The organism is Enterobacter sp. B79-1 (genome assembly GCF_057444735.1).
In genome coordinates, this window is sequence record NZ_JBYAZJ010000007.1 from 1 (window position 1) to 230,686 (window position 230,686).

At 54.8% G+C, this 230,686-nt stretch carries 193 protein-coding genes, 1 tRNA gene, 1 other RNA gene and 2 pseudogenes (1 of these 197 cut by a window edge); 125 read left to right on the plus strand and 72 right to left on the minus strand.

What is annotated here, in order from left to right; translation table 11 throughout:
* Together AC2T6E_RS17770 and AC2T6E_RS17775 are read left to right on the plus strand one after the other, a co-directional pair.
* Positions 1-7,453, plus strand: a 7,453-nt coding sequence (locus tag AC2T6E_RS17770) for an Ig-like domain-containing protein (RefSeq protein WP_486692693.1), incomplete at its 5' end; no start/stop codon positions are given.
* 162 nt (positions 7,454-7,615) lie between these two features.
* Entirely contained in the window at positions 7,616-8,485 is an 870-nt protein-coding gene (locus tag AC2T6E_RS17775; protein ID WP_284734040.1) for an OmpA family protein, read from the plus strand.
* Positions 8,486-8,577: 92 nt separating this feature from the next.
* On the opposite strand, the gene AC2T6E_RS17780 is transcribed toward AC2T6E_RS17775, so the two are convergent.
* The gene (locus AC2T6E_RS17780) at positions 8,578-9,273 is read right to left on the minus strand and encodes a LuxR C-terminal-related transcriptional regulator (protein ID WP_199906577.1); all 696 of its coding nucleotides are present in this window, start codon (positions 9,271-9,273) and stop codon (positions 8,578-8,580) included.
* Positions 9,274-9,762: 489 nt separating this feature from the next.
* Here AC2T6E_RS17780 and AC2T6E_RS17785 point away from each other — a divergent pair, with 489 nt between their 5' ends.
* The 20 genes from AC2T6E_RS17785 (at position 9,763) to AC2T6E_RS17880 (ending at position 34,238) form a co-directional block, all read left to right on the plus strand.
* Complete coding sequence (locus tag AC2T6E_RS17785; protein ID WP_100167202.1) at positions 9,763-10,902, plus strand: polysaccharide export protein; 1,140 nt, start codon at positions 9,763-9,765, stop codon at positions 10,900-10,902.
* A 2-nt stretch (positions 10,903-10,904) separates the two neighbouring features.
* Positions 10,905-11,354, plus strand: coding sequence for an arsenate reductase/protein-tyrosine-phosphatase family protein (locus AC2T6E_RS17790; protein ID WP_089598152.1), 450 nt, complete (start codon positions 10,905-10,907; stop codon positions 11,352-11,354).
* 17 nt (positions 11,355-11,371) lie between these two features.
* Positions 11,372-13,519 carry a polysaccharide biosynthesis tyrosine autokinase gene (locus AC2T6E_RS17795; protein ID WP_486692697.1) on the plus strand — a complete coding sequence of 716 codons (2,148 nt, stop codon included), beginning with the start codon at positions 11,372-11,374 and terminating at the stop codon, positions 13,517-13,519.
* 283 nt (positions 13,520-13,802) lie between these two features.
* Positions 13,803-17,675, plus strand: a complete 3,873-nt coding sequence (locus AC2T6E_RS17800; RefSeq protein WP_486692699.1) for a two-partner secretion domain-containing protein — start codon at positions 13,803-13,805, stop codon at positions 17,673-17,675.
* 88 nt (positions 17,676-17,763) lie between these two features.
* Positions 17,764-19,383: a ShlB/FhaC/HecB family hemolysin secretion/activation protein gene (locus AC2T6E_RS17805; protein ID WP_486692701.1), complete on the plus strand. Its 1,620-nt coding sequence runs from the start codon at positions 17,764-17,766 to the stop codon at positions 19,381-19,383.
* 17 nt (positions 19,384-19,400) lie between these two features.
* The gene (acpS, locus tag AC2T6E_RS17810) at positions 19,401-19,769 is read left to right on the plus strand and encodes a holo-ACP synthase (RefSeq protein ID WP_010427837.1); all 369 of its coding nucleotides are present in this window, start codon (positions 19,401-19,403) and stop codon (positions 19,767-19,769) included.
* 20 nt (positions 19,770-19,789) lie between these two features.
* Positions 19,790-20,545: an SDR family oxidoreductase gene (locus AC2T6E_RS17815; protein WP_407065720.1), complete on the plus strand. Its 756-nt coding sequence runs from the start codon at positions 19,790-19,792 to the stop codon at positions 20,543-20,545.
* Positions 20,546-20,548: 3 nt separating this feature from the next.
* On the plus strand, positions 20,549-21,097 hold the full coding sequence (locus AC2T6E_RS17820) for a 3-hydroxyacyl-ACP dehydratase FabZ family protein (protein ID WP_010427841.1): 549 nt from the start codon (positions 20,549-20,551) through the stop codon (positions 21,095-21,097).
* 21 nt (positions 21,098-21,118) lie between these two features.
* The gene (locus AC2T6E_RS17825; protein ID WP_029484982.1) at positions 21,119-21,400 is read left to right on the plus strand and encodes an acyl carrier protein; all 282 of its coding nucleotides are present in this window, start codon (positions 21,119-21,121) and stop codon (positions 21,398-21,400) included.
* A gap of 29 nt (positions 21,401-21,429) precedes the next feature.
* Positions 21,430-22,590, plus strand: a complete 1,161-nt coding sequence (locus AC2T6E_RS17830; RefSeq protein ID WP_108415637.1) for an aminomethyl transferase family protein — start codon at positions 21,430-21,432, stop codon at positions 22,588-22,590.
* A gap of 100 nt (positions 22,591-22,690) precedes the next feature.
* Positions 22,691-25,249 carry a beta-ketoacyl-[acyl-carrier-protein] synthase family protein gene (locus AC2T6E_RS17835; protein WP_089598148.1) on the plus strand — a complete coding sequence of 853 codons (2,559 nt, stop codon included), beginning with the start codon at positions 22,691-22,693 and terminating at the stop codon, positions 25,247-25,249.
* A gap of 4 nt (positions 25,250-25,253) precedes the next feature.
* On the plus strand, positions 25,254-26,471 hold the full coding sequence (locus tag AC2T6E_RS17840; RefSeq protein ID WP_108415639.1) for a beta-ketoacyl synthase: 1,218 nt from the start codon (positions 25,254-25,256) through the stop codon (positions 26,469-26,471).
* Positions 26,472-26,489: 18 nt separating this feature from the next.
* On the plus strand, positions 26,490-27,440 hold the full coding sequence (locus AC2T6E_RS17845) for an ATP-binding protein (protein WP_108415640.1): 951 nt from the start codon (positions 26,490-26,492) through the stop codon (positions 27,438-27,440).
* Positions 27,441-27,450: 10 nt separating this feature from the next.
* On the plus strand, positions 27,451-28,158 hold the full coding sequence (locus tag AC2T6E_RS17850; RefSeq protein ID WP_089598145.1) for an ABC transporter ATP-binding protein: 708 nt from the start codon (positions 27,451-27,453) through the stop codon (positions 28,156-28,158).
* Complete coding sequence (locus AC2T6E_RS17855; RefSeq protein WP_108415641.1) at positions 28,142-28,789, plus strand: hypothetical protein; 648 nt, start codon at positions 28,142-28,144, stop codon at positions 28,787-28,789. The genes AC2T6E_RS17850 and AC2T6E_RS17855 overlap by 17 nt, the downstream gene beginning before the upstream one ends.
* Positions 28,790-30,100 (plus strand): ABC transporter permease, encoded by a 1,311-nt coding sequence (locus AC2T6E_RS17860; protein WP_312960836.1) that lies wholly within the window; start codon positions 28,790-28,792, stop codon positions 30,098-30,100.
* A 24-nt stretch (positions 30,101-30,124) separates the two neighbouring features.
* A complete protein-coding gene (locus AC2T6E_RS17865; protein WP_312960871.1) occupies positions 30,125-30,898 on the plus strand; it encodes an outer membrane lipoprotein-sorting protein in 774 nt (257 codons plus the stop codon).
* A complete protein-coding gene (locus AC2T6E_RS17870) occupies positions 30,895-32,283 on the plus strand; it encodes a hypothetical protein (protein ID WP_460212525.1) in 1,389 nt (462 codons plus the stop codon). Before AC2T6E_RS17865 ends, AC2T6E_RS17870 begins: the two co-directional genes overlap by 4 nt.
* 10 nt (positions 32,284-32,293) lie before the next feature.
* Positions 32,294-33,226 carry an ACP S-malonyltransferase gene (locus AC2T6E_RS17875; RefSeq protein WP_486692708.1) on the plus strand — a complete coding sequence of 311 codons (933 nt, stop codon included), beginning with the start codon at positions 32,294-32,296 and terminating at the stop codon, positions 33,224-33,226.
* A 10-nt stretch (positions 33,227-33,236) separates the two neighbouring features.
* Entirely contained in the window at positions 33,237-34,238 is a 1,002-nt protein-coding gene (locus tag AC2T6E_RS17880; protein WP_486692710.1) for a hypothetical protein, read from the plus strand.
* A 72-nt stretch (positions 34,239-34,310) separates the two neighbouring features.
* On the opposite strand, the gene AC2T6E_RS17885 is transcribed toward AC2T6E_RS17880, so the two are convergent.
* The 5 genes from AC2T6E_RS17885 to AC2T6E_RS17905 all read right to left on the minus strand — a co-directional run bounded on the left by AC2T6E_RS17885 (position 34,311) and on the right by AC2T6E_RS17905 (position 41,393).
* The gene (locus AC2T6E_RS17885; RefSeq protein ID WP_214594509.1) at positions 34,311-36,059 is read right to left on the minus strand and encodes a TolC family protein; all 1,749 of its coding nucleotides are present in this window, start codon (positions 36,057-36,059) and stop codon (positions 34,311-34,313) included.
* Positions 36,060-36,063: 4 nt separating this feature from the next.
* Positions 36,064-37,413 carry an HlyD family type I secretion periplasmic adaptor subunit gene (locus AC2T6E_RS17890; RefSeq protein ID WP_120159496.1) on the minus strand — a complete coding sequence of 450 codons (1,350 nt, stop codon included), beginning with the start codon at positions 37,411-37,413 and terminating at the stop codon, positions 36,064-36,066.
* Positions 37,410-39,659 (minus strand): type I secretion system permease/ATPase, encoded by a 2,250-nt coding sequence (locus AC2T6E_RS17895; protein WP_108415647.1) that lies wholly within the window; start codon positions 39,657-39,659, stop codon positions 37,410-37,412. The genes AC2T6E_RS17890 and AC2T6E_RS17895 overlap by 4 nt, the downstream gene beginning before the upstream one ends.
* Positions 39,660-39,910: 251 nt before the next feature.
* Positions 39,911-40,537 (minus strand): hypothetical protein, encoded by a 627-nt coding sequence (locus AC2T6E_RS17900; RefSeq protein ID WP_486692713.1) that lies wholly within the window; start codon positions 40,535-40,537, stop codon positions 39,911-39,913.
* Between the two features lie 193 nt (positions 40,538-40,730).
* A complete protein-coding gene (locus AC2T6E_RS17905; RefSeq protein WP_249420879.1) occupies positions 40,731-41,393 on the minus strand; it encodes a helix-turn-helix transcriptional regulator in 663 nt (220 codons plus the stop codon).
* 811 nt (positions 41,394-42,204) lie between these two features.
* Here AC2T6E_RS17905 and AC2T6E_RS17910 point away from each other — a divergent pair.
* From AC2T6E_RS17910 to AC2T6E_RS17940, 7 genes are read left to right on the plus strand one after another with little or no spacing between them, the layout of a single operon-like run.
* Positions 42,205-42,924, plus strand: coding sequence for a FadR/GntR family transcriptional regulator (locus AC2T6E_RS17910; protein ID WP_486692715.1), 720 nt, complete (start codon positions 42,205-42,207; stop codon positions 42,922-42,924).
* Positions 42,921-43,934 carry an ABC transporter ATP-binding protein gene (locus AC2T6E_RS17915; RefSeq protein ID WP_265186308.1) on the plus strand — a complete coding sequence of 338 codons (1,014 nt, stop codon included), beginning with the start codon at positions 42,921-42,923 and terminating at the stop codon, positions 43,932-43,934. Before AC2T6E_RS17910 ends, AC2T6E_RS17915 begins: the two co-directional genes overlap by 4 nt.
* Entirely contained in the window at positions 43,931-45,013 is a 1,083-nt protein-coding gene (locus tag AC2T6E_RS17920; RefSeq protein WP_108415649.1) for an ABC transporter ATP-binding protein, read from the plus strand. The genes AC2T6E_RS17915 and AC2T6E_RS17920 overlap by 4 nt, the downstream gene beginning before the upstream one ends.
* 2 nt (positions 45,014-45,015) lie before the next feature.
* Positions 45,016-46,530, plus strand: a complete 1,515-nt coding sequence (locus AC2T6E_RS17925; protein WP_486692718.1) for an ABC transporter substrate-binding protein — start codon at positions 45,016-45,018, stop codon at positions 46,528-46,530.
* A gap of 18 nt (positions 46,531-46,548) precedes the next feature.
* Entirely contained in the window at positions 46,549-47,490 is a 942-nt protein-coding gene (locus tag AC2T6E_RS17930) for an ABC transporter permease (protein ID WP_008500268.1), read from the plus strand.
* A 2-nt stretch (positions 47,491-47,492) separates the two neighbouring features.
* Positions 47,493-48,368 carry an ABC transporter permease gene (locus tag AC2T6E_RS17935; protein ID WP_253179420.1) on the plus strand — a complete coding sequence of 292 codons (876 nt, stop codon included), beginning with the start codon at positions 47,493-47,495 and terminating at the stop codon, positions 48,366-48,368.
* Positions 48,369-48,377: 9 nt separating this feature from the next.
* Positions 48,378-49,979, plus strand: coding sequence for a gamma-glutamyltransferase family protein (locus AC2T6E_RS17940; protein WP_312960869.1), 1,602 nt, complete (start codon positions 48,378-48,380; stop codon positions 49,977-49,979).
* 85 nt (positions 49,980-50,064) lie between these two features.
* Here the strand turns inward: AC2T6E_RS17940 and AC2T6E_RS17945 are convergent, their stop codons facing one another.
* On the minus strand, positions 50,065-50,835 hold the full coding sequence (locus tag AC2T6E_RS17945) for an amidohydrolase (RefSeq protein WP_010427882.1): 771 nt from the start codon (positions 50,833-50,835) through the stop codon (positions 50,065-50,067).
* A 108-nt stretch (positions 50,836-50,943) separates the two neighbouring features.
* Positions 50,944-53,388 (minus strand): acyl-CoA dehydrogenase FadE, encoded by a 2,445-nt coding sequence (gene fadE, locus AC2T6E_RS17950; protein ID WP_460212530.1) that lies wholly within the window; start codon positions 53,386-53,388, stop codon positions 50,944-50,946.
* 239 nt (positions 53,389-53,627) lie between these two features.
* Between fadE and lpcA the strand changes: the two genes are divergently transcribed.
* On the plus strand, positions 53,628-54,206 hold the full coding sequence (lpcA, locus tag AC2T6E_RS17955) for a D-sedoheptulose 7-phosphate isomerase (RefSeq protein WP_010427884.1): 579 nt from the start codon (positions 53,628-53,630) through the stop codon (positions 54,204-54,206).
* A 150-nt stretch (positions 54,207-54,356) separates the two neighbouring features.
* Complete coding sequence (locus tag AC2T6E_RS17960) at positions 54,357-55,124, plus strand: class II glutamine amidotransferase (RefSeq protein ID WP_010427885.1); 768 nt, start codon at positions 54,357-54,359, stop codon at positions 55,122-55,124.
* Here AC2T6E_RS17960 and dpaA read toward each other — a convergent pair.
* Positions 55,095-55,835: a peptidoglycan meso-diaminopimelic acid protein amidase gene (gene dpaA, locus AC2T6E_RS17965; RefSeq protein WP_174340776.1), complete on the minus strand. Its 741-nt coding sequence runs from the start codon at positions 55,833-55,835 to the stop codon at positions 55,095-55,097. The two genes, AC2T6E_RS17960 and dpaA, sit on opposite strands and share 30 nt — an antisense overlap.
* Positions 55,836-56,134: 299 nt before the next feature.
* On the opposite strand from dpaA, the gene AC2T6E_RS17970 reads away from it, so the two are divergent.
* The 8 genes from AC2T6E_RS17970 (at position 56,135) to dinB (ending at position 63,341) form a co-directional block, all read left to right on the plus strand.
* A complete protein-coding gene (locus AC2T6E_RS17970) occupies positions 56,135-57,478 on the plus strand; it encodes a Na(+)-translocating NADH-quinone reductase subunit A (protein ID WP_486692723.1) in 1,344 nt (447 codons plus the stop codon).
* Positions 57,479-57,480: 2 nt separating this feature from the next.
* Complete coding sequence (locus AC2T6E_RS17975; protein ID WP_460212532.1) at positions 57,481-58,716, plus strand: NADH:ubiquinone reductase (Na(+)-transporting) subunit B; 1,236 nt, start codon at positions 57,481-57,483, stop codon at positions 58,714-58,716.
* On the plus strand, positions 58,709-59,503 hold the full coding sequence (locus AC2T6E_RS17980; protein ID WP_148400256.1) for a Na(+)-translocating NADH-quinone reductase subunit C: 795 nt from the start codon (positions 58,709-58,711) through the stop codon (positions 59,501-59,503). Before AC2T6E_RS17975 ends, AC2T6E_RS17980 begins: the two co-directional genes overlap by 8 nt.
* Complete coding sequence (locus AC2T6E_RS17985) at positions 59,496-60,134, plus strand: NADH:ubiquinone reductase (Na(+)-transporting) subunit D (protein WP_014882676.1); 639 nt, start codon at positions 59,496-59,498, stop codon at positions 60,132-60,134. The genes AC2T6E_RS17980 and AC2T6E_RS17985 overlap by 8 nt, the downstream gene beginning before the upstream one ends.
* Before the next feature lie 6 nt (positions 60,135-60,140).
* Positions 60,141-60,737 carry an NADH:ubiquinone reductase (Na(+)-transporting) subunit E gene (nqrE, locus tag AC2T6E_RS17990; protein ID WP_003863217.1) on the plus strand — a complete coding sequence of 199 codons (597 nt, stop codon included), beginning with the start codon at positions 60,141-60,143 and terminating at the stop codon, positions 60,735-60,737.
* A 10-nt stretch (positions 60,738-60,747) separates the two neighbouring features.
* Positions 60,748-61,971: an NADH:ubiquinone reductase (Na(+)-transporting) subunit F gene (gene nqrF, locus AC2T6E_RS17995; protein ID WP_089598130.1), complete on the plus strand. Its 1,224-nt coding sequence runs from the start codon at positions 60,748-60,750 to the stop codon at positions 61,969-61,971.
* A gap of 2 nt (positions 61,972-61,973) precedes the next feature.
* Positions 61,974-62,174, plus strand: a complete 201-nt coding sequence (gene nqrM, locus AC2T6E_RS18000) for a (Na+)-NQR maturation NqrM (protein ID WP_029484987.1) — start codon at positions 61,974-61,976, stop codon at positions 62,172-62,174.
* Positions 62,175-62,282: 108 nt separating this feature from the next.
* Positions 62,283-63,341, plus strand: coding sequence for a DNA polymerase IV (gene dinB / locus AC2T6E_RS18005; protein ID WP_486692726.1), 1,059 nt, complete (start codon positions 62,283-62,285; stop codon positions 63,339-63,341).
* A 76-nt stretch (positions 63,342-63,417) separates the two neighbouring features.
* On the opposite strand, the gene pepD is transcribed toward dinB, so the two are convergent.
* Entirely contained in the window at positions 63,418-64,875 is a 1,458-nt protein-coding gene (pepD, locus tag AC2T6E_RS18010) for a cytosol nonspecific dipeptidase (RefSeq protein ID WP_010427902.1), read from the minus strand.
* Between the two features lie 260 nt (positions 64,876-65,135).
* Between pepD and gpt the strand changes: the two genes are divergently transcribed.
* The 3 genes from gpt (at position 65,136) to crl (ending at position 67,402) form a co-directional block, all read left to right on the plus strand.
* Entirely contained in the window at positions 65,136-65,594 is a 459-nt protein-coding gene (gene gpt / locus AC2T6E_RS18015; RefSeq protein ID WP_010427903.1) for a xanthine phosphoribosyltransferase, read from the plus strand.
* Positions 65,595-65,698: 104 nt separating this feature from the next.
* Positions 65,699-66,943, plus strand: coding sequence for an esterase FrsA (gene frsA / locus AC2T6E_RS18020; protein WP_325839861.1), 1,245 nt, complete (start codon positions 65,699-65,701; stop codon positions 66,941-66,943).
* A gap of 57 nt (positions 66,944-67,000) precedes the next feature.
* Positions 67,001-67,402: a sigma factor-binding protein Crl gene (crl, locus tag AC2T6E_RS18025; protein ID WP_010427905.1), complete on the plus strand. Its 402-nt coding sequence runs from the start codon at positions 67,001-67,003 to the stop codon at positions 67,400-67,402.
* A gap of 110 nt (positions 67,403-67,512) precedes the next feature.
* Here the strand turns inward: crl and phoE are convergent, their stop codons facing one another.
* Positions 67,513-68,565, minus strand: coding sequence for a phosphoporin PhoE (gene phoE / locus AC2T6E_RS18030; protein WP_010427906.1), 1,053 nt, complete (start codon positions 68,563-68,565; stop codon positions 67,513-67,515).
* A gap of 304 nt (positions 68,566-68,869) precedes the next feature.
* On the opposite strand from phoE, the gene proB reads away from it, so the two are divergent.
* The 3 genes from proB (at position 68,870) to AC2T6E_RS18045 (ending at position 71,425) form a co-directional block, all read left to right on the plus strand.
* Positions 68,870-69,973: a glutamate 5-kinase gene (proB, locus tag AC2T6E_RS18035; protein ID WP_089598125.1), complete on the plus strand. Its 1,104-nt coding sequence runs from the start codon at positions 68,870-68,872 to the stop codon at positions 69,971-69,973.
* Positions 69,974-69,984: 11 nt separating this feature from the next.
* Complete coding sequence (gene proA / locus AC2T6E_RS18040; RefSeq protein ID WP_486692731.1) at positions 69,985-71,238, plus strand: glutamate-5-semialdehyde dehydrogenase; 1,254 nt, start codon at positions 69,985-69,987, stop codon at positions 71,236-71,238.
* A 111-nt stretch (positions 71,239-71,349) separates the two neighbouring features.
* Positions 71,350-71,425: transfer RNA gene (locus AC2T6E_RS18045), tRNA-Thr, on the plus strand.
* 385 nt (positions 71,426-71,810) lie between these two features.
* On the opposite strand, the gene zorD is transcribed toward AC2T6E_RS18045, so the two are convergent.
* The 4 genes from zorD to zorA1 are packed head-to-tail and all read right to left on the minus strand — an operon-like array spanning position 71,811 to position 79,676.
* On the minus strand, positions 71,811-75,053 hold the full coding sequence (zorD, locus tag AC2T6E_RS18050) for a type I Zorya anti-phage system protein ZorD (protein WP_486692733.1): 3,243 nt from the start codon (positions 75,051-75,053) through the stop codon (positions 71,811-71,813).
* Positions 75,053-76,735 carry a type I Zorya anti-phage system protein ZorC gene (gene zorC / locus AC2T6E_RS18055; protein WP_427353922.1) on the minus strand — a complete coding sequence of 561 codons (1,683 nt, stop codon included), beginning with the start codon at positions 76,733-76,735 and terminating at the stop codon, positions 75,053-75,055. The genes zorD and zorC overlap by 1 nt, the downstream gene beginning before the upstream one ends.
* The gene (zorB1, locus tag AC2T6E_RS18060) at positions 76,732-77,472 is read right to left on the minus strand and encodes a type I Zorya anti-phage system protein ZorB1 (protein WP_008501873.1); all 741 of its coding nucleotides are present in this window, start codon (positions 77,470-77,472) and stop codon (positions 76,732-76,734) included. The genes zorC and zorB1 overlap by 4 nt, the downstream gene beginning before the upstream one ends.
* A gap of 14 nt (positions 77,473-77,486) precedes the next feature.
* Entirely contained in the window at positions 77,487-79,676 is a 2,190-nt protein-coding gene (gene zorA1, locus AC2T6E_RS18065) for a type I Zorya anti-phage system protein ZorA1 (RefSeq protein WP_486692736.1), read from the minus strand.
* 332 nt (positions 79,677-80,008) lie between these two features.
* On the opposite strand from zorA1, the gene AC2T6E_RS18070 reads away from it, so the two are divergent.
* Genes AC2T6E_RS18070 through AC2T6E_RS18085 form a run of 4 tightly spaced genes read left to right on the plus strand, consistent with a single transcriptional unit; the run spans position 80,009 to position 87,398 of the window.
* Positions 80,009-81,718: a class I SAM-dependent DNA methyltransferase gene (locus AC2T6E_RS18070; RefSeq protein WP_427353920.1), complete on the plus strand. Its 1,710-nt coding sequence runs from the start codon at positions 80,009-80,011 to the stop codon at positions 81,716-81,718.
* The gene (locus tag AC2T6E_RS18075; protein ID WP_427353919.1) at positions 81,708-83,099 is read left to right on the plus strand and encodes a restriction endonuclease subunit S; all 1,392 of its coding nucleotides are present in this window, start codon (positions 81,708-81,710) and stop codon (positions 83,097-83,099) included. The genes AC2T6E_RS18070 and AC2T6E_RS18075 overlap by 11 nt, the downstream gene beginning before the upstream one ends.
* Entirely contained in the window at positions 83,092-84,267 is a 1,176-nt protein-coding gene (locus AC2T6E_RS18080) for a DUF4268 domain-containing protein (protein WP_427353918.1), read from the plus strand. The genes AC2T6E_RS18075 and AC2T6E_RS18080 overlap by 8 nt, the downstream gene beginning before the upstream one ends.
* Entirely contained in the window at positions 84,267-87,398 is a 3,132-nt protein-coding gene (locus AC2T6E_RS18085; protein ID WP_427353917.1) for a type I restriction endonuclease subunit R, read from the plus strand. Before AC2T6E_RS18080 ends, AC2T6E_RS18085 begins: the two co-directional genes overlap by 1 nt.
* Before the next feature lie 194 nt (positions 87,399-87,592).
* Here AC2T6E_RS18085 and catA read toward each other — a convergent pair whose 3' ends face one another.
* The 5 genes and pseudogenes from catA to AC2T6E_RS18110 all read right to left on the minus strand — a co-directional run.
* The gene (gene catA, locus AC2T6E_RS18090; RefSeq protein ID WP_427353916.1) at positions 87,593-88,270 is read right to left on the minus strand and encodes a type A chloramphenicol O-acetyltransferase; all 678 of its coding nucleotides are present in this window, start codon (positions 88,268-88,270) and stop codon (positions 87,593-87,595) included.
* A 56-nt stretch (positions 88,271-88,326) separates the two neighbouring features.
* Positions 88,327-90,258 (minus strand): putative bifunctional diguanylate cyclase/phosphodiesterase, encoded by a 1,932-nt coding sequence (locus AC2T6E_RS18095; protein WP_486692740.1) that lies wholly within the window; start codon positions 90,256-90,258, stop codon positions 88,327-88,329.
* Between the two features lie 17 nt (positions 90,259-90,275).
* Positions 90,276-90,770 carry a putative pterin-binding protein gene (locus tag AC2T6E_RS18100; RefSeq protein WP_486692742.1) on the minus strand — a complete coding sequence of 165 codons (495 nt, stop codon included), beginning with the start codon at positions 90,768-90,770 and terminating at the stop codon, positions 90,276-90,278.
* A 348-nt stretch (positions 90,771-91,118) separates the two neighbouring features.
* Positions 91,119-92,330 (minus strand): L-dopachrome tautomerase-related protein, encoded by a 1,212-nt coding sequence (locus AC2T6E_RS18105; RefSeq protein ID WP_486692744.1) that lies wholly within the window; start codon positions 92,328-92,330, stop codon positions 91,119-91,121.
* A gap of 45 nt (positions 92,331-92,375) precedes the next feature.
* Positions 92,376-92,510 (minus strand): annotated as a pseudogene (locus AC2T6E_RS18110) (short-chain dehydrogenase); the annotation flags it as partial.
* Between the two features lie 170 nt (positions 92,511-92,680).
* Here AC2T6E_RS18110 and AC2T6E_RS18115 point away from each other — a divergent pair.
* Positions 92,681-93,580 (plus strand): LysR family transcriptional regulator, encoded by a 900-nt coding sequence (locus AC2T6E_RS18115; protein ID WP_316467748.1) that lies wholly within the window; start codon positions 92,681-92,683, stop codon positions 93,578-93,580.
* A 16-nt stretch (positions 93,581-93,596) separates the two neighbouring features.
* Positions 93,597-94,106: a hypothetical protein gene (locus tag AC2T6E_RS18120; RefSeq protein ID WP_316467747.1), complete on the plus strand. Its 510-nt coding sequence runs from the start codon at positions 93,597-93,599 to the stop codon at positions 94,104-94,106.
* Positions 94,107-94,128: 22 nt separating this feature from the next.
* Here AC2T6E_RS18120 and AC2T6E_RS18125 read toward each other — a convergent pair whose 3' ends face one another.
* Both AC2T6E_RS18125 and AC2T6E_RS18130 read right to left on the minus strand, forming a co-directional pair.
* A complete protein-coding gene (locus tag AC2T6E_RS18125; RefSeq protein ID WP_486692746.1) occupies positions 94,129-95,913 on the minus strand; it encodes a diguanylate cyclase in 1,785 nt (594 codons plus the stop codon).
* 112 nt (positions 95,914-96,025) lie between these two features.
* Positions 96,026-97,135: an AI-2E family transporter gene (locus tag AC2T6E_RS18130; protein WP_126817353.1), complete on the minus strand. Its 1,110-nt coding sequence runs from the start codon at positions 97,133-97,135 to the stop codon at positions 96,026-96,028.
* A gap of 337 nt (positions 97,136-97,472) precedes the next feature.
* Here AC2T6E_RS18130 and mmuP point away from each other — a divergent pair, with 337 nt between their 5' ends.
* A complete protein-coding gene (mmuP, locus tag AC2T6E_RS18135) occupies positions 97,473-98,873 on the plus strand; it encodes an S-methylmethionine permease (protein WP_108415671.1) in 1,401 nt (466 codons plus the stop codon).
* Positions 98,860-99,792, plus strand: a complete 933-nt coding sequence (mmuM, locus tag AC2T6E_RS18140) for a homocysteine S-methyltransferase (RefSeq protein WP_174340695.1) — start codon at positions 98,860-98,862, stop codon at positions 99,790-99,792. The genes mmuP and mmuM overlap by 14 nt, the downstream gene beginning before the upstream one ends.
* 40 nt (positions 99,793-99,832) lie before the next feature.
* Here the strand turns inward: mmuM and fbpC are convergent, their stop codons facing one another.
* The 6 genes from fbpC to AC2T6E_RS18170 form a co-directional block, all read right to left on the minus strand.
* A complete protein-coding gene (gene fbpC / locus AC2T6E_RS18145) occupies positions 99,833-100,879 on the minus strand; it encodes a ferric ABC transporter ATP-binding protein (RefSeq protein WP_100167153.1) in 1,047 nt (348 codons plus the stop codon).
* Between the two features lie 4 nt (positions 100,880-100,883).
* The gene (locus tag AC2T6E_RS18150; RefSeq protein ID WP_486692750.1) at positions 100,884-102,962 is read right to left on the minus strand and encodes an ABC transporter permease; all 2,079 of its coding nucleotides are present in this window, start codon (positions 102,960-102,962) and stop codon (positions 100,884-100,886) included.
* Between the two features lie 74 nt (positions 102,963-103,036).
* The gene (locus AC2T6E_RS18155) at positions 103,037-104,068 is read right to left on the minus strand and encodes an ABC transporter substrate-binding protein (protein ID WP_077579991.1); all 1,032 of its coding nucleotides are present in this window, start codon (positions 104,066-104,068) and stop codon (positions 103,037-103,039) included.
* Positions 104,069-104,081: 13 nt separating this feature from the next.
* Complete coding sequence (gene uhpC, locus AC2T6E_RS18160; RefSeq protein WP_033487711.1) at positions 104,082-105,383, minus strand: MFS transporter family glucose-6-phosphate receptor UhpC; 1,302 nt, start codon at positions 105,381-105,383, stop codon at positions 104,082-104,084.
* An 85-nt stretch (positions 105,384-105,468) separates the two neighbouring features.
* Positions 105,469-107,010, minus strand: coding sequence for an MASE1 domain-containing sensor histidine kinase (locus tag AC2T6E_RS18165; RefSeq protein WP_148400276.1), 1,542 nt, complete (start codon positions 107,008-107,010; stop codon positions 105,469-105,471).
* The gene (locus tag AC2T6E_RS18170) at positions 107,010-107,639 is read right to left on the minus strand and encodes a response regulator transcription factor (protein WP_262184885.1); all 630 of its coding nucleotides are present in this window, start codon (positions 107,637-107,639) and stop codon (positions 107,010-107,012) included. The genes AC2T6E_RS18165 and AC2T6E_RS18170 overlap by 1 nt, the downstream gene beginning before the upstream one ends.
* Before the next feature lie 240 nt (positions 107,640-107,879).
* Here AC2T6E_RS18170 and tauA point away from each other — a divergent pair, with 240 nt between their 5' ends.
* From tauA to tauD, 4 genes are read left to right on the plus strand one after another with little or no spacing between them, the layout of a single operon-like run.
* Entirely contained in the window at positions 107,880-108,842 is a 963-nt protein-coding gene (gene tauA, locus AC2T6E_RS18175) for a taurine ABC transporter substrate-binding protein (RefSeq protein ID WP_042716721.1), read from the plus strand.
* Positions 108,843-108,852: 10 nt separating this feature from the next.
* Positions 108,853-109,620 carry a taurine ABC transporter ATP-binding subunit gene (gene tauB / locus AC2T6E_RS18180; protein ID WP_126817366.1) on the plus strand — a complete coding sequence of 256 codons (768 nt, stop codon included), beginning with the start codon at positions 108,853-108,855 and terminating at the stop codon, positions 109,618-109,620.
* Positions 109,617-110,444 (plus strand): taurine ABC transporter permease TauC, encoded by an 828-nt coding sequence (tauC, locus tag AC2T6E_RS18185; protein WP_120159526.1) that lies wholly within the window; start codon positions 109,617-109,619, stop codon positions 110,442-110,444. The genes tauB and tauC overlap by 4 nt, the downstream gene beginning before the upstream one ends.
* A complete protein-coding gene (gene tauD / locus AC2T6E_RS18190) occupies positions 110,441-111,289 on the plus strand; it encodes a taurine dioxygenase (protein ID WP_218308610.1) in 849 nt (282 codons plus the stop codon). The genes tauC and tauD overlap by 4 nt, the downstream gene beginning before the upstream one ends.
* Before the next feature lie 104 nt (positions 111,290-111,393).
* Here the strand turns inward: tauD and olsF are convergent, their stop codons facing one another.
* Together olsF and hemB are read right to left on the minus strand one after the other, a co-directional pair.
* Positions 111,394-113,094, minus strand: coding sequence for a bifunctional ornithine lipid synthase OlsF (gene olsF / locus AC2T6E_RS18195; RefSeq protein WP_486692755.1), 1,701 nt, complete (start codon positions 113,092-113,094; stop codon positions 111,394-111,396).
* A 72-nt stretch (positions 113,095-113,166) separates the two neighbouring features.
* A complete protein-coding gene (hemB, locus tag AC2T6E_RS18200; protein WP_126817372.1) occupies positions 113,167-114,141 on the minus strand; it encodes a porphobilinogen synthase in 975 nt (324 codons plus the stop codon).
* 452 nt (positions 114,142-114,593) lie between these two features.
* Between hemB and AC2T6E_RS18205 the strand changes: the two genes are divergently transcribed.
* Entirely contained in the window at positions 114,594-117,368 is a 2,775-nt protein-coding gene (locus AC2T6E_RS18205; RefSeq protein ID WP_486692757.1) for an autotransporter outer membrane beta-barrel domain-containing protein, read from the plus strand.
* Positions 117,369-117,460: 92 nt separating this feature from the next.
* On the plus strand, positions 117,461-118,093 hold the full coding sequence (locus tag AC2T6E_RS18210) for a helix-turn-helix domain-containing protein (protein WP_108415681.1): 633 nt from the start codon (positions 117,461-117,463) through the stop codon (positions 118,091-118,093).
* Position 118,094: 1 nt separating this feature from the next.
* Here the strand turns inward: AC2T6E_RS18210 and ampH are convergent, their stop codons facing one another.
* Positions 118,095-119,255 (minus strand): D-alanyl-D-alanine-carboxypeptidase/endopeptidase AmpH, encoded by a 1,161-nt coding sequence (gene ampH / locus AC2T6E_RS18215; RefSeq protein ID WP_108415682.1) that lies wholly within the window; start codon positions 119,253-119,255, stop codon positions 118,095-118,097.
* A gap of 204 nt (positions 119,256-119,459) precedes the next feature.
* Here ampH and AC2T6E_RS18220 point away from each other — a divergent pair, with 204 nt between their 5' ends.
* From AC2T6E_RS18220 to AC2T6E_RS18230, 3 genes are all read left to right on the plus strand, one after another.
* Positions 119,460-119,993 carry an isochorismatase family protein gene (locus tag AC2T6E_RS18220; protein WP_010427984.1) on the plus strand — a complete coding sequence of 178 codons (534 nt, stop codon included), beginning with the start codon at positions 119,460-119,462 and terminating at the stop codon, positions 119,991-119,993.
* A 114-nt stretch (positions 119,994-120,107) separates the two neighbouring features.
* A complete protein-coding gene (sbmA, locus tag AC2T6E_RS18225; protein WP_447854259.1) occupies positions 120,108-121,328 on the plus strand; it encodes a peptide antibiotic transporter SbmA in 1,221 nt (406 codons plus the stop codon).
* Positions 121,329-121,342: 14 nt separating this feature from the next.
* Positions 121,343-122,440, plus strand: a complete 1,098-nt coding sequence (locus AC2T6E_RS18230; RefSeq protein ID WP_486692761.1) for a DUF1615 domain-containing protein — start codon at positions 121,343-121,345, stop codon at positions 122,438-122,440.
* On the opposite strand, the gene AC2T6E_RS18235 is transcribed toward AC2T6E_RS18230, so the two are convergent.
* Positions 122,437-122,739 (minus strand): DUF2755 family protein, encoded by a 303-nt coding sequence (locus AC2T6E_RS18235; RefSeq protein WP_108415685.1) that lies wholly within the window; start codon positions 122,737-122,739, stop codon positions 122,437-122,439. The genes AC2T6E_RS18230 and AC2T6E_RS18235 overlap by 4 nt on opposite strands.
* A 248-nt stretch (positions 122,740-122,987) precedes the next feature.
* On the opposite strand from AC2T6E_RS18235, the gene AC2T6E_RS18240 reads away from it, so the two are divergent.
* A complete protein-coding gene (locus AC2T6E_RS18240; protein ID WP_486692763.1) occupies positions 122,988-123,224 on the plus strand; it encodes a DUF2754 family protein in 237 nt (78 codons plus the stop codon).
* Here AC2T6E_RS18240 and ddlA read toward each other — a convergent pair.
* Positions 123,221-124,321, minus strand: a complete 1,101-nt coding sequence (ddlA, locus tag AC2T6E_RS18245; protein ID WP_481978194.1) for a D-alanine--D-alanine ligase — start codon at positions 124,319-124,321, stop codon at positions 123,221-123,223. The genes AC2T6E_RS18240 and ddlA overlap by 4 nt on opposite strands.
* Positions 124,322-124,423: 102 nt before the next feature.
* On the opposite strand from ddlA, the gene AC2T6E_RS18250 reads away from it, so the two are divergent.
* The 6 genes from AC2T6E_RS18250 (at position 124,424) to adrA (ending at position 130,092) form a co-directional block, all read left to right on the plus strand.
* Positions 124,424-125,107, plus strand: coding sequence for an extensin-like domain-containing protein (locus tag AC2T6E_RS18250; protein ID WP_174340704.1), 684 nt, complete (start codon positions 124,424-124,426; stop codon positions 125,105-125,107).
* Positions 125,108-125,276: 169 nt separating this feature from the next.
* Complete coding sequence (locus tag AC2T6E_RS18255) at positions 125,277-126,491, plus strand: multidrug efflux MFS transporter (protein WP_174340705.1); 1,215 nt, start codon at positions 125,277-125,279, stop codon at positions 126,489-126,491.
* A 206-nt stretch (positions 126,492-126,697) separates the two neighbouring features.
* Positions 126,698-126,958 carry an anti-adapter protein IraP gene (iraP, locus tag AC2T6E_RS18260; protein WP_042716702.1) on the plus strand — a complete coding sequence of 87 codons (261 nt, stop codon included), beginning with the start codon at positions 126,698-126,700 and terminating at the stop codon, positions 126,956-126,958.
* Positions 126,959-127,057: 99 nt separating this feature from the next.
* Entirely contained in the window at positions 127,058-128,473 is a 1,416-nt protein-coding gene (phoA, locus tag AC2T6E_RS18265) for an alkaline phosphatase (protein WP_174340706.1), read from the plus strand.
* 92 nt (positions 128,474-128,565) lie between these two features.
* Positions 128,566-128,886 carry a phosphate starvation-inducible protein PsiF gene (gene psiF / locus AC2T6E_RS18270; protein ID WP_174340707.1) on the plus strand — a complete coding sequence of 107 codons (321 nt, stop codon included), beginning with the start codon at positions 128,566-128,568 and terminating at the stop codon, positions 128,884-128,886.
* 102 nt (positions 128,887-128,988) lie between these two features.
* A complete protein-coding gene (adrA, locus tag AC2T6E_RS18275) occupies positions 128,989-130,092 on the plus strand; it encodes a diguanylate cyclase AdrA (RefSeq protein ID WP_148400287.1) in 1,104 nt (367 codons plus the stop codon).
* A 16-nt stretch (positions 130,093-130,108) separates the two neighbouring features.
* On the opposite strand, the gene proC is transcribed toward adrA, so the two are convergent.
* Positions 130,109-130,918, minus strand: coding sequence for a pyrroline-5-carboxylate reductase (gene proC / locus AC2T6E_RS18280; protein ID WP_089599254.1), 810 nt, complete (start codon positions 130,916-130,918; stop codon positions 130,109-130,111).
* A gap of 105 nt (positions 130,919-131,023) precedes the next feature.
* On the opposite strand from proC, the gene AC2T6E_RS18285 reads away from it, so the two are divergent.
* From AC2T6E_RS18285 to ppnP, 5 genes are all read left to right on the plus strand, one after another.
* Entirely contained in the window at positions 131,024-131,482 is a 459-nt protein-coding gene (locus AC2T6E_RS18285) for a YaiI/YqxD family protein (protein WP_010428006.1), read from the plus strand.
* 145 nt (positions 131,483-131,627) lie between these two features.
* A complete protein-coding gene (aroL, locus tag AC2T6E_RS18290) occupies positions 131,628-132,152 on the plus strand; it encodes a shikimate kinase AroL (protein ID WP_486692769.1) in 525 nt (174 codons plus the stop codon).
* A gap of 44 nt (positions 132,153-132,196) precedes the next feature.
* Complete coding sequence (gene yaiA / locus AC2T6E_RS18295; RefSeq protein WP_010428011.1) at positions 132,197-132,388, plus strand: protein YaiA; 192 nt, start codon at positions 132,197-132,199, stop codon at positions 132,386-132,388.
* A gap of 237 nt (positions 132,389-132,625) precedes the next feature.
* Positions 132,626-133,303 carry an AroM family protein gene (locus AC2T6E_RS18300; protein WP_108415691.1) on the plus strand — a complete coding sequence of 226 codons (678 nt, stop codon included), beginning with the start codon at positions 132,626-132,628 and terminating at the stop codon, positions 133,301-133,303.
* A gap of 71 nt (positions 133,304-133,374) precedes the next feature.
* Positions 133,375-133,662 (plus strand): pyrimidine/purine nucleoside phosphorylase, encoded by a 288-nt coding sequence (gene ppnP, locus AC2T6E_RS18305; protein ID WP_042716688.1) that lies wholly within the window; start codon positions 133,375-133,377, stop codon positions 133,660-133,662.
* Positions 133,663-133,710: 48 nt separating this feature from the next.
* On the opposite strand, the gene rdgC is transcribed toward ppnP, so the two are convergent.
* Positions 133,711-134,625 carry a recombination-associated protein RdgC gene (gene rdgC, locus AC2T6E_RS18310; protein WP_010428018.1) on the minus strand — a complete coding sequence of 305 codons (915 nt, stop codon included), beginning with the start codon at positions 134,623-134,625 and terminating at the stop codon, positions 133,711-133,713.
* Positions 134,626-134,748: 123 nt separating this feature from the next.
* On the opposite strand from rdgC, the gene mak reads away from it, so the two are divergent.
* A complete protein-coding gene (mak, locus tag AC2T6E_RS18315) occupies positions 134,749-135,654 on the plus strand; it encodes a fructokinase (RefSeq protein ID WP_148400288.1) in 906 nt (301 codons plus the stop codon).
* A gap of 146 nt (positions 135,655-135,800) precedes the next feature.
* Here mak and sbcC read toward each other — a convergent pair whose 3' ends face one another.
* Both sbcC and sbcD read right to left on the minus strand, forming a co-directional pair.
* Complete coding sequence (gene sbcC, locus AC2T6E_RS18320) at positions 135,801-138,932, minus strand: exonuclease subunit SbcC (RefSeq protein WP_486692773.1); 3,132 nt, start codon at positions 138,930-138,932, stop codon at positions 135,801-135,803.
* A complete protein-coding gene (gene sbcD, locus AC2T6E_RS18325) occupies positions 138,929-140,134 on the minus strand; it encodes an exonuclease subunit SbcD (protein WP_431643405.1) in 1,206 nt (401 codons plus the stop codon). Before sbcD ends, sbcC begins: the two co-directional genes overlap by 4 nt.
* A 187-nt stretch (positions 140,135-140,321) precedes the next feature.
* Between sbcD and phoB the strand changes: the two genes are divergently transcribed.
* The 7 genes from phoB to AC2T6E_RS18360 all read left to right on the plus strand — a co-directional run bounded on the left by phoB (position 140,322) and on the right by AC2T6E_RS18360 (position 151,578).
* Positions 140,322-141,011: a phosphate response regulator transcription factor PhoB gene (gene phoB / locus AC2T6E_RS18330; RefSeq protein ID WP_010428026.1), complete on the plus strand. Its 690-nt coding sequence runs from the start codon at positions 140,322-140,324 to the stop codon at positions 141,009-141,011.
* A 21-nt stretch (positions 141,012-141,032) separates the two neighbouring features.
* On the plus strand, positions 141,033-142,328 hold the full coding sequence (gene phoR, locus AC2T6E_RS18335; protein WP_010428028.1) for a phosphate regulon sensor histidine kinase PhoR: 1,296 nt from the start codon (positions 141,033-141,035) through the stop codon (positions 142,326-142,328).
* 409 nt (positions 142,329-142,737) lie between these two features.
* On the plus strand, positions 142,738-144,057 hold the full coding sequence (gene brnQ, locus AC2T6E_RS18340) for a branched-chain amino acid transporter carrier protein BrnQ (protein ID WP_010428030.1): 1,320 nt from the start codon (positions 142,738-142,740) through the stop codon (positions 144,055-144,057).
* A gap of 81 nt (positions 144,058-144,138) precedes the next feature.
* Positions 144,139-145,512 (plus strand): proline-specific permease ProY, encoded by a 1,374-nt coding sequence (proY, locus tag AC2T6E_RS18345; RefSeq protein ID WP_089599260.1) that lies wholly within the window; start codon positions 144,139-144,141, stop codon positions 145,510-145,512.
* A gap of 162 nt (positions 145,513-145,674) precedes the next feature.
* On the plus strand, positions 145,675-147,492 hold the full coding sequence (gene malZ / locus AC2T6E_RS18350; protein ID WP_486692777.1) for a maltodextrin glucosidase: 1,818 nt from the start codon (positions 145,675-145,677) through the stop codon (positions 147,490-147,492).
* An 88-nt stretch (positions 147,493-147,580) separates the two neighbouring features.
* Positions 147,581-150,196: a DUF2339 domain-containing protein gene (locus AC2T6E_RS18355; protein ID WP_486692779.1), complete on the plus strand. Its 2,616-nt coding sequence runs from the start codon at positions 147,581-147,583 to the stop codon at positions 150,194-150,196.
* On the plus strand, positions 150,193-151,578 hold the full coding sequence (locus AC2T6E_RS18360; protein WP_486692781.1) for a DUF3999 family protein: 1,386 nt from the start codon (positions 150,193-150,195) through the stop codon (positions 151,576-151,578). Before AC2T6E_RS18355 ends, AC2T6E_RS18360 begins: the two co-directional genes overlap by 4 nt.
* A gap of 43 nt (positions 151,579-151,621) precedes the next feature.
* Here the strand turns inward: AC2T6E_RS18360 and AC2T6E_RS18365 are convergent, their stop codons facing one another.
* Both AC2T6E_RS18365 and acpH read right to left on the minus strand, forming a co-directional pair.
* Entirely contained in the window at positions 151,622-152,224 is a 603-nt protein-coding gene (locus AC2T6E_RS18365) for a peroxiredoxin C (protein ID WP_010428037.1), read from the minus strand.
* A gap of 127 nt (positions 152,225-152,351) precedes the next feature.
* Positions 152,352-152,933: an ACP phosphodiesterase gene (gene acpH, locus AC2T6E_RS18370; protein ID WP_253178894.1), complete on the minus strand. Its 582-nt coding sequence runs from the start codon at positions 152,931-152,933 to the stop codon at positions 152,352-152,354.
* Between the two features lie 92 nt (positions 152,934-153,025).
* On the opposite strand from acpH, the gene queA reads away from it, so the two are divergent.
* The 7 genes from queA to AC2T6E_RS18405 all read left to right on the plus strand — a co-directional run bounded on the left by queA (position 153,026) and on the right by AC2T6E_RS18405 (position 159,691).
* Positions 153,026-154,096 carry a tRNA preQ1(34) S-adenosylmethionine ribosyltransferase-isomerase QueA gene (gene queA, locus AC2T6E_RS18375; protein WP_120159544.1) on the plus strand — a complete coding sequence of 357 codons (1,071 nt, stop codon included), beginning with the start codon at positions 153,026-153,028 and terminating at the stop codon, positions 154,094-154,096.
* A gap of 53 nt (positions 154,097-154,149) precedes the next feature.
* The gene (tgt, locus tag AC2T6E_RS18380; protein WP_089599266.1) at positions 154,150-155,277 is read left to right on the plus strand and encodes a tRNA guanosine(34) transglycosylase Tgt; all 1,128 of its coding nucleotides are present in this window, start codon (positions 154,150-154,152) and stop codon (positions 155,275-155,277) included.
* A gap of 22 nt (positions 155,278-155,299) precedes the next feature.
* The gene (gene yajC, locus AC2T6E_RS18385; protein WP_003021544.1) at positions 155,300-155,632 is read left to right on the plus strand and encodes a preprotein translocase subunit YajC; all 333 of its coding nucleotides are present in this window, start codon (positions 155,300-155,302) and stop codon (positions 155,630-155,632) included.
* 27 nt (positions 155,633-155,659) lie between these two features.
* On the plus strand, positions 155,660-157,507 hold the full coding sequence (secD, locus tag AC2T6E_RS18390) for a protein translocase subunit SecD (protein WP_126816837.1): 1,848 nt from the start codon (positions 155,660-155,662) through the stop codon (positions 157,505-157,507).
* A gap of 10 nt (positions 157,508-157,517) precedes the next feature.
* Positions 157,518-158,489, plus strand: a complete 972-nt coding sequence (gene secF / locus AC2T6E_RS18395; RefSeq protein WP_089599268.1) for a protein translocase subunit SecF — start codon at positions 157,518-157,520, stop codon at positions 158,487-158,489.
* A 141-nt stretch (positions 158,490-158,630) separates the two neighbouring features.
* A complete protein-coding gene (locus tag AC2T6E_RS18400; protein WP_148400296.1) occupies positions 158,631-158,996 on the plus strand; it encodes a VOC family protein in 366 nt (121 codons plus the stop codon).
* A 14-nt stretch (positions 158,997-159,010) separates the two neighbouring features.
* On the plus strand, positions 159,011-159,691 hold the full coding sequence (locus tag AC2T6E_RS18405; RefSeq protein ID WP_348573303.1) for a helix-turn-helix transcriptional regulator: 681 nt from the start codon (positions 159,011-159,013) through the stop codon (positions 159,689-159,691).
* Positions 159,692-159,779: 88 nt separating this feature from the next.
* On the opposite strand, the gene AC2T6E_RS18410 is transcribed toward AC2T6E_RS18405, so the two are convergent.
* A complete protein-coding gene (locus tag AC2T6E_RS18410) occupies positions 159,780-160,664 on the minus strand; it encodes a nucleoside-specific channel-forming protein Tsx (protein WP_010428066.1) in 885 nt (294 codons plus the stop codon).
* Between the two features lie 268 nt (positions 160,665-160,932).
* Entirely contained in the window at positions 160,933-161,472 is a 540-nt protein-coding gene (locus AC2T6E_RS18415) for a SadB/YajI family lipoprotein (RefSeq protein ID WP_486692794.1), read from the minus strand.
* A 152-nt stretch (positions 161,473-161,624) separates the two neighbouring features.
* Here AC2T6E_RS18415 and nrdR point away from each other — a divergent pair, with 152 nt between their 5' ends.
* From nrdR to thiL, 5 genes are all read left to right on the plus strand, one after another.
* Entirely contained in the window at positions 161,625-162,074 is a 450-nt protein-coding gene (gene nrdR, locus AC2T6E_RS18420; protein WP_006176872.1) for a transcriptional regulator NrdR, read from the plus strand.
* A gap of 4 nt (positions 162,075-162,078) precedes the next feature.
* The gene (gene ribD, locus AC2T6E_RS18425; RefSeq protein ID WP_148400298.1) at positions 162,079-163,182 is read left to right on the plus strand and encodes a bifunctional diaminohydroxyphosphoribosylaminopyrimidine deaminase/5-amino-6-(5-phosphoribosylamino)uracil reductase RibD; all 1,104 of its coding nucleotides are present in this window, start codon (positions 162,079-162,081) and stop codon (positions 163,180-163,182) included.
* An 87-nt stretch (positions 163,183-163,269) separates the two neighbouring features.
* On the plus strand, positions 163,270-163,740 hold the full coding sequence (gene ribH, locus AC2T6E_RS18430; RefSeq protein ID WP_006176874.1) for a 6,7-dimethyl-8-ribityllumazine synthase: 471 nt from the start codon (positions 163,270-163,272) through the stop codon (positions 163,738-163,740).
* Between the two features lie 21 nt (positions 163,741-163,761).
* Positions 163,762-164,181 carry a transcription antitermination factor NusB gene (gene nusB / locus AC2T6E_RS18435; RefSeq protein WP_006809908.1) on the plus strand — a complete coding sequence of 140 codons (420 nt, stop codon included), beginning with the start codon at positions 163,762-163,764 and terminating at the stop codon, positions 164,179-164,181.
* 77 nt (positions 164,182-164,258) lie between these two features.
* Entirely contained in the window at positions 164,259-165,230 is a 972-nt protein-coding gene (thiL, locus tag AC2T6E_RS18440) for a thiamine-phosphate kinase (RefSeq protein ID WP_108415704.1), read from the plus strand.
* 101 nt (positions 165,231-165,331) lie between these two features.
* On the opposite strand, the gene AC2T6E_RS18445 is transcribed toward thiL, so the two are convergent.
* The 4 genes from AC2T6E_RS18445 to xseB all read right to left on the minus strand — a co-directional run bounded on the left by AC2T6E_RS18445 (position 165,332) and on the right by xseB (position 169,400).
* Positions 165,332-166,306, minus strand: a complete 975-nt coding sequence (locus AC2T6E_RS18445) for an aldo/keto reductase (protein ID WP_148400300.1) — start codon at positions 166,304-166,306, stop codon at positions 165,332-165,334.
* A 64-nt stretch (positions 166,307-166,370) separates the two neighbouring features.
* Positions 166,371-168,233, minus strand: coding sequence for a 1-deoxy-D-xylulose-5-phosphate synthase (gene dxs, locus AC2T6E_RS18450; RefSeq protein WP_010428079.1), 1,863 nt, complete (start codon positions 168,231-168,233; stop codon positions 166,371-166,373).
* 24 nt (positions 168,234-168,257) lie between these two features.
* Positions 168,258-169,157, minus strand: a complete 900-nt coding sequence (gene ispA, locus AC2T6E_RS18455) for a (2E,6E)-farnesyl diphosphate synthase (protein WP_108415707.1) — start codon at positions 169,155-169,157, stop codon at positions 168,258-168,260.
* Positions 169,158-169,400 carry an exodeoxyribonuclease VII small subunit gene (gene xseB / locus AC2T6E_RS18460; protein WP_003859094.1) on the minus strand — a complete coding sequence of 81 codons (243 nt, stop codon included), beginning with the start codon at positions 169,398-169,400 and terminating at the stop codon, positions 169,158-169,160.
* Between the two features lie 178 nt (positions 169,401-169,578).
* Between xseB and thiI the strand changes: the two genes are divergently transcribed.
* Positions 169,579-171,027 carry a tRNA uracil 4-sulfurtransferase ThiI gene (gene thiI, locus AC2T6E_RS18465; RefSeq protein ID WP_108415709.1) on the plus strand — a complete coding sequence of 483 codons (1,449 nt, stop codon included), beginning with the start codon at positions 169,579-169,581 and terminating at the stop codon, positions 171,025-171,027.
* A 120-nt stretch (positions 171,028-171,147) separates the two neighbouring features.
* Here thiI and yajL read toward each other — a convergent pair whose 3' ends face one another.
* Together yajL and panE are read right to left on the minus strand one after the other, a co-directional pair.
* On the minus strand, positions 171,148-171,741 hold the full coding sequence (gene yajL, locus AC2T6E_RS18470; RefSeq protein WP_341494368.1) for a protein deglycase YajL: 594 nt from the start codon (positions 171,739-171,741) through the stop codon (positions 171,148-171,150).
* Positions 171,704-172,615, minus strand: coding sequence for a 2-dehydropantoate 2-reductase (panE, locus tag AC2T6E_RS18475; RefSeq protein ID WP_486692802.1), 912 nt, complete (start codon positions 172,613-172,615; stop codon positions 171,704-171,706). The genes yajL and panE overlap by 38 nt, the downstream gene beginning before the upstream one ends.
* A 125-nt stretch (positions 172,616-172,740) precedes the next feature.
* Between panE and AC2T6E_RS18480 the strand changes: the two genes are divergently transcribed.
* Complete coding sequence (locus tag AC2T6E_RS18480; protein ID WP_108415712.1) at positions 172,741-173,232, plus strand: YajQ family cyclic di-GMP-binding protein; 492 nt, start codon at positions 172,741-172,743, stop codon at positions 173,230-173,232.
* Positions 173,233-173,264: 32 nt separating this feature from the next.
* Here the strand turns inward: AC2T6E_RS18480 and AC2T6E_RS18485 are convergent, their stop codons facing one another.
* The 8 genes from AC2T6E_RS18485 to AC2T6E_RS18520 all read right to left on the minus strand — a co-directional run bounded on the left by AC2T6E_RS18485 (position 173,265) and on the right by AC2T6E_RS18520 (position 182,206).
* Positions 173,265-174,626, minus strand: a complete 1,362-nt coding sequence (locus tag AC2T6E_RS18485) for an MFS transporter (RefSeq protein WP_126816829.1) — start codon at positions 174,624-174,626, stop codon at positions 173,265-173,267.
* A 213-nt stretch (positions 174,627-174,839) separates the two neighbouring features.
* Positions 174,840-175,727, minus strand: a complete 888-nt coding sequence (gene cyoE, locus AC2T6E_RS18490; RefSeq protein ID WP_013095848.1) for a heme o synthase — start codon at positions 175,725-175,727, stop codon at positions 174,840-174,842.
* Between the two features lie 11 nt (positions 175,728-175,738).
* A complete protein-coding gene (locus tag AC2T6E_RS18495) occupies positions 175,739-176,065 on the minus strand; it encodes a cytochrome o ubiquinol oxidase subunit IV (RefSeq protein ID WP_006809888.1) in 327 nt (108 codons plus the stop codon).
* Positions 176,065-176,682 (minus strand): cytochrome o ubiquinol oxidase subunit III, encoded by a 618-nt coding sequence (locus tag AC2T6E_RS18500; RefSeq protein WP_100167123.1) that lies wholly within the window; start codon positions 176,680-176,682, stop codon positions 176,065-176,067. Before AC2T6E_RS18500 ends, AC2T6E_RS18495 begins: the two co-directional genes overlap by 1 nt.
* A complete protein-coding gene (gene cyoB, locus AC2T6E_RS18505; protein WP_089600909.1) occupies positions 176,672-178,663 on the minus strand; it encodes a cytochrome o ubiquinol oxidase subunit I in 1,992 nt (663 codons plus the stop codon). The genes AC2T6E_RS18500 and cyoB overlap by 11 nt, the downstream gene beginning before the upstream one ends.
* A 16-nt stretch (positions 178,664-178,679) precedes the next feature.
* Complete coding sequence (gene cyoA, locus AC2T6E_RS18510) at positions 178,680-179,627, minus strand: cytochrome o ubiquinol oxidase subunit II (protein ID WP_089600911.1); 948 nt, start codon at positions 179,625-179,627, stop codon at positions 178,680-178,682.
* Between the two features lie 477 nt (positions 179,628-180,104).
* A complete protein-coding gene (gene ampG / locus AC2T6E_RS18515; RefSeq protein WP_182403114.1) occupies positions 180,105-181,580 on the minus strand; it encodes a muropeptide MFS transporter AmpG in 1,476 nt (491 codons plus the stop codon).
* Between the two features lie 47 nt (positions 181,581-181,627).
* Positions 181,628-182,206, minus strand: a complete 579-nt coding sequence (locus tag AC2T6E_RS18520; RefSeq protein ID WP_010428101.1) for a lipoprotein — start codon at positions 182,204-182,206, stop codon at positions 181,628-181,630.
* A 305-nt stretch (positions 182,207-182,511) separates the two neighbouring features.
* Between AC2T6E_RS18520 and bolA the strand changes: the two genes are divergently transcribed.
* From bolA to AC2T6E_RS18565, 9 genes are all read left to right on the plus strand, one after another.
* Positions 182,512-182,829, plus strand: coding sequence for a transcriptional regulator BolA (gene bolA, locus AC2T6E_RS18525; RefSeq protein WP_010428102.1), 318 nt, complete (start codon positions 182,512-182,514; stop codon positions 182,827-182,829).
* A gap of 330 nt (positions 182,830-183,159) precedes the next feature.
* A complete protein-coding gene (gene tig / locus AC2T6E_RS18530; protein WP_486692808.1) occupies positions 183,160-184,458 on the plus strand; it encodes a trigger factor in 1,299 nt (432 codons plus the stop codon).
* A 259-nt stretch (positions 184,459-184,717) separates the two neighbouring features.
* Positions 184,718-185,341 (plus strand): ATP-dependent Clp endopeptidase proteolytic subunit ClpP, encoded by a 624-nt coding sequence (gene clpP / locus AC2T6E_RS18535; RefSeq protein WP_010428105.1) that lies wholly within the window; start codon positions 184,718-184,720, stop codon positions 185,339-185,341.
* 126 nt (positions 185,342-185,467) lie between these two features.
* Positions 185,468-186,742 carry an ATP-dependent protease ATP-binding subunit ClpX gene (gene clpX, locus AC2T6E_RS18540; protein ID WP_010428107.1) on the plus strand — a complete coding sequence of 425 codons (1,275 nt, stop codon included), beginning with the start codon at positions 185,468-185,470 and terminating at the stop codon, positions 186,740-186,742.
* 183 nt (positions 186,743-186,925) lie between these two features.
* Positions 186,926-189,280 (plus strand): endopeptidase La, encoded by a 2,355-nt coding sequence (gene lon, locus AC2T6E_RS18545; RefSeq protein WP_148400305.1) that lies wholly within the window; start codon positions 186,926-186,928, stop codon positions 189,278-189,280.
* A gap of 211 nt (positions 189,281-189,491) precedes the next feature.
* Complete coding sequence (gene hupB, locus AC2T6E_RS18550) at positions 189,492-189,764, plus strand: nucleoid-associated protein HU-beta (RefSeq protein ID WP_010428111.1); 273 nt, start codon at positions 189,492-189,494, stop codon at positions 189,762-189,764.
* Between the two features lie 212 nt (positions 189,765-189,976).
* A complete protein-coding gene (gene ppiD, locus AC2T6E_RS18555; protein ID WP_126816828.1) occupies positions 189,977-191,848 on the plus strand; it encodes a peptidylprolyl isomerase in 1,872 nt (623 codons plus the stop codon).
* A gap of 148 nt (positions 191,849-191,996) precedes the next feature.
* Positions 191,997-192,377, plus strand: coding sequence for a helix-hairpin-helix domain-containing protein (locus AC2T6E_RS18560; RefSeq protein WP_278435634.1), 381 nt, complete (start codon positions 191,997-191,999; stop codon positions 192,375-192,377).
* A 99-nt stretch (positions 192,378-192,476) separates the two neighbouring features.
* Positions 192,477-192,875: a YbgC/FadM family acyl-CoA thioesterase gene (locus AC2T6E_RS18565; RefSeq protein WP_089599335.1), complete on the plus strand. Its 399-nt coding sequence runs from the start codon at positions 192,477-192,479 to the stop codon at positions 192,873-192,875.
* A 61-nt stretch (positions 192,876-192,936) separates the two neighbouring features.
* Here AC2T6E_RS18565 and queC read toward each other — a convergent pair whose 3' ends face one another.
* Positions 192,937-193,632 carry a 7-cyano-7-deazaguanine synthase QueC gene (queC, locus tag AC2T6E_RS18570; RefSeq protein ID WP_278435633.1) on the minus strand — a complete coding sequence of 232 codons (696 nt, stop codon included), beginning with the start codon at positions 193,630-193,632 and terminating at the stop codon, positions 192,937-192,939.
* Positions 193,633-193,698: 66 nt separating this feature from the next.
* A complete protein-coding gene (locus AC2T6E_RS18575; RefSeq protein WP_278435632.1) occupies positions 193,699-195,399 on the minus strand; it encodes an SgrR family transcriptional regulator in 1,701 nt (566 codons plus the stop codon).
* Positions 195,400-195,501: 102 nt separating this feature from the next.
* On the opposite strand from AC2T6E_RS18575, the gene cof reads away from it, so the two are divergent.
* On the plus strand, positions 195,502-196,320 hold the full coding sequence (gene cof, locus AC2T6E_RS18580) for an HMP-PP phosphatase (protein WP_010428126.1): 819 nt from the start codon (positions 195,502-195,504) through the stop codon (positions 196,318-196,320).
* A 40-nt stretch (positions 196,321-196,360) separates the two neighbouring features.
* On the opposite strand, the gene AC2T6E_RS18585 is transcribed toward cof, so the two are convergent.
* Complete coding sequence (locus tag AC2T6E_RS18585) at positions 196,361-197,407, minus strand: PLP-dependent cysteine synthase family protein (protein WP_278435631.1); 1,047 nt, start codon at positions 197,405-197,407, stop codon at positions 196,361-196,363.
* Positions 197,408-197,522: 115 nt separating this feature from the next.
* On the opposite strand from AC2T6E_RS18585, the gene AC2T6E_RS18590 reads away from it, so the two are divergent.
* The 5 genes from AC2T6E_RS18590 (at position 197,523) to amtB (ending at position 203,423) form a co-directional block, all read left to right on the plus strand.
* Positions 197,523-197,981 carry an Lrp/AsnC family transcriptional regulator gene (locus AC2T6E_RS18590; RefSeq protein WP_010428130.1) on the plus strand — a complete coding sequence of 153 codons (459 nt, stop codon included), beginning with the start codon at positions 197,523-197,525 and terminating at the stop codon, positions 197,979-197,981.
* Positions 197,982-198,011: 30 nt separating this feature from the next.
* On the plus strand, positions 198,012-199,766 hold the full coding sequence (locus AC2T6E_RS18595; protein ID WP_100167112.1) for a SmdA family multidrug ABC transporter permease/ATP-binding protein: 1,755 nt from the start codon (positions 198,012-198,014) through the stop codon (positions 199,764-199,766).
* Positions 199,759-201,540 carry a SmdB family multidrug efflux ABC transporter permease/ATP-binding protein gene (locus AC2T6E_RS18600; RefSeq protein ID WP_260662960.1) on the plus strand — a complete coding sequence of 594 codons (1,782 nt, stop codon included), beginning with the start codon at positions 199,759-199,761 and terminating at the stop codon, positions 201,538-201,540. The genes AC2T6E_RS18595 and AC2T6E_RS18600 overlap by 8 nt, the downstream gene beginning before the upstream one ends.
* Before the next feature lie 222 nt (positions 201,541-201,762).
* Complete coding sequence (gene glnK / locus AC2T6E_RS18605; protein ID WP_486692816.1) at positions 201,763-202,101, plus strand: P-II family nitrogen regulator; 339 nt, start codon at positions 201,763-201,765, stop codon at positions 202,099-202,101.
* 35 nt (positions 202,102-202,136) lie between these two features.
* Entirely contained in the window at positions 202,137-203,423 is a 1,287-nt protein-coding gene (gene amtB / locus AC2T6E_RS18610; RefSeq protein ID WP_042714776.1) for an ammonium transporter AmtB, read from the plus strand.
* A 94-nt stretch (positions 203,424-203,517) separates the two neighbouring features.
* Here amtB and tesB read toward each other — a convergent pair whose 3' ends face one another.
* Positions 203,518-204,378, minus strand: coding sequence for an acyl-CoA thioesterase II (gene tesB / locus AC2T6E_RS18615; RefSeq protein ID WP_108415724.1), 861 nt, complete (start codon positions 204,376-204,378; stop codon positions 203,518-203,520).
* A 203-nt stretch (positions 204,379-204,581) separates the two neighbouring features.
* On the opposite strand from tesB, the gene AC2T6E_RS18620 reads away from it, so the two are divergent.
* Positions 204,582-205,109 (plus strand): YbaY family lipoprotein, encoded by a 528-nt coding sequence (locus tag AC2T6E_RS18620; RefSeq protein ID WP_010428141.1) that lies wholly within the window; start codon positions 204,582-204,584, stop codon positions 205,107-205,109.
* A gap of 33 nt (positions 205,110-205,142) precedes the next feature.
* Here the strand turns inward: AC2T6E_RS18620 and AC2T6E_RS18625 are convergent, their stop codons facing one another.
* Entirely contained in the window at positions 205,143-205,454 is a 312-nt protein-coding gene (locus tag AC2T6E_RS18625; protein WP_010428142.1) for an MGMT family protein, read from the minus strand.
* A gap of 170 nt (positions 205,455-205,624) precedes the next feature.
* On the opposite strand from AC2T6E_RS18625, the gene ffs reads away from it, so the two are divergent.
* The 3 genes from ffs to AC2T6E_RS18640 all read left to right on the plus strand — a co-directional run bounded on the left by ffs (position 205,625) and on the right by AC2T6E_RS18640 (position 206,454).
* An RNA gene (ffs, locus tag AC2T6E_RS18630) (signal recognition particle sRNA small type) lies at positions 205,625-205,721 on the plus strand.
* A 269-nt stretch (positions 205,722-205,990) separates the two neighbouring features.
* A complete protein-coding gene (locus tag AC2T6E_RS18635) occupies positions 205,991-206,242 on the plus strand; it encodes a hypothetical protein (RefSeq protein ID WP_006176926.1) in 252 nt (83 codons plus the stop codon).
* A complete protein-coding gene (locus AC2T6E_RS18640; protein ID WP_010428144.1) occupies positions 206,239-206,454 on the plus strand; it encodes a hypothetical protein in 216 nt (71 codons plus the stop codon). The genes AC2T6E_RS18635 and AC2T6E_RS18640 overlap by 4 nt, the downstream gene beginning before the upstream one ends.
* Before the next feature lie 69 nt (positions 206,455-206,523).
* Here the strand turns inward: AC2T6E_RS18640 and yczR are convergent, their stop codons facing one another.
* The gene (gene yczR, locus AC2T6E_RS18645; RefSeq protein WP_486692820.1) at positions 206,524-207,945 is read right to left on the minus strand and encodes a MocR-like transcription factor YczR; all 1,422 of its coding nucleotides are present in this window, start codon (positions 207,943-207,945) and stop codon (positions 206,524-206,526) included.
* Positions 207,946-208,031: 86 nt separating this feature from the next.
* Here yczR and yczE point away from each other — a divergent pair, with 86 nt between their 5' ends.
* From yczE to AC2T6E_RS18660, 3 genes are all read left to right on the plus strand, one after another.
* Positions 208,032-208,643 (plus strand): membrane protein YczE, encoded by a 612-nt coding sequence (gene yczE / locus AC2T6E_RS18650; RefSeq protein ID WP_010428145.1) that lies wholly within the window; start codon positions 208,032-208,034, stop codon positions 208,641-208,643.
* Between the two features lie 77 nt (positions 208,644-208,720).
* A complete protein-coding gene (locus tag AC2T6E_RS18655) occupies positions 208,721-209,791 on the plus strand; it encodes a LacI family DNA-binding transcriptional regulator (protein WP_486692823.1) in 1,071 nt (356 codons plus the stop codon).
* Between the two features lie 103 nt (positions 209,792-209,894).
* Positions 209,895-212,987, plus strand: a complete 3,093-nt coding sequence (locus AC2T6E_RS18660; RefSeq protein ID WP_486692825.1) for a beta-galactosidase — start codon at positions 209,895-209,897, stop codon at positions 212,985-212,987.
* Positions 212,988-213,023: 36 nt separating this feature from the next.
* Here AC2T6E_RS18660 and AC2T6E_RS18665 read toward each other — a convergent pair whose 3' ends face one another.
* Positions 213,024-213,857 carry a nickel/cobalt efflux protein RcnA gene (locus AC2T6E_RS18665; RefSeq protein WP_486692827.1) on the minus strand — a complete coding sequence of 278 codons (834 nt, stop codon included), beginning with the start codon at positions 213,855-213,857 and terminating at the stop codon, positions 213,024-213,026.
* A 130-nt stretch (positions 213,858-213,987) separates the two neighbouring features.
* Between AC2T6E_RS18665 and AC2T6E_RS18670 the strand changes: the two genes are divergently transcribed.
* The gene (locus AC2T6E_RS18670) at positions 213,988-214,260 is read left to right on the plus strand and encodes a metal/formaldehyde-sensitive transcriptional repressor (RefSeq protein WP_010428149.1); all 273 of its coding nucleotides are present in this window, start codon (positions 213,988-213,990) and stop codon (positions 214,258-214,260) included.
* Here the strand turns inward: AC2T6E_RS18670 and AC2T6E_RS18675 are convergent.
* Positions 214,253-215,818, minus strand: a complete 1,566-nt coding sequence (locus tag AC2T6E_RS18675) for an EAL domain-containing protein (RefSeq protein WP_182403133.1) — start codon at positions 215,816-215,818, stop codon at positions 214,253-214,255. The two genes, AC2T6E_RS18670 and AC2T6E_RS18675, sit on opposite strands and share 8 nt — an antisense overlap.
* 231 nt (positions 215,819-216,049) lie before the next feature.
* Here AC2T6E_RS18675 and AC2T6E_RS18680 point away from each other — a divergent pair, with 231 nt between their 5' ends.
* The gene (locus tag AC2T6E_RS18680) at positions 216,050-216,310 is read left to right on the plus strand and encodes a type B 50S ribosomal protein L31 (RefSeq protein WP_010428154.1); all 261 of its coding nucleotides are present in this window, start codon (positions 216,050-216,052) and stop codon (positions 216,308-216,310) included.
* 2 nt (positions 216,311-216,312) lie between these two features.
* Positions 216,313-216,453, plus strand: a complete 141-nt coding sequence (gene ykgO / locus AC2T6E_RS18685) for a type B 50S ribosomal protein L36 (protein ID WP_003859006.1) — start codon at positions 216,313-216,315, stop codon at positions 216,451-216,453.
* On the opposite strand, the gene AC2T6E_RS18690 is transcribed toward ykgO, so the two are convergent.
* Complete coding sequence (locus AC2T6E_RS18690) at positions 216,450-217,160, minus strand: GNAT family N-acetyltransferase (protein ID WP_174340728.1); 711 nt, start codon at positions 217,158-217,160, stop codon at positions 216,450-216,452. The two genes, ykgO and AC2T6E_RS18690, sit on opposite strands and share 4 nt — an antisense overlap.
* Before the next feature lie 101 nt (positions 217,161-217,261).
* On the opposite strand from AC2T6E_RS18690, the gene pdxR reads away from it, so the two are divergent.
* Positions 217,262-218,722, plus strand: a complete 1,461-nt coding sequence (pdxR, locus tag AC2T6E_RS18695; RefSeq protein WP_486692831.1) for a MocR-like pyridoxine biosynthesis transcription factor PdxR — start codon at positions 217,262-217,264, stop codon at positions 218,720-218,722.
* Here the strand turns inward: pdxR and AC2T6E_RS18700 are convergent.
* The 6 genes from AC2T6E_RS18700 to acrA all read right to left on the minus strand — a co-directional run bounded on the left by AC2T6E_RS18700 (position 218,694) and on the right by acrA (position 225,532).
* A complete protein-coding gene (locus tag AC2T6E_RS18700) occupies positions 218,694-219,161 on the minus strand; it encodes a YlaC family protein (protein ID WP_089597999.1) in 468 nt (155 codons plus the stop codon). The genes pdxR and AC2T6E_RS18700 overlap by 29 nt on opposite strands.
* A 117-nt stretch (positions 219,162-219,278) precedes the next feature.
* Positions 219,279-219,830, minus strand: coding sequence for a maltose O-acetyltransferase (maa, locus tag AC2T6E_RS18705; RefSeq protein WP_148400317.1), 552 nt, complete (start codon positions 219,828-219,830; stop codon positions 219,279-219,281).
* Between the two features lie 209 nt (positions 219,831-220,039).
* Positions 220,040-220,258 carry an HHA domain-containing protein gene (locus AC2T6E_RS18710; RefSeq protein ID WP_010428174.1) on the minus strand — a complete coding sequence of 73 codons (219 nt, stop codon included), beginning with the start codon at positions 220,256-220,258 and terminating at the stop codon, positions 220,040-220,042.
* 27 nt (positions 220,259-220,285) lie between these two features.
* Positions 220,286-220,660 (minus strand): Hha toxicity modulator TomB, encoded by a 375-nt coding sequence (gene tomB / locus AC2T6E_RS18715; protein WP_008499288.1) that lies wholly within the window; start codon positions 220,658-220,660, stop codon positions 220,286-220,288.
* A gap of 509 nt (positions 220,661-221,169) precedes the next feature.
* On the minus strand, positions 221,170-224,316 hold the full coding sequence (acrB, locus tag AC2T6E_RS18720) for a multidrug efflux RND transporter permease subunit AcrB (protein ID WP_089598001.1): 3,147 nt from the start codon (positions 224,314-224,316) through the stop codon (positions 221,170-221,172).
* Positions 224,317-224,338: 22 nt separating this feature from the next.
* Positions 224,339-225,532 carry a multidrug efflux RND transporter periplasmic adaptor subunit AcrA gene (acrA, locus tag AC2T6E_RS18725; protein ID WP_120159040.1) on the minus strand — a complete coding sequence of 398 codons (1,194 nt, stop codon included), beginning with the start codon at positions 225,530-225,532 and terminating at the stop codon, positions 224,339-224,341.
* 141 nt (positions 225,533-225,673) lie between these two features.
* On the opposite strand from acrA, the gene acrR reads away from it, so the two are divergent.
* Positions 225,674-226,327, plus strand: coding sequence for a multidrug efflux transporter transcriptional repressor AcrR (gene acrR / locus AC2T6E_RS18730; protein WP_010428179.1), 654 nt, complete (start codon positions 225,674-225,676; stop codon positions 226,325-226,327).
* Positions 226,328-226,440: 113 nt separating this feature from the next.
* On the plus strand, positions 226,441-229,788 hold the full coding sequence (mscK, locus tag AC2T6E_RS18735) for a mechanosensitive channel MscK (protein WP_486692836.1): 3,348 nt from the start codon (positions 226,441-226,443) through the stop codon (positions 229,786-229,788).
* A 41-nt stretch (positions 229,789-229,829) separates the two neighbouring features.
* Here the strand turns inward: mscK and rsmS are convergent.
* Positions 229,830-229,998 (minus strand): annotated as a pseudogene (rsmS, locus tag AC2T6E_RS18740) (pleiotropic regulatory protein RsmS); the annotation flags it as partial.
* A gap of 14 nt (positions 229,999-230,012) precedes the next feature.
* Entirely contained in the window at positions 230,013-230,540 is a 528-nt protein-coding gene (gene priC / locus AC2T6E_RS18745) for a primosomal replication protein N'' (RefSeq protein WP_212474117.1), read from the minus strand.
* A gap of 50 nt (positions 230,541-230,590) precedes the next feature.
* Here priC and AC2T6E_RS18750 point away from each other — a divergent pair, with 50 nt between their 5' ends.
* Positions 230,591-230,686, plus strand: the 5' end (the start) of a protein-coding gene (locus AC2T6E_RS18750; RefSeq protein ID WP_010428184.1) for a DUF454 family protein. It continues 282 nt past the right edge of the window; the window shows 96 of its 378 coding nt (coding positions 1-96); its start codon is at positions 230,591-230,593; the stop codon falls past the right edge of the window.

Here is a 230,686-nt window from a genome sequence, read left to right on the forward strand (position 1 = left end):
CGTGAGCGGCGACACCACCGATGACAACACCCCGACCCTGAGCGGCAAGGCCGAGCCGGGCAGCACGGTGAACATCATCGACAACGGCCAGGTTATCGGCTCCACGAAGGTGAACCCGGACGGTAGCTGGAGCTTCACCCCGGATCAGGCGCTCTCCAACGGCGAGCATGACCTGACCACCACCGTGACCGATCCGTCAGGCAACACCGGACCGGAAGGGTCGCACGTGGTCATCACCGTTGACGTGGTCCCGGGCAAGGTGGAAATCACCGGCGTGACCGATGACGTCGGCAGCGTGACCGGCAGCCTGTCCCAGAACGCGGTTACCGACGATACCCGTCCGCAAATCAGCGGCACGGCGAAGGCGGGCAGCACCGTAACCATCATGGACGGCAGCAACGTGCTGGGCACCACCACCGCGGGCGCGGACGGCACCTGGAGCTTCACGCCGAGCGTGGATCTGGGTCGCGGCGAGCACAGCTTCACCGCCACGGCGAAGGATCCGATGGGCAACGAGTCAAGCAGCAGCAGCTGGACCGTGACCATCGATACCGATGCGCCGGTGAAACCGACCATCGACGCGGCGCTGGACGACGTGGGCACCGTACAGGGCACCCTGTCTGACGGCAGCAGCACCGACGACCCGACGCCAACCCTGAGCGGCAAGGCGGAAGCGGGCAGCACCGTGAAGATCTACGATCAGAACGGCCTGCTGGGCGAAGTGACGGCGAAGGCCGACGGCACCTGGAGCTTCTCACCGACGGCGAAACTGCCGGAAGGCGAGCACCGCTTCCACGTGACGGCGACGGACAAGGCGGGTAATACCAGCGCAGCGTCCGACGATTTCGTGCTGAACCTGGACTACACCGCACCAGATGCAAGCAAAGTGAGCATCACTGACGTGGTGGATGACTTTGGTTCTGTGACCGGCTCCGTGACGTCAGGCGGTAAGACTGACGATAACACGCCGCTGATCAAAGGCACCGGCGCGGAAGCGGGCAACACCATCACCGTGTACAACGGCGACAAGGTGATTGGCACCGCCAAAGTGCAGGCAGACGGCACCTGGGAACTGCAGGTCACCAAGGCGCTGCCTGACGGCACCTATAACCTGACGGTTAAAGAGACCGACAGCGTGGGTAACACCACGGCGGCTTCACCGGAATACATTATTCAGATCGATGCAGGCGGTCAGCCGCTGCCACCGACCCTGAGCAGTGTCGAAGATGACGTCGCGCCGCATACCGGTCCATTGCAGAAGGATGCGACAACCAACGACAACACCCTGCTTCTGACCGGTACTGCGGAAGCCAACGTGACGGTTCGCATTTACGGCGGCCCGAACGGCACCACCTTACTGGGTGAAACGCAGGCTGATGCCCAGGGCAAATGGAGCTTCAACACGCCGAAACTGGCGGACGGTGTTCATACGTTTGTGGCGGAAGCCATTAACGACATCGGACAGGTGAGCCCGCAAACCGGCGGATTCCCGGTCACGGTGGATACCAGCGCGCCGGGTGAAGTCACTGGCTTCATCGTTAGCGATAACGAAGGTCCGAAGACTGGCGTATTGTCGAATGGCGACACCACTGACGATGCGACGCCGACCATCAGCGGTAAAGCAGAGCCTGGCAGCGTTGTTCACGTCTACGTGAACGGTCAGGAAAACGGCACCGCGGTGGCAGACGCTAACGGTAACTGGACCTACACCACCGGTTCACTGGCGGATGGGGAATACACCTTCACCGCGCGCGCTGAAGATTCAGCGGGCAACCTGGGTGCAGAAAATGCTGGCGTCACCGTCACGCTTGATACCTCCAGCGTACCGGTCACTATCGTTCGTGTGATGGACGATAAAGGCACCGTAACTGGCGAACTGAAGGCCAATGACGTGACTGACGATGCCCGTCCGGACATTATCGGTAAGGCGAAAGCAGGCAGCATCGTGACCATCAAAGATGGCAGCGTGGTGCTGGGCACCGTGACGGCAGATGCCAGCGGTAACTGGACATTCACTCCAACCAGCGATCTGGGCGATGGCGTACATAACATTACGGCGACCGCTAAAGATCTGACCGGTAAAGAGGATACCTCCAGCACCTTCAGCTTCGAAATTGACAGTAAAGCACCGAATCGTCCGAGCATTGATTACGCGGAAGATCAGGTGGGTACCGTTAAGGACGACCTGAACAGCAACGACGTGACTGACGATCCACAGCCAATCCTGCACGGTACGGCCGAAGCGAACAGCACCGTCAACATCTACTCCGTTGATGGCACGCTGTTGGGTTCAGTCACCGCGAACAGCAGCGGCGCATGGAACTTCAAGCCGGGCAGTAAGTTGCCAGAAGGGAAAAACACCTTCTATGTGACGGCGACGGATAAAGCCGGAAACGTCAGCGACAAGTCTGCGGACTTCGTGCTGACCACCGACTACACCGCGCCGGATGCGAGCAAAGTGACCATTGATTCCGTCACGGATAACGTGGGGAACGTTCAGGGGATTGTTGCGGATGGCGGCGTTCTGGACGATTCACGTCCGGTGATCCGCGGCTCTGGTGCTGAAGTGGGCAACGTCATTACGGTCTACACCACCGATAAAGACGGCAACACGAAGGTACTGGGTACCACCACGGTTGATCAGAACGGCAAATGGGAACTGACGCCATCTGAGTCTCTGTACGGTGACTCCATCAACAAACTGACCGTGACGGAAACCGATCGGGTTGGCAACGTGGCGAAACCGGCTGACAGCTATGACGTCATTATGTCCGATACCCCGGATGCACCAGCGATCGTTAACGTTCTGGACGATACCGGCACAACCGTTATCAACCTGGCCAACAATGCGTTGACCAAAGACGATACGCCGACCCTGAACGGGACTGCGGACGGTGCTGCGGGCGATACGATCACCATCTACAACGGCAGTCAGGTTGTAGGTAAAACAACGCTGAACAGCGATGGCACCTGGAGCTTCACGCCATCTCCGGCACTGGCTGACGGTAGCTACACCTTTACGGTGACCAATACCAACAGCGCGGGTCAGGAGAGCGATCGCAGCGGTTCGTTCACGGTAACCATTGATTCAACAGCACCGAATCCGGTTTCCGGTCTGCAGGTGTCTGACGATCAGGGTGCCTGGAAAGGTCAGTTGACCGAGGGCATGACCACGGACGACAACAAACCGACCTTCACCGGTAAAGCGGAGCAGGGCAGCACGGTCACTATCTATGATAATGGCCAGGCGATCGGTTCAGTCACCGTCACCAACCCTGACGGTAGCTGGCAGTTCACCCCGTCCACGCCGCTGGTTGATGGCGAACACCAGTTCGCGACTCAGGTAACGGATCCGGCGGGTAACAGCAGTGCGATCGTTGACGATATCACCGTTAACGTCTCCACGGGCGCAAGCTATCTGCAGCTGCTGCAGGTGGTGGATGATGTCCAGGAAGCGGGTGGTTCTCGCGTGCTTCGCGATGGTGAAGTCACGAACGATAGCCAGGTACAGCTGGTCGGTAAGGCGACGGCAGGCAGCACCATTATCATCACCGATGTCGGTGGCGTTCAGCTGGGTACCGTGAAAGCGGATGCCAATGGTAACTGGGAATTCACGCCGATGAGTAGCCTGAGCGATGGCGCGCATACCCTGCGCATCACCGGGACCGATCCGTCGAATAACCCGCTCACGCCGATCGACTTCGATCTGGTTGTGGACACGGTTGCGCCTGTCGCACCGGTTATTACCAACGTGCTGGACGATGTGGATCCGGTTCAGGGTTCCGTTGCTCACGGCAAGCCGACCAACGACACCACGCCGGAAATTACCGGTACGGCAGAGAAGGGCAGCACGGTGAATGTGTACCATCAGGTGGATGCGACAACCCGCATTCTGCTGGGTACCGCCGTGGCCGATAGCACAACGGGTCAGTGGACGCTGCAAATCAGCGACGCGAACAAGCTGGCTGAAGGCACCTGGAATCTGGTTGCAACCTCCACGGATGCAGCAGGCAACGTCAGTACGCCAAGCAACACCTGGACGATTGTTGTCGATACCACCGTGTCTGACGCGGTTATCAACATCAGCTCGATCTCGGAAGACCGTGGTGCTTCAGACGCTGACTTCATCACCAGCGATAACACGCTGTTGATTAACGGTGAGCTGAACAAAGCCCTGCAGGCGGACGAGTGGGTTGAGATTAGCCTCGACAACGGTGTGACCTGGACGCGTGCTTCAACGGTAACCGGCACATCCTGGACTGTGGATATGCAGAGCACGCCGCTGAACGATGGCGCGTACACCATTCAGGCTCGCGTGGTGGATAACGCCGGTAACGTCGGCAGCACCGATTCTCAGGCGCTGCAGGTGGCATCGGGCGGCAGTGACATGAACGGTCTGTCAACGACAACCAAAGTGACTACCGATACCAGTCATGGTCTGACGACCGGGGATCACTTCAGCCATGCCGCAACGGCGACTAACGGCGACATGGTCACCCGTGACCGTACCGTCACCCTTAGCGGTAACCTGAGCGCGGCGCTGCAGGCTGGCGAACATCTGCAGATCTCTCTGGATAACGGAAAGACCTGGAAAACGCTGGCACTTAACGGCCAGAGCTGGAGCTATGAACTGCCGGAAGCGACGGCAAGCACCACCCACAGCTTCAAGCTGCAGGTGATTGACGTTGCGGGCAACCCGGGTACGAACACGAAGTTTGCGGATAGCTACAACGTGGTCATCGATCTGGATTCGCCTGATGCCATCACGATGGCGCCGGATGTGCCTCAGCACACCAGCACGGGAGATTCGTTCACCTTCTCCAGCGGTCAGTATGGTCGCGTTGAAGCGGGGGCAATTGTCTCTCTGGTGAGCGACGTCAACAGCAACGGCACCTATCAGGAAGGCCTGGATCAGATCATCGGCTTCGCGAAAGCGAACGCGGACGGCTCCTGGAGCCTGAACACGACCCTGCCTGCGGGCGCGCATAACCTGGCCTTTGTGGTCTGGGACGAGGCGGGCAACCGCTCAAGCATGAGCGCAAGCACCAGCACGGGCGTCACCGAAGGTGGTGGTAGTACGCTGATTGAACAGACCTGGGGTGGCACAACCGATGCGGACAGCCGTGGCCTGAACGCCGCTGCGGTCACCATCAGCCAGGACGGTTTGTGGTCGTTCTTCCAGAGTGCCCGCGGCACGTCAGGAAGCACAACGGCTAACGCCGGACGAGTGTACGACTCCGTCACGCGTGAAGACTACGATTCGACGTACCTTGCACAGCCGTCCACCGACAACGGTGCGGGTTACAACGTAGATAGCACGTCGTACAGCCGTTATGTGAACTCCGCAGCCTTTGCGGACATCAACCGCGATGGTTATGCCGACGTAATGTCTCAGATCAGTAGCTATAGTAACGCGGGTCGTACCGCCTACTGGCTGCAGAACGCCGATGGTAGTTACTCTGCGAAGGCACTGGATCAAGGCACTCTGAACCACCTCGGTGGCGTGATTTCCTATGACCGTGAAGGTGATGGTTATCTGGACTTTGTGCTGGGCGACTCGGAAGCGGACTCCATCTCGTTCATCAAGAATGAGCAGGGTACGCTGAGTTACGAGGACAACGCCGGCTTCTCTGACGGACACCCAGGCGGGGCATTGCCAACGGCGTTGAGCGTGCTGCACGAAGTGGGCGCTGTGGATATCGATAATAACGGTACCGTAGATATTACGGCACATATCGACTACAACGGCGCAGGCAGCTTCGTTGGTAACAACTCACGCGGTCTGGGGATCTTGTATAACCAGACTACCGGAACGTCGAAGACCAACTTCGGTGAAGTCGGCTACTACGCGAACGTGTTCCGTGACGATGGCCATGAAGACTACGGTAACTTGTCTATCTCCATGACCTATGCGGATTACAACAACGACGGTTGGTTGGATCTGTTCCTGAGCCGTGGTTCGAAGGGCAGTTCTAACAGCGACGAGAGCCGTATCTATCTCAACGATGGTACCGGCAAGCTCAATGCAACCGACGGTCAGGCGCAGTGGTTTGGCGATAACGTTGATGGCGGTACGTCGCTGGCAGTGGACTGGAACCACGACGGTAAGATGGACATCATCGAAGTGCCGCGCTCTGGCGTGACAGGCTCGCCGATGCTGTATACCAATACCGGCAGCAACAACTGGGGGACCAATAAGGTTAGCCTGACGGGTAGCACGACGTTCAACAACATGACCGGTGCCGTGGCGCTTGACTACGACTGGGACGGTTCGATGGACCTGGTGCTGTACCGTTCGGGTGCGGACGCTGATGTGGTGGCAAGAGACGATGCGGGACGCACGATGCTGGTGAAAAACACCAATATCGCGGCGGACGGCACCAGCCTGCAGATCCGTATTGTTGACGGTAACGGCATCAATACCTTCTACAGCAACACCGTGAAGCTCTATAACTCGGCGGGCGAGCTTGTCGCTACCCAGCTGATTAACCCGCAGTCCTCCGGCTCCAGCAACAGCATGGGTCTGGTGAGCTTCTTCGGACTGGATCCGAACGAAGTTTACTCCGTGCAGATGCTGCGTATTACCGACGGTAAAGCGGATCACGTTGGCGCAACGGGCAGCATTGGCGGTTACACCAACGGTACGGTGAATGAGAACTGGGGTGGCCTGACAACAGGTAAAGCCCACGACTCCTACGTGCTGACGGCGGAAAGCGGCAGCGCCGCGAACAACACCACTGGCAACAGCGGGATCGTGGGTACGGGCTATAACGACACCTTCTTCGGTTCGGCGGGTAACGACACCTACAACGGTGGCGGCGGCTGGAACCAGATTGTGAGCGGCAAGCCAGTCTGGAGTGAAACTGCGGGTATGGATGTGGTTGACTACAGCCGTTCTACCAGTGCGGTTAACGCCAACCTGTGGACAGGTACTGCAACCGGTAACGGCACCGATAAGCTCCTCAGCATTGAGGGACTGGTCGGGTCAAACCAGCAGGATACCTTCACGGATAACTCCGCGAACAACCTGTTCGAAGGTCGTGGTGGCAATGATGCCTTCTACCTGGTCAACGGCGGTAACGACACGCTGATGTACAAGGTGCTGGCAGGAATGACCAACGACGGTACCGGCGGCAACGGCCACGACACGATCCACGGCTTCAAGGTGGGTAATCTGGTGAAAGACAGTGATGCAGATCTGCTCGATATGAGCGAGCTGCTTGACTACAAGGGCTCTGTCTCCTTCTTCGAGGACGATGGAAAACTGGAGCTGGATTACTCCTCTCGCGGCGTGCTTGATTACGTCAAGGTGGAGGTTGTCGGAAGCGATACCGTGATCAGTATCGACCGTGACGGTCAGGGCGGACAACATGGCTTTACGCAGGTTGTCACACTGGCTGACGTTCAAACCGATCTGGTTACGCTGCTGCAGAATAACCAAATAATGATGTAACCCAGTAAAACCCGCCATCTTCGGATGGCGGGCTTTCTGCGCATATCTGAAGTAATACGATCAATCACTGGGTGAATCAGGAATTTGAAAATGAAAATAACCCCTCGGAATTTTAAAAAAATAAACCTGGCGTTCTGTGTCGCTGCTGCATTAAGTGCATTTATGGCCAACCCCGCTTATTCAGCTGAAAAAGTGGAAAAGGCCATTGATTTACCGGTAGTGATCAAACCGACGCCAAAAAATACGGCACCGCAACCTTATCGTCCGGTGGCGGGCGTGACGCCTGAGCTGGCACAGGTTGTCGTCTATTACCCACAGGGCACAGTTCCTGCAGCGGTCTATGTTGACCGCGAGCTGCAGTCCGTGTTGTTACCAGGACAGTTTACCGTCCTGTGTGCGGCACCGGGCGCGCACACGGTGGAGTCATTCTTTAACGATCACCCGACGTATCAGGGCAAGCAAAACCCTCAGCAGCAGTTGAGCACCGAAAGCGCACAGACCTATTTTATTCAGGTTAATCCGGGCACTGCGGGCAATACAGCGGCGCTGGAGGAACGTTCGCGTGCGGAAACGCTTCTGAAAAATATGCACAAGCAGACCAAAATTATTAACCGTGCATCTCAGGTCAAACCCTGTGATTACGTGAATAACACCGGCGTAGTGCTCATTCAGGAACAGGTGCTGTTCCGCTTTGCGGCGAGCAACTCAGCGGGAATTTTTGCCGAATCTCGTAAGAAGCTGGATGACGTGGTGAAGTTTATCCGTCAGGCGAATAACGTTCGTGAGATCCAGATCGTGGGCTATACCGATGCGATTGGTAGCCGTGAGGCCAACCAGCGTCTGTCTGAAGCACGTGCGAATACCGTTCGTTCGTTGCTGATCGAGAAAGGAATCAAGCCAGAGATGATCAACAACACCGTTGGTCAGGGCGTGGCGCAGAGCGCTGAAGGCTGCGGTACAAATGCCAGCCAGCAGGCGGCAGGCTGTAACGTTAACAGCCGTCGTGTGGAAATTTTAGTGAAAAGCCACTAAGCCGCGTGTATGACTAAAATACGGATCGCAGAGATGCTATCCGTATTTTTTTTAGTGGTATATCAAAGAGAAAGGTTCTGAAAAACGAGGTGTCATGCAAACTGTGGTTCGTGGGTGTTGATCTTCGCATTGGTGTACTGCTTTTTCTTTTCTCTGATTATCTCATGCTCAATTGACGCTTTAATGATCTCGCCGCAGGAATATATTTTCTTTAAAGAGTTAAAGCCCAGCTGTTTCATTATGTTGTTGGTGTACGTATAGGTGGTTTTGGGCTTAATGTTGTGCACGATACTGATATCATCAATGGAATAACCCGCAATCATCAGCTTTAACACAGAGAACTCCATATGCGTCAGTTCGATGTATTTCTTGATAATCTTGTTTTTGCTTGGGTGGCGCTGCGTATGCATTTTTTTTATGATCTCATCGTTCGTGAGATTGTTGATATTCACAAGGCGATGCTTGTAATGGGAGCAAATGCAGGAAAACAGCTCCGGAAAAATGTCCGAGTGATAAGCAATAATGATTTCTGAAATGGCTGCGTTATTTGTTTTTCTACGTAGGGAAATCAACCAGTGGAAATAAACAATATTGCTGTATATGGAATCAGGTAAAACCAGGTACAACGTATAAAAAGACCCTCTCCTGATCTCCTTCGCCCAGGCAAACAAGTTTCTTTGGTCATCAAACGAGATAATTTTCTCTTTACTGAATGTACCGGATAGCAAGTGACTCAGGCCGATGTTACTGAAGTTACATCGGGATAAAATAACTCTGGAGGTATCCATGGGTATTCCTTTAGTGAACTATACCCGTCATACTTCAAGTTGCCTGTGCGTTGGCTGTCCTCGCTCACCCCAGTCACGTACTTATGTACGCTCCTGGGGATTCGCTGCGTCGCCGCCTTCATGCAACTCGAATTATTTAGGCTATAAAATGGAAAAAAGTCCATCTTCGTAATCTTTGCATACCGACAGACAGGTATTACGGTATGAATATATTTATATTCTACACGATATAAATAAACGCTTGATTGAGAAGACTCCCTCACTAAATGGGAATTGTTTACCTGAGTCGCACGGTTTTGCTTTTAGACATTAATGTAAGAATGCGAGGTTTTCAACCAGGAATATTCCACGTATGCAGGACAGATAAAACGGGGAGCGTTATAATTTCAACAGTTACGATTCACGTGTATTACTCCTCGTTAGCGACGTTTTGTGTAATGGAAAATTAAAAAGGGAATGTCATTGTTCAGAGGTGACATTGAGAAAAGCATGAAGAAAATTTCAGTTCTGTTTATTTTAACCTCTATTATTTTGCTTGCAGGCTGCCAGATTGCACCGGGCAGCCATATTGATACGTCCGGGAAAAACATTGTTCAGGCACAGGATGATAAAACGCTCAACGACGTCGATATCAATGTGTATCCCGTTACGCCAGCCCTGATCGAGCGGTTACGGGAAAACGTGATGGTTGCGCAGGGTAATGCCGAGCTGAACAAGCGTCTGGACGCGTATGAGTACCGTATTGGCGTGGGCGATATCATTATGGTGACGGTGTGGGAACACCCGGAGCTCACCACGCCGTCAGGCCAGTATCGCAGCGCCAGCGACACCGGCAACTGGGTGCATTCAGACGGGACCATTTTTTATCCTTACATCGGCAAAATTGCCGTGAAGGACAAAACGGTCACCGAAGTGAGGGAGATGATCACCGAGCATCTGGCTAAATATATTGAATCCCCGCAGGTCGATGTGGGGATCGCCGCATTCCGCTCGCAAAAAGTGACGGTCTCCGGCGAGGTGAATCAATCCGGCCAACAGCCTATCACCAACGTGCCGCTGACCATTATTGATGCGGTAAACCAGGCGGGCGGGCTGACCGAGAATGCAGACTGGGGCAATGTGGTATTAACCCAGGGCGGTAAGAAGTCGAAGGTCTCCCTGCAGGCGCTCATGCAATACGGGGATTTGCAGCAAAATAAACTGCTCTACCCTGGCGATATTCTCTATATCCCGCGCAATGACGATTTAAAAGTCTTTGTGATGGGGGATGTCGTCAAGCAAACCACCATGAAAATGGATCGTTCCGGCATGACGCTGACAGAAGCGCTGGGGAATGCGGAAGGGATCAATCAAATGACAAGCGATGCCAGCGGCATATTTGTTATTCGCTCTGAGGCAAAACCTGATGCAGAAGCGGGGAAACAAGCGGCTATTTATCAGCTCGACGCGCGTGATGCCACTGCGCTGGTATTAGGCACGGAATTTAAGCTTAAGCCATACGATATTGTCTATGTCACGACGGCGCCGGTTGCACGCTGGAACAGGGTGATTAACCAGTTAATGCCAACCATTAATGGTATCTACAGCCTGACGGAAACCACGCGCTTTGTCAGAAACTGGGGTAACTGATCGTGTATGGGCGATATACCTCCATCCTGGTCGTCTGCACCGGCAATATCTGTCGTTCCCCGGCGGGGGAACGGATTTTGCGTTCGCGCTTACCCGGCATGAGGGTGGACTCTGCCGGTATTTCCGCGTTAACAGGGGAACCGGCGGATCCCGTCATGCGGCAGTCTGCCAGCAAACAGGGTTTTTCTTTAGAGGGCCATCTTGCCCGACAGCTTACGCCTGCTATGTGCCGCGAATACGATCTGATCCTGACCATGGATAAGCATCATATTGAAGCGGTTACACAACTGGCGATGGAAGCCCGGGGTAAGACCTTTTTATTCGGATATTGGCTCCAGCAACTGGAAATTTCAGATCCTTATCGCCGGGGAGCAGAAATATCCGACATCATTTTCAAACAACTTTTTTCCGCTGCCGAAGAATGGGTCAAGGTTTTCCAGCAGGTTAAATAATCAAGGCTGATTAGAGTATGTATAACAAACACGTTAGCAATCCCCCTCCCGATCCTGTTCAGCGGGAGGAGGACATTGATATTGTTCAAATCCTTAAAGTGCTGTTTTACAGCAAAGTCTGGATAGCGGCGACGACCATTCTGTTTATCATTATGGGGATTATTATTGCTAACATCTCGACGCCGATTTACAAGAGCGATGCGTTAATTCAGGTTGAGAAGAATTCCTCCTTAAGTATTTTAAACAAGCTGTCTACCATGCTCCCGGAAGGCTCCGGAGTCAGTTCTGAATCCGAGGTGTCGTTACTCAAATCACGTTTAGTGATGGGTAAAACGGTACGGGATTTGAAGCTGGATATTGTCGCAAGAGAAAAAACCTATCCTGTTGCGAATGCCACTCTGCAGCGTCTGTTGGGTCATGAACCGGCGACGCTCGATATTGCCTATTTGTCCGTACCGGATAAATGGATGAATACTCCGCTGAATCTGGACATCGCGGTTTCTGGAGACTTCGCCCTGCACGTGGGGGATGCCGTCGTGAAAGGTAAAGTGGGTGTACCTGTTCAGGCCAGCGGTATTGAGCTTCTGATCGAGAAAGCCAAACTCACAGAAAACACCGCCTTCATTGTGACGAAGCGCAATGAGCATTCGGTCATTGAAGAGCTCAAAGAGCGCGTCTCCATTGATACCAAGTCGGGGGGGAATGGCATGCTGCACCTGAGCATGATCGGCCCCGACCCGGTGACGATCAGCCAGATCCTGGACAGTATTGCTCAGAACTATTTGGCGCAGGACGTTGAGCGCAAATCGGCAGAGGCAAGCAAAAGCCTGGCGTTTTTAAATAAGCAGCTGTTGCAGATCAAAAGCAATCTGGTTAACGCCGAGAGTAAACTGAATGAATTCAGAAAGAATAATGAGTCCGTTGACCTGTCATTAGAAGCTAAATTCATTCTGGATAACGTCGTCTCTATTGATACGCAGCTTAATGAACTGACCTTTAAAGAGGCGGAAATTTCCAAGCTGTATAAGCGTACGCACCCGGCCTATAAAGCGTTGTCTGAGAAAAAAGCCATTCTGGTTGCGGAAAAAGAAAAGCTGAACCAGCGTATTAGCGCGATGCCCAGCACCCAGCAAGAAATTTTAAGCATGACCCGCGACGTCCAGATGGGTAACGATATTTATATGATTTTGCTGAATAAACAGCACGAGCTTAATATCAGTAAGGCCAGTACCCTGGGGAATGTGCGTATTATTGACCATGCGGTCACGCAGCAGAAACCGGTGAAACCGAAAAAAATATTGATTGTTCTCTTATCAGCCTTAATGGGGTTCCTCTTTTCCTCCGGGGTCATCCTCGTTCGCAACATGCTGATAAAAGGGATCCGGCAACCTGCTGAGCTGGAGAAACGTGGCATTCCTGTCCTCGCCGTTGTTCCCCTGGCGCCTGAGTTAACGAAGCGCAGGCGGTGCCGCGCCATTCCGACTTACCAGTCTGACGAGCTGCTGGCGAAATCGACGCCAACGTCGCTGGCGGTCGAAGCGTTAAGGGGGCTGCGTACCAGCCTCCATTTTGCGATGCTGAAATCGGACAACAAAATATTAATGATCTCCGGGACGTCGCCCGGGGTCGGTAAATCTTTCGTGAGTTCTAACCTCGCCGTACTGATGGCGCAGGCGGGTACGCGGGTCTTGTTGATCGACTGCGATTTACGACGAGGGTATTTGCACCGTGTTTTCTCTGCGGCAGAAAATGGGGCAGGGCTTGCGGATTATTTATCTCAGGACGTTAATATTTCGACTGTTATTCAGCACACGGAATACCCGGAAGTGGATTTTATTGGTCGCGGACGAATGACCAATAATCCTGCTGAGCTTTTTATGTCTGAGAAATTCAAGACGCTGCTCACGTCGTGCTCAACGCAATATGACGTGATTATCATTGATACCCCGCCGATCCTGAGCGTGACGGATGCGTCCATTGTTGGCCGATATGCATCAACATCCCTGATGGTGGTGCGCTTTGAGCAGAACTCCCTGAAAGAGGTGGAGGCAGGGCTGCGCCGCTTCGATCAAAATGGCATCGCCATCCAGGGCACCATATTTAACGGCGTAGAGAAGCGCGCCGCTGAACCTTACACCTACGGCGACTATTCCTATCAGGAATAAAATCTAGTAACGGAACAGGTCAACACTATCCGGGATGTATAAAATTCCGAATATTGGATGACTTGTTCCTAATCAAAAGTTCCATATATGTGGTGCAGTCTGAATGCCAATTCAGATCAAAAATGACAGAATTAGCCTCAATTCTATGCTCTTAAATTCTAATTAATGAAATGGAAGGAAACCACAGGAGGTCAATCATCATAGGATGTGAAGTAATTATTTAGAGTGGCGAAGTTATATTTCTAAAAGAATGTAATGATTCCGTAATAAAGAGTAGGTAATAATGAAAAGTAAAAAGAATAATGTCTTTCAATTAGAGCTTAAGTGGCACCCTGTTGCCGCTTCGGTTCTGCTCGCTCTGCCATTTGTTGCGCACACAGCAGAGATCAGCATGAAGAACGGTATCGTTGCTTCTGCTGGAAACGTGCCTGTCATTAACATTAACAAAGCCAACGATAAGGGGCTTTCGCATAATGTGTATGACAAGTTAAACGTGGACAAGAACGGTCTGATCTTCAATAACAGTGCTGCAGGATCGAATACCGTTCTGGCAGGCCAGATTCAGGGTAACAGCAACCTGACCTCCGGCTCAGCGAAAGTTATTCTGAACGAAGTGACCTCGAAAAATGCCTCTGCTATTAACGGCATGATGGAAGTCGCAGGTGATAAGGCAGATTTAATTATCGCCAACCCGAACGGTATTACCGTTAACGGTGGTGGTTCAATTAACACCAGTAAATTGACCCTGACGACCGGTACGCCGGATATTCAGAATGACCAGCTGGCGGGTTACTCCGTCAACGGTGGCACCATTACCCTGGGTAAACTGAATAACTCCAGCCCAACTGAAATTCTGTCTCGTAATGTCGTTGTGACGGATAAAGTCACCGCTAACGAGCTGAACGTTGTGGCGGGCAATAACTACGTTAACGCAGCAGGCCAGGTGACCGGGTCGGTAACCGCTGCCGGTACGCGTAATGCCAATAGCATTGACGTTGCTGCGCTGGGCGGTATGTACGCCAATAAGATTAACCTCGTCAGCACCGAAAGCGGTGTCGGCGTCCGTAACCAGGGCGTTATTGCGGGTGGTCTCAATGGGGTCAATATTGACGCCAACGGCCAGCTGCTGAACAACAATGCACGCATTGAGTCCTCTGGTCAGATCAATATCAAAACCAATGGCGCACTGAGCAACACCACCGGGGATATTACCTCCGTCGGCACCATCGCGCTGGACACCAACAAAAACAGTCTCAACAACAGCCGTTCGGGCAACATCTCGACGATGGCTGACCTCTATGTCAACAGCGGCGCTGTCGACAACACCAACGGCAAAATGGCGGCGGCGGGTATGCTGGCGGCCGACACCAACGGCAATACCTTAACCAACTACGGTAAAGGCAATGCGGTTGGGATTGAAGCCGGTATCGTGGCGTTAAAAACCGGTACGCTGAACAACAGCAACGGTCAGATTAAGGGCGGATACGTTGGCCTTGAGTCTGCCGCGGTGAACAACAACAGCGGTTTGGTTGACTCCCTGGGTGATGTGAACGTTGTCAGCGGCGGCAACGTCGACAACAACAGAGGTATGATCCGTTCCGCAGGCGGTTTCACGAAAATCGCAGCCAAAGGTGCGGTCAACAACGGCTCGACCAAAACGGCCGATACCGCCAGCGATGACTCTTTAGGCATTATCGCCGAGAAGGGCGTACAGATTGCGGCGAACAGCATCAATAACAACGGTGGGCAGATGGCGTCGAATGGCGATATCTCCCTGGAAAGCGCCGGCGCTATTGATAACTACTCCGGCAAGCTGAACTCCACCAGCAAAGTGATCGCCAAAGCGGCCTCTATGCGTAACGACAACGGCGGCGTGGCGGGTAAAACCGGCGTTAGCGTTGCGGTGGGTGGCAACATCACGAACTACATCGGCGTTTACAGCTCTGAAGAGGGCGATGTTGCTCTGGCATCCAATGCCCTGAACAACCGCGGCGGCTTCATTATGGGACAAAACGTCTCCATTAATGCCAACGCAGGCGTGAACAACAACACGGCGTTCATCGTTGCAAGCAAAGTATTAAGCGTCACTGCGGGCGATAACATCGAAAACCGCTACGGTACCGATTTCGGTTCAGCATTCGGCACCTACTTCGGTATGCCGCAGCAGAACGGCGGTATGGTCGGTAAAGAAGGCGTTTCGCTCTCCGGGAATTACATCTACAACAACCAGAGCCGTATTGTTGCTGAAGATGGCCCACTGACCCTGCTGGCAAAAGGCAACGTGGATAACTCCCGCGCACTGCTGGTGAGCGGAGGGGATGCAAACATCAAGGTTGGCGGTTCGCTGAACAATAACTACTCCACCCTCTACAGTGCGGGCAACATGGCTATTGATGCCAACAGCCTGAGCAACTACAGCGACGGCGCGCTCGAAGACAACAATGCAACGGGCGTGATTGCGGCGGATAAGAACCTGACCATGAATCTGAAGGGCAGCCTGACCAACTATGGTTGGATCAGCAGCCTGGGCGATGCCATCGTCAACATTCTGAACGGCTCTTTCACCAACCGTAATACCGTTTCTGCTGAGAAATCACTGACGGTATCCGCGCTGACCGGTATCGAAAACCTGAAAGATATCGCCGCTGGCGAGAATCTGGTGGTGAATTCCCAGCGTGGCGTGACCAACAGCTCCAACAGCAACATGGTTGGCGATAAGGTTACGATCACAGCGGGTTATGACATCAATAACCGCGGGAACATCGTTGCTGACAGCAGCCTGGCAATGAGCGCGAAAGGCAATATCTATAACGATCTGAATATGATCAGCTATGGTGACGCGACCTTAAGTGCCAATACCATTGATAACAACTCGCGCAAAATCAAAGCGGTCGGTGATTTAACGCTGACTGCCGCCGGGAACGTGAATAACAGCCGCGGTGAAATCAGCTCTGAGGCTGGCGACGTGACTATCACTGCAGGTGGAACGGTTGATAACTACTACGGTCAGATCCTGTCCGGTAGCGACATTGCCCTGAAAGCGAACCGACTGAATAACGATTACGGTCGGGTTGCAGCAAACGGCAATATCGATCTGGCGCTGACAGGTAATTTCGACAGCAACCGTGGTTCAGTTCTTTCGCAGGCGGGTAACATCAAGCTGGCGGCCAACACCGTTGATAACAACAATGGTCTGATCGCAGGTAAGAACGTTACCGTCGATGCAAAAGGCACTGTGTACAACAACACCGCAATGATCGTGGCGGACAATAAGCTCTCCGTTAACGCGGCAGGGAATATTGAAAACCGTGACGGTAACAACTTTGTTCGTAATCATGGCGAAACCTTCGGCGTGACGGGCGATGTTGGCGGCATGATTGGTCGTGAAGGCGTGTCGCTTTCCGGTCAGAACGTCTACAACAACAACAGCAGCATCATCGCGGATGAAGGTGCGCTGAGCGTGCTGTCCAAAGGGACGCTGGATAACACCCGTGCGATGCTGGTAAGCGGTGCAGATGCTGTTATCAAAGCAGCGGGTACGTTCTATAACAACTATGCTACCACCTACAGCGCGGGCAACCTGGACGTGACCGCAGGTTCGCTGAGCAACTACAGCGATGGCAGCATGGAGAACAACACGGCCACCGGCGTTATCGCATCAGACAAGAACGTTAATCTGACTGTTGATAACAGCGTGACCAACTACGGCTGGATCAGCGGTAAAGGCGATCTGAACTTCAATATCCTGAAAGGTGCACTGACTAACCGCAATGCCATCTCTTCAGGTAACGCACTGGCAATTAATGCCCTGAACGGTGTTGAGAACTTTAAAGACATCGTGGGTGTGACCAGCGCGAAAATTGATACTCAGCGTCATGTGACCAATAACGCCAACAGCAATATCCTTGCGCAGAATATCGCGATTAATGCCGGTACCGACATTAATAACCGCGGTAATATCGTGAGTGATTATACCCTGCTGGTGAAAACAGCGGGCAATATTTATAACTACCTGAATATGGTGAGTTATGGTGTTGCCGGTGTCACCGTCAACAACTTGACTAACAGCGGTAGCAACGCCGTATTTGGCGGCCTGTCTGGTATGGAACTTAATGCAAATAAAGTGACCAATACCGGCGACGTTGTAGGTATGTAATTTGTAAGGTGTAACACAAGGCAGCAGCTATCGCCTGATAGCGCAAAGTCAGAACGAGACCCTGCTGCCTTTTTTTCTGAGAAAGTTAATGAAATCGCGATTTAAATTTTTACCCTTATTGTTGCTGTTAAGTTTTCATGCCTTCGCGGAAGAGGGTATTAATAACCTGATTAAACAGCAGCAAAATGCCGATTTGAATACTTTCAAAGAACAAAAGGTATACCGGCAGGACGTTTATTCCAGTACCGAACGTAAAGTATTCAGGCTGAATGATTTACCGCAAGAAGAGAACTGCTTCACGATTAGGTCTCTGGTTCTTGAAAATGATTTTCTTCAGCGTAAGACCGACAGGGCAATCAAAAAAGAGATCCTCGGCCGCTGTGTAGGCAGTATTGGCGTGGTGAAAATTGCCGCGGCGCTGCAAGATTTTTATATCGATGCGGGTTACATCACCACCCGTATTACGATCCCAACGCAAAACATTGCGTCCGGCACGCTGAAGCTTGACGTGAGTGCAGGGAAAATTGAAAAGATTATTGTCGACAGTAACGACATTAATCCGCTGATGCTGCCTTTTGCGAAAGAAGACATCCTGAATATTCGCGATATTGAGCAGGGGCTGGAAAACCTCCAGCAGGAGCCGGGTGTTGACGTCAAAATCAACATCGAACCGTGCACAAAGCAGGGATATAGCACGATTCACATCAACACGAACCGTGAAAAAAACTGGAGCGTGCGGGCGAGCTATAACAACTGGGGTGTGAAAGAAACGGGGCAGTATCTGACCTCTGCAGTGGGTTACCTGTACAACACTGCCCGCTTCAGCGACCTGTTTTATCTCGCGGGAACAAAAAGCACCAATGGCCGCTATGAAAGTGTGAGTGGTTACTACGCGCTGCCGGTAGGCTACTGGAACTATTCTCTGTTCTACAGCACCAGCAAGTCGCGTCAGACCCTACCGCTTTTCTACACCACCGTGGACTATGCGGGGAAAAGTGATTACGCAAACCTCAAAGCATCACGCATGCTCTACCGGGACAAAACCCACAAGGTGAGCGGCAGCGCCGAGCTGATACGCCGGAAATCTGGCTATACGGTGGAGGGGGAAGAGCTGGTCTTGCAGAAGCGCGATATGGATAACGTCAAGGTTGGCGTTAACTATAAGCAGCAGTTAGTGAATGCTCACTGGGATTCGTCGCTCTCCTGGCAGCGATTCCTGAGCTGGTTCGGGGCGGAACATACGCCCGATATGATCTATGGCAACGTCAGCCCTGTTAGCCAGCTTATTAATGTTGAAAGCAACTATACCCGCCAGCTCGGCGGCAATGTGTATAACGCTTTTTTTTTGGCGCAATACGCGCCGCGCGAGCTGACGCTGCAGGACCAAATGACAATGGGCGACCGGTGGAGCGTGCGCGGGTTTGAAAACAGCGTGGGCCTCACCGGGAACAGCGGATACTACCTGCAAAATACCGTTTATCGTCCGGTGCGGGGCATAGACGCTAACTACTATTTGGGTGTCGACGCAGGCCATATAAGACGGGACAGCCTCTACGGCGAAGAGATTATCATCGGCAGCACAATAGGTATTCAAGGTAACGTCAAAAGCCTGGCGTACGATTCGTCAATCTCCATGCCGGTAAAATACCCGGGCAGCATGGACGTGAATAAATTTAATTTTAATCTGAATGTTTCTTATCAGCTCTGAACAGGGAAGTACGAAAAATGCGTATCGGCACGGACATCGTGGAAGTTTCGCGAATAGAGCGGGCGATAAAAAACTGGCAAACCGATTTTTTACATCGCGTCTTTACCCAACAGGAAAATATAAAAATTAACCGCGAAGACCCGAATTATGAACGAGCCTCGGGATTTTGGGCGGCAAAAGAGGCGGTCGTCAAAGCGCTCGGCTGTGGATATCGCGACGGGATCACCTTTAAGGATATCGAAATTGGCCATGACGAATTGGGGTGCCCCCATTTTATTTTTTCCGGGCGAGTAAAAGAGATGCTTGTCGAAAAGCAGCTCGAGAATGCCTCGCTCAGTATTTCGCATTGTCAGAATTATGCGACTGCCGTTGTCATACTTTATTAACCTAACTATTTGTGAATATTATGTATCAATATAACGATCTTAAGGAAAAGACGGTTCTGGTCACCGGAGCGAGCGGAGATATTGGTCTGGCGATCTGCGCGAAGTTTCTCGATCAGGGCTGCGATGTTTACGCGCTGTATAAATCAAATGCTACGCAGTTAACGGAGCTGAAAGAGACGCATCCGGCGGGCAGCAAGCTGTCTATTATTCAGTGCGATCTCGCCGATCCGCAGAGCGTTTCTGCACTCTGTTCTCACCTGACGGAAGCCGTCGGCAAGCTGGATGTGCTGGTGAACAATGCCGGTATTGTGAAAGACAGCCTCTTTGCCTCAATGAGCTTTGATGATTTCAGCCAGGTGGTGGACACCAACCTGTTCAGTATTTTCCGCCTGACCAAAGAGGCGTTAATGCTGCTGCGTTCTTCAGAAAACCCGGCCATCATCAACGTCGCGTCCATTGCGGCCATTATCCCAAGCGTGGGGCAGGCGAACTACAGCGCGTCTAAAGGGGCGATTCTGGGCTTCACCCGTACGCTGGCTGCCGAGCTGGCACCGTACGGCGTGCGCGTCAACGCCATCGCGCCGGGGATGATTGAATCCAAAATGGTGAAGAAAGTCTCCCGCACGGTGGTGCGCGGCGTGACCGCCTCTATTCCGCTGCGTCGTCTGGGCAAATGTGACGAGGTGGCCAATACCGTCGTCTATTTGGGCTCGACGGCATCCAGTTACATTGTGGGTCAAACCATCGTTATCGATGGCGGCCTGGTGATGCGGTGAGTTATGTCTAAATACGTTATCCCCTCGAAGATCTTTCTGGAAATGGGCGGCTGGCGTCAGCCGCTGCTGATGGTCGACAGAATTGATGACTTCAAATACGGCGAAAATGGCTTTGTGAAGGTGACGAAGCACATCACCTATAACGAGCCTTATCTGCTCGGGCACTTCCCGGACGATCCGATCATGCCCGGGGTGATTATTTCTGAAATCTTTGGTCAGGCCAGTGAGTACCTCTCGTTCCTCACCGATATCTGCGATATCTACAGCGAGACGTACGGCGGTGAACTCAAATCGTTACGCGATATCCATGCGCTCATCACGCGTGATGAGATGCGGGAGATCATCCGCACCCGCCGCGCGCAGGTGCGCGGGGTACTGGCTGCCCAGAATTTGAAATTTAAAGACATTGCCTACCCTGGCGACTCGATTGAAGTCACCAGCAAGCTGGCATTTTCTGATGCTCATGGCTTTAAGCACTATTCCGTGACGGCGAACGTCGGGAAGCGATTAATCAGCCACGGCACCATTATTAATTACCGCGAAAGTAAGTAAACCCCTGAGAGAGTTAATACCATGACAACAATGAAAAATGAAATTGACCAGCGCAAGGATGTGCTGATGACAATTAAAACCGAGATTATTCAGCGTTTAAATATTCAGCGCGATGAATCTCAAATTGATGATGATACAGCCCTGTTTGGCAATGGCTTAAAGCTGGATTCCGTCGATGCAACGGAAATCGTGGTCATGCTGGATAAAGTTTTCGATATTAAAGTTAACGAAAGCGACGATCCTTCTTATATGAGAAGTATCAATAATCTGGCGACGTTTATCATCCAGAAGAAAAAAGCTTAATTTATCTTTGCGAATAACAGGATCCCGTTATGAAGTCTCTTTATGATTTCCATTTGAAAAACAATGCGAAAATGGGCATTTACAACAATGCCAACGTTCCTTCTGCCTATCATGACCCGATGGTGGAATACAAAGCCGTACGTGAAAATGCCCTGCTGGTGGACTATTCACACATGTCCATCGTCAGCGTGATGGGTGATGACGCCTGGGCCCTGGTGAATAACCTGGTCTCTGCCGATGTCTCTATTATTCGTGACGAGCAGGGGATCTACTCTCTGGTGCTGAATGAAGACGGTACCGTCCGCGGCGACGTGTACGTGCTCTGCTCATCCGACGGCTATTACATCCTGTCTGAAAACATCCCGTCATCGGAGCTGATCGCGGGTCTGAATGCCCTTCTGGAAAAAGCCGACGAGCTGGATATTCAGGAAACCCCGGAAATTGCCGACATGCGCGAGCAGAGCTGGGGCGCAATCATGGTTGAAGGGCCTTACTCCTGGGAGCTGATGTCCGAAATCCACGGTTTCGACGTCATCGGCCTGCCTTACTACGAGTACATGAATACCGATAACGAACTGATGGTATTCCGCTGCGGCAAACACGGCGAGTTCGCCTACATGGTTGTGGGCCAGCAGGAACAGCTGCTGGATCAGTGGCAGCAGCTGCTGGAGCACGGTAGCAAATACCAGCTGCAGACCGGCGGGCTGGACTACCAGAAAATTGTGCGTATCGAAAACCCAGGCTGGGATGACGCGCTGTGGGCTGGCTACAACCTTAACCCGGTAGAGCTGCAGCTGCAGTGGGCCGTGCAGTACGACAAAGAAGGCTTTGTGGGTAAAGACGCCGTTGAAGAACTGTCTCACGGTGAAGGCGCGCGCAAGGTTATCGGCATGATCGTCGAAGGGGAATGCGCGGGCATTGCTTCAGGCGACAGCGTGCTGGTTGACGGTCAGGCTGTAGGTAACGTAGTGAAAGCGGTCTTCTCTCCGGCGCTGCAGTGCTTCATTGCGCTGGCACTGCTGGAAAATGAATACGCATGGTCTGATATCAGCGGTTTCGCTATTCAAACGAATACGCAAACCGTCGCGGCAAAAACCAAAGGTATGCCATTTATTTATAACCTGAGCATGCTGGTTAATCCGACTGAGCACAGCTTTATCGACGCGTCTAAAGCGAAAAGCGCGCTGTAATTCATTATTCATCTTTAACAGTGAGTGAGATATCCGTGGGCAATATAACGCCGCGGATCCTTTCTCACTGTTTAGTGTCTGTACACGGTGGTACATAGTTATGAAGACAAACCGGAAACGCGTTGTTATTACCGGGATTGGGATCCTTTCCTCACTGGCAGAAAACCTTCAGGATTTTAGAGACGCATTATTAAATAAAAAAAATGGCGTCACCGACAGCGTGCGTTTTTCAAAATGGTTTGAAAACGCCCGCGCGGCTGAAGTGTTACATGATATTGATTATTCAGAATTACCGGATGACGTTATTGCGTCACTGGATAATGCTGCACTCTGGGCCTATAAGGTCGGTAAAGACGCGCTGAATCAGGCGGGGCTGGCCGAGAACAAAACGCACCTGAAAGAGACGGGCCTGATTGTGGGCGTCTCCTCCGCGGGCACCGAGGCGTTCTTACCGCTGTTTGAACAACGCATGGAAGATTTCTCCCTGCGTAAAGCGCTGTTCTCCGGCGGTTTCTCTTCCTGCTGTTCCAGCGTCTCTACGCTGCTCGGACTGCAGGGCGGGGTTGAACTGGTTGCGACCGCCTGTACGGCCAGCCCTAACGCGGTCGGCATGGCGTTTGACTATATCCAGAACGGCAAAAGCAAAACGATGCTGGCCGTCGGGACAGAGCCGATCTACCTGCCAACCTTCGCCGGTTTTTATGCCCTGAACGTCATGCATCCGGAAGCCTGTACGCCGTTTTCCGGCAACTCCGGCATGTCGATTGGTGAAGGCGCGGGCGCCGTGGTGCTGGAAGAGTACGAGCACGCCGTCGCGCGCGGCGCCACCATTTACGGTGAAATCCTCTCCTACGCCACCTCCTGCGATGCGTTCCACGAAACCGGACCGGATCCGCGCGCCAGCGGTGCCGTACAGGTGATGCATAAGGCGATGGAAAACGCGGGCGTCACCCCGGAGCAGATTGAGTACGTCAACGCCCACGGTACCGGCACTGAAGCGAACGACCGCATCGAAACGCTGGCAATGAAAAAGGTGTTCGCCAACAACGAGAAGCTGTTGGTCAGCTCTACCAAGTCTTACTTTGGCCATAACATCGGTGCGGCGGGTATCGTCGAACTGATCGCGTGTCTGGTGACGCTGCCGGATAACCGCGTTCTGCCGACGCTGAACTTCAACAACGCGCGTCCAAACTGCGATCTGGACTACGTGCCAAACGACTTCCGCGACCAGAAAATCAACCTCTTCATGAAGAACAATTATGCCTTCGGCGGTAATAACTGCAGCATGATTATCAGCATGGAGCCGTGTTCTGTTCCGGTCAGCACCTACGATGAAAAACGCGTGGCAATCTCCGGTCTGGGGGCCGTCTCTGCGATTGGTCACACCGTTAACGAGATCCTCGATAACGTCTGGAAGCAGAACCATACCGTTGAACTGGGCGGCGTCACCTTCCCGGAAGACACGCTGGAAGAGGCGAAAGAGCTGCTGGATGTGCTTGAATCAACCCGTCAGTTTGAGACGCTGTTTGGTGAAGAGTTCAGCGTGCTGACGGCCACCCGTCCGGAAGCGAACGAGCACTTTAAAACCTTCCAGGTCACCGGCCTTGAGCCGCGTAAGCATCTGCGTCGCTTTGACCCGCGTAAAGCCACCCGTGGCGGCACCTTCGCGCTGATTGCGCTGTCCGAAGCGCTGGAACAGGCGAAGCGTAAAATTAAACGTGATGGCGATGCGCTAGGCATGGTGATGGGGATGTCCAGCGGCCCGCAGGAAACCACCTACAAATACCTGCAAAGCCTGAAGCCAGACCCGCGCAAGGTCAGAACCTCTGAGTTCCCGGGCTCGCTGATGAACTCAATCCCGACGTTCTGCGGTATTTCCGAAGGGATCAAGGGCTACACCACCACCCTGGCGACCGGGGAGAATGCGGCATTAGGCGCATTAACCTACGGCTACGAAATCGTGCGTCAGGATCTGCAGCCGCAGGTGCTGGTGGGCGGTGCGGACGAGTATTTCCCGTCGATGTCACTTTATATGGATGCCGTCACCCGCAAGCTCCATATGACCTCTGACGCTCGCGACTACCACATCTACGGTAACGATTCGAAGGGCTACATTCCCGGCGAAGGCGCCTGCATGCTGCTGCTGGAAGATCCGCAGCGCGCCGCAGAGCGTGGTGCTGAGGTGCTGGCAGAAGTGGTCGGTTACGGTAAAGCCTGTAGCAACAGCTACTTCGATGCCTCTCAGCAGGACGAGAAATCCGCCTCCATGGCGCTGGCGATTACCCGTGCGCTGAAGGATGCCGGCGTCACGGCGCAGGAGATCGATCTGGTCTGCGGCACCAGCAACGGCAGCGATGAAAGCTCACGCATTGAAATCGATGCCATCGTTGAAGCCTTCGCTCAGGCCAAACCGGACGTGCCGGTCGTGAACTATAACGCCTGCTTTGGCTTTGTCGCGTCTGCTGCCGGGCTGCTTAACCTGGCCGTCATCATTGACTGTATTAAGAAGCAGGCGGTTCCCGCCATTCCTCATACCGTTGAGTTCTTCGATAAGCGAATCAACTTCGTTCGTGAACCGTTGAAGCTCGCCCTGAAGCACGTGCTGCTGGTGGGCGCGACGGAAGGCGGCAACTACTACGCGTTTGTGATTAAAGGATAATATTGTGGATAATGCCGCTATCATTTCGGGGTTCAGTTCCTGTCTGCCGTTTGCCGAAGACAGTATTCAGCTTATTCAAAATCTGAAGCTGGGCAAACGTGTTGAAAGAAAGCCCTGGTTTAAATCCGACGACGAGGCAATTAAGTGTGGGTTCGATGGCAATAAGCATATTGCCACGCTGGATCATACGGATGATAGCGCATTAGATCTGCTTTATCGTCTGATCGACGATGCACTCGCCCAGGCCGGATTAGATGTTCAATGGCTGGCCGGGTGCAACGCCCGCGTTTATTTAACCGGCATCGGCCCTCGGGTCGATGGCATGGCCTTCAAGAGTTTCTATAACAAAAATGATATTGAAGATATTCATCTGACAAAATCATTAATGACCCTGCACGTCGATAATATGTCGCAGGATCGTATTGCCGGAAATCTTGCGCGTAAATATCACCTGCAGTATTTACCGCCCAATATGAACTGCACCAGTAATTCAGCGATGACGGCGGTGCATTTAGGTTGCCAGGCAATTGAGCATGGCGGCGTTGATATTGTGCTGGTGGTGAACTGCTCAAAAATTAAAACCCAGGATATCTGGTTCCTCGATACCCAGTCGATGCTGGATACGCACCTGGTCCAGCCGTTCGGTGAAAATAGTAAAGGCGTGCTTTTTGCTGAGGGATACAGCGCGATCCTGCTGGAAAATGCGCGCCACCGACGCGCCAGAAAAGCTGGGCATGGGATACGACTGCAAACCACCTACACGCAGATCAGTGCCGGAAGAAGCAATGACAGTTCCTGGCTCAGCACCAATGTATTAAAGGTGATGCAGGCCGCGATGAAAAAAGCGGACCTCAGCACGGAAGATCTGTGCGCGATTATGCCGCACGGCAACGGCTCATCCATCAGTGATAAAGCGGAAGCAAAGGCGATAGAGGTCTTTGCTGAGGGAAATACCCTTCCGGTTCTCGCCTATAAAGGCCAGATTGGCTATACCGCCACCGGCTCAGGCATCGTCGATTTAATTATTGGTCACCATACGTTATCGCAGAAAGAGCTGATTTCACCCGTGGGCAACGACGCCATTATTGATAGCGTTGCGCAGCATGTTGTTATTGACCGCGGCATCATTGGGCACCACAAAAACCATCTGCTTAAGGTAGGGGTTGGCGTGGATGGTTCAATTATCGGTGCCGTGATGTCTGATATTCATCGAGGCCTTTGAACGATTATGGAGAGCCCTATGTATTTATCCTCATTTTCGCTTATTGAGCCGGAAGATAAATTTTATTTCTATCAACCCAGCTGGTTAAACGCCTGGGAAGCACACTTATACAATAAGGCGATGAAATCCACCCATGCTCATGGCTGGGGATTAAAACGTTTTGGTACGCAGCCGGATCTCTATCCCGGTGAAATGATCCGTAACCCGCAATATCAAAAATACCTTGAGGCGATGGAGCAGGCGGCGGATGACGCGCTTATGGCGCTGCCCACAAAAGAGCGGATGCGGTTATTGAAGCAGCGCACGGCATTTATTTATGTCGACGCCTGGGGGGAATCCGGGCCGTTTGAGAATATTTCCAGCGCGCTGCATATCTCAACGATCGACACGCTGCCCAAAAATCTGGTCAAGAAATTCTCGGTTAACGCTCCCACCTGCAAGCTCCGCGGTGAGAAGCAATCCTTCGTGCAGGCCCTCAGCCTGGCCAACGACTACCTGAGCTGGGATGTCTTTGATTTTGTCGTGATCTGCACGGCGTACCGGGCGATCCCGATCCTGGTGTTTTCTGATGAAGACATTGCCCTCAAGTGGGGAGAGAAGCGTAAAGGCAAGGCCGAAGACGTCAATTTAACGGTTGAACGCGCCGGGTGTTTCATCTTCAGCCAGCAGGAAAGCGCTATCCGGGTGAAGGGTGGGCAGTACGTCATGGCCGATGCCATCGAGCACACCCAGGTTCCCGAACAGATTGCATTTTCGGGCCTGCGCAAAGACCTGCTGTCTCGCTCGACGTTGCCCGCGAAGAACACGCTGGATCTGGTTGATCTCTACGGTGCCAGCGGCTGCCTGACTCCAGCGTTAAGTTTTGCCTGGCTCAAACAACACGCTGATTTTTCGGGGCGATTAAGAACCATCGTTCCCGACAAGCAGTTTGGTTACAGCTATTTCGACATTGAATATTGCAAGGAATAACGACATCTCCATGAGCGGAATAATTAAAGAACTCCCAACGATATCGCTGAACAATATCTATAAGAGTTATGGCTCGGGCGAAGGCAAAGTCGATGCCCTGAAAAATATCAATCTGGAAATAGAAAAAGGCGAATTTCTGGCGCTCTGCGGGCCTTCCGGCAGCGGCAAAAGTACGTTGTTAAATATCCTGTCGGGAATTGATAAACCCACCGTCGGTTCGGTGATGTTTCTGAAAAAATTACTGAATCATCTGCCGGAAGACCAATTATCGGCGATCCGCGGCAAGCATTTGGGTTTTATTTTTCAGTTTTTCAATCTGATACCGGTACTGAGCGTTTTCGATAACGTGTTTTTCCCGCTGGTGTTAAACGGCCACGTCGGGAAAAAAGAGGCCAAAGAGCGGGCGCTGCACTTCATCGACAGCGTCGGGCTTGCGGGATTCACCGAGCGTAAACCGGGCCAGCTTTCGGGCGGCCAGCAGCAGCGCGTGGCCATCGCCCGGGCGCTGGCGCACGACCCGCAGGTGGTCATTGCCGATGAGCCAACCGGAAACCTCGATCTGGTCACCGGGGAGGCCATTCTGGATCTTCTGCTGAAAATTAACCAGGAGACGCGCACCACTTTTATTATTTCCACGCATTCAAGCCAGCTTAAAGAGCGTGCGCGGCGCGTGGTTGAAATTAAGGACGGAGTTTTAGTTCATGATTCACAATCGTAATTTTTTCCTTCTTTGCTGGTTTTTGCTGTGCCTGGCCTATGTCGGGAACATCAACGCCGCACCGGCGCCCGTCGCCGAGCATGTCATCAAGAGCGGTTTTCCGCAGGAAGCGGACATGCTTGCAGAGATGACGCAGTCGCTCTTTAAAGAATACAAAGCCAACGACAATCCTCTTTCGCTGGTTTTCTATGCCTACGGAACGTTGCGTCAGGCCGATCGCGCTCTCCAGACCAACGATTTTATTCGCGCATCTGAGTACGGGAAAACGGGCTTTTTCTATCTGGACGAGGCGGTTGATCTGTATGAAGACAACATGCTGGTGCGCTATATGCGTGCCCGGGTCGATGCCTGGCTGCCTGCGTCAATCGGGCGCTGCGTGGTGACGTTAAACGATACGGAAAAAATGCTGAATACGCCTGACGTATTCAATGCGGGTCTGGTGGAACACATCAACGAAATGCGTTATCGCGCGCTGTTGAGTTGCAAACGCAAGCGGCAGGCAGACGCGTTACTGGCAGAGATTGAACTGCGTAATGCGAATACGGCATCGTCTCTGGCATCGGGCAGTGCGCCAGAGTGGGATATCAACGAAGTGACAGAAGTATTGTTGCCGCTGGCGAAAGGGAAATAAATGTCCGGGGAAATGGTGTTAGCGAATAGCGTTGTGTTGTTGATCCTGCTTTTTGTCCTCTGGTGTGTCGTATTCCGATCGCGGGACGTGAAGTTTGCTTTTTTAAATCTGTTTCGCCACAAAAGGCGATCGTTTTCGACCATGGCGGCCATCATGCTGGGCGGCGTGTCGATTTTCCTGTACGGCGGGTTTATTGATTACTCTTTCTGGATTTTGAAAGAGCAAACGATTCGAACCAATATTGGTCATGTGCAAATTTATAACAAAAATTATTTTGAGACCTCCAATAAAAACAAAAGCCTGATCGACGATTATCCGGCATTAAAGAAAGCGATTCTTAACGATCCGGCTCTGGCTGAGGATATCTCGACGCTCTCTGGTCAGCTGGAGTTCACCGGCGTTATTTCACAGTATGAGAGTGAAACCTCCAGCTATTTTTCCGCGCTGGGCGTTGAACCGCTACCTGCACTGAAGCTGGGCTCGTTTGATAAATTAATCACCGGCAGCGATCTGTCCCGCATCCGCACGGACGAAATCACGCTGGGAAGCGGCCTGGCGAAAACGCTGAATGCGCATTACGACGACTGGCTGGACGTGCTGGTGGTCAATACGCAAGGCGGGCAGGGCGCGCTCTCCATGAAGCTACGCGGCATCTTTGAATCCGGGATCAAAGATTACGATGACGTGGCGATGAAAATTCCGCTGGGTACGGCTCAACGTATTATGGGCACCAACAGCGTGAGTAAAGTGCTGATCCTGCTGAACGAGGACGATACAGCCGCGTTCACGGCGAAACTGCGTGGCTTTATTGCCGAGCATAACTTACCGCTGATCGTAAAAGACTGGAAAGACGCCTCGATATTTTATCAGCAGGTGGAAGGGCTGTTATCCGGGATCTATTTCTTTATTAAGCTGATTGTCGGTCTGATTGTCATCTTCATGATCGGTAATTCGATGACGATGAATATTATCGAACGCACCCGTGAAATTACGACGCTCAGAGCCATCGGCCTCAAACCGCTGCATGTGACCCGCCTGTTTTTACTGGAAGGGATTTTCATCGGCATTATCGGCGCGATTGGCAGTCTGGCGATAGGTTACGCCATTGCCAGCGTCATTAATCTGTACGGTATCGCGATGCCACCGTCGCCGGGGCAATCGCAGGGCTATACCGCATTTATTAAAACCGACAGCGTCGCGCTTAACTGGATAACCTTGGTATTGCCGATCCTGACCGCCACGGGGGCCTCGGTATTACCCGCATTACGTGCTTCACGGCTCAATATTTCGGACGCATTTAAATTCTCGTAAGGAAGCGATATGAAACGCAGTGTTATGGCCTCACTCCTTTTGGGTGCCTGTCTGTTTTCGGCAGGGGCGTACTCCGCCTCTGCCGATGACAAGGCGGTGGATATTATTCGTCGTGCGGATGAAGTCCGTTCGCCAAATAAACCCTTTCGCTACACCCTCACCATCCATGAATTTAAAACGGGCGCCACGCAGCCCGACAATAAACAGGTGCTGGATATTTCCATGCGCTTTATGAAGCCAGAAGGTGAGATGAAAGCGGATGCCCGCTCCCTGGCGCGCTTTATTTATCCGCCGCGCGACAAGGGAAAGGTGCTGCTCTCTGACTGGTACGATTTATGGTTCTACACGCCAGAACTCCGCCGTCCTGTTCCCGTCTCTCGCCAGCAGCGACTGATTGGGCAAATTTCCAATGGCGACGTCATTGTCACCAACTTTGAATATGCCTACGACGCCACGCTGAAGGGTGAAGAGCCTTGCGGCGAAACGCAGTGCTATAAGCTGGAGCTGGTGCGTAAATCGGCTGAAGTGACCTGGCCGAAGGTGGACTATTACGTTGAAAAAGAGGGGGATAACCGTCCTTATAAAGCTGCCTATTTCTCTCTGGACAATAAGTTAATCAAAGAAGTGCTTTATCAGGATTTCCAGATGGTATTAGGCAAAATGCGCCCGATGAAAATCGTGGTGAAAGAGGCGCGCCACGGCAAGAGCTATTCCGTCATGACCTACAGCGATGTGCGTTATGAATCGTTACCTGAATCGGCGTTCACCCGCGAGTCTATTCAGCGAGGCGTGAAATGAAGCGCACGTTAACAGGCTTAACCCTAATGCTCGCCGCGCTGCCCGTCAGCGTATTTGCGGATTGTCTGTCCGGCAGTGACGTTGCAAAGAACACGTCTGTCACGCTGTATGAGCAGGTGTCTGTCGTTAAAAAACAGATTTCGGAGTGGCGAATCAATGGCCGAAACCCGTACACCCGACACAATATCTACAACGATGCCGGGGTGAATGTCGCAAGCCGCTGTTCGCTGGTTGAGGATACGCTGGACCTGGATTTATCCCTCTATGGGCTAACCTGGTATTCCCCGCGTAAGCTCGGTGCGTTTGAAGAAGATGACCGCCGTTCACGTCTGTTAATTGAGCGCCTTAAGCTGGTCTACACCCTGTCGGACAGCCTGCAGCTTGAGGTCGGGAAGCTTCCGTCCAGGCCGGGGCTCTTCTTCCTGCGCTCGCCTTCGGATCTCACGCCGCATTATTACGACGGTGCAAAACCGACGCGGCTTTACGATCCCCAGCTCCGCTCGGCTTATCAGTCTTCCTCCTGGGCTGCAACGCTGACGATGGATAACCGGGACGAGTCGCTTTCGCTGACGATGATCCCGAAGCTGGCGACGGTGGATGAATACTATCTGACCTCCGGGAACTGGTCTGCGAATCAGCGCGGCAACAGCAGTGAATCCTGGCTGCTGAGCTATTCCTCCCATGTCTTCCGTGACCATACGCCGGGGATGCGCGTCCTGATGGGCGACTCGCTGTCGCTCGCGCTTTCAGACAGTTACAACTATACCCCTCAGCTCACGCTCAATGCCGACGTGGCGTGGCATGCGGAGCAGCGCTGGCGTCATCTGTCTGAAGAGAAAAGCGCGGAGCTGGAGCGGTATCAGTTCCCCACCTCGCTGTATGAAACAAAAGAGAAACAGGGCGTTGAGCTGGCCGTGGGCGGGCAATATACCTCTGATACCTTCAACGTTTTCGGCCTGGAATACTACTACCAGAGCGAAGGCTATTCGCGATCAGAATGGCGCAAGCAGCGCGATCTGATGACCTTTTTGAACACCGGCACAGGCTATGCACCGCTCGACAGGGCATATGATTCCTATAAATACCTGATGGCCTCCGAGATAAGCAATACGGGGAACAAAGGCATGCTGCAGGGAAAACATTATCTCAACGCCTGGTCCAGCGTGCAGTTCACGCATCAGATTACCGCACAGCCCTATTTCATCCTTAACCTGATGGATAAAAGCACCATGGCAGGGCTACACCTCAGCGCACCGCTGACGTTTATTGATGACCAGCTGGAAGCGTATACCGGCGTCTATTCCGCACTGGGTAGCGCAAATTCTGAGTTTGCATTCTTCGGTGATGTCGCCGGTGGTTATGTTGGCTTTAAGTATTATTTATAAGGAAATGACTATGACGCTTGATAATGCATCGCAGCCTGTCGTGCTGCTGTTTTCCGGGCAAGGGAACCCGGTAATCGGGATGGGCAGCGATCTGTGGGATCTGAATTCGACGACGAAACAGATCTGGGATTGCGCCAGCGATATTTCTGGCCTCGATCTTCGCCGACTCTGCCTGAAGGGGCCGATGAACAGATTGATCCAGACCACGGTACAGCAGCTGGCCGTCACGGCGATCAACGTATCGCTCTATAGCCTTTGCCGTGAGCGTTTCCCCAACCTTCGGGTGACGGGCGCCTGTGGCCACAGCGTCGGGGAATACAGTGCGCTCTATGCGGCGGGGGCAGTCTCTCTGGAGACCTTATTCCGCACCCTGCATTTCCGCGCCAGCACCATGGATGCGGTGAGCAAAAAGCAGAAAGGGGCAATGATCGCGCTGAAAGGGGCGGATTTTGCCACCCTGAGCGACATCATCACCCGTTCCGGGATTGCGCTGGATATCAGCTGTGACAACACGCCGCGCCAGCAGGTTATCGGCGGGACACCGGCGGCACTGAGCGACTTCGCCCAGTTGCTGGCGGATGAGGGCTATGAGCCGATCAAACTCGGCGTCAGCGGTGCCTGGCACACGCGTTTAATGGAAGAGGGCGTCCAGCTGATGCGGGATTTCCTCGCCGGACAACCTTTCACCTCACCCGCGTATGATGTGCTGATGAACGTGACGGGCAGGATGGAAATCGTGCCGGAAAACATCAAAGAAAATCTGTCGTTGCACCTGACCCACACGGTGAAATGGAACGATTCTGTCGCCAGATTTATCAACCATTCAGAGCGTCCGCTGTTCCTGGAGATGAGTAACAAACCTTATCTCGGTCAAATGCTGAATGATTTTGCCGGTTTTAATGCCGAACGCGTCCTGCACTGCAGAAAAGCATTAGAGATGTAATGGTCGAGATATGATTCCAGATTATTTAACGTTCATTCGCTTTCAGGATAAAAGGAACCTTCTTTTTATCTCTATCGTGACCTTGATCCTGATGGGTTTTTACTGGAAAAACGCCGGGTTTTCCTTTACCCGGCAGGATGCCTGGCTGGCGAGCGGTATTTTTGCGCTGATCCTGTATAGCTTCATTGCCGATCTCAAGGCGTTCTGGGCCTATAAGTGCGTGGTCAAAAATGTCGATTTATCTGTGTTTCTGCAGAAAGAGAATAAGCCGGTGAATGCGATGATTGTCGAACCGGTGATGGTGCTCGCGATCGCCACGCTGGTTTTCGCAGGCATTATTGCGCTGATGCTCACCCTGGCTCAGCCTGGGATCGTGCTGCTGACGCTGACCATCGTCGCGCCGCTCATCGTCTGGGGAATGTTCGCAGCGATGCGTTCGATCTACATCCGACAGGTCATCGCCTCGGCGCGGGACAAAGGGAAATATAAACGTCTGTCCCATTATGTCGCCATTGCTGTCGTCATGTCCGTCGTCATGAACCTGCTGACGATTAGCCCCTTACGGAACAGTGAACAGTTCGATCGCTATGGCCGTTACTTCACCCTCGAGTCCATCATTACCATGCTGGTGCTCTGCGCGGTGGTGCTGGCCATTAATCTGCTGTTTTTACGGTTCACGAAGCGGTATATCTTCCTGGGGCATCTTTTCCTTAACGAGATCGACCTGTTTTTCTCCTCGACGATCCCCTGGCGCAGCCTGTCCGGGAAACCTTTGTGGCTGAGGCTGGTGATGCTGGTGGGTGTGGAGTTTGTCTGGACGGCCGTGGTGGGATTGCTACTCACGCTGCTGGGGTGGAAGGTGTGGTTTGAGGTGTACTTCCTGCTGAGCTACCTGCCTTGTCTGGCCTATTACACCCTCCACGCCTGGTGGAAATGGCATAACGATTTCATGATGTCGAGCGACATGTATTTGCGCTGGGCGGAGATCGATAAAGAAAACGCCCTCTGGTAAGACGCGAAGGGCAATAAAAAAGCCAGACCCTCAGCGATGAGGGGCTGGCTTTTTTTATCAGGTCGATACGGCTCAGGCTATCCGCATCCAGGTGAGCATCATCGCGGCGCTGGCAATGACGTTCACGTTGGAAATGTACCCGTCATAACGATTATTAATGGCGGAAAGCTGGTTGTTAAAGTGGTCGTTTTCAGCGGTCAGCACATCCAGCAACGTGCGTTTTCCGAGGTGATACCACTGCTGGTAGAACATCTGGCGCACGCGGTCAGTTTCGCCTGAGAGACGCTCGTAATCATCTGCACGCAGGAATGACGAGTCGCGTACCTGCACCTGATAGTTAATCTGATACTCCAGATCGCGGTAGCTCACTTCATATTGCTGCTGCGCCACGTTGGCTTTTGCGCGGGCCGTCATCTGAGCGGCGCGCTGAGAGCCGCCGCTAAACGCCTCCCACTCCACGTTCAGGCCGGTATACCAGCCCGCTTCATTACCGTTACCGTCCTTGGCGGTGCTCTTGGAGACCACCCAGTTTACCTGCGGCAGCGCAGCCGATTTAATGCTTTCTGCTTCCGATTCCGCCGCGCGAACTTTGGACTGCAGGTTAAGCATCATCGGGTTCTTGTCCAGCGAGCCGATGGCGACGGATGCCGGGATAATCGTATCCTGCCAGCTCAAATTCTCTGGCAGCACAGGCTCTGCGCCAAGCAGGCGCACAAGCTTGATTTTACTGGCGCTCAGCTGATGCTCGATGTTGTCGAGACTCGCCTGAGCGGACATCAGTTTCGCTTTCGCCTGCACCAGTTCGCTTTCTCTGCCGCGGTCCGCCTGGGTGATTTGCGACAGCATGTTGACCAGCTCTTTCATGCGGCCAACATAGTTCTTCGCCACCTGTTTACTTTGCTGGTACCGACTCATGTTCATTAGCTCGGACACGGTGTTATAGGCCAGCTGCTCGCGAGAATACTCTTTGGAATAGCGGGCCGCTTTTGCCGTTTCCAGCGAGTTATCGACCTGATGGCTGATTCGTCCCCAGTCGATCACGGGGGTGTTGACGGATACCGTCCCGCTGGAGTCGCTGATATGCGTATTGTTGGACGACTGGCGGTCTCCCCCCACGGTTGTCAGCGGCGACGTTACGCCCAGCCGCACCTGCGGCATACGCTGGCCTTTGACCTGATCCACCATGTAGTCCGAGGCCAGAACCTCAGAGGAGGCCGCACGCAGCTCAGGGCTGTACGCCAGCGCTCTTGCCACCATGCTGCGCAGGAATTCCCGCGAATCATTGGTGCTGGCACCGTTGAAATAGCCTTGCGACATGCCGCTGGTGGCGCGGGGGCTTGCCGATGCGCCCTGTTGGCGAACGTTCGCGTAGGCCGGTTCGGGCTTATAGTATTCTTTAACGGGCGGGAAGAAATCGTAATTCGTTTTCAGTGCCGCTTTGTTACTCGTACTGTTCTCGAGCTTCGGCTCAGGTGCCACTGTTTGCTGCGTCGCGGCGTAGCTTGCCGGTCGTGATGCGGGGTACGTTTGCGTAGGTACGGTTTTATGCGTACTGGCGTACTGCGACTGCGTGCGCATCGAGGGCAGCGAAGTCCGTTGAACCGTCCCCGGCGTGCTCGCGCGTACCGCAGGCTGCGCTGGCGTCTGCGCGGCGCGGGTTAACTGTGACTGTGTGCGCATCGGCGGCAGCGAGGACAGGTCTTTTTTAACCTGCGCCACGTCAGCCGCGTGGAGCGGAATGACAAAAGAAGAGCAGGGCAAACAGAGTGCAACCGCAGTGGCTACCCTGGCCCAACGACGCTCTTTACGTGCCTTAACCATAAAATTATCTCTCTCTGAATGCTTCGCGCGCTTTCAGTATCGGTTTGAGGATGTAAGACAAAATGGTCTTCTCCCCGGTTCTGATTTCAACGTTCGCCACCATGCCTGGTATGATTGGGAACTCCTTGTCTTTAACCTGCAGTGCCGCCCGATTGGTGCGGACGAAGACCCGGTAATAGGTCGAATCGCCACGTCCCTGACGCGCTTTTTCCTCATCAATCAGGGTGTCGGAACTCAGGTGCTCGACGACGCCGGTTAACCCGCCGTAAATGGCGTAGTCGTAGGCGGTAATTTTTACCGTGGCGGGCAGCCCCGGATGGATAAAGGCCACATCGGACGGTTTGATTTTGGCTTCGACCAGCAGGTTATCTTCGAGCGGGATGATGGTCATGATTTCCGCCCCTTGCTGAATAACGCCGCCGCGCGTGGTCACGCGAATGTTGTTGACGGTGCCGCGTACCGGCGCAACCACCGTGGTTCGGTTCATCACATCCTGACGCCCGCGCAGGATCTCTTCCGCCTGCGCCAGTTCAGATTCCAGCCGGTTAAGCTCGCTGTTGGCGTCGGAGCGGAAGCGGTTGGTCCGCTCTGCGATCTGCAGGCTGAACTCGTTGGCCTGACGCTTCAGGCGCAGGATCTCCACATCTGACATCAGCCCTTTACGGGCCAGCGGCTCTGACAGGCTGACCTCGTTTTGCGCCAGGGACAGGCTGCGCTGTAAGGCCTGAACGCTCTCGTTCAGGGTTTTGAGGCGCGCGTTATAGGCCTGGGTTTCATCACGCACGATGGACTCAATCCCGGCGATGTCGGGCGGGAACGACAACGGCGTGTCGTAAGCTTCCGCGCGAAGGCGGGCAATGCTGCCCTTAAGCCCCTGCACTTTAGAGAGGGATTCACCGTAGCTGGCCCCGGCGCGGGTCGGGTCAATTTTCAGCAGAATTTGCCCTTTCTCGACGATATCCCCCTCCTGAACGTTCAGCTCCTCAAGAATGCCCCCTTCCAGGCTCTGAATGAGCTGCTCGCGGCTGGCCGGGATCACTTTGCCATCGCCGCGGGTGATCTCCTCAACCCGGGCGAAATGCGCCCACACCAGCGACACCACCACCACCAGGGCGATGGTGTAGAGCATGATCATGCTGAACGGGGTTTTCTGTGCGATCAGCGCGCCCTGCAGGTCATGCATGAATTTCAAATCGTCTGCTTTGACCTTTCCTGTGGCCTGCGGTTTTTGCACTGCCAGCTGCGTTTTCCCGCCGTTGCCGTCTACCTTTCTCAACGCCGTGGAGGATGCATCCGTCCCGGAGTCGGCCTCTCCCTTTGAGGCGTTATGATTCACTTCGTCCTCGTTCATCATCCATTTACACCTTGTTTCTGTTGCTTCTCTTCAACCGAATGCATCGCTTGTTTTTTCTTCATCACATTCTCATTCAGGCTGGCCATCACCTGATCTTTTGGCCCGTCTTTCACGACATGCCCGTCTTCCAGCACAATCAGACGCTCAACCAGGCTAAGTACCGACATGCGATGGGTCACAATGATCAGCGTTTGCCCTTGTGTCGCCTCTTTGAGCCGACGCAGGAACAGCGTTTCGGTCATGGCATCCATTGAGCTGGTGGGTTCATCCATCAGCAGGACCTTTGGGCGCAGCAGCAGGCAGCGGGCCAGGGCAACAAGCTGTTTTTGTCCACCGGAAAGGCAGTTGCCCATTTCGCCAATTGGCATGTCAAAACCCAGCGGGTGTCTGGCGGCCACGTGATCCAGCCCGGTCAGACGCACGACGCGCAGGAACTCCTCCGTGCTTACGCCGGGGTTGCCAATGATGATGTTGTAGCGCAGCGTGCCGAAAAAGAGACGGCAATCCTGGCCGACATAGCCCACCGCGGCTCGCCAGTCCGCCGGGTCAATCTGGGTGGCATCTACGCCGTCAATGAACATCTGGCCGCTGCTTTGCTGATACAGGCGGGCCATCACGCGCAACAGCGTCGATTTCCCGCTGCCGATTTTGCCCAGCACGGCGATTTGCTCACCGGCTTCAACATTGATGTTGATGTTGTCGAGGATGCGCGGCGCAACCATCATGCCCGGCACCGGATAGGTAAAGCCCACCTTGTTGAGGCGCATGCTGCCGGTGAAATTCGGCGTCGGCAGATAATTGAGCAAGGCATCGCGGTCGGTCGGTGTTTCCATCAGCTGGTTCAGCGATTTCAGCGCGGTTTTGGCATGCTGATAGCGCAGCGCTAACCCGACAACCGACGCCAGCGGTGCAAGCGAGCGGCTGGAAAGGATCACCACCCCAATCATCGCCCCCATCGACAGCTCGCCAGCGTGAATGAGATACACGCCAAGAACGACGATGCAGACCGTCGTGATTTGCTGCACGAAAGAGACAAAGTTGGTAGTCAGCATCGAGAGATAACGCGTTTTCATCGACGACGCGGCTGCCAGAGCGCTGAAATCATCCCAGCGTTTTTGCATCACCCCTTCGCCCTGTGCCGCTTTCAGCGCTTCCAGCCCTTCAATGCTCTCAATCAGCAGACCCTGCTTCAGTGAGATTTCGCGGACGTTCTCTTCCATGTAGCGGCCCAGCGGCCACTGGATGATGATGCTGACAATCAAAATCAGCGGCATCGCGACTAACGGCACGATCGCCAGCGGGCCGCCAATCAGGTAGATGACGAACATGAAGAGGGCGCAAAACGGCAGGTCGGACAACGTTGCCAGCGTTGCTGAGGTAATAAAGTCGCGCACGGCCTCAAAATCACGCAGCTGGTTGGCAAAGGTGCCCGAGGACTGTGGCTTGTATTCCATTCGCATCGACATCACCTGACGGAACAGTTTTGCTCCGAGTATCAGGTCCGCTTTTTTCCCGGCGATGTCGATCAGGTAGGCACGAATTTGTCGGCTACAGAATTCAAATACAATGGCAATTACCACGCCAATCGCCAGCGACCACAGCGTTACGTAGGCCTGCGTGGGAATGACGCGGTCGTAGACGTTCATGGTAAAGAAGGTGCCTGCCAGCGTGAGAATGTTCGCCAGCAGAGCGGCCAGCGCCGCGCTGTAGAAGTAGTGGCGGTAGCGCCATAGCGTCGAATAGAGCCAATGCCCTTCCGCCTGAGCCTGCGGCAGCAGCTGGTCGTCTGCACGCTCGTCCAGCGTCGGCTTGCGCGTCGTGACGAGGGCATAACCGCCGTAGACGTCGTTTAACTCCGCCTCCGTCACGACAACGGTTCCTTCGTTTTCCGGTACTACAATCTTATAAGTATGTTCTCCGCGTTTTCCGTTACGCGCGGTAAGAATGCAATAGGTCCCGTCTTTACGTGCTATCAGTAAAGGAAATAGCCACGAGGAAAGGGTGCTCAGATCGCGCTTGACCCAACCGGCCGATATTCCCATCTGGTCAAGCATGCGCAATGCCATTTCTGGCTCAAGCTTGTCGCTTTTTGGCAGGCCAGCATAGAGGACTTCTTTGCTGGCAAACTTAGCATGATGTATACAAAGCCATTCAACACCCCACAGAAGGGAATCTTTTCGGGGATCTTCAATATTATTGAAGTCGTGCTCTGAATTAATTTCAACGGTGGAAAGATGCGTGCTCATTATCGAATCCAGACCTGTAGTGACGTTCCTCACTTAGAATTAAAAAAGTAAAGAATGTGCGATTTAAAAAACGACCAGAAACATCCATGAATACGATGAGTGGTAGCGGATTGTTTATGCTGAAAATACAAGCGCTGGCAATATCTTAGTGTATGAGTTAAGCATCAGGCACACAATAAGGATAAGTAACCACTCGCTTAGGAATAATTTACATCTCGGCAGGTAAATGTCTGTTTCCTGCGTATTACTATTCAACTGGCAAGTCTTGATATGGGAACGCCAAGTTTATTCTCTATACGTATTTTCATGGCGTAGATATTTTTTACGTTAGTCGCATTTTTCATGGCGATTTTTTTTGGCAGTTGTCCCTTATACAATTCAGCAAAAAGCGCGTATTCATTTGTACTTAACTTTGCCTTTTTCTCCGAGGGGCGTGTGATCTTGCCCATAAAGGATTGAGTAATCTTGGTTTTGATATCTTCTGTCACATCATCATGAAAAATGACCGCGCTGATGACCGTTTCGCTCGTGTCGTTGTAAAACCAGTAGTGCGCGATAGCGGCCATTTTTTTATCCGTGATTAAAATCAATCTGGAGTTTTTAAACTGACTTAACCAGTTGTTTGTTAAGAAGTAATTTATGTTTTTATAGTTAAAATCAATAACCACAATAGGCTGTGAAATCACTTTTGAATTAATATTGCTAAAATATTGCAGCAGTCCCTCAATCAGGAATGAGTTATTCTCTGGCCAAATGTAAAATTCTACTCCAGTACACTCTACATTCTTTTTTGTTTGTACAGATGTATAGACGCATTTATTCACGCATCCATAGCAGCGCATTGCGTTGTTGTGGTGTTCAATATTATTAATAATCACTCTATCCATTAAGTTAAACGCAGTGCGTCCATATTATAAATATTAAATTTGATATAATATATCAACATTCATCTTAAAATTGCATTACGGATGAAAACGGGTAGCAGTAAGATTACTCGCGGTCGTACCAGGAATTTTCGACAGCGAGTATTTTACTGCATGATGCCATGCCAGCCGTTTTTTTCAGTATACGTCAGCTTGCGAGTCGCGTAATTGACACACCCAGCTTGCGTTCGATTCTGTTTTTCATCGCATAGGTGTTCTTGACACTGGTTCCGTTTCGGTATGCGATTTTCTTGGGCGTCCATCCGTTGAAAAGAAACGCAAACAGGCTGTATTCATTCTGGCTCAGTTTTGGCCTGCTGCCTGCGGGCTTAATCGTTTTCGCGAGGAAGGTTTTCTGCAGTTTTGTTGCCACCTCCTCGGCCGTGTCGTCGTAAAAGATCACCGAACTTATCGTCGTGTCGGACGTGTCGTTGTAAAACCAGTAATGGGCAATGGCGGTCATCTTCTTATCGGTGACAAGAATCAGTCTCATGTTCTTGAACTGATCCAGCCAGTTGTCTGACAGGAAGTAATTGATGTTTTTATGGCTAAAATCAATAATCACCACAGGCTGAGTAATGTATTTATCATTTACGTCAGTGAAATAATGACGAATGCCTTCAACAAGAAAACTATTATTGTCAGGCCAGATGTAATACTCAAGACCCGAGCACTCTTTAATTTCATGCAGTGCGGAATTGTCAAAATGACATTTTTTATCACAACCATAGCAATGCATAGATGGCGTATGACAGACGGGCAGTCTATCAGTGGAAGATAAATAGATTGGGTTGTTAGTCGCACTGTACATATTTTACCTCACACGCACTGAATCGATACATTAATAATGAGAAGATGTTTAGCGAAATTGCTTTCGTTCTTTAGGAATAATCATACAGACCACCAGGTAAAATTCTTAATTAAATAATATGAATTGTCACTCTGGTACTCTTATTAAGATTTAAATTCATTAAAAACAGTTAGTTATGTGTTTTCTTAAATGGAAATGTGACATGTGAAATGTTTATTTAGCGTTGTGGTTGTTGTCGTTTTGTTGATTTTTTATGATGCGCTCTTTACGTCGTGGAATGTATGTTGAGATATCGGAAATATCGACCGTTACGTCCCTGGACTTTATTAACTAAAGTAATCAGAGTTGATATTTTAAATATCTGAAATGGTCTGTTGGCAAAAATAAAAAAATAGAATAATGACAAGCGTATTTTAATAACCGGGATCGGCGAAAGAAGAGGGTGAAGATATCAATAATGAGAACGCTCGCCCTTAGGGGGCAAAGTTGCGCATATGACATAACCGTTGGTTAACATAATAAAAACAATTTAGGTGCATAAAATTAACAATTGATCGTTTTTGGTGCATATGTTGCACTATTTTTGTGCATTCCCTGGCATGTATGCGTGTTGGCGTGTGTCTGTGCCCGACCGAATCGATTAAAATAATATATTAAAAATCATCACCTTAATTTTACCCCTGTCATTTGTATTTGAACCAATGGCGAATTGGTTCGTTTATTGCTTAATCATTAGCACGATAAGTAGCGCGTCATATCAATAACTTATCGTTAATAAAAATAAAGTCATGATGAAAGCGAGCGAACCAATATGGAAAAACCGTCACGGTTTCTGGCCAATTCCAGCACCGCGCTTGAGCAGCTGCGCGGGTTAATCAACCAGCATGAGTCAACACCAGGCATTCCGCTGCCCACGGAACGTGAGCTGTCGGATACTCTCGGCGTAGGGCGACGTGAAGTCCGTCGTGCGCTGGACGTGCTGGAAGAAGAGGGGCGTATCTGGCGAAAGCAGGGGAAAGGGACCTTTATTGGCCCGGCAGCTCCTGTTGAACCGCTGGCCCTTCAGGGATTGGTTCAGCAGACTAACCTGCTGGAAGTGATGGAAGCTCGTCTACAGCTTGAACCCGGCTTAGCCCGGCTTGCGGCACTGCGTGCCACCAGGGAAAACCTCGCGCTCATGCAGCGCATGCTGGAACACATTGATAAGGTCAGCCCGGATGACCGCGATCTCAACGAACTGTGGGATAGCGCCTTTCATCGCGCCATTGCCGAAGCCGCAGGCAACCGCCTGATGCTCGGGCTTTTTGATGCGATTGATGCCGTCCGCCGGGAACCCGGCTGGCAGCATCTGCGTGAACTTGCCCGCACGCCTGAACGTGTCGACAGCTACAACGACCACCATCACAAGATCATGTCCGCGATTATCCATCGTCAGCCTAATGAAGCCGCCGCCGCGATGCGCGAGCACCTGCTCAGCCTGCAGGCCGCGCTGATTCAGGCGATCCACCTTGAGGACGATTTCACGCTATGACGACCCTACCCTTTAAGGACGCCACGCCCGTATTGCGGCTGAATAATCTCAACGTCAGGTTTTCCGGCTCGCCGGTGAGCGTGCTTGACGGCATTTCCCTGACGGTCAAAGCGGGCGAAACGCTGGCGCTGGTGGGGGAGTCCGGCTGCGGAAAAAGTATCACCTCATTAGCGCTGATGGGGTTACTGCCCGCCAGCGCGCAGATTGTCAGCGGTGAGATGCAGTTTCGTCGTCATGACCTGCGCAAGCTCTCGCCGCGGGAATATGCCGATCTGCGCGGCAGCGAGCTGGCGATGATTTTCCAGGAGCCCATGACCTCGCTCAATCCGGCGTTTACGCTGGGCGATCAGCTCAGCGAAGCGGTCATACGCCACCAGAACGTTTCGCGCGCCGAGTCGATGAAGGTCGCGCTGCAGATCCTCGAGAAGGTGCAGATCCCGGCGGCAGAGATGCGCCTCAGAGCCTATCCGCATCAGCTCTCCGGCGGCATGCGCCAGCGGGTGATGATTGCGATGGCGCTGATTAACCACCCTAAACTGCTGATTGCTGATGAGCCCACCACCGCGCTCGACGTCACCATTCAGGCGCAAATCCTCGCCTTGCTCAACACCCTGAAAGCGGAAACCGGCACGGCGGTGCTGATGATCACCCACGATTTAGGCGTGGTGGCGGAAGTCGCCCAGCAGGTCGCGGTGATGTATGCCGGGCAGGTGGTGGAGCAGGGCAGCGTCGAGGCGATATTCGCCGACCCGCAGCACCCGTACACCATCGGCCTGATGGGCTCGATTCCTTCTCTCGGGGCGCGTAAAGGGCAACTCTCGACCATTCCCGGCGCGGTACCGCTGCCGGAATCCATGCCTGAAGGCTGCCGTTTCGCAACGCGCTGCCCGTTTGCTCAGACGCGCTGCCACGCTGAAAAACCGCAGCTTACTACGCTCGGCGCGGGCCATCAGGTTGCCTGCTTCCGCGTGCCGCTCGAACAGCACATTGCCCTGGGAGAAATCGCATGACCATCCCCATTCTTGAAGCCCGCGACCTGAGTAAACGCTTCCCCGGTCCGAAAAAGCTCTTTGCCCCGGCACGCTTTGTCACGGCGGTCGATCGCGTCTCACTTTCGGTGATGCCGGGCGAAACGCTGGCGATTGTCGGCGAGTCCGGCTCCGGGAAATCTACCCTCGGACGTCTGCTGCTGCGCCTGCTGGCCGCCAGCGAAGGGCGCGTGTTTTATCAGGGGGAGGAGATCACCGACGCCTCCGGTGCCCGTCTTAACCAGCTCCGGCGCGAGCTGCAGATTATCTTTCAGGATCCCTTCGCCTCGCTGAACCCGCGCATGACGGTGGAGCAGATTGTCGGTGAGCCGCTGTGGCTGCATCAGAACATGAAAAAAGCGGACCGCCAGTACCGCGTCGCCGAACTGCTTAAAACCGTTGGTCTGCCTGCCGCCTGGGCCGGGCGTTACCCGCACGAGTTTTCCGGCGGTCAGCGCCAGCGTATCGGCATCGCGCGCGCGCTGGCCTCGGGACCGAAGCTACTGCTGGGTGATGAGCCGGTATCCGCGCTGGACGTCTCCGTTCAGGCGCAGGTGGTCAACCTGCTGGAAAGCCTGAAGCACCAGCTGGGGCTGACGATGGTGATTGTCGCCCACGGTCTGGCGGTGATCCGCCATATGAGCGACCGCGTGGCGGTCATGTACCTTGGGCAAATCGTTGAGCTTGCCACCGTCGATGAGATTTTTGACGCACCGCTGCACCCCTATACCCAGGCGCTGATTGCCTCTGCACCGCAGATGCAGCCGGGCGTTGAGCGCGATGCGCCGCTGCTGCAGGGGGATCTGCCCAACCCGGCCAGTCCGCCGTCCGGCTGCCGTTTCCACACCCGCTGCCCGTACGTTACCGATGAATGTCGCCAGGTCGAGCCGATTAATCAGGTGCTCGACGGGGGGCGTCAGGTTGCCTGCCACCGCTGGCAGGAAATTAACCGCGATCGCAGCGTTATCCAGATTGCTCCGCCATCCGCCGCTTTTCTGCGCCGCCGCGCGCTGTTTGAACACGCGGCCACTCACTCGTCCCTTCCTTCAAGGAACTCATGATAATGACAATGCGTAATTCTCTTTTGACCGTACTGGGAAGTGTTATGTTGCTTGGCGCGGCGCTGCCCGCCCATTCTGAAAGCGTGCTGCGAATCGGTCTGGGCGCTGACCCGGACATGCTCGACCCGCATCTGGCGCGCACCTACTATGGCCGCTTCGTCTTTGCCTCTCTCTGCGACAGGCTGGTGGACGTGGATGAAAACCTGAAGGTTGTCCCCGGTCTGGCTAAAGACTGGGCGTGGAGCGAGGACGGTAAAACCCTGACGCTCAATCTGCGAGACGGGGTCACCTTCCACGACGGTGAGAAATTCGATGCCGCCGCCGCAAAATACAACCTCGACCGCGCCCTGACCCTGAAAGGCTCCCTGCGTAAAAGCGAGATCTCGTCGGTGGAGTCGGTAGAGGTCACCGGCCCGATGCAGATTGCGCTGCACCTGAAAACGCCGGATGCCGCGCTGCTGATGCAGCTCACCGACCGCGCGGGCGCGATGATGGCCCCCGAGGCGGCGAAAAAGCCTGGCTTTGCCGCCCATCCGGTTTGTTCCGGCCCGTACAAGTTCGACAGCCGCGTGTCCCAGGACCGCATCGTTCTGACCCGTTTCGACAACTACTGGAACAAAGGCGCCTACCACTTCGACAAAATTATCTATCTGCCGATCCCGGATGCCTCCGTGCGCCTCGCGAACCTCCGTGCGGGCGATCTTGATCTGACCGAAGGCATCGCCGCCAGCGACGTTAAAACCGTCGAAGCCGACAGCAAGCTGGCGCTGGCGAAGGTGACCGGTCTGGGCTATCAGGGCATCACCTTCAATATCAACAACGGCAAGGTACCGGCGAACGATCCGTTCAAGGACGCTCGCGTGCGCGAGGCGTTTTCTCAGGCCATCGACCGCGATGCGTTAAACCAGGTGGTCTTTGAGGGGCTCTACACCCCGGCCAACCAGGCGTTTTCACCGGTCAGCCCGTATCACGTTAACCTGCCGGTGCCGCCGCGTGACGTCGACAAAGCAAAAGCACTGCTGAAAGCCGCCGGTGTGACCGCGCCGCTGACCGTCAACCTGCTGGTGCCAAACAACCCAACCTCGCAGCAGGTGGGTCAGGTATTGCAGGCGATGGTCGCCGAGGCCGGTTTCACCCTGAACCTGCAAATGACCGAATTTGCCACGCTGCTCGATCGCCAGCAGAGCGGTGACTATCAGCTGAGCTTCTCCGGCTGGTCGGGACGCCCGGATCCGGACGGCAGCATCTACGGCTTTATCAACAGCAAAGGCACGCTTAACGACGGCCGCTACAGCAACGCGCAGGTCGATGAATGGCTGACCCAGGCGCGCCAGAGCACCGACCAGGCCGCACGCCAGCCGCTGTACGACAAGGTGGTGAAGCAGCTCCAGACCGATATGCCGATTGCCTACCTCTACTTTGAGCCGCGCATTTTTGGCCTGAACAAAAGCGTGCAGGGCTTTAAGCCGTACCCGGACGGCATCGTGCGTCTGGCCGGTTTGACGCTGGCGAAATAAACGTCCTGAGGAGAACCCATGCTGGAACTGATTTGCAAACGTCTGCTGCTGGCCGTCCCGACGCTATTGCTGGTGAGCATGATGGTGTTCGGGCTGCAAAAGCTGCTGCCCGGCGACCCGCTGATCGCCATGGCCGGGGAGGAGCGCGACCCGGCGGTGATCGCCCAGCTGCGCGCGGAGCTGAACCTCGATGCGCCGATCCCCGTGCAGTATTTTCACTGGCTGACGCGGGCGCTGCAGGGCGATCTGGGCGTCTCCTTACGCACGCACGAACCGGTGACGCAGCTTATCGCCAGCAAGCTGCCGGTCACGCTGGAGCTGTCGCTGCTGGCGATGATTATCGCGCTGGTGTTTGGCATCAGCATGGGGATCCTCGCGGCGGTGAACAAAAACAGCTGGGTCGATCACGGGGCGAACTTCGTGGCGATCTCGGGGATCTCGATCCCGCACTTCTGGCTGGGGATCCTGCTGATTCTGGTCTTTTCGGTAAACCTGCAGTGGCTACCCGCGTCCGGCTACGTGCCGTTCAGTGAAGATCCGCTCCAGAACCTGCGCACGCTGCTGCTGCCCGCGTCCGTGCTCGGAACGGGGCTCGCGGCAACGCTGATGCGCCACACCCGCGCCTCGATGATTGCGGTACTGAAGGCGGACTACATTCGCACCGCGCGGGCGAAAGGGCTGCTGCCGAAGGCGGTGATCCTGAAGCACGCGTTCCGCAACGCGCTGGTGCCGGTGATCACCCTCACCACGCTGCTGTTCGGCGAACTGTTGGGCGGCGCGGTGCTGACCGAGCAGGTCTTCACCATTCCGGGCTTCGGCAAGATGATCGTCGACTCGGTATTCAACCGTGACTACGCGGTGGTGCAGGGCGTGGTGCTGATCGTGGCGATTGGCTTCCTGATGCTCAACCTGCTGGCCGACGTGCTCTACGTCCTTATCAACCCGAAAATGCGAGGTTAACCATGGCGGAACTGACAACGCAAACCGTTACCCCCGCGCTGCCGCGCGCGCAGAACCGGGTGCTGAAGAAATTCCTCGGCAATAAAAGCGCGGTGATTGGCGCGGTGGTCGTGGGGTTCTTTGTGCTGGTGGCGCTGCTGGCACCGTGGATTGCCCCGTTCGACCCGGTTAAAGCCAACTTTCTGGCGGTGCGCAAAGCGCCGTCGGCGATGTACTGGTTCGGCACCGACGAGCTGGGGCGCGACATTTTATCCCGCATTATCTGGGGGGCGCGCACCTCGCTGATGGCGGGCTGTATGTCTGTGGTGATTGCGGTGGTTATCGGCGTGCCGCTGGGGCTGATGGCGGGCTACTTCCAGAAGATGTGGGACGGGGTGATCTCGCGCTTTATCGAGGCGCTGCTGGCCTGTCCGTTCCTGATCATGGCGATCGCGCTGGGGGCATTTTTGGGCCCGAGCCTGACCAACGCGATGATCGCCATCGGTCTTTCGGCGATGCCGATCTTCGCCCGCCTGACGCGCGGCCAGGTGATCGCCATTCGCAACGAAGAGTACATCGACGGCGCGCGGGCGATTGGCCTGCCGGATCGCTGGATCATCATTAAATACGTCCTGCCAAACGTGATGTCACCGATCCTGGTGCAGGCCACGCTGGCGATTGCCTCGGCGATTATCGCCGAAGCCAGCCTGTCGTTTTTAGGGCTGGGACAGCAGCCGCCCAATCCGTCCTGGGGGTCCATGCTCAATACCGCGAAAGGGTTTCTTGAGCAGGCGCCGTGGATGTCCGTGTTCCCCGGCGTGGCGATTTTCCTTGCCGTGCAGGGCTTTAATTTACTCGGCGACGGGCTGCGCGATGCGCTCGATCCGCGCCACGACTAAGGAGTCATGATGACCAAAGCGCTTGATTTTACGTCCGGTTACGCTTCACGACGCCCGCCGATGCTGGGCCATAACGCGGTTGCGACATCGCAGCCGCTGGCGGCACAGGCAGGCATGAAGATGCTGCAGCTGGGCGGGAATGCCGTGGATGCGGCCATTGCCACCGCGATGGCGCTGACGGTGGTTGAGCCGACCGGCAACGGGATCGGCAGCGACGCCTTTGCCATCGTCTGGGACGGTGAAAAGCTGCACGGCCTGAACGCGTCCGGTCGTTCGCCTGCGAGCTGGCATGCGGATCTGTTTGCCGGTAAAACCGCGGTGCCGGAAATAGGCTGGGACGCGGTGACCGTGCCGGGGGCGGTATCCGGCTGGGTCGCGCTGGCGGAACGCTTCGGCACGCTGCCGCTGACCACGCTGGCGCAGCCCGCCATTGACTATGCGCGCAACGGCTTCCCGGTCTCCCCGCTGATTGGCCATCTCTGGCAGCGCGGCTATAACAAGCTGAAGGATCAGCCGGGCTTCAGCGCCTGCTTCGCACCGGAAGGCCGCGCCCCGCGCGTGGGGGAAATCTTCCGTAACCCGGCGCAGGCGAACTCGCTGGAGCTGATTGCGAAAACCAACGGCGACGCGTTTTATCGCGGCGAGCTGGCGCAGAAAATCGCCGCTTTTGCCAAAGAGCACGGCGCGCACCTGACGGCTGAGGATCTGGCAAACCACCGCGTGGACTGGGTCCAGCTGCTGTCGCGCGACTTCGCGGGCGGTTCGGTGCAGGAGCTGCCGCCAAACGGCCAGGGGATCGCCACGCTGATTGCGCTGGGCATTCTTGAGCAGTGCGGCATTGAGAAGCATCATCCGGATTCCGTGCAGTCTCTTCATCTCTCCATCGAGGCGATGAAGCTGGCGCTGGCGGATCTCGACCGCTACGTGGCGGATGAAGAACACATGGCGTTCGCGGCGAAAGAGCTGCTGAGCGACCCTTATCTGAAGTCGCGCGCCGCGCTTATCGACCACGATAAAGCCTCTGATTTTGTCTACGGCTCCCCGACGCAGAGCGGCACGGTCTACATCAGCACCGCCGACGCCAGCGGGATGATGGTCTCGTTTATTCAGTCCAACTATATGGGCTTTGGATCAGGCATCGTGGTGCCGGACACCGGGATCAGCCTGCAAAACCGGGGCTGCGGGTTTGTGCTGGATCCACATCACCCGAACGCGCTGGCGGGCAGCAAGCGTCCGTTCCATACCATCATTCCGGGCTTTGCGATGGACGGCAACGGCCAGCCGCTGATGTCCTTTGGCGTGATGGGCGGCCCGATGCAGGCGCAGGGGCACATGCAGATGGCGCTGCGCATTATGCTGCACGGACAAAACCCGCAGGCGGCGATTGACGCCCCGCGCTGGCGCGTGGTGCAGGGCAGGGAGGTGATCGTTGAATCAACGTTCGATCGCAATACGATTGCCGCGCTGCGCGAACGGGGGCATCAGATCGTGGTGGAAGATCCGCTTCAGGATTACAACTTCGGCGGTGCGCAGGTGATTTACCGCCTGCCGGAAGGGCACTACGTGGCCGCGACGGAAAGCCGCAAAGACGGGCAGGCGTTGGTGAGTTAATTAACGCCCGGTGGCGCTGCGCTGACCGGGCCTACGCTGTGCTCTATGTAGGCCGGGTAAGGCGTAGCCGCCACCCGGCTTTTTTTCACCCAATACTGAACGGATCCGCATCCTGCCACGCCGGAAACTTCTCCCGATACTCCTTCAGCGCCGTCAACGACAGCTCGGCATCAATACGCGTCGCCTGATGCGGCTCGGCGGTGGCAATAATTTCTCCCTGCGGATTCACCACCCGGCTGTCGCCGCGGTAGTGATGCCCGTTGCCGTCGGTTCCCACGCGGTTACAGCCCACCACGTACGCCTGGTTCTCTATAGCGCGCGCCGCCAGCAGCGTCTGCCAGTGCAGCGAACGCGGCGCAGGCCAGTTGGCGACGTACAGCGCCAGGTCGTAATCGTTGCGGTTGCGCGACCACACCGGGAAGCGCAGGTCGTAGCAGACCAGCGGCAAAATACGCCAGCCGCGCCACTCGAACACCACGCGTTCGTTACCCGCTTCATAGTGATGGTGCTCATCCGCCATGCGGAACAGGTGGCGTTTATCGTAGAAGTGCACCTTTCCTTCCGGCTCCACCAGCAGGAAGCGGTTCACCGGTCCGCGTTCGGTTTGTAGCGCGGCGCTACCGGCAATGAGCGCGTTGGTCTCCTGCGCTTTGGTCTGCATCCAGGCGACCACCTCGTCCTGAGGCATCGACTGTTTCGCCGCTTCCATGGCGAAGCCGGTAGTGAACATCTCCGGCAGGACAATCACATCACGCCCGGTAATCTCTTCCAGTTGACGATCAAAGTGGCGCAGGTTGGCGGGGCCATCCATCCACACTAAAGGTTGCTGCAAAATCGAAATCTTCAAACCAGGCACGATACAGACTCCTCAAAAGACCGCTTTTTGACACTGTAGCACGTCATTACGAGAAAATGTGGCAATAAAAAACCCCGCGCGAGGCGGGGTTTGTACAAGCGAAACGCGTTACGCTGCTTCAGGTTTGCGGTGCTTCTCCGGGAGCTTTACCGGCTGCGTCGCCAGCTCGTCCGGTTCGAAATCATCCACGTTAATACTGCGCAGACGGCTCTCTTCGGCTTTCACCAGCAGAGCGGCTTCATCTTTATTGATAATGCCACCGGCCAGCGCCTGTTTTGCCAGTTCGTCCAGACGGGTAAACGGCAGGTTTTTGCCCAGCTGTTTACAGATCTTCTGGTGAATCGGATCGGCGGCCATCACGTCCAGCAGCGCCTCTTCCAGCAGTCCCACCGGGTTATGCGGCGTCGGCTCAAGATACTGACCACGACCGATACGGGAGCGGGTTGCGCTCGGTACCTGCAGGATCTTCGCTACCTTGTGGTCCAGCTTGTCGGACGGTGCCAGATGGTGACGTCCGGTTGGGAAGATCACCGCGCGCAGGGCACCCGCCACGAAGCGGCTCGGGAAGTTCGCCAGCAGGTCGTCAATCGCCTGTTCGGCCTGATACATCGCATCCTGCACGCCCCAGTGCACCAGCGGCAGATCCGCTTCCTGACGGCCTTCGTCGTCGTAGCGCTTCAGGACCGCCGAGGCCAGGAAGATCTGGCTCAGTACGTCGCCCAGACGGGCAGAGATACGTTCGCGACGCTTCAGGCTACCGCCCAGCACCGCCATGGAGACGTCAGACAGCAGAGCCAGGTTGGCGCTCAGTCGGTTCAGATGCTGGTAGTAACGTTTGGTCGCATCGCCGGTTGGCGTCGCGCTGGTGAGGCCGCGCGTCAGGCCCAGCCAGAAGCTGCGCACCTTGTTGCTGCCCACGTGACCGATATGTTTGAACAGCAGCTTATCGAAGGCATCCACGTCGTTGTTCTGCGCGGCGGCCATCTCTTCCAGCACGTACGGATGGCAGCGAATTGCGCCCTGACCGAAGATCATCATGCTGCGGGTCAGGATGTTTGCCCCTTCCACGGTGATGGCAATCGGTGCGCCCTGATAGCCGCGCGCCAGGAAGTTGCCTTCGCCGAGCATAATGCCTTTACCGCCTGCAATATCCATCGCGTCAATGATCGACTGCTGCGCGCGGTGGGTACAGTGGTACTTCACAATTGCGGACAGCACGGCCGGTTTTTCACCCAGCATAATGCCGTAGGTAATCAGAGAAGCAGCGGCATCCATCACGTAGGCATTGCCCGCGATACGCGCCAGCGGCTCTTCGATACCTTCCATCTTGCCGATGGAGATTTTGAACTGACGGCGGATGTGGGCGTACGCACCAATCCCCATCGCTACCGACTTCAGACCGCCGGTTGAGTTCGACGGCAGGGTAATGCCGCGACCCACAGACAGACATTCCACCAGCATACGCCAGCCCTGACCGGCCATTTTCGGACCGCCGATGATGTAGTCAATCGGCACGAAGATATCCTGGCCGCGGGTTGGACCGTTCTGGAACGGCACGTTCAGCGGGAAGTGACGACGACCAATTTCAACGCCTGGGGTAGAGGTTGGGATCAGCGCACAGGTAATGCCCAGATCTTCATCGCCGCCCAGCAGTTTTTCCGGGTCAGAGAGCTTAAAGGCCAGACCCAGTACGGTGGCGATAGGCGCCAGGGTGATATAACGCTTGTTCCAGGTCAGGCGCATGCCAAGCACCTGTTCACCCTGCCATTCGCCCATGCAGACCACGCCGGTATCCGGGATCGCGCCTGCATCGGAGCCCGCTTCCGGGCTGGTCAGCGCGAAGCAAGGGATTTCCTGACCGCGTGCCAGACGCGGCAGGTAGTGATCTTTTTGCTCTTCGGTACCGTAATGCTGCAGCAGTTCGCCCGGGCCTAAGGAGTTAGGCACGCCAACGGTAATCGCCAGGATCCCGGAAACGCCCGCCAGCTTTTGCAGGACGCGAGCCTGAGCGTAAGCGGAGAACTCCAGACCGCCGTACTCTTTCTTGATGATCATCGCGAAGAAGCGATGTTCTTTCAGATATGCCCACAGCTCTGGCGGCAGATCGGCCATTTCATGGGTGATGGCAAAGTCGTTTGCCATGCGGCACGCCTCTTCCACCGGGCCGTCAATAAAGGCCTGCTCTTCAGCGGTCAGACGCGGCTGCGGATAGTTGTGCAGCTTTTTCCAGTCAGGATTGCCCTGGAACAAATCGCCTTCCCACCAGGTGGTGCCCGCATCAATCGCTTCTTTCTCAGTGCGTGACATTGGCGGCATCACTTTGCGGAAGCCTTTAAACACCGGCGCGGAGATCATCGACTTACGCATCGGTGCCAGGTTAAACGGCAGAAGAATGATGGCAAGAGGGACTAAAAGCCAGATATTCCAGAGACCTGCGACGCCAAGCGCAGCCGTCCAGGCCAGAAGAATCAGGCTGCTCAGGAATAAACTTACGCGGTGATAGAACAGCACACCGAGCAGTACAACGGTTGCGAGAATGCTCAAAATCATCATAAAGAAAAGCTCCCTTGCTTGTAGGAGGTCTGACCACTTGTGATGATATGGTTGTAGTTGATGTAAATTCCTTTAGCAATGTGTTTACAAAATAATTACAACCTGGTTCACATTGTTCGCGTTTTCGTCGGCACGAAAAAACAAAACGCCGGACGATTCGCATGGCTTTAGCTTCTCGCTTTTGACGCTATCCGGTACACTCCACTGTGTTATTTCATCAATACTGAAGGATTATCCTCATGTACCAGGATCTTATTCGTAACGAACTGAACGAAGCGGCGGAAACGCTGGCGAACTTTCTGAAAGATGATGCCAATATTCACGCTATTCAGCGCGCAGCGGTCCTGCTGGCCGACAGCTTCAAAGCCGGTGGCAAAGTGCTCTCCTGCGGTAACGGTGGCTCCCACTGTGACGCCATGCACTTCGCCGAAGAGCTGACCGGACGCTATCGCGAAAACCGTCCGGGCTACCCGGCGATTGCGATTTCCGACGTGAGCCACATCTCCTGCGTAGGCAACGACTTCGGTTACGACCACATCTTCTCCCGCTACGTTGAAGCGGTAGGCCGTGAAGGCGACGTGCTGCTGGGGATCTCGACCTCTGGCAACTCCGGCAACGTGATCAAAGCGATCGCCGCCGCGCGTGAAAAAGGGATGAAAGTCATCACCCTGACAGGTAAAGATGGCGGTAAGATGGACGGTACAGCGGACGTTGAAATCCGCGTTCCGCACTTCGGTTATGCTGACCGTATTCAGGAAATTCACATCAAAGTGATCCATATCCTGATCCAACTGATCGAAAAAGAGATGGTTAAGTAAGAAGGCTATTTTATTTGCCATTTTGAATCCGGGCAGTGCTCGAAATCCTCACGTACTACGTGTACGCTCCGGTTTCTGCGCGCTGTCCGAATCCAAACTGGCTGCAACAATTACGCCTTCCCGCGTTAAGGCGTTTTGTGGAGGTGTTGTATGTGCGAACTGCTCGGGATGAGCGCTAATGTGCCAACCGATATCTGCTTTAGTTTCACCGGGCTGGTTCAGCGCGGTGGAGGAACCGGGCCGCATAAAGACGGCTGGGGCATCACCTTCTACGAAGGCAAAGGGTGTCGCACGTTCAAAGATCCACAGCCCAGCTTCAACTCACCGATTGCCAAACTGGTGCAGGACTACCCCATCAAGTCCCGCTCGGTGATCGCCCACATCCGTCAGGCAAACCGCGGCGAAGTGGCGCTGGAAAATACCCATCCGTTTACCCGTGAACTGTGGGGCCGTAACTGGACCTACGCGCACAACGGGCAGCTTACGGGCTATAAGTCGCTGGAGACGGGCAATTTCCGCCCGGTCGGCGAAACGGACAGCGAAAAAGCCTTCTGCTGGCTGCTGCACAAGCTGACGGAGCGCTATCCCCGCACGCCCGGCAACATGGCCGCCGTATTCAAATATATCGCGACGCTGGCGTCTGAACTGCGTGAAAAAGGCGTGTTCAACATGCTGCTTTCTGACGGGCGCTATGTGATGGCGTTCTGCTCAACGAATCTGTTCTGGATCACCCGCCGCGCGCCGTTTGGCGTTGCGACGCTGCTCGATCAGGATGTGGAGATAGACTTTCAGAAGGAGACCACACCGAACGATGTGGTCACTGTTATCGCAACGCAGCCGCTGACGGGCAACGAAACCTGGCAAAAGATTATGCCAGGCGAGTGGGTGCTATTTTGTCTCGGGGACCGTGTAATTTGACGCCAGCTGCGGGTGGACGACTTCGTGGCTCAGCGGCTTGCTGACCACGTAACGACCATCGACGATAGAGACCACCGGTGGCTTGCGGGTCTGCTCAAAGTAGTCGTAACCTGGCTTCAGCTGTTTCCAGAAATCCGCGTAGTAGGAGTACTTATGACGCGCCATGTTGGCGTCCGTCATGCGGAACGGATAGATGCTGACCTGTACGTTAGGCTGCCCAAAGACCAGCGCGCCCGTGACAAACTGGAAAATCTCATCAATGCCGGAGTCGGTCATCGCATAACAGCCGACAGACACGCAGGCACCGTGGATCATCAGGTATTTACCTTCATAACCGTGTGCACGGTCATAGGCATTCGGGAAGCCAATGTTAATGGCTTTATAGAAGCGGCTGTCAGGTTTTAGCTGACTACGCTGAACATTGTAAAACCCTTCCGGACTTTTGAAATCGCCCTGACGCTGTTTTGGCCCCAGACCACCGGAGTAGTTACAAATTTTGTAACTATCAAGCAGCTGATATGTCTCGCCCATTTTCACAAACAGATCGAGAGTGCGTTCTTCCTTGAAGATTTGAATATAAACCGGGGATCCCATCAGCTGTTGTTTATATTCTTTGCTAACCGGTGTCGTTGAGCTATTACTGCTGAGCAGTCCGGCAAACGACATGCACGGCATCAGAAGCATCGCAATGAACAATGCGATTTTACGCATACTACTAGTTCCTTGATAAAACCATGACCAAATTGCCAGGACGGCAAAAGAGACCCGAAATCAGATTAATCTGGACAGGAGCGCTCACATTAGCACCGATAAAGATTTTCGCAAGAGCCAACCTTTGTGTTTACAAATTAGTTTTACTTTATAACCCATTCAAATCGCCCTGACTCCAGGAACTTTGCGTAATAGCTCGCATTTTGGCGCCCCAGGAGGCGGATCTTCTGCCCCCTCAGGGACGAAAATGGTACACTTCACCCCCTCTGGATTGTTGTTCATGGATACCTGCTAACTACATGTTTAGAATAAGAAAAGGACTTGATCTGCCTATTTCCGGTGTGCCCGATCAGCACGTCGCACAAGGGGCCAGCGTTCGCCATGTCGCTATTTTGGGCGACGATTATGTGGGGATGCGCCCGGCGATGCTGGTGCAAGAGGGCGATCGCGTCATAAAAGGCCAGGCGCTCTTCGAGGATAAAAAAAATCCGGGCGTCTTGTTTACGGCCCCGGCCAGCGGCACCGTTGTGGCGATTCATCGCGGTGAACGCCGCGTGCTGCAATCCGTTGTGATCCGTCTTGAAGGCGATGAGCAGCGCGAGTTTGCACGTTTTGATGTGGCCGACCTCGCGACACTCAGCCGCGAATCCGTGCATGCGCAGCTGCTGGCGTCGGGGTTGTGGACATCACTTCGCACCCGCCCCTTTAGCAAGTCACCGGTTCCGGGAACCGTACCGGCGGCTATTTTCGTTACCGCCATCGACACCAATCCGCTCGGTGCGGATCCGCAGCCTATTATCCTGGCGCAGCGCAAGGCGTTTGATGCCGGGTTGACCCTTTTAACGCGCCTTACACCCGGGAAAGTTCATGTCTGCCAGGCGAGCGGTGGCAAGCTTGGCGGCCATCCGCAGGGGCAGGTCACGTTTAATGAGTTTGCTGGCCCGCATCCGGCGGGGCTGGTTGGCACACACATCCACTTCCTTGAACCGGTGAGCCTGACAAAACAGGTCTGGCATCTGAATTATCAGGATGTGATTGCCATAGGTACGCTCTTTACCACGGGTGAGCTGTGTGCAGAACGCACGATCGCCATTGGTGGACCGCAGGCGACAAACCCACGTCTGGTGAAGACGCTATTAGGTGCAGATATCAATGAGCTGCTGACCGATGAAACCAAAGCGGGTGAAAACCGCCTGATTTCCGGTTCGGTACTCAGTGGCCGTCATGCCGTTGCCGCGCAGGCTTATCTGGGGCGCTTCCATCTGCAGGTGAGCATCGTTCAGGAAGGGCGTGAGAAAGAGCTGTTCGGCTGGGTTCTGCCTGGTGCAGAAAAATACTCCGTCACCCGCACCACGCTGGGTCACTTCCTGCGCCGTAAGCTTTTCAACTTCTCCACCAGCACCCACGGCGGTGAGCGTGCGATGGTACCCATTGGTAACTACGAGCGCGTAATGCCGCTGGATATTCTGCCTACCGTGCTGCTGCGCGATCTCCTTGCTGGCGATACCGACGGCGCGCAGGCGCTGGGCTGCCTGGAGCTGGACGAAGAAGATCTGGCGCTCTGTACCTATGTGTGTCCAGGCAAATACGAATACGGACCCGTATTGCGCGAGGTGTTAACCCGCATTGAGCAGGAAGGATAACGATGGGCTTAAAACACCTCTTTGAAAAAATTGAGCCGCACTTTACCGAAGGGAAGCTCAAAAAGTACTACCCGCTGTATGAAGCGACAACGACCATTTTCTACACGCCGGGGCTGGTGACGAAAGGGGCGGCGCACGTGCGCGACGCCATCGATCTCAAGCGAATGATGATCCTGGTATGGTTTGCCGTCTTCCCGGCCATGTTCTGGGGCATGTACAACGTCGGCTTGCAGACCATTCCGGCACTGCACCACATGTACGATGCACAGCAGCTGGCGCAGGTGATCCAGTCCGACTGGCATTACCGTCTGGCGCAGTCGCTGGGGGTAAGCTTTGCGCCCGACGCGGGCTGGCTGAGTATGATGACGCTGGGCGCGGTATTCTTCCTGCCAATCTATATCACGGTCTTTATCGTGGGCGGCTTCTGGGAAGTGCTGTTTGCCATTATTCGCAAACATGAGATCAACGAAGGCTTCTTCGTGACCTCTATTCTGTTTGCCCTGATTGTTCCCCCGACGCTGCCGCTCTGGCAGGCGGCGCTGGGCATCAGTTTCGGCGTGGTGATTGCCAAAGAGATCTTCGGCGGGACCGGACGCAACTTCCTCAACCCGGCACTGGCGGGGCGCGCGTTCCTGTTCTTTGCTTACCCGGCGCAGATCTCCGGCGACCTGGTGTGGACGGCAGCCGACGGTTTCTCCGGCGCAACGCCGCTTTCACAGTGGGCGGCAGGCGGCGGCGAAACGTTGGTTAACAATGCTACCGGCCAGCCGGTCACCTGGTTCGATGCCTTTATAGGCAACATTCCGGGTTCCATTGGCGAAGTGTCTACCCTGATGATTTTGCTTGGCGGGGCCATCATTCTGTTTGGTCGTGTGGCCTCCTGGCGCATCGTCGCAGGCGTCATGCTCGGCATGGTGCTGACCGCAACGCTGTTCAATCTCATTGGTTCAAGCACTAACCCGATGTTCTCCATGCCGTGGTACTGGCACCTTGTGCTGGGAGGCTTTGCGTTCGGCATGATGTTCATGGCGACCGATCCCGTCTCGGCCTCGTTTACCGATAGAGGTAAATGGTGTTACGGCGCGCTCATCGGCGTGATGTGTGTCCTGATTCGCGTGGTCAACCCGGCCTATCCGGAAGGGATGATGTTGGCCATTCTGTTTGCCAACCTGTTTGCGCCGCTGTTCGACTATCTGGTCGTGCGTGCCAACATTAAGCGGAGGAAGGCGCGTGGCTGAGGTTAAAAATAACGACAGCATCAGCAAAACGCTGCTGGTGGTGCTGGTACTGTGTCTGGTCTGTTCCATTGTGGTTGCGGGGTCTGCCGTGGGGTTAAAACCGCTGCAGCAGGAGCAACGCGCGCTGGATAAACAGCGTAACATTCTCGCCGTGGCCGGGCTGATGCAGGAAGGCATGACGAAGGACGACGTCGCAGACGTGTTTGCCGAACGTATTACCGCGCGGCTGGTGGATCTAAAAACCGGTGAGCTGATGGATAAAGACCCGGCGAAGTATAACCAGGCGCTGGCGCTGAAAGATCCGCAGATGAGCACCGTGCTTGACGCATCGCAGGATCCGGCAGGTATAAAGCGCCGCAGCAACATTGCGGAGATCTACCTGGTGCGTGACGAGCAAAAACGCGTACAGGAAGTGGTTTTGCCGATTTACGGCAACGGGCTGTGGTCAATGATGTATGCCTTTGTGGCACTGGATACCGATGGCCGCACGGTCAAAGGCATTACCTATTACGATCAGGGCGAAACGCCAGGGCTGGGTGGCGAAGTTGAGAACCCTAACTGGCGGGCACAGTTTGTCGGCAAAAAAGTGCTCGACGATAGCGGTCAGCCTGCTCTGAGAGTCGTGAAAGGGGGGGCGCGTCCCGGGGATGAATTCGCCGTTGACGGCCTTTCAGGGGCGACGCTCACCTCAAACGGGGTGCAGCACAGTTTTGATTTCTGGATGGGCGAACTTGGCTTTGGTCCTTTCCTGAAAAACGTACGTGAAGGAGCGCTGAATAATGGCTGATACGGGTGAACTGAAAGAAGTCAAAAAGGTGCTCATTGGCCCGCTGCTCGCCAATAACCCGATCACGCTGCAGGTGCTGGGTGTCTGCTCAGCCCTGGCGGTGACGACCAAGCTGGAAACGGCGGTGGTGATGACGCTGGCGGTCACGCTGGTCACGGCGTTCTCCAGCATGTTTATCTCGATGATCCGCCACCACATCCCCAACAGCGTGAGGATCATCGTGCAGATGGCGATCATCGCCTCGCTGGTGATCGTGGTCGATCAGCTGCTGCGCGCTTTTGCCTACGAAACATCAAAACAGCTTTCGGTGTTTGTCGGGTTGATTATCACCAACTGTATCGTGATGGGCCGCGCAGAAGCTTACGCCATGAAGATGCCGCCGCTCGCGAGCTTTATGGACGGTATCGGCAACGGCCTCGGCTACGGCGTGATCCTCCTGACGGTAGGGTTCCTGCGCGAGCTGATTGGCAGCGGCAAGCTGTTTGGCATCACGGTGCTGGACACGGTGCAGAACGGCGGCTGGTATCTGCCGAACGGCCTGTTCCTGCTCGCGCCAAGCGCATTTTTCATTATCGGTTTGCTGATCTGGCTGATTCGTACGTTGAAGCCTGAACAGCAGGAAAAGGAGTAACCGACAATGGCTCATTACCTGAGTTTATTTGTGCGCGCGGTGTTTGTTGAAAACATGGCGCTCGCGTTTTTCCTCGGCATGTGTACATTTCTTGCCGTGTCTAAAAAGGTCTCCACGGCATTTGGCCTGGGCGTGGCGGTCACCGTTGTGTTGGGGCTTTCGGTTCCGATTAACAACCTGGTGTTCAACTTCGTGCTGCGGGACGGCGCGCTAGTGGAAGGGGTCGATCTCAGCTTCCTCAACTTCATCACCTTTATCGGCGTGATCGCGGCGCTGGTGCAAATCCTTGAGATGATCCTCGATAAGTATTTCCCGTCGCTGTACAACGCGCTGGGGATCTTCCTGCCGCTGATCGCGGTGAACTGCGCCATCTTCGGCGGCGTCTCGTTTATGGTTCAGCGCGATTACAACTTCAGCGAATCCGTGGTCTATGGCTTCGGTTCCGGCATCGGCTGGATGCTGGCGATTGTGACCATGGCGGGGATCCGCGAAAAAATGAAATATGCCAACGTGCCTGCGGGTCTGCGTGGCTTAGGGATCACCTTTATCACCACCGGCCTGATGGCGTTGGGCTTTATGTCCTTCTCCGGTGTGCAGCTATAAGGGCTAACAGATGGAAATTATTCTTGGCGTGGTGATGTTCACGCTGATTGTTCTGGTGCTGTCAGGGCTGATTCTGGCGGCGCGTGCGAAGCTGGTGAACGCTGGTGATGTCATTATTGATATCAACGATGACCCGCAAAATCAGATCCGTACCCCGGCAGGGGACAAACTGCTCAATACGCTCTCGGGCAATGGGATCTTTGTCTCGTCAGCCTGCGGCGGCGGTGGCTCATGCGGGCAGTGCCGTGTGACGGTGAAAGAGGGCGGCGGTGATATCCTGCCAACTGAACTTTCCCATATCACGAAGCGTGAAGCGAAAGAGGGGTGCCGTCTCGCCTGTCAGGTCGCGGTGCGCCAGAACATGAAGATTGAGCTGCCGGAAGAGATCTTCGGCGTCAAAAAATGGGAGTGCGAGGTTATCTCTAACGATAACAAAGCCACCTTCATTAAAGAGCTTAAGCTGCGTGTCCCTGAAGGAGAGAGCGTTCCGTTCCGCGCGGGCGGGTATATCCAGATTGATTGTCCGGCGCACACCGTGGCGTATGCCGACTTCGACGTGCCCGAGGAGTATCGGGCCGACTGGGACAAATTCAATCTCTTCCGCTTTGTTTCCGAAGTAAAAGAGCCGACGTTGCGTGCTTACTCCATGGCTAACTATCCGGAAGAGAAGGGCATTATCATGCTCAACGTGCGTATCGCCACGCCGCCGCCGAATGTGCCGAATGCACCGCCGGGCGTGATGTCGTCGTATATCTGGTCCCTTAAGCCAGGCGACAAAGTGACGATCTCCGGTCCGTTCGGTGAGTTCTTTGCCAAAGATACCGACGCGGAAATGGTCTTTATCGGTGGCGGTGCCGGTATGGCCCCGATGCGCTCGCACATTTTTGACCAGCTCAAACGTCTAAGCAGCAAGCGTAAAATCAGCTTCTGGTACGGGGCACGCTCCCTGCGCGAGATGTTCTACGACGACGAGTTTGAACAGCTGGCGCGTGAAAACCCTAACTTTACCTTCCACGTGGCGCTTTCCGATCCGCAGCCGGAAGATAACTGGACGGGCTATACGGGCTTCATCCACAACGTGCTGTACGAAAACTACCTCAAACAGCACCCGGCACCGGAAGACTGCGAGTTCTATATGTGTGGTCCGCCGATGATGAACGCCGCCGTGATTAAGATGCTTAAAGATCTTGGCGTCGAAGATGAGAACATCATGCTTGATGATTTTGGAGGCTGATGATGCTGACGTTTCTGGCAACATTCGCGGTGTTTGTGCTGGTGGTGCTCGGCATGTCGTTAGGCTGGATCATCAAGCGTAAAAGCATTCAGGGCAGCTGTGGCGGTATTTCATCCCTTGGGATGGAAAAGGTGTGCGATTGCCCGGAACCGTGCGATGCACGGAAAAAAAGAATGGCCCGCGAGCAGCAGCGCATCATTTAAGTGTATGTGAGCCGGGTAAGGCAAAGCCGCCACCCGGCGTTTTCACATCTGCTTCTCAATCCTCATTTATTTACTGTATACTTATCCAGTAATGAGTGAGGGCTTACTATGCGCAAAATAATCCATGTCGATATGGACTGCTTTTTTGCCGCAGTGGAGATGCGTGACAACCCGGCGCTGCGGGATATTCCCATCGCCATTGGCGGCAGCCGCGTGCAGCGCGGTGTGATCAGCACCGCCAACTATCCCGCGCGCAAATTTGGCGTGCGCAGCGCCATGCCGACTGCGATGGCCTTAAAGCTTTGCCCTCATCTCACGCTCCTGCCCGGTCGGTTTGATGCTTATAAAGAGGCCTCAATTCATATTCGTGAAATCTTCTCCCGCTACACCTCACTGATAGAACCGCTGTCGCTGGACGAAGCCTATCTGGATGTGACCGACAGTGTGCATTGCCACGGATCCGCCACGCTGATGGCCCAGGAGATCCGCCAGACGATATTCAACGAACTGAACCTGACCGCATCGGCGGGCGTCGCGCCCGTGAAATTCCTCGCTAAAATCGCCTCCGATTTAAATAAACCTAACGGTCAGTTCGTCATCACCCCTGAAGAGATGCCTGCGTTTTTGAAAACGCTGCCGCTCGGCAAAATACCCGGCGTGGGGAAAGTCTCCGCCGCAAAGCTTGAAAGCATGGGGCTACGGACCTGCGAAGACGTGCAGCGAAGCGATCTCGCCATGCTGCTTAAGCGCTTTGGAAAGTTTGGTCGCGTGCTGTGGGAGCGCAGCCAGGGCATTGACGATCGCGATGTGAACAGCGAACGGCTACGGAAATCCGTCGGCGTTGAGCGCACCCTCATTGAAGATATTCATGACTGGTCCGAGTGCGAGGCCATTATCACGGAACAGCTTTACCCTGAGCTGGAGCGACGCTTAACCAAGGTGAAGCCGGACCTGCTGATCGCCCGTCAGGGCATCAAGCTAAAATTCAACGATTTCCAGCAGACCACGCAGGAACACGTCTGGCCGCGTCTGAATAAAGACGATCTGATTGCGACCGCAAAAAAGGCATGGGAAGAGCGCCGGGGCGGGCGAGGGGTGAGGCTGGTGGGATTGCACGTCACGCTGCTGGACCCGCAGCTGGAAAGACAGCTGGTATTGGGATTGTAAAAAAGCCCGGTGCGCTACGCTTACCGGGCCTATGTTTTTCACGCTCTCCTTGTGGGAGAGGGCTGGGGTGAGGGTATTACTTAGCAGGAATCGCTTTCAGCAGTTCAGTCAGCAGCGTCCAGTAATGGCCGACGCTTTCGATATGAACCTGCTCATCCGGTGAGTGCGGACCGGTGATGGTTGGCCCGATAGACACCATGTCCATGTCAGGATACGGCTTCTTGAACAGACCGCATTCCAGACCGGCGTGGATAACCTGAATGTTCGGGGTGCTGTTGAACAGACGCTGATATGTTTCACGCACCAGTGCCATGACCGGAGAGCTTGCGTCCGGCTGCCAGCCCGGGTAGCTGCCTTTCGCGGAGGTTTTTGCGCCCGCCAGCGTGCCCAGAGACTCCAGCATGCTCACTACGTACTCTTTACCGCTGTCGATCAGGGAACGGATCAGGCAGATGATCTCTGCGCTGTCGTCGCCCATGGTCACCACGCCCACGTTCAGGGAGGTTTCTACCACGCCTTTTGCAACGTCAGAGTTGCGGATCACGCCGTTTGGCGTCGCGTTCAGCAGCTGAACGAAGGTGTCGCGAGACTGCGCGGTCAGGGCGGCTTTATCCGTGGTCACGGATTCCAGCACTACGGTCAGGTTCTTCTCTTTCTCAGAAAGTTCGTTTTTCAGGATATCGAGATAAACGCTGGAGAGCTTTTTCAGCTCGTCTGCTTTTGCCGCAGGAACGGCTACGGTGGCGAAGGCTTCGCGCGGGATCGCGTTGCGCAGGGTACCGCCGTTGAAGTCGACCAGACGCAGATCCAGCTCAGCCGCGTGACCCGCCAGGAAGCGTGCCAGTAGTTTATTGGCATTACCGAGACCCAGATGAATATCGCCGCCGGAGTGGCCGCCTTTCAGCCCTTTCAGCGTCAGCTTGAAGGTCTGGTAGCCTGCGGGAATCGCTTCACGAGACAGCGGCAGGGTAGAAATGAAATCAATCCCGCCCGCGCAGCCCATGTAGATCTCGCCTTCTTCTTCGGAGTCGGTGTTGATCAGGATGTCCGCCTGCAGCCAGTTGGCCTGCAGACCGAACGCACCGTCCATGCCTGCTTCTTCGGTCATGGTCAGCAGCACTTCCAGTGGACCGTGCTCAACGCTGTCGTCGGCCAGCACCGCCAGCGCAGAGGCCATACCGATGCCGTTATCCGCGCCCAGGGTGGTGCCGCGCGCTTTCACCCACTCGCCGTCGATGTACGGTTGAATCGGGTCTTTAGTGAAGTCGTGAACGGTATCGTTGTTTTTCTGCGGAACCATGTCCAGGTGCGCCTGCAGCACAACCGGTTTACGGTTTTCCATGCCTGCGGTGGCAGGCTTGCGGATCAGAATGTTGCCAACCTGGTCGCGCTCGGCGTGCAGACCTTTTTCCTTCGCCCAGCCCATAATGTGTTCGGCAAGCTGTTCTTCATGGTAGGAAGGGTGTGGAATGGAACAGATTTTGGCAAAAATATCCCACAGCGGTTGTGGAGATAATTGAGACAGTTCAGACACGATAAGTCTCCTTGTCGATGCGCTGCAAACTGGGTTGCAGGTCACAGGGTTAGCAGGTTAATAGTTACCACAAGACAGGCTTGCGAGATGCATCTGAGAATACCACTTTCTCCGACGGCGGGTAGCATAAAGCATGTAAAAACTCAGGCTTGGGGCGCTAAACACTGGTTTTTAGTGCGTCAGATCTCTATAATCTCGCGCAACCTATTTCCCCCTCGAACACTTTTTAAGCCGTATATAAACAGGCTGGGACACTTCACATGAGCGAAAAATACGTCGTCACCTGGGACATGTTGCAGATTCACGCACGCAAACTGGCTGCGCGTCTGATGCCTTCCGAGCAGTGGAAAGGCATTATTGCCGTTAGCCGCGGCGGTCTGGTACCGGGGGCGCTGTTGGCACGTGAGCTGGGTATTCGTCATGTCGATACCGTATGTATCTCCAGCTATGACCACGACAACCAGCGCGAGCTGACCGTGCTGAAACGCGCGGAAGGCGACGGTGAAGGCTTCATCGTTATTGACGATCTGGTCGATACCGGTGGTACCGCAGTGGCTATCCGTGAAATGTATCCAAAAGCGCACTTCGTCACGATCTTCGCAAAACCGGCGGGTCGCCCACTGGTTGACGATTACGTGATTGATATCCCGCAGGATACCTGGATTGAACAGCCATGGGATATGGGCGTGGTCTTCGTACCGCCTATTTCAGGCCGTTAATCCCAGTACGTAACTTTACACGCCCGGCAATGCCGGGCGTTGTTCTTTTTATCCTGCCACGCGTTACAATGGACGTTATATGACGTATCCATGGAGGCAACGCAATGACGCAGGCGAATCTCACCGAAACTCTCTTTAAACCCCGTTTCAAACACCCTGAAACGTCGACGCTGGTGCGTCGGTTTAATCCGGGGACCATGCCTGCCGTCCAGTCTGCGTTAGACGGTAAAAACGTGCCCCACTGGTATCGCATGATTAACCGCCTGATGTGGATCTGGCGTGGTATCGATCCGCGTGAAATCCTTGACGTGCAGGCGCGTATCGTCATGAGCGAATCTGAACGGACCGACAGCGAGCTTTACGATACGGTGGTGGGCTATCGCGGCGGCAACTGGATCTATGAATGGTCGAAGCAGGCGATGCTCTGGCAGCAAAAAGCCAACCAGGAAGAGGATGCCACGCGCAGCGGCAAGCACTGGCTGCATGCGGCCAATCTCTACGCCATTGCCGCGTACCCACATCTGAAAGGTGATGAACTGGCGGAGCAGGCCCAGGCGCTGGCGAACCGTGCTTACGAAGAGGCGGCGCAGCGTTTGCCGGGCCAGATGCGCGAGCTTGAGTTCAGCATTCCTGGTGGCGCACCCGTCACCGGGTTCCTGCATATGCCGGAAGGCGAAGGCCCGTTCCCGACCGTACTGATGTGCGGCGGGCTGGATTCCCTGCAAATTGATTATTACAGCCTGTTTGAGCGCTACTTCGCACCAAAAGGGATCGCGATGCTGACGCTCGACATGCCTTCTATTGGTTTCTCGTCGAAGTGGAAATTGACTCAGGACTCGAGCCTGCTGCACCAGCATGCGCTTAAAGCACTGGAGAATATTCCCTGGGTTGACCATACCCGCGTGGCGGCTTTTGGCTTCAGATTTGGGGCGAACGTTGCGGTGCGTCTGGCCTATCTTGAATCTTCGCGCCTGAAGGCTGTGGCCTGTCTGGGCCCGGTGGTTCACGCGCTGCTCAGCGATCCTGCCCGTCAGGGCAGCGTGCCGGAAATGTACCTTGATGTGCTGGCCAGTCGTCTTGGCATGCATGATGCATCAGACGAAGCGCTGCGCGTTGAGCTCAATCGTTACTCGTTAAAAACGCAGGGGTTGCTGGGACGCCGCTGCCCAACGCCGATGCTGTCAGGTTTCTGGAAAAACGATCCGTTCAGTCCGGAAGAAGAGTCGCGCTTAATCACGTCGTCATCTTCGGATGGCAAGTTGCTTGAAGTGCCATTCAGCCCGGTGTATCAGAATTTTGACAAGGCGTTAAAAGAGATTACACGCTGGATCGCGCAGAGATTGTGTTAATAGATTGCTAAATTTTGATGGTTTGGTAAAACAGTGGCTTCACAAAAGGAGATCGCAATGACGTTACCGAGTGGACATCCGAAAAGTAGACTGATCAAGAAGTTCATGGCTCTTGGCCCGTATATTCGAGAAGAGCAGTGTGAAGAGAATCGCTTTTTTTTCGACTGCCTGGCTGTTTGCGTCAACGTGAAGCCTGCACCCGAAAAACGTGAATTCTGGGGCTGGTGGATGGAAATGGAAGCAGAGGAAAAACGCTTTACCTACAGCTACCAGTTTGGCCTGTTTAACAAAGACGGTTACTGGCAAGCGGCGCCTATTAAAGATCAGGAAGTGATCGACCGCCTGGAACATACGCTGAAAGAGTATCTCGGCAAGGCTAGCGCGCTGCTGGCAACGCTGGATCTGAAGCTGGAGCCTGCGGATGATTTTTCCAGCGAGGCGGTTAAGCTGACCGCCTGATAGTCTTCTCCCTCTCCCTGTGGGAGAGGGCCGGGGTGAGGGCACCAGACCGCATTAATCCCCGACAATAAAAAAACCGGCATCAAGCCGGTTTTTTTATTTCCACAAAATCAGAACTGGTACGTCATACCCAGCGCGACGATATCATCGCTGCTTACACCCAGTTTATTGTCGTCATCAATCTGGTTGATTTTATAATCAACAAACGCGGACATGTTTTTGTTGAAATAATAGGTTGCGCCCACGTCGATATATTTCACGATATCTTCGTCGCCAATGCCTTCGATGTCTTTGCCTTTAGATTGAACATAGCCAACGGATGGACGCAGTCCAAAGTCAAACTGATATTGCGCAACCACTTCGAAGTTTTGCGCTTTATTCGCGAAACCACCGGAGATTGGGGCCATATTGCGGGTTTCTGAATAGATAGTAGCCAGATAAATATCATTGGCATCATATTTCAGACCGGTTGCCCAGCCTTCGGCTTTTTTACCTTCACCGCGCGTCAGCAGGTTCTGCTCGTTGGTGCGATCGGAGTTAGCATAAGCACCGATGACAGAGAAATCGCTGCCGCCGAAGTCATAGCTCAGAGACGTACCGAAGCCATCCCCGTTCTGCTTTTTCACGTCGCGGTTTTCATTTTTGCCCTGGTATTGCAGGGTCATATCCAGACCGTCCACCACGCCAAAGAAGTCGGTGTTACGATAGGTGGCAAGACCGGAGGCACGCTTGGTCATGAAGTTGTCGGTTTGCGCCAGACCGTCGCCACCGAACTCAGGGAACATATCGGTGTAGGATGCAACGTCATACAGCGCCCCGAGGTTACGACCATAATCCAGAGAACCAAAGTCTTTTAATTTAAGACCGGCAAACGCCAGACGCGTTTTCTGAGAGGAGTCGCTCTCTGCTTTGTTTCCGGCAAATTCTGCTTCCCAACGGCCATAGCCCGTCAGCTGATCGTTAATCTGCGTTTCACCTTTAAAGCCGAAACGCACGTAAGTCTGGTCACCGTCTTTAGCGTCATCATCACTGAGGTAGTGCATTGCTTTTACTTTGCCGTACACGTCCAGTTTATTACCGTTCTTATTATAAACCTCTGCTGCGTGAACAGATGCGGAAGCCACAACGCCCATTACCACTAATGCCAGAGTGCTCTTTTTCATTTTCAATCCTGAGTTTTATATACGCGCTAATATTCGCTGAACGCTAAGCCGACGCTTATGTTCCGTGAAAAAACAGGAAGGGTTTTATCGTCCGCGGGTGAACGTTTTATGACAATTTAAGAATATGTTTAAAAAAGTATGTTTTAATTTTTCAGTAATAAAATTGTCAAAATCAGCCGCTACGCTTCCTGATCCCGCGCAACAAAGTGTTTTGCTTTGTGCTAAGGCAGTTGGCAACGGGGCTGAGTCCTGTTAAAACGTTCGTTCGACATCATTTTCCCTTATCGTTGAACGGCAGAGAATCATGAGTGACAGCCAGACGCTGGTGGTAAAACTCGGTACCAGTGTGTTAACAGGCGGATCGCGCCGCCTTAATCGCGCCCACATTGTTGAGCTTGTACGTCAGTGCGCTCAGCTACATGCCGCAGGGCATCGTATTGTTATCGTGACCTCCGGGGCGATTGCCGCCGGGCGTGAACATCTGGGTTACCCCGAACTCCCCGCGACGATAGCCTCTAAACAGCTGCTGGCCGCCGTGGGACAAAGCCGACTCATTCAACTCTGGGAGCAGTTGTTCTCTATCTATGGTATTCACGTCGGGCAGATGCTGCTGACGCGTGCGGATATGGAAGACAGAGAGCGTTTCCTGAACGCGCGCGATACGCTGCGTGCGCTGCTGGACAACAATATTGTTCCGGTCATTAATGAAAACGACGCCGTGGCCACCGCTGAAATTAAAGTGGGTGATAACGATAACCTCTCTGCGCTGGCGGCGATTCTGGCCGGTGCCGATAAACTCCTGCTTCTGACCGATCAGCAGGGGCTGTTCACCGCCGACCCGCGTTCTAACCCGGAAGCTGAACTGATTACCGATGTTCACGGCATTGACGATGCCCTGCGCGCCATCGCCGGTGACAGCGTTTCAGGCCTAGGAACCGGCGGAATGGGCACCAAGCTGCAGGCCGCCGACGTCGCGTGCCGTGCCGGTATCGACACCATCATTGCTGCGGGCAGCCGTCCGGGCGTGATTGGCGACGTGATGGAAGGCATCTCTGTCGGCACCCGCTTCCACGCCCAGGAATCCCCGCTGGAAAACCGCAAACGCTGGATATTTGGCGCGCCGCCTGCTGGCGAACTCGTCGTCGATGAAGGGGCCACTGCCGCGATTCTGGAACGAGGGAGTTCATTACTTCCTAAAGGAATTAAAAGCGTGACAGGCAACTTCTCCCGTGGTGAAGTGATCCGCATCCGTAGCCTTGAAGGCCGCGACATCGCCCACGGCGTAAGCCGCTATAACAGCGACGCGCTGCGCCGCATCGCGGGCCACCATTCGCAGCAAATCGATGCCATTCTTGGCTACGAGTATGGCCCGGTTGCCGTACATCGCGATGACATGATTATTCGTTAAGGAGCCAGAACATGCTGGAACAAATGGGCGCAGCCGCGAAGGCCGCCTCTTACAAACTGGCGCTCCTTTCCAGCCGCGAGAAAAACCGTGTGCTGGAAAAAATCGCTGATTATCTGGAAGCACAGTCCCAGGAAATTTTGCTCGCCAACGAGCAGGATCTGCTGGAAGCCCGTCGCAACGGTTTGAGCGAAGCGATGCTTGACCGTCTGGCGCTGACGCCGGCACGCCTGAAAGGCATCGCCGACGATGTCCGTCAGGTCTGTAATCTGGCCGATCCGGTAGGGCAGGTCATTGATGGTGGGCTGCTCGACAGCGGTTTACGTCTTGAGCGCCGCCGCGTGCCGCTCGGCGTGATCGGCGTCATTTACGAAGCCCGCCCAAACGTCACCGTTGACGTCGCCTCTCTGTGCCTGAAAACCGGTAACGCCGCTATTCTGCGCGGTGGAAAAGAGACATGGCGCACCAACGCCGCGACGGTGAAAGTCATTCAGCAGGCGCTCGAAGAGTGTGGCTTACCGGCGGGGGCCGTACAGGCGATCGAGAGCCCGGACCGCGCGCTGGTCAACGAAATGCTGCGCATGGACAAATACATCGACATGCTGATCCCACGCGGTGGCGCTGGCCTGCACAAGCTGTGCCGCGAGCAGTCGACCATTCCGGTGATCACCGGCGGTATCGGCGTGTGCCATATCGTGGTCGACGACAGTGCGGAGATTGAACCGGCGCTGAAGATTATCGTGAACGCAAAAACCCAACGTCCAAGCACCTGTAATACGGTAGAAACGCTGCTGGTGCATCAGGATATTGCGAACACCTTCCTGCCAGCTCTGAGCAAGCAGATGGCAGAGAGCGGCGTGACGCTGCACGCCGACGCCAACGCGCTCGCGCTGCTTAAAGATGGCCCGGCTAACGTCGTTCCCGTCAACCCGGAGCAGTACGACGACGAATTCCTGTCGCTGGATCTGAACGTGAAAGTGGTTGCGGATCTCGACGACGCCATTGCGCACATTCGTGAACACGGCACCCAGCATTCGGACGCGATCCTGACGCGCACGCTTCGCAATGCCGATCGCTTCGTGAACGAAGTGGATTCCTCCGCGGTGTATGTGAATGCCTCCACCCGCTTCACCGACGGTGGACAGTTTGGTTTGGGCGCAGAAGTGGCGGTCAGTACGCAAAAACTGCACGCGCGCGGTCCGATGGGACTCGAAGCGCTGACCACGTACAAGTGGATCGGCTTCGGTGACGATACGATTCGTGCGTAAATAATCACGGGTGATGCAAAAGTAGCCGTTTGATTCAAAAGGGCATTGACGCATCACCCGGATAGATCTAACCTTTTGCCCCGTGGTTACACTCGTAACCGGCCTCTCAGGGCCGATATAGCTCAGTTGGTAGAGCAGCGCATTCGTAATGCGAAGGTCGTAGGTTCGACTCCTATTATCGGCACCATCTTTTTCAGATAATTACTTCACATTCAGGTATACGACGTTCTCTTCTTGTGCCGTATTTGAGAAATTGCGACCAATAATCGTGTCAATTTGCGCGTTTGCTCTGTCATATGGCCAATTAATAAATGAGCGTATCGTTGACCGCTACTGTAAACCATTATCACATCGGCACGTATAATACGTCACACGCTATTGTGTTGGATGCCGATCCTGATGGTCTATTGTGATTGCCGATTAATCAATCTTCAGAATATTAATGATAAATTTAACCTGCTGTGGCGATTTTTGTTATCTCTGCATTTACAACACATCTTGTGGAGGTGTTCAGCAACAGGTTTTGGCTTTGAAATAAACCTAAGCATCTTTTTAGTGCAAAATTCGAGCAGTCATGTCCCTTTTAAAATGTTCTCAAAATCAGCGCTGCTTAGATCCGGTGCAGAGCACAACATATCCCTCGCCAATGCCCGGCGACGCTGAAGGAGTTCGTCTAGCGTTTCTTCAAACGTCGTGATTTCAGAGTCCATTACGGTTGGATAATAAACATACACATCCTTTGTCTGGCCGATACGGTAAGCGCGGTCAGTTGCCTGATCTTCTTTGGCCGGATTCCAGCAGCGGGTGAAATGAATAACGTGGTTGGCTTTCTGCACGTTAACCCCAAACCCAACCGCGACGGTGGAGAGAATAATCACGCCAAAGCCTAGTTGGGACTGGAAATCATCAATCAATCGCTGACGGCTATTTTGACTCTGACTTTTAGTGCTGGTATCGCCATTGATGATGACCGGACGGAAACCGAATCGTTGCTGAACAGCACGTTGAATTTCTCGCTGGAGATCGCGCAGCTCGGTAAAGATAATCACTTTATCTTTGCTGGTATGCTTAATTTCATCCAGTGTTTTCAACATCCAGTTTAGCTTGGGCGACCCTTCCTGATAACGAGGCTCAGGATTAACAACTGCCGGGTGCGCGCAAATGAGTTTAAGGCGATGTAATAACCCTAACATCCCCGCACTTGCCTGCTGCATGCCCTCACTCAGTGCTTGCTGTTGTTGCCAGTTAGCGATTGAAGAAAGATACAGTTGCTTTTGCGGGCCAGAAAGCGGCAGTTGCTTACAGCTGGTGACTTCGATTTTTTGCGGCAAATCACGCGCAACCTCTTCTTTAGTCCGGCGTAATGTCTGGGGTTCAATCAACGCTCGTAAACTTTCAAGCTGCCCTGTATCCCGACCCGCTTCGTTCTCTATAGGGCGAACATAGTGTTTGCCAAATTCATTGAGTGCGCCTAACAGGCCAGGCTGTGCGAAATCAAAGAGGCTCCACAGGTCTACAAGTGTGTTTTCAACAGGCGTGCCGGTACATGCCACTTTGAATCTTGCTTGTATCGCATTGGCTGCATGAGTGATTAATGCCGCCGGGTTCTTTATTTTTTGTGCCTCGTCGCAGACCATGATGGACCATGGCTGGCGTGCCAGGGAGAACTCTTGATCGCGAAGCGTCTCGTAGGTTGTCAGAATGATTTTCGCCTCACCCTGCCAGCCGGGTTTGAGCAAATTTTTGATCCCCTGACTTTGGAGATGAGCAGGAATCGCTTGTTTCGGGTATTTCACCGCTTTGATAGTGTCGCCATACAATTTCATCACCGAAATCCCGGAGGTGTAGAAGAAATTGTCGAGTTCACGCTCCCAGTTATCCAAAAGAGAGACGGGGGCAACGATGAGACTTGGTGGCTCGTCAGGGAATTTTTCAATGAACCACACCAGGAAGCTCAGGATCTGCAGCGTTTTCCCCAGCCCCATATCATCCGCGAGCAGGCAACCTGCAGTTTCCTGAGGTGAACGAAGGAAAAGCTGCTGAAGCCAGGCCACACCTTCACGCTGGTGGTCTTTGAGTCGGATGTGCTCTTTCAGGCTCAGTGGAATTTCAGGTTCAGCATGGCGTGCATTGAGGAGTGAATTTCGGCGCTGTTTAATGTAAACCGCTTCTTCAATATTCTGTTCAATTTTGAGCACTGCCCGGGCTGCTTTTTCAGCAACATTGCTCTCTGATTCATGTGCTGCATTTTGCTGTTTTTCCCAGTTTTTACTGAAGGTTTTCGCCGCATCCAGTGGCAGTTCAGTCTCATTCCAGGGGGAGATGATATGCGTTTCGCCAGTTGCTTCAGCCTGGGTAATTCTCTCCTGCAGTTCATCGAAATGCTGTAGGTTATCAGGTTGCCAGCCATCCAGTGTTTCTACCGAAAATTCGGAGAAGTCGATGCCCTCAGGGAGCCAGTTTTCGCTTTGCGCCTTGGTCAGCCAAGGAGAGGATATTTTTTCGAACTCACCGATGCCAATGACCCGATCGCCATATTTGCCCAGATCCAGGACATCGTTAAATTCTTTACCTTCGACTTCCTGTTGCCAACGCAACAACAGCGACTGGCAATCATGCCATTGCTGTTCAGTGAATTGGCTCAGTTCCAGCTCGTAACCCTGCCAGGAACCCGCTGGCATTTGCGCTGCAACACTTATCCCTACGGCCTGAACAAATTTTTCCAGTTCCCATGGAGCCGAGAATAGGAATGACACCTCCGATTGCGGCAAGGGTGAGACTGGCTCCAGCACCAGCGTAATACTCTCTATCTTATTCTCATCATTGATCTGGGGGTGAAGCCTGAAGTGATGAAAGAATATACGGGCATCAACCAATGCCTGTTCGTGTTCCTCGGGGGCAATAACACTGGCGGCATCCTCACCCAGGAAAGTATAGGGATTGCGAACAAAGGAAAGCGCTTCACTTCCGGCAACCCGGCGACCGGGAATGGAGTGTATTGAATTCAGGACTTCTTTTACTTCAGGTGGGATGATGACATGGCTGAGCTCGCCGTTCTCTCCGGGAATACGATAGCTATCGTGGACCTGTGAGTTTTTGTCAAAACTGCCAAGCCAGTTAGCGGGTTGGTCCTCAAAGTGGGGTTCAATCTCGATAACGGCAGTATCAGCAATTGTCGCCTTACGCAGGCGTAACGACAATGAAGTGGGTTTGATGACATGCGTTTTTTCTAAATAATCATCAAATTTTGCAGCAGCCTGTTTTGCGCATTTGCGAATTGCAGCCCATCCCAGTTGGTTAGTGGTTTCGCCGGGAGCCTGAGTTTGTTGCATGCGTAGCTGCTCGGTTGCCTGCAAAAGCGCCCAGTTTTCTCGTGATAACAGGTGCTGATGGTTTTCATGAGTAAAAATAGCCCCGGTGCGGCTAAGACGGATCGATTGACGCATGGGAAACGTAGCCCATTCAGCAATCCAGATGCGGAAATCATTATCGCTTAAGGCTCCTCGCGAACTTAAACTTGCACGTAGAGGCAAAACCTCAGGCACGCCAATCAAAGGCAGACTGCTGGCATGCTCTTCATCTTCCAGCAGGCGATACAGCGATTCCCAGCTCAACAACCATCGGTCTGTTAGTGATATCAGATAGTCTTCTTCAGCCAGTTGCTCTAGCCAGGATGCCAGAGCCCAAAGCTCTGGGTCATCAACCAACGATTGCGGAAAACTGAGCCCGTTTTCTTCAGTCTGGTACTGATTCTTCAGGTGGCGTTCTATCTGCTGACGGTTTCCCGTCAGTTTACTTAACAGACGTTTCAGCATTATTTAATCCAGTAGCGATGCGGTTCTTTACTTACGGGTGCGAAGCCGAGTCGGAGTAACTCTCTTTCCGTTGTGTCATCCGGTATTTTGAGCTGGACAGACAGCACGCCACCTTTTTGCCGGTTATCACTGACGATGCATGAGGTATTTTCAACCAGGCGCTGTATTGCTGTATCCCGCAATGGATTGATGATTTTGATGTCAACTTGTACAGCTGAGGAGGGCACATTCTTGTCGACAAACTTGACGGGTTCTTCAGCCATCCAGCGGATACCCAGTTGGCGCAGTTCATCGTCGTATTTCAGCATCCAGCCAGTGATGCGGGTCTTGTTGTACCCTTCGGCTCGAGGGGTATGTGGAAGACGAAGAACATTACGGTGTTTGTCTTTTAATTGGATATTGATATCCAATGTATGTGACTCTGGGTTAAATGGAGCCAGGCCTACTCGGTAGGCATACATCGCGTTACCCGTCCCGGAAAATTCTACGAAGATATAATCGTTAATCTGCATGATCATCGCGTTATCAAAACTACGTCCACCGCGTAGATGGCTTAGCCTCCCACGATTCTCCTCGCGGAATTTCACAAAATCGCTTCCACGATCTTGCCAGGCATCTGGCCCCATCACGATACGGGTGAATCCCATCTGATTCGCGAAACGTAGCCAATAATACAGCCTTGCCTGATCGACATCGCCATTGCCGCGAAGCAGTTCAAAGAAGTGCATCAGGTCCTGTTTTGCTAACCAGCCACGCACCATTGCAGCGACAGGCTCAGAAACATACTGATGCCACTTATTCTGCTGACTCTTGAGCTGAGGGTTATCCCAGTATTCCAGGGCGGCCTGTTTCAGGGCGGAATGCGCTTGATCGCGATAGGTTGAATGATAGTAACGGGTTAACGTTGCCGTCATGATGTCATCGCGAAAACGTACCCACTGCGCCGCCAGGCCCAATAGCCAACTGATTTTGTCCAGATAGTGAGGATCGTCCAGAGTATCAAGCTGCGCTAACAGCACTGTGAAAATACGTTTCCACAACCAGCTGCTATCGGGTATTTGCGCTATTTTTTCTAATGATGATAAAGAGTTACTTTCACCGGAAAGCAACTGTTGGGATATCACACCGCCAGCCTGAGGCGTAAAAATGTCGTGATAAAACTCGATGGTTTTCATCCACGACTTTTCTCTGCGGATAGCGGCTTTTACTACGGGGTACCCCCTGGTGATATGACCACGCAGTACACACCAGTGCGGGTTTATTTCTGGCGATTCGTGTTTGTAGGCAAAATAACTTGAACAGAGTGCAGCCCAGTCCTTGCGTTTTAGTGTCCTGGATTCAATCTGTTTTTTGATAGCACTATCGACATGGGGAAAGAATGTATCATCCTCCAGTAATACTGGCCTGTCAGGGTAGAGCGGATCGGTATCGGCGAGGCCATAAAACACCATTCGCCACTCACGTTCGGTCAGTTCTTCTGCAAGACGAAAACGACGCAGCGCCGCCAGCCGCATTTCATGTGGCGGGGGGGGGATTTTCTCTGCTTTATCAAATCGCTTTTCCATCTCACGACCAGCAGAAGACAGAGCCTGGAAATCGTTACGCAGGTAATTGTCATCCTTCTGGCTGGAAGAGAGCTTCTCTGCAATACGTTGCGATAGAGAACTCAACGCGGGCGTCATTGCGGCATTACCAGCTGGCAAACTTCTTTATTCACAACGGGCGGGAAATCCACCTCGTCTGCGGCATCATGCTTATCTTTCAGACCGAAGAACTGCATACGCAACTCAACGCGGCGGCTGGCTTCTTTGCTCTCTTTCGCGTTATTAAAAGAGACGCCCCCCGCAAGGAAAAGCTTACGAATTTGGATCTGCTGTTCTGCAGAGATGCTTTTTTGCAGAGGACTGCGGCTATCGAGCAAACTGCACATGACCCATTCAGAACGCTGCAGGGAAAGATGGAGGTTGTAAAGGTACGAACCGTCGGTGTCGGTAAATCCTTCAATGACGATTTGTTTAAACCACTTTTTGCCTTCGTCACTGTCGGATGCCTCCAGCACAAGTGGAACGACATCCTGTAATGCTTTTTGCCCTTCAGCATTCAGGAAAAAACGGTTGTGGTCGAAACGACCCGCTTCACCAAAGCTGATGCGGTTATCGTGGCAATCCACCACGATGGTTTTGTTTACACTGCGGGCATGCAGCTCCAGGCGCTCACATAATCTGGCGATGTCCTGCCCCCTGACTTTTTCCCCTTGCTCCGCGCGTTGAATTCGTTGTGTGACGGAGCTTAGCGACGCGACCATCACCACCAGAAATAACACCATCATGGCGGTCATCAGATCGGCGTAAGAAATCCAGAAGGGCTTCTCAGCTTCATCACTGCGGCGCTTTTTAACGCCAAATGCATTCCCAAACATCAGCTGTCACTCCCTCAGGCACGCACGCGAGACAGTACATCATCAAGCTCGCTGACGCTTTCACCGATCTGCTCGACAGAGCTCGCAAGCAGAGTAGAGGCTTTCGCCATTTCGACGTCCAGTTTGCCCAGCGTCTTATCGAGACTGCGTGAAACACCTTCTGAGAAGTCTTCAAAGCCTTTCCCAAGCACATCGCTGACATTTTCCATAAAGGTCTGCGCTTCGCGGTTATAGCTCTGCAAGCGCTCTCCATGCTGTTTAAGATCGGTGATGAACTGGCTGCGGGTGGTTTGTTCAGACTGGGTATTTGCGGCGAGCAACTCCAGCATGGCAATGGATTTGCTGACAGCTTCCCGATTGTTTCGATAATCGGCCACCACAGAGGTGAGTTCGCTGGTGGCAAGGGAGAGCGATGAACCCGCCGATTGGGCTTTATTCAGTACGTCAGCCGTCAGGTGATTCGCTTCCGACACCTTATCGCCTGCGTGTTCAAAACGCTCGGCGGCAACACGCATTTTATCCGCGCCGTTTTGCATATCCTGAATCTGTCGGTTGGTCTGTTCTGCGAGTCTGTTCAGCGTTTCGGTGGTTCCCTGATGCTGACTAGCAACGGTTTCAATCAACTGTTTGATCTGATCGTCTACTTCACTCATCACACGCTGTGTCTGTTCGTGCAGAGACTGCTGGTTAGCCTGCTGATTTGCTGATATCTGTTGCTGACCCTTATCAATCTGACCAAACAGACTGCCCAACTGCTCCCCGAGTGCTTCGACAGAGGCCGCCATTTTCTCCATGGTTGCGCTTTGTCCCTGCTGCACTGAATTCTGAATGGCTTCAATAAAGGCGGACATATGTTCTGCCTGAGCTTTTTCCCGCGCTTCGCTATCGGCAAACATTTTCTCAAGCTGTCGTGCCATGCGCTCACCGGCACCTTCACCCTCAGCGCCAATTTTCGCAACAGAGGCTTGTAAACTGGTCAGCATGTCATTCATGCCTGCCTGCATGGCCTGCTGGCCCGATTTCATTTCAGAGAGGAGTTGTTCAATTAACTGCGCGCTACCCTGGCGGGAATCGTCGCTGACCTGACGCATATCCTGCAGCAGAGCGGAGAATCCGCTTTGCATCGTCTGGATAGCCCCGACGGTTTGCCCCATCATTTCGTTGAGATTCGTAAACTGCTGGCCAAAGGTGGTATCGAGCTTCGCCATAAATGCGGTCAGCACATCCTGCAGCATGTTCTGTACCATACCGCTTTGATCGCCGCTGGCGGTCTGAACCGCACCCGCAATTTTATCCAGCGGTGACTTCAGGCTATTTTCGATTGCGCCACTCACCTGATCGGCAAACTGTGCGCCAGATTCTCGGTAGGTGTTGCTTAATGTATTCGCGAGGCGTTCATTTTCAACTTTCTGGCTTTCGGCGAGATGCAGCAGCATGTCACGAAGATCGGTAACCAGGCTCTCTTTCAGATGACGCGCCTGGGTAGCACTTTCGTTGCTGGATTTCACCAGCGAGGCGAGGTATTCCTCCCCCACGCCGCTGTCATAGAGGGAATCAAGAGCAGCAGTGAATTGTTCAAGGCATTTGTAGCATTTCGCCAGATAAAATTTTTCTATCCAGGTGATGATGATTGAGAATCCGATCGCGAAAGCAGAGCCAAGGAATGCGTATAACACATCGTGCAGTAAATTATTGACACTGCTGGTAACCTGCTCCGGCGTGCTGGGGTCGAAGTGGTTGAGGCCAATCATCAGGCCGTAAAACGTACCGATAATCCCCACACCGGTCAGAATACCGGGCAGGTGTTTGAAGAATTCCGTATTGAGTGGAATATCGACTAACTGCTGCTCAGAGAAGTAGCTCGAGCTTGGCGCCGTGGCACGAATGCGGACGATTTTTTCTTCCCCACCTTCCAGCTCACTCTGCGGGTGTAACGTCTCTTCAAACTCATTCCACGCGTGTTTGAGTTCAGGGCGCTTAAAGAGATTTTGAAGATGGGCGAGCTGTTCCTCTGGGGAATTGCTTTTAATGCTATTAATTGATTGGGTGTATTTTTTCAGGCTGTTAACAATGTTAATGGCCCGGAATAAATAAAAGAAAATAAAGCAGGCAACGGCCAGGCTCACGATGCAGATTACGCTGAAGGGCACATAATGGGGCTCCACAGATGTAAGCGTCACTAAAAATGAATTAAGCCAGGACATATTTTTACCCGTTGAATATATTAATCAGCATTTAAATTACCATCGACAACAATCTGATTACCTTTAATCAAAATTTCTTTGTTGTGAAAGCCATCGCCGCGCCGCGATCCGCAAACAGCCCCACCCGTTCATGGGATGAGCGGTACATGCAGGGAGATTTAATGGAATGGCGGTTTAGTTTCCTATTATTTAGCGATCAAAAGCAAATTTCTTTACGTTGTTTCGTTTGTAATCATTAACGTTCCGGGTATCATTTTGCGAACTGCATTCCAAAACTGAATTTGCGATAAGGCATTTTTGCGCTTTCGCTGCGATCGACCTCGAGGATTTTCATGAACAACGCCGAACAACAGTTCCTGAACGAGCTGGATAATAAATTCTGGAAGGCCGCCGACAAGCTGCGCGCCAACATGGATGCCGCCAACTACAAGCATGTGGTGCTGGGGCTCATCTTCCTGAAGTATGTTTCAGATGCCTTTGAGGCCCGTCAGCAGGAGCTCATCACCCTGTTCCGCGATGTCGGTAACCCGGACAACATCTACGCCATGTCGCGGGAGGATTATGAGTCCGACGAAGAGTACGCACAGGCGATTGCCGATGAACTGGAGGTGGAAGATTACTACACCGAAAAGAACATCTTCTGGGTACCGAAAGCTGCGCGCTGGGACACGCTGAAAAACAAAGCCATGCTGCCAACCGGCACCGTGCTGTGGGTAGATGAAACCACCGGAAAGGATGTGACGTTGCGCTCCGTGTCCTGGCTGGTGGATAACGCGCTCGATGAAATCGAAAAAACCAACCCCAAGCTGAAAGGCATTTTGAACCGCATCAGCCAGTATCAGCTGGGCAACGAGGTGTTAACCGGACTGATTAATACCTTCTCGGATGCCAACTTTAGCAATCCGGAATATAACGGCGAGAAGCTCAACTTAAAGAGCAAAGATATTCTCGGCCACGTGTACGAGTATTTCCTCGGTCAGTTCGCGCTGGCGGAAGGTAAGCAGGGCGGACAGTACTACACGCCAAAAAGCATCGTGACCCTGATTGTCGAAATGCTCCAGCCCTATAACGGCCGCGTGTATGACCCGGCGATGGGCTCCGGCGGGTTTTTCGTCTCCAGCGACCGCTTTATTGAAGAGCACGCAGGCGAGAAGCAGTACAACGCCGCCGAGCAGAAGCAGAAGATTTCCGTTTACGGCCAGGAATCCAACCCGACCACCTGGAAACTGGCGGCGATGAACATGGCGATCCGCGGGATCGACTTTAACTTCGGCAACAAAAACGCCGATACCCTGCTGGACGACCAGCACCCGGATCTGCGCGCCGACTTCGTGATGGCTAACCCGCCGTTCAACATGAAGGAGTGGTGGAGCGCCAAGCTGGAAAACGACGTGCGCTGGAAATACGGCACGCCGCCGCAGGGCAACGCCAACTTTGCGTGGATGCAGCACATGCTCCACCACCTAGCGCCGAAAGGCTCGATGGCGCTGCTGCTGGCCAATGGCTCGATGAGCTCCAACACCAACAACGAAGGCGAGATCCGCCGTAACCTGATCGAAGCCGATCTGGTCGAGTGCATGGTCGCGCTGCCGAGTCAGCTGTTTACCAACACCCAAATTCCGGCCTGCATCTGGTTCCTGACCAAAGACAAATCCGGCGGTAACGGCAAAGCGCACCGTAAAGGCGAAGTGCTGTTTATTGACGCGCGCCAGATTGGCTATATGAAAGACCGCGTGCTGCGTGATTTCACCGATGAAGATATCGCCAAAATTGCCGACACCTTCCATAACTGGCAGGCGGATAAAGAGTACGAAGACGAAGCCGGATTCTGCTTCTCCGCAACGCTGGAAGATATTCAGAAAAACGACTTTGTGCTGACCCCTGGGCGTTATGTCGGTGCTGCCGAGCAGGACGAAGACGATGAACCCTTTGCTGAGAAGATGGCGCGACTGACGTCGCAACTTAAAGAACAACTGGAAGAGAGTGCGAAGCTGGAAGCGCAGATTAAGGCGAATCTGGGGGGGCTGGGTTATGAGTTTTGAGTTATATGAATACAAAATTGAGGATCTTGGTAAAGTTATCACTGGTAAAACACCGCCTTCCAAAATTAGTGATGCTTTTAGCGCTCAAGGTATTCCTTTTGTAACGCCAAAAGATATGGACGGTCGTAGACTTATAGATAAAACCGAACGGTATTTGTCTTCCCAGGGTATTGAAGCGGTACGGAATTGCTTACTGCCTCAAAATAGCATAGCGGTGTCCTGTATTGGATCAGATATGGGGAAAGCGGTTTTATTACCCGGAGAAAGTATTACCAATCAGCAGATAAATTCCATCGTGGTAGATTCAAAACGTTTTGATTACAAGTATGTCTATTATTATCTTTCAACTCTGCAGGATGAGTTCAAAGCAATTTCTGGAGGAAGTGCAACCCCCATTTTGAATAAGGGGCATTTCAGCCAATTTAAGGTTTCATTACCTATCAGACCCGTACAAGATAAAATCTCATTAATACTTGATTCCTTGGATGCAAAAATAGAAGTAAATACCGAAATCAACCAAACCTTAGAGCAAATGGCGCAAGTCCTGTTCAAAAGCTGGTTTGTCGATTTTGAACCGGTAAAAGCCAAAATTGCAGTGCTGGAAGCTGGTGGTTCGCAGGAAGATGCGACGCTTGCTGCTATGACTGCTATTTCCGGGAAAGATGCTAATGCACTGGTAGTTTTTGAACGTGAACACCCTGAATATTATGCCGAATTGAAAACCACGGCAGAACTGTTTCCGTCTGCGATGCAGGAGGGGGCGTTGGGAGCAACTCCTACGGGGTGGAAATTGGGCTGTATTGGCGATATTAGTCATCGTATAAGAACAAAAGTTGGCTCTACTTCAGCTGTTGTGCTTTCTGCTATTGCATCCGGGGATTTAGTCCCTTCCGACGAACATTTTACAAAGCAGGTATATAGCAAGTCCATTGAAAAGTATATACTGGTGGAGCAATGGTCTTTTGCATATAATCCATCCCGAATTAATATTGGTTCAATTGGATTAAATGTTAGGAATGTAAACGGAGCAGTTAGCCCAGTTTATGTTGTTTTTAAAACTGAGCAAGAGTACAAATGGTATGTTGAAATTCTGACAAAAACTACATATTTCAAAAACAATGTAAATATTTTGGCCAGCGGTAGTGTAAGACAGTCACTTTCTTATGATGATTTATCATCTATTCCTTTGTGTATTCCAGACGTTAGTATTGTTAATGTTTTCAATGAAAAGTACGAGGGGTACCTAACCTTTATCGAACAATATCGAAATCAAAATAATACGCTGATATCTATCCGTGACACCCTCCTCCCCAAACTCCTCTCCGGTGAAATCACCCTGCCGGAAGCCGAGCAGGCGGTAAGCGAGGCGGAAAATGTTTAAAGTCGACACGCCGACCAACAGCCTGCATTCCTTGCAGGAAGTGTCGTTCAGCAGCCTCGGTTTCCGTGAACGCGACCACCTGCAGGAGTGGCTGGCAAAGAATCCCCAAGCGTTAACCCGCGACAACGACGATGAGCTGCTGATTATCCAAAAAGAGTTCGCCGGTTTTGACGATACCAAAGAGCGCCTCGATCTGCTGGCGCTGGATAAAAAAGGCAACCTGGTCATCATCGAGAACAAGCTCGATGACTCCGGGCGCGACGTGGTGTGGCAGGCGCTGAAATACGCCGGGTACTGCGCCAACCTGCGTCAGGAGAGCGTGGTTGAGATCTTCCAGCTCTATCTGGATCAGTACGATCCCAACGAGAACCGCCAGGCAGCAGACGTCATCGCCGAATTTATGGGCTGGGAAAGCCTGAAAGAAGGGGTGCTCAATCGTAAAGGCACCCAGCGGGTCATCATGGTTGCGGCTAATTTCCGCAAAGAGGTAACTAATACCGCGCTGTGGCTGATGCAGTTTGGTATCCGGGCGCAGTGCTTCAAAGTGACCCCTTACCGTTTCGGTGAAGATGTATTTGTCGATATCCGCCAGGTGATCCCAACCCCGGAAGCAGAGTCGTACATGATCGGCATGGCGCAGAAAGAGGCGGAAGAACAGTCAACCTCCAGCAGTAGCGAACTGCAGCAACGCCATTATCTGCGCCGTGAATTCTGGACGATGGCGTTGGAAAAATTCCGCACCAGCCCCTGTTCACTGTTTAACAACCGTGCTCCCTCGACCGATCACTGGCTGGCCGCCGGGTCGGGTGTTAGCGGCGTGCCCTTTGAACTGATCTTTTCCCAGAAAGATGCTCGCGTGCAGCTCAATATTTCGCGCGGGGATGCACTGGAAAATACCTGGCTTTTTGAACGCCTTCAGGAACGCAAAACGCACATTGAATCGTTGTTTGGCGAGCCGCTTGACTGGCGTTTACTGCCAGAGCGAAAAAGCTGCCAGATCGTCTGTTCAAAGACGTTTGACGGCGGCAATAAAGAGATATGGCCTGCCATTATCGACTGGATGATGGATAGCATGAACCGTCTGGAAAAAGCGATCCGCCCGAGCCTGCTGGAACTGGCGATTGAGCTGAAACAGACCGGTATGATCACCGAGGGAGAGGAAGAGTAATGCTGAGCGAAGACGATTTAGAGCAGCAATGCCTGAAATGGTTTGCTGAACAGGACTGGGAAGTACTGCACGGGCCCGACATTGCGCCGGATGGCGACAACCCGCTGCGTGCTTCATTTCATGATGTGTTTCTGCGCCCGGTAATGCTGGAGCAGCTGCAAACCATCAATCCCCATCTCCCTGTTTCCGTGCTGGAGGAGGTGATACTGCGTATTGCCCATGCCCAAAGCCCGGATCTGGTCGTCAGTAACAAAGCATTCCACCACCTGTTGCTCGACGGTGTGCCCGTTGAGTACAAACGTGAAGACAAGACGGTTCACGATAAAGCGCTGCTGATGGATTTTAACCATCCCGGCAATAACCGCTTTATGGTCGTGAATCAGGTTGCTATTCAAGGGATAAAGCAGGTTCGTCGCCCGGATATCATTGGCTATATCAATGGCCTGCCGGTGGCGGTGATTGAGCTGAAAAGCCCAATTGATGCCAATGCCGATATCTGGGCTGCGTTTAACCAGCTGCAGACCTATAAAAACGAACTCAGCGACCTGTTTATCTGCAATGAAGCACTGGTGGTGAGCGATGGGCAGAATGCCCGTATTGGTTCACTGACTGCCGATGAGGAGCGTTTCCTACCGTGGAAAACCGTGGCTAACGAAGACGATAAACCACAGTTCGACTGGCAGTTGCAAACCGTCGTGAAGGGCTTCTTTAACCGTGCGCTTCTGCTCGATTACATTCGCTACTTTGTGCTGTTTGAGTCTGACGGCAAACGTTTGATTAAGAAGATTGCCGCTTACCATCAGTTCCACGCGGTGCGTGAAGCCGTCGCGGCCACGATTGTGGCGTCTACCGGCAAACATCTGCCGCTGCGCAGCAACATTACTCCGGGCAGTAAAAAAGCAGGCGTGGTGTGGCATACCCAGGGTTCCGGCAAAAGTATCTCCATGTGCTGCTACGCCGGGAAGCTGCTGCAACAGGCGGAGATGAACAATCCGACCATCGTGGTGGTGACCGACCGTAACGATCTGGACGGGCAGCTCTACGCGACTTTCTGCCAGGCGCAGGACTTGCTGAAACAGATGCCATTACAGGCCAACGATCGCGACGAACTGCGCGAGCTGCTCAATGCCCGTGAATCCGGCGGTATCATCTTTACCACCGTGCAAAAGTTTGCGCCGCTGGACAGCGAACAGAGCCATCCGGCACTTAATCAGCGCAGCAACATCGTGGTGATTTCCGATGAAGCGCACCGCAGTCAGTATGGCCTGAGCGCCACGCTCGACAGACAAACTGGCGTCTATAAATACGGCTACGCCAAACATATGCGCGATGCGCTGCCGAATGCGTCGTTTATGGGCTTCACCGGTACGCCAATTGCCTCTGAAGATAAAGATACCCGTGCCGTGTTCGGCGATTACGTCTCTATCTACGACATTCAGGATGCGGTTGATGACGGCGCGACGGTGCCGATTTACTACGAATCCCGACTGGCAAAACTCGACCTGAATCATGATGAGCTGGAAACGCTCTCCGACCAGGTGGATGAGCTGGTGGAGGATGAAGAGACGGGCCAGCAGGAGAAAACCAAAGGCGACTGGAGCCGTCTGGAAAAGCTGGTGGGTTCCGAGCCGCGCATCAAACAGGTAGCCGCGGATCTGGTTCAGCATTTTGAAACGCGCAATGCGGCCATGAACGGCAAGGCGATGATTGTCGCCATGAGCCGTGATATCTGCGTGAAGCTCTACAACGCTATTACAGAGATCCGCCCGGACTGGCACAGCACGGATGTTGAGCAAGGCGCTATCAAAGTCATCATGACCGGTTCCGCGTCTGATAAAGACCATCTCCAGCCGCATATCTACAATAAGCAGACCAAAAAGCGTCTTGAAGCCCGCTTTAAGGATTTGAACGATCCGCTGAAGCTGGTGATTGTCCGTGATATGTGGCTGACCGGATTTGATGCGCCGTGCTGCCACACCATGTATATAGACAAGCCGATGCGCGGCCATAACCTGATGCAGGCCATCGCACGTGTTAACCGCGTGTTCCGCGATAAACCCGGCGGGCTGGTGGTGGATTACATTGGTATCGCCAACGAACTGAAGCAGGCGCTAAAAACCTACACTGATTCGAAAGGAAAAGGGCAGACCACGGTGGATGCCCGCGAAGCCTTTGCCATTCTGTTGGAAAAAATCGACGTCATTCACGGGATGTTTGCACCCTCAGCAGGAAAACCCGGCTTTAGCTACGAAGGTTTTTCTCGCGATCCATTAGCGTTCTTGCGCGATGCCGTTAACTACATTTTGGGTCTGGATGACGGTAAAAAGCGCTACCTCGATGTCTCGCTGGCGATGAGCAAAGCCTGGTCGCTCTGTAACACCCTTGATGAAGCTGAACCCTTACAGGAGGAGTTCGCGTTCCTTTCGGCGGTCAGAGTGGGGCTTATCAAACTTGATCCGAAGGCAAAATTTAGCCAGTCGGAGAAAAACTCCCTCTTGAGCAAGATCCTCGATAACGCGGTTGTTGCTACTGGGGTTGAGGATGTTTTTGCCCTGGCCGGGTTGGATAAACCAAACATAGGTTTGCTGTCCGATGAATTCCTGGAAGAAGTGCGGGAGATGCCGCAGCGTAATCTGGCCGTGGAGCTGCTAGAAAAACTGCTCAATGACGGCATTCATGCACGTTCGGGTAATAACGTGGTACAGCAGAAGAAATACTCCGATCGCCTGAAAGCCGTACTACTCAAATACAATAACAGGGCGATTGAAACCGCACAGGTGATTGAAGAGCTGATCCAGATGGCGAAAGCGTTCCAGGAAGCGATGGCGCGCGATGATGCGCTGGGCTTAAATCCGGATGAAATTGCCTTCTACGATGCGCTGGCGGAAAACGAAAGCGCGGTGCGTGAACTGGGCGATGAAACGCTAAGAAAGCTGGCTATTGAGGTGACGCGGCAATTGCGTAAATCCACTACGGTTGACTGGCAGGTACGTGAGAGTGTGCGTGCGCGGCTCCGTATTCTGGTGCGCCAAACGCTGCGTAAATACAAATATCCACCGGACAAAACGCCTGGCGCCGTGGAGCTGATTTTGAAACAGGCCGAAGTGGTGTCGAACAGTTGGACGTCATAGCGATGTATCTCCATTGGTGATAGAGGGGAGTATCGTCCTCCGTTAAACGTGATGCGTGAAATTGTTCTGAACGACATACCCAATAAAAGATCGGCAACAGCCGGTCTTTTATATTTTTTAACTGTCCACCACATCAAATTGACTAATTCACTGCTCACTTCCCTTAAAAGGAAATCTCCATCATTCCTGGCGTATTAACCATTACATCCCTCTGACAGCCCCGGCAAACCATCACACATCTCCTGCAACTCATTAAACATCCTTGCCACATGGAAACCATCGCACACGGAATGATGGACCTGTACCGCCATAGGCACCAATACTTTCCCATCCTGCTCGTAGTATTTTCCAAACGTGAACATAGGGGAAAAGAAGTTCTTCATGTGCGCAATGTTCATCGTAAAGTTAGTAAACGTTACCCAGGGAATAGACGATACGAAAAAGACATTTTCCCGTGACTCTTCCTTCGGCCAGTAAGAAAGGTTATTGCCATAGCGCGCAACGTCTTCTGCATAGGTATTCTGGAAGCTATGCATATTGCCGTCGAAGTTGCTCCACAATGACGAAAACGTCTCCGTTTCGGGATGGAAAATGGTATAGCTTGGATGGATTTCATTCCATATAACCAGCTCATCGTCCTTCATGGCCATACGGAATTCCGGATGCCGGTTCATAATTTTAGAAAGGAGAAAAATAATCGTCGGATAAAACTTCCAGCCGACCTCTTTGATATGTTTTCGCAGCACGGTAATGTCGATCAGAACCGTTTGGTTAATTGTACACTCTGCAAATGACTGGAATACCTCAAAATGTTCTCTCCTTGCCCAACGAGATAAATCAACAGGCGTATATTCCGGCATTGTATTTTTCATTTTTAACCCTTTGATTATCAAAATGGTTTTAGGTCATAAACAGCCCTAACACCCATTCAACTGCACCTGATTACCTTGTTTACCTCAGGCTGAGGTTTTCCGAACAGGTATCCCTGCACGAGATCGCAGCCAAGCACCTGAAGACGTTCAAGCTGCTCTTCGGTTTCAACGCCTTCTGCAATGACCCGCATATTGAGGCTCTTGGCCATGCCGGTAATCAATTTAACGATATTCAGTGCTTCATTCTGCGTGGATATAGAATTCACAAAGGATTTGTCTATTTTGATTTTGTCAAAATTCAGTTCACTCAGTCTTGAGAGTGAAGAATATCCCGTCCCGAAATCATCGATAGAAATTTTTACGCCCAACGATCTCAGCTTTTTAAGAATACTGATCGGCATGTTGCTGTCACTGAAGAGCGAAGACTCGGTAACCTCTAGCTCAAGGCGGTTAGCCGGTAGTCCTGTCTCTTTCAGAATGGACTGCACCATCGTCGTAAACGATTTGCTGCCCAGCTGAATCGGTGAGACATTCACAGAAATTCTTGCCGGAACGGCCCAGGAAACCGCTTCACGGCAGGCAATCTCAAGCACAATTTTGCCAATTTCATTGATCTTGCCGGTTTTTTCGGCAACGGAGATGAAGCTATCTGGCGACAGAATTCCCCTCACAGGGTGTTTCCAACGAATAAGCGCTTCATAGCCGTAAATTTCATTACTGAAAGAATCGACAATAGGCTGGTAATAAACAACGAATTCATTGTTATCGAGCGCCAGCGCCATATCATGCTCAAGGGTTCTGCTTTCCTGTAATTTTTGCAGCATCCACTGTCGGAAGACTTTTATCTGCTGTGAACCCTCTTTTTTGGCCTCGTAGAGTGCCAGATCGGCAAATTTATAAAGATAATCAGAGCGCCGTTCATTATCAGATAAAACGATACCCACACAGGTGGCAATTTTTATCAGTTGGTTATTAATGGTATAGGGCTGGCTAATATGATTACTGATTTCTTTTGCGCGCGAAACGGCTGCCGTTTCGGTGAGGCCACTCGACAGAAGGGCAAACTCGTCTCCGCCCAAACGGTAAAACGTATCAGTGGCGCTGCTCATTGAGGTGAGTCGTCGGGATACCTGATTCAACAGTAAATCACCGGCATCATGGCCATAGGTATCGTTGACCTCTTTGAACCGGTCTAAATCAAATAACATCACCGTGACAGGGATGTGGTTTTTGTCTGCATGAAGATTAATTTTGCTGAGATCGTCCCAGAAGAAAAGGCGGTTTTTCATGCCGGTCAGGGAGTCATGATAAACATCATACTCCAGCTTCGCGTTCTGAATTTGCAGCTTTTCTTTTGATATCTGAAGTTCGTCAGCAAGGCTTTTAACCTGCATGTGTGCTTTGAGAATGTTTTTATTCTGGTAGATCATTAAGAACCCCAGAATAAAGCTTAATATCACCAGAAGTAACGAAAGTGCGGAATAGATATAATAGAGTATTTGTATTTTTCTATTGGATTCATTAATCGTATTAATATCTTTTGTTAACGCACTTGAAGAGAGTTGGCTTAGTGGCGCATCGAGCAGATGCATATCAGCCAAATATTTTTTTAACTCTGCATGGCTCATTTTTTCCAGATGACTATCCAGATAAGAAAGTATTTCTTCCAGGCGTGCAGCGAGCGCCTGATGCGTTTTATCGCTTTCGATATAGCGACCTAAATCTCCCTCCTTCATTAACTCACCCTGGCTGAGCATAATTTCGAGGCGCATGCGGGCCTGGTCTATCGTAACCTCATCGGTATCGGTTGCGTACAGACCAAGCCATGATTCAAATCGGTAATACTCTGATACCAGTTGAGCCACGGACCAGGACTCAGTGTAGTGAGTCAGTTTTTGCAACTCTTGCTGACGATCGTAAACAAGAAATGCAATATATCCTGTCGTGATAAAAAGAGAAAAAATGATACCAACCAGTATCCTGTTCATTATGTTCTCCTGAACTGCTATTCAATCTTCATTTTGCTAACCTGCCATGCCGAGCGCGAGTAAAAAATCTGATTATTCAATTCAGGAAGACTGTCATAAGGGTAAACAATGAATGATGGGCCTTTATCGCGAATGCGCATATATTCGCCATTGATCTTTAAGGCAAGTATGGCGTTGTATTTTTTAAAGTCGCTGAGAGGGATCTCGGTAGCGTAATCATTGAGCGCAATAACATTAACGACAGAACCCTTCGCGCCAACATAATCCATGAGTTTGCCCATTGGGACACCCTCAAATTTTGTACGGCCAGTGTACCAGGGAGATGTCGTCTCAAAACTCACCATACCCAGTTTTTCAAGGCTGGCGAGATCAAACACTGCTTTTCCCTCTTCATTGGTATTTTCTATATTACCGTAAATCGTCAAAATGGGTTTTCCAACGGGTTTTGGCAGTTCGCCAGCCCAGGCTAAACTCTGTACCAGACAGCATACCAGCATTAGGGTTAATCGCATTATGGCCTCCACTTTTGAACAGAAGTATATGAATTATAATTTAGTTATCACAGTAGTTTATGTATTTTATTGAGTCGCTATTACTTCTGTACTCGCGTGAGGATTTAGTTTAGCAAAATCAATGTCTTGTGTAGTTTTAGGCGGGTGCGTTTGAATCACATACAACGCCTCTTTTTTTTGAGGCACGCTATACTGACTTGAATAAACTCTCTTGCGTTTAAAAAACGATCGCTTTAATTGAGTGTTATTTTCTCACCACAAAGATTGTATCTGTCATGAACAGGTAAAAAAAACGCCACCCAATGGGCGGCGTCGTCATATTTAGCGATTGTCCAGCGTAGTGCACCGTTACTTTTTCGTGCCCGGTGAAGCATCGAGTGGCAAACGCCATAGCTCGTAGCGTTCATGACCGGGTTTGACCACTCCAGCAAAGTGGTCATTAAGGCTACTTGAGGTAAAGATCAGGTCACCGTCCGGACGAATAGCCGGCGTGTCTGGCCAGCGTACGGATTCATTTTCAGCAATAAGCGACATTGTACGGGTCTTCGGATCATACCTGACAATGCCGTTGTGGGTGACATCCGTAATATAGAGGTTGCCCTTTGCATCGGTCACCAGACCGTCCGTGTTGCCTCCCACCGTGCCCAGATTCTGGATTTGTCCGGTAATCTGCGCATCGGCTAAGCCAGGCTGCTTCAGAACGGCAGTCGGTACCGCGTACGCATGTGTTCCCGTCGTCACCGTCCAGTACAATGTCTCAGCATCGGGAGAAAGCGCAATGCCATTGATGCCAATCAGCAGCGGTTTACCCGGCCACACTTCCGCACCGTGGGAAACGACTTTTACGCCGGGTTCAATCTGTAGGGCAGGGTGACGATCCAGTACGCGTCGGGCTGCGCCGGCGGTAAAATCCACAACGATCAGACCGACACGGTTTTCAGGCGCACTTCGCGATCCGCTGTCGGAAATGTATGCGATACGACGATCTTCATCGACAACGACATCATTGAGGAAGCTCGCCTTACGGTCAGCCACGCCGTCCAGTGGGATCCGTTTAACCGTGCGGCCCGAGTCGAGATCCAGCACGACCAGTTTCTGCGACCCTGCGGGGGATTCCGCTTCTCCCGCGACGAACCCCATATCCAGCGCCCATAACCAGCCGTTCTTACGATCAACATAAAAGCCGAGCACGTTGCGCAGGTTCCGATCGGGAGCAGAATCTACCGCGTTACCCTGGCGTGACGGAAATGCCGTCAGGCGCGCCGGGCCCGACTGAATGCGGGTATCCAGAATACTTAACGTGGCGGGGGCACTGGCCGAAACCAGTCGCGGCGTGCTGACAAAGGCTCGGCTCTTTGCATCAAAGTGAATACCGGCGATTGGGGCATTAACCGACCCGGAAAAAAGCGCCGGCTGCCCGTTCTCTGGTGTATTCCAGCTTACGCCTGAATAGCTGCGCCAGCGTTCAAGAGGCACTTGATTCGCCGCGCTGGCGTAGCTTGCGAACAAAAACAATACCGCCATCGCAATGGCGGAGAAAGTACGGGTACAGTGGGACATAAATGCTCCAGTGAAGAGAGTAAGAAGCGGCTTCTTAATCCGGTATCAAAGAATGGAGCGGAACGTGCCGCCCTCGACGCGTACCGCAGCTCCGTTAGACGGTGCGCCGAGTGGGCTTGCCAGCAGCGCGACCATAGCGGCTATTTCGTCAGCCTCGATCATTCGTGCGATCAGCGTGCTGGCGATAGCCAGCCCAATTCCTGCGGTCGCTCCAGTGACAAGTGCGGTCTTACCAGCGAGTTGAAGATCCATAATTTTTGCCTTTTGGTGATAAGTGCGGTCACTTTACTCATCTCCCAATCGGAGATAAATTAGCGAAATTGAAAAACATTTGTTCGTGAAAGAGCAAAATGAGCAGAAAATTCGATTATCTCGGCGATGTTGAAGTCTTCATTACTGTCGTTGAACATGGCTCATTTACCGCGGCTGCGGTTGCCCTTTCAACCACCCCCTCTGTCTTAAGCCGCGCGGTGTCCCGCCTTGAAGTACGTCTTGGACGACAGCTATTACAGCGCACCACTCGTCGCGTGGGGCTCACGGAAGCCGGACGAATTTATCTGGAGCAGGCGCGAGCGGCGTTTTCCCTGCTTGATGACGCCGAACGGGATGGTCGTGGGCAGGGGGGCGATCTGACGGGCCGTGTGAGGATCAGCGTTCCGACCACCTACGGGCACTATTGTCTGCCGCCCCTGCTGGCTCGCTTTTCTCAACAGTATCCGCACGTTCAGGTAGAACTGAATATCACCAATCGCAACGTCGATCTGATCGCGGAGGGATTCGATCTCGCTGTTCGTCTGGGTCAGATGCCCGATAGTGGCTTAGTGGCGCGCAAGCTGGAAGATGCGTCATTGCTTCTGGTGGCATCCCCTGCTTACCTTCATCGAACGGGCGTCCCGCAGACGCTGGATGAGCTGCAACAGCACCGCTGTCTGCCTTTTATCATGCCGCGAACGGGGCGCATTGCACCCTGGGTGTTCCGGGATGATGGACGCGACGTTGACTGGCTGCCCCGTTCAACCTTCGAAATATCGGATGACGTGCTGGGCGTGGTTTCACTGGCGGAACAGGGGATGGGGATCTGCCAGAGCTATGAATTTATCGTCCGCGACAGGATAGCGCGCGGCCAGCTCGTCGAAGTGCTGCCCCATTTACGCGGGCGCTCGCGGCCTTTCTCCGTGATCTTCGCGCCGCACCGTCGTCAGTCGGCAGCCACTCGCGCGATGATCGCCCTTCTGACCGCAGACGCATGACAAGGAACTGTTCACCATGAAAAAAGATAGCTATGCCTTTCTGATCCCACTTATCGTTGGCGGGTTGGCGTTGATATTCGGTTTTGTTGTCTGGTCAATCAAGATTTATCGCGTGACCTTTCTCACCGTCCTGGGAGAACAGGTTCTTGCGGTTGGCGCATTGCTGCTGCCGCTGGTGGTGATGGCGATGTTCATCGCGAAGAGAGCGTTCAAAGGCAAAACCGTTGTTGACGTTGTCAAAATTTACCTCGGCCTCATCATCTTCAGCCTGCCGGTAGTCATTTTCGTCATCGTTACCGCGGCCTGGCTACTGGGCGGAGAATACTCTGCCTGGAGTCAACCTTACCGGTATGAATCCGGCGGCCGAAAAAGCTGTTCGGGGGCGAAAGTCTATGAGCCGGAACTCAAGAGAGAGATCCGCATCTGTTACCCGCAGGGGAATTATTTTATCGACAGCACCCTGTACGTGGAAAAGCGGAGTAATTCGCTGGGCATGGTGGTGCTTTGGGCAATCACACGGCCCTGAACCCGGGGCCGACTCATCCCCCTTAGCTCGCCTCCAGCATCCCAAAGCTCACAATCCGCGACCGGCCCAGCTCTTTCGCCCGGTACAGGGCCACATCCGCGGCGCGCAGCAGGCTGTCACTCTGGGCATGTTGCGGGTAGCTGGCGATACCAATGGATACATCCACCGGACCAATCTCGGTCAGCCCATAGCGAAGCGACAGCTCATGCACGCCGTTGTAAATTTTCTGCGCACAGGCATGCGCTTCTTCTTCATCGGCACCGGAAAGCAGAACCAGGAACTCTTCGCCACCGTAGCGGAAGGCCATACCCGTATTATGCGCGGCGCGCTGAACAACCGACGCCACGCTTTTAATGACCTGGTCACCCGCTTCATGACCAAAGCGGTCATTAATGCTCTTGAAGTGATCGATGTCGATCATCAGACAGCTTACCGGTTGCTCGCTTCGCATGGCCTGCGCCATTTGCGTCCGCAACGTATCTTCCAGATGATGACGGTTACGTAAACCCGTGAGCGGGTCGAACAGCGCTTTTTCCAGTAGAGCATCGCGTAGCTTCTGGTTGGCCAGTGCCAGCCCCAGCGCTTCAGCCATAAGTTCAAGATAAGCGCGGGAGGGCGCGGTTTCAGGCGTGATGTTCTGGAAAGAGAGCAGGCCGATGGCTTCGCCCTGCGCAATGAGCGGAACGCACAGGGACCTGTGTGCTTGCGATTCTGGCAGGTGATAACAACCAATGTCAGGTTCACCGTTCACCGGGGGATGGCTCTGCCCGCGCCGGACGGCCCAGCATTCATCCGGATGGAATGCGGGTGTGTCACCCTCCGGGGACAACCATTCTGCTGCGCAGCGCATCTGCCAGGGTTCGCGATCAAAAATATATAATCGCCCGGAAACGCCCGGCGCAATATTGGGCGCAAACAGCTCTGCCACATTAATAACGTCGGCGAGGTTTTCACAGCCCTGCAACCGCTGGGTCATACGAGCCAGCAGCTCGCGGATCGCCCAGTCGGCATCGCGCTCTTTTTCCAGCTGCTGTCGCACCAGCCCGTTCTCGCGGAAAATGCGGATGGCCTGGGCCATATCGCCTATTTCATCAATCTGGGTAAAGTTTGGCGTTTCAACGGCATAGTCCTGCGAAGCCAGCCGGTGTACGACGTCGCTCAGCCGAACCACCGGGTGAAGTACACGACGCTTGAGAATAAAGCCCATCACGAACAAGAAGAGCAGGGCCGTGAGGCCGACCATCACTTCCGACACCGTGCGCAGTGCTTTCGATGTTTTGGTAGCCGCCTGTACGTCGGCAATGATGCGCTTATCCAGTATCTGGCGGAAATGATCAATCTGGCTCTGCGCGCGCTCCATCTCTTGTTCGTAGACAGGGCCATAAAGCAGGGCAACAGCCTGCTGTTGCTCGCCACGGGCTATGCTGTCGAGTGCGGTCTGCTGCTCGTCCTGCAGTTCATCAATGATTTTTAATCCTTCCTGAAGCAGCATGAGTTCTTCGCCGGAGGCGCCGTTATCTTTTAACTGCATCAGATGATGCTCTATGCTTTTTAATTCGCTCTCTTTCTGCCGATATTCTTCCCGAATAGAAGGTTCTTTTTTGATGACGAACAGGCGCGCTAAATCAGAGAGCATCCAGGTATGTGTCTCGATCTCTTCCGTAAGCTGATCAAATACCTGCCGTTGCTTAACGGCCTGACGTTCAACGTTATCGGCGTTGGATGCCAGGAGCATAACGATGCCAGAGGCGAGGGTCAGGCACACCGTGGCACCGTAGGCCCAGTTTGTTATCGTGGCGATTCGCACCTGTGGGATCCTTCTACGACAAGAGTGGGGAGGCGTTTTTCAAATTATAGAAAATGTTTGATTTAGCGTGAAAAGAAAGGCGGCAAAGAGCCGCCTGGAATGAAGAGAAACGTTATAGATCTGGCCGGTTTTTTCCTTCTTCGATGAAGTCTGCGTCCAGCTCTTCGGCGTTACCTTCGTGATCGCGCCCTGAGAACAGGTTCCAGCAGGCGATAAACAGCGCGGCAATCAGCGGTCCGATGACAAAGCCGTTAATGCCGTACAGCTCCATGCCGCCGAGGGTGGAGATCAGAATCAGGTAGTCCGGCATTTTGGTGTCTTTGCCTACCAGCAGCGGGCGCAGAATATTGTCCACCAGCCCAACGATGATCACGAAGAAACCGACAATAAACAGCCCTTGCCACAGCTGGTGGGTGGCGAACAGGAAGATGGCCGCAGGCACCCAGACAATCGCCGAGCCGACGGCAGGCACCAGCGAGAGGAAGGCCATCAGCGCGCCCCAAAGTATGCTGCCATCAATGCCTGCAATGGCAAACGCAATACCGCCGAGCGTGCCCTGGACCACGGCGACCACCGCCGTGCCTTTTACCGTTGCCCGCGAGACGCCGACGAATTTGGCGAACAGGTGCTGTTTGGCAAAATCAGACAGCGGCAGGGAATCAAGGATCTGGTGCACCAGATACGGGCCGTCTTTCAGCAGGAAGAACAGCAGATAGAGCATGATGCCGAAGCTGATGGCAAAACCGAACGTCCCCTTACCGATCAGAAACGCGCTGCCAGCCAGATACTGCCCCCCCTGCAACGCCACGTCAGAGAGTTTCTTCTGGATTTGCGCGGCGTTAGTCAGGTTGTGGTCCGCCAGAAAACCACTGGCCCAGTCCGGCAGGCGGTTAAAGATGCTCGCGATCACTTCCGGGAATTGTGTGTTGTTCGCTTGCAGCTTGGTGTACACCACGTTCAGCTCAATGGCGAGCGAGGAGAGGATCACCATCAGCGGGATAAAGACGATCAGGCAGATAATGCACAGCGTCAGGAACGAGGCCAGCCCGTTGCGATCGCCAAGCGCAGCGCGCAGTTTGTTTTTCACCGGGTTAAAGATGATGGTCAGGATGGCGGCCCACAAAATCGCGGAGAAGTAGGGCGACAGCACGTCGAAGAAGGCCCAGGTCACAAGGGCGAGGATGAAAATAAAGAAACCTTTGGTCAGTCCGTTAAAGCGCATAGTCAGTCCTGGTTACTAAGAAACTGTGTCGACTATAGAACTGATTGTAGGATTTACCAACCCTTGCGCCGTGGGGCGGCGTTGCGGTATGAATCCGTTATTCACGGATACCACTTTCGACTGACCGAAGATCGCCTCTTTCCGCACCATGCTGTAAGCATCTGCTTGCGGAGGTGCTTATGGCCTGGCGTCCGATTCTCTATGTGATCCTCACAACACATCCCCGACTCAGCGCGCGGCGTGCCCGTCTGCGTCTGGTCATCTAGCTTTTTATTAACAATCGCGGTATAACACACCTTCTTTGGATGTTTAGATGTCCATACGTTTAGAAGGTAATATGCAAACACAACAAGAAAATGGGCAGCTTAAGCGCACCATGAAAACACGCCACCTGATTATGCTTTCGCTGGGTGGCGTGATTGGCACAGGGTTATTTTTCAATACGGGCTATATCATTTCGACGACCGGGGCGGCGGGCACGCTGCTGGCGTACCTGATTGGCGCGCTGGTGGTCTGGCTGGTGATGCAGTGTCTGGGCGAGCTTTCCGTGGCGATGCCGGAAACCGGCGCGTTCCACGTCTATGCCGCCCGCTATCTGGGGCCGGCGACGGGCTACACCGTGGCGTGGCTCTACTGGCTCACCTGGACGGTGGCGCTTGGGTCGAGCTTTACCGCCGCCGGGTTCTGCATGCAGTACTGGTTCCCGCAGGTGCCCGTCTGGGCCTGGTGCGTGGTCTTCTGCGCGGTGATTTTTGGCCTCAACGTCATCTCGACGCGCTTCTTTGCTGAAGGTGAGTTCTGGTTCTCGCTGGTGAAAGTCATCACCATCATTGCCTTTATTATTCTCGGCGGGGCGGCGATCTTTGGTTTTATCCCGATGCAGGACGGTGCACCCGCGCCGGGCTTAAGCAATATTACCGCCGAAGGCTGGTTCCCGCACGGCGGCCTGCCGATCCTGATGACCATGGTGGCGGTGAATTTTGCCTTCTCCGGTACCGAGCTTATCGGCATCGCGGCGGGTGAAACCGAAAACCCGCACAAGGTGATTCCGGTGGCGATCCGCACCACCATTGCACGCCTGATTATCTTCTTTATCGGCACCGTGTTTGTACTGGCGGCGCTGATCCCGATGCAGCAGGCCGGGGTAGAAAAGAGCCCGTTCGTGCTGGTGTTCGAAAAGGTCGGTATTCCTTATGCGGCTGATATCTTTAACTTTGTGATCCTGACGGCGATCCTCTCGGCGGCGAACTCCGGTCTGTACGCGTCTGGACGCATGCTGTGGTCGCTCTCGAATGAGAAAACGCTGCCGCGCTGCTTTGCCCGCGTCAACAAAAACGGCGTGCCGCTGACGGCGCTGTCGGTTTCCATGCTCGGCGGCGTGCTGGCGCTGTTCTCAAGCGTGATTGCGCCGGACACGGTGTTTGTGGCGCTGTCTGCAATTTCCGGATTTGCGGTGGTGGCGGTGTGGATCAGCATCTGCGCGTCGCACTTCGTTTTCCGTCGCCGCCATTTGCAGTCCGGCCAGCCGCTCTCTGCACTGCAGTACCGTGCGCCGTGGTATCCGCTGGTGCCGGTGCTCGGCTTTGTCCTCTGCGTGGTGGCCTGTGTCGGCCTGTGGTTTGATCCGAGCCAGCGCATTGCGCTTTACTGCGGGCTGCCGTTTGTCGCCCTGTGTTATGGTGCGTACTACCTGACCCGAAATCTGACATCGCAGGAGCCTGAACATGTCGCAGAATAATCCGCTTACCGCCCTCCTTGAAAAGCAGCCCTTCGTGGTGCTGGATGGCGCGATGGCAACGGAGCTGGAAGCGCGCGGCTGTAACCTTGCAGACAGCCTCTGGTCTGCCAAAGTGCTGGTTGAAAACCCGGAACTCATCCGTGAAGTGCATCTTGATTACTACCGCGCGGGTGCGCAGGTGGCGATCACCGCCAGCTATCAGGCCACGCCTGCGGGCTTTTCCGCGCGCGGTCTGGACGAGGCGCAGTCTCGCGCGCTGATCGGTAAAAGCGTGGAGCTGGCGCGTAAGGCGCGCGAAGCGTATCTTGCTGAAAATCCGCATGCGGGCACGCTGCTGGTGGCGGGATCTGTCGGGCCATACGGAGCCTATCTGGCGGATGGCTCAGAGTATCGCGGCGACTACGTGCGCAGTGCGCAAGAATTCACCACCTTCCATCGTCCTCGCGTGGAAGCGCTGCTGGATGCGGGCGCTGACCTGCTGGCCTGCGAAACCCTACCGTCCTTTGAGGAGATTAAGGCGCTGGCGGCGTTGCTGTCTGAATATCCCCGCGCCCGGGCGTGGTTCTCCTTCACCTTACGCGACAGCGAGCACCTGAGCGACGGTACGCCGCTGCGTGAGGTGGTCGACGCGCTGGCACACTCTCCGCACATTGTTGCGCTGGGCATTAACTGCATCGCCCTGGAAAACACCACCGCGGCGCTGAAGCATCTGCAAAGCCTGACGGCGCTGCCGCTGGTGGTCTACCCGAACTCGGGCGAGCACTATGACGCGGTAACCAAAACCTGGCACCACCACGGTGAAGCGTGCGAGACGCTGGCTGGGTATTTGCCGCAGTGGCTGGAAGCGGGAGCGAAGTTAATCGGCGGATGCTGTCGCACCACGCCGAAAGACATTGCTGAGCTGAATGCGCAGCGCTGAGTCTTTTGCCGGGTGGCGGCTGCGCCTCACCCGGCACACATCATGCCGCCTCCGCCAGTACAAACATCCCGTACGGGTGGATCTCAAGATAGTACGCATCGCCCACGTCTGGCTGCAGGCGCGTGGCGTTCACCTGCAGTAAAATCTCCTGTCCGTGCCAGTCGACAATCACCTCATACTGCGGACCCATATAGGCGACGTGGCGGATAGTGCAGCGCTGGCTCGCCTCGCCGTGCTGGCTGAGCGTAATCGCCTCCGGACGCACGCCGACGGTGCCTTCGCCCTGCGTAGCAAAGTGCAGCGGACGCGGCAGACGGTAGCCGTGGATTTCCACGACATCCTCGCTGAAGCGGGCCGGGAAGAGGTTGGCATCACCCATAAAACTCGCCATAAAGCGAGACGCCGGCTGCCGATACAAATCCTGAGGCGAGCCAATCTGCATAATGTTGCCCTTGTTCATCACCAGCACGGTGTCGGAGACCGCAAACGCCTCGCTTTGATCGTGCGTCACGTACAGCGAGGTGATGTTGAACTGCTTTTGCAGCTCGCGGATTTTGTCCCGCATGCTGCGCCTGAGGTTCGCATCGAGGTTGCTCAGCGGTTCATCGAACAGCAACACTTTGGGTTTGAGGATCAGAGCGCGGGCCAGCGCCACGCGCTGCTGCTGGCCGCCGGAAATCTGATCCACGTAGCGATCTTCAAACCCCTCCAGGTCAACCATCGCCAGGGCTTCTTTGACCCGCGTTTTTATCTCTGCGCGCGAAACGCCCAGCATCTTCAGACCGTAGCCCACGTTCTCGCCCAGCGACATATGCGGGAAGAGCGCGTAGGACTGGAACACCATACAGATATCGCGCTGCTGAATGGAGCGGTGGGTCACATCCTCGCCATCGATGTAAATCTGCCCTTCGGTCGGTTTTTCCAGCCCGGCGACCAGGCGCAGCACGGTGGTTTTACCGCATCCGGACGGGCCGAGCAGCGTTACCATTTGTCCCTGCGGGATCGCCAGGTTGATGTTTTCAATTACCGTGTTTGCGCCAAAGCGTTTGGTCACGTTGCGCAGTTCAACAAAATGTTTCTCAGTCATAGTGTTACGCCTGGTTTTTGGCTTTTGAACGGGCGATACGCGCCTCGCCGATCAGCCAGTCAAAGAGGAAAATGATCGCCAGCATGACCACAATCAGGATCGAGCCGTAGGCAATCGCCACGCCGTATTCGCCGTCTTCCACGCGGTTCAGAATGTAGGCCGTTGCCACGCGGGTGTCCGGCGTGACGAGGAACACAATGGCGCTGACGGTGGTGATGGCGCGCACAAAGCTGTAAATCAGCGCCGATAAAATGGCCGGACGCAGCAGCGGCAGCAGGATGTGGGTGATGGTGCGCAGGCTTCCGGCACGCAGGCTCAGCGAGGCCTCGTCCAGTGACTTGTCGATCTGCCCTAATCCCGCGATCCCGGCGCGAATCCCCACCGGCACGTTACGCATTACCATGGAGATAATCACGATGGCGGCGGTGCCCGTGAGGTACACCGGCGCGCTGTTAAAGGCCAGAATGTACGACACGCCCGCCACGGTACCCGGTACGGCAAAGCACAGCATGGTGGTGAACTCGATGGTCTTTTTACCCCGGAACTGCTGACGGACCACAACCCAGGCAATCAGCAGGCCGAAGGCGGCGGTGATCGGCGCGGCAATCCCGGCGTAGAGCAGGGTATCGAGCAGCGAAGGCCACGCGCCGTCGCTCATCCCCTGGCCAAACAGCTTGATAAAGTTATCCAGCGTCAGGGTGTAATCCACGCCCCAGTTGACGGTAAAGCTGCCGTAGAAAATGCTGCCGTAGAGCAGGGCGTTAAAGGCGATCCACACCGCCAGCAGGGCGATCACGCTCCACACCAGCGTCACCGGCAGCGGCTGCACGTCGCCGCGGTACGATTTACCGGACACGGTGACGTAGGAGCGCTTGCCGATCCACATGTACTGGATGCAGAACACCAGCAGCGAGAACAGCAGCAGGAAGGCCCCAAGGGTACTCGCTGCCTGATAATCCAGCTGTGAGCCGGTAATGTAGAAGTAGATCTGCGTGGCCAGCACGTCGAAGTTCCCGCCCAGCACCAGCGGGTTACTGAAGTCGGCCAGCGACTGCACAATCACGATTAAGAACGCATTCGCCAGCGCCGGTTTCAGCAGCGGCACGAAGACGCCGTTAAAGGTCTGCCAGCGGCTGGCGCGCAGGGTGTACGAGGCCTCTTCCAGCGACGGGTGGATGGTTTTGATCGCGCCGTCGAGGATCATAAAGGCCATCGGCGTGAAGGCCAGCACCTGCGCCAGCCAGATGCCGGTGAAGCCGTACAGCCAGTTGGTATTGGTTAACCCAAACCAGTCCACCATCAGCTCAGTCATATAGCCAGAACGCCCCATCATCAGCGTAACGCCCAACCCCACCACAAACGGCGGGGTCACGATGGGAAGAATCGAGAAGATACGGCCAATGATGGCGCTGCGTTTAGCGATGCGCGTGGTGTAGATCGCCAGCACCAGGCCAAAGAAGGTGCAGCCGACCCCGACGGCTATCGACAGCAGAATCGAGTTGATGATGACCTGGATAATGTGCGCCTGCGACAGCACGTTCATAAAGGCCAGCGGGGCGAATTCACCTGCGTCGTTGGTGAACATCGGAATGAAAATGGCGATGCTCGGCCAGACGATAAAAATGCCGATCAGCGCCACGATCGTAATCAGCGAGCCGATGACAAAGCGATCGCCGCCCAGCCACTCCAGGCGGGTGAGGGCCAGCGTCATGATGGCGCCCAGGGCAACAAACAGCACGATGGTGGCATAGCCTAAACCGCGTCCTTCCACGGTGGCGCTGATGACCACGAACGCCATACACAGCAGCGCCCAACCCGCGTCAAGGTAGTGGCGGCTGCGCTGCTCGCGCTTCGCCTCGTTAAACGGGCGCACCAGCAGCAGGCTCGGCAGCAGGTACCACAGCCAGCTGACGTTGACATGGGACCAGCCGTAGGCGTCGAGGATCTCATCCCCGGTAGATTCCAGCAGGCCGTAATCAAGGCTCCAGCTCGGCAGCAGGGCAAAGGCCAGCCAGCCGAGTAAAACCCACAGGAATACCGCATCCCATTTTTTGGCGGGATGAAGAGCAAGTGTCTGTGACATAGCAATTCCGGGTGTTAAGGAAATTGTAGGCCGGGTAAGCGTAGCGCCACCCGGCAATTACCGCGGTAGTGAGCTTATTTCCCCATCTTCACGTCGCTGACCCATTTATTGATCAGCGCTTTACGCACGTCCGTGGAGCCGTACTTGTCCATGTCATAGCTGATGAGCTTCAGGTCATCGAGCTTGAGCGAGTTCGGCGAGGTTTCCGCCGTGGTGTTGGTCAGGATTTGGTAGGATTTGCCCTTCTTCCACGCCAGCTCCTGCGCCTCTTTGGAGAGCACCCAGTCCACGAACAGCTTCGCGTTCTCTTCGTTGCGCGCGCCCTTCAGAATGCTCACGCCGCCAATTTCATACCCGGTGCCTTCGCACGGAGAGATCAGCTCCAGCGGCGCACCCTGCTCTTTTTCCAGCGAGTAGTCGTGCAGGAAGCCGATGCCGATGGCGGTTTCACCGCGCGCGGCGTTACGTGCCGGGGCAATGCCGGATTTGGTGTACTGAGACACGTTGCCGTTCAGCTGTTTCAGGTAGTCGAAGGCCTGGTCTTCCCCCCACAGCTGGACGAAGGTTGCCAGCGCGGTATAGGCGGTACCGGAGCTTTGCGGATCGGCGATCTGGATCTCGCCCTTGTATTCCGGTTTGGTCAGATCCTTCCAGCATTTGGGGACCGGCAGGTTTTTCTCTTTCAGGCGCTGGGTGTTGACGCCAAAACCTAAGATCCCAACGTAAACCGCTGAGGAGAGGTTGCCCTTCACCTTGGCCGGATCGCGGAATTTCTCCATGATCTGTTCCAGGTTTTTCGATTTATAGGGCTGGAGTAGCCCCATTTCACCGGCCTGGGACTGCGGATCGAGCGTGCCGCCGTACCAGACATCGGCCTGCGGGTTTTTCTTCTCGGCATCCACTTTCGCCAGCGTGCTGCCGGAGCCGTTGCGGATAAACGAGGTTTTAACATCGTACTTTTCACCGAACGCTTTGGTTTCGACTTCGCACATTTCGTTGGTGGCGCTGCAGTACACCACCAGACGGCCTTTGGCCTGTGCGGTACCGGTTAAGGTAGCCAGCGCAATCCCGGAAGCAATGAGGGTAGAGAGAAGCGTTGTTTTCATTATTCAGCCCTTTTTATGACGTTATGTGACTGCGAGAAGCGGTGATGCCCGCCATCAGCAAGGGCATCAGTAATAAACCCATCAGGACGGCGGCAATCGAGAGCAAACTGAACATCCCCGACCAGCCGTAGCGTTCAATCACCTGCGACAGCGGCCACCCGGCCAGCGAGGCGCCCAGATAGGCAAATACGCCGAGAAAGCCGGTAATCGAGCCTGCCGCCTGTTTGTGTCCACACTCAACGGCGGCAAGGCCAATGAGCATCTGCGGACCGAAGACGAAAAATCCGACCGTAAAAAAGCACATCGCCAGCAGGGCGTAGTGGTGAACCGGTGCCAGCCACAGCGCAGCGACAGACACCATCAGCCCCAGCGTGAACAGCAAAATCATCGGTGCACGCTGGCCGCTGAACAGCAGGTCTGACCCCCATCCAGCAAACAATGCGCCCAGTAACCCGCCCACTTCGAACAGCATCACCGTGGCGTTGGCGCTGAGCAGGTTCACGCCGTGGCTTTCTGCCAGCCAGATATTGCCCCAGTCGTTCAGGGCGATGCGGATGAGATACACCAGCACATACGACGCCCCGAGCAGCCAGATCATCGGGTTTTGCAGCATGGTGGTGCGCAACATCTGCCATAGCCCCATTGGCGGGCTTTGCTGCTGCTGGCGCAGCTCCAGCGGATCGCTCCGCCACTCCCCGACCGTGGGCAGACCCTCTTCCTGCGGTGTGCCCCGCAGCTGTGTGGTCAGCCACAGGCCGAGCACGATGCTGATGATCCCCGGTGTCAGCATCGCCGCCTGCCAGCCCCATCGGTGGGCGGCAACGGCGCAAATCAACGGAATAATCGCGCCACCGATATTGATGGAGGTATTCCAGCAGCCCCACCAGAAGCCGCGCTCGTTACGCGAATACCAGTGGGTCAGCAGCCTGGCGCAGGGCGGCCAGCCCCAGCCCTGAAAGAAGCCGTTCAACGTCCAGATAAACAGCAGCAGCGGGAACGCATCGCTAAAGCTGAACAGCACGTTCAGCACGCCCGTTGCCAGCAGCCCGATGCCCATAAAGGCGCGCTGTCCGTGGCTGTCGTGCCAGAGCCCGGCGGCGAATTTGGACAGCCCGTAGCTGAGATAAAACAGCGAGCCGATAAGCCCGATATCGCCCTTGCTGAGCCCCAAATCCAGCTGCAGCGCGGGTAAAACAGTGTTCAGACTTTTTCGCGTCAGGTAAAACGCGGCGTAGCCAATCACCATACAAAGGAGCAGCCTGGGGCGCAGCGCCCGGTAACGTTGTGAAACCTCTTCAGCAGACAGTGCGTGCATGGCGTTCTCCGTTTGAGATGACTGTAAGGAAGTGCGGCATAAATGGGATGAGACAAAGTCTGGAGTGACTAAGACTTTTTCCTGGTCAGAGCGGCGTTTGTTGCAAATTTGTGGGCAGGTTAACAATTACGCGCGTCCCGAGACGGGATTCCAGCGTCAGTTCGCCGCCGAGCGCCGAGACGCGTTCGCGCATGCCCTGAATGCCGAAGCCGGGCTGCTGCTGCGGGCTGATGCCGCTGCCGTTATCGTGCACCTCAAGATAGAGCCGCGCGTGACGCTGGCAGAGCAAAATCGTGACTTCGCTGGCGTTGGCGTGTTTGCAGACGTTGTTGAGCAGCTCCTGGAGCAGGCGATACAGGGTAAAGACCAGCGTTTCGCTCTCCGGCGGCGTGGGAAGCCGGTAGTCAAAACGGCAGCGGATCCCGCGTTCAGCAAAGGCGAACTCGTTGACCAGGTGGTGCAGAGCCTCCTGGAGCGACAGCTCGTCCAGCACGGGTGGGCGGAGCTGGCGCAGCAGCTGGCGCGTGGAGTGGTGAATACGCCGCGCGAGATCGTTTATCTGTCCGGCGGCCTCAATGGCGAGCGGCGTATCGCTCGCCCGCTTCACCAGCTGAGACTGGATCTGGATAGCGGTGATGTTCTGGCCGATTTCGTCGTGAAGCTCGCGCGCCAGCTGCTTGCGGGTGTCCTCTTCGGAATGGATCAGTTTTTCCGCCAGCGCCCGTCTGGCCTGAAGTTCATTCTCAAGCCGATGGCGATAGCGTTCGAGGTTCATTGCCAGATGCTGCTGGCGGCTGATGGCGATCCCCAGGCCAATCCCCAGCAGCGACTGGGTAGAGAGAAAAATTTCCAGTTCGAGAAGGTCGCTAAACCCGACGCCCACCTGGCGGGCAATGGTGATCATCATGCTGCCGAGCAGCCCCGAAAGGACACCGCCCTGCCAGCCGAATTTCCACGCCATCACCACGTTGGGCAGGAACACGACAATCAGCAGCAGCCGCTCCAGCGCCGGGGAGAGCACCATCTGCGTGCCGATGCCGATAATGAAAAACAGGCTGCACCAGATAATCAGCGAGGTGCGCAGCGGCGGATTGCTGGTGTCCAGCCCCAGCAGATGGTATCGATGCTGCTGGCGTAAAAATTCGAAGACCAGATAGACGAACGGCGTAAGCAGCACGCCACCAGTAAAGGAGCCAAGCAAAAGCAGCGTGGCCGGGCTGTCCAGAAAGGGCGACAGGAGCAAGGTTTGCAGCAGGGCATTCACCGTCACCGCCGCAATCAGCGTCGACAGCCGCTGCCAGTAGAGCGGGAAGCGGTGCCAGTACCTCTGCGCCAGCCAGGCGCTGACGATGCCGATAAGCGGCACGGCCAGCATCAGATAACGCGTGAGGAGTTGCTCGCCGTGCAGCCACAGAATGGCGGCAAGGGGGGGGAGAATTAATGCAGGCCAGTAGCGGCGTGAAAGTAAAATCATCAGCGCCAGCCACACGCCCTGCGGCAGAAACAGCACCGCCTGCTGGCCGTTGTGGGTAAGGTAGAAGCTCAGCGTCCACAGCATCAGCCAGCCGGTTCCCCAGGCCAGCATAATGAACAGGGACAGGATCAGATGCCGGACAGCGCGCCGCATCAGTGGCCCGTGAGCAGTTGGTTATCAAGCGCGAAGTGCACCAGGTCGATGGTACTGCTGCACTGAAGCTTGCCCAGCACGTTGGCGCGATGGACATGAACGGTTTTATGGCTCAGCGAAAGCGTATAGGCAATCTCCTTCACGCTTTCGCCTTTCACCAGCAGCTCAAACACTTCGCGCTCGCGCGGAGTGAGCGCCTCAAGCGCTTTTGGCATCGGCTCGCCGCCGCGCAGCGCTTTTACCGCATCGGCGCACAGGTAATGCCCGCCCATGCCGACGGCGCGCACGGCCTGCACCAGCTCCTCCGGGCCGCAGCGCTTGGTCAGATAGCCGCTTGCACCCGCGTCGAGGGCACTTTGCACAAAGGCCGGTGTGTCGTAGATGCTCAGGATGATGGCGCGAAACGTCGGCCGCTGCTGGCGCAGGCGCTTGAGCAGGCTAAGACCGTTTTCGTCCGGCATCGCGACGTCCATCACCGCCACGTCGATATCGTTGCGCGACAGGGCGGGCCACGCCTCCGCCGCGCTGCTAAACTGGCCCTCAACGATCACATCCTCTTCCAGATTTAACAGTTGGGCGAAACCGGAACGCACCACCACGTGATCGTCCACCAGCACCACTTTAATCATCTCGACACCCTTTGCTCATTCGTTGACCTATGATGCCCGTTGCCGGCGGGCTGGCAATCCTGCGGCTGCGGTTATGTAACCGATGTAACAAAATTGCAATAAATCCACAGCCCACTTTTTAACTATCCTTTGCCGGTTTTTTTCTAAAAACGATTCGGAATGAGCGATGCCTTTTTATTCCTTTATCAAAATTCCCGCGCCGGAAATACTGCCCTCATAACAACAAGGGGAGCAGGCAATATGGCAATTTCATCGCGAATCACATTACTCGGCGCACTGGCGCTGTGGGCTTTTCAGGCGCAGGCGGTAGACGTCACCGTTGCGTATCAAACCTCTGCGGAACCGGCGAAAGTCGCGCAGGCGGACAACACCTTTGCCAAAGAGAGCGGCGCGAAAGTCGACTGGCGCAAGTTCGACAGCGGGGCATCCGTCGTGCGTGCGTTAGCCTCTGGCGACGTGCAGATCGGCAATATTGGATCCAGCCCGCTGGCGGTGGCGGCCAGCCAGCAGGTGCCGATTGAGGTGTTCCTGCTCGCCTCACAGCTCGGTAACTCTGAAGCGCTGGTGGTGAAGAAAAACATCACCAAACCGGAAGATCTGATCGGCAAACGCATCGCCGTGCCGTTCATTTCAACTACGCACTACAGCCTGCTGGCGGCGCTGAAACACTGGGGCATCAAGCCGGGTCAGGTACAAATTCTCAACCTGCAGCCGCCGGCGATTATCGCCGCCTGGCAGCGCGGCGACATTGACGGGGCCTACGTGTGGGCACCGGCGGTGAACGAGCTGGAAAAAGACGGCACCGTGCTGACCGACTCTGAAAAAGTGGGCCAGTGGGGCGCGCCAACCCTCGACGTGTGGGTCGTGCGCAAAGACTTCGCCGAGAAACATCCTGAGGTGGTGAAAGCCTTTGCGAAAAGCGCGATTGACGCCCAGCAGCCGTACATCAGTAACCCGGATGAATGGCTGAAGCAGCCCGCCAACCTGGAAAAACTCTCCCGCCTGAGCGGCGTGCCGGAGGCGGACGTGCCGGGACTGGTGAAAGGCAATACCTATCTGACGCCTGCGCAGCAGGTGCAGCAGCTGACCGGGCCGGTGAACAAAGCGATTGTGGATACCGCCACCTTCCTGAAAGAGCAGGGCAAAGTGCCTGCGGTGGCAGCGGATTACAGCCAGTACGTGACCGATCGTTTTGTGAAATAAGGAGTCCGCCATGCTGAATATTACGAACCTGTACGCCGATTACGGTGGTAAGCCCGCGCTGGAGGAGATCAACCTGACGCTGGACAGCGGTGAGCTGCTGGTGGTGCTGGGCCCGTCAGGGTGCGGAAAAACCACGCTGCTGAATCTGATCGCCGGGTTTGTCCCTTATCAGCATGGCACCATTCAACTGGAAGGCAAAAAGGTGGAAGGCCCTGGCGCCGAGCGCGGCGTGGTCTTCCAGAACGAAGGATTGCTTCCCTGGCGCAACGTGCAGGAAAACGTGGCGTTTGGGCTACAGCTCGCCGGCGTTGGCCGTGAGCAGCGGCTGGCGACGGCGCGGGCGATGCTGAAAAAAGTGGGGCTGGAAGGGGCGGAAAAACGCTTTGTCTGGCAGCTTTCCGGCGGCCAGCGGCAGCGCGTAGGTATTGCCCGCGCGCTGGCCGCAAATCCGCAGCTGTTGCTGCTGGACGAGCCGTTCGGGGCGCTGGATGCCTTCACCCGCGAGCAGATGCAAACCCTGCTGCTGCGCCTGTGGCATGAGACGGGCAAGCAGGTGCTGTTGATTACCCACGATATCGAAGAGGCGGTGTTTATGGCGACGGAACTGGTGCTGCTCTCGCCGGGGCCGGGCCGCGTGCTGGAGCGTTTGCCGCTGGATTTCGCCCGCCGCTACGTCGCGGGAGAACCCGTGCGCAGCATCAAATCCGATCCGCTGTTTATCGAACAGCGTGAATATGTCTTAAGCCGCGTGTTTGAACAACGGGAGGCTTTCTCATGAGCATCGTCTTCAGTGAAAAAACGCGCCGTACGCGCCTCGCACTGCGCTGGCCGTTCTCGCGCCAGATAACCCTCAGCGTCGGCACGCTGCTGGTATTGCTGGCGGTGTGGTGGGCGGTTGCTGCCCAGCAGTGGGTCAGCCCGCTGTTTCTGCCGCCGCCGGGACAGGTGCTGGCCAAACTCATTAGCATCGCCGGGCCTCAGGGCTTTATGGATGCCACGCTCTGGCAGCACCTGGGTGCAAGTCTGGCGCGTATTCTGGTGGCGCTGCTGGCGGCGGTAATTATCGGGATTCCGGTCGGGATCGCGATGGGGCTGAGTCCGACGGTGCGCGGCATCCTCGACCCGCTGATTGAGCTTTACCGTCCGGTGCCGCCGCTGGCCTATCTGCCGCTGATGGTGATCTGGTTCGGCATCGGTGAAACGTCAAAAATCCTGCTGATTTATCTGGCAATTTTCGCCCCGGTCGCCATGTCGGCGCTGGCGGGCGTGAAGAGCGCCCAGCAGGTGCGGATCCGCGCGGCGCAGTCGCTGGGCGCCAGCCGCACGCAGGTGCTGCTGTTCGTGATTTTACCGGGCGCACTGCCGGAGATTTTAACCGGGCTGCGCATCGGCCTCGGCGTGGGCTGGTCCACGCTGGTGGCGGCAGAGCTGATTGCAGCCACGCGCGGCCTTGGGTTTATGGTGCAGTCGGCGGGAGAGTTCCTGGCGACTGACGTGGTACTGGCAGGGATCGCGGTGATCGCCGCGATCGCCTTTGGATTAGAACTGGGGCTGCGCGCGTTACAGCGCCGCCTGACGCCCTGGCATGGAGAAATACAATGAGTGAACGTCTGACGATTACCCCGCTGGGGCCGTACATTGGCGCGCAGGTGTCGGGCCTGGATGTGACCCGTCCGCTGAGCGATAACCAGTTCGAGCAGCTATACCACGCGGTGCTGCGCCATCAGGTTGTTTTCCTGCGCGAACAGGCGATCACCCCGCAGCAGCAGCGCGCGCTGGCCCTGCGCTTTGGCGATCTGCATATCCACCCTGTCTATCCGCATGCGGAAGGCGTGGAGGAGATTATCGTTCTGGACACCCACAACGATAACCCGCCGGATAACGACAACTGGCACACCGACGTGACCTTTATCGAGACGCCGCCCGCCGGGGCGATTCTGGCGGCGAAGCTGCTGCCAGAAACCGGCGGCGATACGCTGTGGGCCAGCGGCATTGCGGCGTATGAGGCGCTCTCCGCGCCGTTCCGGACGCTGCTGAGCGGGCTGCGGGCGGAGCACGACTTCAAAAAATCGTTCCAGGAGTACAAGTACCGTAAAACGGAAGAGGAACATCAGCGCTGGCAGGAGGCGGTCGCGAAACATCCTCCATTGCTGCACCCGGTGGTGCGTACCCATCCGGTCACGGGCAAGCAGGCGCTGTTTGTGAATGAAGGGTTCACAACGCGCATTGTGGACGTATCCGAGAAAGAGAGTGAGGCGCTGCTGGGATTCCTGTTCGCACATATCACCAAGCCGGAGTTTCAGGTGCGCTGGCGCTGGCAGGAGAACGACCTGGCGATCTGGGATAACCGCGTAACGCAGCACTATGCCAATGCGGACTATCTTCCGCAGCGCAGGATTATGCAGCGGGCGACGATTTTGGGGGATAAGCCGTTTTACCGTCCCTGAACCGTCGCACCCGTAGGCCGGTAAGGCGTAGCCGCCAGCCGGCAATTGTGCACCGTTCTTGCCGGGTGGCGCTGCGCTTACCCGGCCTACAAAAAACCGCACATTTAAAGGTGCGCCTCAATATACCGCTGATAGCGGTTCGCCTTCAGGTAACACAAATCCACCAGCACCAGCCCGTCGACGCAGTTGTTGAACGCCGGGTCGCTGCCAAAATCAATAAACTGCACGCCGCCGGGTTCGCACAGCTCGGAATACTGCTTGTAGAGCGGCGGAATGCCGCAGCCCAGATTGCCGAGCAGGGATTTCAGCTTCGTCAGATCGTCCACGTAATCCACGCCGCCAAACTGCGCAAGCACGTCCGGCAGCGAGGCGGGATACGGCTGACGTGAGGCGGCTAGCGGATGCGTCGCCGGGAACCACAGGCGGTAAAATGCCACCAGCAGATCCCGCGCCGCAGGCGGTAAACCACCTGAGATGGAGACCGGACCAAACAGGTAGCGGTAGTGCGGATAACGCGCCAGATAAGCCCCAATCCCGGACCATAAATAATCCAGGCCGCGGCGTCCCCAGTAGCGCGGCTGAATGAAGCTGCGCCCCAGTTCAATACCGTGTTCCAGCACGTCCTGCATTTTGTCGTCGTAGTGGAACAGGCTATAGCTGTACAACCCTTCCAGACCGCGACGTTCAACCTGTTTTGCGGTCGGCATAAAGCGATACGCGCCGACGATCTCCAGATCCTCTTCATCCCAGAGGATCAGGTGCAGATAATCGTCATCATAGCTGTCCGTGTCCCGGCGTTTGCCGCTCCCTTCCTCCACCGCGCGAAAGGCAATCTCGCGCAGGCGGCCCAGCTCGCGCAGCAGCGGGGCGTCTTCCTGACCGTTGCGCTGCCAAAGATAGATGGTTTTACCGTCGCTGGTTTTCCCCAGGCACTCGGCCTGCGCCAGTTCACGCCTCAGCGTAGCCCGGTCTTCAGGACGGGCAATGGCGCACTGGGTTTTAAAGACGCCAGGCACTCCCTTGCCAAGACGCATCACGTGCTGACGGCACTGCTCGGCCATCTCACGCGACGAAAGGGTGGCGCTATGCCAGTGATGCCACGCAATCTGCTGGCCGATTTTAATCGGCAGCTGGCTATGGCGTCGGCGGAACATCTGCTGCATCAGCAGCAGCAAGGACAGCGTCGGCGACACCAGCGTGCTGGCATAAAAGAGCAGGCTGTTATGCGCCTGAATATGCACCGGCAGCAGCGGAGTGCGCAGCTTGCTGGCGAGTTTGATAAAGCCTGAGTGCCACTTTTTATCGCGGACGCCTTTTCGCGTCGGCCGGGAAACTTCGCCCGCCGGAAAGAAGATCAGCACGCCTGCGTTCTGCAGATGCTGTTCCATCTGAACCAGGGATGTTTTCGCCGTCCTGCCGCCCATATTGTCCACCGGAATAAACAGCGAACTGAGGGGCTCAAGGTGACTCAGCATCCGGTTGGTCACGACTTTAACATCGCGCCGCACGCGGGAGACGGCGTACATCAGCGCCAGCCCGTCCAGCGTACCCGTCGGGTGGTTGGCAATAATGACCAGCGGGCCATGTTCGGGGATTTGTTCGAGATCGCGGGCGGAAACGGTGCAGAGAATATCAAGGTGTTCCAGAACTTGCTCCACCATATCCAGCCCTTTCAGGTGGCGGTGGGCTGAGGCAAATTGCTGAAATTCGTCTTCGTAAAACAGTCTTTTTAACAGACTTTTTTGCCAGGGTGCAGGCCTCGCCTGAGGCCAAAGATCGTCGAGAACGCTATCGAGGCTAAACATGGTTACTCCTCCTGCCGTCTTGCGAAGACAGTAGAAGGAGCAGATGTCGGTTGTATTGCAGTTTGGTGAAGATTAGCGGAGGATTTTCTTCTCAGCCAGATCCAGCGCGAAGTAGCTGAAGATCAGGTCCGCACCCGCGCGTTTGATCGCGCCCAGGCTTTCGAGAACCACTTTCTCTTCGTCAATCGCACCTGCCTGCGCGGCGAATTTGATCATCGCGTACTCGCCGCTGACCTGGTAAGCGCCCAGCGGCAGCTCGGTGCGCTCGCGGATGTCGCGCAGGATATCAAGATACGCGCCCGCCGGTTTCACCATCAGGCAGTCTGCGCCCTGAGCTTCATCAAGCAGAGATTCACGAATCGCTTCCCGACGGTTCAGCGGGTTCATCTGATAGGTTTTACGATCGCCTTTCAGCGCCGTGCCCGCCGCTTCACGGAACGGGCCGTAGAAGGAGGAGGCGAATTTGGTGGAGTAAGACATGATGGCGGTGTCGGTAAAGCCCGCCGCGTCCAGCGCCTGACGAATCGCCTGAACCTGTCCGTCCATCGCGGCAGAAGGCGCGATGAAATCCGCACCGGCAGCGGCTGCGACGACAGCCTGCTTACCAAGGTTCAGCAGGGTGGCATCGTTATCCACGCCGTGATCGCACAGCACGCCGCAGTGGCCGTGAGAGGTATATTCGCAGAAGCAGGTATCGGACATGACGATCATTTCCGGCACGGTCTCTTTGCAGATGCGGGACATGCGGGCGACGAGGCCATCTTCTTTCCATGCATCGCTGCCGGTGGCGTCGGTATGGTGAGAGATGCCGAAGGTCATCACCGAGCGGATCCCCGCGTTGGCGATGCGTTCAATCTCACGCGCCAGATGTTTTTCCGGAATGCGCATCACGCCCGGCATCGCCTCGATGGCTTTGTAGTCATCGATCTCTTCTTCGACAAAAATCGGCAACACCAGATCGTTTAAGGTCAGGGTTGTCTCTTCAAACATAGCGCGCAGTGCAGGTGACTTGCGCAGGCGGCGGGGACGTGCAATTAAATCGGTCATGGTATGCCTGATGTTTGTGGAACAAAGAAGACCAGTGTACATGAAAGTGAAGAGGGGTGTTTTACGAAATTGGGCATTTTGATTTTGCGAAATGCGCCAAAACAAGCCGCATCAAATGTCTCTATTATAGAATGAATGATGGCTTTTTAGGGAGCGTGAAATATTGGCGGCAGTTTTGAATTGAATAGAAGGTATCATTATAAATGATCTATTATTTTTAATTATATTATCCTGATCAATAAAATAAGGTTGTAATTTGCTGATTTTATAATATTTATTCACAATGATTGTTATGGTTCCGTTTTTTTAGACGTGAGTTGTCTGGATACGGACTTAATTGAATCATTCATTGAACCTTTTAGAAATGAAATTGCATAATTCCCTCCGCAATTAAACATTGCAAAATGATTTGACGGACAAACTTGCTTACGTCCCTGAGGAGGGATGACCCAATGCAAACATGGAAAAAGAAACTGGTTGTATCTCAACTTGCATTAGCCTGCACCCTGGCTATCGCTTCTCAGGCTAATGCGAAGGATATTTCCGGCACGACGTATAATACGTTTGGATATGATAATACCGCCTCTACCCCCTGGTATTATGGTTACGCAGACTGGGATTACTCGGATGCCACCCATGATGGTGATATTTATCCGGTGATTAACAAATCCACAGTAAACGGTGTTATTTCAACATACTATCTGGATGATGGCGTTAATGGTCGGGCGAATGCGTTGAGTATTTCCAACAGCACCATCAACGGCATGATCACGTCTGAGTGTATGACCACGACGTGTGAAGATGGCACGGAAACAGATGGTACAGCACATACGCAGTATGACCGTTTCAGCCTGACGGTAGATAACAGCACCATCAATGACACCTACGAGCATTATGCTTATGACGTTGTGAATGGTGACACTACCGAAACCCATTATCAGGATACCTATGCTCTGGGTAACGCGATTACGCTGGATGTAGAGTCTGATATCGTTATTCAGAATAACTCCCACGTTGCCGGTATCACGCTGACGCAGGGTTACCAGGATCTGGATAATACCCCGTATGACGGTGTGGAAGGCGTTGCCAATAGCAGCAACTTCTTTACCGATACCCTGGTGGTGAAAGACTCCGTGCTGACCTCCGGCGCATACAGCGATCTGGGCACCAGCGGTTTCTATGGTCAAACGGCCAAGCCGAGCGACTACGGTGAAACCAACGCGACGGCGGCGGATGACGCGGCGCTGATCGTGGCTGCCAGCGCGTCTGACAACGCGATGCAGACGACAGCGACGTTCGATCACTCCACCGTTACAGGTGACATCCTGTTCTCCAGTACCTTCGATAACAACTTCTACGAGAATGGCGACCCGGCAACCGATACCACCGATGACGGTGTGTATAACCCAACCACCAACGGCTGGGACGGTACCGATACACTGGATGTCACTCTGACTAACGGCAGCAAGTGGGTGGGTGCAGCGCAGTCCAGCGTTGAAGCCATCGGCACCGCACAAATGTACGGTGAAGGTTACAGCGACGTTGACTGGAGTGCCCTGTCTCCAAACAGCATCTGGCCGGGTTCCACCTTCGACAGCAACGGTCACGTTGCGGGTGAAGAGGTTTATCAGAGCGGCCTGTTCAACGTGGCGCTGGATAACGGTTCCGAGTGGGATACCCGTAAAGTCTCCAACATCGACGCGCTGACGGTGAATAATCAGTCGCAGGTCAATGTTGAAAACTCTGGCCTGCTGGCGGACACCATCACGCTGACCAATGCTTCAACGCTGAATATCGGTGACAGCGGCGCGGTCGCGACCGACAGCCTGTACCTGGACAGCTACAGCCGTGCAGCGCTGACTGAAGAGACCGCTGAGCTGTATGCCAACACCATTACCGTAGACAACGGTGCCGAGCTGGCGCTGGGTATGGGTCAGGTTGATACGCACAACATGGTGCTGACCGACGGCGGCGCGCTGAACGTGGCCAGCCGCGATTACGTGCTGAACAGCGATCTGAACAACGCGCGCTATATCACCAACGATAAGTACAATGCCGATTACGACTACGGCGTTGTGGCGATTAATTCTGATGGCCATCTGTCAGTAAACGGTGACGTTGCAGGTAACTACAAAGTGCGCATCGATGATGCGACCGGTGCCGGTTCCGTTGCCGATTACAAAAATAAAGAGATCGTCCGCATCTATGACAATAACGCGGATACCACAGCCAGCTTTACTGCCGCGAACAAAGCGGATTTAGGTGCCTACACCTATCAGGCGCAGCAGAAAGGTGACACCGTTGTTCTGCAGCAGAAAGAGCTGACTGACTATGCCAACATGGCGCTGAGCATCCCGTCTGCTAACAGCAACATCTGGAACCTGCAGCAGGATACCGTCGGCACGCGTCTGACCAACAGCCGCCACGGCCTGGCGGATAACGGCGGAGCGTGGGTGAGCTACTTCGGTGGTAACTTCGACGCTGATAATGGCAACGTTAGCTACGATCAGGACGTGAGCGGCATTATGGTCGGTCTGGATACCCAGATTGACGGTAACAATGCGAAATGGATCGTCGGTGGTGCTGCAGGCTTCGCGAAGGGCGATATCAGCGATCGTACCGGTCAGGTTGATCAGGACAGTCAGACTGCGATGGTCTACGCGTCAGCGAAGTTCATGAACGATCTGTTCCTCGACAGCTCCCTGAGCTACACCCGCTTCAACAACGATCTCTCCGCTACCATGAGCAACGGTCAGTATGTTGACGGTGACACCACGACCGATGCGGTCGGCTTTGGGATGAAACTGGGCTACGACTGGAAACCAAACCTGTCTGGCTACATCACGCCTTACGCGGCGGTATCCGGGCTGTTCCAGTCTGGGGATGATTACCAGCTGAGCAACGACATGCGAATTGATGGGCAGTCATACGACAGCCTGCGTTATGAGCTTGGCGTAGATGCGGGTTATACCTTCAATTACGGCGGAGAGCAGGCGTTGACGCCTTACTTCAAGCTGGCTTACGTGTATGACGATGCCGACAACAATGCTGATGTGAACGACGACAGCATCGACAACGGTGTTGAAGGTTCCGCGGTTCGTGTGGGTCTGGGCACGCAGTTCAGCTTCACGAAGAACTTCAGTGCATATACTGATGCAACTTATCTCGGTGGCGGCGACGTTGACCAGAACTGGGGTGCAAATCTGGGTGTGAAATATACCTGGTAAAATATAAAAAGCGGGGGAATATTTCCCCCGCTTTTTTATATAACAATTAAAAATAATCGAGAACCGACAGATACAGATGACTTGAGGTCTGCATGAATGTTAATGCGAAGCCACTTTCTGAATTAAGCCGGATCGTACAGTGCCTGGAAGTCGCCAGCACCCCTTTTAAGACCGCGCCACAGAAATTAATTTCAACCGTCAATAATGATGACGATGATGTTCCATACACATTTGTAATACAAACCGGCGTCGTTGCCATCCACAGAAAGTCAGATGAACTTCTCGTGGGGATTGCAAAGGCACCCTATATTTATGGTTTAAGCGCGTGGGTAAATAATAGCCATCAGGAATATGTGATGATGGCGCATTCACATTGCTCAGGTTTTTATTTACCTGCCTCTTCACTGTACCAACGGCTTCAGCAAGCCTCACTCTGGCAAGACGCATTTTGTTGGCTGTCGTGGATCAACCATCATCTGGGTAAACGTGACATGCAACTGGTGGGGAATAACTCTTACAGCCAGATCCGGGCCATGCTCATTAATATGGCCGAGTGGGATGAAACGCTGCGCTCAAAAATTGGCGTTATGAATCATATTCAGCGTAGCACAGGGATCTCACGCTCTGTGGTCGCGGAAGTTCTGGCAGCGCTGCGGCAGGGTAATTATATTACGATGAGCCGGGGCAAACTGGTTAGCATCAACCGTCTGCCCGCGGACTATTAGGTCAGTTAGACGCCGTCAGCACCTGCGCTTTATTCGCGCTCAGCTCAGCAACCAGATTATTGATGCCATCGCTCATGTTGACGAAGCGCGTGTTCGGCGAGCGGGTAACGACCACAAACGCCCCTACGTTGGACTGCGGGATCATCGCCATATAGGTGATGAATCCGCCACCGCCGCCGGTTTTCTGAATAATGCCCGGGCGGCCGTCTTTCGGCGCCATGTACACCCAGCCCAAACCGAGGGCGTCGGCTTTACCCGGTACGTCCATGCCGATAACGCGGGTCAGTTGGGTACGCTGATAAATCAGCGTTTGCATGCGATCGGCCTGGTGGGTGCGAGAGTAGAAATCCGAAGAGAGGAACTGCTGCATCCAGCGCATCATGTCGCCAGGCGTTGAATACACCCCACCGCTGCCGATCGCCGCCAGGGTGTTATTACACGGGCTGGCACCTTTTTCAGCGACCATCAGGCGACGGCACTGGTCCGGGGAGGGGGTAAAGGTGGTGTCCTTCATCCCCAACGGACGGGTAATCTGCTCTTCAAACAGCTGAGGATAGGGTTTACCCGAAGCGGTCGATAACGCATCGGCCAGCAGATCAAACGCGAGGTTTGAATAGGCGGCCTGCGAACCCGGCGTGGTTTTCAGCGTCGCTGTGCTCAGGTAATTCCAGCGCTGTTCGCGCGTCGGCCAGACAAAGACGGGACGATGTGCCGCGCCGCCAGGTTGTTCTCGCGGCAGGGCACTGGTGTGGGTCGCCAGGTTGACCAGTCTGATGGGGGCACCCTGATAAGTCGGGACGCGAGCGCCGGGTGGTGCATATTTGCTGAGCGGGTCGTCGAGTTTAACCACGCCCTGGTCGAGAAGCTTCACCAGCATTTCGCTGGTCATCAGCTTGGTAATGGAGGCAATACGGATCACCGAATCCAGCTGCGGGTGAATGTTATTCCCCGGGCGCGTTTCACCAAAGCTGCGAAACACGCGCTGGTTACCGTCAATCACCACCAGCGCCATTCCCGTCGCGCCGCTACCGTAATAGATCAGGTTCGCGTAGCGATCGGCGATATCAGAGGCTAAAACCGGGGCCGTCAGCGGCTGCGCTGCCTGGGCGGTGGAAAAGCTCACCGCACATAGCGCGGCGAAAGAGAGCAGACAACGTTTCAACGAAAAGCATCCATCAAGTAAATAAGGAAAGTTAGGGGTATTTATACTACTAATCGGTAAGCTGCAAAGGCCCGAATTGCATAACGATAGCGAGAAAAACGTAACCATGGGTAAATATGAACAATTTACTTGCGGCCTGGATCCCATTTTGTGACATCGGGCTTATGATAGGCACCAGTGCTACTCAATCTTGCGGAGAACGGTATGTCTGATAAGCGTGTGGTTATGGTGGTTGATATGCAGAACGGGGTATTCGAGACGCCGCGTCATCAGCGCGAGAAATGTGTCTCTCTGATCAACCAGCTTACGCAGGCAGCCGACAGGGTGGTTTTTATACAGCATACCGAAGCCGGGGGCCTGGAAGAGGGAAGTGAAGGGTTTGCGTTGCTTCCTGAGCTAAATCAGCCAGCAGGTGCGTTGTACGTCACCAAAACCGCCTGTGATGCCTTCTATAACACCGCGCTTGAGACGCTGCTGCGTGAACAGGGCATTCGCGAGTTTGTCATTTGCGGCTGTGCCACCGATTACTGTGTCGATGCCACCCTCAAAAACGGCGTCAGCCGGGGCTACCACATCACGGTTGCTGAAGATGCCCACACCACGGCCAATCGCCCGGCGGCGGAAGCCCAGGTTCTGATTGCGCACTACAATGATGTCTGGCGTAACTTCATCGCCCCTGCCAATCCACCTTCGGTGAAACGCACCGAAACAATTCTCGAAAACTGGAAAGCGAACTAATAATAAACCCACGGGTCTGACCTTTTTGCCTGCGCCGCTGGCGGGTTCAGGCCAGATTTTCGTGTGGCGATGTGTTGAGCACAGCAACAGCCAGAACAACAAAAAGGAAGCACAATGTTTAAGTCTTTTTTCCCAAAGCCGGGGCCTTTTTTCCTGTCGGCATTTATTTGGGCACTGATTGCTGTCATTTTCTGGCAGGCGGGCGGCGGCGCATGGCTGACGCGTATCACGGGGGCAACGGGTGAGGTGCCAATTAGCGCCGCGCGCTTCTGGTCGCTCAGCTACCTGCTGTTTTACGCCTACTACACGGTCTGCGTGGGGCTGTTTGCGGTTTTCTGGTTTATCTACTCTCCACACCGCTGGCAATACTGGTCGATTCTGGGCACCTCGCTGATCATCTTTGTGACCTGGTTCCTGGTCGAAGTCGGCGTGGCGGTGAACGCCTGGTATGCCCCCTTCTACGATCTGATCCAGACGGCGCTGAGTTCCCCGCATAAGGTGACGATTAACCAGTTCTACCATGAGGTGGGTATCTTCCTCGGCATCGCCCTGATTGCGGTCGTCATTGGCGTGATGAACAATTTCTTCGTTAGCCACTATGTCTTCCGCTGGCGTACCGCCATGAACGAACACTATATGGCGCACTGGCAGCACCTGCGTCATATCGAAGGTGCCGCGCAGCGTGTGCAGGAAGACACCATGCGTTTTGCCTCTACGCTTGAAGACATGGGTGTCAGTTTTATCAACGCCATTATGACGCTGATCGCCTTCCTGCCGGTGCTGGTGACGCTTTCCGCACACGTGCCGGAGCTGCCGATTATTGGTCACCTGCCGTATGGTCTGGTTATCGCCGCGATTGTCTGGTCGTTGATGGGCACGGGGCTGCTGGCGGTGGTCGGCATCAAGCTGCCGGGTCTGGAGTTTAAAAATCAGCGTGTCGAAGCGGCCTACCGTAAAGAGCTGGTTTACGGCGAAGATGATGCTAACCGCGCCTCGCCACCGACCGTTCGCGAGCTGTTTGGCGCCGTGCGTCGCAACTATTTCCGCCTCTATTTCCACTATATGTATTTCAACATTGCGCGCATTCTGTATCTGCAGGTTGATAACGTTTTCGGTTTGTTCCTGCTGTTCCCGTCGATTGTTGCGGGTACGATTACGCTGGGCCTGATGACGCAGATCACCAACGTCTTTGGTCAGGTGCGCGGTTCGTTCCAGTATCTGATCAGCTCCTGGACCACGCTGGTGGAACTGATGTCCATCTACAAACGTTTACGCAGCTTCGAGCGCGAGCTGGACGATAAAGATCTGCAGGAAGTCACCAACACATTTAGCTAATACAGGGAGTTGCTATGTCTTTTGCCGTACCGCGTACGTTATCGCTGTCCTTACTTGCTGCCCTGGTACTGGTGGGGTGTGCCGAGAAAGGGGCCACGCCACTCAAAAAAGGGGAAAAGCCCGTGGACGTGGCGAGCGTTGTCCGGGAAAAAATGCCCGCCAGCGTGAAGGATCGCAACGCGTGGGCAGAGGCACTGGCAAAGACCTTTGAAAGCCAGAAAATTGCCCCTACCGAGGAGAATATCTGCTCGGTACTGGCGGTGGCGCAGCAGGAATCAATGTACCAGTCAGACCCGGTCGTGCCGGGTCTGAACAAAATTGCCTGGAAAGAGATCGACCGCCGCGCGGAATCGATGCATATCCCGGTGTTCCTGGTCCATACCGCGCTTAAAATCACCTCGCCAAACGGCAAAAGCTATAGCGATAGGCTGGATACGGTGAAAACTGAGAAACAGCTAAGCGCCATTTTTGATGACTTCATCAACATGGTGCCGATGGGGCAAAAACTGTTTGGCTCGCTTAACCCGGTACACACCGGCGGTCCGATGCAGGTCAGCATCGCCTTTGCAGAAAAACATACCGACGGCTATCCGTGGAAAATCGACGGAACGGTGCGTCAGGAGGTCTTCTCCCTGCGCGGCGGGCTCTGGTTTGGCACTTATCACCTTCTTAACTACCCGGCGAATTACAGCGAGCCGCTGTACCGCTTTGCAGACTTTAACGCGGGCTGGTATGCCAGCAGGAACGCAGCGTTCCAGAATGCCGTGAGCCGGGCATCCGGGGTGAAGCTGGCGCTGGATGGCGATCTGATTGCCTACGGCAGCAGCGAAGCGGGTACGACCGAACGTGCAGTGCGCAAACTGGCGACAAAGCTGGATATGAGCAACAGCGATATTCGCCGTCAGCTGGAGAAGGGCGACAGTCTCGCATTTGAGAAAACGGATTTGTATCAGCAGGTCTTTGCGCTGGCAGAGAAGAAAAGTGGAAAAGCGTTACCGAGGGCTATCCTGCCCGGCATTCAGCTCGAGAGCCCGAAAATCACGCGTAACCTGACAACTGCATGGTTCGCGAAACGCGTGGATGACCGCCGGGCTCGCTGTATGGGGATTTAGAAACGACGGCGCAGGCGAAGCACTAAGGCAATGACGCCAAGAATCATGCACCCGACGAGGAAGGGGACCAGGCCAAACAGGGTGCTTACCCCGAAACCGATCTCAACGCGTGGGCGCCCGCTATCCTGAACCTGCATCAGGTGTTCATAAACGCCAGGCGCATGAACCAGCATGTTGAGAAGCTGTGAGCCTGCCCAGAAGCAGAACAGCACAAACAGGGCATAGGCGATATTACCCGCCGTGGAGGTTTTTGGTTGTTTGCCGCCAAAAATCGGTTTCGACAATGTAAAATCAGCCATAAAGACCTCCCGAAATGTCACTCTGTTTTATACGTTTCGTATAGGGTGAGTTTGACAGGTCATCGCATTTGTCAATATCAGAATCGTGGTAATTTACCCTCAGGAATGCTCCTGGATTGATGATTTCTGCATCACATCACAATTTGATCACTTAAGTGAAATTGCGTCGCGTTTCAGAATTTCCGCATTCGCCACAGACCCGGCCATAAAACTGTGAGAGGATGTCTTTTTTTCCTGCCGGAGTTGTTATGAAACTCACGTTAAAACTACGCCGTGACTGGCATTACTACGCCTTTGCTATTGGGCTGATCTTTATTCTTAACGGTGTTGTGGGGCTATTGGGGTTTGAGGCAAAAGGCTGGCAAACCTATGCCGTGGGGCTGGTCACCTGGGTCATCAGTTTCTGGCTGGCAGGGTTGATTATCCGCCGCCGCCCTGAAGAGACGACAGCGGAAGAGACGGAAACGGTGAAGAAAACCGATTAACCGTTTACGGAGCTTTTAAGGGCGCTGTCAGCGGCGTGACGCTCCAGCGCCAGTTCGATCAGGCGAGTGATGAGTTCCGGATAGCTCATTCCGCTGGCCTGCCACAGTTTCGGATACATGCTGATGTTGGTGAAGCCTGGCAGCGTGTTGATCTCGTTAATGACCACGTCGTTTTCCGGCGTCAGGAACACATCAACGCGAGCCATACCGCAGCAGCCCAGCGCCTGATAAGCTTCTACGGCGATCGCGCGGATCTTATCGTTGATGACCGGATCGATAACCGCAGGTACCACAACCTGCGCGCCTTTATCATCAATGTATTTGGTATCGTAAGAGTAGAAATCGCTGTTCAACACGACTTCACCGCAGGTGCTTGCTTGTGGGAAATCATTCCCCAGCACGGCGCACTCAATTTCGCGGCCTTTGATACCCTGTTCAACCACCACTTTGTGGTCAAACTCAAACGCCAGACGCACGGCGTCGGTAAATTGCGCTTCGGTGGTGACTTTGCTGACGCCAACGGAGGAGCCCTGATTCGCCGGTTTGACGAACAGCGGCAGGCCGAGCTGGCTGGAAATCTGCGCGAAATCGAATTTCTCGCGGTTGGCGCGGGTGAGCGTGACGAACGGCGCAATATTCAGCCCGGCATCGCGCAGCAGACGCTTGGTGACGTCTTTGTCCATACAGGCGGCGGAGCCCAGCACGTCGGAGCCGACAAACGGCAGGTTCGCCATGCGCAACATCCCCTGCAAAGAGCCGTCTTCGCCCAGCGTGCCGTGCACGATAGGGAAAATAACGTCAATCTGAGCCAGCGCCTGCGCATTACCGGCGTCAATAAATTGCCCCTGAACCAGGCCTGGTACGGTCGCGACGCTGGTTTCTGAAGGATTAAGGGCGATGTGCGCCGGATCGTTAGCATTGATCAGGTACTGGCTGGCATCGTTAACATGCCACTGACCCTGTTTATCAATACCCAGCAGCACCACGTCGAAACGGCTTTTATCGATCGCATCGACAATATTTTTGGCCGACTGCAATGACACCTCGTGCTCTGCTGATTTTCCCCCAAAGACAATACCTACGCGCTGCTTTGCCATCTCACTCTCTTCCAGTCTGTCGAAAAGCCAATAACATACCACGATGCCCTGCGGGTTTCGCGGCCTTCTGCCATAATGTTTTGGGGTTATCGTGGGGGGCGCGTGAAAGGAAAAAGTCTGCTAACCGTTTTCATTATTGTGGCTGTCGCAACGGCGGGCTACCGCTGGTTGCCGTCTCATTACAACCCTTTTACGCCGCTTACCCTTGACGATCCTCCCGGAAAAATCACCCAGTTTAAGCTTCGGCGCTTAACGCCGGAGGCCTGCGAAAGCCTCCTAACCGAAGCAAATCTAAGAGCGCTTATCCGCACGCAGCCGGTGGCTGACAGCGCGGGAGCATGCCCGCTCAGTAACGTGGTGCGCGTGAGTAATTTCGGTCCGGTCAGCCTGAACAGCAGTTTTCTGGCCAGTTGCCCTCTGGCATTAAGCTCTGCGCTGTTTGTCAGTCAGCAGGCCCGGCCGCTGACGAAAAGCTGGATGGGCAGCGAGCTTACGCGCATCGACCATCTGGGAAGCTATGCCTGTCGTAATATTTACGGCCGCCCGGATGCGCGTCGCAGTGAACATGCCACGGCAGAGGCGCTGGACATCAGCGCATTTCGGCTGGCAAACGGTGAGCGGATCACCATTCTGAGGGGCTGGTCGTCGGCTAAAACCCAGCCGTGGCTTCAGGCTCTGCTGGCGGCGAGCTGTGGGTATTACGGTAACGGTCTGGGGCCAGAATATAACGCGGCCCACGCTAACCATTTCCATCTTGGGATGCGCGGCTTCGGCCTGTGCCGCTGAAGCATAATCTTTCGTCAGAAAGTGGATAATTTGTGACTTGTTTCACAAATATGATGACTGGGAAGATAAAACACCAAAGTCAGCAAGGCCGCATCTCTGGTGCGACGTCAACGCGCGTAACTTGCTAATCTGTCGGCGAATTCGCCTAAAAATGAAGACTATTTCTGTTATGGAATCCTGGAAAGTTAACCTCATCTCGGTCTGGTTCGGCTGTTTCTTTACCGGACTGGCCATTAGCCAGATTTTACCCTTTCTGCCGCTGTACGTGTCTCAGCTGGGGGTGACCTCCCATGAAGCCCTCTCTATGTGGTCAGGGTTGACGTTCAGCGTCACGTTTCTGGTTTCGGCCATCGTCTCGCCGATGTGGGGCAGCCTGGCGGACAGAAAAGGCCGCAAGCTGATGCTGCTGCGTGCATCCCTCGGTATGGCGATCGCCATTTTGCTTCAGGCCTTTGCCACCAACGTCTGGCAGCTGTTTATCCTGCGGGCAATCATGGGGCTGACTTCCGGGTATATTCCGAACGCGATGGCGCTGGTGGCCTCGCAGGTGCCGCGTGAACGTAGCGGCTGGGCGCTGAGTACGCTCTCTACCGCGCAGATCAGCGGGGTCATCGGCGGCCCGCTGCTGGGGGGATTCCTCGCGGATCACGTGGGGCTGAGAGCGGTATTTTTCATCACCGCGATACTGCTGGTGATCAGTTTTCTGGTGACGCTTTTCCTGATCAAAGAAGGGGGCCGTCCCGTTGTCAGCAAATCAGAACGCCTGAGCGGCAGGGCGGTCTTTGCCTCGCTGCCTTATCCCGGCCTGATGATCAGCCTTTTTGTCACCACCATGGTGATCCAGCTGTGTAATGGTTCCGTCGGGCCTATTCTGGCGCTGTTTATCAAGTCGATGGAGCCAGACAGCAGCAATATCGCCTTTCTCGCGGGGTTGATTGCGGCGGTGCCTGGCGTGTCGGCTCTGATCTCTGCGCCGCGGCTTGGCAAACTGGGCGACCGGATTGGCACGGCGCGCATCCTGATGGCCACACTGATATTTGCGGTCATACTCTTTTTCGCTATGTCGTTCGTAACGACCCCGCTTCAGCTTGGCGTTCTGCGCTTCTTGCTTGGTTTTGCCGATGGAGCCATGTTGCCCGCCGTGCAAACACTGCTGGTGAAATATTCCAGTGACCAGGTCACCGGGCGTATTTTTGGTTACAACCAGTCGTTTATGTATTTGGGCAACGTCGCCGGTCCGCTTATTGGTGCATCCGTTTCCGCGATGGCCGGTTTCCGTTGGGTATTTGCCGCGACGGCTGTGGTGGTGTTGATAAATATTATCCAGCTGGCTATTGCACTGCGTCGTCGCAGACAATTAGCGGAGGCAAAAGGAGCCCGTTAACCCTGGGGATGTATTATATATTTTTATGGCTGCCGCTTTTTTATATAACAAAAAGCGGCCTGTTGTTATAGAAAAACGTTTCGCTGCGGTGCGCGCTACGCTATTTTTGACGTAACGTCACTTTTGCATAAGATAATACTTTTCTCCTCTTTGCATAAATCATTGAGAGTGCTAATTTCAGGGAAAACCCATAAGGAAATAGCACCATGAAGAATCTCATTACTGAGTTGTTGGTTAAGCTTGCACAAAAGGAAGAAGAGTCGAAAGAATTGGTCGCCCAGGTTGAGGCGCTGGAAATAGTCGTCACCGCGCTACTCAGACATATGGCTGCCCAGGATCAACAGGCGTTAATTGACAGCATTGAAAGCGCGCTGGACAACGCCAAACCTGATTCACAGGTTCCACCTGAGGACGCCGAAATGCTCCATCAATACATAAAAAAGCTGTTAAGGCATCCGCGCAGCTAAACTGTCACAATGCGTGACGGGCTGTCATAGAAATGTCATGCCGGTTGCCTATAGTCGCTCTGTTTTTATTTTTATGTATTTGTACATGGAGAAAATAAAGTGAAACAGAGCGCGCTTTTTATCGCATTAATCCCGCTGTTATTTGCCCCTGCTATTCACGCTGAAACCGCGAATATGAACGTCCTCGAACATCGTGCTGCGCAGGGGGATATCACCCAGCCCGGTGGTGCGCGCCGTCTCTCAGAGGATCAGACTGCCGCCATTCGCGCTTCTCTGAATGAAAACCCCGCTAAAAATATTATTCTGCTGATTGGCGACGGAATGGGGGATTCCGAAATTACGGCGGCGAGAAATTATGCCGAAGGAGCGGGCGGCTATTTTAAAGGCATCGATGCGCTGCCTCTGACGGGACAATATACCCATTACTCGCTGGATAAAAAAACCGGTAAACCGGATTACGTCACGGATTCAGCCGCATCAGCAACGGCGTGGGCAACCGGTGTGAAAACCTATAATGGCGCGCTGGGCGTCGATATTCACGAGAAAGATCATCAAACCATTCTGGAAATGGCGAAAGCGGCGGGGCTGGCAACCGGCAACGTCTCTACCGCTGAGCTTCAGGATGCCACCCCGGCCGCGTTGATGTCGCACGTGACCTCGCGTAAATGCTATGGCCCGTCGGTGACCCGCGAAAAATGTCCGACCAATGCGCTGGAAAACGGCGGTAAAGGCTCGATTACAGAACAGATGCTGAACGCGCGCCCTGACGTGACGCTGGGCGGTGGGGCGAAAACCTTTGCCGAAACGGCGACGGCCGGTGAGTGGCAGGGTAAAACGCTGCGCGAGCAGGCGCAGGCGCGCGGCTATCAGCTGGTAAGCGATGCGGCTTCTCTGGCGGCGATTACCGAAGCAAACCAGGACAAACCGCTGCTGGGACTGTTCTCTGACGGCAACATGCCGGTGCGCTGGGAAGGGCCAAAAGCCTCGTACCACGGCAATATCGATAAGCCAGCGGTGACCTGTACGCCAAACCCGAAACGGAATGACAGCGTTCCTACGCTGGCGGCGATGACGGACAAAGCCATCTCTCTGCTGAGCAAGAGCGAAAAAGGCTTCTTCCTGCAGGTAGAAGGGGCGTCAATCGATAAGCAAGACCACGCGGCGAACCCGTGCGGGCAGATTGGCGAAACGGTGGATCTCGACGAAGCGGTGCAAAAAGCGCTCGAGTTTGCGAAGAAAGACGGTAACACGCTGGTGGTGGTCACCGCTGACCACGCGCATTCAAGCCAGATTATCCCTCCCGATACCAAAGCACCGGGTCTGACGCAGGCGCTGACGACCAAAGACGGTGCCGTGATGGTGATGAGCTATGGCAATTCTGAAGAAGAGTCTATGGAACATACCGGCACACAGCTGCGCATCGCGGCGTACGGCCCACATGCTGCGAACGTGGTGGGTTTGACTGACCAGACCGATCTGTTCTACACCATGAAGGCCGCGCTGAGGCTGAAATAAGTTCGTCACCCGGCGGAAATCGTGGCTGCCGGGTGGTATTTTCCCCGTCACGAACCAGACTTAGAGTGGAAATTCACATAAAGGATAGTGCAATGAAAACGACAATACTGGTTACCTTACTCTCAGGCGTGTTCTTGATGGCTTCTGCGCATGCGGAAGAAAAGACCTTTACGCCCCAGCAGCAGCGTATGACAACCTGTAATCAACAGGCGACCTCGCAATCTCTGAAGGGCGATGCCCGTAAGACCTACATGAGCGACTGCCTTAAAAACGGTGCCTCGAAACCGGATGAAAAAAGCCTGACGCCGCAGCAGCAAAAAATGCGCGAGTGTAATGCGAAGGCCACCGAGCAGTCCCTGAAAGGGGATGACCGCAGTAAGTTCATGAGCGCCTGTCTGAAGAAAAAAGTGTAGTTCTAACGGGTGAGTTGCCGTCGCGGCTCACCCGAAATTTCATACTTTCCCCGAAATCCCCCTCTCTATAATTTGGGAAAATGTTTCAGAATATTCCCAAAAATGATGAATGATGAAATCTATTACAACAAAGAGAGCATTCAGGAAGAGTGGAATAAACATCTTTCTCAGGATGACTCACACCGCTCCGGGATACGATTTTGCCGGCGGATCCGGCTGGCGCGCGTGGTGGGGCTGGCAGCCATGTTTTTCCCGATTGCGGGTGTGCTGGTTACCCATTTTCTCCCAGGCGGCTGGTGGTTATTACTGGTGGGGTGGGCCTTCGTCTGGCCACATCTCGCCTGGCAACTTGCCTGCCGCTCATCCCAACCGTTTTGCAGTGAAATCGTTAACCTGAAGGTAGATGCAATCATCGCCGGTGTCTGGATTGGCCTGATGGGCCTGAATGCGCTGCCCACGGCGGCGCTGATCATGATGATCGGCATGAATATGATGGGATCGGGCGGTTTTCGGCTGTTTATTGCCGGTATTATCATTATCCTGTTTTCCGCTTTGGTCACGCTGCAGCTGAACGGCAGCATGATTACGCTTTATTCTGAGCCGCTGGAGTGGTGGCTGACGCTACCGGTTCTGATGCTGTACCCGATGCTGTTTGCCTGGGTCAGTCACCGGACGGCGGTTCGGCTGGCTGAGCATAAACGGCGGCTTGAGCTAATGAGCACGCGCGACGGGATGACGGGGGTGTTCAATCGCCGCCACTGGGAAACGCTTTTGCGCAATGAATATGAGCAATGCCGTCGCAGCCATCAAACGGCGACAATATTGCTCATCGACATTGATCACTTTAAGAGCATTAACGATACATGGGGCCATGACGTCGGCGATGAAGCGATAGTGGCTATCACCCGCCAGCTGCAGTTGACGCTACGCTCGTGTGATTTTATTGGCCGTTTTGGTGGGGATGAATTTGCCGTGATTATGTCCGGTACGCCTGCGGAAAGTGCTATTGCCGCGATGTCCCGCGTACACGAACGTCTGGTCAACATGCCGCTACCCGGAGCACCTTCAGAAAGGATCCGTATTAGCGTCGGGGTTGCCCCCTGGGGACCGCAATTCGGACACTACCGCGAATGGTTAAAAGCAGCAGATGTTGCCCTCTATAAAGCGAAAAATGCCGGACGAGGTCGCACCGAAGTGGCAGCCTGACGCCCGGCTCTGTTTATCAGGATTTACTCAGCTTCTCTGATTTTTCCATGCATTTTGCCATCGCCTCGATGACGGCAGCACGGAATCCGCGCTCTTCCAGCACGCGCACGGCTTCAATCGTTGTGCCGCCCGGAGAGCAGACCATATCCTTCAGTTCACCCGGATGTTTACCCGTCTCGAGCACCATTTTGGCGGAGCCCATGACGGCCTGCGCGGCAAATTTATAGGCCTGCGCGCGCGGCATACCGCCCAGCACCGCGGCATCCGCCATCGCTTCAATAAACATAAAGACATACGCAGGGGCTGAACCGCTTACGCCGACAACCGGATGGATCATCGCTTCAGAAATGACTTCTGCCTCACCGAAGCAGCGGAAAATGTTCAGGACATCCGCCACGTCTTCGGCGGTGACCAGCGCGTTAGGGGTGATAGATGTCATCCCGGCGTTGACCAGAGAAGGGGTATTTGGCATCGCGCGGACGATTTTACGGTCGTGACCGAGCGCGCGAGCCAGCTGGTCGAGGGTCACACCGGCGGCAATGGACACCACCAGCGTCTCTTTATTCAGGCTGGAGGTGATATCGCTCAGCACTTTGATCATGATGTTCGGCTTCACGGCACCAAAGACGATATCCGCGACCTGGGCGACGTCCTGCGCGCTTTCGGCGGCATTGATACCGTACTCATCATGCAACGCCGCGACTTTATCCGGTGATGGGGTATAGACCCAAATCTGTCCCGGCAGTACCTGCCCGCTGGCGATCAGGCCACCCAGGATGGCTTTGCCCATGTTACCGCAGCCGATAAACCCGATTTTCTTGTCCATCACGTCTCTCCGTTATTATGCGTTGTTATCTCTGATTGATAGGTTTATAGCTTAACAACGAAAAGCAGGCGACAATAGCCGTCAATGCGATACAAGGGTGACAATATGGCGATTTGGGTTGATGCGGATGCCTGTCCGAATGTGATTAAAGAGATTTTGTTCCGCGCCGCCGAGCGCGTACAGATGCCATTAACGCTGGTGGCGAACCAGAATATCCGCGTGCCGCCTTCCCGGTTCATCCGCTCTTTGCGCGTACCGGCCGGGTTCGATGTGGCGGATAATGAAATTGTGCGTCTGTGCAGCGCCGAGGATTTAGTGATCACGGCGGATATTCCCCTGGCCGCAGAAGTGCTGGAGAAAGGGGCGGCAGCGCTGAACCCGCGTGGTGAACGTTATTCGCCGTCGACTATTCGCGAAAAGCTCACCATGCGCGATTTTATGGACACCATGCGCGCCAGCGGCGTGCAGACTGGCGGGCCTGATAGCCTGTCTCAGCGTGACCGTCAGCAGTTTGCTGCCGAGCTGGATAAATGGCTGCTGGAAGTGAAGCGCCGCACGGCGTAATGATAACCATTGTCAAAATGTGGTACAGTGTGGCCTCCACAGGGTTGTCATCCCGTACCGCTTTGCAGTAAAGTAAACGCAACATCTTCTGCAATCATTTCTTTACAGTCTTCAGCCTTCCGGCATCAAGGGGAAACACCTGGTTATGAACCCACCCATCTTTTTAGTTGGCCCTCGCGGCTGTGGGAAAACCACCGTTGGCCTGGAACTGGCGTGCGTGTGCCAGAGTCAATTTGTTGATACCGATCACTGGCTTCAGGAACATGCGGCTCAAACCATCGCAGAGATTGTCGAAAAAGAGGGCTGGGAGAGCTTTCGCGCGCGTGAAACTGCCGCGCTGGAAGCGGTAACATCGCCTGCGACTATCATTGCAACGGGTGGGGGCATTATCCTGGCGGAGTACAACCGGCAGTTTATGCGCGAAAAAGGGATTGTGATTTATCTCTGCGCGGCGGTCTCTACCCTGGTTGGACGTCTTGAAGCGTTTCCGGAAGAGGGGCAGCGTCCTGCGCTGACCGCGAAGCCGCTCAGCGAAGAAGTGAGTGAGGTGCTTGCGGAACGCGATGCATTATACCGCGAGGCGGCACACCACGTTGTGGATGCCTCTGCTTCACCTGAAGAGGTTGTTATTCAGATTATTACCGCCCTTCGTTTGGCCTGCGCCAGCTAACGGCCGTCTATACTCATAGCTCAGACATAAAAAAAGGATGAGCTATGCCAACCAGACCTCCCTATCCGCGTGAAGCACGCATTGTTACCGTTGAAAAGGGTCATGCCGACCATACCGTGACCTGGTATCAGCTGCGTGCCGATCACCCCAAACCCGATTCGCTGATCAGCGAACATGAAACCGAACAAGAAGCGCTGGATGCGAAACGGCGTTACGAAGATCCCGATAAGTCCTGATTAAATTCCTAAACCACGCAAAACCGTGCCTGAATCACACTTTTAACGCATCGTGAATGTTAAGCACGAGTTAATATTTAGTTATTACAGGGTGATTCGGCATGGGCCTGGGATCTTTACATTTCGGTGCAGAGATCCCCTGCTACGCTTGGTGCTGTTTTGTTGAAAAAACGAACGGTGCAGCGTAGTGAGCCTGTACCTGTGTAACGGTTGTGGTAGTAATGGAAGGCGATCAAAATGAAGGCGACATTGGCGATCCTCACTATTGGTGTGGTCCCTGTAAGCGAAGTATTACCGCTCTTAACCGAGCATGTCTCTGAGCAACAGATCGCTCATCTTAGCCTGTTGGGTAAGATGAGCCGTGAAGAGGTCATGGAAGACTACGCGCTAGATGAAGGGGAGGATCCCCTGGCGACGTTATTAAGTGACGGTAAACTGGCGCATGTGTCACGCCAGAAAATCGAGCGCGCGCTTCAGGGTGTTATTGAAGTGCTCGATAATCAGGGTTATGACGTCATTTTATTAATGAGCACGGCACCGATAACAGGACTGGTTGCGCGTAATGCGATTTTGCTGGAACCGATGAGAATTATTCCGCCGCTGGTGGCCTCGATTGTCGACGGTCATCAGGTGGGGGTCATTGTTCCCATCGAGGAACTGATGGATAACCAGGAGGCAAAATGGCAGGTGCTGGAAAAAGTCCCGCTGTATGCGCTGGCTAATCCGTTCTGGGACAGTGAAGCGGCGCTTATTGCCGCAGGACGGGAGCTGATGGAGAGAGGCGCGGATGTGTTGATTCTGGACTGTCTCGGCTTCCATCAGCACCATCGCGATTTACTGCAAAAAGCACTCGATATACCGGTGCTGTTGTCCAATGTTCTGATGGCGCGTCTGGCGTCTGAATTACTGGTGTAATGATTTTGCGTGACAGGCCATGAGCATGGCCCCTATAGTGGATTTTTATCTATAAATATAAGGGCCAGTTCATGCTTCAAAGTAACGAATACTTTTCCGGTAAAGTGAAATCCATCGGTTTTACCAGCAGCAGCACTGGCCGCGCCAGTGTCGGCGTTATGGCGGAAGGGGAATATACCTTTGGCACTGCGGAAGCAGAAGAGATGACGGTTGTGAGCGGCGCGCTGAACGTCTTACTGCCAGGTGAAACGGAATGGAAAGTTTACGCTGCCGGGCAAGTATTCAACGTCCCTGCCCACAGTGAATTCCATCTGCAGGTTGCTGAGCCTACCTCTTATCTGTGCCGCTATCTGAAATAAAAAATAAGCCGGGTGGCGCTAACGCTTACCCGGCCTACGTTTTGTCTGTTATCTCTGCGCTTCGCCGCCGAGACCTTCCACCAGATTCTGAATCAACGCGGCCAGCTCTCCGGTCATCAGGATGAAGTCCGCGTCAAAACGCTGGGCATAATCTTCCCGGTCGATATCTTCGTTCTGATCGCGCAGCTCGTCGCAGAACTTGAGGCGTTTCACCGAGCCGTCATCGCACATCATGAACTGAATGCGCTGCTGCCAGTCGAGTGCCAGCTTGGTCACGACTTTGCCCGCTTCAATGTGTACGGCGATCTCGTCGCTCACCAGATCCTGCTTTTTCGCGCGGATCACACCGCCATCTTCCAGCAGGGCTTTCAGCTCTGCTTCATCCAGGATCTGGAAACCTTGCGCGGCAGTCCCGCTGCGTACCCACTCGGTCAGAGTCAGCTCAATCGGCGTTTCCAGCGCCAGCGGAACGACCGGTAAAGAGCCGATGCTTTTGCGCAGCAGGGCCAGCGTGTCTTCTGCTTTCTTGGCGCTGGCGCAGTCCACCATGATCAGCCCGTTTACGGTGTCGATCCACATCATAGTCTGGCTGAAGCGGCTGAACGCGCGAGGCAGCAGGGAGTGCAGCACTTCGTCTTTCAGCGAATCTTTTTCGGTCTTTTTCAGCTTGCGGCCCTGTTCGGCTTCCAGCTTGAAAATTTTCGCTTCGAGCGCCTGCTTGACGACCGGCGTAGGGAGGATTTTTTCCTCTTTACGCGCACAAACGATAATTTGACCGGTGCTGCTGGCGTGGGTCAGGGCATCGCTTTGTGAACCCATTGGCGGAACCCAACCGGTTTTTGCCATATCCTGGCTACCGCAAGGGGAAAAGGTGTAAGCGGCTAACTGTTTTTCCATCTCTTCTGCACGCAGCGAAACGTCGCGGCTGAGACGGTAAACCATCAAATTTTTGAACCACAGCATGATAATTTCCACGGCCTTGTCGTTAAATCAGCGGGCATGATAACGAATTGTCGCATCGCTTGCATTGCTAATCGGGTAGGCGGCTTCTACTCTGTTGATAATCAAAATAATGAGGAGTCTCTTGTGCGTATTGGGATCGATTTAGGCGGCACCAAAACTGAAGTGATTGCGTTGAGCGAGCAGGGGGAACAGCTGTTTCGCCACCGCTTGCCTACGCCGCGTGATGATTATCACCAGACTATCGAGACGATTGCCCGGCTGGTCGAGTTGGCCGAGCAGGCAACAGGGCAGACGGGCAGTGTTGGAATGGGGATCCCCGGGTCGATCTCGCCGTACACCGGCGTGGTGAAAAACGCCAACTCTACGTGGCTCAACGGCCAGCCGTTTGATAAAGATTTGAGCGCGCGTCTTAAACGCGATGTGCGTCTGGCTAACGATGCCAACTGTCTGGCGGTATCGGAAGCTATCGACGGTGCTGCTGCAGGCGCCCAGACCGTTTTTGCGGTCATTATCGGTACGGGCTGCGGCGCGGGTGTGGCCTTCGGCGGTCGCGCCCACATTGGTGGCAACGGCACGGCGGGCGAGTGGGGACATAATCCATTGCCGTGGATGGACGAAGACGAACTTAACTATCGCGCGGAAGTGCCGTGCTACTGCGGAAAGCAGGGCTGTATCGAGACCTTTATTTCCGGTACGGGGTTTGCTACGGACTACCATCGCCTGAGCGGGCAGGCGCTGAAGGGAAATGAGATTATGCGTCTGGTTGAAGAACAGGATCCGGTCGCGGAACTGGCGCTTAGCCGGTATGAAATGCGGCTGGCGAAATCGCTGGCGCACGTGGTTAACATTCTCGACCCGGATGTGATCGTGCTTGGCGGTGGGATGAGCAACGTTGACCGGCTGTACGCCACGGTGCCGAATCTGGTCAGGCAATGGGTCTTCGGCGGCGAGTGTGAAACCCCGATCCGCAAAGCGGTGCACGGGGATTCCAGCGGCGTGCGCGGCGCGGCATGGCTGTGGCCGGAATAAACTTTTTTTCCCCTCTCCCTGTGGGAGAGGGCCAGGGTGAGGCAAGGTAAAAGCAAAACAGCAACGCAAGTTGCTGTTTTTGATGTTTGTACCCTCTCCCCGTGGGAGAGGGCCAGGGTGAGGGCACCAGACCGCACCGCCCCCATTTATTCCACCGCAAACACCTTATCCAGCCTGCTATACCCCAGCCCGTTAATCTTCTTCACCTTGATCTGCACCGGAATGCGCTCTTTCATCGCCTCAACGTGGCTGATCACGCCGATGGTTTTGCCGGTAGCGTTCAGCGCGTCGAGCGCATCCAGCGCGGTATCCAGCGTTTCGCTGTCCAGCGTGCCGAATCCTTCGTCGAGGAACAGGGAATCGATCCGCGTCTTGTGACTCACTAAATCCGACAGCGCCAGGGCCAGCGCCAGGCTCACCAGGAAGCTTTCGCCGCCCGAGAGCGTACGGGTATCGCGCACCGCGTCCGCCTGCCAGGTATCGACCACTTCCAGCTCCAGCGCATCGCTGACTTTCCGCTGAAGCAGATAGCGTCCGTGCAGGCGATTAAGCTGTTGATTAGCGAGCCAGACCAGATTATCCAGCGTCAGCCCCTGAGCGAATTTACGGAATCGGTCGCCGGTGCTGGAGCCAATCAGGGAATTCAGGTAGCCCCAGTCGTCCGCCAGGCGCGCGGCCTCTTCTATTTGCTGCATAAGCGCCTGCTGGTGCAGACGGTTATCGCTGTCCTGCTTGAGCTGCTGGCGGATCTCACCCTGATGCGTGGTGTTCTCACGAAGTTGATGTGCCAGTTGCTCCAATTGCATTTGTAATGTTTGAACATCGGCGTCCAGCCCTTCCGGGCGCAGCGCCTGATGGTCCTCTCGCTGCCGGGTCGCTTGCGCGGAGAGCGCTGTCGCCTGCTGTACCTGGTTTTCCAGCGTCTGCTTTAGCTGCTCAAGGCGTCGAATGGTGTCGGCATCCAGCAGCGCAGAAAGGAACGCGTCTTGATCCTCAAAACAACTTGCCGCCAGTGCCGTGGCGAATTGCGCCTGTGACTGCTGCAAACGTTCTTTCTCCAGCGCCTCCTGCTGTTGCTGCGCGGTAAGCTGACTTTGCAGCGACACGCATTCGTCGTGAATTTCGCGCCAGTTCGCGGGGATCGCCGTTTCGGTTTCAGTGGCCTCCGTTGCCGGAAGGGTATCGAGCAGCGGCGTCAGGGCGTTAATACGTTCCAGCGTCGCGCCATGCTGGGTCTGTTTCTCCTGCCACTGCGCGTATTCGCTTTCACGTGAGGCGAGCCAGACGGATTCAGTGCCTGCATCCGGAATACCCAGCGACAGCGTATGCAGGGACGTTTCCACTGCCTGACGCGTCGCCGCCAGCTGCTGCTGGTACTGACGCTCCTGTTCTTCTTGCTCGCTAAGCTGCGTTTGTAGGGTCAAACGCTGGCTGAGCTGATAAAGCTGCTGCTCGTAGTGCTCCTGCTCGCTCATCCACGGGGCAATATCCTCCTGAATATTCAGCGTAATATTCAGAGAAGCACACATTTCCAGCCACTCTTTAGTGAGCGCTTGCTCTTCCTGAGAGAGCGCCTGCGCTTCGTCTGTCTCGCGTTGGATCTGCTGTGACAGGGCGTTAACCTGGCCGAGAACTAACAAACCTTCGTCTTTAAGTGCGGCGACCTCTTTAGCTAACTGGTCGCGGCGGCGTTGATTTTCACTGAGTTCCAGCGCCTGGTATGCCGTCACGGCCGGATGGGTTTTGGAGCCGCACAGCGGGCAAGGTAGCCCGGCCTGGAGTTGAGCACGCTCCGCCTCAAGGCTTTTGATTTTCTCTTCCTGCCTGCAGAGTGTTTCAACGTCCAGATAGTGCTGGTTTTTTTCTTTATACTGCTGGCGGCGCTGTGCCAGCGTTTCATTAAGCGCGACCAGCCCGGTCTGTGCTTTTTGCACGCTTTCGGCGTTCTGGCGCTGACGTTTTTGCAGCGGTTGATAGCGGGCATGGAGAGCGGTCAGGCGCTGGCGCGTAAACCGGGTTTGCGCCCGTTGCTCCATCGCCATTGCGACCTCGTCAGCCGTCAGCGTGAGGGAACTTTCTGGCAGACCCGTCAGCTTATGGCGTAATTCAGTGATGCGCGCAGCAAGCGTAGTGAGCTGATTTTTATCGCGATTAAGCTGAGAGAAGTGAGCCCGCCAGCCTGCAATCTCCTGGCCCCACAGGCGGTACCGATCGTGGTCTGTCAGCCACTGTGCCAGTGCCGCCAGTTCTGTCTGAAGCTGCGTATGAGTATGTAAAGCGCCGTTGCGGATCCGCGAGCGCAAGGCGGTTTTTTCCAGTAAGCGAGTATTTACTTCAACAATACGCTGCTTCGTTTGCGCCAGGCGTGATGCCTGTTCTTGCTGATGTTCCCACAGCGGGCGGAGCTGGGACGCGGGTTGCGCGAGCTGGAGCTTTGCCAGGTCTGGGGCTGCATCAGTCAGCGCCTGTTGCGTCTGCTGCTGTAAGGTCGTAGCGCGCTGCTGTTCGCGGATAAGCTCTTCGCTGCGAGTAAGCCACTGAAATTCTTTCTGGTGGCTCTGCTGCTGCGCCAGCAGGGTTTTCTCTTCGTCAGTAAGTGCCTGCAAACTTTGCTGTAACTGCTGCTGTTGCTCTTCGCTCAACAGCACGACGCCCGCCGCCTGCGCCTCGCACTTTTCAAGCACGCTGCGGGCGGCTTTGTGTTTTTCAAACACCATGGCGGAAATCTGGCCGTAGATCTCGGTGCCGGTCAGCTCTTCCAGCAGCTCGGCGCGATCGCTCGGTTTGGCGTTCAGGAAGGCGGCAAACTGCCCCTGTGAGAGCAGCATGGAGCGGGTAAAGCGGCCATAGTCCAGTCCGGTGAGCGCAGCGGTTTGCTCCAGTTTATCCGTCACTTTGTCGGCCAGGATTTTGCCATCTTCGCAGCGCGCCAGCTCCACGCGCGGCGCCTGCAGGTTCCCGTCAGGCTGGTTGCGCGCGCGGTTCTGGCTCCAGAACGCGCGATAGGCGATGCCCTTTACCTCGAACTCCACTTCCGCCAGGCACTCGGCGGTGTCGCGCGTCATCAGGTCGTTTTGCGCCTGAGAGACCTTCTGCAGTCGTGGCGTTTCGTGGTAAAGCGCCAGACAGATGGCGTCGAGCAGGGTGGTTTTCCCGGCACCGGTGGCACCGGTAATGGCAAACAGCCCGTTGCTGGCAAACGGCTCAGCGGTAAAGTCGATTTTCCACTCGCCCTTGAGCGAGTTCAGGTTTTTCAGGCGCAGGCTGAGAATTTTCATGCGTTTTCTCCCTCATCGTTAAGCGCATGCAGGGTATGCGTGAACAGCTCGTTGAGCCTTACTCGCTTCGCGTCGTCAATCTCTTCCTGAGACAACCGGCGCTCAAACACCTCTTCGACCCGCAGTTCACTGAGCGTTTCACGCTGCGCACCTGACAGAATTTTCTCGCGCTGCTCCCGGCTACGGCGAACCAGTAAGACCTCGACGGGCAGATCGTCCGTCAGCGCCTGAATTTTCCTTTGCATATCATGCAGGTAGTCATCGGTGGTGATTTCGATATCCAGCCAGACGGGCGGAACCTGCTCGACACCACGCCACTGCTCAAGCTGTTCAGTGATGGCCGCCAGATCGCCTTTTAGCACCGCCAGCGGCTGGGTGACGGGCACGTCCAGCGTCTCGACAGCGCTGAGTTTACCGTCGGTAAAACTGACCAGATGCACGGATTTGGCTTTGCCTGTTTCATCGAAGCTGAGTGAAATGGGCGAGCCGCAATAGCGGATATGCTCGCAGCCGCCGACGATCTGCGCCCGGTGAATGTGCCCGAGCGCGATGTAGTCGGCAGGCGGGAAGTTCTGCGCCGGGAAGGCATCCAGCGTGCCGATATAGATGTCACGTACGGCGTCACTTTTACTGGCACCCACGGTGGTGAGATGCCCGGTCGCAATCACCGGGATTGCCGCTTCGCCGCGCAGGGCGCAGGCATCGGTATGCTGCTGGTGATAATAATCAGTGATAGCCTGTAATAAATGCTGTTGCTTTTCGCCGCCGGAAAGTCCCGCCTGGCTCTGTACGATATCCCGCGGGCGCAAAAACGGAATGGGACACAGCACCGCACCCGGCGTGCCGTCACGTTTTTTCAGGATCTGCGGGGCATGTCCGGCGCTGGCCACCACGGTGGTATTGAGAAACGCCAGAATATCGCGGGATTCATTCAGCGTGGCCACAGAATCGTGATTTCCGGCGACAATCACCAGATGACAGCCGGTCTGCTGCAGATTCACCACGAAACGGTTATAGAGCTCACGCGCATAGCTCGGTGGGGAACCGGTATCGAAGATGTCACCCGCGACAATAATCGCATCGACGTCATGCGATTGCGCCGTCTCCAGCAGCCAGTTCAGGAAGGCTTCGTGTTCCGCCGCCCGGCTTTTGCTGTAAAAGTTTTGACCCAGATGCCAGTCTGAAGTGTGAAGTATGCGCATAGCTGATCCGTGGCGAAAAGAGTTGATGGCGATTATAAACTCTCAGGGGATGGAAAATAACCGCTGTAATAAAACAACAGTTTGCCATTTATGGTGGTAATGTTTTTCATAAATCTGTCATAAATCTGACGCATAATGACGCCGCATTACAAACTTGTAACTTAAATAAGATAAGACAGGGCAAAGTATGGCGAGACGTATTCTGGTCGTAGAAGATGAAGCTCCAATTCGTGAAATGGTGTGCTTCGTGCTCGAACAAAATGGCTTCCAGCCGGTTGAAGCGGAAGATTATGACAGCGCGGTGAACCAGCTGAATGAACCCTGGCCCGATCTGATTCTGCTTGACTGGATGTTGCCTGGCGGCTCTGGACTGCAGTTTATCAAACATCTTAAACGTGAAGCGATGACCCGCGATATTCCGGTGGTTATGCTGACTGCGCGCGGTGAAGAAGAGGATCGCGTGCGCGGTCTGGAAACCGGCGCGGACGATTACATCACCAAGCCGTTCTCCCCCAAAGAGCTGGTTGCTCGTATCAAAGCCGTTATGCGCCGCATTTCGCCGATGGCGGTAGAAGAGGTGATTGAGATGCAGGGCCTGAGCCTTGACCCCACCTCACACCGCGTGATGACGGGCGAAAATCCCCTCGACATGGGGCCTACCGAATTCAAACTCCTGCACTTCTTTATGACCCACCCGGAACGTGTCTACAGTCGCGAGCAGTTGCTGAATAACGTCTGGGGAACTAACGTGTATGTGGAAGACCGGACGGTTGATGTGCATATTCGCCGCCTGCGTAAAGCGCTGGAGCTGAGCGGTCACGATCGCATGGTGCAGACGGTCCGCGGTACGGGTTATCGTTTTTCGACCCGTTTCTGAACAGTGACAGGAGTGTGACGCGTGCTGGAACGTCTGTCATGGAAAAGGCTCGTCTTTGAACTGATCTTATGCTGTATTCCGGCCTTCATTTTGGGGGCCATCGTTGGGCATCTGCCGTGGTTTTTGCTGGCGGCAGTGACCGGGTTATTAGTTTGGCATTTCTGGAACTTACTGCGCCTCTCCTGGTGGCTGTGGGTAGACAGAAGCATGACCCCTCCGCCGGGAAGCGGCAGCTGGGAACCGCTGCTGTATGGTCTGCACCAGATGCAGATGCGTAATAAAAAACGTCGTCGCGAGCTGGGAAGCTTAATCAAACGCTTTCGCAGCGGCGCAGAGTCGCTGCCGGATGCCGTCATTCTGACCACTGAAGAAGGCACAATTTTCTGGTGTAACGGTCTGGCGCAACAGCTGCTGGGCCTGCGCTGGCCGGACGATAATGGGCAAAATATCCTTAACCTGTTGCGTTATCCGGAGTTCACGCTGTATCTGAAAAAGCGTGATTTTACGGGGCCGCACAATCTGAGGCTCAACAACGGGCGTCATCTGGAAATCCGCGTGATGCCTTACAGCGATCGGCAGTGGCTGATGGTGGCGCGGGATGTCACCCAGATGCACCAGCTGGAAGGGGCGAGACGCAACTTCTTCGCGAACGTGAGCCACGAATTACGCACCCCGTTGACCGTGCTTCAGGGCTACCTGGAGATGATGCAGGAGCAAACGCTCGAAGGTGCGCCGCGTGAAAAAGCGCTGCACACCATGCGCGAGCAAACGCACCGTATGGAAGGCCTGGTCAAGCAACTGCTGACGCTCTCGAAGATTGAAGCCGCACCTTCACTGGCACTGAATGACACCATCGATGTGCCGATGATGCTGCGGGTGGTGGAGCGGGAAGCGCAAACGTTAAGCCATAAAAAACATCACATTAGCTTTGAGGTCGACAGCACCCTGAAGGTGCTCGGCAGTGAAGATGAACTGCGCAGCGCTATCTCCAACCTGGTGTATAACGCGGTGAATCATACCCCGGAAGGGACCCATATCGTGGTGCGCTGGCAGCGTGTTACCGCGGGCGCTGAGTTTAGCGTTGAGGACAACGGGCCGGGAATTGCCCCTGAGCACATACCGCGTCTGACCGAGCGATTCTACCGTGTGGATAAAGCGCGCTCGCGGCAGACCGGGGGAAGCGGCCTGGGGCTGGCGATTGTGAAACACGCGGTGAATCATCATGAAAGCCGTCTTGATATTCAGAGTACGCTGGGTAAAGGAACCCGCTTCAGCTTTGTTATTCCGGAACGATTAATTGCCAAAAAGATCGCCTGACGGCAGGCGTGTCATTTTACCTTTCCACGGGCCAGCATTTGCTGGCCCGTTTGCTTTGCAGTCAAGCGAAACGCGTGTGAATATTATACGGTTGATGCTTTTTTGTTCGCATGATTAGCCATGGGTTTTTCTTATAATTAGTGCATTGTGCTGGTCTGTTTTTTCATGCTGGCATATTGTTCTGGTTTTGCGATCCCTCCTTGCCTTTAAACGTTATAAGCGTTTAAATTGCCCCCCAGATACTGTCAGACCGACTGTATTTGCGTGGTAAATCGAAAAACTATTCTTCTCCACGCCAGGACGGGAGCATTTCCCGCTGAAATTGAGCAAATTTTCCGCTGTATCGTCCCGTCAGGGATAGCGAAAATCTCAACGTTTTCAACACCACATCCACAGGCAGTAAGGTTTTATGACCCATCACTTAAAATCGCGTGACATCATCGCGCTGGGCTTTATGACATTTGCGCTGTTCGTTGGCGCAGGTAACATCATTTTCCCTCCAATGGTTGGCTTACAGGCGGGTGAACACGTCTGGACAGCTGCGTTTGGTTTCCTGATTACTGCCGTGGGTCTACCGGTCCTCACCGTTGTCGCGCTGGCGAAAGTCGGTGGCGGCGTGGACAGCCTCAGCACCCCGATTGGCAAAGTGGCTGGCGTTCTGCTGGCGACCGTCTGCTATCTGGCCGTTGGTCCACTGTTTGCGACCCCGCGTACGGCGACCGTTTCCTTTGAAGTGGGGATTGCTCCGCTGACGGGTGACGGCGCGATGCCGCTGTTTATCTACAGCCTGATCTACTTCGCGATTGTGATTCTGGTTTCCCTCTATCCGGGCAAATTGCTGGATACCGTGGGTAACTTCCTGGCGCCGCTGAAAATTGTGGCCCTGATCGTGCTGGCGGTAGCCGCTATCGTCTGGCCTGCAGGCCCGATTAGCGACGCGATGGACGCCTATAAAAATGCGGCGTTCTCCAACGGCTTTGTGAACGGCTATCTGACGATGGATACGCTGGGCGCGATGGTGTTTGGTATCGTTATCGTCAATGCCGCGCGTTCCCGCGGCGTGACTGAAGCGCGCCTGCTGACTCGCTATACCATCTGGGCTGGCCTGATGGCCGGTGTGGGTCTGACGCTGCTGTATCTGGCACTGTTCCGCCTGGGTTCCGACAGCGCCATGCTGGTCGATCAGAACGCCAACGGTGCAGCTATCCTGCACGCTTACGTTCAGCACACCTTCGGTGGTGCGGGCAGCATGCTGCTGGCGGCGCTTATCTTCCTGGCGTGTCTGGTAACCGCAGTGGGCCTGACCTGCGCCTGTGCAGAGTTCTTCGCACAGTATCTGCCGCTCTCTTACCGCACCCTGGTGTTTATCCTCGGCATCTTCTCTATGGCGGTGTCCAACCTCGGTCTGAGCCACCTGATTCAGGTCTCGATTCCGGTACTGACGGCGATTTATCCGCCGTGCATCGTGCTGGTGGTGCTGAGCTTTACTCGCCCGTGGTGGAACAACTCGTCGCGAATTATTGCGCCAGCCATGTTTATCAGCCTGATTTTTGGTATCCTTGACGGGATTAAAGCATCAGCTTTCGCAGACATTCTGCCTGCATGGACACAGCGTCTGCCGCTGTCTGAGCAAGGCCTGGCCTGGCTGATGCCTACCGTTGTTGCACTGGTTCTGGCGATTATCTGGGACCGTGCTGCAGGGCGTCAGGTCGCATCGAACGCCCATTAATCAACGGCAACAAACTGTTTAACCACGGGGCTTAAGGCCCCGTGGTTTTTTGTTTTTTTCGTGTTGAATGGCAAGATTTAAATGGAAAGCACTAACAAACTTAAACGTGGATTGAGCACGCGCCACATCCGCTTTATGGCGCTGGGTTCTGCTATCGGCACCGGTCTTTTTTATGGCTCGGCAGATGCCATCAAAATGGCCGGTCCCAGCGTTCTGCTGGCGTACATCATCGGCGGCGTGGCGGCCTATATCATCATGCGCGCGCTGGGTGAGATGTCGGTTCACAACCCGTCTGCCAGCTCCTTCTCGCGCTACGCGCAGGAAAACTTAGGCCCGCTGGCCGGGTTTATCACCGGCTGGACCTACTGCTTTGAAATCCTGATTGTGGCGATTGCCGACGTGACCGCGTTTGGCATTTATATGGGCGTCTGGTTCCCGGCGGTGCCGCACTGGATATGGGTGCTGAGCGTGGTGCTGATCATCTGCGCCGTCAACCTGATGAGCGTGAAGGTGTTTGGTGAGTTGGAGTTCTGGTTCTCCTTCTTTAAAGTCGCGACCATTATCATCATGATCCTCGCCGGTTTCGGCATCATCATCTGGGGTATTGGTAACGGCGGCCAGCCGACCGGTATCCACAACCTGTGGAGCAACGGCGGCTTCTTCAGTAACGGCTGGCTCGGCATGGTGATGTCGCTCCAGATGGTCATGTTTGCCTACGGCGGTATCGAGATTATCGGTATTACCGCTGGTGAAGCGAAAGACCCGGAGAAATCCATTCCGCGCGCCATCAACTCGGTGCCGATGCGTATTCTGGTGTTCTATGTGGGTACGCTGTTCGTGATCATGTCCATCTACCCGTGGAACCAGGTAGGCACCAACGGCAGCCCATTTGTACTGACCTTCCAGCACATGGGCATCGCCTTTGCCGCCAGCATTCTCAACTTTGTGGTGCTGACCGCGTCGCTGTCGGCAATCAACAGTGACGTCTTTGGCGTGGGCCGTATGCTTCACGGCATGGCGGAGCAGGGCAGCGCGCCGAAGGTGTTCGCCAAAACCTCACGCCGCGGCACGCCGTGGGTGACCGTCGTGGTCATGACCGTGGCGCTGCTGTTCTCGGTTTACCTGAACTACATCATGCCGGAAAACGTCTTCCTGGTGATTGCATCGCTGGCGACTTTCGCGACGGTGTGGGTGTGGATTATGATCCTGCTGTCGCAGATTGCGTTCCGCCGCCGCCTGTCGCCGGATGAGGCGAAAGCGCTGAAGTTCAAAGTCCCGGGCGGGGTGGCAACCACCGTCGTTGGGCTGATCTTCCTGGTGTTTATCATTGGCCTGATTGGCTACCACCCGGACACCCGTATTTCCCTGTACGTGGGCTTCGCGTGGATCGTCCTGCTGCTGGTGGGCTGGATGTTCAAATGCCGCCGCGACCGTCAGCTGGCGGAAGCACAGTAATATTTTTTCTCCCTCTCCCTGTGGGAGAGGGTTGGGGTGAGGGCATCAGGCCGCACTGATGCCTCCTCCTCCTTTCTCCTCCCCCAATAATCCCGAACACGATGAGCTATCCTTAACCACCCTGTGGCAAGGTGACGTCAATTTCATCAAAGGGGATTCGTGATGTTAAATGCCTGGCACCTTCCGGTTGCCCCATTTGTTAAGCAAAACAAAGACAACCTTGTGATTACGCTCTGGCTGGCGGGGGAAAATCAGCCTGAACGGGTGACACTCCGCGCTGAAATAGATAACGAAGAGACCGGGCTGAAAATGCACAAGCTGCGCAGCCAGCCGCAGCCGGGGATCACGGCGTGGCGGGCGAATATCGACCTGAATAGCGGACAGCCCCGTCGCCGTTACAGCTTCAAACTGCTGTGGAACAACCGTCAGCTGTGGTTTACCCCGCAGGGGTTTAGTCGTTTCCCGCCCGCACGGCTGCAGCAGTTTGCGGTCGATTACCCGGATAACGGCCCGCAGTGGGTTAACGATCAGGTCTTTTACCAGATTTTCCCGGACCGCTTTGCGCGCAGCGAAAAGCGCACCGCACAGCAGGATAAGGTTTATTACCACCACGCGGCGGGTCACGACGTCATTATGAAAGCGTGGGATGACCCGGTGACGGCGCAGGCTGGCGGCTCGACCTTTTACGGCGGCGATCTCGACGGCATCAGCGAAAAACTGCCGTACCTGAAAAAGCTTGGCGTGACGGCGCTCTACCTGAACCCGGTGTTTAAAGCCCCAAGCGTGCATAAATACGATACGCAGGATTATCGCCACGTTGACGAACAGTTTGGCGGTGACGAGGCGCTGCTGCGCCTGCGTAAGAACACCCAAAATGAAGGCATGCGCCTGATCCTGGACGGCGTGTTCAACCACAGCGGAGATTCGCACGCCTGGTTTGACCGTCATAATCAGTCGATGGGCGGGGCATGTCATAACCCGGACTCGCCGCAGCGCGACTGGTACAGCTTTAACGAGGAGGGCCGCGCCCTGGACTGGCTGGGTTACGCCAGCCTGCCGAAGCTGGATTTCCAGTCGCCAACGCTCGTGAATGAAATCTACGGCGGCGAAGACAGCATCGTCCGCCACTGGTTGAAAGCGCCGTGGAACATGGATGGCTGGCGTCTGGACGTGGTGCATATGCTCGGTGAAGCGGGCGGGGCGCGGAACAACCTTCAGCACGTCGCCGGGATCACGCGCTCGGCAAAAGCGGCCCAGCCTGAAGCGTTTGTCTTCGGCGAGCACTTTGGCGACGCGCGCCAGTGGCTGCAGAACGATGCGGAAGATGCAGCAATGAACTATCGCGGCTTTACCTTCCCGCTGTGGGGATTCCTCGCTAATACCGATATCTCCTACGATCCGAACCATATTGACGCTGAAACCTGCATGGCGTGGATGGAGAACTATCGCGCCGGTCTGTCTCATCAGCAGCAGCTGCGGATGTTTAACCAGCTCGATAGTCACGACACCGCGCGCTTTAAATCCCTGCTCGGCAAGGATGTGGCGCGTCTGCCGCTGGCGGTGACCTGGCTCTTCACCTGGCCTGGGGTGCCGTGTATTTATTACGGCGACGAAGTGGGGCTGGACGGCAACAACGATCCGTTCTGCCGCAAAACCTTCCCGTGGGAGCCGGCGAAACAGGACAAGGTGCTGTTCAGCCTGTATCAGCGGCTGGCGAAGCTGCGTAAACAGAATCAGGCTCTGCGCTACGGCGGCTGTCAGGTGGTCTATGCGCACGATAACGTGGTGGTGTTTGCCCGCGTCTATAACCAGCAACGCGTGCTGATCGCCATCAACCGGGGAGAGGCCTGCGAAGTGGTGCTGGATGATTCACCGCTGCTGAAGGTAGCGACGTGGAAAATTAAAGAGGGCAAGGCGACGATACAGGACGGCGTGCTGGCGCTGCCTGCGGTATCCGCGACGATCTGGTTCGGCAGCTAAGACCTGTTATTGTTTCCACCTTTTAAGATGGCGCAAATGCAACTATTTGTGTCAATCTTAACGGATCGTTTACGGTGAAGGTGGAAACATGGACGAGCTTTACATCCTTGGCTGTTTGTTCCTGGTTTTTGCGCTGGGCGTTGCGCCGGTGCTTGCGGTTATCGGCTTTAACCGAAGCTCGGCGGCGAAACAGGAGATCGCCCGGCTGCGCCAGCGCATTGAGGCGTTAGAGCAGCGCGGCGTGCCTGAAAGCGCGCCGGAGCCGGTGCAAGCCACCGCACAGGTGGCTGTGACCGGGCCGGTGGTTGAGGACGCTCCCACGCCTGTCGACCCCTGGCGCCCCGATAATCCCGCTGCCGTGGCAAAACCCGCTCCGGCCCCGGTGCCTGCGGCAAAACAGCCTTCTGCCTTTGGCGGCATACTGACGTCGCTGGTGCGCTGGTTCATGCAGGGTAATCCGCTGGCGAAGCTTGGGATCCTGCTGCTCTTCCTCGGTCTTTCATTCCTGCTGCGCTATACCGTTGAACATTCCCTGTTCCCGCTTGAGGTGCGCCTCGTGGCAACGGCGCTGTTTGCCATCGTTCTGCTGGCGGTTGGGTGGCGGCTGCGGCACAGGCAGCGTGTCTATGCGCTGATCCTTCAGGGCGGGGCGACCGGCGTGCTCTACCTGACGGTGTTTGGCGCATTCCGGCTCTGGCAAATGCTGCCGATGACGCTGGCCTTTGCGCTTCTGGTGGTGATATGCGCGGCGAGCGTCGGGCTGGCGGTGCTGCAGAAGGCGCTGAGCCTCGCCATGCTGGCGAGCCTCGGCGGGTATCTTGCGCCGCTGCTGTTGTCCACCGGGGGCGGTAGCTTTGTGGCACTGTTCTCTTTCTATCTTCTGCTTTCCATCGGCATTCTCGCGATCAGCATCTGGCAGCACTGGCGCGAGCTGAATCTGCTCGGGCTGCTGTTTACGTTCGGCGTGGGCGGCCTGTGGGGGCTGAATGACTACCAGCCTGAAAACTACTGGGTATGCCAGCTGTTCCTGATTGCCAATACGCTGATATTCGGCGTCCTGAGCGTGGCGCTGTCGCTGCGGGCGCAGGAGAAAGGGAAGCAAATTATTGACGGCGTGCTGCTGTTTGCTCCGCCGCTGATCGGTTTCGGGATGCAGTACGGCATGACCCGGCACTGGGAATATGGCCCGGCCCTGAGCGCGCTGGGGTACGGCGCATTTTATCTTACCCTCGCGTTCCTTGCCCTGCGGCGCTATCCCTCCATCGGACGACCGCTGGTCATGGCCGCGCTGGCCATCGGTGGCGGGTTCGCGACGCTCGCCATTCCGCTGGCGCTGTCGGCGCGCTGGACGGCGATGGCCTGGGCGCTGGAGGGGCTGGGTATCCTCTGGCTGGGCGTGCAGCAGCACCAGCGTCGCATGAGCTATAGCGGCACGGCGCTGCTGGTGCTGGCGCTCGGCAGCGCGCTGTGGGCGCAAGCGAACGGCGTGACGTCGCTGAGCCTGCTGCTGATCTTCTCCATCCTCAGTCTTTGCTGGCTGGCTGCGGCCTGGCTGTGGCGGACTCTCTTCCTGCCGGTCAGCTGGGCGCTGCTGGCCGGTGGGCTGCTGTTCTGGCTGGTGGCGCTCTTGGGCGCATCGGGGCTGGTGATGACGCAGGAATTACCGATTCTGGCGGGCGTGCTGGCGCTGACGGCGGCGTCGGTCTGGGGCTGGCGGCAGGTGGCTGCGCGTTTAGCGTGGCGGGAGCTGGATGCCAGCAAATGGCTGCTGTGGGCGGTTATGCTGCTGATGGTGGGGTATCAGCTTTGGCACCAGCAGATCGTTGCCGCCGGCTGGTCAAATCTGGCCTGGTGCGTTGCGCTTCCTGCTGCGCTGATGCTGCTGTGGCGCGACGGTGAAAGACTCCTGCCGCGCATCGCGATGGGGCTACATTTGTCGCTGTTCTGGATGATTTTGCTGGCGCTGGCCGCTGAGCTTTTCTGGTTTGCCCGGTCGTTGCCGTGGGGCATGGCGGCCTGGGGCAGCGGCTTAGCGATGGCAGCAGGCGGCGGGGTGATTATGGCGCTCTCTGCAGCCGTACGGCGTCGCGGGTGGCCGTTCCGGGAGTGGCCTGCGCTCTACGCCTGCCTGGCACCGCTCCCCGTGGTCGTGGCGCTGCTGGTATTGCTGGTGGTGACCAATTTCCAGGACGGCGTGGTCTATCGCCAGACCTGGCTGCCGCTGGTAAACCCGCTTGAGGAAGGCGCGGCGTTCGCGTTGCTGGGGCTGGTGGTCTTTTATCGCGCTGTGGATCGCTATTACCCGGCGTGGCTCTCGCAGGCCCGCCCGTGGCCTGCCGTCGCGATGATGGCGTTTGCCTTCTGGTGGCTGAACGGTGCGCTGATGCGCGCGCTGGCCTGGTACGGCGATGTGGCCTGGAATATGGCATCGCTGTGGGATTCGCGGCTTATCCAGACCAGTTTTGCCCTGTTCTGGATGCTGAGCGCGCTGGTGGTCATGATCCATGCCACCCGTCGGGCTTCCCGCCAGGAGTGGCTTAGCGGTGCCGCGCTGCTGGGTGTGGTAATGGTTAAACTGATGCTGGTGGACAGCGCGGGCGGAGGCGGTTTGTCGCGCGCGGTGGCGTTTATCGGCGTGGCGATACTGGTTCTGATCGTGGGGTATTTCTCACCGCTACCGCCCAAAACAGGAGATGAAAAATGAAATGGATGAAAGCGGTAGCCTGTACCGCGCTGCTGGCGCTTTCCGGCCCGGCGTTCTGCGACGAGGGACAAACGGAAGCGCCCCGGGACTATGCCTTTGGTCTTTCACTCGATACGTCTGTTCCTTCCCGGTGGTATCGGGTAATGCTGCCGCTGGCCGTCTATGAGCAAAGCACGTCGCCGGATCTGCACGATGTCCGCGTCTTTAACCAGTCGGGCGAGCCGGTTCCCTTCAGCCTGGTCAGCGCGACGCGTCCACAGGCCCCAGTGCAATCCACGGCGCTGCGCCTCTTTCCGCTGGACGCCTCGCCGCTTGCGGCTGCCTCAGACGCCGGTGATAGCGATAAGATCCTGCTCCGTTCCCGAAACGGCGTTGAAATTGTGCTGGAGGGGCAAAAAGCCGCCGCAGCCGGGCAACATTATCTGCTGACCCTGCCTGAGCAGGCGACGGAAGAGATGGCCATATCCCAGCTGCAGCTGCTCTGGAATACCCTTCAGACGCCGTGGCAGGGAACGGCGTCGGTCTATTACAGCGAGGATCTTAAGCGCTGGTATACCCTGCGCGAGGATATGCCATTGCTGGACGTCGTCAGCGGCCAGGATCGTCTTAAGCTCGATCGGATCGATACCGATGCGGTTTTATCTCCCGATGCGAATCGCTATCTCATGGTGGTGCTGAATACAAAAAGCCAGGGGATAACCTTGACCGGCGTAAACGCAATTAGCGCACCTGCGCAGGCGGCCCCGGAAGTGGTCAATCTTGAGGGAGAAGGGAAGATGTTATCGACAAGTGAAGCGCAGTGGCACTGGGCGCGCCCGCAGCCGCTGAGTGCTGTCAGCATCTCACTGAATGGCGATGGCGTCCTTCCCGTGGAGATAGCGTGGCGGAGTTCGGAAAAAGACGCGTGGCACCCCCTGAAGAAAGAGGTTCTGTACCGTCTGGAGGGGAAAACGTCGCCACCGGTTTCGCTTCACGGGGGGCTTGTGCAGGCAGTGAAAATCACGACGCTGAACGCGCGTCTGCCAGAATACCTGCCGAGCGTGACGGGACATCGCGACCGCTACGATCTGGTGTTCAACGCGCAGGGGAAAGCGCCGTACGTGCTCGCCTGGGGCAACGGTGCCGCAAAGCCTGCCAGCGTGGAGCCCGGCATGCTGATCCCGGCCGACCTGCGCAAGACCTATGATATGGCGAACCTGCCGCAGGCCGACATTCGTGATGATGTCGCGTTAGGCGGCGAGGGGCGCCTGACCGCTACCTCTGCGGCCGAGCGGGAGAGCAGGATGAACACGCTGCTGGTATGGGGCGTGCTGATTGCAGGGGTGATTCTGCTGGCGGGCATGGCCTGGCGCATCTGGCGAGAGACGCAGCGTAAGGCATAAAAAAAGGCCCGCATAAGCGGGCCTTTTTCGTAAACCGTGCCGATTACAGGCTGGATACGTTCTCAGACAGGTATTTAGCCACGCCGTCTGGAGACGCGTTCATACCTTCTTTTCCTTTTTCCCACTGAGCCGGGCACACTTCGCCGTGCTCTTCGTGGAACTGCAGCGCGTCAACCATGCGCAGCATTTCGTCGATGTTACGACCCAGCGGCAGATCGTTCACAACCTGGTGACGAACGATGCCGTTTGCGTCGATCAGGAAAGAACCACGCAGGGCAACGCCAGCGTCCGGATGTTCGATACCGTAAGCCTGCTGGATTTCGCGTTTGATGTCCGCAACCATTGCGTATTTCACCGCACCGATGCCGCCATTTTCGACAGGGGTGTTACGCCATGCGTTGTGTACAAACTCAGAGTCGAAGGAGACGCCAACCACTTCCACGCCACGCTTCTGGAATTCTTCATAACGTTTGTCGAACGCGATCAGCTCAGACGGGCAAACGAAAGTGAAGTCCATTGGCCAGAAGAACAGAACGGTCGCTTTACCGTTGGTGTGCTGTTTGAAGTTGAAGTTTTCAACGATTTCACCGTTGCCCAGAACTGCTGCAGCTGTAAAATCCGGAGCCGGACGAGTTACCAGAACCATATGATTCTCCTGTAGATACTAAGGTTATTTGGAACGCAACGCGGGCCAGTATAGAGAGTGTTCGGGAATAAGACAAAGAGGTGGTGACAATCGTTCCGCCAGCTTTTACCTATCAATCATACCGGCATCACAGTTCTTTATTTTTCGCCTGCGTCATCATGCGCGGGTAAAACTGCCAGAAACGCGTTTCCAGCGCATCGTAATGTTCATCCAGGTCATACCAGGAGTCGCGTAGCGCATCCAGACGCGGGCGGCGGCTCGCCATCCCATTCAGCACGTTCTGGATGAAATCCATCTCGCCGTAGCGCTCCAGCCAGCGTTCCGACCACAGGTAGTTATTCAGATTCACAAATCGCGGCGGTGAGTCCGGTAAAATAATCGACACCTGCTGATGGGCATAGCGCACAAATTCGGGCAGCGGCATCTCCGGCGACAGCTGTTCCCAGTGGCGCGACAGGAAGTGATCCCACATCACATCAAGCGTGATCGGCGCAACGCGGCGCGTCTCAGGGCGAAACCACGCTTTGGCTTCCGTCACTTCCGGCAGGTTATCGGTCAGCACGTCGATGCGGCGGTGCATAAAAATTCCGTCGACAACCTCAGGGGAATATGCTTCTGCGGGGTTGCCGCGTACAAAATCGGCCAGCAAATTGCCGGAAAGGGAGCTGTCAGCGAGGTGTGCGAGATGCAGGTGAGCGAGAAAATTCATGCGTTTTATTTGTCCGGGGGCGGCTAGTTGTTGCAGCAAAAGGGTGTGAGCACTAGACTATGCCGCCTGTTTTTAAGTCACGAGTATACGTCATGCGCGTCGCCGATTTCTCCTTTGAACTACCTGAATCCCTGATTGCTCACTATCCCATGCCTGAGCGAAGCAGCTGTCGCTTACTGTCACTGGATGGGCCGACGGGCGAGCTGACGCACGGTACTTTCACCGATTTGCTCGACAAGCTCAACCCTGGCGATCTGCTGGTCTTTAACAACACCCGCGTGATCCCGGCGCGCCTGTTTGGCCGTAAAGCCAGCGGCGGCAAGATTGAAGTGCTGGTCGAACGTATGCTCGATGATAAACGTATTCTGGCACATATTCGCGCATCCAAAGCGCCGAAGCCGGGCGCTGAGCTGCTGCTGGGCGATGACGAGAGCATCAAAGCGACCATGACCGCGCGTCACGACGCGCTGTTTGAGGTGGCGTTTGACGACGAGCGCACGGTGCTCGATATCCTGAACGCCATCGGCCATATGCCGCTGCCGCCGTACATTGAGCGTCCGGACGAAGAGGCCGACCGCGAGCTGTATCAGACCGTCTACAGCCAGAAGCCGGGTGCCGTAGCCGCACCAACCGCGGGTCTGCACTTTGATGAGCCGCTGCTGGAAAAACTGCGCGCGAAGGGCATTGAGATGGCGTTTGTGACGCTGCACGTCGGTGCGGGCACTTTCCAGCCGGTGCGCGTGGACAGCATTGAAGACCACATCATGCACTCTGAATACGCCGAAGTACCGCAAGAGGTTGTGGATGCGGTGCTGGCGGCGAAAGGCCGCGGTAGCCGCGTGATTGCTGTGGGCACAACTTCCGTGCGTTCGCTTGAGAGCGCCGCGCAGGCCGCGAAAAGCGATCTTATCGAGCCGTTCTTTGGCGATACGCAGATCTTTATCTACCCGGGCTATCAGTACAAAGTCATTGATGCGCTGGTGACCAACTTCCATCTGCCTGAATCGACGCTGATTATGCTGGTTTCCGCGTTTGCCGGTTATCAGCATACGATGAACGCCTACAAGTCTGCGGTAGAACAAAAATATCGCTTTTTTAGCTACGGGGACGCGATGTTTATCACGTACAATCCGCAGGCTTTGAATGAGCGTGTCGGGGAATAAGTCCGCGGCACCGTTTTACAACGTTGGACTGTTTTTCTGACGTCGGAGAAAAAATGAAATTTGAACTCGATACCACCGATGGCCGCGCGCGTCGCGGTCGCCTGGTGTTTGATCGCGGCGTGGTTGAAACCCCCGCGTTTATGCCTGTGGGCACGTACGGCACCGTAAAAGGGATGACGCCGGAAGAAGTTGAAGCCACTGGCGCACAGATTATCCTCGGTAACACCTTCCACCTGTGGCTGCGTCCGGGTCAGGAGATCATGAAGCTCCACGGCGACCTGCATGACTTCATGCAGTGGAAAGGTCCCATCCTGACCGACTCCGGCGGCTTCCAGGTATTCAGCCTGGGCGATATCCGCAAGATCACCGAAAAGGGCGTTCATTTCCGTAACCCAATCAACGGCGATCCGATTTTCCTCGATCCCGAAAAATCGATGGAGATTCAGTACGATCTCGGCTCCGACATCGTAATGATCTTCGACGAATGTACGCCGTACCCGGCGGACTGGGACTACGCCAAGCGCTCCATGGAAATGTCCTTGCGCTGGGCGCAGCGCAGCCGCGACCGTTTTGACTCCTTACAGAACAAAAATGCGCTGTTCGGCATCATCCAGGGCAGCGTTTACGAAGATTTACGCGATATCTCCGTTAAAGGTCTGGTAGAGATAGGTTTTGATGGCTACGCTGTCGGCGGTTTGGCTGTGGGTGAGCCGAAGGAAGACATGCACCGCATTCTGGAGCATGTCTGCCCGCAAATCCCGGCGGATAAACCACGATACCTGATGGGGGTGGGTAAACCAGAAGACCTGGTTGAAGGCGTTCGTCGCGGCATTGATATGTTCGACTGCGTCATGCCAACCCGCAACGCGCGTAACGGTCATCTGTTCGTAACCGATGGCGTGGTGAAAATCCGTAACGCGAAGCATAAGAGTGACACCAGCCCGCTCGATTCCGAGTGCGATTGCTATACCTGTCGCAATTATTCTCGCGCGTATCTGCATCATCTCGATCGTTGTAACGAGATTTTGGGCGCGCGTCTCAATACCATTCATAATCTTCGTTATTATCAGCGCTTAATGGCTGGTTTACGTAAGGCTATCGAAGAGGGTAAATTAGAGAGCTTCGTGACCGATTTCTACCAACGTCAGGGCCGGGATGTCCCACCTTTGAACGTTGATTAATTTTAATAATGAGGGAATTTGAATGAGCTTTTTTATTTCTGATGCGGTAGCAGCAACAGGTGCTCCAGCGCAGGGCAGCCCGATGTCTCTGATTCTGATGCTGGTTGTGTTTGGTCTGATCTTCTACTTCATGATCCTGCGTCCACAGCAGAAGCGCACCAAAGAGCACAAAAACCTGATGAACTCCATTGCGAAAGGCGATGAAGTACTGACCAACGGTGGCCTGGTCGGTCGCGTGACCAAAGTAGCGGAAAGCGGCTACATTGCAATCGCGCTGAACGACACCACTGAAGTGGTTATCAAACGTGACTTCGTAGCTGCCGTTCTGCCGAAAGGCACCATGAAGGCGCTGTAATCCCAACTTTTCCCAAAGGGAACTGCCGTGTTAAACCGTTATCCTTTGTGGAAGTACATCATGCTGGTCGTCGTGATTATCGTCGGCCTGCTGTACGCGCTTCCCAACCTGTATGGTGAGGATCCGGCCGTTCAAATCACTGGCGCGCGCGGCGTCGCCGCCAGTGAGCAAACGCTGATCCAGGTCCAGAAAACGTTACAAGAAGAAAAAATTACCGCTAAGTCTGTGGCACTGGAAGAGGGCGCAATTCTTGCTCGCTTCGACACCACCGACACGCAGCTCCGCGCCCGTGAAGCGCTGATGGGCGTGCTGGGTGATAAGTATGTCGTGGCGCTTAACCTTGCTCCTGCAACCCCGCGTTGGCTGGCTGCGCTGAACGCAGAGCCAATGAAACTCGGTCTTGACCTGCGTGGCGGCGTTCACTTCCTGATGGAAGTGGATATGGATACCGCGCTTGGCAAGCTGCAGGAACAGAACATCGACAGCCTGCGCAGCGATCTGCGTGAGAAAGGCATTGCGTACACTACCGTGCGTAAAGAAGATAACTACGGCATGAGCATCACGTTCCGCGACAGCGCGGCACGCGACCAGGCTGTAACTTACCTGTCTCAACGTCACCGCGATCTGGTCATCACCTCTCAGGGCAGCAACCAGCTGCGTGCGGTGATGACGGATGCACGTCTGAGCGAAGCGCGTGAATATGCCGTTCAGCAGAACATCAACATTCTGCGTAACCGTGTAAACCAACTGGGCGTGGCTGAGCCGCTGGTACAGCGTCAGGGTGCTGACCGTATCGTGGTGGAACTGCCGGGTATCCAGGATACCGCGCGTGCGAAAGAGATTCTGGGTGCGACTGCAACCCTGGAATTCCGCCTGGTTAACTCCAACGTCGATCAGTCTGCTGCCGCCTCTGGCCGTATCCCGGGCGACTCCGAAGTGAAAGAGACCCGCGAAGGTCAGCCGGTTGTGCTGTACAAACGCGTGATCCTGACCGGTGACCATATCACCGACTCCACTTCAAGCCAGGATGAATACAACCAGCCGCAGGTTAACATCTCGCTGGATAGCGCGGGTGGTAACATCATGTCTAACTTCACCAAGGACAACATCGGTAAACCGATGGCGACCCTGTTCGTGGAGTACAAAGACAGCGGTAAGAAAGACGCCAACGGTCGTGCCGTGCTGGTGAAAGAGGAAGAGGTGATTAACATCGCCAACATCCAGTCTCGCCTGGGTAACAGCTTCCGTATCACCGGTATCAACAACCCGAACGAAGCGCGCCAGCTGTCACTGCTGCTGCGTGCCGGTGCGCTGATTGCGCCAATTCAGATTGTTGAAGAACGTACCATTGGTCCAACCCTGGGTATGCAGAACATCAAACAGGGTCTGGAAGCGTGTCTGGCCGGTCTGGTGGTCTCTATTCTCTTCATGATCTTCTTCTATAAGAAGTTTGGTCTGATCGCGACCTCCGCGCTGCTGGCAAACCTTGTGATGATCATCGGCATTATGTCCCTGCTGCCGGGGGCGACGCTGACCATGCCGGGTATTGCGGGTATCGTTCTTACCCTTGCGGTGGCGGTCGACGCCAACGTACTGATAAACGAACGTATCAAAGAAGAGTTGAGTAACGGTCGCTCTGTGCAACAGGCGATTGAAGAAGGCTATAAAGGGGCGTTCAGCTCCATCTTCGATGCGAACGTAACAACACTGATTAAGGTTCTTATCCTGTATGCAGTGGGTACTGGCGCGATCAAAGGCTTTGCAATTACAACCGGTATCGGTGTTGCAACGTCAATGTTTACCGCTATTGTCGGCACCCGTGCCATCGTGAACCTGCTGTACGGCGGCAAGCGCGTCAAAAAGCTGTCTATCTGAGGAGTGCGTTGTGGCACAGGAATATACTGTTGAACAATTGAACCACGGCCGTAAAGTCTGGGACTTTATGCGCTGGGACTACTGGGCCTTCGGCATTTCAGGTTTTCTGCTGATTCTGTCCATCGTCATTATGGGCGTGAAAGGCTTTAACTGGGGTCTCGATTTTACCGGTGGTACGGTAATTGAGATTTCCCTGGAAAAACCGGTCGATATGGACCAGATGCGCGAATCGCTGCAGAAAGCGGGCTTTGAAGAGCCGCTGCTGCAGAACTTCGGCAGCAGCCGCGACATCATGGTGCGTATGCCTCCGGTACACGACGCCAACGGCAGCCAGGAGCTCGGTAGCAAGGTTCTGAAGGTTATCAACGAATCGACCAGCCAGAATGCGGCGGTGAAGCGTATTGAGTTCGTTGGCCCGAGCGTGGGTGCGGACCTGGCGCAAACCGGCGCGATGGCGCTGATGGTGGCGCTGATTTCCATCCTGATCTACGTTGGCTTCCGCTTCGAGTGGCGACTGGCGGCAGGTGTGGTTATCGCGCTGGCGCACGACGTGGTGATCACCATGGGCGTACTGTCTCTGTTCCATATTGAGATTGACCTGACGATTGTGGCATCCCTGATGTCCGTCATCGGTTACTCACTGAACGACAGTATCGTGGTATCTGACCGTATTCGTGAAAACTTCCGTAAGATCCGTCGCGGTACGCCGTACGAAATCTTCAACGTGTCGTTGACCCAGACGCTGCACCGTACCTTGATCACATCCGGAACGACCTTAATGGTTATCCTGATGCTGTATCTCTTCGGTGGTCCGGTGCTGGAAGGCTTCTCGCTGACCATGCTGATCGGTGTGTCTATCGGTACGGCGTCGTCTATCTACGTCGCGTCCGCACTGGCACTGAAACTCGGCATGAAGCGCGAGCACTTGCTCCAGCAGAAAGTCGAAAAAGAAGGGGCGGATCAGCCGTCAATTCTGCCGTAAGACAGTGTCTTAGACGTTATCGAAATCCCGGTCTGTTGGCCGGGATTTTTTTTATCTGCTCCTGACAAACACTCCTGACAGTATGCTGTCAGGAGCCCTGTCGTAGACTCCTTCTGAACCCAACAACAGGCAGGAGGAAGTATGAAAAGTGTGATTAACTGGTTTGAAATTCCGGTCGCCGATATGGATCGCGCCATCAAATTTTATGAACCGGTAATGCAGGTTACGCTGAAGCGCGAGAAAATGGACGTGGCAGAGCTGGCGATTTTCCCGCACGAAGACCCGGCAACCGGCGGCGCACTGGCGAAGTTTGACGGCATTACGCCGTCGCAGCAGGGCGCTATTATTTATCTGCATACTGACAATCTGGTGGCCACGCTCGATCGTATTGCCTCTGCGGGCGGTGCGTGCGTCTTTGGTCCGCTGGAATTGCCGCGAGGCATTGGCACCATTGCCTTGTTCACCGACAGCGAAGGTAATCGCGTCGGCCTTCATCAACCGGCCTGAGAGCAAAAGAGACGATGACCCGACGCGCTGACCGTTTGTTTCAGATTGTGCAGATCCTGCGGGGCAGGCGTCTGACAACGGCAGCGCATCTGGCAGAGAGGCTCGGCGTCTCCGAGCGCACGGTTTATCGCGATATCCGCGACCTGTCTCTCTCTGGCGTGCCGGTAGAGGGCGAGGCGGGAAGCGGATACCGGCTTCTGTCGGGCTTTGACCTGCCGCCGCTGATGCTGACCAATAAAGAGTCCGAGGCGCTGATGGTGGCAATCCGTCTGCTGAAAACCTGGGGCGGAGAGTCGTTGTCTCGCGAGCTGGAGTCGGCTCAGGAGAAGGTGCTGGCGATCCTGCCCGAGGAGAGCCGACGCAAGGCGGAGCAGACGCGTATATATGCGCCGGATATTGCGCTTCAGCCCCATTCCCGCAGCGGATTTGATGTGATTCATCAGGCGATATCTGCGCAGCGCGTGCTGGCAATGCATTACCGTGATGAGGCCGGGCAGTTAACCTGGCGTGAGGTGCAGCCGCTTGGGCTGTTCTTCTGGGGGGAGCACTGGCTGTTGGCTGCGTGGTGCGAGCGGCGCGATGACTACCGCTGTTTCCGGCTCGACAGATGCCTCAATATTGTGCAGACGGAGAGGCGGTTTAGCGAGAGTGCGGACAGGTCATTGGCGGATTTTTTGCGCAAGGTGAAGCAGTAAAAAGCCGGGTGGCGGCTACGCCTTACCCGGCCTACATTCGGATCGTAGGCCCGGTAAGCGTAGCGCCACCGGGCGAAATCCGCACAGGTTAGAAGTTATAACCTACAACCAGGTAACCACCCCAACCGGTAGAACGGACGCTGAAATCGCCGTTACCGAAGTTCAGGCTCGCGTCGTCGTTCCACTGACCACCGTTATGCCAGTAACGCGCAACAACAGAGTAGTGCCAGTGATCGTAGTTCAGCGCCAGGATGTGGCTGGAAGCGATGGAGTCGTTGGTGCGCGCTTTCTTACCGTTCAGATCGCGGAAGTCGTTGTCGCCCAGGTCTGAGCCCCAGTCAAAGTTGGTGAAGCCGATGTAGCTCAGGTTGCCGCCCCACAGCTGGGTGATTGGCACAAAGTATTTCACTTTGAAACGGTAGCCGTCCCACTCGTTTTCGTTCGCGGCGCCGTAGTTCTGCCACTGGTACTTCGCGTACACGTTCATGGACAGACTCATTGGCAGACCGGTATCGATGTCCGTACCCAGACCCATGTACCAGGTGCTCTGACGACCGGACTTGTTACGGCCCATGTCGTAGATATAGTTGTTTGCGAAGTACCACTCTTTGAACGGACCAAACGCCAGGCTGGTGCCAGTCAGCTTATCAATAGAGAAGCGTGGTTCGATCTCCATGAACAGCGGGGAACCGTGGTTCCAGATACCTTTCGCGTCGGTGTTACCACCGAAGAATACCGGCGCATCCATATAACCATAGAAATCAAACCAGTCTTTCTTGGCGAACGCTTCGTATTCCAGGTAGGTATCGTTGCGGATCTGAGGTCCGAAACGGGTGTGGTAGCTGCCAACCACGTTAACGCTCTGGTGCCACCAGTCGGAGAGGTATTGTGGTTTATCGTTTTCCGCTGCGTTAACAGTGAAAGAGGAGGAGAGTGCCAGTACAGCACCGGCTGCGAGTAATGTTTTTTTCATAATCATGCCACTGATTGAAATTCCCTTCCGGGAGTGAAAAATGCGCGATTTGCGTATCAAAATATTTCGTGTTTCTGCGGAGCCTATTATAGGAATCCTTGCTCACAAAAATATGTGTTGTTTCACATATCTCTCACATGCGTAATCGATTGCGTTCACGTTTGCGTACTTTAAACGGCCGGGATTGTAACGGCAAACATTTATGTTGCCAATCCATACGAAATGTAAATGTTAGCGGAGTGACATTTCACTCCGCTAAAAGAGGAGGTTATTGCGCGGCGGGTTGAATATCGTGAATGCGGATAAAGCCCAGCTGTTCTGGGGTGAGCCCACTCAGCTGTAGCGGGATATCAACATCGCTCGGGGCCAACGTGCTGGCGGGGGCGGTGAAGAGTTGGTTCTTCACGTTCACTTCCTGGTAGCTTTCCGTGGTGCCCTGAATCTGGCCCCACTCTACGGTTCCGCTGAACGCGGGAAGCGGATCGTTGGATTCGCCCTGGATGCGTAATGTTGCGCGAGTACCATCGGCATTTGCTGCAACATTCACCAGAGACATCTTTAACGTGCCAATCTGGCTGTTCAGGCGGGCAGGCGTGTTGGCACCCGGCAGCAGATAAACGCCGCTGCTGGACTTCGCATTCAGCGCATTTTGCTGGGTGATTTTCACGGTCTCTTTGTTCAGCTTGTCCATGGCCGCATTGAGCGTGTTCACGCTTTGTTTCATTTCGCGGACTTCAGTTTGCTGTGCACAGGCGCTAAGGGTAAAGAGGCTCCCCACCAGCAGAATTCTCAGGTAACGTCTTCTCATTGCGTTTATTTCCTTGAAATAACGGATCGCCTTTATGGTAGCCGGCTTCATTGTGTCTGACATAGATCCTTTGTCTCAAAAAGCTCTTCCTTTGTTGTCAGGCCAGATCAGGGTAAAATGAAAATCAGTTAACCGGATTACAGGGATACCGTATGCATTGCCCATTCTGCTCCGCTGTGGATACCAAAGTCATCGACTCTCGCCTGGTGGGCGAAGGGTCTTCCGTACGCCGTCGCCGTCAGTGTCTGGTGTGCAACGAGCGTTTCACGACCTTTGAAGTTGCAGAGCTGGTAATGCCGCGCGTGGTGAAAAGTAACGACGTGCGCGAGCCGTTCAATGAAGAAAAGCTGCGCAGCGGAATGCTGAAAGCCCTCGAAAAACGGCCCGTCAGCGCAGACGATGTCGAAATGGCGTTAAACCACATCAAGTCTCATCTTCGTGGCTTAGGTGAGCGCGAGGTGCCGAGCAAAATGATTGGCAACCTGGTGATGGAACAGCTGAAAAAGCTCGATAAAGTCGCCTATATCCGCTTCGCCTCTGTCTACCGCAGTTTCGAAGATATCAAAGAGTTCGGCGAAGAGATCGCCCGCCTACAGGATTAAGCCCATGCAGGACGAGATGTACATGGCACGAGCCATGAAGCTGGCGCAGCGTGGTCGTTTTACTACCCACCCGAACCCGAACGTGGGGTGCGTTATTGTCAAAGAGGGCGAGATCGTGGGCGAAGGTTATCATCTTCGCGCGGGCGAGCCCCACGCCGAGGTGCATGCCTTGCGCATGGCGGGCGAGAAGGCGCGCGGCGCAACGGCCTACGTTACGCTCGAGCCCTGCAGCCATCACGGGCGTACGCCGCCGTGCTGTGAGGCGCTGATTGCAGCGGGTGTGTCGCGCGTTGTTGCATCAATGCAGGATCCGAATCCGCAGGTGGCCGGACGCGGGCTGTATCGACTCCAGCAGGAAGGCATTGACGTTAGCCACGGGCTGATGATGCAGGACGCGGAAGCGATCAACAAAGGCTTTCTGAAGCGCATGCGTACGGGGTTCCCTTACATTCAGCTCAAGCTGGGCGCCTCGCTGGACGGTCGTACGGCGATGGCAAACGGCGAAAGCCAGTGGATCACCTCGCCGCAGGCAAGGCGCGATGTGCAACGTCTCCGTGCGCAAAGCCATGCTATTCTCACCAGCAGTGAAACCGTTTTGGCTGACGATCCGGCCATGACCGTGCGCTGGGACGAACTGAGTGCCGATACCCAGGCGCTTTACCCGCAGGAGAACCTGCGTCAGCCGCTGCGCATTATTATTGATAGCCAGAACCGCGTGACGCCGGATCACCGCATCGTGCAGCAGCCGGGTGAAACCTGGATTGCCCGCACGAAGGAAGATACGCGTGAATGGCCGGAAGGCGTGCGCAGCATCATGGTGCCGGAGCATAACGGGCGTCTGGATTTAGTCGTGCTGATGATGTTGCTCGGCAAGCAGCAGGTCAACAGCATCTGGGTCGAAGCCGGGCCTACGCTCGCCGGTGCGCTCTTACAGGCTGGGCTGGTGGATGAATTGATTGTCTACGTTGCGCCTAAATTGTTAGGGCACGACGCGCGCGGCCTGTTTGTGCTGCCTGGCCTTGAAAAACTGGCCGACGCACCACAACTCAGATTCAGCGAGATTCGTCCGGTGGGTCCGGATGTCTGCCTCCATTTAACCACAGCGTAATTGCTCCCGAAATAGGGAAGCAGTGCGCAAAGTATTATGATAAAATCCGCCCCCCTGCGGGGCCAAATGAACCCGTAAAGGAAGAGTATGAACATTATTGAAGCTGCTGTAGCTACCCCGGACGCTCGCGTCGCCATCACCATTGCGCGTTTCAACAACTTCATCAACGACAGCCTGCTGGAAGGTGCGATTGACGCCCTGAAACGTATCGGTCAGGTTAAAGATGACAACATTACCGTTGTTTGGGTTCCAGGCGCTTACGAACTGCCACTGGCGGCGGGCGCGCTGGCGAAAACCGGTAAATACGACGCGGTGATTGCGCTGGGTACTGTTATTCGTGGCGGCACTGCGCACTTCGAATACGTTGCGGGCGGTGCAAGCAATGGTCTGGCTCACGTTGCACAGGATGCTGAAATTCCTGTCGCATTCGGCGTGCTGACTACCGAAAGTATTGAACAAGCCATCGAACGTGCTGGCACCAAAGCCGGTAACAAAGGTGCAGAAGCTGCACTGACCGCGCTTGAAATGATCAATGTATTGAAAGCCATTAAGGCCTGATTTTTTTGTAAGGGGAATTCCGTGAAACCTGCTGCTCGTCGCCGCGCCCGTGAATGTGCCGTTCAGGCACTTTACTCCTGGCAGTTGTCCCAGAACGACATCGCTGATGTTGAATACCAGTTCCTGTCAGAACAGGACGTGAAAGACGTTGATGTTCTGTACTTCCGTGAACTGCTGTCGGGAGTGGCGACTAATAGCGCGTATCTCGATGGCCTGATGAAACCTTACCTGTCCCGTCTGCTCGAAGAGCTGGGTCAGGTAGAAAAAGCAGTGTTGCGTATCGCGCTGTTTGAGCTGTCTAAACGTGATGATGTGCCGTATAAAGTGGCCATCAACGAAGCGATCGAACTGGCGAAAACCTTCGGCGCTGAAGACAGCCACAAGTTCGTAAACGGCGTACTTGATAAAGCAGCACCTGCGATCCGTCCCCACAAAAAGTGATCCGCAAACCGGAGTTCTGCATTGCCTGACGGGCAGTGCGGCTCCGGTTTTTTCTTTTATTTGCTGAGGCATAACGTATGGCATGCGGCGAATTCTCCCTGATTGCCCGTTATTTCGACCGTGTCAGAACCTCTCGTCTTGATGTTGAAACCGGCATTGGCGATGACTGTGCACTTCTCAATATTCCCGAAAAACAGACGCTGGCAATCAGCACCGACACCCTGGTGTGCGGGCGTCATTTCCTGCCCGATATCGCTCCTGCCGATCTGGCGTATAAAGCGCTGGCGGTGAACGTTAGCGATCTGGCTGCGATGGGTGCCGATCCTGCCTGGCTGACGCTGGCTCTGACGTTGCCAGAGGTCGATGAAGCCTGGCTGGAAGCGTTTAGCGACGCGCTGTTTGAACAGCTGAATTATTACGATATGCAGCTGATTGGCGGTGATACCACTGCCGGGCCGCTGTCGATGACGCTGGCGATCCACGGCTATGTGCCGCTCGGCCGCGCGCTGAAGCGCTCGGGCGCAAAACCAGGCGACTGGATCTACGTGACCGGTACGCCGGGTGACAGCGCGGCAGGGCTGGCGATCCTTCAGAGCCGTTTAACGGTTGGAGATGCTGACGATGCGGCGTATCTGGTGAAGCGCCATCTGCGGCCAACGCCGCGTATTCTGCACGGCCAGGCGCTGCGCGAGCGGGCAAGCTCGGCTATCGATCTCTCTGACGGGCTGATCTCCGATCTCGGGCATATCCTGAAGGCCAGCGGCGTAGGCGCGCGCGTTGACCTGGATCTGTTCCCGCTGTCGGAGCAACTGCTTCGCCATGTCAAACCTGAGCAGGCGCTGCGCTGGGCGCTGTCCGGGGGTGAAGACTACGAACTGTGCTTCACCGTACCGGAGCTGAACCGTGGAACGCTGGACGTGGCGTTAGCGCATCTCGGCGCGAAATTTACCTGCATCGGGCAGATTATGCCGGAGAGCGAAGGGCTGAAGTTTGTCCGTGAAGGTGCGCCGGTGACGCTCGACTGGAAAGGGTACGATCACTTCGCGTAAGTTTGTGCGCTCTGTATTGCCGGGTGGCGCTGCGCTTACCCGGCCTACAAATAGGGTGCGATCGTAGGCCGGGTAAGGCGAAGCCGCCACCCGGCGAGTGTTTACTTAAACCCCACCACCGGATGCTGCTGATACGGCGTCTCCAGCTCGGCAATCTGCTCCGGCGTCAGCGTGATGTCCACCGCATTCAGCAGCTCATCCAGCTGTTCTTCCCGCGACGTGCCGATAATCGGTGCGGCAATCCCGCGTTTGCTCAGCAGCCATGCCAGCGCCACCTGGGCGCGGGTTGCACCGGTATCGTCGGCAATGCCTGCCAGACGCTCGGCAATCAGCGCATCGCTGGCTTCTGTACCGCTATAGAGATTTTTCCCCACTTCATCCGATACCAGGCGAGCCGTGGTTTCGCCCCATGGACGGGTCAGTCGACCGCGCGCCAGCGGGCTCCACGGGATCACCGCCACGCCCTCCTGATGGCACAGCGGCAACATCTCGCGCTCTTCTTCACGGTAGATCAGGTTGTAGTGATCCTGCATGGTGACAAAGCGTGCCCAGCCGTGCTGTGCCTGGAGATCCAGCGCCTGGGCAAACTGCGACGCGTGCATAGACGATGCGCCGATGTAGCGCGCTTTACCGGCTTTCACCACGTCGTTCAGTGCTTCAAGGGTCTCTTCAATGGGGGTGTTGTAATCCCAGCGGTGAATTTGCAGCAGGTCGACGTAATCCATGTTCAGGCGTCTGAGGCTGTCATCGATAGAGCGCAGGATCTGCGTGCGAGAAAGGCCTTCAGTCAGATCGCCTGACGGATAGTAGACTTTGGTGGCAACGACGATGTCATCACGGCGGGCAAAATCGCGCAGGGCTCGGCCAACAATCTCTTCGCTGCTGCCGTCGGAGTAGCTGTTGGCGGTGTCAAAGAAGTTAATGCCGCCTTCAATGGCGCGTTTGATAATCGGACGACTGCTCTCTTCCGGCAGCGTCCAGGCGTGGTTTCCCCGATCGGGCTCGCCAAAGGTCATGCAGCCCAGGCAAAGTCGGGAAACCTTAAGGTCCGTTTTTCCTAACGTAGTGTATTGCACGGTTCCGCTCCTGCTATTTTAAACATGAGGTTTAAGCATAGCAGGAGCGGAAAAGGGGGAGGGGTTATGCCAGCCAGCTGCGGATTTTGGCTTCGATACCTGCGGCATCCAGACCAATCGCCGCGCGGGCTTCGTCCTGGGTACCTTGCGGAATGAAATGATCCGGCAGGCCGAGGTTCAGCACCGGAACGGCTTTACGGTTTGCCATCAGCACCTCGTTTACGCCGCTGCCCGCGCCGCCCATGATGGCGTTTTCTTCCAGCGTCACCAGCACGTCGTGGCTTTCCGCCATGCTCAGGATCAGGGACTCATCGAGCGGCTTAACGAAGCGCATATCCACCAGCGTGGCATTCAGCGTTTCGGCCACTTTTGCCGCTTCCGGCATCAGCGTGCCGAAGTTCAGGATCGCCACTTTCTCACCGCGACGCTTCACCAGGCCTTTACCGATCGCCAGTTTTTCCAGCGGCTGAAGTTCAACGCCCAGGGCATTACCGCGCGGGTAGCGAACCGCGCTCGGACCGTCCTGATAGTGGTAGCCGGTAAACAGCATCTGGCGACATTCGTTCTCGTCGCTCGGCGTCATGATCACCATGTCCGGGATGCAGCGCAGGAAAGAGAGATCAAATGCGCCCTGGTGCGTCTGACCGTCGGCACCCACGATACCCGCGCGGTCGATAGCAAACAGCACCGGCAGCTTCTGGATGGCAACGTCGTGAATAACCTGATCGTAGGCGCGTTGCAGGAAGGTGGAGTAAATTGCCACCACCGGCTTGTAGCCACCGATCGCCAGACCCGCCGCAAACGTCACCGCATGTTGCTCGGCGATGGCGACGTCAAAATACTGGTCAGGGTATTTTTTGGAAAACTCGACCATGCCGGAGCCTTCACGCATGGCGGGCGTCACAGCCATCAGCTTGTTGTCTTTGGCCGCGGTTTCACACAGCCAGTCGCCGAAGATTTTCGAATAGCTCGGCATACCGCCGCTGCTTTTTGGCAGACAGCCGCTGGTATGGTCAAATTTCGGCACCGCGTGGAAGGTGATCGGATCTTTTTCCGCCGGTTCGTAGCCACGCCCTTTTTTGGTCATGATGTGCAGGAACTGCGGGCCTTTCAGGTCGCGCATGTTCTTGAGCGTGGTCACCAGCCCCAGTACGTCGTGGCCGTCAACCGGGCCGATGTAGTTAAAGCCCAGCTCCTCAAACAGCGTGCCCGGCACCACCATGCCTTTGATGTGTTCTTCGGTACGCTTGAGCAGCTCTTTAATCGGCGGTACGCCGGAAAAGACTTTTTTGCCGCCTTCGCGCAGCGAGGAGTAAAGCTTGCCGGAAAGCAGCTGTGCCAGATGGTTATTCAGCGCACCCACGTTCTCGGAGATCGACATTTCGTTATCGTTAAGGATAACCAGCATGTCCGGCTTGATATCACCCGCGTGGTTCATTGCCTCGAAGGCCATACCCGCAGTGATCGCCCCGTCGCCAATCACGCAGACGGTACGGCGCTGTTTGTTCTCTTTTTCTGCGGCAACGGCAATACCGATACCCGCTGAAATGGAGGTGGAGGAGTGACCGACGCTCAGCACGTCATACTCACTCTCGCCGCGCCACGGGAACGGGTGCAGGCCGCCTTTCTGGCGAATAGTGCCAATTTTATCGCGACGACCGGTCAGAATTTTGTGCGGATAGGCCTGATGGCCTACATCCCAGATGAGCTGATCGAACGGCGTGTTATAGACGTAATGCAGCGCCACGGTCAGCTCAACCGTGCCAAGCCCGGAGGCGAAATGGCCGCTGGAGCGGCTAACGCTGTCGAGCAGGTAGCGACGCAGTTCGTCGCACAGCTTCGGCAGGCTCTCTTTCGGCAACAGGCGTAACTCCTGGGTGGAGTCAACTAACGCCAGTGTCGGGTATTTGGCAATATCAAAACTCATCAAAGGCTCATCGAGATAGGTTGTTTATTTATCACGCTGGATTATGTAGTCCGCTAGCGCTTCCAGTGCCGAGGTATCCAGCGATTGCGCGGCCAGCTGATTCAGCGACTGGCGGGCATCCTCTATCAGGTCCCGGGCTTTACGTTGGGCTTGCTCAAGACCCAGCAGGGCGGGGTAGGTACTTTTGCCAAGCTGCTGGTCCGCACCCTGACGTTTACCCAATGTTGCAGTATCGCCCACCACATCCAGAATGTCATCCTGAACCTGGAATGCCAGACCGATACTTTCTGCGTATCTGTCCAGAATCGGCAGGGCTTTACGCCCGTCTTCACCCGCGCTCAGCGCGCCCAGGCGAACGGCTGCACGAATGAGCGCCCCCGTCTTATGGCGATGAATGCGCTCCAGCTGTTCCAGATTAACCTGACGACCTTCCGCCTCTAAATCCAGTGCCTGACCGCCGCACATCCCGGCGACGCCGCTGGCCATTGCCAGTTCGGAGACCATCGCCAGACGGTCGCGATCGGCCACTTCCGCCATCGGTGCATCGCTTAAAATCGAGAATGCCAGCGTTTGAAGAGCATCCCCCGCCAGAATGGCATTCGCCTCGCCAAACTTAATGTGGCAGGTTGGCTGACCGCGACGCAGATCGTCGTCGTCCATGGCCGGGAGATCGTCGTGGATCAGCGAATAGGCGTGGATGCACTCCACGGCGGCTGCCGGGGCGTCCAGCGTGTTATCGCTGATACCGAACATATTCCCCGTGGCGTACACCAGGAACGGGCGCAGGCGCTTTCCACCCAAGAGTGCGCCATAGTGCATGGCTTCAACCAGTGGAGTGTTCTGAAAAGGCTGCGGTTCAATGAAACGGCGCAGGGCATCATTGGCGCGGACAACGCGCGCCTGAAGCGCGTTAGCAAAATCCATTTACTCGGCGTCCGGTGTGAAAGGCGTGGTTTTCGCGTCTTCGCTGTCGGAAAGCAGGATCTGCACGCGCTGCTCGGCCTGCTGCAGTTTAACCTGCCCCTGGCGCGCCAGCTGCACGCCACGTTCGAATTCGTTGAGCGCGTCTTCCAGCGGGAGATCGCCGCTCTCAAGACGGGTAACTATCTGCTCCAGCTCACTCAGCGCAGTTTCAAAACTGGCCGGTGCGTCGTTCTTCTTCGGCATAGTGAATTGACTCTTATATTCTTCGCCCCATCATGGTAACGGACTCGGGGCAATTATCAAATAACGCGAGCGGCGCGATGGTGGTATACTTGCGCGCCTGGATGCAGCCACGGGTGTGGGCTGCTGTATCATTTTCCATTACAAGCCTTAATACGCTTGCCTAAGAAACATTGCCGCCATGAAGTTTATCATTAAATTGTTCCCTGAAATCACCATCAAAAGCCAATCTGTGCGTTTGCGCTTTATTAAAATTCTCACCGGGAACATTCGTAACGTATTAAAGCACTACGACGAAACGCTCGCCGTGGTGCGTCACTGGGACCACGTGGAAGTGCGCGCCAAAGACGAAAACAAACGTCTTGATATTCGCGACGCGCTGACCCGTATTCCGGGGATCCACCATATCCTTGAAGTGGAAGATGTTCCATTCAGCGATATGCACGACATCTTCGAAAAAGCGCTGGTTCAATATCGCGATCAGATCGAAGGCAAAACCTTCTGCGTGCGCGTGAAGCGTCGCGGCAAGCACGAGTTTAGCTCTATTGAAGTTGAACGCTACGTGGGCGGCGGTCTGAACCAGCACGTCGAAACGGCGCGCGTGCGTCTGACCAACCCGGACGTGACCGTGAACCTGGAGATCGAAAACGATCGCCTGCTGCTGGTAAAAGGGCGCTATGAAGGCATCGGCGGCTTCCCAATCGGCACTCAGGAAGACGTATTGTCGCTGATCTCCGGCGGCTTCGACTCCGGCGTCTCCAGCTATATGCTGATGCGTCGCGGCTGTCGCGTACACTATTGTTTCTTCAACCTGGGCGGCGCGGCGCATGAAATCGGCGTTCGTCAGGTGGCGCATTACCTGTGGAACCGCTTCGGCAGCTCCCACCGCGTGCGTTTTGTGGCGATCAACTTCGAACCCGTGGTCGGCGAAATCCTCGAAAAAGTGGACGACGGCCAGATGGGCGTGGTGCTGAAGCGCATGATGGTACGTGCGGCGTCTAAAGTGGCTGAACGCTACGGCGTGCAGGCGCTGGTGACCGGTGAAGCGCTGGGCCAGGTTTCCAGCCAGACGCTGACCAACCTGCGTCTGATCGACAACGTGTCTGATACGCTGATCCTGCGTCCGCTGATCTCCCATGATAAAGAGCACATTATCGATCTGGCGCGCGAAATCGGCACCGAAGATTTTGCCCGCACCATGCCGGAATACTGCGGCGTGATCTCAAAAAGCCCAACCGTGAAAGCGGTGAAGGCGAAGATCGAAGCGGAAGAAGAGCACTTCGATTTCGGCATTCTGGAAAAAGTGGTGGCGGAAGCGTCCAACATTGATATCCGCGAGATTGCCCAGCAGACCGAGCAGGAAGTGGTTGAAGTGGAAACCGTGAGCGGTTTCGGTGCTAACGATGCGATTCTGGATATCCGCTCTATCGACGAGCAGGATGACAAGCCGTTGAAGGTTGAAGGCGTGGACGTGGTTTCTCTGCCGTTCTACAAGCTGAGCACCAAGTTTGGCGATCTCGACCAGAGCAAAACGTATCTGCTGTGGTGTGAGCGCGGGGTGATGAGCCGCCTGCAGGCGCTGTATCTGCGCGAGCAGGGCTTTGCCAATGTGAAGGTGTATCGCCCGTAGTGTGCGGCCTGATGCCCTCACCCCGACCCTCTCCCACGGGGAGAGGGCGCAAACATTAAAAACGGCAACCTTTGGTTGCCGTTTTGCTTTTACCTCGCGCCACCCGGCTTTTTTTATGCACTACTCTTCGTAGTAATTATAAATCCCCGCTGGCATCACCAGCGACGATGCCACTTCGTACGCCTTCTCGCGTCCGACAAGCAGGTCAATAATCTTCAGCGCAAAATCAATCGCGGTGCCTGGCCCCTGGCTGGTCAGCAGATTGACGCGCGGATCCCAGACCACGCGTTTGTCCACCCAATGCTCTTCCGGGATCGTATCCTTAAGCCCCGGGAAGCCGGTCATGTTGCCGATGGGAAAGATATCGTGCGGCACCAGAACCGTTCCTGCTGCGGCACAGATAGCCGCGACGATGCGGCCGGATAAATGAAACTGACGCACGGTTTCAACCAGCAGCGGGCTGTCGCGAAAACATTCCGCGCCTTTCAGGCCGCCGGGCAGGACGATGATGTCGTAATCTCCGTCAGCCACCTGTACCAGCGGTGCATCTGCCAGGATTTTCACCCCGCGTGAACAGGTGATGGCCAGATTACCGTCGCTGGCGACGCTGGCGGTGGTGACCTTAATGCCGCCACGCACCATCAAATCGATAGTGGTGACCGCTTCCATCTCTTCGCTACCAGGGGCGAGGCAGATCAGGGCTGACGCGCTCATATTCACTCTCCTTACGTTTAACCAGGTCATACAGTCGGGCGTTTTCCGGCACCGCGATGCCGTGCGCGCGGGCGCGTTTTAGTAGATAGCCAGTGATGTAGTCGATCTCCGTGTGGCGCAAAGCCCGAACGTCCTGCAGCATCGAGGAGATATTTTCTGCCGTACTATCAATAACCTGCTCGACATAATAACGTAAATCATCCGCCGAGGTATGCAGGCCTTCACGTTCAATCACCGAGGCGACTTCTTCACACAGCGCGGCAATCTCCTGAGGATGGTTTTTCAGCTCACCGTTCGGACAGTCCCACAGCGCCGTCAGCGGGTTGATCACGCAGTTCACCGCCAGTTTGCGCCACAGCTGAGGGCGGATGTTGTTGTGCCAGGCGACGTCTGGCAGCACTTTCTGTAACACGTCCGCCAGGTAACTGTAGTCGCCGTCCTGCTCGCGGGCCGGACCGATATGGGTCACGCCGCTCGCAACATGCACGATGATATTGCCATCGCGCCGCGCCGCCTGAGTCGTGGTGGCCATTAGCAGCGGCTGCGTGATGCTCTTGAGTTCATCAATGGTTCCCATGCCATTATGCAGCAGCAAAATGGGGGCTGTGGGGGGGAGCTGCGCGGCCAGCGCTTTTACCGCATCGGAAACCTGCCACGCCTTGAGCGTCACCAGCAGCAGGTCGCTTTGCGCAAGGAAATCAGGATCATTGGCGGTAAGGGATTCGTTAAAGATACTTCCGTCTTCATCAATCAGGTTTACACTGCAATAGGGCTGGGGCACGCGCAGCCAGCCCTGTACCTCATGTCCGTGCTTACATAGCGCGGTCAGCCATAGCTGACCCAGGGCTCCGCAACCGAGCACTGTAATTTTCATTGTTCCTCCTCACCTGCAACTGCGCCAGGTGTTACGGCCTAAGTATAGCGCCGTCGACTATGCTTTTGAGTTATGCCTTGTTGCGGGTATTATGCAACGCAACAAAAATGAAGGGAGAAGAAAAGATGCCATCTTTCGATATTGTTTCCGAAGTTGATATCCAGGAAGTGCGTAACGGCGTGGATAACGCAAGCCGTGAAGTTGAGTCACGTTTCGATTTCCGTGGCGTTGAGGCGACGTTTGAACTGAACGACGCAAATAAGACCATTAAGGTGCTGAGCGAGTCTGATTTCCAGGTGAATCAGCTGCTCGACATTCTGCGCGCCAAGCTGTTAAAGCGCGGCATTGAAGGTACCTCGCTGGACGTACCGGAAGAGTTTGTCCACAGCGGCAAAACCTGGTTCGTGGAAGCGAAGCTGAAGCAGGGCATTGAGAGCGCTGTGCAGAAGAAGATCGTGAAGCTCATCAAAGACAGCAAGCTGAAGGTGCAGGCGCAGATCCAGGGCGAAGAGATTCGTGTGACCGGGAAATCTCGCGACGACCTGCAGGGCGTGATGGCGCTGATCCGCGGCGGCGAGCTGGGACAGCCGTTCCAGTTCAAAAACTTCCGCGATTAAGACAAAAATGCCCGGTTCAACCGGGCATTTTTTTAAGCTTTCAGGGCCTGCTCCACCTCGAAGCGGTTGGTCACCTTGCTGTCTATTTTAACGTAAGCGCTACGTTCCTCCGGAACTATCAGCACTTCAGTCACACCTTCTTTTGCTTCCAGACGCTGTTTGAGCGCATCACTGACGTCGACCTCTTCCGGAATTTCCACGCGCAGGCTGCTCACGTAGCGCGGCTCTTTCATGGTACTGGCAACCAGCAGCCAGACCATCGCCAGCAGCGCACCGGCCAGAAACACGGTTTGCGAATCAAACAGGCCGTCCACCCAGCCGCCGAGCGAGCCGCCAATGGCTACCCCGAGGAACTGGCTGGTGGAGTAAATGCCCATTGCCGTACCCTTATAGCCCGCCGGAGATTCTTTACTGATAAGCGACGGCAGCAGCGCTTCCATCAGGTTAAACGCCAGGAAGAACAGCTGTACGCCAGCAACCAGTTCCCAGAAGTGCGGGCCGGAGCCCCAGAGCACGATCTCGGCAACCAGCAGCAACGCCACGCAGCCCACGAAAACGCGCTTCATCTTGCGCTTCACTTCGGCGTAGATGATAAACGGCACCACGGAGACAAATGAGATCAGCATCGTCACCAGATAGATTTTCCAGTGCTCGGCGGCAGGGAAGCCCGCAGCGGCAAGCTGGCCGGGCAGGGCGACGAAGGTGGACATCAGCAGAATGTGCAGGCACATAATACCGAAGTTCAGCTTGAGCAGGCGCGGCTCGACAATCACCTTGCTGAAGCAGCCCTTCACCATTCCGGATTCACGGTTCAGAACGTGGTTTTTGCTGTCCGGCACCACCCACAGCGTAAGCGCGATCCCGATGGTCGCCAGCACGGCAATCATCCAGAACAGGGCGTGCAGCCCCAGTTTGTGGGTGATGATAGGGCCGAGCACCATCGCAATCGCAAACGTCACGCCAAAGCTGACGCCGATAAAGGCCATTGCCTTGGTGCGGTTCTGCTCGCGGGTGAGATCTGACAGCAGCGCCATCACGGCGGCGGCAATCGCGCCGGAGCCCTGCAGGGCGCGGCCAAGAATAATTCCCCAGATAGAGTGGGAGAGGGCGGCAATTACGCTACCGAGTACAAAGACCAGCAGACCGCCGACAATCAGTGGTTTACGACCAACGCGGTCTGAAAGCAGACCAAAGGGGATCTGAAAAACCGCCTGCGCCAGTCCGTAGATGCCAATGGCCAGACCAATCAGCGCTTCGCTGGCTCCCTGCAGCGCCATGCCGTACGTGGTCAGAACAGGCAGGACCATAAACATGCCAAGCATCCGTAGCGAGAAAACAGTCCCTAAACCCCAGGTCGCGCGTAGCTCGCCCGGCGTCATTTTATAATCGTTCATTGCCACCTCAGTTCAAAAGCAGGCACTAGTTTAGGCGGGGTGTTAATTGCGGTAAATAGGTGTTTGTTTAAGAGATATTACCATCGTGCAAAACCGCGTCGGGTGGCGGCGATACCTTACCCGACCTACCGATCCCGTAGGCCCGTGCAAGCGTAGCGCCGCCGGGCAAAAAAAAAGCCAGGTGATTAACCTGGCTTTTTCAATTCAGCACACTTACCAGACGTAAGTCAGCAGGTTGTGTGAATCTGGCACCATAAAGTCCACGGACATCATCACGGACAGCGAAGTGATGGCGACAATCGAGAACACAAACAGTTTGCGCGCCCAGACTTTGTCATCTTCCACTTTGTAACCGCGCAGCGCCATACCGAGCCACCAGACGCTCACCGCAGCCGCTACCGCCAGATATTTATATCCGGCGTAACCACCCAGAGAGAGCATCAGCGTTGCCACAGCAAAGGCGATGATGTAGAGCGTGATGTGGTTCTTGGCAACGGAGATGCCCTTCACGACCGGCAGAACCGGGATGTTCGCTGCCTGATAATCCTTAAAGCGGAAAATCGCGATGGCATAGGAGTGCGGCATCTGCCACAGGCTAAAGATAGCCAGCAGGATCAGCGCACCGCTGTCGAACTCGTTCGTGACTGCGCAGTAGCCAATCACCGGCGGCGCAGCGCCGGAGAGAGAACCAATCAGCGTGCCGTAGACGGAGTGACGTTTCATATACAGGCTGTAAACGCCCACATATACCACGAACCCCATCACCCCCAGCCAGCAGGCCAGCGGGTTAGCACCAAACCACAGCAGCATAAAGCCAGCAATACCCAGCAAGGTGGCGTACACCAGCGAGACGGAAGGGGCGATCAGGCCTTTCACCAGCACCCGATTTTTGGTCCTTTCCATCTTCTTGTCGATATCCATGTCGATGTAGTTGTTAAATACACAACCGGACGCAACAACCAGTGACACACCGACCAGCGTATAGATAAAGAGGGTGTAATCAATGCTGCCCTTAGAGGCCAGCAGGAACCCTCCGATCACGGAGATCAGGTTGCCAAAGATGATGCCTGGTTTCGTTACTTGCAGGTATTGCTTAAACATACTCGCCGCTCTTAGTGAACCATCATGTTGTAGTTAAGGTTCCACATAATCCAGATGGAACCGACTACCAGGATAGCGATGATAATCACGGTAAAGATAAAGGCCGTCATATTCCAGCCTTCATCGGACTTGGTGTTCATGTGCAGGAAGCAAACCAGATGCACCAGAATCTGAATCACAGCGGTTACCAGGATTGCGCCCAGGATAACCGGCTTAGACGCAGAACCGTTCATCACCATCCAGAACGGGATCACCGTCAGGATGATCGACAGGATGAAACCTGTCATGTAGGTTTTTACGCTGCCGTGGGAAGCGCCATGATCGTTTGAATGACTCATTACATCGCCCCCATCAGATAGACAACAGAGAACACACAGATCCATACCACGTCCAGGAAGTGCCAGAACAGGCTCAGGCACATGATACGGGTACGGTTAGTGCTGGTCAGGCCGCGACGGGATACCTGGAACATCAGTACCGCCATCCAGATCAGACCAGAGGTGACGTGCAGACCGTGAGTACCGACCAGCGCGAAGAACGCGGACAGGAAGCCACTGCGATCCGGACCGAAACCTTCCATGATCAGGTGATGGAATTCATAGATTTCCATCCCGATAAATCCAGCGCCAAACAACCAGGTCAACGCCAGCCAGGAGACAACCTGGCTCTTGTTGTTTTTGTACATGGCGATAGCCGCCATGCCGTAGGTGATGGAGCTGAATAACAGCAGTGCGGTTTCAACCAGAACGAACGGCAGTTCAAAGATGTCCTTACCGGTCGGGCCGCCCGCTGTGCCGTTCACCAGAACGGCATAGGTTGCGAACAGACAGCAGAACAGAATGCAGTCGCTCATCAGGTAGATCCAGAAACCGAAGACTTTCATCGGTCCTGTATCGTGGTGCGCATGGTCAGCATGCGCGTGGGCAGTTGAGTGCGCCAGAGTATCAGTTGCCATTTTTCAGCCCCGCTTTAGAAATCTCGTCGAAATGCTGATTTTCCAGCTTTTCAACTTCACGGACTGGTACGTAGTAGTCCACGTCCTCGTCAAAGCTCTTCACAATCCAGCTGATTACGATGCCGGCGAAGCCAACAATCGCCATCCACCAGATGTGCCAGATCATTGCGAAACCAAATACCGTTGCGAATGCGGCAATCACGATGCCCGCGCCGCTGTTTTTCGGCATGTGGATCTCTTCGTAATGAGCAGGTTGCTTGTACGCTTCACCTTTTTCTTTCATTTCCCAGAATGCGTCGCGTTCATGGATCTGCGGCACAACGGCAAAGTTATAGAACGGCGGTGGAGAAGAGGTCGCCCACTCCAGCGTACGGCCACCCCATGGGTCACCGGTCAGGTCACGGTTCTGGTCGCGGTCGCGAATAGACACGTAGAACTGAATCAGCTGAGACGCGATACCACAGGCAATCAGCACTGCGCCGCCCGCTGCAACCATCAGCATTGGGTGGAACTGCGGATCGATCTGCTGGCTCAGACGACGGGTCATGCCCATGAAGCCCAGCACGTACAGCGGCATAAATGCGACGAAGAAGCCGATGATCCAGAACCAGAATGCGCGTTTACCCCATTTTTCGTTAAGCGTGAAGCCGAACGCTTTTGGCCACCAGTAGGTTACGCCAGCGAAGCAGCCGAAGACCACGCCACCGATGATAACGTTATGGAAGTGCGCAATCAGGAACAGACTGTTGTGCAGCACGAAGTCAGCACCCGGTACCGCCAGCAGTACGCCGGTCATCCCACCTACGGAGAAGGTGACGATGAAGCCGATGGTCCACAGCATTGCTGAGTGGAACACGATACGGCCCTGGTACATGGTGAACAGCCAGTTGAAGATCTTCACCCCGGTAGGGATGGCGATAATCATGGTCGTAATACCGAAGAAGGCGTTTACGTTCGCGCCTGCACCCATGGTGAAGAAGTGGTGCAGCCAAACGATGAACGACAGAACGGTAATACAGACGGTTGCCCACACCAGAGAGGTGTAACCAAACAGACGTTTACGCGAGAAGGTTGCAGCGATTTCGGAGAACACACCGAAGACCGGCAGAACCAGGATGTACACTTCCGGGTGACCCCAGGCCCAAATCAGGTTGATGTACATCATCATGTTGCCACCCATATCATTCGTGAAGAAATGGGTGCCCAGGTAGCGGTCCAGGGTCAGCAGCGCGATGGTGACGGTCAGAATTGGGAAGGACGCAATGATCAGGATGTTGGCGCACAGAGATGCCCAGGTAAATACCGGCATCTTGAACATGGTCATGCCAGGGGCACGCATCTTGATAATGGTCACGAAGAAGTTGATACCGGTCAGGGTCGTACCGACACCGGAGAGCTGAAGTGCCCAAATCCAGTAGTCGACGCCAACGCCCGGACTGTACTCAATTCCCGACAGCGGCGGGTACGCCAGCCAGCCGGTCTGAGCAAATTCGCCCACACCCAGTGACAGGTTAACCAGGATAACGCCGACAACCGTGAACCAGAAGCTCAGGTTGTTCAGGAACGGGAACGCCACGTCGCGCGCGCCGATTTGCAGCGGAACGACAACGTTCATCAGACCGATAACCAGCGGCATCGCCACGAAGAAGATCATGATAACGCCGTGGGCGGTAAAGATCTGATCGTAGTGGTGCGGCGGCAGGAAGCCGGCTTCACCCGCCGAGGCGAGTGCCTGCTGGCTACGCATCATGATCGCATCCGCAAAGCCACGAATTAACATGACGATACCGACGATGCAGTACATGATGCCGAGTTTTTTGTGGTCAACCGAAGTCAGCCACTCATTCCACAGGTAGCTCCACTTACCGAAGTAAGTGATCAAGCCCAGTAAGGCTGCGCCACCGATGATAATTGCAGCCACCGTAACCACGATAATGGGTTCGTGGTAGGGCACTGCATCCAGTGTCAATTTTCCGAACATTTTCTTCCTCGGCCCCTTAGTGAGCGGTTTCCGCGTGGCTCATGTCCATGCCTTCCATACCTTCGTGCGCGCTGTGCTCGCCTTCAGGCTGGGTCATGTCCATGCTCTTGCCGTGATCCATAAATTTGCCAATGACGTCTTTAAACAAATCTGGTTTCACGTTAGAGAAGTACTCCACCTTGTTGTATTCGCTAGGCGTAGCCACTTTTTCGAACGCCGCCATGTCAGACATGGTGTTAGTAGACTGCTTCGCTTTTTCAACCCACTGGTCGAAAGCGGCACGGTCTGGCGTTGCGATAGCTTTGAACTTCATACCTGAGAAGCCCGGGCCGCTATAGCTGGCGGAGATACCATCATAGGTGCCTGCTTCATTCGCGATCAGGTGCAGGTTAGTCTGCATACCGGCCATCGCGTAAATCTGGCTACCCAGACGCGGGATGAAGAAGGAGTTCATTACGGAGTTGGAGGTCACTTTGAACTGAACCGGAGTGTTCGCCGGGAAGGCGATTTCATTCACGGTAGCAATGCCCTGCTCTGGATAGATGAAGAACCATTTCCAGTCCATGGAGACCACTTCAATGGTAATAGGTTTCTCATCGTGAACCAGCGGTTTGCTTGGCTCAAGTGCGTGAGTGGTTTTCCAGGTCAGAACGGCAAGGAACAGGATGATCAGAATAGGTACCGTCCAGACCACAGCTTCCACTTTATTGGAGTGTGACCAGTTAGGGCTATACTTCGCATCTTTATTGCTCGCACGATACTTCCACGCGAAACCAACTGCCATCAAAATGGCTGGAATAACCACAATCATCATCAGGCCAAATGCCGTCAGAATCAGTGAACGTTGTTCCAGTCCAATCTGTCCTTTGGGGTCTAGTAGTGCAGAATCGCAGCCACTGAGTAATACAGTGCCCGCGAATAATGACAACCATCCCAAACTTTTATTGTATTTCCCGAGTCTCATTTAACGACCTCAATTCCACGGAGTCTGGTGGCGTTTAAAGTGTGGGGGCATTTTACGGGAAGGTTACATTACTGTAAACATCATTAGGCCTGTGTCAGGAAGGTGTTACTGGGTTCTGCCGCACATGTCACAAGTGTTGCAAATTATGTCGCTTTTTAAGACATAAGCCGCATGGCGCGGGCTTTATAACGAAAGGACCCCCAAGCATACCCTAAAAGGGGCAATTGGTATAACCATTGTTAAAAATACACAAAAAATTAACAATTAATTATCAATAAAAAGACAACTAAAAAACGAAAATTCAATGTTTCAAATGCTGAATCGTTTAATGAGAAAATAGAGTTTGGAATTGACTCCAATAATTTCCAGAAGCTATCCCGCACAAAACAACAAATATTTTTTTCGCGATTGTCGGTTATTCCACCGTTATAATTTCACTTCGTGATTACAACGGGAAATAACCTTTCGTTTTTTTCTTCAGCTCATCTGCGTTTTGCGCAATGCCAGAAAATCGAGAAGTCCCCCGATCAGGATCCCGGCGATGGCGAGCAGGGCACCCACGTCGAGCAGGAGCGTTTCAAGCGGGAGCGTCAGAGAGGTGGTTGCATTAATGATGAGTACGACAAGCCACAATCCCAGCGCAAGGCACCCCACCGTTAACAACCGTAAGGCAAAACGGTAGGCGCGGTGATATTCGGTACGCGGCATAAAGTGTTCAGTTCGCTGGGTATATTCCAGCGTCTGACGACACACCAGCAGCAATAAAATCCCCGGCACGGCGGCAACTACTGAGAAGAGATAAAATGTCGGCCAGCCGTGGGCTTCAACGAACCAGCCTGCAATGGGGCCGACGTAAACGCGACCCACAGCGGAAAGTGCTGAAAGCAGGGCAAACTGCGTGGCCGAAAATGATTTGTTGCACAGGGTCATCAGCAGGGCGACAAAGGCTGCCGTTCCCATTCCGCCGCAGAGGTTTTCAAAGAACACGGCTGCCGCCATGCTGATCGTATGCTTATCGGAAATCGACAGCAGCCAGTAGCCCGCGTTCGACGCCCCTTGCAGGATGCCGAAGATCAGCAGGGCGCGGAACAGCGTCAGCCGCTGCATCAACACGCCGCCGTACAAGGCGCCGACGATAGTTGCAAACAGTCCCAGCGTTTTATTCACCACGCCAACTTCCCCGGCATCAAAACCGACGCCGCGTATGAGGAAGGTCGTGGTCAGACTCATGGCAAAGGCATCGCCGAGCTTATACAGGACAATCAGCAGCAAAATCAGCCAGGCATTATTGCGGCCAAAGAAATCACGCAATGGTTCAGCGACGGCCTGCTCCAGTGAACGTGGAACCGGGATCACATCGCTCGGTTCAGGCGCGAACAGGGTGGCAATAATGCAGGGGATCAGCAGTGCGGCCATCAGCCAGTACATGCCCTGCCAGCCGAGATAGCGGTCAGCAAGCCACAGTGCGAGTCCACCGGAAACCAGCATGCCCAGTCGATAGCCCAGCACGCTGATGGCGGCACCCGCACCACGCTCTTCCGCAGGCAACACGTCCGTTTTCCAGGCATCGAACACGATATCCTGCGACGCGGAACAGAAGGCAATCACCACCGCAAGCGCCGCCATCCAGCGCAATTGCGTGGAAGGTTCGAGGAAGCCCATAGCGGCAATGGCCAGCAGTAACAGCACCTGCGTCATGACCAGCCAACCGCGACGCCGCCCGAGGAACGGCGGCGTATAACGGTCCATCACCGGAGACCAGAGGAACTTAAAGACGTAAGCCTGGCCGACGAGCGAGAAGAAGCCGATGGTTTTGAGATCGATATTCTCGACGGTCATCCACGCCTGTAAGGTGCCGGAAGTGAGCGCGAGGGGTAAACCGGAGGCGAAACCGAGGATCAGCAGAATGGCTGATTTCGGTTGCTGGAAAATGCGTAAGTAGTGACTGGACATGTTTTTATTGAAACTGACCCGGCTAAGCACCGGGTCAGTGCGCAGAATTAACGAGCGTTCTGCTTGATGAAGTCATGAATGCTGGTGTCCTGCGCCATATCGGCGATGGTATCAGTCAGCACGCTGTTTACCGCGTTAGCAATGTTCTGGTTGGATGCCTGGAACGCACCTTCAACAGAGTAGCTGGCGCGGTAATTTTTGGTCATCTTGTTGCCGTTTTTCGCGGTAGCAATGATGGCGATATCCGCTTTGGTCGCGATGTTGTAGCGCACGTTACCCTGGGAGACGTCAGCGTACAGGTTGTTCACGATGATTTGCAGATCAACCGCGCCGCTTGGCCCAATCATATAACCGCGAGAGGTCATCTGCTTCTCGAGCACTTCCTGCAGCAGGAAGCGCAGGTCGCGGGAGGCGGTCAGCGTAACCTGCTGGTTATCGCGGGTCACTTTTGCCAGCGCCTGGTCCTGACGCTGATCGGCACCGTTAATGCTCACGGTCACACCCATCAGGCTTGGATCCTGCTGAGGCAGGGTAATTTTTGGTGACACATCAATAGTCGTTGGCGGGGTTGCGCAGCCTGCCAGCATAAAAAGTGCTACCAACGGAAAGAAGAGTTTTTTTAACATTTTCAGGTTCTCAACGAATCGTAAGCATATAAAGAGAAAAATTGTCGCCATCATAACATCGCTAACGGCGAGGGGAAGTGGTCAACGCATGTAAATTCATCGCCTTGTCCGAAAACTGACCAGTTCACCGTTTTTCTCAATCCGTGTGTGACAAAACGTATGAGTCTCACAGTGAACTTCATTCGTTTGAATGAGAAAATCAGACGAAAGCTAAATATTTGTTGTCAAGGTGTAATGGAAACGGTAAAAGCGGCTAACATTTAAAGGGATGGGTGACATCCTGGCGTTGTCGGAGGAGTAATTTCATGATGATACGTGAGCAGATAGAAGATAAATTAAGGGCAGCGTTCAACCCTGTGTTTCTCGAGGTTGTCGACGAAAGCTATCGTCATAACGTACCGGCGGGTTCTGAAAGCCACTTTAAAGTGGTTCTGGTTAGCGATCGTTTCCTGGGAGAGCGTTTCCTGAACCGACATCGCTTGATCTACAGTACCCTGACGGAAGAACTCTCCACAACCGTACATGCGCTGGCGCTGCACACCTACACCATTAAGGAATGGGAAGGCTTGCAGGATACGGTATTTGCATCACCGCCTTGTCGCGGCGCAGGCACCATAGCCTGATAAATCGGATTTGCAACGGTTGGAGCTTTTCCAGTATGTTGCTTGCAGATTTCCTCAAAACGGCCTCCGGGCCGTTTTGTTTTGTCTGAGTTTTGAGCGGATGGTGCGATTTTAAGGCTAAAAATAGCCTTAAAGTGTGAAAAAAGCCGCAGCAACATGCCCCAACCGTTCTCGACTCACCTAAGTGATGCCGCTATAATGCCGCGTCTTATTGAATGTCTTCGGGATGATTCTGGCGACAGGGAATGTGAATCTGCACTAAGAGAGCATCCCGGTAAAACAGACAGATTCAGAGTTGACCGAGCACTGTGATTTTTTTGAGGTAACAAGATGCAAGTTTCAGTTGAAACCACTCAAGGCCTTGGCCGCCGTGTAACGATTACTATCGCTGCTGACAGCATCGAAACTGCTGTGAAAAGCGAGCTGGTCAACGTAGCAAAAAAAGTACGTATTGACGGCTTCCGCAAGGGCAAAGTACCAATGAATGTTGTTGCTCAGCGTTATGGCGCTTCCGTGCGTCAGGATGTGCTGGGTGAACTGATGAGCCGCAACTTTATTGATGCGATCATCAAAGAAAAAATCAATCCGGCCGGCGCGCCAAACTACGTTCCAGGCGAATACAAACTGGGCGAAGACTTCACCTACTCCGTAGAGTTCGAAGTGTACCCAGAAGTTGAGCTGAAAGGTCTGGAGTCTATCGAAGTTGAGAAACCTGTTGTTTCCGTGACTGACGAAGACGTTGACGGCATGCTGGACACCCTGCGCAAGCAGCAGGCGAACTGGACAGAGAAAGAAGGCGCTGTTGACGCTGAAGACCGCGTTACCATCGACTTCACCGGTTCTGTAGACGGCGAAGAGTTCGAAGGCGGCAAAGCGTCTGACTTCGTACTGGCAATGGGCCAGGGTCGTATGATCCCAGGCTTTGAAGACGGTATCAAAGGCCACAAGGCTGGCGAAGAGTTCACTATCGACGTGACCTTCCCGGAAGAATACCACGCTGAAAACCTGAAAGGTAAAGCAGCGAAGTTCGTCATCAACCTGAAGAAAGTGGAAGAGCGCGAACTGCCAGAACTGACTGAAGAATTCATCAAGCGTTTCGGCGTGGAAGATGGTTCTGTTGCTGGTCTGCGTACCGAAGTGCGTAAGAACATGGAGCGCGAGCTGAACGGCGCTGTGCGTAACCGTGTGAAATCTCAGGCGATTGACGGTCTGGTGAAAGCGAACGACATCGACGTTCCTGCTGCCCTGATTGACAGCGAAATCGACGTACTGCGCCGTCAGGCTGCACAGCGTTTCGGTGGCAACCAGCAGCAAGCGATGGAACTGCCACGCGAGTTGTTCGAAGAGCAAGCGAAACGCCGCGTTGTTGTTGGCCTGCTGCTGGGCGAAGTGATTCGTACCCACGAGCTGAAAGCTGACGAAGAGCGTGTGAAAGGCCTGATCGAAGAGATGGCTTCTGCATACGAAGATCCATCAGAAGTGATCGAGTTCTACGGTAAGAACAAAGAGCTGATGGACAACATGCGCAACGTCGCACTGGAAGAGCAGGCTGTTGAAGCGGTACTGGCGAAAGCTAAAGTGTCCGAAAAAGCGACCTCTTTCAACGAACTGATGAACCAGCAGGCGTAATTTCGCCCCAACGGTTTAAAGTTTGAACAAAAACCCGTTGCCTTTTGGCGACGGGTTTTTTTTATCACACCAATAGCCCAGGAAGAGTGCTAAAACGCCCTTTCAGTGTTAGCGTAACAACAAAAGGTTGTTATGCTTGAAATAGGGCAATGTGAACCCCATAAGTATGGAATCACGATGAATGAGACTGGCTGATAATCCGTCCATAAGGTTACAATCAGTACAGCAGGTGTTTTCAATTTAGATCCAGGAGACGGAAATGTCATACAGTGGCGAACGAGATAACTTTGCACCCCATATGGCTCTGGTGCCAATGGTTATTGAACAGACCTCACGTGGTGAGCGTTCTTTTGATATCTATTCCCGTCTGCTCAAGGAACGCGTTATCTTTCTGACCGGCCAGGTTGAAGACCACATGGCTAACCTGATCGTGGCGCAGATGCTGTTTCTGGAAGCGGAAAACCCAGAAAAAGACATTTACCTGTACATTAACTCCCCTGGTGGCGTGATTACCGCAGGTATGTCCATTTATGACACCATGCAATTCATCAAGCCTGATGTAAGCACTATCTGTATGGGTCAGGCTGCATCTATGGGCGCATTCCTGTTAACTGCAGGGGCGAAGGGTAAGCGTTTCTGCCTGCCTAATTCCCGCGTGATGATTCACCAGCCACTGGGTGGTTACCAGGGCCAGGCGACGGATATCGAAATCCACGCCCGAGAAATTCTGAAAGTTAAAGCGCGCATGAATGAACTTATGGCGCAGCATACGGGTCAACCACTCGAGCAGATCGAGCGCGATACCGAGCGCGATCGCTTCCTCTCTGCTCCAGAGGCAGTTGAGTACGGCTTAGTCGACTCCGTGTTAACCCATCGTAATTGATGCCCGCGACGCGAGTGTGCCGCTATACTAAAGTAGGGCGGCACGCTGCTTTAAGCAGCTTGCGTCTGAGATTGGCATTTGCGTCGTCATGTGCGGCACAAAGAACTTAAAAAGAGGTTTGGACTCATGACAGATAAACGCAAAGATGGTTCGGGCAAATTGCTGTACTGCTCTTTTTGCGGCAAAAGCCAGCATGAAGTGCGTAAACTGATTGCCGGGCCGTCCGTGTATATCTGCGATGAATGTGTCGATTTATGTAACGACATCATTCGCGAAGAGATTAAAGAAGTTGCGCCACACCGTGAGCGTAGCGCGTTGCCAACGCCGCATGAAATTCGTCATCACCTTGACGACTACGTCATCGGCCAGGAGCAGGCCAAGAAAGTGCTGGCAGTGGCGGTATACAACCACTACAAACGTCTGCGTAACGGCGATACCAGTAACGGTGTGGAACTGGGCAAAAGTAACATTCTGCTGATTGGCCCAACCGGCTCCGGTAAAACGCTGCTGGCCGAAACGCTGGCGCGTCTGCTGGATGTTCCGTTTACCATGGCTGATGCCACCACCCTGACCGAAGCCGGTTATGTGGGTGAAGACGTTGAAAACATCATCCAGAAACTGCTGCAGAAGTGCGACTACGACGTACAGAAAGCGCAGCGCGGGATTGTCTACATCGATGAGATTGACAAGATCTCCCGTAAGTCTGACAACCCGTCCATCACCCGTGACGTATCGGGCGAAGGCGTGCAGCAGGCGCTGTTGAAATTGATCGAAGGTACGGTTGCCGCCGTTCCACCGCAGGGCGGTCGTAAACATCCGCAGCAGGAGTTCCTGCAGGTTGATACCTCCAAAATCCTGTTTATCTGCGGCGGTGCGTTTGCAGGCCTTGATAAAGTGATCTCTCACCGTGTTGAAACTGGCTCCGGCATTGGTTTTGGCGCGACGGTGAAATCCACCTCCGAAAAACCAAACGAAGGTGAGCTGCTGTCACAGGTTGAGCCGGAAGATCTGATCAAATTTGGTCTTATCCCTGAGTTCATTGGTCGTCTGCCGGTTGTGGCAACGCTGAATGAACTGAGCGAAGACGCGCTGATCCAGATCCTGAAAGAGCCGAAAAACGCGCTGACCAAGCAGTATCAGGCGCTGTTCAATCTGGAAGGCGTTGAGCTGGAATTCCGTGACGAAGCGTTGGACGCGATCGCCAAGAAAGCAATGGTCCGTAAAACCGGCGCGCGTGGCCTGCGTTCTATCGTTGAAGCAGCACTGCTCGACACCATGTACGACCTACCGTCCATGGAAGATGTCGAAAAAGTGGTTATCGACGAGTCCGTTATCGGCGGGCAGACCAAGCCGCTGCTGATTTACGGCAAACCGGAAGCTCAGCAGGCATCTGGCGAATAATTCACCAAATCATACAAGCAGTTATTCAAAAAGGGGGGATTTTATCTCCCCTTTACTTTTTCCGTATTCATGGCGTTGAATGTGTGGGAAACATCCCCATATACTGGTTACATGTTAATGGTTGTGTGAAGCACAGTGACATAACCAGTTTACCTGGCGGACACTAAACTAAGAGAGAGCTCTATGAATCCTGAGCGTTCTGAACGCATTGAAATCCCCGTATTGCCGTTGCGCGATGTGGTGGTTTATCCGCACATGGTCATACCCTTATTTGTAGGGCGGGAAAAATCTATCCGTTGCCTCGAAGCCGCCATGGATCATGATAAAAAAATCATGCTGGTGGCGCAGAAAGAAGCATCAACGGATGAGCCGGGTGTAAACGATCTTTTCACCGTCGGGACCGTGGCCTCTATTTTGCAGATGCTGAAGCTGCCTGACGGCACCGTGAAGGTGCTGGTAGAAGGCCTGCAGCGTGCGCGTATTACCACTTTGTCAGACGATGGCGAACACTTCTCTGCCAAGGCAGAGTACCTTGATTCGCCTGAGCTTGATGAGCGCGAGCAGGAAGTGCTGGTGCGCACCGCGATTAGCCAGTTTGAAGGCTATATCAAGCTGAACAAGAAAATCCCACCAGAAGTGCTAACGTCGCTGAACAGCATCGACGATCCTGCGCGTCTGGCGGACACCATCGCTGCCCATATGCCGCTGAAGCTGGCTGACAAACAGTCCGTGCTGGAAATGTCCGACGTTAACGAACGTCTGGAATACCTGATGGCGATGATGGAATCTGAAATCGATCTGCTGCAGGTTGAGAAGCGTATTCGCAACCGCGTGAAAAAGCAGATGGAGAAATCTCAGCGTGAGTACTATCTGAATGAGCAAATGAAGGCCATTCAGAAAGAGCTGGGCGAGATGGACGACGCGCCGGACGAAAACGAAGCGCTGAAGCGTAAGATCGACGCGGCGAAGATGCCGAAAGAGGCGAAAGAGAAAGCGGAAGCCGAGCTGCAGAAGCTGAAAATGATGTCTCCAATGTCGGCTGAAGCGACCGTCGTGCGCGGCTACATTGAGTGGATGGTACAGGTTCCGTGGAACGCCCGCAGCAAGGTCAAAAAAGATCTGCGTCAGGCGCAGGAGATCCTGGATACCGACCACTACGGCCTGGAGCGCGTGAAAGACCGCATTCTTGAGTACCTCGCGGTACAAAGCCGTGTGAACAAAATCAAAGGCCCAATCCTGTGTCTGGTAGGGCCGCCAGGGGTAGGTAAAACCTCTCTGGGTCAGTCCATCGCCAAAGCGACCGGACGTAAGTATATCCGCATGGCGCTGGGTGGCGTACGCGATGAAGCGGAAATCCGCGGTCACCGCCGTACCTACATCGGTTCAATGCCGGGTAAACTGATCCAGAAGATGGCGAAAGTGGGCGTTAAAAACCCGCTGTTCCTGCTCGATGAGATCGACAAAATGTCGTCAGACATGCGTGGCGATCCGGCGTCTGCGCTGCTGGAAGTGCTTGATCCAGAACAGAACGTGGCGTTCAGCGATCACTACCTGGAAGTGGACTACGATCTGAGCGATGTGATGTTCGTGGCGACGTCCAACTCCATGAACATTCCGGCCCCGCTGCTGGACCGTATGGAAGTGATCCGTCTCTCCGGCTATACCGAAGACGAAAAGCTGAACATTGCGAAACAGCACCTGTTGCCGAAGCAGATTGAGCGTAACGCGCTGAAAGCGAACGAGCTGACCGTTGAGGACAGCGCGATTGTTGGCATCATCCGCTACTACACCCGTGAAGCGGGCGTGCGTAGCCTTGAGCGTGAAATTTCTAAACTGTGCCGTAAGGCGGTGAAACAGCTGCTGCTGGATAAGAGCCTGAAACACATCTCGATTAACGGCGACAATCTGCACGCCTACCTGGGCGTACAGCGCTTTGATTACGGTCGCGCAGACAATGAAAACCGCGTTGGTCAGGTGACTGGTCTGGCATGGACGGAAGTGGGTGGCGATCTGCTGACCATCGAAACCGCCTGCGTGCCGGGCAAAGGCAAGCTGACCTACACCGGCTCGCTGGGTGAAGTGATGCAGGAGTCTATTCAGGCGGCATTGACCGTGGTGCGCGCGCGCGCGGAAAAACTGGGCATTAACGCGGATTTCTACGAAAAACGCGACATTCACGTTCACGTTCCGGAAGGGGCGACGCCGAAAGATGGCCCAAGTGCGGGTATTGCTATGTGTACCGCACTGGTTTCTTGTCTGACAGGCAACCCGGTGCGTGCCGACGTGGCGATGACCGGTGAAATTACCCTGCGTGGTCAGGTACTGCCAATCGGTGGATTGAAAGAAAAACTGCTGGCGGCACATCGTGGTGGGATCAAAACCGTATTGATTCCTTACGAAAATAAACGCGATCTGGAAGAGATTCCGGACAACGTGATTGCCGATCTGCAGATCCATCCGGTGAAACGCATTGAGGAAGTTCTTAGTCTCGCACTGCAGAATGAACCCTCCGGAATGCAGGTTGTAACCGCAAAATAGTGACCTCGCGCAAAGAGCGTCAATAAAAACAAGGCTGGTAAGTCATTTCGCACTTGCCAGCCTTTTTTTGTATAGCTAATTTAGATTGCTGATTGGGTTAGCCATCAACAACGGGTGTTGTAAGGTCATGGCAGGCCTGATATAACTGCTGCGCGGTCGCGCTGTGAAGGATTCAGGTGCGATATAAATTATAAAAGAGAGGAAGAGAACAGTGAATAAATCTCAACTGATTGACAAAATTGCTGCTGGTGCTGATATTTCTAAAGCTGCAGCTGGACGTGCGTTAGATGCATTAATTGCTTCTGTTACTGAATCTCTGCAGTCTGGGGACGACGTTGCGCTGGTAGGCTTCGGTACTTTTGCTGTTAAAGAGCGTGCTGCCCGTACTGGCCGCAACCCTCAAACCGGTAAAGAGATCACCATTGCTGCCGCTAAAGTGCCGGGTTTCCGTGCAGGTAAAGCGCTGAAAGACGCAGTAAACTGATTGCTTTCCCGCTTCAGGGAAGCCGAAAAGTACAAGGGCGCATCATTTGATGTGCCTTTTTTGTTTGTCCAGACCTGATTTGTGCGAGTTTATGCGAGTTGTGGGCTGACAATCGCCCCGTTTTCTTGTCACAATACGCCTTTACGCGCGACGGTAAGGATTTCCCGTCAGCGTCAGGTAACCAGTCACCTACAGCGGAGTGTTGTTACACCATGATGGACAGCTTACGCACGGCTGCTAACAGTCTCGTGCTCAAGATTATTTTCGGTATCATTATCGTGTCGTTCATTTTGACCGGCGTGAGCAGTTACCTTATCGGCGGTGGCGCGAACTATGCCGCAAAAGTGAACGGCCAGGAGATCAGCCGTGGGCAGTTCGAGAACGCTTTCGCCGGTGAACGTAACCGTATGCAGCAACAGCTGGGCGATCAATTCTCTGAACTGGCAGCGAACGAAGGCTATATGAAAACCTTGCGTCAGCAGACGCTTAATCGCCTTATCGATGAAGCATTGCTGGACCAGTATGCAAAGGGACTGGGTCTGGGCATTAGCGATGAGCAGGTCAAAAAAGCCATCTTCTCAACCCCGGCATTCCAGTCTAACGGCAAATTCGACAACGCCCGTTACAACAGCATCGTAAACCAGATGGGCATGACTGCCGATCAGTACGCGCAGGCGCTGCGTAACCAGTTGACCACTCAGCAGCTCATCAATGCCGTTGTAGGCACCGATTTCATGCTCAAAGGTGAAACCGACGAACTGGCTGCGCTGGTGGCTCAGCAGCGTGTCGTGCGTGAAGCGACAATCGATGTGAATGCGCTGGCGGCAAAGCAGCAAGTGAGTGACGCAGAAGTTAACGCTTACTACGAGCAGAACAAGAACACTTTCGTTGCGCCTGAGCAGTTCCGCGTGAGCTACATCAAACTGGATGCGGCTGCGCTGCAGGAAACCGCGTCTGACGCGGAAATCCAGTCTTACTACGACCAGCATCAGGATCAGTTCACTCAGCCGCAGCGTAACCGCTACAGTGTGATTCAGACGAAGACCGAGGCAGATGCCAAAGCCGTGCTGGAGGAGCTGAACAAAGGCGCTGATTTCGCGACCGTCGCGAAAGCAAAATCCACCGACATTATCTCTGCGAAAAACGGCGGTGATATGGGCTGGCTGGAAGATGCGACCACGCCGGACGAGCTGAAAAATGCCGGTCTGAAAGAGAAAGGCCAGCTGTCAGGCGTCGTTAAGTCTTCCGTTGGTTTCCTGGTCGTGCGTCTGGACGACATCACCGCGGCAAAGACCAAGCCGCTGGCTGACGTTCGCGATGATATCGCGGCGAAAGTGAAACAGGAAAAAGCGCTGGATGCTTATTACGCACTGCAGCAGAAAGTGAGCGATGCGGCGAGCAACGACAATGAATCTCTGGCGGGTGCAGAGCAGGCGGCGGGTGTCAAAGCGGTTGAAACAGGCTGGTTTGGACGCGACAATCTGCCGGAAGAGCTGAACTTCAAGCCGGTTTCTGACGCCATCTTCAACGGTGGTCTGGTGGGCGAGAACGGCACGCCGGGCAGCAACTCTGACATCATTACCGTTGACGGTGACCGTGCATTCGTTCTGCGTGTCAGTGAGCACAAAGCGGAAGCCGTTAAGCCGCTGGCGGAAGTGAAAGATCAGGTTGTTGCGCAGGTTAAGCACAACAAAGCTGAGCAGCAGGCAAAACTGGATGCTGAGAAGATCCTGGTTGACCTGAAAGCAGGTAAAGAGGACGCGCTGAAAGCCGCTGGCCTGAGCTTCGGTGAGGCGAAAACGCTGAGCCGTACCGGTCAGGACCCAATCAGCCAGGCCGCGTTTGGTCTGACGCTGCCTGCGAAGGATAAACCAAGCTTTGGCACCACAACCGATATGCAGGGTAACGTCGTTCTGCTGGCGCTGGATGAAGTGAAAGCGGGCACGCTGCCAGAAGCACAGAAGAAAGCGATGGTTCAGGGGATTACCCAGAACAATGCCCAGATTGCCTTCGAAGCCATGATGAGCAACCTGCGTAAAGAAGCAAAAATCAAGCTGGGTGATGTGATGACTCAGCAGCAGTAATTACGAGTCTGCTCGCAGATTTTCGTAACGCTCTGCAAAAACTAAAGGCCGCTTTCGCGGCCTTTTCCATTTCTGCAATCTGCTGTTTGTGCCCGTTTTACCCGGCGGCTATCGTGGCGTGGCTGTCAACAAACAAGGAGATAACAGCATGAAACGTGGAATCAAAGCACTGTTAATTACGCTGGCTATTGCCACCACCGGGATGAGTGCGGGTGCGCTGGCGGTGACGCCCGCCGCTAAACCACAGACTACGCAGAGCAAGTCTGACGCGGCAGCGCCGGTGCAGGGGCAAACCAAAGCGACTGACGTCGGTAAAAATACCGATAATGACGGTACGCGGGTCAGCATCAATTCGGCCTCTGCGGAAGATCTCGCCCGCATCATGAATGGCGTCGGCCTGAAAAAAGCGCAGGCTATCGTCAGCTACCGCGAAGAATATGGTCCTTTCAAAACGGTCGACGATCTCAAACAGGTACCGGGAATGGGGAGCGCACTGGTTGAGCGCAACCTCTCACACCTGACGTTGTAATTACGCAATTTCTTGCACTGCGGCCAAATTTTGCCAGGATAAAGAGGTCATACCAGTTATGACCTCTCATCCTACAATAACAGTAAAGGCTATTGCGCTATGCAGACAAAAATCAAAGTACGCGGTTTCCATCTCGACGTTTACCAGCACGTGAACAACGCCCGCTATCTTGAGTTTCTTGAAGAGGCGCGCTGGGACGGGTTGGAAAACAGCGAAAGCTTTCAGTGGCTGACCGCGCACAACATCGCGTTCGTGGTCGTCAATATCAACATCAACTACCGCCGTCCGGCTGTGCTGGGGGATGTGCTGACCGTCACCAGTCAGGTTCAGCAACTAAACGGTAAAAGCGGGGTGTTGAGCCAGGTGGTGACGCTGGATCCTGAAGGGCAGATAGTGGCTGATGCGCTGATCACCTTTGTCTGTATCGATCTGAAAACGCAGAAAGCGCTGCCGCTGGAAGGGGAGTTGCGAGAAAAGCTGGAGCTGATGATCGTGTAAGACATGTTAAGGCGTACTCGTGCTGTCGACACCCGTTTTGCGACAGCACGAGGAATTAACCCTATTTAAGCCCGGTTTTTTTCTGCATCGCGGTCATCACGCCGACTTTATCGGCAAGATAATGGTTCAGCCCATTCGCACGCAGATTACAGGCCGCGCACTGGCCACAACCGTCGCCTTTGATGCCGTTATAGCAGGTGAGCGTCTCGCTGCGAACCAGGTCCAGCTTGCCCCAGTAGTCGGCCAGCGCCCAGGTTTCGGCCTTATCCAGCCACATCAGCGGAGTTTCAAAGCGCGTCTCTTTTGCCATGCCAAGATTGACGGCGTGGTTGAGCGCTTTCACGAACTCATCACGACAGTCCGGGTAGCCGGAGAAATCGGTCTCGCACACGCCCGTGATCACCGCTTCGGCTTGCACCTGATAGGCGTAGATTGCGGTCAGCGTCAGGAACAGAATATTGCGGCCCGGCACAAAGGTATTCGGAATACCGCTGGCATCGGGTTCGTAGTCAGGTACCGGGATACTGTCCCGGGTGAGGCTACTGATGGCCAGTTCATTCAACAGCGTAACGTCCAGCACCTTGTGCGCGCGTGCGCCCAGTTTCAAAACCAGTTCACGGGCCACGTCGATTTCAGCGCGGTGGCGCTGACCATAATCGAAAGTCACGCAGTGAACTTCATCGTACTGATGAAGAGCCTGAACCAGGCAGGTAGTGGAATCTTGTCCTCCGCTGAATACGACGACGGCACGTTTCATAAATCATCTCGACAGTTACGGTAAAAACAGTATGTTAACGCCTGACTTCAGCGCCGACCAGCTTCTTCACGATTTGGGGGCAGGAAGCCAGGCTTCGGTGAAATCAAACCAGCCACGGGTATTAAGCCGAATACCGTTAACGCCCGGTGGGGCGCTGATTTGATACTGGTAGTTAAATAGCGGTGTAATCACCGCATTTTCCATAAGCTGGCTAAAAATGGCCTTCAGGCCAGCATGCCGTGCCAGTTCGTCGGCCTGGGTCTGAACCGCATCCAGCGTGGCTTGTAGATGAGCAAACTGTGGCGCGCTTAACAGGTGCGGCCAAAGCGCATCACAGCGGAGCCACTGCTCAAGCGTATACTCTGGCGCTTCCCCAATCAGCCTGTCACCCATCATGATATCCGCCTCTGCCAGTCGCTGGCATCCGTCCCATGTTTTGGCATCGTGAAAAATGACCCTAAGCTCACAGCCTTGTTGGGCAAGGTACTGTTTCAGCTGGTTTGCCATGGTGTGGAGTTCAACCGGCAGATGATAAAGCAGCGTCAATGTTTCAGGCAGACGAACATCCGTTAAATCAGGCCACTGCGGTATATCCCAGCCGGGCAGGAGTTCTTCCGTTGGCGTGATTAAACCCTCATTCAACGGCAGCGTGTGCAGCAGCGTCGAGAGATGGATGATATTGATCAGCCGTTGTGCCTGCATTTTGTTCAGGTGTGGGCTGTGCTTCAGCGTGAGATAACAAAACCCCAGGCTGGTACTGCTGCTCACCAGTCGCAGGTTTTCCAGTTCATCAAGCTCGCCAATGGCAATTTGTACCGGATGACGACAGCTGGTGCCAAGCCCGTAGTCAAACAGCGTCGGCGTGATCCAGTATTCAATTGCTTTCAGCAGCGGGTGGCTAAGATGGTACTGCTCGTGGCTTTCCAGACGAACCAATTCAGGATCGAACACGCTCAGTTTGAAAGGACCGCTGCCCGTCATGGGCTGGTCGGGATGGGCGAGGCGACTGCAGTATGTCGCCAGGCGGTGCGCAAGCCAGTGATCCGGCTGATGGAGGGTAAATGTCAGACACTGCGGGTGGGGGACGTCAATGCGTAATACGCTCTGAAACAGCTTACGCAGGGCTGGCAGCGCCAGCAGCGCCGTCAGGCTTCGCTGAAGCTGTGCCGTCTCGATTTTATCGCCGTTATGCCAGTGCAGGGTGGAACGGATGTAAAAGTGCCACCGCAGGCCGTCCGCCGAGACCTCCCAGTGGTGCGCCAGATCACCCGTCGGTTCGCTGCCGCTGCCGTGAAAGCGCGTCAGCCCGGAGAAAACATGCCCGGCCAGATGTTGCTCCGCCCGACCGGGCAAAAATCCGGGATGAAGGGGATCCAGCGAGCGGTAGTAGGGGATACGCAGCGTCGGCGAATCGTTTTGCCAGTGGCCGCCCAGAAATGGATGCAGCAATGCACGTAAAACCTCAGGCGCAAGCTGTGCCAGTTCGAGGGCGTTATGTTGCTGCCCGCTTTTCAGCGCCTCTTCCATCATCACATTGCGCAGCGATTCCGGGGTGACGTGAAACGTCAGCTCACCCCGCTTTCCGCGACCAGACTGCGCTCGCCAGCTGAGCCACCCTGCCTCCTGAGCCTGACGCAGCAGCGTTCGGACATGCCGCTCGCTACAAAAACAGCGGGCAGCCAACTCGCTGATAGTGACCTGTTGCGTTGCACCCTCGGAAGGTTGCCACAGCCGCTGATACTGATTAAGACGATTAAGCTGGCGCATAAGAAACCCGGAACAATAATTATCATCTATTCACTATTACTTCCGTATATCTCACACGATACTGATACACAAGTTAATCGCATCACATTTTCAGGAGTAATCATGGCCCGGCTCGCTGCATTTGATATGGACGGCACGCTGTTAATGCCGGATCACCGTCTGGGGGAGAAAACCCTGAGTACCCTGAAGCGCCTGCGCGAGCGTGATGTCACCCTGACGTTTGCCACCGGTCGTCATGTGCTGGAAATGCGCCATTTGCTGGGCGCGTTTTCCCTCGACGCCTTTCTGATCACCGGCAACGGGACGCGAATTCACTCCGTGGAAGGCGATGTGCTGCACCGACAGGATCTTAACCCGGAAGTGGCGGACATCGTGCTGCACAGCACCTGGGATACGCAGGCCAGCATCCACGTTTTTAACGATGGGGGCTGGTTTACCGGCAGCGAAATCCCGGAATTATTGCACGCGCATGTTTACAGCGGCTTTAAATACCAGCTGATCGATCTGCGTCGGATCCCCGCCCATGCGGTCACCAAGATCTGCTTTTGCGGCGATCATGACGATCTCTGTCGCTTACGGATTCAGCTGAATGAGGCGCTGGGCGACCGGGCGCATCTGACCTTCTCGGCGGTGGATTGTCTGGAAGTGCTGCCGGTGGGCTGTAACAAAGGTTCAGCCCTGGCGGTTCTGAGCGACCACCTGGGCTTAACGATGCAGGATTGTATGGCGTTTGGCGATGCCATGAACGACCGCGAGATGCTGGGCAGCGTCGGTCGCGGTCTGATTATGGGGAACGCGATGGCGCAGTTAAAAGCGGAACTTCCCCATCTGCCGGTTATCGGACACTGCGGCAATGAAGCAGTGTCCCATTTTTTGACGCATTGGCTGGACAATAACAACCTCCCGTATTCCCCCGAATAGTGAGACCCTTCCAGCAAGCCAGACTTCGGTCTGGCTTTTTTTATTTCACAAGCTGTGCAATCTGCGCTTTCCACGGGGCGATATCGCCGATGTTGGCCTGCACCCATTCCGCGTTGTAGTAGGTCTCAAGATAACGCTCGCCGCTGTCGCACAGCAGCGTGACGATGGAACCGGTGCGGCCCTCTTCGCGCATACGTGCGGCAAGCTGCAGTGCGCCCCACATATTGGTGCCCGTCGACGCGCCCACTTTGCGCCCCAGCTGCGTTTCTAGCCAGTGTGCGGTGGCCACGCTGGCGGCATCCGGCACGCGCATCATCTCATCCACAACGTCGGGGATGAAAGAGGGCTCCACGCGCGGGCGGCCGATGCCTTCAATTTTGCTCCCTATCGGGCTGCGCAGACCGGCATCGCGGTTTTGCCAGAAGTCGAGGAACACGGAGTTCTGGGGGTCAACCACCATCAGCTGGGTATCGTAGCCCTGACAGCGGATGTAGCGGCCGATAGTGGCAGACGTGCCGCCCGTACCGGCGCTCATTACAATGTACGACGGAACCGGGTGCGGCTCGTGGGTCATCTGGCGGAAAATACTGTCGGCAATGTTGTTATTGCCGCGCCAGTCGGTGGCGCGCTCGGCGAAGGTGAACTGGTCCATATAGTGGCCGTTCAGCTCGCGCGCCAGCATTTCAGAGGCGGCGTAGATTTCGCAGGCGCTTTCCACAAAGTGGCAGCGTCCGCCGTAAAATTCGATCTGTTCGATTTTGCGTCTGGCAGTGCAGGACGGCATGACAGCGATAAACGGCAGGCCCAGCAGGCGGGCAAAATAGGCTTCAGACACCGCCGTTGAACCGGATGAGGATTCAATGATAGTGGTGCCTTCTTTAATCCAGCCGTTACATAAACCGTATAAGAACAGGGAACGTGCCAGACGATGCTTCAGGCTACCGGTAGGATGAGTGCTTTCGTCTTTCAGATAGAGCTGAATGCCGTCAAATCCCGGCAGGGAAAGGCGAATCAGGTGCGTATCCGCCGAGCGCTGATAGTCGGCATTGATTTCGCTGATCGCATGTTTAACCCAGGTGCTATTCATCGTAGTTATCCGTTTGTCATTTTGTGCCTAGCATAGCGAAAAGCACAGAAAAAATTGTTGCTATCTGGCCTTTAAAATAGAATGTAGGGAGAAAAATTTTCTCTGCGAGGTGGGTATGCTAGATAAAATTGACCGCAAGCTGCTTTCATTGTTGCAAACGGACTGCACCCTCTCTTTGCAGGCGTTAGCAGATGCCGTTAATCTGACCACCACACCGTGCTGGAAACGCCTCAAGAAGCTGGAAGATGACGGCGTGCTGCTGGGCCGTGTGGCGTTATTAGATCCCGAAAAACTGGGGCTTGGACTGACGGCCTTTGTCCTGATAAAAACGCAGCACCACAGCAGCGAATGGTATTGCCGCTTTGTCACTCAGGTTTCTGAGATGCCCGAGGTGCTCGGCTTCTGGCGTATGGCGGGAGAATACGATTACCTGATGCGCGTCCAGGTGGCCGACATGAAGCGCTATGATGATTTCTACAAGCGGCTGGTCAACAGCGTACCGGGCTTGTCGGATGTCACCTCAAGTTTCGCGATGGAACAGATAAAATACACCACAGCATTACCCATTGAATAACTTCGAAAAATACCTTCAGGAACTAACCGCGTGCGATTATTTGCCCAATTAAGCTGGTACTTTCGTCGGGAGTGGCAACGCTACCTCGGCGCGGTATGCCTGCTTATTATCATTGCCATCCTGCAGCTGATCCCGCCGAAAGTGGTGGGGTACGTCGTGGATGGCGTCACCGAACAGCATTACACCACCGCACGGGTGTTGATGTGGGTCGGCACGCTGGTGCTGACCGCGGTGATTGTATACCTGCTGCGCTACGTCTGGCGCGTGCTCTTATTCGGTGCGTCCTATCAGCTGGCCGTTGAGCTGCGTGAAGATTTTTACCGCCAGCTGAGCCGCCAGCATCCTGAATTTTATCTGCGCCACCGGACCGGTGACCTCATTGCACGCGCCACCAACGACGTGGACCGCGTGGTCTTTGCCGCCGGGGAAGGGGTGCTGACGCTGGTGGATTCACTGGTCATGGGCTGCGCGGTGTTGATTGTGATGTCGACCCAGATTAGCTGGCAACTGACCCTGCTGGCGCTGCTGCCAATGCCGCTGATGGCGCTGGCGATCAACCGCTACGGTGAAAAGCTTCACGAGCGTTTCAAGCTGGCGCAGGCGGCGTTTTCATCGCTCAACGATCGCACCCAGGAGAGTATGACCAGCATCCGCATGATCAAAGCCTTCGGCCTGGAAGACAGGCAGTCCGCACTGTTTGCCGCTGATGCGGCGGATACCGGCGCGAAAAACATGCGCGTGGCGCGTATTGACGCCCGGTTTGACCCGACGATCTATATCGCCATCGGCATGGCGAATATGCTGGCGATTGGCGGCGGGAGCTGGATGGTGGTGCAGGGTTCCATGACCCTCGGTCAGTTGACCAGCTTTGCCATGTATTTGGGGCTGATGATCTGGCCGATGCTGGCGCTGGCGTGGATGTTTAACATCGTTGAGCGCGGCAGCGCCGCGTACAGCCGTATTCGCGCGATGCTGGCGGAAGCGCCGGTGGTGAAGGACGGCAGCGAAGCCGTTCCCGACGGGCGCGGGACCGTAAAAGCCGATATTCAGTCGTTTAGCTATCCGCAGACGACGCATCCGGTGCTCGAAAACGTGAACTTCACGCTGCAGCCCGGACAGATGCTGGGAATTTGCGGCCCAACGGGAGCCGGAAAAAGCACCGTTCTCTCTCTGCTGCAGCGCCACTTCGACGTGACGCAGGGCGATATTCGTTTTCATGACATTCCCTTGTCGAACCTGCTGCTGGACGGCTGGCGTAGCCGCCTGGCGGTGGTGAGCCAGACGCCGTTTTTATTCTCCGATACCATCGCGAACAATATCGCCCTCGGTCATCCTTCGGCAACACAGGACGAGATTGAACATGTGGCGCGCTTAGCCAGCGTCCATGACGATATTTTGCGTCTGCCGCAGGGCTATGAAACGGAAGTCGGCGAGCGCGGGGTGATGCTCTCCGGCGGACAAAAGCAGCGAATTTCGATCGCGCGTGCGCTGCTGCTGAATGCTGAAATCCTGATCCTGGACGATGCGCTTTCCGCCGTTGATGGCCGTACTGAGCATCAGATCCTGCACAATCTTCGTCAGTGGGGAGAAGGACGCACGGTAATCATCAGCGCCCACCGCCTGTCGGCGCTGACGGAAGCCAGTGAAATTCTGGTGTTGCAGCACGGGCATATCGCCCAGCGCGGGCAGCACGAGCAGCTGGCGGAACAGCCGGGCTGGTATCGCGACATGTATCGTTATCAGCAGCTGGAAGCGGCGCTGGATGAGGAGGCGACCCATGCGTAAGCTCGGAACAATGTGGCCGACGCTCAAACGCCTTCTGGCCTACGGTTCTCCATGGCGTAAACCGCTTTCGGTTGCCGTGCTTCTGCTGTGGATTGCGGCGATTGCCGAAGTCAGCGGCCCCCTGCTTATCAGCTATTTCATCGACAATATGGTGGCGAAAAGCTATCTGCCGTGGGGGCTGGTCGCAGGCTTAGGCGTGGCCTACGTTGGGCTACAGTTAACTGCGGCAGGGCTGCACTATGCCCAGTCGCTGCTCTTTAACAGGGCAGCCGTGGGCGTGGTACAGCAGCTGCGTACGGATGTCATGGATGCCGCGCTGCGCCAGCCGCTGAGCGAGTTTGACACCCAGCCGGTCGGGCAGGTGATATCGCGCGTGACCAACGATACTGAAGTGATCCGCGATCTCTACGTCACCGTAGTGGCAACCGTGTTGCGCAGCGCCGCGCTGATCGGTGCGATGCTGGTCGCCATGTTCAGCCTCGACTGGCGTATGGCGCTGGTGGCGATCACTATCTTCCCGGCGGTGCTGATCGTGATGGTGATCTACCAGCGCTACAGCACGCCGATTGTTCGCCGGGTGCGCGCTTATCTGGCCGACATCAATGATGGCTTCAATGAAGTGATCAACGGCATGAGCGTCATCCAGCAGTTCCGCCAGCAGGCGCGCTTTGGCGAGCGCATGGGCGAAGCCAGCCGTTCGCACTATATGGCGCGTATGCAGACGTTACGTCTGGACGGCTTCCTGCTGCGTCCATTGCTTAGCCTGTTCTCGGCGCTGGTCCTCTGTGGCCTGCTGATGCTGTTTGGGCTGACAACGCGTGGAACCATTGAGGTTGGGGTGCTCTATGCCTTCATCAGCTATCTGGGGCGCCTTAACGAACCCCTGATTGAGCTCACTACCCAGCAATCGATGCTGCAACAGGCGGTGGTCGCCGGTGAACGCGTGTTCGAGCTGATGGACAGACCGCGTCAAACCTATGGCGATGATGAACGTCCTCTGCAAAGCGGCTCGATTGCCTTTGATAAGGTCTCGTTTGCTTACCGCGATGACCAGCTTGTCTTACAGGACATTAATCTTGAGGTACCGTCGCGCGGCTTCGTGGCGCTGGTGGGGCATACCGGCAGCGGCAAGAGCACGCTCGCCAGTCTGTTAATGGGCTACTATCCGTTAACGCAAGGTGAGATCCGCCTCGATGAACGCCCGCTTGCATCACTCAGCCACAATGTGCTGCGTAAGGGCGTCGCCATGGTGCAACAGGACCCGGTCGTACTGGCCGATACCTTCTACGCTAACGTCACGCTGGGTCGGCCTTTTACCCAGGAACAGGTCTGGGAGGTGCTGGAGAAAGTGCAGCTGGCCGATCTGGCGCGCGGGTTCAGTGAGGGTATCAATACGAAACTAGGCGAGCAGGGGAATAACCTCTCCGTAGGGCAGAAACAGCTGCTGGCCCTGGCGCGCGTGCTGATTGAAACGCCGCAGGTGCTGATTCTCGATGAAGCGACGGCCAGCATTGATTCCGGTACCGAGCAGGCCATCCAGCAGGCGCTAGCCGCTGTTCGGGATCACACCACGCTGGTGGTCATCGCGCATCGCCTCTCAACCATTGTCGATGCCGATACCATCCTGGTGCTGCATCGTGGACAGGCCGTTGAACGAGGTACGCACAGACAACTGCTGGAAGAGAAAGGACGCTACTGGCAGATGTACCAGCTGCAGCTGGCAGGTGAAGAGCTGGCAGCCAGCGCGCGCGAAGAAGAGTCGCTGAGCGCCTGATGCACCAAAAACAGGCAAGCTGCTAACAGTCATTCCTGTTGGTGCAAAACTGAAACGCACTGTGCACTGCCATGGTGCGTTTTTTTTCACCCGTTCGGTATTCAACCCCATTCCTGGCTCATCGCCCGCCATTTTCTCGCTGTTTTCAATTCTGGCACACCCCTTGCAATGTCCCTTACGTGTTAGCTGCGGCCATTACCGAATTCTGACTGGAGGGGATTTATGAAGCTGGTTACGGTTGTAATCAAACCATTCAAACTCGAAGACGTACGTGAAGCGTTGTCTTCAATGGGTATTCAGGGACTGACTGTCACCGAAGTGAAAGGCTTTGGTCGTCAGAAGGGTCATGCCGAGCTTTATCGCGGTGCGGAATACAGCGTGAATTTCCTGCCAAAAGTAAAAATCGATGTCGCGATTGCGGATGACCAGCTTGAAGAGGTCATTGATATCATCAGCAAAGCGGCCTACACCGGCAAAATTGGCGACGGCAAAATTTTCGTTGCCGAACTGCAGCGCGTCATTCGCATTCGTACCGGCGAATCTGACGAAGCGGCTCTGTAAGTAACTCCTGGCACACAGTGATAGGGATCGAGAAAATGAAGATAGCAACACTCAAAACGGCTCTGGGGTCGCTGGCACTGCTGCCGGGCCTGGCTCTGGCTGCGCCTGCCGTGGCAGACAAAGCCGATAACGCCTTTATGATGATTAGCACCGCGCTGGTGCTGTTCATGTCCATTCCGGGCATTGCGCTGTTCTACGGCGGCCTGATCCGCGGCAAGAACGTGCTCTCCATGCTGACGCAAGTTGCGGTGACGTTCGCGCTGGTTTGCGTGCTGTGGGTAGTTTACGGATACTCGCTGGCGTTCGGCACGGGCAATGCGTTCTTTGGTAACTTCGACTGGGTGATGCTGAAAAATATCGAGCTGACCGCGCTGATGGGCAGCTTCTATCAGTACATCCACGTTGCTTTCCAGGGATCGTTTGCCTGCATCACCGTCGGGCTGATTGTGGGTGCGCTTGCTGAGCGTATTCGTTTCTCTGCCGTCCTGATCTTCGTGGTGGTCTGGCTGACGCTCTCCTATGTGCCTATCGCGCATATGGTATGGGGCGGCGGTCTGCTGGCGAGCCATGGTGCGCTGGACTTTGCGGGCGGCACCGTTGTACACATCAACGCCGCAGTCGCGGGCCTGGTAGGTGCCTACCTGATTGGCAAACGTGTGGGCTTCGGGAAAGAAGCGTTCAAGCCGCACAACCTGCCGATGGTGTTTACCGGTACGGCGATTCTCTACTTTGGCTGGTTTGGCTTCAACGCAGGCTCTGCAAGTGCCGCTAACGAAATCGCCGCGCTGGCCTTCGTGAACACCGTTGTCGCAACGGCGGGTGCAATCCTCTCCTGGGTCTTTGGCGAGTGGGCCGTTCGCGGTAAACCGTCTCTGCTGGGTGCCTGTTCGGGTGCTATTGCCGGTCTGGTCGGTATCACGCCAGCCTGTGGTTACGTGGGTGTAGGTGGTGCGCTGCTGGTGGGGTTGGTTGCAGGCCTTGCGGGTTTGTGGGGCGTTACCGCTCTGAAACGTGTTCTGCGCGTTGACGACCCTTGCGATGTATTTGGCGTCCACGGCGTCTGCGGCATCGTCGGCTGTATCATGACCGGGATCTTTGCAGCTAAATCACTGGGCGGCGTGGGTTATGCGGAAGGCGTCACTATGGTTCACCAGGTGCTGGTGCAGTTGGAAAGTATTGCCATCACCGTTGTGTGGTCTGCTGTCGTGGCCTTTATTGGCTATAAGCTGGCGGACATGACTGTCGGCCTGCGCGTACCGGAAGAGCAGGAACGCGAGGGTCTGGACGTCAACAGCCACGGCGAGAATGCGTATAACGCGTAATAAACAGCAAAACGGCAACTTCGGTTGCCGTTTTTAGTGTGTATTCCCTCTCCCGTGGGAGAGGGTCAGGGTGAGGGCATCAGGCCGCACAACATCACCCTCTATTACGCATCACCCCTTCCTGCACCGTCGAGGCCACCAGCACACCATCCTGCGTATAAAACTCTCCCCGCACAAAGCCGCGCGCGCTTGATGCCGACGTACTTTCCACGCTGTAGAGCAACCATTCATTCATGTTGAATGGACGGTGGAACCACATCGAGTGGTCGATGGTAGCGACCTGCATCCCTTTTTCCAGGAACCCCACGCCGTGCGGCTGCAGCGCCACAGGCAGGAAGTTAAAGTCAGACGCATAGCCCAGCAGGTACTGATGAACGCGGAGATCTTCCGGCATTGTGCCGTTGGCACGCATCCAGACCTGACGTTTCGGTTCTGCAGTGTGGCCTTTCATCGGGTTATGGAATTCAACGGGGCGGATCTCAAGCGGCTTATCGCAGAGGAACTTCTCCTTTACCTGCGGCGGAAGCAGATGCGCCAGCGCGCGGGCGATATCGGTTTCCGATTTGAGATCGTCAGGCGAAGGGGCTGGCGGCATCACTTTTTGATGCTCATAGCCCGGTTCAGGCGCCTGGAAAGAGGCTGTCATGTAAAAGATCGGTTTGCCATGTTGAATAGCTGCCACGCGGCGAGCACTAAAACTGTTGCCATCTCTCAGCACTTCAACGTCATAGACAATGGGTTTTGCGCTATCGCCAGGGCGCAGGAAGTAACTGTGAAAGGAGTGCACCAGACGGTCGGTCGGGACGGTTTCCTTGGCTGCGTACAGCGCTTGTCCCACGACCTGCCCACCGAAGACCTGGCGTAAACCCAAATCTTCGCTCTGTCCGCGAAAGAGTCCTTCCTCAATTTTTTCCAGATTCAGTAATGTCAGCAGATTGTTCAGTGCCTGACTCATAGTCGTCCTCAATAAACGCCGTGGCGAAAGATACGCAGAGTATAACGCAGAAATGAAAGTGGTCCGATGGGTAGATTAGTCTGAATATCGGGGAGAATTCAGGCGTTAATCATTGATTTGTGCCACACTTGAATACGTTATGTGAATGAAACGACATCGGATGGGATCGATCCCGCTGGTGCATTGATGATAAGGAGACTTCAATGAAACTCGTGCCTATGCTAAGTGGTATAGCTATTGCGGTGGCGTTGTCCGCCTGTGCAGGTAAGAGCGCTCAGGTGCCGGTGCCCGCAGCTGACCCGAACGGGATTAATACACTTTCACAGCAGTCAATTCAGCAGCCAAATGTATCCGGTACAATCTGGATCAAGCAAAGAGTGGCTCTGCCGCCGGATGCGGTATTAACGGTAACGCTGTCTGATGCTTCACTGGCTGATGCACCGTCGAAAGTGCTGGCGCAGCGTGCGGTTCGCACCGAGGGTAAACAGGCGCCATTTAGCTTCGTACTGCCTTACAATCCAGCAGATGTGCAGCCAAATGCGCGTATCCTGCTGAGTGCGGCGGTAACGATCAACGATAAACTGGTCTTTATTACCGATACGGTGCACGAAGCGATTAACAACGGTGGAACAAAAGTTGACCTGAATCTGGTCCCGGTGCAGCAAACGGAAGTTCCGCTTGCGCCTCAGACTAACCAGCCGGCCGTCGCAACCCCGCCTACGCAGCTGTAATTCCTGCCTTTACCCTCTCCTGCGGGAGAGGGTTCAGTACACCCAACGGTATTTCTGCAAATCGATCTGTCCCGAACCTGACACCTGCACACCTTCTGACAATAACGCCTGACGCTGGCGCTGCAAATCCGGCCCGGTAAGCGAAATGGCACCGTGACGATTCACCACACGATGCCACGGCAAAGCACTTCCTTCCGGGAGTCGCTTCAGAACGCCACCCACCTGACGTGCCGCACGCGGTGAGCCTGCAAGACGCGCTACCTCACCGTAGGTGGTGACAACCCCTTCCGGGATGGAGGCCACGATTTGCCACACGCGTTGCGGGAAAGAGTCATGTTCGTCCATTTATCACTCCAGTGGGTCGTAATGAAGTGTGATGGTAAACGAAGATGAAGGCGATTGCCGCTTAAGTTTGCGCAATAAACCAGCATCCAGATGCCCATGGCTTGCAATTGACGGGCGGCATAGGGATAATGCGCCAGCGCGTTGGTTAACAACGCTCTCAATGGGGGCTCTGTTGGTTCTCCCGCAACGCTACTCTGTTCACCAGGTCAGGTCCGGAAGGAAGCAGCCAGGGCAGACGACGTGTGTGCCGGGATGTAGCTGGCAGGGCCCCCACCCATTTCTCCCCCCCAAAAAAATCTTCTGCTTTAGTTAGCGTTGCTCTCAGGCTATTAATCCTTATAGATAAAGTGGTTTTTATAAGCCCGGAAATATATCTTTCATTTAACTGAAATAATATTGTCATAAACCTGTAATAATAGACTGTCATTTTATTATCGGGTGTCTTTTTTCCGTCATAAGCAAAAAATATATATCTGGATTAGAAAGTTAACTTCGTGTATTAAATTAAACACGGTTTCCGAAGGGAAGTGACAATTATGGCTACTGCGGTTTTAAATGTTAAAATTGATGAAGCGCTAAAAGAAAGACTTCGCCACTATGCCGAAGTAAATAATGAGAATTTAAGCGTGACCACAGAGAAACTGCTGCTGCTGGCGTTTGAAGCAGTAGAAGAGGCGGGAGTATCGGAAGAGGATATTGATAATCAGCATACGGAAGAAGAGAGCGTTTCTCCATTTACTCCTAAAGAAATCAAAGCACTACGTAAACTTCTGAAGAAGAGAAAATGAAACAACAACTGTCGACCGCCCATGACTACAAAGAGGCCTGCGATCTGTTGCGTTCAGGCTACGTCAAACATGTACGTCTTGGCTGGAATGTAGGAAGTGATGAGTTCTTTCGTATTGCGTCTGACTGGTGTGATACCGGCGCAAAAATAAAGAAAGAGGGTGAAGATTTTGTTATTTCACTGAAAGGTTTCCCGATTCCTCCTCAGCACTAATTCCTGATCGGTGAAAACAGCTGACTGCCTCTATGACAGTCAGCTGTTTTTATTATTTACGAAAAAATTTTACACCAGGCTCCGTTTAATCGAGGGCGTGGTTTGGTTCAGGGCGAGCCACAACGGCTTGATTCTCAATAACGCTTGCTCAAGTTCTTCCGGTTCAAGTGAGAAAGGCATACGCAAATAGCGATCAAATGCCCCTGAAAGACCGAACCGCGTGCCGGTCCCCATGTTGATCCCAATCGTCTCAGCCCGTGCGGCGAGCTGCGTTGCCAGCATCCCCGGCAGTTCAATCCAGTACGAAAGCCCGCCTTCGGCTTCATGGAAGGTCCAGTCCGGGAAATGCTCGCGCAGGAGTTCCCCGCACCTGTTCCGTCGTTCCACCAGCATTTTCCGGCGAGCGGGCAAAAAGGTGTCGCTGTTTTCGATAAGCCACAGCGTTGCCAGCTGTTCCAGCAGAGGGGAACCGAGATCCAGCGTATCGCGCGCCTGAGCGAGCGCCGCGATGGTGCGTGAAGAGGCGCGGATCCAGCCGAGACGCAGTCCACCCCAGAAGCTTTTCCCGGCAGAGCCCAGCGTAATCACCGCCGCCCCAGGATTAAACGCTGCCAGAGGGGGCGGCGGCGGCGCATCAAACCAGAGATCGAGCATGGTTTCGTCCACGACCAGCGTGGTACGCGTCCGCGCGGCGATGTCGGTGATCGTCTGACGGGTGGCGGCGTCCATACAGCGTCCCGTTGGATTATGAAAATCCGGCATCAGGTAGGCCAGGCGCGGGGCCGTTTGGGCAAGCGTTGCCGCGAAACCGTCGGTATCCCAGCCGCTTTCAGGCAGTGATACGCCTACCGGTCGGCAGAGTGCCCCCTGAATAGCGGCGATCGCCAGGGGGTAGGTTGGATGGTCGACGACGATGCGATCGCCTGGCCCGGTCATCATGCGCAAAACCAGCGCAAAGCCGCTGACGGCACCATTTACGACCATCACTTCGTCTGCCCGCGTTGGCAGCCCGCGCGCGGTATAGCGTGCGGCAATGGCTTCCCGCAGCGCAGGCAACCCGAGCTGGTCATAGCCCGTCAGCGCAAGGTGCTGGGTAATCGCCGTCAGCGCATGGGTATACGCCTGATGGATTTCGGGCCCGGCGTTGAGTGCTGCGGTGGACAGGTCCAGCGCCGCGCTGGCCGCAGAAAGCGTCGGTACCGCGCGGGTATCCGGCAGGATCACGCGTGAGCCGCTGCCGTGGCGGCTTTCCAGATAACCCTCTTCCCGCAGATGGGCGAGCGCGCTGCCAACGGTGGTTCGGCTGACGTTTAGCGTACTGGCTAATTCCCTCTCACCCGGTAGCCGCGTATTCAGCGCCAGTCTGCCATCCAGAATAAGCAGACGTAACGCATCGGCCAGCTGACGCCAGAACGGCGTACGCGACGAGGATTGTTGCCAGTGGCCTAAAAGGCGTGCCAGAGACTGGCTTCCGAAACGACGAGATGACATATGCAGTCCACTATTTAGAAACTGGACATTAATCATAGAGCCATTTTGACCCAATATGAAACTCTGGTTCACTGGAGAAGATAAAAATGGTACGTCGTCTGCTACAGCTTTATGTCGGTTTAGGGCTTTATGGCCTTTCCACCGCGATGTTTATTCGTGCGGATCTGGGCGTCGATCCGTGGGACGTCTTTCACCTTGGGGTGGCCTTACAAACGGGGATGACCATTGGTACGGTCATCATTGTGACCGGTGCGGCGGTGCTTCTGCTGTGGATCCCGCTGCGTCAGATGCCCGGGCTGGGCACCCTCAGTAACGTTATCTGTATTGGCCTGGCGGCAGATGCTTCAATGGCCTTAATCCCTGAGTTGAGTTCGCTGCCTGTCCGCATTGCGCTGCTGGTGTCCGGGATCGTCGCGAACGCCATAGCAACCGGGATGTATATCGGTGCAGGTTTTGGGTCAGGTCCGCGCGACGGCCTGATGACCGGGATCCACGCCCGGTTAGGCTGGTCAATCCGCAGCGTGCGCACCTCCATTGAAGTCTCTGTCCTGATTATCGGTTGCCTGCTTGGCGGTTCATTTGGTGTGGGGACAGTGATTTACGCCCTGACCATCGGCCCGCTTATCCAACTCTGTTTGCCGTGGTTCCGTCAAAAGCCGCGTATCGAGACGGTTCCTCAGCCTGAGCGGGTTGTTTAATTTTGCGAAGCGCTCACATGTTTTAATGGCGTCGCTGTGCCAGAATAGCGGCTTGTTATCAAGCGATGCCGGACTGCATGAAAGCGATCACACTCTATGACGTTGCCCTCCTTGCGGGGGTGTCTTACCAGACCGTGTCCCGCGTGATTAATGGCGCGGAGCACGTCTCCACCCGCACGCGGGAAAAGGTGCAGCAGGCGATGGCCGAACTGCACTACGTGCCTAATCGGGGCGCACAGCAGCTGGCGGGGAAACGGACCCGGACGCTGGGGCTGATCACCACCGATCTGGCCCTGCATGCGCCCTCGCAAATTGTCTCAGCGGTAAAATCCCGCGCGGCAGAGCAGGGGGCAAGCGTCTTAATTTCAATGGTGGAGCATGTTCAGCAATGCCAGGCTGCGGTGCAGGAACTGCTGGCTCAGCGTGTGGAAGCCTTACTGGTCAATGTCCCGCTGGACGATCCTGACGCAGAGCAGCTTCAGAAAATGGCTTTGCCTGTGCCTGTTCTGTTCCTCGATGTTTCCCCTTCGGCACAGGTCAACAGTCTGGTATTTCATGCCGGGCAGGGGGCCGCGCTGGGCGCGGAACATCTGATTTCTCTGGGGCATCAGCGCATCGCTCTTCTCAGTGGACCAGAGAGTTCCGTTTCAGCGCGTGCGCGTCTGGCGGGGTGGAAAACGGCCCTGGTGCAAGCCGGTCTTGAAGCCGCTGACGAGGTTCATGGCGACTGGAGCGCCGCCTCCGGATATGAAAAAGGCCACCAGCTTTTATCCGGATCGCAACTACCTGACGCCATTCTGGTCGCGAACGATCAAATGGCACTGGGCGTGATGCGCGCCTGCGTTGAGAAGGGCATTGCTATACCGGGCCAAATATCGATTGTCGGGTTTGATGATACGGCTGACAGCGCCTGGTTTTCACCGCCGCTGACCACCGTTCGGCAGGCTTTTCGTGAGGCGGGCGAGCGCAGCGTGGAATGGCTGCTGACGCCGGCGAGGAGTGAAAAATGCTGGCAAGAGCAGCTTCCCGTCACGCTGATCGCGCGTCATTCGAGCGCCCGTCGCGCAGCCGATCGGGTTGATCGGGAAGAGCTTGCCCATCAACTGAGAAATCTGGCATTGCTGGCTGAAAAAATCGCGCGGGGATAAATCTTTTGTGATCCGGCTCGCTACGTGAGGATCGCACACTTTACCCTTCTCTGTTGCCAGGGCATGTTGACTGAAATTGTGAGCGCTTCGCAAAGAGGTTATTATGTCTGACACATCAACGCTGACCCTCAGCGCACTTCTGGCTCGTCGGGACTGGGAAAACCCCGGGGTGACGCAGTGGAATCGCCTGGCGGCCCACGCGCCGTTTCACAGCTGGCGTGACGAAGCCTCTGCCAGAGAAGAGGCGAAAACCCCGAACAAACGTTCTCTCAACGGGGTGTGGCAGTTTAGCTTTTTTGCAGCACCAGAACAGGTTACGCAGGCATGGGTAGAAGAGGATTATACCGATGCCGTCGCGATGCCCGTTCCTTCGAACTGGCAGATGCAGGGCTTTGATACGCCGATCTACACCAATGTGACCTATCCGATCCCCGTCAATCCGCCCTGCGTTCCGACAGAGAATCCTACCGGTTGTTACTCGCTCACATTTGAGATGGATGACGCCTGGCTGCACGGCGGGCAAACCCGCATTATCTTCGACGGGGTAAACTCAGCATTCCATCTCTGGTGCAACGGCCAGTGGATTGGCTATTCCCAGGACAGCCGCCTGCCCGCCGAGTTTGATCTCACGGCAGCGCTGCGTTCAGGCCAGAACCGTCTTGCGGTCATGGTGCTGCGCTGGTGCGACGGGAGCTATCTTGAAGATCAGGATATGTGGCGCATGAGCGGTATTTTCCGTGACGTATCGCTGCTGCATAAGCCTGAGACGCAGATTGCAGATTATCATGTTGTGACCGATCTCAACGCGGAGTGCGACCGCGCAATGCTTAACGTCGACGTCGCGCTGGCCGGCTCCTGCTATTCAGCCTGCGAAGTGGTCATCACCCTGTGGCGAAACGGCGAAAAATGCGCCAGCATCACGCAACGCCCCGGCTCTGCGGTGGTTGACGAGCGAGGGCGCTGGGCCGAGCGGCTAGCGGTGGCGATCCCCGTCAAAGATCCCGCACTGTGGAGTGCGGAAACGCCTGAACTTTACCGGCTGACAATTGCGCTTAGGGACGCACAGGGTGATGTGCTGGACGTCGAGGCATGCGACGTCGGCTTTCGCCGGGTTGAAATCAGCAATGGCCTGCTGAAGCTCAATGGTAAACCGCTGCTGATTCGGGGCGTAAACCGCCATGAGCATCATCCGGAAAACGGGCAGGTAATGGATGAAGCGACGATGCACCGCGATATCGAGCTGATGAAGCAGCACAACTTTAACGCCGTCCGTTGCTCGCATTACCCGAATCATCCGCTGTGGTACAGGCTTTGCGATCGCTACGGTCTGTACGTTGTGGACGAGGCCAATATCGAAACCCACGGCATGGTGCCAATGAGCCGTCTTGCTGACGATCCCCGCTGGCTGCCTGCCATGAGTGAACGCGTGACCCGCATGGTGCAGCGCGATCGTAACCATCCGTCCATTATCATCTGGTCGCTGGGGAATGAGTCCGGGCACGGTGCAAACCATGATGCGCTTTACCGCTGGCTGAAAACTACCGATCCAACGCGCCCCGTGCAGTATGAAGGCGGTGGGGCGAATACGGCGGCAACCGACATTGTCTGTCCGATGTATGCTCGCGTTGATCAGGACCAGCCGTTCCCGGCGGTGCCAAAATGGGCGATCAAAAAATGGATCGGCATGCCGGATGAAACACGCCCGCTGATCCTCTGTGAATATGCCCACGCGATGGGCAACAGCTTTGGCGGGTTCGCCAAATACTGGCAGGCATTTCGCAGTCATCCGCGCCTGCAGGGCGGGTTCGTCTGGGACTGGGTCGACCAGGCGCTGACGAAGAAAGACGAAAACGGCAAACCTTTCTGGGCTTACGGCGGTGACTTCGGTGATAAACCGAATGACCGACAGTTCTGCCTGAATGGTCTGGTATTCCCGGATCGCACGCCGCATCCGGCGCTGTATGAAGCGCAGCGCGCGCAGCAGTTTTTCACCTTTACGTGCGTGAGTACCTCTCCGCTGGTGGTTGAGGTGAAAAGTGATTACCTGTTCCGCCACACCGACAACGACGTGGCGAGATGGTCGGTTACCCGCGACGGGGAGGTGCTGGCTCAGGGTGAGGTTGCGCTTTCCATTCCCCCTCAGGGGCAGCAGCGTCTGGAAATCTCGCTGCCGACGCTGACGGCCGAGCCGGGGGAGGTTTGGCTTAATGTGGAGGTTATCCAGCCGCAGGCAACAGCCTGGTCACCGGCGAATCATCGCTGCGCGTGGGATCAGTGGCTGCTTCCTACGCCGCTGTACGTTACGCCACCGCGGGCAGTCGGGATCCCGCCGGTATTCACAGAGCAGGATGATGTGCTGGACATTACCCATGGAGAGCAACGCTGGCGGTTCGATCGCGCCTCGGGAAATCTGACGCAGTGGTGGAACAAGGGCGTTGAAACGCTGCGCTCGCCGCTGACGGATAACTTTACCCGTGCGCCGCTGGATAATGACATTGGCGTGAGCGAAGCCACGCAAATCGATCCGAATGCCTGGGTTGAACGCTGGAAAGCGGCCGGAATGATTGAGATGTCTGCGCGCCTGCTTATGTGTGAAGCGGAACCGCATGCTAATGACGTGGTCGTGACCACGCGACACGTCTGGGAGTATCGCGGTAAGGCGCTGTTTTTGAGCCATAAGGTCTGGCGGATTGACGATTGCGGCGTGCTGCATGGCGATGTGCAGGTGCAGGTGGCGTCCGATATTCCCGAGCCCGCGCGAATCGGCCTGAGCGTCCAGTTTGCACAGGTACCGGATACGGTGCGCTGGCTGGGGCTGGGGCCGTTCGAGAACTATCCGGACAGGAAGCTGGCGGCGCAGCAGGGGCGCTGGACGTTGCCGCTCGATGCGATGCAGACCCCCTACATTTTCCCGACAGAAAACGGCCTGCGCTGTGACACCCGAGAACTCGCCTGCGGGGCGCACGTGCTTCAGGGAAATTTCCATTTCTCTGTTAGTCGCCACAGCCAACAGCAGCTTCGTGAGACAACGCATCAGCACTTGCTGCGCGATGAGCCGGGCTGCTGGCTCAATCTGGATGCATTCCATATGGGCGTTGGCGGTGATGATTCCTGGAGCCCAAGCGTTTCACCGGAATTCATCCTGCAACATCGTCAGCTTCGCTACGCCTTTAGCTGGCATCAGAACGCACTGTAGCGCGCCAGTCGCGGCCACCGCGGGTGGCCGCGTCGCTCAGGATAAAATTCCGCTCAGCCCGTGAAGACTCATGTAGAACCCGACGAGGGTAATCAGTGCCGCAGATATCCAGGGCGCTTTTCGCGAAAACTCGTTGAAACCCGGCCAGCGCTTCGTCGCGTGCTTAAGGCTTAAGGCGGCAATCGCGCCTGAAGCCACCAGCGTCAGTGCGAGACCAATACTGAAGCTGAACACCAGCGTTGCGCCGAGTGCGAAATGTTTGAGCTGCAGGCAAATCAGCAGCACCGTGATGGACGCCGGGCAGGGAATAAGCCCTCCCGTGAGGCCAAACAGAGCGATCTGCCCGGTCGTGACGTTTTGTCCGTTGAAACGGCGGTTAATATCCTGGGCATGCGCGCGCTGGTGGGCGTCTTGCCACTCTTCTTCAACCAGTTGATGACCAGGATTGTGATGATCATGATGATGGTCGTGGTCGTGGTCGTGGTCATGGTCATGGTCATGGTCATGGTGATCATGATGCTCGTGCGGCTGGCCCTCTTTCCAGGTGCGCCAGGCCATCCAGAGCGCGATCGCAATGATCAACACGCCAGAGATCAACTGGAACCAGGGCTCAGACGTATGAGCATCCCAGCCCCGACCAAACCATAATCCCGTCATTGCAATGATCCAGACCACCGCCGTGTGAGACAGGGTTGCGGCAAGCCCGAGAAGGATCGCCTGCTTAAGCGTCCCGCGGATCGCCACGATAAAAGCGGCCATCATCGTTTTTGAGTGGCCCGGCTCAAGGCCATGCAGTGCACCGAGCAAAATAGCGCTGGGCACAAACAGCCAGGCGTTGCCCTGTTGAAGGAGAGAAGCAAAATCGTTCATTGAACATTCCGGGAGAAAATGGTGCTCTGATACTACTCCCCCCCAGTAGTCTAATACTACCCCCCAGTAGAAAAATACTCAGGGGGAGTAGGGCGTGATATGCTTAAAACGTCAAATTAGGGGGAAAGAGATGTCACATACGGTTCGCGACAAGAAGATGTTATTAACCCGCCTGAAAAAAATTCAGGGGCAGAGCAACGCGCTGGAAAAAATGCTTAATAGCGACCACGAATGCGCCGATGTTCTCCAGCAGTTGGCAGCGATCCGCGGGGCGGTCAACGGCATGATGATGCAGGTGATCGAGGGCCATTTAACCGATCACGTGGTGAAAGAGCCCGAAGAAGAGCAGCGTGAAGCCGATCTTGGCGTGGTTTTAAAGGTGATCAAATCCTACCTTAAGTAGAATGCGTCTTGAGGTTCATTTCCGCCCAGAGAATAAATTCCTCCCTTGGCAGCGCCTTACTGTAGTACCACCCCTGTCCATACTGCACCCCGTGAAGGTGCAGCCAGCGGAGCTGCCCGTCGGTCTCTATACCCTCCGCCACCATGGCCAGATTCAGCGATTTCGCCATTTCAATAATGTGCGGGGTGACGTTTTTGTACTCCAGCGCGTCCACAAACGACTTATCTATCTTTAACGTGTCGACGTCCAGATCCTGTAGGTAGCTCAGACTGGAATAACCGGTACCAAAATCATCGATATAGATGGCATGACCCGAACGGCGGAATGCCGCGATGGCCGGTGCGCTAATTTTAGGATCGGCAAAGCCGCGCTCGGTTAACTCAAGGGCGATCTGCCTGGGATGGACTTTCCACTTATTGAGCAACTGGCTCAGCAGAGGCGGCAACTTGCCGGAGAGTAAATCGGCAGGCGCAAGGTTAATGGAAATATGCTGATCGCCATGCAGATGTAGCCAGTGACCCATATCCTCAAACAGTTTTTCGATGACTAGCTGCGTCAGTTGCGAAATAAGGCCCGTCTGTTCCGCTAGCGGAACGAAAATTTCCGGTGAGAGATAGCTCCCGTCAGGCTGTGGCCAGCGGGCAAGTGCCTCTGCACCGACAATTTTCCCACTGCAGAGCGCCACAATGGGCTGGTAGTTAACCACAAATTCGCGGTTATTAATCGCATCAAGCAGCCTGTAGCGTGGGGATTGTATACGCCGCAGAATACGCAGAACAAAAAGCGCGGCAAGCAGGCTTATCAACACGCCAAACGGCAGCCAGAAAAGAAGTTGCCGATGCCAGGTTTCAGCCAGCGGTTTTAACGCCGCCCAGGCGACGATATTAAACCCCAGTTCAGGAACAGGCTTAATAATATACATTGAGCCGTTGTACTGAACGCGGGTCATTTCCCGATCGACAATCATGTTGCGGATATGAGGAGCAAGCGTGTCGCTGCTGGCAAAAACGAGGTGTGTTGAGCTGCCTACCAGCGCGGCATCAATTGCGATCTCACCGAAAGGGATCACGTCCACCAACGAGGCTGGATCGATCAGCACAAGGTAATGGCCTTTGCCCAGCGCGGCCATATAGCGGTTAAAACCAAGATCGTTTTGCGTGGTCAGCCAGGCACTGTAACCATCTGCAGTAATGCGCATCGGGGGCGGGAAAGCGGCTGCGTCGCTGTCTTGTTCCAGCGAGGAGCAGAGGGGCTTCAGGCTGTCGATGTAGATCACTTCCTGAACATAACGCCATGAGAAAGCAACCCGACGCATTTCCCGTAAATGCAGATAACTACAGGGAGGCCCCTCAAAGGCCTGAAGCCGGGTCAGCGCTTCTTTTGCCTGATCAACAACCCTGTCTGTACGAAGCAGCACGCGGGAGGCGTAACTATCAAGCACATCGACAAATTTATCCTCCGCCTGGCGATGCGCCAGCCAGATACTCAGGCAAATCGGTACCAGCACAGAAAAGATCAGTATGCCTGTGACCAGGCTGACCAGATGTCGGGTTTTCATGCTGCTGTTTCCTTTCTCATATGCCTGTTACCGGGCACAGAGTCGCTTGTCGGAGGCGAAAGATTTTACCGCGAAATGATATTGTTATAGCACGCAGGTGTCATGATTTTCATTTTGTCGCAGACCTTTAAGGACGTTTTGCGAGGAAGGGTGGGAATTTTCAGGGGTTGTTTTTTCAACTGAGCCCGGATATTATTTTGTTATGTTATAACAAAACATGAAGAGCGTATGATGAAACCTGATATCCATCCAGCCTATCGCACCGTGGTGTTTCACGACACCAGTGCCAACGAATACTTTAAAGTCGGATCGACCATCAAGACCGACCGTGAAATTGAGCTCGACGGTGAAACGTATCCGTACATCACCATCGAAGTCTCTTCAAAATCACACCCGTTTTATACCGGTAAGCAGAAAACGTTCTCGACGGATGGCAGCGCTGCGCGCTTCCGCAAACGTTTTGGCGGCTTTCTTAATGCGAAGCGGGGTTAACCATGCAGGTACTTAACTCGCTGCGCAGTGCGAAACAGCGTCATCCGGATTGCCAGATCGTAAAACGTAAGGGACGCTTGTACGTCATTTGCAAATCGAACCCGCGCTTTAAAGCCGTTCAGGGTCGTAAAAAAAGACGCTAAACGCGCGTTTCACGCCAACTTTCCAGGGATCTGATCTGTTTGCCATCGACGGTAAAATTGTCGGTGGCAAGCCAGTTTTCAAACGCTTTCGCCAGCATCGGCCACTCGCTGTCGATGATTGAGAACCAGTCCGTATCCCGGTTGTGTCCTTTCGTCACCAGAGCCTGACGAAAGCGCCCTTCAAACTGAAATCCCAGACGGAGCGCCGCCTTGCGGGAAGGTTCGTTCAGGCTATTGCATTTCCATTCATAGCGGCGGTATCCCAGCACGTCGAACGCATACTGCATCAGAAGATACTGCGCTTCTGTGGACATCGGCGTGCGGCTAAGAAGGGGGGAGAAATGAACGTGTCCCACCTCCATAACACCGTTTGTCGGATCGATACGCATCAGCGCCAGCGTACCGACCGGTGCCTGAGTCTGATTATCAATGACGGTGAAATGTATTGGATCCGGTAATTCACACACGCTTGCCACCCACGCGGCAAATTCGCCTGCGGTGGCATCAGGTTCACGCAGCAGCCATGTCCAGCTGCGGGTATCTTCTGCCAGTAGATAGGCGGAAAAGAGGGCATCGGCATGTTCCACCCGCAGCGGCTCCAGCCGACAGTAGCGGCCATTAAGATGCACGCGGGAAGGGTGCGGGCGGGGTTGCCAGTCGATAAGTTCATCGCCAACAGGTTGTCCAAACTGATTGAATGTGCTCATGTTATTTTCCGCTCTGCTGTAAGTGATCCCAGAGTAAATAAATGCTGGTTCCTTAAAAAGTACCAGTGAGGTATGTTCTGGTGGTACCACGGAGAGAGGAAATGAATATACCTGGCGATGAATTTTATACCCTGATTACTGCTGCGCTGAAAAAGCGCGGTGAAGAGACCTTGCAGCGCACGCTGTATCTTGCCATGCGTGAAGCTGTCCTGCAGGGAAGGCTGCAGGCTGAAAGTCGCTTACCGGGTTCCCGGGTGATTGCGCAGCAGCTTTCCGTGTCCCGTAACACCGTTAATGCGGCGCTTGAGCAACTCTCGCTCGAAGGATATCTGCTGCGCAGTCGTCAGGGTACGCGAGTGGCGCAACTGGCGCAGCGCGGAAATCGACAGGATTTTCCCGAGCCGACCGTCACGCTGGCTAAGCGGGTGACGCAGCTGCCAGTACCGACGCCACGGGAGACGCCGGTACTCGCTTTTACGCCCGGCACGCCCGCCATCAATTACTTTCCTCTTCCGCTCTGGCGGCGCTTGTACGATCGCGTTTTACGCGAGGAAGGGAGTGCATTGCTTGGCTATGGCGATCCGGCCGGGGAATCCTCATTACGTGAGGCGATTGCCCGCCATCTTGCCCTGTCGCGGGGGATTGATTGCGATGCCAGCCAGATTGTTATTACCGAGGGGGCTCTGGAAGGGGTGAATCTCTGCACGCAGCTATTGAGCGAGCCGGGGGATATCGCATGGATTGAAGATCCCGGCTATGCGGGGGCAAAAAGCGCGTTTGCGAAATCGGGATTAACGATGGTGGGCATGCCCGTGGACGACGAGGGAATGAACTGGGAAGGACAACCTGCAGCGCGTCCTGGGCTTATCTTTACTTCGCCTTCCCATCAGTTTCCCTACGGGAGCGTGCTGAGCGCGCGTCGGCGCTTGTCATTGCTGGCGCTGGCGCTCCAGCATAAGGCCTGGATTATCGAGGACGACTACGACAGCGAGTTTAGGTATTCCGGAGAGCCGGTGCCAGCAATGCTGGGAATGGTCAACAACGCGCCGGTGGTTTATCTGGGAACATTCAGTAAAACGCTGTTCCCGTCGCTCCGAATCGGTTTTATGGTCATCCCACCGTCGCTGGCAAACGCGGCGCGTCCGGCCATTGGTGCGTTATTGCGTGGGGGGCATCGTGCGGAACAGCGTACGCTGGCGCTGTTTATTGAAGAGGGCCATTACGCTCGTCATCTTGCCGCCATGCGTCGGCTCTATCGGAAACGCTACCGGCAGCTGCGCGACGTGCTCAACGCGGAGCTACATGTCGCGCATCGTGTGCTGGCGGCGGAGGGCGGTATGCACCTGACGGTGGCGATTGACGGGATTAATGACAAGGCGATTGTTCAGCAGGCGAGGGCATTTCAGCTGGCCCCCGCGGCGTTAAGCGGGTACTACCTGACACCGAAGCAGGGGCAAACCGGTCTGGTACTGGGGTACGGTAATACCTCTGCTTCTCAATTTGCGTCAGGTATCCGACGCCTACAGACGCTGATTACACAGCAGCAGGACGGGAAAGCGTAAAGACGTCATAGAAAGAGAGCTGGCCTTTGGTTGAAACCATTTTCTGCAGCTTCTCTTTCTGCCCGGTCTCTACAGCTGGGGAGTGTAAAATGCTGTCGATCAATTCTGTCGGCACAAAGCGCGTGTTGTACCACTCGCCGTTATAGCAGACCCGGAAATCAAGCACGTCGATATCTTCGTAGCGGTAGCGGGGATTAACGTCGAAAAAGAAGAACGCGTTAAATACCACAAACAGCACAACGAGCAGCCAGACGGAGTCCACCAGGGTTTCGGATGTCAGCATCACCACAAGCGTTGCCAGCCAGGCAGCGTACATGGCGACAAACAGTCCCGGATGCTTGCGAATGAAGCTAATGCTAAAACGCGGGCGATTGTCGCGCTTTTCGCGGTGGTTAAGATCGTCGATGGTGGCGGTGAGCAGGCGCTGTATCTCGGTCATTTTCTGCCTTCATGATTGTTGAAAATACAGGGGATCTGCCTATTTTAGGGGAGCCACCAGGCTGAAAAAAGTAACAGTCAGGCGCTAAAAGACCATAACAGTTGGCTCCCCGATATCTTAGAGCATCTTGATGATTTTTGCCGGATTGCCGCCAACGACAGCATTGGCCGGTACATCTTTTGTCACCACCGCGCCGGAAGCCACGACCACATTATCACCCAGCGTGACGCCAGGATTAATGACGGCGCGCCCGCCAATCCAGACGTTATTGCCAATGGTCACGGGCTTGCCAAACTCGACGCCGCTGTTGCGTTCATCGGGATCCAGCGGATGAGTTGCCGTGTAGATATGCACACCCGGTGCCAGCATGCAGTTGTCGCCAATATGAATAGGGCAGACATCCAGCATCACGCAATCGAAGTTAGCGTAAAATTCTTTACCCAGGTAAATGTTGTAACCGTAGTCACAGCGGAAACTCGGCTCGATATACGCGCCTGCGCTTTGTCCTAAAAGTTCCGCCAGAATGTTCTGGCGTTCAGTTTTCGCGTCGGGGGCGGTGTGGTTATAGCGGTGAATCAGATGGCGGGCTCGCAGCCGATCGCCCCGTAACGTCTCATCACCAGGGCGGTAATGTTCACCTGCAATCATCTTCTGTTTTTCTGTGCTCATTTAGGAACCTCTCTGGATATCATTACTGCAGAGTAATAGGGATAGGCCAGTAAGGGAACGTTCCCGGAAAACCTGTGTGATAAGAGTCACAACAATGTTGCGGATGAGCACGTTTTACACGGAGACCTGCTTTCGCACAGGGAGCGTAAGTCGAAAGGTGTATACAAACCAGAACGCGACGTAGAACCTCTACAGATACACGTTAAAGATTAACGAACAAATTTCCATACGGACGTTGGGATTTTGTCATACAGCTTATTCATGGTCAGCTCAGCGAGCCGATGGTCAGCGGCTGAATAAAATACAGCCAGTTCATTATCAGACAGCTCGTATTTATTTTTTTCGATGACACGTTCGAGCGTGTCTATTGACTGACAACGTCGCAAGCGCATCAAATAATCGACTTTTGTTAATGGTTTATCAGACATAAATTCACCTTAGTAATTGTAATAATTTTAACAGGAAAGACTAACCGGGTTTGCTCTGCTCACGTTGACGAAGCAGCGGAATAGCCGATTTCCCGATTTACGCCATTTTTGCAAATCCTGGGCGTTAATGCCGTAGCTACTGAACAACATAAAGGTGTCGTCCAGGTATTCGTCAATTTGCTCAATGAGCTTATTATCTTCATTGTACTTAATTTTATAATTAAGTGCGAAGGTTGCAATATGCTCTATCAGCTCGTTCAACTGTAAATTGATCGCAGACGTTGGGTCATTCACCCAGCCATGGTTACTTTCATCAAGATTGGCAAGGCAGTCATGGTACAAGGATTCGCAGAGAAATTTCAACTGCGCGATATCATGCCTTTTTGGCGAGTACTCGTCCATAGCGCATCCCCTTCTGAGTGATTTCTTACTCACCGAACATCATGTCGGGATGGATACAACATACTTAGCCGCACGGGTGCTGTGTTCCTGATAACTCTAACTATAAGCCACTCTGATCGAGATTTCACCGCGCTATTACGAAAAATTACAATTAAAACCTGATACTGCGAGCGTTTACGCAATTGCCCGGTCTGAACAGAACGTTTTTAACCGAATTAACACTGATTTTTTATCGCGTCCTTACGTTTCATTGATTTAGCGTAAACTGTCAGACGAAGACCAGATTCGGACTTTTCTTTGTTCGATAGTGGTGCTAGGAATATTCCTAATAATTTACGCGGCGAAATGAAATTAAAAAAATCATGAATTCGCCGATTAAGTTTTCAGTTAATTATGATATGTCTTATTAAGATGACAGAAAATAAATAGCAGCACAATAAGCGTAATTTATGATTTTTTTGAAATGAAAAAGGCCGCAAATGCGGCCTTTTTATCATATGAAACCGGTATCAGTGAGGTTCTACCGAATGACTGTGCTCAACGTCTTCATTCTTACGGCTGAAGCGGCGGCGAACCACCACGAAGAACACCGGTACGAAGAAGATCGCAAGAACGGTCGCGGTGACCATCCCACCCATTACGCCGGTCCCTACTGCGTTCTGCGCGCCGGAGCCCGCACCGGAGCTGATAACCAGCGGCATTACGCCGAGGATAAATGCCAGAGACGTCATCAGGATTGGACGCAGACGCATACGAACGGCTTCGAGCGTCGCCTCAATCAGACCTTTGCCTTCTTTCTCCATCAGATCTTTGGCGAATTCCACGATAAGTATCGCGTTCTTCGCCGACAAGCCAATGGTTGTCAGCAGGCCCACCTGGAAGTAAACGTCGTTGGTTAATCCACGGAACGTTGCGGCAAGCAGCGCGCCGATAACCCCCAGTGGAACAACCAGCATAACGGAGAACGGAATCGACCAGCTCTCATACAGTGCCGCCAGACACAGGAAGACCACGATCAGTGAAATGGCGTACAGGGCAGGGGCCTGGTTCCCGGACAGACGTTCCTGATAGGACATACCGGTCCAGTCATAGCCGATACCTGCAGGCAGTTTACTGGCGAGTTCTTCCATCAGGTTCATCGCTTCACCGGTGCTTCGACCCGGCGCAGCCTGACCCAGGATTTCCATCGATGGCAAGCCGTTATAGCGTTCCAGACGCGGTGAACCGTATTCCCAACGCGAGGTTGAGAAGGCGGAGAACGGTACCATCTGCCCATCGCTGCCGCGAACGTACCAGTTGTTGATGTCGTTCGGCAACATACGGTACTGCGCTTCGGACATCACGTACACCTTCTTCACACGACCGCGGTCGATGAAGTCGTTGACGTAGCTACCGCCCCAGGCCGCGCCCAGTGTGGTATTGATGTCGCTGATGGACACACCCAGCGCCTGGGCTTTTTCCTGGTCGATGTCGATTTTATACTGCGGCGTATCTTCCAGACCGTTTGGACGCACGCCGACCAGCAGGTCAGGGTGTTTAGCCACTTCACCAAACAGCTGGTTACGCGCCTGAGTCAGTTTCTCGTGACCCAAACCACCCTGGTCAATCAGCTGGAAGTCGAAACCGGTCGCCGTACCCAGTTCAACAATCGCTGGCAGGTTAAAGGCGAAGACCATCGCATCTTTAATCTGCGAGAAGGTGCCCATGGCGCGGCCGGTGATCGCTTCAACTTTGTTCTCTTCGCCCGGACGTTCAGACCAGTCTTTCAGAGAAACGAAGGCGATACCGGTGTTCTGACCACGACCCGCAAAGCCAAAGCCGTTAACCGCAAACACGGATTCAACGTTGTCTTTCTCTTTGGTGAGGTAGTAGTCCGTCACTTCGTCCAGCACTTTCTGGGTACGCTCTTGCGATGCACCCGCCGGGAGCTGTGCCATCGTCAGGAACACGCCCTGGTCTTCATCCGGCAGGAACGAGCTTGGCAGACGAACGAACAGGAAAGCCATGCCCACCACGATGATGATATAGAGCAGCAGATAACGACCGGTGCTGCGCAGGATGTTGCCCACGCTGTCGGTGTAATGGTGCGTGCTCTTATCAAACATGCGGTTAAACCAGCCGAAGAACCCTTTGTGCTCGCCGTGACCGCCTTTCTGAATCGGCTTCAGCATGGTGGCACACAGGGCAGGCGTCAGGATCAACGCCACCAGCACGGACAGCGCCATCGCGGAAACGATGGTAATAGAGAACTGACGGTAAATCGCACCGGTTGAACCCCCGAAGAAGGCCATCGGAATAAATACCGCAGACAGCACCATCGCGATACCGACCAGCGCACCCTGGATCTGACCCATCGATTTACGGGTTGCTTCCTTAGGCGGCAGGCCTTCCTCCGCCATGACGCGCTCGACGTTCTCTACCACAACGATGGCGTCATCCACCAGCAGGCCGATGGCGAGCACCATCCCGAACATTGTCAGGGTGTTTATCGAGTAGCCAAATATCGACAGGATTGCGAAGGTCCCGAGCAGTACGACCGGAACGGCGATGGTTGGGATCAACGTCGCACGGAAGTTTTGCAGGAACAGGTACATGACCAGGAAGACGAGGATGATCGCCTCAACCAGGGTTTTTACCACTTCGTGAATCGAGATTTTAACGAACGGCGTGGTGTCATACGGATATACGATTTTCAGACCTGACGGGAAGAAAGGTTCCATCTTCTTCAGCTCTGCACGGATAGCCGTGGCGGTGTCCAGGGCGTTAGCGCCTGTCGCCAGTTTGATACCCAGACCGGAAGCCGGTTTGCCGTTGAACTTCGCGATGATGTCGTAGTTCTCACCGCCCAGCTCAACTTTCGCCACGTCGCGCAGGCGAACCTGAGAACCGTCCTGATTCACTTTCAGCAGAATTTTGCTGAACTCATCGGCGGACGTCAGACGCGTCTGTGCGATGATCGAGGCGTTAAGCTGCTGGCCTTTCACCGGCGGCGTACCGCCTAGCTGACCGGCTGCCACCTGGGCGTTCTGTGCTTTGATCGCGCTGATTACGTCAACCGGCGTCAGCTGGAAGTTGTTCAGCTTGTTCGGATCCATCCAGATACGCATCGCGTACTGGGAACCGAACAGCTGCACGTCACCCACACCGGAAGTACGGCTGATGGCGTCCTTCATGTTGGCGCCCACGTAGTCGGAAATATCCTCCTGCGTCATGGTGCCGTTGGTGTTGATAACGCCGACAACCATCAGGAAGCTACTGGACGATTTCTCGACGCTCACGCCCTGCTGTTGTACTTCCTGCGGCAGCAGCGGCATCGCCAGCTGCAGTTTGTTCTGCACCTGAACCTGCGCGATGTCAGCATCGGTACCTGACTGGAAGGTCAGGGTGATCTGAACTGTACCGGTGGAGTCACTGTTTGAGGACATGTACATCAGGTTATCGATACCGTTCATGTTCTGTTCGATAACCTGAGTCACGGTGTCCTGCACCGTTTTTGCATCAGCCCCTGGGTAGGTTGCGGAGATCGTCACCGCCGGTGGCGCAATCGTTGGATATTGCGCGACGGGCAGCTTCAGGATCGCAAGTCCCCCAGCTAGCATGATGATTATGGCGATCACCCACGCAAATATGGGGCGATCGATAAAGAAATTAGGCATGTCTTAACGGCTCCTGTTTAAGTTAAGACTTGGTTTGTTCTGACTGACCAGCGGCTGAAGCTTGTTGTTTATCGTCAGACTTCACTTCCTGTGCTTTAACCTGCGCGCCAGGACGAACTTTTTGCAAACCAGTGATAATCACGCGATCGCCATCTTTCAGACCTTCCGTCACCAGCCATTTATCGCCAATCGCCTGCGTAGCAGTGATATTGCGGGTTTCGACTTTGTCATCCGCCCCGACAACCAGTGCGCTCGCATCGCCGCGTGGCGTACGGGTCACACCCTGCTGTGGAACCAGAAGTGCGGTTGGATTCGTCCCTTCTTCCAGACGCGCGCGAACGAACATACCAGGCAACAGCGTGTTGTCCGGGTTCGGGAAAATCGCACGTAAGGTGATGGAACCGGTGGTCTGGTCGACCGTCACATCAGAGAATTCCAGTGTGCCTGACTGTGGGTATTTGATACCGTCATTGGTCACAAGCTCCACTTTGGCTTTGCCGTTTTCCTGTTGCAGCTTGCCGCTTGCGAGCTCTTGCTTCAGACGCAGGAAATCATTGCTGGACTGCGTAACGTCAACGTAGATCGGATCAAGCTGCTGCACGGTAGCCATCGCCGTGGCCTGACCGTTCTGCACCAGCGCCCCTTCCGTCACGGAAGATTTACCAATACGACCGCTGATAGGGGAGGTCACTTTGGTGTAGGCCAGGTTAATACGCGCGGTTTCGACGGCGGCTTTCGCGGCAACGACGGCAGCGTTTGTCTGCTGTGCATCCGCCAGCGCAGTATCGTAATCCTGTTGACTGATGTACTGCGTACCGAGCAGTTTTTTATAGCGGCTCAGCGTGAGCTGGGAGATTTTGGCTGCAGCTTCAGCTTTCGCCAGATCGCCTTTCGCACTTTCATAAGACGCCTGATAGGTTGCTGGATCAATCTGATACAGAGACTCACCGGCTTTCACATCACCGCCTTCCGTGAAGTTACGTTTCAGGATAATACCGCTCACCTGAGGACGCACTTCCGCAATGCGGTAAGCACTCGTACGGCCTGGTAATTCTGTGGTGATTTGTAGAGGTTCAGATTTGAGCGTCACAACGCCTACTTCTGGCGCCTGCTGAGCTCCTTGTTGAGCCGGTTTGTCGTCACATCCTGTTAGCGCTAAGCTGCCTGAGAGCATCAGAACGACCGCCAGAGGCGTTAACCCTCTGTTTTTGTTCATATGTAAACCTCGAGTGTCCGATTTCAAATTGATCAAGGGTCCTGAGTCTAAAAACCCATTGCTGCGTTTATATTATCGTCATGCTATGGTACATACATTCACAAATGTATGTAAATCTGACTCCTGTAAATTCACTGACATATGGCACGAAAAACCAAACAACAAGCGCTGGAAACCCGACAACACATTCTGGATGTGGCGATTCGTTTGTTCTCTCAGCAGGGTGTGTCATCAACCTCGCTGGCGCAGATTGCTCAGGCCGCGGGCGTCACGCGGGGAGCGATTTACTGGCATTTCAAAGACAAGTCAGATCTGTTTGGTGAAATCTGGGAGCTTTCAGAATCCAACATTAGCGATCTAGAGACTGAGTATCGGGCAAAATTCCCCGACGATCCACTCTCAGTATTAAGAGAAATTCTAGTATATATCCTTGAAGCAACGGTAGTTGAAGAACGTCGCAGGCTAATGATGGAAATTATTTTTCATAAATGCGAGTTCGTGGGCGAAATGGCGGTCGTCCAGCAGGCGCAGCGTAGCCTGTGTCTGGAGAGCTATGACCGTATCGAACAGACGCTAACGCAATGTATTCAGGCAAAAACGTTACCGGCCAACCTGCTGACGCGACGCGCCGCCATCCTGTTACGTAGCTATGTCTCCGGGCTGATGGAGAACTGGCTATTTGCGCCACAATCTTTTGATCTTAAAAACGAAGCGCGTAGCTACGTCGCCATTTTGCTGGAGATGTTGCAATTTTGCCCGACGCTGCGTGACGAAACCCACTCCGTTCCTGCCTGACCGTCGCCAGGATTTATCCTGGAGGTTCATGTTCTTGCTATTCTGCTTTCAGCGGGCGTGATATTCTTCACGCCGGACTATTTTCGGTCATTTCTCACATCATACTCACGACTATGCTGCACACCAAACGCTCGCAACATCCTGTTCTTGCATTATTTTTTGCTATGCTGTTTTTCCTGGCTTCCGCGCCGCTTTCGTATGCTCGCGCAGATAACGCCAGCGATATCCCTTCGCGTGCCGATGTTCAGGCGCAGCTTGATACGCTGAATAAACAAAAAGAGCTGTCGCCTCAGGAGAAACTCGTCCAACAGGATCTGACGGAAACGCTGGAAACGCTGGATAAAATTGAACGCGTAAAAGCAGAAACGGCTCAGCTTCGCCAGAAGGTCGCGCAGGCCCCGGACAACATGCGCAAGGCGACAGAGGCGCTGAGCGCGCTGAGCGACGTCGATAACGATGACGAAACCCGCAAAACGCTTGCGACGCTCTCGCTGCGTCAGCTGGAGTCGCGTGTGGCGCAGTTGCTGGACGATCTCCAGACCGCGCAGTCCGATCTCGCCACCTATAACAGCCAGCTTGTCTCGCTGCAAACGCAGCCTGAGCGCGTGCAAAACGCGATGTACACCGCGTCTCAGCAGCTTCAGCAGATCCGCAACCGCCTGAATGGGACAGCTGTGGGAGATGGCGCGTTACGCGCTACGCAGCAAACGTTGTTGTTGATTCAGCAGACGTTGCTTAATGCGGAAATTGAACAGCAGCGCAAGAGCCTTGAAGGCAATACGGTGCTGCAGGATACGCTGCAAAAACAGCGTGATTACGTCACCGCCAACATTAATCGTCTTGAACACCAGCTCCAGCTGTTGCAGGAGGCGGTAAACAGCAAACGCCTGACGCTGACGGAAAAAACCGCTCAGGAAGCCGTATCGCCAGACGAAACCGCCCGCATTCAGGCCAACCCGCTGGTGAAGCAGGAGCTTGAGCTCAACCATCAGTTAAGTGAGCGTCTGATTCAGGCCACCGAAAGCGGTAACTCGCTGGTGCAGCAGAATATTAAAGTCAAAAACTGGCTGGATCGCGCGCTGCAGGCGGAACGTAACATTAAAGAGCAGATTGCGGTTCTGAAAGGGAGCCTTCTGCTGTCGCGAATTTTGTACCAGCAGCAGCAGACGCTGCCGTCCGCCGACGAGCTGGAGGACATGACCAACCGCATCGCGGATTTACGTCTGGAACAGTTTGACGTCAACCAGCAGCGCGATGCGCTTTTCCAGAGCGATAACTTTGTCGCGAAAGTGGAAGAGGGCCATTCCAGCGAGGTGAACCCGGAGGTTCACGACGCGCTGCTGCAGGTCGTCGATATGCGTCGCGAGCTGCTCGACCAGCTCAACAAACAGCTGGGCAATCAGCTGATGATGGCCATTAACCTGCAGATCAACCAGCAGCAGCTGGTGAGCGTCTCGAAAAGCCTGCAGGAGATTTTGACCCAGCAGATTTTCTGGGTGAACAGCAACAAGCCGATGGACTGGGACTGGGTCAAATCCTTCCCTGAGACGCTGAAGTCGCAAATCAAGAGCATGAAAATCACCGTCAACTGGGAAAAAGCCTGGCCTGCGGTGATGATTGCCTTCCTCGCGGGCCTGCCGCTGTTGCTGATTGCGGGTCTGATCCGCTGGCGTTTGAAATGGCTGAAACAGTATCAGGCCAGGCTGGCGTCGGAAGTGGGACAACTGCGTAACGACAGCCAGCTGCACACCCCGAAAGCGATCCTGATTGATCTGATCCGCGCGCTGCCGGTCTGCCTGCTGATTCTGGCCGCCGGGCTGATTCTGCTCACGATGCAGCTCAACATCAGCGACCTGCTCTGGGCGTTCAGCAAAAAGCTGGCGCTGTTCTGGCTGGTGTTTGGTCTCTGCTGGAAAGTGCTGGAAAAAGACGGAGTGGCGGTGCGTCACTTCAACATGCCGGAACAACTTACCAGCCACTGGCGTCGCCAGATTGTGCGCATCAGCCTCGCGCTGCTGCCGCTGCACTTCTGGTCTGTCGTGTCTGAACTCTCACCGCTGCATTTGATGGACGACGTGCTGGGGCAGCTGGTTATTCTGCTGAACCTGCTGCTGATTGCCGTTCTGATGTGGCCGATGTGCCGCGACAGCTGGCGTGATAAAGAGTCCCACAACCTTCGTCTGGCGACCGTAACGGTGCTGGCGATCATTCCGCTGGCGCTGATGGTACTGACGGCAACGGGCTACTTCTATACCACGCTGCGCCTGTCAGGCCGCTGGATCGAAACGGTTTATCTGGTGATTGTCTGGAATCTGCTATTCCAGACCGTGCTGCGCGGGTTGAGCGTGGCGGCGCGGCGTATCGCCTATCGCCGTGCGATCGCGCGTCGTCAGCATCAGGTGAAAGAGGGGGCAGAAGGCGCGGAGCCGCAGGAAGAGCCGACCATTGCGCTGGAGCAGGTCAACCAGCAAACCATGCGTATCACGATGCTGGTGATGGTGGCGCTGTTTGGGGTGATGTTCTGGGCCATCTGGTCTGATTTAATCACCGTCTTTGCGTACCTCGACAGCGTCAAGCTCTGGCAGTACAGCGGCACCGAGGCGGGTGTGACGGTGATGAAAAGCGTGACCATGGGCAGCCTGCTCTTTGCGCTGGTGTCGCTGGTGGTCGCCTGGGCGCTGATCCGCAACCTGCCGGGGCTGCTGGAAGTGCTGGTGCTGTCCCGCCTGAACCTGCGTCAGGGGGCGTCTTACGCCATCACCACTATCCTGAACTACGTGATCATTATCGCGGGTGCGATGACGGTCTTTGGTTCGCTGGGTGTTTCATGGGACAAACTGCAGTGGCTGGCGGCAGCGCTCTCGGTCGGTCTTGGTTTCGGCCTGCAGGAGATCTTCGGGAACTTCGTATCCGGCCTGATCATCCTGTTCGAACGTCCGGTGCGTATCGGCGATACCGTCACCATCGGCACCTTCTCCGGCACCGTCAGCAAGATCCGTATTCGTGCGACCACCATTACCGACTTTGACCGTAAAGAGGTGATCATCCCGAACAAAGCATTCGTGACCGAGCGCCTGATCAACTGGTCGCTCTCCGATACGACCACCCGCGTGGTGATCCGCCTCGGCGTGGCCTACGGTTCCGATCTGGACAAGGTGAAAGAGGTGCTGCTGAAGGCGGCGTCTGAACATCCGAAAGTCATGCACGATCCGGCTCCTGCGGTGTTCTTCACCACCTTCGGCCAGAGCACGCTGGACCACGAGCTGCGCCTGTACGTGCGTGAGCTGCGCGATCGCAGCTACACTGTCGACGAACTGAACCGCGCGATCGACCGCCTGTGCCGTGAAAATGACATTAACATCGCCTTCAACCAGCTTGAGGTTCACCTGCGTAACGAAAAAGGTGAAGAGCATACGGAAGTGAAGCGCGAGATTAAGGGTGACGATCCGACTCCGGCATAATCTATTTTCCCTCTGCTCTCAGGGGCGAGGGAACGATTTTCTCCCTCTCCCTCAGGGAGAGGGCTGGGGTGAGGGTAATTTCCCCTCAAAATCCCGTCGCACAATCTCCAGCGCCTTCAGCACCGTCTCCGCCGGGATCTCATGATTCTCCAGCAGCATAATCAAATCGACGGCCAGCTTGACCTCGTCGGGTGCATTTTCCAGTGACATCTTTGTGGCTCCTGTTAACGGGTCAAACGTTCAATGACGCGCTCGATCTCATCCCGCGCCTGTCGGCAGCGGGCAATACGGCCTTCGAGGGCGCTTATCTCGCGCATCAATAGCTGCTGCTCTTCCAGCGTTTCGCTGTTGTTCAGTCGGGCTTCGCGCTCGCGCTTCATCTCAAACAGGCGGCGTTCAAACTCCTGGTTCTCCAGCCGCTTGCGCTGCCATTTGCCGAGCCCCGGCGAGGCGCTGTCCCAGGCGCGCAGCGGCCAGGCGGCGATTTCGCGATGTAAAGCAGTAATCTGCTCGGCGAGATGCTCCGCCAGCCAGGCCACCTGTTCCTGCTGTGCGTTCTCCACCGCATGGCGTAACTCATCAAGATTCGTTTGCGTCTCCGCCAGATAATCCTGAATTAACGTGCTGCGGGTACGAAAAAGCTGTCGGTCAAAGCGCGGCTTCAGCGTGGCGTGTCCCATCAGCGGCGTGGCCTGCGCGCGCAAGGCGAACAGTTGATTTTGTAGCGTCTCAAGAAGCAAGGCTGTTTTCAAAACGCTCTCCAGTGGTAAAGTAGCCGTTCAGTTTGATAACGATTCGCATTATGCAGCGTACTATTTTAATCATCATTGGCTGGCTCGCGGTAGTGCTGGGCACGCTGGGCGTTGTTTTACCCCTGTTACCGACCACGCCGTTTATC

Bases quoted from the DNA above. Each gene is read 5' to 3' on its own strand.
- AC2T6E_RS18620 (WP_010428141.1), top strand. From the start codon at position 204,582: ATGAAACTCGTGCCTATGCTAAGTGGTATAGCTATTGCGGTGGCGTTG.
- AC2T6E_RS18080 (WP_427353918.1), top strand. From the start codon at position 83,092: ATGTTTAAAGTCGACACGCCGACCAACAGCCTGCATTCCTTGCAGGAA.
- AC2T6E_RS17820 (WP_010427841.1), top strand. From the start codon at position 20,549: ATGTCTAAATACGTTATCCCCTCGAAGATCTTTCTGGAAATGGGCGGC.
- mmuP (WP_108415671.1), top strand. From the start codon at position 97,473: ATGCAAACACAACAAGAAAATGGGCAGCTTAAGCGCACCATGAAAACA.
- tgt (WP_089599266.1), top strand. From the start codon at position 154,150: ATGAAATTTGAACTCGATACCACCGATGGCCGCGCGCGTCGCGGTCGC.
- adrA (WP_148400287.1), top strand. From the start codon at position 128,989: ATGATGAATGATGAAATCTATTACAACAAAGAGAGCATTCAGGAAGAG.
- AC2T6E_RS18400 (WP_148400296.1), top strand. From the start codon at position 158,631: ATGAAAAGTGTGATTAACTGGTTTGAAATTCCGGTCGCCGATATGGAT.
- cyoB (WP_089600909.1), bottom strand. From the start codon at position 178,663: ATGTTCGGAAAATTGACACTGGATGCAGTGCCCTACCACGAACCCATT.
- cyoE (WP_013095848.1), bottom strand. From the start codon at position 175,727: ATGTTTAAGCAATACCTGCAAGTAACGAAACCAGGCATCATCTTTGGC.
- proC (WP_089599254.1), bottom strand. From the start codon at position 130,918: ATGGACAAGAAAATCGGGTTTATCGGCTGCGGTAACATGGGCAAAGCC.
- maa (WP_148400317.1), bottom strand. From the start codon at position 219,830: ATGAGCACAGAAAAACAGAAGATGATTGCAGGTGAACATTACCGCCCT.
- AC2T6E_RS17940 (WP_312960869.1), top strand. From the start codon at position 48,378: ATGACCAAAGCGCTTGATTTTACGTCCGGTTACGCTTCACGACGCCCG.
- AC2T6E_RS18095 (WP_486692740.1), bottom strand. From the start codon at position 90,258: ATGAACAGGATACTGGTTGGTATCATTTTTTCTCTTTTTATCACGACA.
- AC2T6E_RS18520 (WP_010428101.1), bottom strand. From the start codon at position 182,206: ATGTTAAAAAAACTCTTCTTTCCGTTGGTAGCACTTTTTATGCTGGCA.
- yajL (WP_341494368.1), bottom strand. From the start codon at position 171,741: ATGAGCGCGTCAGCCCTGATCTGCCTCGCCCCTGGTAGCGAAGAGATG.
- ribD (WP_148400298.1), top strand. From the start codon at position 162,079: ATGCAGGACGAGATGTACATGGCACGAGCCATGAAGCTGGCGCAGCGT.
- AC2T6E_RS18690 (WP_174340728.1), bottom strand. From the start codon at position 217,160: ATGAGCACATTCAATCAGTTTGGACAACCTGTTGGCGATGAACTTATC.
- nqrE (WP_003863217.1), top strand. From the start codon at position 60,141: ATGGCTCATTACCTGAGTTTATTTGTGCGCGCGGTGTTTGTTGAAAAC.
- AC2T6E_RS18115 (WP_316467748.1), top strand. From the start codon at position 92,681: ATGAGCAGAAAATTCGATTATCTCGGCGATGTTGAAGTCTTCATTACT.
- queC (WP_278435633.1), bottom strand. From the start codon at position 193,632: ATGAAACGTGCCGTCGTCGTATTCAGCGGAGGACAAGATTCCACTACC.
- tauA (WP_042716721.1), top strand. From the start codon at position 107,880: ATGGCAATTTCATCGCGAATCACATTACTCGGCGCACTGGCGCTGTGG.
- AC2T6E_RS18500 (WP_100167123.1), bottom strand. From the start codon at position 176,682: ATGGCAACTGATACTCTGGCGCACTCAACTGCCCACGCGCATGCTGAC.
- nqrM (WP_029484987.1), top strand. From the start codon at position 61,974: ATGCTGACGTTTCTGGCAACATTCGCGGTGTTTGTGCTGGTGGTGCTC.
- AC2T6E_RS17930 (WP_008500268.1), top strand. From the start codon at position 46,549: ATGCTGGAACTGATTTGCAAACGTCTGCTGCTGGCCGTCCCGACGCTA.
- AC2T6E_RS18155 (WP_077579991.1), bottom strand. From the start codon at position 104,068: ATGAAAACAACGCTTCTCTCTACCCTCATTGCTTCCGGGATTGCGCTG.
- phoB (WP_010428026.1), top strand. From the start codon at position 140,322: ATGGCGAGACGTATTCTGGTCGTAGAAGATGAAGCTCCAATTCGTGAA.
- AC2T6E_RS18285 (WP_010428006.1), top strand. From the start codon at position 131,024: ATGGCGATTTGGGTTGATGCGGATGCCTGTCCGAATGTGATTAAAGAG.
- AC2T6E_RS17935 (WP_253179420.1), top strand. From the start codon at position 47,493: ATGGCGGAACTGACAACGCAAACCGTTACCCCCGCGCTGCCGCGCGCG.
- dxs (WP_010428079.1), bottom strand. From the start codon at position 168,233: ATGAGTTTTGATATTGCCAAATACCCGACACTGGCGTTAGTTGACTCC.
- AC2T6E_RS18220 (WP_010427984.1), top strand. From the start codon at position 119,460: ATGTCTGATAAGCGTGTGGTTATGGTGGTTGATATGCAGAACGGGGTA.
- AC2T6E_RS17985 (WP_014882676.1), top strand. From the start codon at position 59,496: ATGGCTGATACGGGTGAACTGAAAGAAGTCAAAAAGGTGCTCATTGGC.
- zorC (WP_427353922.1), bottom strand. From the start codon at position 76,735: ATGACGCCCGCGTTGAGTTCTCTATCGCAACGTATTGCAGAGAAGCTC.
- gpt (WP_010427903.1), top strand. From the start codon at position 65,136: ATGAGCGAAAAATACGTCGTCACCTGGGACATGTTGCAGATTCACGCA.
- hemB (WP_126817372.1), bottom strand. From the start codon at position 114,141: ATGACCGATTTAATTGCACGTCCCCGCCGCCTGCGCAAGTCACCTGCA.
- clpP (WP_010428105.1), top strand. From the start codon at position 184,718: ATGTCATACAGTGGCGAACGAGATAACTTTGCACCCCATATGGCTCTG.
- AC2T6E_RS17800 (WP_486692699.1), top strand. From the start codon at position 13,803: ATGAAAAGTAAAAAGAATAATGTCTTTCAATTAGAGCTTAAGTGGCAC.
- sbcC (WP_486692773.1), bottom strand. From the start codon at position 138,932: ATGAAAATTCTCAGCCTGCGCCTGAAAAACCTGAACTCGCTCAAGGGC.
- tauD (WP_218308610.1), top strand. From the start codon at position 110,441: ATGAGTGAACGTCTGACGATTACCCCGCTGGGGCCGTACATTGGCGCG.
- AC2T6E_RS17880 (WP_486692710.1), top strand. From the start codon at position 33,237: ATGATTCCAGATTATTTAACGTTCATTCGCTTTCAGGATAAAAGGAAC.
- AC2T6E_RS17925 (WP_486692718.1), top strand. From the start codon at position 45,016: ATGACAATGCGTAATTCTCTTTTGACCGTACTGGGAAGTGTTATGTTG.
- aroL (WP_486692769.1), top strand. From the start codon at position 131,628: ATGAACCCACCCATCTTTTTAGTTGGCCCTCGCGGCTGTGGGAAAACC.
- AC2T6E_RS18360 (WP_486692781.1), top strand. From the start codon at position 150,193: ATGAAATGGATGAAAGCGGTAGCCTGTACCGCGCTGCTGGCGCTTTCC.
- AC2T6E_RS18355 (WP_486692779.1), top strand. From the start codon at position 147,581: ATGGACGAGCTTTACATCCTTGGCTGTTTGTTCCTGGTTTTTGCGCTG.
- AC2T6E_RS18100 (WP_486692742.1), bottom strand. From the start codon at position 90,770: ATGCGATTAACCCTAATGCTGGTATGCTGTCTGGTACAGAGTTTAGCC.
- AC2T6E_RS17860 (WP_312960836.1), top strand. From the start codon at position 28,790: ATGTCCGGGGAAATGGTGTTAGCGAATAGCGTTGTGTTGTTGATCCTG.
- AC2T6E_RS17910 (WP_486692715.1), top strand. From the start codon at position 42,205: ATGGAAAAACCGTCACGGTTTCTGGCCAATTCCAGCACCGCGCTTGAG.
- tauC (WP_120159526.1), top strand. From the start codon at position 109,617: ATGAGCATCGTCTTCAGTGAAAAAACGCGCCGTACGCGCCTCGCACTG.
- AC2T6E_RS18670 (WP_010428149.1), top strand. From the start codon at position 213,988: ATGTCACATACGGTTCGCGACAAGAAGATGTTATTAACCCGCCTGAAA.
- fbpC (WP_100167153.1), bottom strand. From the start codon at position 100,879: ATGACTGAGAAACATTTTGTTGAACTGCGCAACGTGACCAAACGCTTT.
- AC2T6E_RS18590 (WP_010428130.1), top strand. From the start codon at position 197,523: ATGCTAGATAAAATTGACCGCAAGCTGCTTTCATTGTTGCAAACGGAC.
- psiF (WP_174340707.1), top strand. From the start codon at position 128,566: ATGAAAACGACAATACTGGTTACCTTACTCTCAGGCGTGTTCTTGATG.
- AC2T6E_RS18625 (WP_010428142.1), bottom strand. From the start codon at position 205,454: ATGGACGAACATGACTCTTTCCCGCAACGCGTGTGGCAAATCGTGGCC.
- AC2T6E_RS18120 (WP_316467747.1), top strand. From the start codon at position 93,597: ATGAAAAAAGATAGCTATGCCTTTCTGATCCCACTTATCGTTGGCGGG.
- mmuM (WP_174340695.1), top strand. From the start codon at position 98,860: ATGTCGCAGAATAATCCGCTTACCGCCCTCCTTGAAAAGCAGCCCTTC.
- AC2T6E_RS17835 (WP_089598148.1), top strand. From the start codon at position 22,691: ATGAAGACAAACCGGAAACGCGTTGTTATTACCGGGATTGGGATCCTT.
- dpaA (WP_174340776.1), bottom strand. From the start codon at position 55,835: ATGCGTAAAATCGCATTGTTCATTGCGATGCTTCTGATGCCGTGCATG.
- AC2T6E_RS18070 (WP_427353920.1), top strand. From the start codon at position 80,009: ATGAACAACGCCGAACAACAGTTCCTGAACGAGCTGGATAATAAATTC.
- AC2T6E_RS18075 (WP_427353919.1), top strand. From the start codon at position 81,708: ATGAGTTTTGAGTTATATGAATACAAAATTGAGGATCTTGGTAAAGTT.
- AC2T6E_RS18700 (WP_089597999.1), bottom strand. From the start codon at position 219,161: ATGACCGAGATACAGCGCCTGCTCACCGCCACCATCGACGATCTTAAC.
- AC2T6E_RS18230 (WP_486692761.1), top strand. From the start codon at position 121,343: ATGTCTTTTGCCGTACCGCGTACGTTATCGCTGTCCTTACTTGCTGCC.
- acrB (WP_089598001.1), bottom strand. From the start codon at position 224,316: ATGCCTAATTTCTTTATCGATCGCCCCATATTTGCGTGGGTGATCGCC.
- AC2T6E_RS18665 (WP_486692827.1), bottom strand. From the start codon at position 213,857: ATGAACGATTTTGCTTCTCTCCTTCAACAGGGCAACGCCTGGCTGTTT.
- AC2T6E_RS17905 (WP_249420879.1), bottom strand. From the start codon at position 41,393: ATGTACAGTGCGACTAACAACCCAATCTATTTATCTTCCACTGATAGA.
- malZ (WP_486692777.1), top strand. From the start codon at position 145,675: ATGTTAAATGCCTGGCACCTTCCGGTTGCCCCATTTGTTAAGCAAAAC.
- phoE (WP_010427906.1), bottom strand. From the start codon at position 68,565: ATGAAAAAGAGCACTCTGGCATTAGTGGTAATGGGCGTTGTGGCTTCC.
- mscK (WP_486692836.1), top strand. From the start codon at position 226,441: ATGCTGCACACCAAACGCTCGCAACATCCTGTTCTTGCATTATTTTTT.
- AC2T6E_RS18085 (WP_427353917.1), top strand. From the start codon at position 84,267: ATGCTGAGCGAAGACGATTTAGAGCAGCAATGCCTGAAATGGTTTGCT.
- AC2T6E_RS18415 (WP_486692794.1), bottom strand. From the start codon at position 161,472: ATGAGAAGACGTTACCTGAGAATTCTGCTGGTGGGGAGCCTCTTTACC.
- AC2T6E_RS17895 (WP_108415647.1), bottom strand. From the start codon at position 39,659: ATGAGCACGCATCTTTCCACCGTTGAAATTAATTCAGAGCACGACTTC.
- AC2T6E_RS17920 (WP_108415649.1), top strand. From the start codon at position 43,931: ATGACCATCCCCATTCTTGAAGCCCGCGACCTGAGTAAACGCTTCCCC.
- crl (WP_010427905.1), top strand. From the start codon at position 67,001: ATGACGTTACCGAGTGGACATCCGAAAAGTAGACTGATCAAGAAGTTC.
- nqrF (WP_089598130.1), top strand. From the start codon at position 60,748: ATGGAAATTATTCTTGGCGTGGTGATGTTCACGCTGATTGTTCTGGTG.
- AC2T6E_RS17970 (WP_486692723.1), top strand. From the start codon at position 56,135: ATGTTTAGAATAAGAAAAGGACTTGATCTGCCTATTTCCGGTGTGCCC.
- AC2T6E_RS18405 (WP_348573303.1), top strand. From the start codon at position 159,011: ATGACCCGACGCGCTGACCGTTTGTTTCAGATTGTGCAGATCCTGCGG.
- proY (WP_089599260.1), top strand. From the start codon at position 144,139: ATGGAAAGCACTAACAAACTTAAACGTGGATTGAGCACGCGCCACATC.
- ppnP (WP_042716688.1), top strand. From the start codon at position 133,375: ATGCTTCAAAGTAACGAATACTTTTCCGGTAAAGTGAAATCCATCGGT.
- frsA (WP_325839861.1), top strand. From the start codon at position 65,699: ATGACGCAGGCGAATCTCACCGAAACTCTCTTTAAACCCCGTTTCAAA.
- thiI (WP_108415709.1), top strand. From the start codon at position 169,579: ATGAAGTTTATCATTAAATTGTTCCCTGAAATCACCATCAAAAGCCAA.
- AC2T6E_RS18640 (WP_010428144.1), top strand. From the start codon at position 206,239: ATGAAACAACAACTGTCGACCGCCCATGACTACAAAGAGGCCTGCGAT.
- proA (WP_486692731.1), top strand. From the start codon at position 69,985: ATGCTGGAACAAATGGGCGCAGCCGCGAAGGCCGCCTCTTACAAACTG.
- acpH (WP_253178894.1), bottom strand. From the start codon at position 152,933: ATGAATTTTCTCGCTCACCTGCATCTCGCACACCTCGCTGACAGCTCC.
- AC2T6E_RS18170 (WP_262184885.1), bottom strand. From the start codon at position 107,639: ATGATTAAAGTGGTGCTGGTGGACGATCACGTGGTGGTGCGTTCCGGT.
- AC2T6E_RS18255 (WP_174340705.1), top strand. From the start codon at position 125,277: ATGGAATCCTGGAAAGTTAACCTCATCTCGGTCTGGTTCGGCTGTTTC.
- AC2T6E_RS18660 (WP_486692825.1), top strand. From the start codon at position 209,895: ATGTCTGACACATCAACGCTGACCCTCAGCGCACTTCTGGCTCGTCGG.
- ampG (WP_182403114.1), bottom strand. From the start codon at position 181,580: ATGTCCAGTCACTACTTACGCATTTTCCAGCAACCGAAATCAGCCATT.
- pdxR (WP_486692831.1), top strand. From the start codon at position 217,262: ATGAATATACCTGGCGATGAATTTTATACCCTGATTACTGCTGCGCTG.
- AC2T6E_RS17890 (WP_120159496.1), bottom strand. From the start codon at position 37,413: ATGATGAACGAGGACGAAGTGAATCATAACGCCTCAAAGGGAGAGGCC.
- AC2T6E_RS18575 (WP_278435632.1), bottom strand. From the start codon at position 195,399: ATGCGCCAGCTTAATCGTCTTAATCAGTATCAGCGGCTGTGGCAACCT.
- tig (WP_486692808.1), top strand. From the start codon at position 183,160: ATGCAAGTTTCAGTTGAAACCACTCAAGGCCTTGGCCGCCGTGTAACG.
- ribH (WP_006176874.1), top strand. From the start codon at position 163,270: ATGAACATTATTGAAGCTGCTGTAGCTACCCCGGACGCTCGCGTCGCC.
- AC2T6E_RS18165 (WP_148400276.1), bottom strand. From the start codon at position 107,010: ATGCGGCGCGCTGTCCGGCATCTGATCCTGTCCCTGTTCATTATGCTG.
- AC2T6E_RS18675 (WP_182403133.1), bottom strand. From the start codon at position 215,818: ATGAAAACCCGACATCTGGTCAGCCTGGTCACAGGCATACTGATCTTT.
- queA (WP_120159544.1), top strand. From the start codon at position 153,026: ATGCGCGTCGCCGATTTCTCCTTTGAACTACCTGAATCCCTGATTGCT.
- ppiD (WP_126816828.1), top strand. From the start codon at position 189,977: ATGATGGACAGCTTACGCACGGCTGCTAACAGTCTCGTGCTCAAGATT.
- iraP (WP_042716702.1), top strand. From the start codon at position 126,698: ATGAAGAATCTCATTACTGAGTTGTTGGTTAAGCTTGCACAAAAGGAA.
- olsF (WP_486692755.1), bottom strand. From the start codon at position 113,094: ATGTTTAGCCTCGATAGCGTTCTCGACGATCTTTGGCCTCAGGCGAGG.
- AC2T6E_RS17805 (WP_486692701.1), top strand. From the start codon at position 17,764: ATGAAATCGCGATTTAAATTTTTACCCTTATTGTTGCTGTTAAGTTTT.
- AC2T6E_RS18240 (WP_486692763.1), top strand. From the start codon at position 122,988: ATGAAACTCACGTTAAAACTACGCCGTGACTGGCATTACTACGCCTTT.
- ddlA (WP_481978194.1), bottom strand. From the start codon at position 124,321: ATGGCAAAGCAGCGCGTAGGTATTGTCTTTGGGGGAAAATCAGCAGAG.
- AC2T6E_RS18710 (WP_010428174.1), bottom strand. From the start codon at position 220,258: ATGTCTGATAAACCATTAACAAAAGTCGATTATTTGATGCGCTTGCGA.
- AC2T6E_RS18485 (WP_126816829.1), bottom strand. From the start codon at position 174,626: ATGAACGATTATAAAATGACGCCGGGCGAGCTACGCGCGACCTGGGGT.
- AC2T6E_RS18410 (WP_010428066.1), bottom strand. From the start codon at position 160,664: ATGAAAAAAACATTACTCGCAGCCGGTGCTGTACTGGCACTCTCCTCC.
- AC2T6E_RS17915 (WP_265186308.1), top strand. From the start codon at position 42,921: ATGACGACCCTACCCTTTAAGGACGCCACGCCCGTATTGCGGCTGAAT.
- AC2T6E_RS17845 (WP_108415640.1), top strand. From the start codon at position 26,490: ATGTATTTATCCTCATTTTCGCTTATTGAGCCGGAAGATAAATTTTAT.
- tauB (WP_126817366.1), top strand. From the start codon at position 108,853: ATGCTGAATATTACGAACCTGTACGCCGATTACGGTGGTAAGCCCGCG.
- AC2T6E_RS17865 (WP_312960871.1), top strand. From the start codon at position 30,125: ATGGCCTCACTCCTTTTGGGTGCCTGTCTGTTTTCGGCAGGGGCGTAC.
- xseB (WP_003859094.1), bottom strand. From the start codon at position 169,400: ATGCCGAAGAAGAACGACGCACCGGCCAGTTTTGAAACTGCGCTGAGT.
- proB (WP_089598125.1), top strand. From the start codon at position 68,870: ATGAGTGACAGCCAGACGCTGGTGGTAAAACTCGGTACCAGTGTGTTA.
- cof (WP_010428126.1), top strand. From the start codon at position 195,502: ATGGCCCGGCTCGCTGCATTTGATATGGACGGCACGCTGTTAATGCCG.
- yajC (WP_003021544.1), top strand. From the start codon at position 155,300: ATGAGCTTTTTTATTTCTGATGCGGTAGCAGCAACAGGTGCTCCAGCG.
- ispA (WP_108415707.1), bottom strand. From the start codon at position 169,157: ATGGATTTTGCTAACGCGCTTCAGGCGCGCGTTGTCCGCGCCAATGAT.
- AC2T6E_RS17825 (WP_029484982.1), top strand. From the start codon at position 21,119: ATGACAACAATGAAAAATGAAATTGACCAGCGCAAGGATGTGCTGATG.
- AC2T6E_RS18585 (WP_278435631.1), bottom strand. From the start codon at position 197,407: ATGAATAGCACCTGGGTTAAACATGCGATCAGCGAAATCAATGCCGAC.
- AC2T6E_RS18480 (WP_108415712.1), top strand. From the start codon at position 172,741: ATGCCATCTTTCGATATTGTTTCCGAAGTTGATATCCAGGAAGTGCGT.
- lpcA (WP_010427884.1), top strand. From the start codon at position 53,628: ATGTACCAGGATCTTATTCGTAACGAACTGAACGAAGCGGCGGAAACG.
- lon (WP_148400305.1), top strand. From the start codon at position 186,926: ATGAATCCTGAGCGTTCTGAACGCATTGAAATCCCCGTATTGCCGTTG.
- bolA (WP_010428102.1), top strand. From the start codon at position 182,512: ATGATGATACGTGAGCAGATAGAAGATAAATTAAGGGCAGCGTTCAAC.
- yczR (WP_486692820.1), bottom strand. From the start codon at position 207,945: ATGTCATCTCGTCGTTTCGGAAGCCAGTCTCTGGCACGCCTTTTAGGC.
- AC2T6E_RS18150 (WP_486692750.1), bottom strand. From the start codon at position 102,962: ATGTCACAGACACTTGCTCTTCATCCCGCCAAAAAATGGGATGCGGTA.
- tomB (WP_008499288.1), bottom strand. From the start codon at position 220,660: ATGGACGAGTACTCGCCAAAAAGGCATGATATCGCGCAGTTGAAATTT.
- AC2T6E_RS17875 (WP_486692708.1), top strand. From the start codon at position 32,294: ATGACGCTTGATAATGCATCGCAGCCTGTCGTGCTGCTGTTTTCCGGG.
- zorD (WP_486692733.1), bottom strand. From the start codon at position 75,053: ATGCTGAAACGTCTGTTAAGTAAACTGACGGGAAACCGTCAGCAGATA.
- AC2T6E_RS18635 (WP_006176926.1), top strand. From the start codon at position 205,991: ATGGCTACTGCGGTTTTAAATGTTAAAATTGATGAAGCGCTAAAAGAA.
- AC2T6E_RS18680 (WP_010428154.1), top strand. From the start codon at position 216,050: ATGAAACCTGATATCCATCCAGCCTATCGCACCGTGGTGTTTCACGAC.
- AC2T6E_RS17795 (WP_486692697.1), top strand. From the start codon at position 11,372: ATGTATAACAAACACGTTAGCAATCCCCCTCCCGATCCTGTTCAGCGG.
- yaiA (WP_010428011.1), top strand. From the start codon at position 132,197: ATGCCAACCAGACCTCCCTATCCGCGTGAAGCACGCATTGTTACCGTT.
- AC2T6E_RS18495 (WP_006809888.1), bottom strand. From the start codon at position 176,065: ATGAGTCATTCAAACGATCATGGCGCTTCCCACGGCAGCGTAAAAACC.
- AC2T6E_RS17850 (WP_089598145.1), top strand. From the start codon at position 27,451: ATGAGCGGAATAATTAAAGAACTCCCAACGATATCGCTGAACAATATC.
- thiL (WP_108415704.1), top strand. From the start codon at position 164,259: ATGGCATGCGGCGAATTCTCCCTGATTGCCCGTTATTTCGACCGTGTC.
- acpS (WP_010427837.1), top strand. From the start codon at position 19,401: ATGCGTATCGGCACGGACATCGTGGAAGTTTCGCGAATAGAGCGGGCG.
- AC2T6E_RS17780 (WP_199906577.1), bottom strand. From the start codon at position 9,273: ATGGATACCTCCAGAGTTATTTTATCCCGATGTAACTTCAGTAACATC.
- sbmA (WP_447854259.1), top strand. From the start codon at position 120,108: ATGTTTAAGTCTTTTTTCCCAAAGCCGGGGCCTTTTTTCCTGTCGGCA.
- AC2T6E_RS17855 (WP_108415641.1), top strand. From the start codon at position 28,142: ATGATTCACAATCGTAATTTTTTCCTTCTTTGCTGGTTTTTGCTGTGC.
- AC2T6E_RS18235 (WP_108415685.1), bottom strand. From the start codon at position 122,739: ATGGCTGATTTTACATTGTCGAAACCGATTTTTGGCGGCAAACAACCA.
- AC2T6E_RS18560 (WP_278435634.1), top strand. From the start codon at position 191,997: ATGAAACGTGGAATCAAAGCACTGTTAATTACGCTGGCTATTGCCACC.
- AC2T6E_RS17830 (WP_108415637.1), top strand. From the start codon at position 21,430: ATGAAGTCTCTTTATGATTTCCATTTGAAAAACAATGCGAAAATGGGC.
- uhpC (WP_033487711.1), bottom strand. From the start codon at position 105,383: ATGCACGCACTGTCTGCTGAAGAGGTTTCACAACGTTACCGGGCGCTG.
- glnK (WP_486692816.1), top strand. From the start codon at position 201,763: ATGAAGCTGGTTACGGTTGTAATCAAACCATTCAAACTCGAAGACGTA.
- AC2T6E_RS17870 (WP_460212525.1), top strand. From the start codon at position 30,895: ATGAAGCGCACGTTAACAGGCTTAACCCTAATGCTCGCCGCGCTGCCC.
- dinB (WP_486692726.1), top strand. From the start codon at position 62,283: ATGCGCAAAATAATCCATGTCGATATGGACTGCTTTTTTGCCGCAGTG.
- AC2T6E_RS18655 (WP_486692823.1), top strand. From the start codon at position 208,721: ATGAAAGCGATCACACTCTATGACGTTGCCCTCCTTGCGGGGGTGTCT.
- AC2T6E_RS17815 (WP_407065720.1), top strand. From the start codon at position 19,790: ATGTATCAATATAACGATCTTAAGGAAAAGACGGTTCTGGTCACCGGA.
- acrR (WP_010428179.1), top strand. From the start codon at position 225,674: ATGGCACGAAAAACCAAACAACAAGCGCTGGAAACCCGACAACACATT.
- yczE (WP_010428145.1), top strand. From the start codon at position 208,032: ATGGTACGTCGTCTGCTACAGCTTTATGTCGGTTTAGGGCTTTATGGC.
- cyoA (WP_089600911.1), bottom strand. From the start codon at position 179,627: ATGAGACTCGGGAAATACAATAAAAGTTTGGGATGGTTGTCATTATTC.
- zorB1 (WP_008501873.1), bottom strand. From the start codon at position 77,472: ATGTTTGGGAATGCATTTGGCGTTAAAAAGCGCCGCAGTGATGAAGCT.
- panE (WP_486692802.1), bottom strand. From the start codon at position 172,615: ATGAAAATTACAGTGCTCGGTTGCGGAGCCCTGGGTCAGCTATGGCTG.
- AC2T6E_RS17975 (WP_460212532.1), top strand. From the start codon at position 57,481: ATGGGCTTAAAACACCTCTTTGAAAAAATTGAGCCGCACTTTACCGAA.
- brnQ (WP_010428030.1), top strand. From the start codon at position 142,738: ATGACCCATCACTTAAAATCGCGTGACATCATCGCGCTGGGCTTTATG.
- AC2T6E_RS18205 (WP_486692757.1), top strand. From the start codon at position 114,594: ATGCAAACATGGAAAAAGAAACTGGTTGTATCTCAACTTGCATTAGCC.
- tesB (WP_108415724.1), bottom strand. From the start codon at position 204,378: ATGAGTCAGGCACTGAACAATCTGCTGACATTACTGAATCTGGAAAAA.
- nrdR (WP_006176872.1), top strand. From the start codon at position 161,625: ATGCATTGCCCATTCTGCTCCGCTGTGGATACCAAAGTCATCGACTCT.
- sbcD (WP_431643405.1), bottom strand. From the start codon at position 140,134: ATGCGCATACTTCACACTTCAGACTGGCATCTGGGTCAAAACTTTTAC.
- zorA1 (WP_486692736.1), bottom strand. From the start codon at position 79,676: ATGTCCTGGCTTAATTCATTTTTAGTGACGCTTACATCTGTGGAGCCC.
- AC2T6E_RS18130 (WP_126817353.1), bottom strand. From the start codon at position 97,135: ATGCGCTTTAACGGACTGACCAAAGGTTTCTTTATTTTCATCCTCGCC.
- ykgO (WP_003859006.1), top strand. From the start codon at position 216,313: ATGCAGGTACTTAACTCGCTGCGCAGTGCGAAACAGCGTCATCCGGAT.
- AC2T6E_RS18300 (WP_108415691.1), top strand. From the start codon at position 132,626: ATGAAGGCGACATTGGCGATCCTCACTATTGGTGTGGTCCCTGTAAGC.
- fadE (WP_460212530.1), bottom strand. From the start codon at position 53,388: ATGATGATTTTGAGCATTCTCGCAACCGTTGTACTGCTCGGTGTGCTG.
- AC2T6E_RS18565 (WP_089599335.1), top strand. From the start codon at position 192,477: ATGCAGACAAAAATCAAAGTACGCGGTTTCCATCTCGACGTTTACCAG.
- AC2T6E_RS17960 (WP_010427885.1), top strand. From the start codon at position 54,357: ATGTGCGAACTGCTCGGGATGAGCGCTAATGTGCCAACCGATATCTGC.
- rdgC (WP_010428018.1), bottom strand. From the start codon at position 134,625: ATGCTGTGGTTCAAAAATTTGATGGTTTACCGTCTCAGCCGCGACGTT.
- amtB (WP_042714776.1), top strand. From the start codon at position 202,137: ATGAAGATAGCAACACTCAAAACGGCTCTGGGGTCGCTGGCACTGCTG.
- AC2T6E_RS17785 (WP_100167202.1), top strand. From the start codon at position 9,763: ATGAAGAAAATTTCAGTTCTGTTTATTTTAACCTCTATTATTTTGCTT.
- AC2T6E_RS18210 (WP_108415681.1), top strand. From the start codon at position 117,461: ATGAATGTTAATGCGAAGCCACTTTCTGAATTAAGCCGGATCGTACAG.
- AC2T6E_RS18365 (WP_010428037.1), bottom strand. From the start codon at position 152,224: ATGGTTCTGGTAACTCGTCCGGCTCCGGATTTTACAGCTGCAGCAGTT.
- AC2T6E_RS18105 (WP_486692744.1), bottom strand. From the start codon at position 92,330: ATGTCCCACTGTACCCGTACTTTCTCCGCCATTGCGATGGCGGTATTG.
- clpX (WP_010428107.1), top strand. From the start codon at position 185,468: ATGACAGATAAACGCAAAGATGGTTCGGGCAAATTGCTGTACTGCTCT.
- catA (WP_427353916.1), bottom strand. From the start codon at position 88,270: ATGAAAAATACAATGCCGGAATATACGCCTGTTGATTTATCTCGTTGG.
- AC2T6E_RS17775 (WP_284734040.1), top strand. From the start codon at position 7,616: ATGGCCAACCCCGCTTATTCAGCTGAAAAAGTGGAAAAGGCCATTGAT.
- AC2T6E_RS17885 (WP_214594509.1), bottom strand. From the start codon at position 36,059: ATGGTTAAGGCACGTAAAGAGCGTCGTTGGGCCAGGGTAGCCACTGCG.
- AC2T6E_RS18600 (WP_260662960.1), top strand. From the start codon at position 199,759: ATGCGTAAGCTCGGAACAATGTGGCCGACGCTCAAACGCCTTCTGGCC.
- acrA (WP_120159040.1), bottom strand. From the start codon at position 225,532: ATGAACAAAAACAGAGGGTTAACGCCTCTGGCGGTCGTTCTGATGCTC.